The following is a 230,686-nucleotide window of genomic DNA, read 5'->3' as shown; positions in this document are numbered from 1 at the left end:
TAAAGCTAAAGGTTTAGATTTATCAAATATTTTACATAGACCTGCTGAATACAGCCAGCTTACTATAAGAAATACTGAACAACAAGATCATAATTTAGAAGAGGTACTAGATTTCACTATTCTTAAAGACTCTCATAGAGCGTTATATAGAAAAGAAAAAATGAATCTAGCTTACCCTATTAAAAATGTAGATCGTACTGTTGGAGCCATCGTTAGTAATGAAATTTCTAAAATATATGGGCATTTAGGTTTACCTGAAAACACCTTGAACATTAACTTTACAGGTTCGGCGGGTCAGAGTTTCGGAGCCTTTGGCGCACATGGATTAACATTTACCATAGAAGGAAACACCAACGATTACCTTGGTAAAGGATTATCTGGTGCCAAATTAATAGTTAAGAAACCTGCAACTGCTGATTTTGTTGCTGAGGATAACATCATTGTTGGTAATGTTTGTTTATTCGGTGCTGTTCATGGTGAGGCTTACATTAACGGTATAGCTGGCGAACGTTTTGCAGTTCGTAATTCAGGAGCAACCACCGTAGTTGAGGGTGTAGGTGATCATTGTTGTGAGTATATGACTGGTGGTCGTGTTGTAGTACTTGGAGATACTGGAAGGAACTTTGCAGCAGGTATGAGTGGTGGTTATGCATATGTGCTTAACACAACTGGAAAATTTACCGATGGATTATGTAATGAAGAAACCATCGATTTTGATCCTATTACCGATGAAGATGCTGCTGAATTAAAAGGATTAATAGAAAACCACATAAGATATACCAATAGTAATAGAGGTAAAGAAGTCTTAGCAGATTGGGATAATTATTTAAGACAATTTGTTAAGGTAATGCCTAAAGAATATAAGATAGCATTAGAAAGAATTGCTAACGAAGAACCAATGGTAGAAGAATTAACAATAGCATAATGTCATGGGAAAAGTAACAGGATTTAAAGAATTTGACAGACAGGATGAAGCTTACAAACCGGTTGAAGACCGTGTAAAGCACTATAAAGAGTTTACTGTTCCTTTATCTGAGGAAGAAATCACAAAACAAGGGTCACGTTGCATGGACTGTGGCATCCCGTTTTGTCATAGTGGATGTCCATTAGGAAATCTAATTCCAGATTTTAACCATATGGTACACCAAGGCGAATGGCAAAAGGCATCATGGATATTACATTCTACCAATAACTTTCCAGAATTTACGGGTCGTTTATGTCCTGCACCATGTGAACAAGCATGTGTATTAGGAATTATTGAGGACCCTATTTCAATTGAAAATATTGAAAAGAATATCGTAGAACGCGCCTTTAAAGAAGGTTGGATTAAACCACAACCACCAAAAACACGTACAGGTAAAACTGTAGCTGTTGTAGGTTCTGGTCCTGCAGGTTTAGCTGCAGCTCAACAATTAAATAGAGCTGGACATACGGTTACCGTTTTTGAAAGAGATGATGCTATCGGCGGATTATTACGTTATGGCATTCCTAACTTCAAAATGGAAAAGGAAATTATAGATCGTCGTGTTGCTATTTTAGAAGCCGAAGGTATTTCTTTTGAAGTAAATGTAAATGTTGGTGTAAATTATGAGGTTGAAAAATTAAAAGATTTTGATGCCGTAGTTTTATGTGGGGGAGCAACTGAAAGACGTAGTTTACCAACTCCAGGTATTGATGCTGATGGCGTGGTTCAAGCTATGGATTTCTTAACACAACAAACCAAAGTTGTTTTTGGTCAAGAAATTAAAGACCAAGTAATGGCAACCGATAAAAATGTCATTGTTATCGGTGGTGGAGATACGGGATCAGATTGTATTGGAACCTCCAATCGTCATGGAGCAAAATCTGTGGTTAATTTTGAAATTATGCCAAAACCTCCAGGGCATCGTTCACCTGCTACACCTTGGCCTTATTGGCCATTACAGTTAAAAACATCATCTTCTCATAAAGAAGGTGTTGAACGTAACTGGTTAATTAACACTAAAGAATTTGTTACTGATAAAAACGGAAAATTAACTGCCTTAAAAACGGTTAATGTTGAATGGGAAATGGTCCCTGGTGAACGTCCTAAATTAATTGAAATTGAAGGCACTGAAAAAACATGGCCTTGTGATTTAGCATTATTAGCCTTAGGGTTTACTGGACCGGAAAGTACTTTAGCTGATAAACTTGGTATTGAAAGAGATGCACGTTCAAATTACAAAGCTGAATACGGAAAGTACCAAACTAATATTCCAAATATATTTGCCGCCGGTGATATGCGCCGAGGACAATCGTTAATTGTTTGGGCTATTTCTGAAGGTAGAGAAGCTGCAAGACAGGTAGATATTTACCTAATGGGTAAATCTGATTTACCTACCAAAAATGAGGCTGGTGATTTAGTAGGAATCTAGAAATAAAAATCTTAGTTATAAAAAAAGCGAACCAAATGGTTCGCTTTTTTTGTGATTTTAAGCTCGCTTCAAAGATATCTTTTCTCTATTGAGCATTTCTCATAAACTCTTCTGCTTTTTCAACCATATTTTTGCTTCCACAAATAAACGGTACACGTTCATGTAATTCGGTTGGTTCCACATCCATTGTTCTTATAAACCCATCACTTGACTTTCCATTAGCTTGTTCCGCTAAAAAGGCCATAGGGTTACACTCATATAGCAAACGTAATTTACCATTAGGGTTTTTAGAACTTTGCGGATACAAATAAATACCACCCTTTATCATATTTCTATGAAAATCTGATACTAAAGAACCAATATATCTTGATGTGTATGGTCTATCTCCTTCTTCCTCCTGACAGTATTTTATGTAATCTTTTACCCCTTGTGGAAAGTGAATATAATTACCTTCATTTACGGAATAAATAGTACCATCTTCAGGAAATGTCATACTCGGATGCGATAGATAAAATGAACCAATGGCAGGATTCAGGGTAAAACCATTTACACCATCTCCTGTAGTGTAAACTAACATCGTTGATGTTCCATATACCACATAACCAGCTGCAACTTGTTCACTCCCTTTTTGTAAAAAGTCCTCTAATTGTACAGGTGTTCCAACAGGTGTTACCCTTCTGTAAATTGAAAAGATAGTTCCAACTGAAACATTAACATCAATATTTGATGAACCATCTAACGGATCAATTAAAACAACATATTTATTCTGGTGGTTTTCGTCTTGACTATTTATAGTAATAAAATCATCTTCTTCCTCACTAGCAATCCCACAAACAATATTTCTTTTAGTTAGGGTTTGTATAAACTTATCATTAGCATATACATCTAATTTTTGCTGATCTTCTCCTTGCACATTGGTATCACCTGCAGCTCCAATAATATCAACTAATCCTGCTTTATTCACCTCATGATTAACAACTTTTGCTGCTAACCTTATTGAGTTAAGAAGACTTGATAATTCACCCGATGAATACTTAAAAGACGTCTGATTTTCAATAATAAACTCACCCAGTGTTTGTTTTTTGTGCGACATAAATTTCCAGTGTTTTTTGTTTGGGCAAATATCGGCTAAATTTAACTGAACTACAACGTTTTCGTAATGGAAAATTGAACTATAAAAACTTTTTTAGATTATTGATTCTTATGTAAATAGCTTGTTTGTATATGAACTTTTTCATATTATTTTTGTGAGTTTTTAATTAAAAAAACGTTTACTTTTGAAATTATAAATTTAGATATGGATTTCATTATTAGAAAAGCAACCAAAAATGATATGCCTGCCGTATTAGGCTTAATTAAAGAATTGGCAATTTTTGAAAAAGAGCCTAATGCAGTAGAGGTTACAGTTGAGGAATTGGAACAAGATGGTTTTAGTGAAAATCCTGCTTTTGAATGTTTTGTAGCAGAAATTGATAGCACCATAGAAGGAACGGCAATAATCTTTAAAAGGTATTCTACCTGGAAAGGTAAAATATTGCACCTAGAAGATTTGGTTGTTAATCCAAAAATGAGAGGTAAAGGCTTGGGAACAGCCCTTTTAGATTACGTTGTTAAATATGGTCATGAATTAGGCGTAAAACGCATTAACTGGGAGGTACTTGATTGGAATGAAGGAGCAATAAAACTATACGAATCTAAAGGAGCAAAGGTATTACGAGATTGGGATGTAGTTCATCTAAGTGAAGAAGGTATTAAAAACTATGTAGCAAAATTAAATCATGCAAGTATTTAAATTTGGTGGAGCCTCGGTAAAAGATGGAGAAGGTGTGAAAAATTTGGCTTGTGTTTTACAAAGCATTGGCCATAAAAATACTTTGATTGTAGTGTCTGCCATGGGTAAAACCACTAATGCTTTAGAGCTTGTTATTTCAAATTATTTCAATAATAAAGCTGAATTACAGAGTTCACTCCAGGAAGTTATTAAGTATCATAATGATATTTTGTTTGATTTATTTGAGATTGAAAGCCACCCAGTATTCAAGAAGGTGAAGTCATTTTTTGATGAGTTAAACAATTTCTTTAAAATCAATAAATCACCAAATTATAATTTTGTTTATGATCAAGTAGTCGGTTATGGCGAGTTAGTTTCAACAACAATTATAAGTGAATATTTAAATGCCGTTCGCATTAAAAACGATTGGGTAGATGCTAGAGAATTTATAAAAACTGATAATTATCACAGGCGTGCAAATGTAAATTGGGAAGAAACACAAACCATCATCGCCACAAAGCTTAACACTTGTGTTTTAAATATTACTCAAGGTTTTTTAGGAAGTGACGCTAATAACTTTACAACAACACTTGGAAGAGAAGGAAGTGATTATACTGCTGCTATTTTTGCTTACTGCTTAAACGCAGAAAGTGTTACAATTTGGAAGGATGTTCCCGGAGTTCTAAATGCAGACCCTAGATATTTTGAAAATGCACAATTACTGAGTCAAATATCCTATAGAGAAGCTATTGAATTAGCTTTTTATGGAGCATCAGTTATTCACCCCAAAACTTTACAACCACTTCAAAGAAAAGAGATTCCTTTACATGTAAAATCCTTTTTAAACCCTAAACAATATGGAACAACGGTTAGTAAAGGCGTGTTATTAGAGCCTAAAATCCCATGTTTTATTGTAAAGAAAAATCAAGTCTTAATTTCACTATCGTCATTAGATTTTTCTTATATAGTTGAGAATAATATTAGCGAAATTTTCAGTTTGCTTCATAGCTATAAAATGAAGGTTGATGTTATTCAAAATTCAGCCATTAGCTTTTCCGTGTGCATTGATAATATTTATAATAATTTAGAAAAACTATTACAACAATTAAGAGCAAAATTCAGCGTAACTTGCCATGAAAATGTTTCCTTATATACAATTAGGCATTACAACCAAACCGTATTAAATCAATTAGAACAAGATAAAACTGTATTACTGAAACAATTAACACAAGAAACCGTTCAAATAGTAACAAAATAAAGTATTTAGTACATTTACGCTCATGAGTAGACAACAAAATTCTGGTCTGGTAACCGCCAAAGAAGTAGCTAATGCAATCCAGCTTAACAAATATGGATTTATTGGCACCTTTATAGGTTGGATTTTGATGAAATTACTCAAAATCTCTACGCTAAATAAGATTTATAATAGAAATAAACATTTAAGTGAACTTGATTTTTTAAATGGCATTTTAGGTGATTTTCAAATAAAGTTTGAAATCCCCGAAGAAGACTTAAAACGTCTGCCTAAAGATGGTGCGTATATAACCATTTCTAATCATCCTTTAGGGGGTATTGATGGTATTCTGTTGCTCAAATTAATGTTAGAGCAACGCACGGATTTTAAGATTATAGCTAACTTTTTGTTACACAGAATTGAACCTTTAAAACCTTATATCATGCCTGTTAATCCTTTTGAAGACCGAAAGGATGCAGCCTCAAGTATAGCTGGTTTTAAAAATTCTATTTTGCATTTACGCGAAGGACATCCGTTAGGAATATTTCCAGCTGGCGAAGTATCAACATACCGAGATGGAAAGTTGGTTGTTGATAAGCCATGGGAAGAAGCTGCTATGAAATTGGTAAAAAAAGCCCAAGTACCGGTAGTTCCTATTTATTTCCATGCTAAAAACAGCAAACTATTTTATAAGCTTTCAAAAATTAGTGACACTTTTAGAACAGCTAAACTACCTTCAGAGTTACTTACCCAAAAACGTAGAACCATAAAGGTTAGGATAGGGAAACCTATTTCAGTAAAAGATCAAAACGAACATAATTCACTTGAAGACTTTTCAGAGTTTATTAGAAAGAAAACCTATATGCTCTCTAATTCTTTCGAACAGAAGTCAAAAATTCTTGATAACCTATCTTCCTCATTAAAAATCCCCAAACTACCTAAGCGTATAGTTACTCCCATTGAAACTCGATTAATGGAAGCAGAGATAGAAGTACTGAGAAACGAAAACTTAAGGCTATTAGAAAGTAAAAATTATGAGGTGTTTTTGACCTCTGCAGACCAAATACCTAATATTCTTCAGGAAATTGGACGCTTACGTGAGATCACCTTTAGAGAGGTTGGAGAAGGGACCAATGAAGCCATAGATCTTGATAAATTTGACACCTATTATCATCATATGTTTTTATGGGATAATGAGAATAAGCTGGTTGTTGGCGCCTACCGTATGGGCTTAGGTGCTAAAATTTTTGCTCGCTTTGGTATTAATGGTTTCTATTTACAAGATTTATTTAGGTTTGAACCCGAGCTTTATAAAATGATGAGTGAATCTATTGAAATGGGACGGGCTTTTATTATAAAAAACTACCAGCAAAAGCCAATGCCTTTATTTTTGCTTTGGAAAGGAATTGTTCATACCACTTTAAGATATCCAGAACACAACTATTTAATTGGAGGTGTAAGCATCAGTAATCAATTCTCTAATTTCTCAAAATCTTTGATGATTGAGTTTATGAAATCACATTATTATGATCCGTATATAGCTCAGTACGTTCACCCTAAAAAAGAATTTAAAGTAATACTAAAAGATGCTGATAAAGATTTTGTTTTTGATGAAACTAAAGCTGATCTAAATAAGTTTGATAAATTCATTGATGAAATTGAACCGGGTGCATTACGCTTACCCGTATTACTGAAAAAATATATTAAACAAAATGGTAGATTAGTTGCATTCAATGTCGATCCTCTTTTTAACAATGCAGTTGATGGCTTAATGTACATTAACATTAAAGACCTGCCTGATAGTACTGTACGACCAATAATGGAAGAATTCCAGGCAGAGTTGGAACGCAAATTTGTTGAAAGCAACAATAAATAATTTCTTGTTTTTATAGTCTAGTCATTCAGCTTAGAAAAACGCAGCTTTCTCAAAGGAGTGAAATTTTCTGCATTCAATTAAATAGAATAAAATATTTACAAATTACTTTTTTATCTTACAATAATTGTAGGAAATATTTTATTTTGGCATGTTTTTTGATAATGGAATCCCATAACCATTTAAAGACCTCATGAAACTATTCAAGTTCTTAACCCCCAAAATTATATTGTATCTAATATTAATATTAGCTGCATTTATTTATTTCGCAATCAATGGTGTGAACGAAGAAAATGAGACAGATTTTCTTATAACTTTAATTGTAATAGCTATTTTAGCTGTTGTCGCCTTAACAGAAATTAAGGGTGAAATCAAATCTTTGAAGAAGTAAAGGTACTACTTCAAACTTGAAAACACATACTTCATTTCAGTGGCAATTTGCAAGCTTCTGTTCAAATAAGTTATAGTTTGTTCAGGTGTGCCATCAGATTTTTTAGGATCCTCATATGTAATTGCTACACGTTTGTCACAACCAAAAACCACAGGACAACCTTCATCTGCAGAAGAACACGTCATAATGGCTGCAAACTGTGATGCCGGATTAAAATCATCTGAATATTTCTTCGAAAAAGCAATGATAGCAGGTTCATTCTCTGAAAATTTAATACTGTAAACAGGATTATTCCCTTCAGACAGTTTTGCTATTTTAAACCCTTGGTTAGCTAATGTTTCACCAACCTTAGGAAACATAGCAGTTGCTTCGGTTCCTCCAGAATAACAAGAGACATTGGCATTATTATAATAAGCCGCCATGGTTTGTGCCCAAATTTGAGACAAATGACTTCTTCGTGAATTATGTGTGCAAATAAAATTTAATCTAATAGATTCTTCAGCTTCCAATTTTTTGCTTAAATAATCTATTAAAGGCTGAAGAATTGCTTTTCTTTCCTCTGAAATTGAGTTAATTTCTAAAGACTCTATGGTTTTAGATACATTCTCGAGTAACATTGTTTTCATTCTTTTGTGTTAATTGACTTTAAGCAGTTTTTAAACGGCTAATTTAAGAATTAACATAGATTCTTTCCTTATGAACCATATTTAATCCTTAATAATTTCAGCTTCCATTCTTAACAGTTAAAACTTACTTAAAGGTTTAAGTAAGTTTTAAAATTCACAAATCCTTCTAGTCAAATATTCTTAAACATATTAAATTCACTAATAGTTTCGGATAAATAGGTTGCATATTGACCCTTATTATCAACTCATTTTTCAACACAATTCCTTTAACTAATTTCTACTCATTTATATAGATATCGATAATAAATAGATACTTTTAAACTTGGAATAGTTCACATTTGAACTTTTTCATTTTGATTCACTCTCAAAAACTTAAGGATTGTATTATATAGGACTAGACATTGGCAGCTCTTCGGTAAAAGTAGCTCTTGTAAACGCTACCACTGGAGAAAATATTTTAAGCTTGAATGAGCCAACTTCTGAAATGGAAATTTTAGCACTTCAAAATGATTGGGCTGAACAAGATCCAAATCTTTGGTGGACATATGTATGTAAAGCTATCAAGCGGGTTTTGACGGAAACTGGAGCTGATGCTTCAAAAATATCAGGAATTGGCATCTCTTATCAAATGCACGGTTTGGTTATTGTAGATAAAGAAGGTAATCCGTTAAGAAATTCTATAATTTGGTGTGATAGTCGCGCAGTTGGTATTGGTGAAGATGCTCATAAAGGTTTAGGCGAGGATTTTTGTGCAGAACATTTATTGAATTCTCCTGGGAATTTCACGGCATCAAAATTAAAATGGGTTAAGGATAACGAGCCTGATATTTACAAGCAGGTTTATAAATATATGTTACCAGGAGATTACATTGCTTATAAACTAACTGGAGAAATTACTACCACCAAGAATGGATTATCTGAAGGTATTCTTTGGGATTATAAAAATGATACTCTTGCCGAATCTTTATTAGAATATTATGGTATTGATAAAGATTTAACACCTACTATAGTTAATAATTTTACTAATCAAGGTGTTACTAACGAAAAAGCATTTGAAAAAACAGGAATTCCTGCAGGCGTACCTGTTACATATAGAGCAGGCGATCAACCTAACAATGCTTTATCACTAAATATTTTTAATCATGGTGAAGTAGCCGCAACTGGTGGCACTTCAGGTGTGGTTTATGCGGTTACTAATAAATTAAAATCTAAAGAATCTTCAAGAATCAATCATTTTATTCATGTAAATTATACGCCCGAAAACACCACGGTTGGAAAATTACTATGTATTAACAGCTGTGGTATTATGTACCGTTGGTTAAAAGACAATATTGGCATAGACTCTTATGAAGCCATGAACAATAAAGCAGCCGAAGTCTCAATTGGTTCAGATGGTGTTGCTATTATTCCTTTCGGAAATGGCGCAGAACGCATGTTGAACAGTAAAAATATAGGGGCGCACTTTTTAAACTTCAATTTAAACCTTCATAATAACGCACATTTATGTAGAGCTGCTTTAGAAGGTATTGCGTTTGCATTTGTATACGGCATGGAGATATTAAAAAATGACAATGCAGAAATCAATGTAATCCGCGCTGGAAACGATAATTTATTTCGTGCAGAAATATTTTCGAATACCGTTGCTACACTTATTGGTCATGAAATTGAAATATATAACACTACAGGTGCTGTTGGTGCCGCAAGAGCTGCAGGGTTAACCGATGGTGATTTTAAAAAATTTGGAGAAAGTATTACTAAAAATGATCATGTAATGACTTTTATGCCTCTAAAAAACAAAAGGCCTTACCAAGAGGCTTACTCAAACTGGAAAAAAGAATTAGAAATTATACTAAATAATAAATAACATTTTACATTATGGAATATTTTAAAGGAATTGATGCAATACAATATGAAGGACGAGATTCTGATAATCCTTTGGCATTTAAATGGTATAACCCAGACCAAGTAGTAGCTGGAAAAACAATGCGTGAGCATTTTAAATTTGCTATTGCTTACTGGCACACATTCTGCGGACAAGGCTCAGATCCATTTGGACCTGGAACTCAAAATTTTGCTTGGGACCAAGCTTCAGACCCTATTCAAGCTGCTAAAGATAAGGCGGACGCTGCTTTCGAATTTATTTCAAAAATGGGATTTGATTATTACTGTTTCCATGATTATGATTTAGTTCAAGAAGCGCCAACCTTTGCAGAGTCTGAAAAAAGATTAGCAACCATTGTTGACTACCTAAAAGGAAAACAAACTGAACATGGTAAGAAATTATTATGGGGAACTGCTAACTGTTTCTCAAACCCAAGATACATGAATGGCGCTGCTACCAATCCAGATTTTGATGTGGTTGCCAGAGCTGGTGGGCAAATAAAACTAGCCTTAGATGCTACTATTGCATTAGGCGGTGAAAACTACGTATTCTGGGGCGGACGTGAAGGTTACATGTCCTTATTAAATACTGATATGGGCAGAGAATTAGACCATATGGCACAACTTTTAACCATGGCTAGAGATTATGCTAGAGGTCAAGGTTTTACTGGAACATTCTTCATTGAACCAAAACCAATGGAGCCAATGAAACATCAATATGATTTTGATTCGGCTACCGCCATAGGGTTCTTAAAAGAATATGGTTTAGACAAAGATTTCAAAATGAATATTGAGGTAAACCACGCTACTTTAGCACAACATACCATGCAACATGAATTGGCTGTAGCTGCAAAAGCAGGCATGTTAGGAAGTATTGATGCTAACCGTGGTGATTACCAAAATGGTTGGGACACAGACCAGTTCCCAAATAACATTCAAGAAACTACAGAGGCTATGCTCGTATTCCTGAAAGCTGGTGGTTTACAAGGAGGTGGTGTTAATTTCGATGCTAAAATTAGAAGAAACTCTACCGATATGGAAGATGTTTTCCACGCTCATATTGGTGGCGCCGATACGTTTGCACGTGCATTAATTACAGCAGATAAAATCATATCTTCGTCACAATACGATGCTTTAAGAAAAGAAAGATATAGTTCTTTTGATGCTGGAAAAGGAAAAGATTTTGAAAATGGAAATCTTGATTTAAAAGCACTTTACAATATTGCACAAGAAAATGGCGAGTTAGAGTTGCAAAGTGGTAAACAAGAATTGTTCGAAAACATTATCAACCAATATATATAAGACAAACTCATTATGGAAACAACCAACTCTAAGTATTTAATTAAATTAACTTTAGTAGCCACCTTAGGTGGACTACTATTTGGGTACGACACAGCAGTTATTTCAGGGACAGTGAGCTCATTAGAACACTTCTTTGTATTGCCATTTGGGTTAGAGGAAACTGCTGCTAATTCCCGCTTAGGGTTAGTTGTTTCTAGTGCTTTAATAGGCTGCATTATTGGTGGTCTATCTGGAGGTATTATTAGTAAAAAATTAGGGCGAAAAAAAGGGCTCATTTTAGCAGCTATATTATTTTTACTTTCTGCCTTAGGATCTGCAATGCCAGAAATGTTTGTTAAACCTATAGGAGAAGCAGATCATACTTTTATTTATATTTTCATTGTTTACAGAATAATAGGTGGTATTGGTGTTGGGTTAGCCTCTATGCTTTCCCCTTTATATATTGCTGAAATTGCCCCTGCTAAAATTAGAGGAAGGCTGGTTTCAATGAACCAGTTTGCCATTATATTTGGTATGTTGGTAGTTTATTTTGTGAATTATTACATTGCCAAACAAGGTGATGATTCATGGCTAAATACAATAGGATGGCGATGGATGTTTGCCTCTGAAACTATTCCAGCAGGATTATTTTTACTGATGTTGTTTGTAGTTCCAGACACACCTAGATCCTTAGTTTTAAAATCTCAACCAGAAAAAGCATTAGAAGTTTTAACGAAAGTAAACGGAATTGATGAAGCCAAAAAGATTTTAGGTGAAATCCAAAATACTGTAGTTAGTCATTCGGGCAAATTATTTTCTTATGGTTTAACTGTGATTATAATTGGTGTTTTACTATCTGTTTTTCAACAATTTGTTGGAATAAATGTAGTACTTTACTATGCTCCCGAAATATTTAAGAGCATGGGGTCTGGAACCGACACAGCCTTATTACAAACAATCATTGTTGGGTCTGTTAACTTAATTTTTACGGTATTAGCTATCATGACAGTAGATAAATATGGCAGAAAACCTCTTATGATTATTGGAGCCATAGGTATGGCATTTGCAATGTTTTCATTAGGAACTTCGTTTTTTATGGAATCAGTTGGTATTGGAGCACTTATATTCATGCTAATTTATGTAGCAAGTTTTGCCATGAGTTGGGGTCCTGTTTGTTGGGTACTTTTATCTGAAATATTCCCAAATAAAATTAGAGGCAGAGCCTTAGCTGTAGCTGTAGCCGCACAATGGATTTCAAATTATTTAGTTTCATGGACATTCCCAATGCTAGATAAAAACACCTATTTATTAGAAACATTTAACCATGGTTTTGCCTACTGGATTTATGGTGTTATGGGAGTTTTAGCTGCCTTATTGGTATGGAAATTTGTTCCAGAAACCAAAGGAAAAACGCTTGAAGAAATGGAAAATATTTGGCAGAAATAAATTGATTTTAAATACTAAAAAAGACCTAATGGAATTTCTGTTAGGTCTTTTTCATCTAATTACTTCAACTGTATTACAATTAGAACACCACCAATAATCTTTTTCTTTATCACTTAATTTTGATTTTGTTTTCTTAACACATTCAGAACAATATTGCTCTTCTAGTTCATTCTCAAAAGCTTGATAATTACATTCAAAACAACTCCAAACAGTTAAATCCGAAATTTCATCGTCAACTTTCCAGGTAAATGAATCTTCTTTACAATTAGGACATTTTTGAGCAGCCATAATTTCACGGTTTAAACTGAAAAACTATTTTTAGGAAGGTTTTCTTTGATAACTCAAAATTCTATTTTTAAATCTCACGCCATCATCAACATAAAGTGCCAAATTCTTGTAAGTACGTTTTATTCCGTAAAGCCCAATCAAGGTATTTTCTTTATTCAAACAAATTAGCATATTATGGCTTTCCAAGTCTCCTAAAATGGATAGTTTTCGGTTTTCTTTACTTTTCTCAAAGTCTTTTGATGTTATTTCAATAGCATCTATATCTTCAATGTTAATAGTTGTTTCAGACATAATACCATATCTTAAATAAACCTTATTGCATTCTATAGAAATTGGCCTCTTAAGCATTGATTTTAAAAACCCTAAAATTTGAATACCGGAATAAATACTTAAAAAAGTAAATATCCACGCTGCTATATGGCTCCATTTTGATAATAATACATGAACTGTAACTGTTTCAATACCAACTATAAAAATAATGGCAATTAAAAGGGTTACTGTTCCACTTTCCTTATGATAAGAAAATTCATTTTCTTTTAATCTTCTTTTTTTCCAATAAACGAATCCATAGTAGAAAACAGCAATTTCAGTAACAAATGGCATTACAAGGCCTTTGGGTAATATTTCACCGCAGGTTTTCTTTAACGTTGTGAAAAAATCAAAAGACTGGGTTTTGTTTAGCTTGTATTGCTTTATCGCTTTACGAATGTTATAAACGATATAAGAAACTATTGAAAGTTCAATAACTGGAAGTGCCCACGTTTTAAAAAGATTGAGGTAATATTGATTTTCGACAGGAAGAATAATTGAACAAACTACAATCCCCAGAATTAAAAATGGAACAACAGTAGTCTTTGGAATATTAGTCTTTCTAATTAATAGAAAATATACCACTGGAACTGTAAGCAATAAATCGAAAGTAATTCCGATTGCCAAAACCTCAGTGTTATTTTGAAACATGGATGAATTAACAATGAATACCATTAAACAGACAATCATTAATGGTAATCCGAAAATGACAAGGTTCCTTTGAAGGGTTGATATCTTATTCATTTATTGTCTTTGAGATAATTACTAATTTATCTTTTTTGTGCTTTCACGTTCAATCAAACTAGTTTTAATTACTTTAGTTTGAAATGAAGTCTCTGAGTTCCCTTCTAACCTATCTATAAGCATTTTAGCTGCTACTTCTCCAATATATTTACCATGCTGACTAATAGTAGTGATTTTTGGTGACACATATTGAGGTAGTTTACCATTTGTAAAACATATGATGGATATATCATCAGGAATAATATAATTCAAATGCTTTACAATTTCTAGTGATTGTACTGCAGAACTTTCTTCTAAACACAACAAGCCATCAATAGATTTATCTGCCAATACAATCTTCATAGCTGTTTCAAAATCTTCTCGCTTACCAATCTTCACAATAAGTTTTTGATCAACTTCTATATCATTCTCTGCCAATGCCTCTTCGTAGCCTTTGGCACGCAACTTTCCAACACTTAAATTATCAATCACAGATATTAAAGCAATACGCTTACAACCTGTTTTAATAAGATGATTTGTAGCATGACGTGCACCTTCAAAATCATCAACAATTACTTTATCACATTTTATTTCATCGGTTACGCGGTCAAACATCACCATAGGAACCCCTTCATTAATGGCGTTTTTTAGATGAAGATATTGCCCTTTAACCTGAGTTTCTTCTGCCAATGACAAAATAAAACCATCTAGCGTACCATTCTTTAAAAGCTCCATAGTTTTGAGTTCTTTTTCATGTGATTCGTTTGAGATACAAGAAATTAAACTATAACCATTTTCCGTTGCTTTTTCCTCAATACCCACAAAAACCTTAGCAAAAAAGTTATTCATAATATTTGGGATAATGACTCCAATGGTCTTCGTTTTTTTATTTAAAAGGCTTAATGCAACACTATTAGGTTGGTAATGATGCTCCTTTGCATATTGTTGAATCTTATCTTTGGTTTTGGTACTAATTTCATAACTATCACTCAACGCTTTAGAAACCGTTGCAATAGACACGTCAAATTGGTTGGCTATATGTTTAAGAGTAATTCGCTTTTTCATCATCAGAAAGTAACTAATTGCTAATTTAACTAATTACTATAAATAAAGTATTCTTTTCCTTAGGCTAGTTATTTTCTATCCTTTTAGGTTTTAGTTACCTTTGCTAACTTAAATACACGTTTATGATATATTCAATGACAGGTTACGGAAAATCTGTATTGCAACTGGCCACAAAAAAAATTACCATTGAGTTAAAATCCTTAAATAGCAAAAATCTTGATTTGAATGCTAGAATGCCTTCAATTTACAGAGAAAAAGAATTGACTATTAGGAAACAACTCGCAAATAGTTTGGTGCGTGGAAAGGTAGATTTCTCTATTTATGTTGAAGTTACCAGTGAAGACACATCAACTCAAATAAACAAACCGGTTGTTCAGCAATATATTAATCAGCTAAGAGATGTTGTTGATGGTGATGAAACAGAATTGCTTAAAATGGCTGTTAGATTTCCGGATGCTTTGAATACGGTACGTGAAGAAATTGATGAAGACGAATGGAAAAACATTCAAGCGGAAATTGACAAGGCGATAGATTCATTAAACACATATAGAAAAGACGAAGGCAAAGTACTTGAAACCGATTTTATAAAGCGTATTGAGAATATTGGTAAGCTTTTGGAAGAAGTTATTAAAATGGACCCTGAACGTGTTGAAGCTGTTAGAGAACGGTTGCTAAAAGGTGTTGAAGAACTAAAGGAGAAATATGACGAAAATCGCTTTGAGCAAGAACTTGTTTATTACATAGAAAAGTTTGATATCACCGAGGAAAAAGTGCGTTTGAAAAACCACTTAAACTACTTTATTGAAGCTTTAAATTCTGAAGATTCTAACGGGAAAAAACTCGGTTTTATTGGTCAGGAAATAGGGCGAGAAATTAATACCATTGGTTCTAAAAGTAACTATGCTCCCATGCAGCAATTAGTAGTGCAAATGAAGGATGAGCTTGAAAAAATTAAGGAACAATTATTGAATGTCCTTTAATAAAAAAAATAAAATTAGTGATTGAAAAAGATAATAAACAAGGTAAATTAATAGTTTTTTCTGCGCCTTCAGGTTCTGGGAAAACAACCATTGTTAGGCATTTATTAGGTAAAAATGATTTGAATTTAGAGTTTTCAATATCAGCTACTTCAAGAGATAAACGCGGCACTGAAGTTGACGGGAAAGACTACTATTTTCTATCGGCCCAAGAATTTAAAAACAAAATAAAAAACGAAGAATTTTTAGAGTGGGAAGAAGTTTATAGAGATAACTTCTATGGTACTTTAAAAACAGAAGTTGAGCGTATTTGGGCTTTAGGAAAACATGTTATTTTTGATATTGATGTTTCTGGAGGCTTACGAATTAAACGTAAATTCCCGGATGAAACACTTGCTATTTTTGTAAAACCACCAAGCATTGATGCCCTTAAAATTAGGTTAAAAAAACGCAAGACAGAAAGCGATGAAAAAATAAGCATGCGTGTTGCAAAAGCCTCGGCAGAATTAGCAACGGCACCATTATTTGATGAAATTGTGGTTAACGACAATTTAGAGAACGCTTTTAAAGACGCAGAAACTTTAGTAACTAATTTTATTAATTCTTAGAAATGAAAATCGGGTTGTATTTTGGGTCTTTCAATCCTATTCATGTTGGCCATTTGGTAATTGCCAACCATATTGCAGAATACAGTGACTTAGATCAAGTTTGGTTTGTAGTAACCCCTCATAATCCATTTAAAAAGAAAAGCACTTTATTGGATAATTACCAACGTTTAGAAATGGTTTATAGAGCTACTCAAGACTACCCAAAATTAAAACCAAGTGATATTGAGTTTAAACTACCTCAGCCAAATTACACCATAAACACCTTGGCCCATTTAGAGGAAAAATATGAAGCTCACGAGTTTTGTTTAATCATGGGAGAAGATAATTTGAAACACTTTCATAAGTGGAAAAATGCTAATGTTATTCTTGAGAATTATCACATTTATGTTTACCCAAGGATACCTAAACAGACTGTTGAAACCAAATTTGATGACCACGAAAAAGTGCATTTTATTGCTGCTCCCGTAATGGAAATATCTTCTACTTTCATTAGAAAATCGATCAAAGAAGGTAAAAATGTACAACCCATGTTACCGCAACATGTTTGGGAGTATTTAGACGAAATGAACTTTTATAGATAGTAAAATCCATTTACAGTTATTTTCAACTAAATTAGTGCGTCTAAAAAAATCAAAATGAACAGCATTACAATCTTCTGTGGCTCCAGTTATGGATCAAGTGATAATTTTAGAGTACAAGCTGTTGAACTCGGAAAACAATTAGCAAAACAAAACATAAAATTGGTTTATGGAGGTGCTAAAGTTGGTCTAATGGGTTCTGTAGCCGATGGCGCTTTAAATGAAAACGGTGTTGTAATTGGCGTGCTTCCAGAGTTTTTGATGAAAAAAGAGGTTGCTCATGAAGAACTTACCGAGTTAATTTTAGTAGACACCATGCTTGAGCGTAAAACTAAAATGAATGATTTATGCGATGGTGTTATTGCACTTCCTGGTGGATTTGGAACCCTTGATGAGTTATTTGAAATGCTTACTTGGGGGCAATTAGGGCTGCATAAAAAGCCCATAGGTATACTAAATGTTGATGGTTTTTATGACCACCTAATAAATCTACTTGATAATATGGTAGACAAAGAACTTCTTAAAAAAGCCAATAGAGATTTACTTTTAGTTAGTGATAATATTGAAGATTTATTGACTAAGATGAAGCACTATAAAGCACCTAAAGTTACAAAGTGGATAAGTAAAGAGCATACTTAAAAATATTAATAACCAAACGTGAAAGGAATGTCTAAGAATATAATTGTATTTATTGTTTTAGGTTTTATGACTGTATTAAGTTGTAAAAAACCAGTGAAAGAAAAACAACAAAAGCCAAACATTCTTCTTATTTGCATTGACGATTTGCGCCCTGAACTAAACACCTACGGTGCAACTCATATTCATTCCCCTAACATAGATAATCTAGCCGCTTCTGGGGTTCAATTCAATAGACATTATGTGAATGCTCCCAGTTGTGGACCATCGCGCTTTACACTTTTAACAGGAGTTTTTGGCCCTCAAGATAATAGCGCATTATTTAAGCGTGCTGAAAAATTTAATAAAGACCCAAATTCTGTAAAACCAAGTATGCCTGAGTGGTTTAGAAAACATGGATACACCACGGTTTCGGTTGGAAAAGTGTCTCATCACCCTGGAGGACGTGGTGGCAAACTTTGGAATGATAGTACCAAAATTGAAATTCCAAATGCATGGGATAAACATTTGATGCCAGTTGGTGAGTGGGAAACACCTGTTGGAACCATGCACGGTCTAGCCCATGGCGAAGTACGCAAGAAAGCTAATGAAATGGCTATCTTCCAAAGTGCAGTTGGAACTGACATGATTTATCCAGATGGTTTAATTACAAAAGAAGGACTTAAGCAACTGAAAACTCTAGCTTCTGATAATAGCAAACCTTTCTTTTTAGCAATTGGTCTTATAAAACCACATCTCCCATTTGGAGCTCCAAAAAAATACATGGACTTATATGATGGTATTGAATTCCCAGAAATTCAACACCCTGATAAACCAGAAGGCATAACCACATGGCATAAATCTGGTGAGTTCATGAAATATAACCGATGGGAAAAGGATCCGAATGAAGATAATACCTTTGCTCAAGAGATAATAAAACATTACGCCGCTTGCGTAAGTTATGCCGATAAACATGTTGGTGATATTTTAAACCAATTAAAACAAATAGGGGCAGATAAAAATACGATTGTGATACTTTGGGGAGACCATGGTTGGCATTTAGGTGAACACGCTATTTGGGGGAAACATTCTTTATTTGAAGAATCTCTGCATTCACCATTAATAATTTCATATCCTAACATGGATAAGAGTGATTCCAAAACAGATGCTATTGTTTCAACAGTTGACATTTTCCCTACTCTATGTGATTTAACAGGTATTGAAACACCTGATTTTGTAAAAGGAGAGACCCTAAAACCTTTCATAGAAAATCCTAATAAATCTGGTCATGCGGCCATTGCATATCGAGCAAATAATCACACCATTAGAACAGATACTCATAGAATGACGCTACACAAAAACGGGTTTGTTGAATTATATGACCATACTTCAAAAGAAAAAGAAACTAAAAACGTTGCCGAAGAAAAGCCTGAACTTGTTGAAGCCCTAAAAGCATTAATTGAAGAAAAAATAAAGCCAGCACACTAACATGATCGCTGATAACGTTTTATGTTAAACTAGCAGCCACATGAAAAAACTAAAACAATTCTCCTTAATCCTTCCAGAGTACTTTTTATTAGCTTCGGTAATATTTTACTGGTGGCAAACAATTATTTTGAACCCTATAGCCATAGTATTAACAAGTATTCTAATCTTTCAAATCATTTATAAAAATTAGGATTATAGGGCTTATCATTCCCTCAATTTTAACTCTTGCCAGTTTGTATATGATTTTTGCTTTAATCTCTGAGGTTAAGGAGTTCCCTACTTTTAATCAAGATGCGCAAACCATGTAGTTTGTTGGTTTACTAATTTTTTTATCTATTATAGGAAGTTCTGCACTCATGTTTATCAAGTATCTTACTATAAAAAACAAAGAAAATAGTACCGCAGCTTTGGATGACCCCAATTGAGATAGAAAGCCTAAAAAACAACTATTAAACAGGTAACATAATCTTGACTTTGTACGAAAAATTTTCTAAACTTGTTCACCTATGCTGAAACAGGTTCAGCATAGGTGAACAACACAGAATACTATTTATATCCAAAAGACCATTAGCCTTCATTGAGTAACACTTAACAATAATCAACTTTAAATCATTTTAATCTATAGAATCAAATTCTATTAAGTATCCTGATACACACATTTGCCCTTTCCATCCTTTAGGTAATCCTCCGCTTATGTGTCTAGACATCAAACCGCGCTGCAACATGATATGTCCGTAATCTCTGTTGTCAAGGTCATTTCCATTTTCTAGATAACCTAGCATATTATTATTAATCATTTTTCCATTTACCCAAATCCAATTACCTTCTTTCTGAGAGTCACTTATGCCAACCCAATAAGTTGATTTTTTTCGACTTGCAGCGGTTACATAATTCATTTCTTCCAATGTCTCAAAGACAGCTAAATACCCACCTTCTTTTTCGGCTAATTGTTTTGCAACATCCCAGCTCACAGACTTTTTTATATATTTATAATGATGTCCTGAGTAGTTGAATTTATTAACTAGGATTGGAATTTCGTCCTTTTTATAACATGCTATTGTTTGTGGAAGGTCTCTTTTAATTTGTTGAACATCTTTATAAGTCTTTTCACTAATTACCCTACCATCTTCATCCCAAAATCTAGGAAATCCTTCCATTTTACCATCCAAAAATCGCCTTTCTAATTTTAATTGACCATTTTCATACCATTCTTTAATAAAGCCATCAAGATTACCATCCTCAAATGTTGCTTTAGCCATTAACTGACCATTTTTTTTATACCATTTTTTCCAAACACCATCTTTTTTACCATTCTTTAATCTTCCATTACTCTTTAACTGGCCATTTTCGTACCATTCTTTATTAAGCCCATCAAGATTACCATCCTCAAATGTTGCTTTAGCCATTAACTGACCATTTTCATACCATTCTTTCCAAAGACCATCTTTATTACCATTCTTGAATCTTCCATGAGTCCTTAACGGTCCATTTTCATACCATATTTCAGTAATACCTACCGCCTTACCATCTTTAAATGTTCCTTGCTTTTTTAATTGTCCATTCTCATACCATTCACTGACTTTTCCAGTAACCTTGCCAGAAACCAAAGTCGAATCAAGCTTGAAATAGAAAATTCCATTAATTTGAGTTATATCATTAACGTTAATGATTTTCTCTTTTTGTCCAAACATAATGACTGGAGCAATGAAAAGAAGTAATAAGAGTTTTTTCATTGGTTGATTATATAAATGAATCATAATTAACAAGATATGGAAAAATAACGAAAGACAAACTTTAATACGTGTACAATTAATTGTTTGATTATATCTTACTTACCAAAATCCTCAAGGATTTTCTATTCAGTTTGTATTTAGCTAAATTAGGAGTAGAAATAAGCAACCAAATCAAACACAATCATGTTAAACGAAACTTTGCCCCTTCCTGAATAAAATAAATTTTACTAACTTCGCTAAACTGCAACTAAATTAATCTTTTTCAAGGTAGGTTGTAATTTTCTATAGGAACTTCACCCTCCAAAATGTTCTAAATTTTCCAACCAAAAATTTATATTATGACCAGAGCATTATTTGTACTAATAGCACTTCTTTTAACAGCTTGTTCTCAAAACAAGTCTACTTCTAATCTATCTAAGAATTCTTTAGAAATAACTGAAAACTCTATTATTAGTTTGTATGATGCTTTTGGAGAAAATAAAGAAGGGCTAATTAAAGACTTTGGGTTTTCTTGCCTTATTAAATATAACGGTAAAACTATTTTATTTGATGGTGGGACTAATGCTGATATTTTTAAAAATAATGTGAAGACCTTAAAAATAGATTTAAAAACTGTTGATTTTGTAGTTGCCTCCCATGCGCATTTTGATCATATTAATGGTTTTGATTACTTGCTTAAGGTTAACCCAAAGGTTAAAATTTACTTCCCGTTTGATTTATTTTGGGGAGCCAATATTCCATTTGATATTTCAGGAAAAGATTCTACAGTAGTCAGTACATTAGAAAAGAGAATGCAATATTTTAATGGTAATTTTAAAGATTATCATTTTAATCAAACAGGTCGTTTTTGGAATGCGAACATTGAATTCATAAAAGAAAACACTGAAATAGAACCCGGAGTAAAATTAATTACTACCACATCAGAATATATGGGGTATTTTAACAAATATCCTAGTATCGATTCATATGAAAATTGCGAAACTCATAGTGCTAAGTTTAATGGTTTAAAAGAAATCTCACTGTCTTTACAATCTGAAGAAGGAGAAGTTGTAATAGTTGGGTGTTCTCATAGTACGGTTGAAAAAATTATTTCTGAAACTAAAAACTACACCCACACAAATATTGGCTTAGTATATGGAGGGTATCATCTTTTGCCTTATGATAAAGATGCTTTAGTAGACCTTACCAAACGTTTAAAAAATGATTTAGAAGTAAAAAAAGTTGCTCCAGCTCATTGTACTGGCCATTTAGCGTTTAAAATGCTTTTGGATGAGTATAAAGAAAATTACATGTTTGCCGGATTAGGTGAGGTGACAAAATTTTAAAAAAACTTCTACTTAATATTCATTAAAAGTAAATCAATAGGGCACTTCAGTTTATTTTTACAACTTATAATAATGGATTAATTTATAAAAATGCTATGCTCTTATAAATATTTAGGTTTTATCTTTGACCTTAAATTAATTTAATATCCTTCATCTAAATTAAATGGAAATAGCTATAATTGCTCATGATGGTAAAAAGGCTGAAATGGTTCAGTTTTTAAATCAACATAAAGAAAAACTACAAGAAAAGAATATTGCCATAATATCTACTGGTACCACAGGTAGTAAGGTTGAAAAGGCTGGCATTGAAGTTACAAAATTACTTTCGGGCCCTCTTGGGGGCGATGCTCAAATTGCGGCTAGAGTTGCAGAAGGAACATGTAAAATGGTAATCTTTTTTAGAGACCCATTAGAAAAACATCCGCATGAACCCGATGTTAATATGCTAATGAGATTGTGTGATGTACATGATGTCCCACTAGCTACAAACCCTGCCACAGCAGAACTTTTGGTAAGAGCACTTTAATTAATAAGAAAAAAAGAAACCGTTTAAAGTATAGTTTCTTTAAACGGTTTCTAAACTAACTAACCAACCAAAATATTGTTATTCTTCAGTGCAGGATATTATCCTACTTATTTCTTGTATTTTCTCTTGGGTTGTCTACCCTTTCTTTTTTGAATTTACGTTTCTTCCCTGCAGCAGTACTACTCTTTTCTTTGCTATTAGCACTCTTTAAATACTGTATATAACCTCTTCCTTTAAATTCATAAACCGTTTCAGATGTTGTGTGATACAATTCTATGGTTCCGTCATCTATAACGGTTAATTCAAAGAATTCATTGTCAAAGTAATCATAATCTAATGTTAAAGTTTTTAGGTACATATTATTAGCCACATCTCCAACACCATATACACCTATGTAATCCCAAATAAGACCACTTACATTCGTTCCCGTAGGATCTTGCGAACTTTGGAATGTTGAGTCATTTCCACCAGGTAAAAACTGTAAAAAGTTCTCATTATCAAACTCATTAATAGCTCCAAATTCACTAGTATAGGTCTTTTCCCAAGCCTCATACTCTTGCAAGAAATAGTGAATATTATCATAGAATACAAAATCATAATCAAAATTATTTCTTTGATATCCATCTAAAAAGTAAGACGTATCATTATTTGGATTATAAAGTTCAATGGTATTTCCATCTACTTGAAAAACGTCAAAAGTTGAAAAACCATCTATATCGTGTTGTACATCAAGAATCATATCATAGGCATCATATTCGCCTACATCAATTCCAAATCCATTTCCGTTATCTCCCAATCCTACAATATTGTTGTTAGCATAAACAACACCTCCTCTAAACGAAATTGTAAACGCTTTTTGTAAAAATGGCGTTTCGCCATATCCTTGTGTAGCATTAATATCTACATACCAAAGTTCATATGAACTCAACAAGCTATTTAAAGAAATAACAGGTTCGTCATAATATTCATCAACATGAACTTCTGTATAGCAGGATGTAAATAATGTTGCTGTCAAAGCAAATGTAAAAAGTAGTTTTATAGCCTTCATATCATCTTAATTTTAGGGTTTGTACTTTATTGATTTCAAAACACGTGCCAAAAAAATATTAATATTGATTTGCTTAGTTAAATGGCCTTAATATTTTTATGTATTTTTGAATTAGAATTGACTATTAGATTTATGGAAAAGCCTTTAAAGTATGCTGTTTTTGGTGGTGGAAGTTGGGCAACTGCTATTGTAAAAATGCTTTGTGAAAATCTTGATGAAGTTGGTTGGTATATGCGTAGTGTTTATACTAAAGAACACCTTTTAAAAGAGCAACACAATCCTAATTATTTAAGTTCTGTTGAGTTTCATTTAGAGCAGTTAAAGATCAGTAACAATATAAACGAGATTGCTGATTGGGCAGATGTGATGTTTTTTGTCATTCCATCTGCTTTTATTCATAGCGAGCTAGAAAAACTCACAATTGATATTTCAAACAAAACCATAGTTTCTGCGGTAAAGGGTATTATGCCAGAATCTGGGTTGCTGGTAGGCGAACATTTTCATGAGTTTTATAATTTACCTTATGAAAACATAGCTGTAATTGCTGGCCCTTGTCATGCAGAAGAAGTTGCATTGGAGCGTTTATCTTATCTAACTATTTCTTGTTCTGAAACTGATAAAGCAAAACAAATTGCAGATAGTTTAGCTTCAGACTATATAAAAACCAAAGTTAGCGATGATGTTATAGGCATAGAATATGCAGTTATGCTGAAAAATATTTATGCTATTGCTGCAGGCATTGCCCACGGTTTAGGTTATGGCGATAATTTTCAAAGTGTTTTAATGAGTAATTCCATACGCGAAATGAACCGTTTTATTAAAAAGCGCCATAAAATGAAACGGAATATTAATAACTCTGCTTACTTGGGAGATTTATTGGTAACCGGTTACTCTGTATTTTCCAGAAATAGAATGTTCGGAAACATGATTGGTAAAGGTTACACGGTAAAGTCTGCTCAAATGGAAATGAGCATGATAGCCGAAGGTTATTATGCTACTAAAAGTGCTCACATGCTTTATGAAAGAAACAATAAAAGAACTCGTATCCCAATAATTAATGCGGTTTATGAAATATTATACGAGGGTAAAAACCCTAAAAAAGTATTTAAAAAATTAACTGATAAATTGAATTAACTTTACTTTACCAAAACACCTTTCACATCCATTAATGGTATAGGTTGAAGCGCCTTTAAATTAATGGTGTTTTTTCTAAATAAATAGGTTTTATCAAACATGGTGTTTCCTTCAAAAAAAGATACTTTAAAGGTGTTATTTAAAGCAAACAAGTCTTCTTGAATCAATTCAATTTTCGCATAACTCTTTTTAGGCAACTTATCTAACTTCTTTCTAAAAACAGAAGTTGTTTTGTTTTCAGAATAACCACTAGTTACAATAAGAACCATATCTAAGTCTACCTCTTTATCATTAATAATGTAGGCATTCCAATCTTGTGTTTTGTAAACATCGTTATACTCATTTACAACCGCCACATAAACACCTTCAACTTTAGGTACTTCAATATCTTTCCTCATATCTCTTATTTAATAAAAGCACAAAAATAGTGGTTTTTTAAGAATTTGATTTCCTTAATAAAACCATTAAATTCGTAAAAGATTACTTTACAAACCTCTAACAAATGACGCTTACAAAAAACATAAAAAAGTACATTGACCAAAGTGTATTATGCTGGTTGGCAACGGCATCATTAGATAATATACCTAATGTGTCACCTAAAGAAATCTTTACGGTTTATGATGATAAAACCATCATTATAGCTAATGTTGCATCCCCTCAAACTGCAAAAAACATAAAAGATAATCCAAAGATTTGCTTGAGTTTTATAGATGTTCTGGTTCAAAAAGGATATCAGCTAAAAGGTAAGACAAAAGTTGTACCTAAAAGCGATGCTGAATTTGAATCTTTAGAAAAACCTTTATTAGAAATAACCGAAGGTAAATTTCCGTTTGCTTCTATTTTTAAAATTACCGTTGAAAGTGCTAAACCCATTATTGCTCCAAGATATATTTTATATCCTGAAACTACAGAAGAAGCGCAGATTGAAAGTGCTAAGAAAAGTTATGGGTTTTAACTTCTTAAAAGAAACATGGTTTTATTTGTCTCATATTACATCACTGAGTTCCAATGATAAAACAAAAAGTAATTATCAATTAATCGGTAAACCATCTTCATAAAATTGTTGATTATCTAAAACAGATGAATGATTATTATCAATTTCCTCCTCAATAATAGGTAAAATAGTTTCAAAAGCCTGCTCGAGATATTGAATAGAGAATAAAGAAAATTTCATGAAAATGAGCTGCGAATTTAACACGCTTTCAAACTCTGGGTTATTCAACAAATCTTCAGGATTTCTTTTAAATCGAGAAGGTTCTGAAGTCCAATCAATTTCTAATTGATTTATCTCATTAGTAATATTTTTTGTCTGATAATATTTGGCTAAAAAGGGTAAATAATAATTATGCATATCAGACCTATAAGAATCGTCTTCCATTGCAACAAAATCTATTACCGTAGGTAGAGAAATTAATAATCCTTTTAGACTATCATTACTTATCAAATTTAGTTTATCAGATTTTAAAACGTTTGTTAATGCCCCAGTATGAGACACAAACTTCCACCCAGCAATGAAAGCCTTTCCTAACAAACTATCAAGGTTATGATTTTTGTAATCAGGATTATTAGTACATTCATCCATAAGCACCCTCATAGAAAGAAGTGCACCTTCTTTGTTTCTCTTAATATATTTCAAAAAAGTAAGGTTACCCGTCAATTCAGTTCTTAAATTCAATAAAACTTTTTGTTCTTCTTTACGCTCTTGTACCTTCTCATTCCATGTATTAATTTGTAAGGCAATCAAGATTCCTAAAACCACTAAAACAATTTCTCCAATTGCATAGACTATGTACTTCTTGAACTTATTTTCAGTTAGTAGGTTCTGACGGATGCGTCTAAAAAATTTTATCATAAGCTTGTAACAAAACACTAATTATCAAGCCAAAAAATAATAAAAGGCCTGTGTTACAATTTAAGAAAAATAAATGGTTATAATGCCGATTTAAACTGCTCTAAGAAACGTACATCGTTTTCACTTAATAAACGAATATCACCAATTTGGTGTAATAGCATAGCAATACGGTCTATACCCATACCAAAAGCAAAACCTGAGTATTCTTTAGAATCGATACCGCAGTTTTCTAAAACGTTAGGGTCTACCATACCACAACCCATAATTTCTAACCAACCGGTTCCTTTGGTGATTCGGTAATCGGTTTCGGTTTTTAAGCCCCAATATACATCAACCTCTGCACTTGGCTCTGTAAATGGGAAATACGATGGACGTAAACGAATCTCTGACTTACCGAACATTTCTGTTGTGAAGTATTGAAGTGTTTGCTTTAAGTCTGCAAAACTCACATCCTTATCAATATACAATCCTTCTACCTGATGAAAGAAACAGTGCGAACGTGCCGAAATAGCTTCATTTCTATACACTCTCCCCGGAGAAATGGTTCTTATAGGTGGTTTATTGTTTTCCATATAACGTACTTGTACCGAACTGGTGTGTGTACGTAATAAAATATCTGGATTGGTTTGAATAAAGAACGTATCCTGCATATCACGAGCTGGATGATATTCTGGTAAGTTTAATGCGGTGAAGTTGTGCCAATCGTCTTCAATTTCTGGACCTTCACTAACGTTAAAACCAATACGTGAAAAGATATCTATAATTTGATTTTTAACTATAGAAATAGGATGACGTGCCCCTATTTGAATAGGCTCACCCGGACGTGATAAATCTCCATAAATACCTTTTACTTCTTCCTTACTTTCTAATTCTTCTTTTAAGGCATTTACTTTGTCCTCAGCTGTCTTTTTAAGCTGATTTATAGTCTGACCAAACTCACGTTTTTGATCGTTAGCTACATTTTTAAACTCAGCAAAGTAATCGTTTAACAATCCCTTTTTACCTAAGTATTTTATACGGAATGCTTCAACCTCTTCTTTTGTTTGGGCCTTAAATTCTTCGGCTTCTGCTATGAGTTCTTTTAATTTATCAATCATGACATCAATTCAAAATGGTTGGCAAATTTAATGAATTTATCGGGATTTGCGTTAGGGATTGAACGCCTTGTTTGAAATCCTTTTTACTTTTTAAAAAGTAAAAAGATTGAGTAGTGAAAGCCCGACCTTTAGGGAACGCCCAACTACTAATTAATAAATTCAGTCTCTAAAAAATAGTTTACAATGGCCTCCTTCATTAAAACACTTTGTTCACCGGCTTTTAAATGCGGAAGAGCTTCAAGCATCTTATAATGTGGCCACCCATCTGGGTCTACAAAATCTAATTCATAATAGCCATAGGGCGTTAAAAGCTTACAAATAGCAATATGCATGAGGTCTAGCTTTTGATCTTTTTTAAAGGTTCTATCTAATTGTCCTAACTCCTGCACACCAATTAGATAAATAATGGCATCAAGGTCTAAAGGATCTCCATCTGCAAACTGACTAGACAATTTTTCAACCACCTGACCCCATCTTTCTTTTAATTGTTCGTCTCTAGACATACTAATTTTTAATTGGCAAAGTTAATAAACTATGTGCGACTTATTTATATTTGTTTAAATTGAAATATTATGGGTGTTATTGATATAGTTTTAGGTGCTTTAATATTGTTTGGTTTAATACGCGGTTTTTCTAAAGGGCTTTTTGTTGAAGTTGCTTCTTTAGTAGCTTTGGTAGCCGGAGTATACGGTGCAATTCATTTTAGTAATTTTGCAGCCGATTTCTTGATTGAAAAGGTTGATTGGGAACTGAAATACATAAACATAGTTGCCTTTGCCATTACGTTTGTGGTGATTGTAGTTGTAATTGGTATGGCAGGAAAAGCATTGACTAAAATAGCCAATTTTGCAGCTTTAGGTCTTATAAACAGACTTCTTGGTGCTGTTTTTGGCGCATTAAAAATTGCCGTAATACTTAGCGTTGTTTTAATTGTATTTGATAAGTTTAATAAGACAATTCCGTTTGCAGATGAAGATGATTTAGAATCTTCTGTTTTATATACTCATGTAAAGGCTTTGGTGCCCGTTGTTTTACCCTATATTTTAGAGTTTGAAAATAAAGAACCTTCTGAAAAGGAAGAAGCATTGAATAATGAAGTATAAAAAAAGCCGCTAAAAGCGGCTTTCCTATTGGTTTTATCTTAATTAAATCATCTCTACTTTTCCTGATGACAACATGTAAACTCCTCCCACTATTTGAATTTCTCCTGCTGCTTCCATGTCTTTTAAGATTGGGCTACGCTCTTTAATTCTTTCAATTGTAAGTTTAACATTGTTTTCTACAGTTTTAGCAACAAATTCTGAGTTTGAAGAATTTGCTTCTCCTTCAACCTCATCTGCAGATTGTTTTACAGCTGGTAAAATATTAGCTAATAAATCTGTAATGTTTCCAAGTTCAACGCCATCACAAGCAGCTTTTACAGCGCCACAATGCTCATGGCCCAGTACCAATATTAGCTTGCTTCCTGCTACTTTACAAGAGTATTCTAAACTTCCTAAAATATCAACGTTTTCAAAATTTCCTGCTACACGTGCCACAAAAATATCACCAATAGCTTGATCTAAAACTGTTTCAACTGGTACACGAGAATCTATACAAGAAAGCACAACCGCTTTTGGGAATTGGCCACCAACTGTTTGTTCAACTAGCGCAGAATTATCTACTGCCTGACCATTACCATCAATAAATCTTTTGTTCCCTTCCAATAAATCTTGTAATACACCTGCTGGTGTTAAAGTATCTTGAACTGTTTTTGTAATTGCTATGTTTTTCATCTGTTTAATTTTTATTGTTTTTTAATTGTCATATGTAATTCGCCCATAAATATTTTGATAGGTGTTACCAAATAATTTTAATAGCTCATTGCATAATTTTTTAATGTTTATCTTCTATATTTTCTTTAATCCATACCATACATTCTTCAAAAGTGTCGAATATATGTTCTTCAGGCACAAAATCTGGTATTATATCAATACGTTCCATCAAGTAACGTGGTTGAGGCAGAAGGTCTACAAATAAGAAATCTACACCATTCTTTCTTAAGTCTAACAACATATCTTCTAGTGCGTAAAGACCAGATTGATCCATATATTGCATACGATCAAAACGCACGACAACCGTTTTTGCTGTTTTTGGTATTTGTGCAGCTAACTGTTGAAAGTCACTTGTAGAACCAAAAAATAAGGGCCCCTTAATATGCTTTATAAATACCTCTTCTTTTAAGTTCTCTGGAAAACCAGCCTCATCAGCCCAAGCCTCTTCTTTTAATGGTTTCACATCAGAACGTTCGGCGGTTAAATCACCTATCTTCTTCATGAACATTAATGAAGCTATTACTAAACCGATACCTACCGCGTAAACCAAATTCCAGAATGTAGATAGAATTAATACTGTAAGCATTATTACTACTTCCATACTAAATTTAACTGGCCCAATTTTAACATCTTTAGGTAAATTAGGAATAGCTCTTAAGCCTTTGTAATCCATAACACCAATACCAACCGTAACCAAAATACCAGCAAGAACAGCTGCAGGAATCTTTGATGCAATAGGTCCTAATCCCAATAAAATCACAAACAGTAGTAAACCCGCTATCATTCCTGATAATTTTGTTTTACCACCAGATGTAATATTTACTACCGTACGGATAGTTGCTCCCGCACCAGGGATACCTCCAAATACAGCCGCAATACTATTACCTATACCCTGACCTACTAATTCCTTATTTGGCTTATGTTTTGTTTTAGTCATATTATCGGCCACAACACTCGTTAATAATGAATCTATAGCTCCCAAGAGAGACAGTGTTAGTGCTGTAAAAATATAGGGTGTAAGACTACTTAGTTTAAATTGAGTGAAAATTTCCAAATTTGGAAGGGGTAACCCACTAGGTATTTCTTCAATTGGTCTGTAATTCAGACCAAAACCAATGGCAATTCCCGACATTACAATCAAAGCCACCAATGTACTTGGAACTGCTTTAGTTATTCTTTTAAACCCATAAATGATAAAAATAGTACCTAAGGCCAATATCAATTCTAACCAATTAATGTTTTTAAGTGCTCTAGGTAATACCTTTAAAGCTCCTAACACCCCAGAGGCTTCTTTACCTGCCAAGGTTTTGCTTTCTCTTAAAATATCATCCCCAGTTATTTTTTCAGCTCTACTAATTGTTTCTTTAAAATCTTCAAGCACCAAAATTCCTTCTCCGGCTTCTTCCTTTAATATATTATCAAGAATAATTTCTTCTGCCTGTGGTTTAAATTGCTCAACAAACTGCACATCCTCTTTAGCATAATAACCTAATGAGGGCAATATTTGAGTTATAAGAATTATGACCCCAATGGCAGTCATAAAACCAGAAACCACTGGATACGGAATGTATCTAATGTACTTACCTAATCCTAATATCCCTAACCCAACCTGCATTAAACCAGCTAAAAGAAAAACTGTTAGAATTACTGGTAATGCCTTGTTAACATCTCCATCATTAGCTGCAATTATACCTGCAATAATTACCATACTAACAGCAGTCATTGGAGCTGTTGGACCAGAAATTTGGGTACTAGTACCACCGAAAAGTGCTGCAAAAAAGCTAATAAAAATAGCTCCATAAAGTCCAGCACTCGGACCTAAACCTGAAGATACTCCAAAGGCTAATGCCAAGGGTAATGCCACTATACCTGCGGTAATTCCTCCAAAGGCATCTCCTTTAATATTAGAGAATAAGTCTTTCATGATAATTAATATTTAGTTAAGTTTTAAAAGTAAACTAAAAAGATAATACTTTTAAACTTTTCTTACAATATTAGAAATTAACAAAGGTGATCAAATTAAATTGGTCTCTACCGCTTGTTTCAAAAAACTGATTCATATACCCAGCCTCAATTCTAATATTTTTATTTAGATTATAACCTAAACCACCATAAACACGGTTTCTATCAAAAACCGAACTTTTAGTGTTAAGAAATATTTCATTATAAGCAGATAGGTATAATTTACTATTTTCTTTTTCTTTGTTCTTAAAAGGCACTTTAAAAGCTAGGAAATAACGAAAACGCATTTTAAAATCGCTTTCAACAAAACGTTGTTCAAACCTATATCTATGACTTAAACTTACGTTTCCAATTTTTTGCTTAGAAATAAATTGTTGAAATATTCTATGCTCATTAACAGAAACCTTATCATCAGTATCTCCTAAATAATTTTCTAAAAGAATGTAACCGTATCCTAGTAATACATTGTTCTTGCCCTCATTGAAAGTATAACCTAATCCAGTTCTTAAAAGAAGTTGTTCAAGGTCACCAATGGCATCATAATTCCTATATTGAACTTCATGATGGAGATTCCATTTTGAATTTAGTTTTTTGCTACCAATGTATATTAGCCAGTTGCCAAAATCACTTTCTTGACTTTGGGCAAATACCGGTAGCATTAGTCCTATCACCAATGCTACCAAACTTGCTCTACTTAACTTCTTTTGCATGTTTAAATGTTTTAATGAAACTAAAACTACTACGCTGTAAGTAACAGCGAAACATCTACCTTCTTAATTAAATCATTTAAATTTAGAATACCGGATTTTTTAGATTCCACCATGTTTCTACTAACACAAAGCAAATCAACATTACTCTTTGCCATGTAATGAGATAGGTTGCCAACCGCATTATCATTTGATTCAAAAACATATTCAACCGTTTTTTTAGAGGTCAAATCGTTATTACTTTGACCCAATCCATCCGCTGATTTTTGAATTTTAAATGCCTTTACAGGCTTTTGAGTTAAGTCAATTAACCTTTTTGCTAAATCTTCCGTTGGCTGTTCAAAGTTATTTAATATACCTAATGATAAGTTTTCATCATACTCCAAAACATTTTTATTGGAAGCCATAAAAACAACACCACTATACTTCTTAAGTATGAACTTAGTAAGCTTATCTCCAGTCAATTTTAAAGCATTAAAACGTTTTTTTCCTAAAACTATAATATTCGGATTGGTATTTTTTATATGCTCTTCAATTTCTTGTTTCACATTACCATATGTTAAGCCATAGCTTACGTTTAAACCTTTATCAATAGATTTTACAACGTCTTCAATATGGTTTTTGCTTGATATATAATCCCTATTAATTGAACGTACAGAAGATAATTGATTATCATTTTTAACTATATCAACAGGTTTTTTTACATGTAAAATGTCAATATCGCCACCAATCATTTTAGCTAAATTAGCGGTGGTTTTTATAATAGTATCTGAATTGCTTTTTAAATCTAAAAGCACTAATATTTTATATCTGTTATTTGTTTTCATATTCATATTTATTTAACTTAAACCTAAACTAGATTTTGGTCTAGTTCTAAAAAATTCGACAAAACTTTCTGGATTTTCCACAACTCCGCGCTTAGATATGAGCTTAATATCAATATTTCGCTCTTTGGCCTTAAAGGCAAAGTCATCCATTATTTCAATAATATCATTATCTAAGAACCTTGTTTTAATAAGATCTAGCTCTAAATAGGTGTCTCTTGGTAAACTATCAAGTTCTTTTAAAATAGCCCCTTTATTAAAAAAGGTAACTTCTTCTGCAAGCGACATTTTGATTTTGTGCTTACCATTACTTTTATCTTCAATATGAAGAAAGTGAGAGTTCTGGTAACTCTTTAAAAGTATAACAATGATACCTACACCTAAACCTAATCCAATTCCGTATAATAAATCAATAAATACGATACCAAAAACAGTTACCGTAAACGGAATAAATTGCTTCCAACCTAAATCATACATCTTTTTAAATAAGGCCGGTTTAGCCAACTTATATCCAACAATTAATAAAATTGCAGCTAATACTGACAACGGAATTAAGTTGAGTAGCTTTGGTATAGCAATCACTGAAATTATTAATAAGAAACCATGAATAATTGCGGATAGTTTTGATCTTCCTCCGGATTGAATATTAGCCGAACTTCTAACAATTACCTGGGTAATTGGTAAGCCACCAATTAAACCAGAAAGAATATTACCCGTTCCCTGTGCTAACAACTCTCTATTGGTTGGTGTTACCCTTTTTAAAGGGTCAATCTTATCAGTTGCCTCAACACAAAGTAAGGTTTCTAAACTAGCTACTAAAGCAATTGTAAAAGCTACAATCCAAACATCTCCTTGGAAAATAACACCAAAATTAGGAAACGTAAACTGACCTAAAAATGAAGAAATATCAGATGGAATTGGCACACTTACCAAACTCTTTTCATCTATAGCCAAATTACCAGAGTCCCCGAAAAAAGAATAGAAAATAATACCCAGCACAACTGCAACCAATGGCCCCTGAATTAACTGAAATATTTTGGCTTTTTTAGTAAGCACGTTATTCCAAAGAATTAATATTCCAAGGCCAATTACAGCAATTACGGCACTCCCTAAACCAATATTTGTAAAGGAATTAAAAATTTGCTCAAATGTACCTTCTCCTTTTTCTGATACATATCCTAAAAAATAAGGTATCTGCTTTAAAATAATTATTATACCAATACCAGTTAACATTCCTTTAATCACAGATGATGGGAAATAATACCCAATTACACCTGCTTTTAATACCCCAAATAAAATTTGAATAACTCCACCTAGCACAACAGCTACTAAAAAGTTTTCAAAACCTCCTAAAGCTCCAATAGAGGTTAATACAATAGCGGCTAAACCTGCTGCCGGACCACTTACGCCAATTTGAGATCCACTCAACATTCCAACTACTATTCCTCCAATAATTCCTGCTATTAATCCTGAAAAAAGTGGTGCGCCACTGGCTAAAGCAATACCTAAACATAATGGTAGTGCTACGAAAAAAACGACAATACTTGCCGGTAAATCATTTTTAATTGTTTTAAACATATTATAAATAACTATTACCCATAGAAATATAACTACAGGTGATTTAAAAAAAAATTGAATTTTGGCTACAAAAAAAGGAGCCAACAAAAACCTAGATTATAATATGTTCATTTCAGGAGGTGGCGAAATGATGTTTAAATGGGGTTTGGGGTATGCTTTGAAAAAGTATTCTAATTCATTTTCGGGATTAAAGCGAGAAAAAACTGGATCTGGATGTGGCCCTTCGCAAAACACCTTTTCCATATCCTTATTCTTTTCATTCCCTTTTTCTTCTTCTTCAGCAGAGGTATAAAAAACAGAAACATCAATAGAATCATCTATCCATGTAAGGACTGTAGGCGCCGTTAAAAACGCCATAAAAATCACTGAAAAAAAGATGGATATAATCCTTCTTGACATCTGTTTAAAAAAATTTGAAAAACAAATATAGACTTTTTTATGTTAAGGAATTATTAAAAATCCTTCAACAATTTAATTTCTTCTGAGATCACCCAACCTGTTTTGCCATCGGAAAGTTCAATTTTCTTCCAGTCCTTGTAATCATCAATCACCTGCACCTTAGTTCCTTCGTGCAATCTGAAAGATTCCTCACTTCGTATATTCGGATCACTCTTAATCTTTGTTTCCTGAACAAACACAATGGCTGGATTGTCTTTTTTATCTAAATTATATTTATGAAAAGCGAAAGCAAACGTAACACAAACAAAAAATAAGGCTGCTAAACTTCCTATAAACGTTAAGCGTTTAATTAAGGTGGAATAAGCAAAATAATACATCAAAAATAAAATTACAAAGCAAAAAACAAGCCCTACAGAAGCTTTTGCCCAATTATCAAAACTTAGAGTGTTTGTTGTGTTTTTAACCAGTCTAGAAAATCCTGCATCTGGAACTACTTCAATGGCATCTATAGTCATATTTCTGGCAAAGGCTATATTATTCTTAATATCCAAATCTTCAGGATTTAATTGCAGTGCCTTTTCATAATAGTAAATACTTGGTGCAATATTATTGAGTTTATAATGTGCATTTCCTAAATTGAAATATAAATCTGCTGAATGATTTTCGGTTTCTAAAATAGCGTTGTACTTATCAATTGCTTCGGCATATTTTCCATCATTATACAGGGTATTTCCTTGTTCAAATAACGATTGATTTTGCGCAAAAAGAATTGAACCAAACAAAAACGATACTATATAAAATAGATTCTTCATACTATCGGGCTTGTTTATCTATTAATGAAATTGTTTTAGCTGCTTTTTGATAATCTTCTTGCATAGTAACAATATCAATTGGTGTATATCTTGCTAATTCGCAGTTTTCTAGAATACCAATAAAATCATTAATTGCAGCTTCTTCTACCTGCTTGTTATTGAGAAGGCTTTTGATTTTATCTTTACTTAAATCACTTGTTTCAATATGCAATTTGGCCTTTAAATAATTATGTAATGCTTTTTCTAGAGCTATATAAAAAGCTTCTTTTTGACCCAGCGATTTTTTGGCTCCTTTTAAATATTTTCTAGCTAACCTATCTGCCTTTCTTATTTTATTTCCGTAAACATCAGCATCTCTACTAGCTTTCTTGTTTCTTACAACTATAGCAATTGGAATTGCCAAAAATGGCAATAAAAGCATCATCCAAAATGAATTTGTTTTGAAAAAATATGTTGGAGTTATGCTGGTAAAATTGGTTTTAGTTTTAATAAATGCAAACTGGTCACTGTTTAAAACTACAGCCTGTTTGTTATTTGAAACCACAGCATTATCACTATTGGTATTACTTGATGACGGGCCGTTTACTACATCTATAATAATTTCGTCTGAAGACAAACGCTTGTAACTTTTTGTTTTTAAATCGAAATACGAAAAGGAGATACTAGGTATTGGATACTTACCTTTAAATTGCGGCACTACAGTATAACTATCAGAAATGCTTCCTTGCATACCCGATAAATTAGTTCTTACTTTCTCGCTATGTTCCGGTTCATAAACCTCTAAAGAACTTGGTAAAGATATTTTAGGAAGCTTGAATAATTTTAAATTACCCTTTCCTTTTACATTTACTTTTACCTGTAAAGATTCCGTGGCATCCAGTTCTTTTTTTGAGGCAGTAACATCTAGACTAAAATCACCAACAGCACCAGTAAAATCTACTGGCCTTCCTGTTTCAGGTAAAGCTTTAACATTAATGGTTTTACTGCCTGCAGAAATGGTTCTATTAACTCTAGTCATTAAACGACTTCCAAAAATGTCGCGCCTGTTAGTAGGCACCCTTAAAGTTACGTTTAGCGTTAAAGGTTCTATTTTTAGCTTTCCTGATTTCTGAGGGTACAATACCGCCTTTTTGTAGATAATATATCTATAATCTTCTCCATTATAGGTGGTATTAACTATTTTCTCGTTTTGTCTATCTAGACTTTGACTCCAAAAATCGTTATACTGCGGTGTATCAATTTCATTTACATTATCGGCTGCAATTTTAGGCGAAATATATAGTTTATAAACCACTGTAATAGCCTCATTAAGATATGGATTTGTATTAGAAACTTCAGCTACTAAGTGAATGTTTTCAGATGCTACATAATTAGGGTCATTAGGGTCTTTTGGAATATCTACTGCTGCTGTAACCTCTACTTTAATGGTTGCTGTTTTGTAAACCTCTCCTTTTATTTCAATTGTAGCTTGATTAATTGTAAAAGTCCCACGTTTTTTAGGTGCTAAAAAATAGGTGTATGTTTTACTATAAGATTTAACACCATTAACCCATTGACGACTTTGAGATATATTTGGGCCTCCAATTACAGTGAAATTATTAAAATCTGGAGGAGTGAAATTATCCCCATCATCATTCATTTCAAAAACAACACTTAGGCGTTCATTAACACCTAGCTTCTTTTTACTTACTTTGGCTTCAAATTTTACTTGAGCCATAGCAAAGCTAGAAACTAGCATTAATACAATTATTGATATGTTTTTTGTCAACTTCATGTTTGAAACTTCAGATTTACAGATTTATTACCAATCCTTATCTGTTTTAACTTTAACACCTTTTTGTTTTTCGGCGTTCATTTTTTCTTGAACCTTTTGTTCTTGATTGTTCATAGCCTCTAACAAATTTTTAATTTGTTGAGGAGACATTTTTCCTTGTTGTGGTTTTGGAGGAGCCTGCTTTTTATCTTCTTTTTTATCACCTTCTTTACCTTTATCTTCTTTTTCATCTTTAGGCTTTCCGTCTTCATCTTTCTTGTCATCACCTTCATTTTCCTTCTGATCATCTTGATCTTTATTCTCTTCCTTATTGTCGCCTTCTTGGTCCTTTTTATCTTCCTTTTGATCTTGGTTTTCTTTATTTTCATCCTGATTCTGATCTTTGTTTTGATCGTCCTCGTTTTGATCCTTATTCTGCTCCTCGTTTTTAGCACATTCTTTAGCTAAGGCTAAATTATAACGTGTCTCATCATCTGTCGGATTGTTTCTTAAAGCACTTTTAAAAGCTTCAACAGCCTCACTGCACTTTTTATTTTGCATTAAAATGTTCCCAATATTATGAAATGCTTTGTGCTTTTCTGCTTTTGAAGTACTGCTGTTTGCTGCTTGTTGATGACGGTATAATGCCTCTTCATAACTACCCTTATCATAATAGGCGTTTCCTAAATTGTAATTTCCTTCAACAGAATTAGAATTTAATGAAATAGCTTTTCTATATTCCATTTCACCGGAAACAAAATTGTCATCTTCAACTAAATCATTCCCTTCATATACGTAGTTATTTGCCTTTTTTAAAACCAATAATTGCTCCTTTTCCTTTTTTTCTTGAGCAAAAGAAATAGTTACAAAAAATATTGAAAGGACTAATAATACTTGTTTCATCTTTCTTTATTTCTCTTTTAATTGTTTCAAGACTTCTAATAATAATGCAGCACTTATTCTTTGCTTGTAATTAGGGCTTATATACTCAAAAAGTATGGTGCCATCTGTACTTACAACAAATAGTGATGGTACTGGTAAAAACCCTGAGTTAAGTCCTCCTGAAAACTGATTAAGTTTGTTTGAATAACGCTCTGGAGCTTTAAAGGCTATACCCACGGCTTTACTTAAGGCTCCATCTGCATCTGAAAAAAGTTTGTATTTGAGATCTCCTTTATCTTTAGATATTCTTAAATTTTCGGGCGAATCTGGACTTAAACCAATTATCTGGTAACCAAGATCATTAATATCATTTTCTATGTCGCTAACCGCGGAAAGGTGTCTGTTACAATAAGGGCACCATCCGCCTCTATAAAACAACATTACTGAAGGCTTTTCTTTTAGCACTTCAGACAATTCCACTTTTTTTCCTTCTATTGAAGTAATGTTTAAACTAGGAACTTTCTCGCTAATTAACAACGGAGAGATGTCTGTATCACTTTCTGCAATTTGCGCCATACCTGAAAACGATATAGTAAATAACAGTATAAACGTGATATATTTGTTTTTAGTTTTCATTTTCGTCTTTACAGATTTCTGTTTTAAATTCTAATATATAAAACCTTATTTTTTTCTTCGTTAAAGAATTTATAAATTCTCATTAAACAAATTCAACTTTTTTAACCAAGCTGTTTTACGTTCTAACAAGAACACATCTAATAGTAAAAAGAAAATACCAAAACCTAAAAACCATTGAAACTGGTCTTTAAAATCTGCAAATTGTTTTGCTTCAAATTCGGTTTTATCCATTTTACTTAAAATCTCACGGATATTTTCTACCACATCTTTAGTGTTCTTACCATTTATATAGGCACCATTAGCTTCTTCGGCAATAGCCATAAGAGTTTCTTCATTTAGACGCGTTATAACTGTTTCTCCTTGACTGTCTTTTTTATAATTTAAAACAACGCCATTTCGTTTTATTGGTATTGGCCCTCCTTTTTCATCACCAACGCCAATTGTGAAAATCCTAATACCTTCCTCACTTGCTTCTTCAGCAACAGCTGCTGCCTCTTCACTATGATCTTCTCCATCTGAAATAATTATTAGAACTCTATTGGTTTGCTCTTCATCATCAAAATAGGTAGTCGCTAACTTAATAGCTTCACCAATAGCTGTTCCTTGAGACGATAACATATCTGTATTCATTCCCTGTAGAAACATTTTAGCCGAAGCATAATCTGTAGTTATAGGTAATTGCGGAAACGCTTTTCCCGCATACGCAATAATTCCTACACGGTCACTTGCTAAATTGTTTATTATTTGTGTGACTAACTGTTTTGATTTGTCCAACCGGTTAGGAGCAATATCTTCAGCTAGCATACTTTTTGAAACATCTACAGCAAATACAATATCTACACCTTCGCGTTTAACAGTTTCAAGTTTTGTGCCAATTTTAGGATTTACTAATGCCAAGGTAAGACACAAAAACGCTAAACTTAAAACGCTGATTTTTAATACGGATTTAAACAAGGATGTATTAGGACTTAACTTCTTCAACAATGCTTTATCTGCGAACCTGCGCTGAGCTTTATGTTTCCAAAATTGAAGCACCAAAAAGAACAGAATGATTACCGGAATAACCACTAACGCCCAAAACCATATTTTTTCTTCTAATTGATACACTTTTTGTGTTTTATCTATGTTCTTTTATCTCTTATACAAAACTTCTGAAAATTGAGAATCTTAATAATATCTCAAGCAACAATAACATGCCTGCTAAAATCACCAATGGTCTATATTTTTCTTCGTAATTATAAAATTTAAATTCTTCAATTTCTGTTTTTTCCAACTTATTAATCTCATTATAGATTTCGGCTAACTTCTTGTTGTTAGTGGCTCTAAAATATTTGCCACCTGTAGCCTCTGCTATTTCTTTTAATAACTCTTCATCAATTTTAACTTGTATGCGTCCGTACTGAAAACTACCGTTAGGCAAAGTTCCAACTGGTGATAATGCCATACCGTTTGTTCCTAAACCAATAGTATACGTTTTAATACCATATTCTGCAGCCAATGAACTAGCAGTAATTGGATCTATAAAACCAGCATTATTTTCTCCATCGGTTAACAGAACGATAACCTTACTTTGAGCTTTACTGTCTTTTAACCTATTAACCGCTGTTGCTAGCCCCATACCAATAGCAGTACCACCCTCAATTATATTATTATACCTTATACTTTTAAGAGATCTTAAAACAATGGCTTTATCACTTGTAATGGGGGTTTTTGTATAGCTCTCACCTGCATATTCCACCAAGCCAATTCTATCATTAGGTCTTCCTTTGATGAATTCTGAAGCTACATTTTTTAAAGCTTCCAATCTATTTGGCGATAAATCTTTTGCTAGCATACTTGCTGAAACATCTATAGCCATTACAATATCAATTCCTCTTGTGGTTTTTGTTTTAGTAGACACATCAACCGTTTGTGGTCTAGCCAATGCCATTACCAAAAGCGTTAAAGCCAATAGTCTCAACACAAACAACAAATGCCTTACTTTTGGTAACCAAGAATTAGTAATTTTAAAACCTTTTAAACTTGATATTTTAAGTTCTGCTGTTTGCCTGTTATGCTTAAAAATATACCAAAGTTTAGCCAGTGGAAGTACTAAAAGCACCCAAAACCATTGTTTATTTAAGAACTCTATTCCCTCAAACATTAGCTTTCTTCTTTTTTAAGTTCAACTGAATTTAAAATGCGTTCTACAATTTGGTCTGCATAAGTGTCATCTTCTCTCCAAGTAATGGAAATTTGCTGAATCACATTTTCGGCTGTAAAGCCTAAAATAACGTAACTACCGCTTTCAAATTTATCTGAATTTGGAATTGCCATATCTAAGGTTCCATATACTTTTAATCCTTCTGCACCATTAGGCGTTACAAACTTTTCATTTTTGGTAATAATATTCTGGGCTCCGGCAGCTTCAAATGTTTTTAAATTACCATCTATAGCTTGTTGAATATCAATTTTACCTTCACCTAAATTCTTTATCCTAGAAGTAGCAGCTACTATATTAAATTTCTCAATTAAACTACCATAACCAAACATGGTAATATCTGCTTGTTTCAATAACTCTTCAGGTAAATCAAGTTCTAAGCGTTTTAAAACTTTTGGTGTTGAAATTGAAATTGGTGGGAATCCATAATCACTGGTCACCCATTCTCCCTCCAAAAGTTCAATGCTATCATGCCCAATAATGGTGTCCTTTACATATCCAAAACCATATTTAATTGAAAATCCACCAATAGTTGCCATTAAAAGGAACACACTTATTGCCACTGTAATGATAATCTTTTTACGTTGCTTTTTACGCTCCAACGCTGCTCTGTATTCTTCATCTAAAAGTTTTTCCTCTTCGGTTGGTTCTGGCAGCACTTCCCGTACATGATCAATTTCAGCATCAACAGTATTTCTATCTAATTCTGCTAGAGCTATATCAGGTGCTGATTTGGCAAACTTTACTAAATCTGCGCGTTTTAGAATACTTTCAATATTCTTGATGGTTTCCTTACTTAAATCTATTTGATTTCCTTCTTTCAAAAGCCTAAGCCTTGAAATCAACTCGTCTGTAGTACTTTCTAAAGAGTGGTCATAAACCTTTTCGTCTAAATATTTCCTTATGATTAGGGTTAACTCAGAATAATATGATTTTAACTCTTCATGCTCTAAATAATGACTTTCATCAAGATTCTTTAACGCTAATTTAGCTCTGTCATACGGTGGTAATAATGCTATTTGTTCTTCTTCAGTTAATGGTTTTTTACGCCATATAAACCACCAAAGTATAACTGCAACAATGCCTATTATTAACAAAGTAGCCAAAAGATACTTCCACCAATTCCCACCTCTTTTCTTAACTTCAATAATTGGTTTTATTCCGTAGAGCCCTTGTTTTGTAGTATCTACAACCACATTATTAACCTCAACTTTTAGCGAGTCTGTTAAAAATGTTTTATCTCCAATAACTATTTTCTGCCTTGGAATTGTATAAGCACCAGAATCAAACTGAGTTAATCCGTATTTTTTAATAAGACTAAACTTTTTATTCTTTTTAAGCGTATCTACAGCATAGGATTCAATCATTTCCAATGGTGAAAATGTTTGTCCTTCAGGAAACACTACCAAATTGGTAGTATCAGTTTCAACTTGTATTCTATAAGTGATTTGCTCTCCAATTTTTATTGAAGTAGAATCTATTGAAGACAATACTTGAGCATTAAAGGTAATAGTAAATAGTAAAAAGGCACAAGAAAGCATTATTGCCTTTTTGTTAAAATGCTTTATAATATTTAGTAACTTATTTCTTATCACTTTTAAACTTTTATTATAACTTAATCTATCCTCTTCGTTTAAAATAACCTAGTAACTTTTTTACATAGCTTTCATCAACTCTACAGTCTATTGTTCCCGCACCAGATTTTGTAAAACTCTCTTTATAGTAATTCACTCTTTCATTATAAAATTTACCATAATTTAATCTTACCTTTTTTGATGAAGTGTTAACCAACATTAACTCCCCAGTTTCTTCATCAAGCATCTGAACCATACCTAAATTTGGAATAGTTTCCTCATGTTTATCATACACTCTGATACCAGTAACATCATGCCGGCCAGAAACAATTTTCATAGTATGTTCATAATCATCAACTATGAAATCTGACATCACAAAAACGATGGCTTTTTTCTTCATCACGTTTGACAAAAACTTTAATGCTTCTGTTAGATTAGTTTCTCTACTTTCCGGCTCAAACTCTATAAGCTCACGAATAATACGTAATACATGCGAGCGCCCCTTCTTTGGCGGAATGTAGAGTTCTACTTTATCTGAAAACAGAATTAAGCCTATTTTATCATTATTTTGTGTTGCTGAAAAGGCCAAAGTTGCCGCAATCTCAGTAACCACTTCGTTTTTAAATTGTTGAGAGGTTCCGAACAATTTAGAACCTGAAACATCAACCATAAGCATCATGGTGAGCTCTCGTTCTTCTTCAAAAACCTTTATGTGGGGTTCATTCGTTCTTGCAGTAACATTCCAATCTATATTACGCACATCATCACCGTACTGATACTGGCGTACTTCACTAAAAGTCATACCGCGTCCTTTGAAGGTAGAGTGGTATTCTCCTCCAAAAATATGATCAGACAACCTACGTGTCTTGATCTCAATTTTCCGTACTTTTTTTAGTAATTCTTTAGTATCCATCTTTCAATTTACGATCGTACATTTTTGATTAATTCAATTACAATCGTCATTCGTCATTCTAAATTCTAAAATCCTATGGTACTTCTATTTCGTTAACTATTTTGTTGATGATATCTTCTGAAGTCACGTTTTCAGCTTCAGCTTCATAGGTAATACCAATTCTATGACGCAACACATCGTGCACCACGGCTCTAACATCTTCTGGAATTACATATCCTCTACGTTTTATAAAAGCATAACATTTAGCTGCAGTTGCTAAATTGATACTTCCACGAGGTGAAGCTCCAAAAGAAATAAGAGGTTTTAAATCGGCTAGTTTATATTTTTCAGGATATCTAGTAGCAAAAATGATATCCAAAATATATTTTTCAATTTTCTCATCCATGTAAACTTCTCTAACAGCAGCCTGCGCCGTTAAGATTTGCTTCACAGAAACAACAGGATTTACCTTATCAAAAGACCCTCTTAAATTGGCTCTAACAATGTGCTGTTCTTCATCAATTTTTGGGTAATCAATAACTGTTTTTAACATAAAACGGTCAACTTGTGCTTCTGGCAAAGGATAAGTTCCTTCTTGCTCTACCGGATTCTGTGTTGCCATTACTAAGAAAGGTTTATCCAAAATAAAGGTTTCGTCACCAATAGTAACTTGCTTTTCTTGCATTGCTTCAAGTAAAGCCGACTGTACTTTTGCGGGTGCTCTATTAATCTCATCTGCTAACACAAAGTTTGCAAAAATAGGACCTTTCTTAATTGAGAAATCGTTCTCTTTAATATTGTAAATTAAGGTTCCAACAACATCTGCGGGTAATAAATCTGGTGTAAACTGAATTCTACTAAAACTACCATCAACAGCTTGTGAGAGAGTATTAATAGCTAAAGTTTTAGCAAGCCCAGGAACTCCTTCTAGCAAAATATGTCCTTGACCTAACAATCCAATTAGTAATCGTTCAACCATATGTTTTTGGCCTACAATTACTTTATTCATTTCCAGCATCAGTAAATCAACAAAAGCACTTTCCTTTTCTATCTTCTCGTTAATTGTCTTAATATCAATTGTACCTGTTTCTTCCATCATTTTTTTAATTTTTTAAAGCCCGAATATAGCAAGCTTCTTTGAGGGTTGCAAATTGTTAAAATTATTCCTGAATTGTTGTTAACAATTGGTTAAAATATTCAAGAAAATGGCATATTTAAAGAATAAAAAAAGCAACGCCTTTATAGCGTTGCTTTTAAATATTTATTTACTTATTTGTTACTCTAAAACTAAAGTCGCATCTACTACTTCATTTTCATCCGGATCTAAGTTGATATCAAATTCCTGAGTCAAATATCCCGTAGCAGAAATAGTCACTTTATAATCTCCAGGTTCTATATTTTCAATTAAGTACACACCACCATCACCAGTTTCAACACTTGTAGAAGCTCCATCATTAATAGAAATTGTTGCTTTTACACCTTCTGCTAATCCAGATATGGTACCACTAATTGACCCTGGTTTCAATGGTAAAACAATAGAATCTGTTATAGTTGTTATTTCACCGTTAACAACCACTACATCACTAGCGCTTGCTCCGTTATAATCACCTTCCTCGTCTAAGGGCATAACCGTCACTTCATAGGTTCCCGCAGGAACTCCCCATAAAGCAAAAGCGCCATTTTCATCAGTATAGGCTGAAACTTCATAATCACCATCAGGATCAGTCACCACAACTTTAGCCATGGCAGGTACATCAGAAGGAGATACAGTTCCTTCAATTATACCTGAAGTTGCTTCAGCACTAGCATAAATAACAGGCTTTAAAATAATATTACCTGAATTACCTGCATGAACTATAGATTTTTCAACATCAAAATCTAGAATAAAGTCATAGGTAAAACCTTGAACTATAGGCGTATCTATTTTAACCTTTAAACCAGACTGTTGTCCACTAGGGGTTTTCAGTGCATACTCCTCATCATCTTGTCCTTCTTCTCCCTCAATCACAATCGTGTTACCATCACCTAACACCAATCTAATTTGGCTTAATGTACCTGTTGGAATAGGATACTCCTCAACCAACACTTTGCTAAATCCACCAGTAAATTCTAATAAGTTTACAGTCTCATTATTTGCATCTAAAGACATCCAACTACTTTCATCTTCACTTTCTCCCTCTCCTTCAGTTTCATTTTCCATTCGAATCATCACATCTACTATCTCTACATTAACCGCTTTATAATCTCCTGGATTATCAACTAGTCTAATAGTAATTGTTGGCGCTTCCTTGTTTATTCCAGAAGACTCTGAGTCATTACAGGAAAACAAGAAAGAAATTAGTAGTAATGGTAAAAGCAACTTTAGTTTGTTTAAAATATTCATAGTTTAATTTTTTAATGTATTTCTATTTACGCTAAATCACATTCTTCGGATTACTAATCACTTAAAAAAGTTCAATTATTAACTATTAAAATGTAACTTTAATGTTTAGTTTTCCAATTAAAATTGGACTTAAATAACACCTATATTTTAAACACAATTATACGAAATAATAGGTGTTTTATATACTTTTATACATGAATGGTATAAAAAAATACATAACGGGTAAACCGTATCGATAAAGAGCAATTATTTACGTTATAAAAATGAAAAAAACAGCCTTAATTACCGGAGCCACTAGTGGTATTGGACACGCAACGGCATTTGAATTTGCTAAACATGGAATAGATTTGGTGCTTTGTGGCCGACGATTAGGACGATTAGAAACCATTCAAAAAGCACTAAGTAAACTAACTAATGTTTATATTTTAAACTTTGACGTTAGAAATAAAGAGGAAGCTTTTAAGGCTATTCAGTCTTTACCAGAAAAATTTAAAAACATTGACATTTTAATTAATAATGCTGGTAATGCCCATGGTTTAGACATTATAAGTGAAGGTAGCATTGACGATTGGGATGCGATGATGGATATAAACGTAAAAGGCTTACTTTATGTGAGTAAAGCCATTATTCCGGGGATGACAGAACGTAAATCTGGTCATATTATAAACATTGGTTCTTCTGCAGGAAAAGAGGTTTATCCTAAAGGCAATGTTTACTGCGGAAGCAAACATGCTGTTTTAGCGATTACGGAAGGCATGCGTATAGATTTGAATCCTTATGGAATTAAGGTTGGTTCAATAAACCCTGGGTTAGTAGAAACTGAATTTTCCCAAGTTCGTTTTAAAGGTGATAAAATTGCTGATACGGTATATCAAGGATTTAAAGCGCTGCAAGCCGAAGATGTTGCTGAAGTTATTTATTTTGCAGTGTCTAGACCACCTCATGTAAATATTGCCGATGTTTTAATGTTTTGTACAGCTCAAGCTAATAGTACTATAGTAAAAAAGGAATTCAACTAAGATTGCACTGACAACCATGATTAATAAACGCCTACTAATAAAACATCTTTTAGCTCATAACGACGAGAATAGTTTTTATGATAAAAAGCGTAAAATAGACATTAGCCATAAGGAAGGAAAAGCTAAATTTTTAAAACATATTTGCGCGCTTTCAAACAGTAATCCTAAAAACAATTCATATATAGTTATTGGTGTTGAAGATGAAGACAACCATATTAGAGGTGTAGATTTTTTTGATGATAGCAAAATACAAAACCTCATAAATGCTTATCTATCAAATCCACCAATAGTTCAATATGAAAACATCCCTTTTCCTCATTTACCAGATGACAAGGTAGTGGGTTTGGTAACTATTAGACCTATTGAAAAGTTAACTTCTCTTAGAAAAAATATCTGGAAATATTATGGTGGCTCTGTATTCTTTAGAGATGGCAGTATGAGCATGCCAAAAGTATTTGACATTGTAGTTGAAGATGTTAATTCTAAAATTGTTGATGCTATTGAAAAAAACGCTCAAAACAACATAGAACATACGCTAAATGGTGTATTTGATTTTATGAATAAACGTAAAGACTTCAATGCCCAATATAAAGTGTTTAAGGAGTATTTTGTTTTGTGTTGGTCTGGGCAAAAAAAACATGTAAAAGACGATTTTTTTTACTCTAGAGTTGATATTGAGCTAATAAATGAACAAGTAAGATTGTTCTTTTCGGCTTTAGATGAAGTATCCATTTTCTTTGATGATAACAGTTTTAAAATCATTGAATATGTGAACCTTGGTCTTCAAAATTCTAATAAATATTATCCGTTAGAAGAAACCATTATCAAGTTTGATAACAATGCCAATTACAATATTGACACTACACTTCTATTTGAGCCACCTCAATATGACAAAAAAGTATTACACCATATTTACAACACTAATAATACACTTCTTGAAAAACTAAAAAAGGGACTAACTCTAACAAAAAACGAAGAATTGGACTTAAGAAATTTATCAGCGACTTATTTAATTTGTTATTTGAATTCATTTGATGAAGCCATTGATAAACTTGATGAAGCTAAGCGCTATTTAAAGTCTTATAGTGATCAAATTTACCAACTTCACAAAGAATCACTACGAATTTTGAGAAAAGTGAAATATAGTTAATTTCATACAGATTTAACCGTAATTTAACCTTGAAATTTTGATAAATGAGAATTTAGCCTCAAATTTGTATTGCTATTAATCTTTTATGATATAGACCTTGCTTCTCCAAATAAATTTGGCATTGAGGCAAGGTTTTATATTTTATATAAAGTTTAATTTCTCAAATGATTTATTAAGAATCTTCTTATCATTTACATCCAACCACTTATTTAATACCGTTGCGTAAATAGTTCTAAAATCTATTTCAAATTTTAAATCACCATTACCATCTAAGTCTTCCAAATTAGCCATCTTATTATAAAGTCCCGGTTTTCTTAACTGGTTCCCTATTATAAACAGATTGTTTGCCGTTCCATGATCTGTACCAGAACTAGCATTTTGTTTCACACGACGTCCAAATTCAGAAAAAGTTAAAATTAAAGTATCATCAAAAGTGCCTCCTAGCTTTAAATCTTGAACAAACGTTTCGACGCCTTCGGCATACTGACTCAATAATCTTTTTTGTGTTGGCAACTGATTACTGTGAGTATCAAACCCATTTAATGAAGCATAATATACTTTGGTGTCGAGATGAGAATTAATAAACTGTGCCGTTGTTTTTAATTGCTTCCCAAATTTATTATTTGGGTATTCCTTTTTAGCAGAAACTGTTTTGCTTGTTTCAAATATATACTTTGCAGATGAATGAGCTTCAATCATAGCCTTGTACAAATACCCTAAATTGTGCTCACTTAAATGTGTGTCGTTTTTATGATTCTGTAAATTCTTAAAATACGGATCTCTAGATAAATTAAATAGAGATTTAGCATCTTGTGTGGCAATGGCATTTTTAGTTTCGCCTTTCATTGCTAACGATAAACTTTCATCAATTTGAATTGCCGAATAAGGAGCATCTCCATAATGGTCTAAATACCTACCAATCCAGCCACTTTGCGAATATTCATTAGAGTCTACTGCGGTTTGCCAAATATCCATAGACCTAAAGTGAGAACGATTCGGGTTTGGATATCCAACGTTATTTATTATAGTTAAAAGACCTTTATCATATAATCTGTTTAAAGGTGCTAAACTAGGATGCAATCCTACCTCATCAGTAAGTTTAAGAACATCTCTTTTAGCAACATTCAACTTAGGACGCTCTTTATAATACAAATCATTTTGATAAGGAACAATTGTGTTTAATCCATCATTTCCTCCAGACAATTGAATTATTACCAAACGTTTGTAACCTAAATTACTACTAACTACATTCTCAAAAGCCTTTACAAAGCTTGGAACAAAGAATAAACTACTTCCTAATGACGATTGTTTTAAAAATTTTCTTCTGTCCATAATTAACACATTTGATATTCTGGTAATGACATAAGTTGTATACAGTATTCCTGCTTTGACACTTTCTCTAGAGAGTTTAAATACTCTTGAGCATTAGGTGAAATATTACAAGCTAGAACATGACTATCTAATTCATTTATTGCAACGTTTTTAAAATGCTTGTTGAAATAACCCCAATCGTTTTCTACATTAAACCACTTACCGTAATTCTTTTTAAAGAATTGTTTTCTTTCTTTTAATTGGGCATCTGTTTGCCCCTTTTTAGATTTTGAAATATAGGAGCTATTTAATAACAAAGAAGGTAATTTTAGCCTGAGTGCTATTGTATTACTGTCAATCCAATTCTGCCCACCTTTCCATCCCGCAACATTAGGAGGGTCTAACAAAACTTGCCCCATTAATCTTTGTAAATACATCAATTGTTTCTGATTATTAAATTCTATTGGAACCAATGTTTTAATTCCAACTAAAAACTCAATTGGCGATTTTATTTTAGTGCCAATATTTTCTTCGTCATAAAACCAATTTGAAGAACACACAAAACGCATTAACTTTTCAATATTGTAATCTTTGTAGAAAACATCGGTCATCTCGCTAACATGACTTTCATTTAATGTATCATTTACAAAATAGCGATACACTTTTTCGCATATATATTCCGCACATCGTCTTTTTTCTAGTATGATATCAATAATATCTTCCCCATCAAAATTTCCTGTTTTTCCAAAGAATGTCTTATCACCATAATCATGTGCCCATTTTCTAAAAACAAAATCACCTTGCATAGTATGATTATAACCGGTAAAGGCTTTAGCGCTTTCTTTAATATCTTGCTCTGTGTAATTCCCAACGCCAAGAGTAAATAATTCCATTAATTCGCGGGCAAAATTCTCATTCGGTTTTTGCTTTCTATTTTGCTTGGTATTTAAATACTTGGTCATGGCTGCTTGTTTTGAAATAGCAACTACAAACTCTCTAAAATTTCCTAAAGCATGTTTTCTAAGCGTATTATGAAAGTTTTCAGTATATACATAATTATTGTCTTCGCATACAAAATGGTTAGCCCAAAACAAGGTCATTTTTTCTCTAACCAACTCAGTTGGGTTGGTTAATCTTTCTATCCAAGCACGATTCAGTTTTAGAGTTGATTCTCTACTCATTTTCTGAATTTTCTGAATATTGGGTTTAGCAACCTGATAAGAATCTCCCATTAAACTTCTTATTTCAAACGTATCCAACTCAAGAGGTGTTACTTTTTTTGAAGCTACAAAAAGGCTGTTAATTACCTCCTTTCTTTTCAATTTTGACAGTTTATCCAGATCAGTAGGCAATATTCCAAAGCCAACACGTCTGTATAAGTGTTTAATATTTTTTTGCTTCATTGTGTAAAAATTTTAATTAAAATAAAACCCCTTAGTAGTTTAGACCCAAACAATTAAGAAAGGTTTAACCCGTATGAAATTACAAAAAAGTACCGATTACCTTTTACAGTTCTAAGCAAAACTAATTTTTAAGAACAATTTAACAGAAACATAAAGTCTATACCGTTATTCTAATGCGTAACTTTATTAACAAGAAACCTCGTACGATTTCTTTTAGCTCGCTCATTTAAAATCCATCAACTATGTCATTTAAAAATCTTTTTATCTCCGCTTTAACTATTTTAATGATTGCTTCTTGCAAAAAGAAAACTGTTGAAACTGATAATATTTTTAAATACAGAGATTACATAAGTTATACTACTTCTGGAATGACATCGGTTGCAAAACCAATTCAAATCAACTTAGCGAAAGTTGTAGATGGTTGGGAAATGCATCAAGAAATAAATAATAATCTTATTTCTATAAAACCACATGTAGATGGCAAATTAGAAGTAGGTAACAATCATACTTTAATTTTTACTCCTGATGAGAGTCTAGAACCCTCAACAGAATATACTGTTACCGTTAAATTATCAAAAATTTATGCAAACATTCCAGATAATTTTAAGGACTATACATTTCAATTTAAAACTATTACTCCAAACTTTAATATAGTTACCAACAACCTGCAGTCTTACAGTAAAAATTGGCAGTATTTAGAAGGTGTAATAAAATCTGCGGACCTTATTTCTTTAGAAAACGCAAAACAACTTATAAGTGCAGAGCAAAATGGTGAAAACTTAAAAATAATCTTTAATGAAGGAGACCAAAGAAGTAATGCATTTGAATTCAAAATTGATAGTATTAGTCGTTTAATTGACGATAGCAACATTCAAGTCTCATGGAACGGAAAACATATTCAAGCAGATAATAAAGGGGATAATACTATTTTAATTCCGGGAATAAACAACTTTACCATTACAAAAACGGAGGTTATTCAATCACCAGAACAATACCTTTCAATTAATTTTTCAGACCCCTTAAAAAAACAACAAAACTTTGAGGGTTTAGTATCTATTCAAAAAGTTAAAAAACCCAAATATATAGTTGATGGTAATGTGCTAAAAGTATATCCAAACTCTAAACTTGTAGGTAATATACAAGTTGATGTGTTTCAAGGCATCAAAAATACAGATGGTTTTAAGTTGAAAAAACATTATTCTGAAACCATTACTTTTGAAGATTTAAAACCACAGATTCGTTTAATAAATAACGGCTCCATTTTACCAAATTCTCAGGAATTAAAATTCAATTTTGAAGCCGTTAACCTTAGTGCTGTAGATGTTAGAGTAATCAAGATTTTTGAAGACAATATTCTTCAATTTCTACAAGATAACAACCTAAATAGTAACAATGAATACAATATTAAAAAGGTTGGTAGAAGAATAGCAAAACAAACTATCCAGTTACAAACAGCACCAGAAAACACAGGGAAATGGAAGGCCTATAGCATAGATTTATCTCAATATTTTAAAGCTGACGCGGGTTCTATATATAGAGTTGAATTGAGCTATGATAAAAGCTATTCTCTTTATGATTGTGAAGGAAATTCAAATTCTTCAAACGATGAGACCGATGATTATTACGAGGAAGATTTTTATGAAGACGACACTGATGAATTATCTGAAGAAGACCAAGAATTACGCGAAGAACAGTATTGGGATGATTTGCAATACCGCTATAAAGACTATACTTATAACTGGCGTGAACAAAAAAACCCTTGTCATGATGCCTATTATAATGCTAGAAAAGTAGTATCACAAAATTTAATTGCCTCTAACTTAGGTGTTATTGCAAAACGAGGCTCGAACAACTCATATTACTTTGCTGTAACAAATATCTTAAGCACAGAACCTGAATCAAACGCCACAATATCACTTTATAATTTCCAGAAACAAAAAATGGAAACTACCACAACTGATAAGGATGGTTTAGCAATAATTGATGCCGAAAAACACGCCAATTTTGCCATTGTTTCTAAGGGAAATAACAATACTTATGTACGTCTTTATGATGGTAATTCTTTATCTCTAAGTAAATTTGATGTTTCTGGACGCAGACTTCAGCGCGGACTAAAAGGATATATATATGGAGAACGTGGAGTATGGAGACCAGGAGATTCCTTGCATTTAACTTTTATGTTAAATGACAAAGCTAACAAGTTACCCAAAAGGCATCCGGTAAAAATGGAAATCACAGACCCTAACGGAAAACTGGTTTACAAAAAAGTGACTAATGATAACGTAAACAACTTTTTCAAATTCACGGTTCCAACTTCTTCAGAGGACAAAACAGGTAATTACAATGCCAAAGTATCCGTTGGAGGAGCAACATTCAGAAAGGGTTTGAAAATTGAAACTGTAAAACCCAATCGTTTAAAAATCAAAATTGAATTTGATGACGAAGTTCTTTCTGCAACTAAACCTCTTAAAGGCAATTTAGATGTGAAATGGTTACACGGTGCACCAGGGAAAAACTTAAAAGCCGAGGTAAAAGCCAAATTCACAACATCCTACTCTGGGTTTAAAAACTATAAAGATTATGTGTTTAACGACCCATCAAGAAAGTTTCAAACCGAAGAATTCAACGTATTTGAAGGTATCGTAAATGAAGAAGGGCTAGCTGAAATAAACAGTAAACTAAATATTAAAAAGAAAGCTCCCGGATTATTAAACGTTCAATTTTTAGTAAGAGCTTTTGAAAATGGCGGAGATTTCTCTATTGATGCCTTCACAAAAAAATATGCACCATATGAATCTTTTGTTGGGTTACGCTCGCCTAAAGGAAATGCTTATGGCTCTTATTTTACAGATGAAAATCAAACTTTTGACGTAGTAGTTGTAGATGCCAACGGAAAGCCTATTAAACGCAATAATCTTGAAGCTAAAATATATAAAATTGAATGGCGTTGGTGGTGGAATTCCTCTTATGATAACTTATCAAGTTATGTTTCTAGTAGCTACCATAGACCCTATTCAACTTCAAAAATAAACACCGATGCCAATGGTAAAGGAAGTTTCAAAGTTAAAGTGCCTGACCACGATAGAGGTCGTTATTTAATAAGAGTTATAGATCCAGTTAGCAAACATGCCACGGGTAGAACGGCATACTTCTACAAAAACTGGTGGCAAAATTCTGGTTCAGGCGATAAAGAAGCAGCAAAAATGCTCATTTTCTCTAGCAACAAAGAAACCTATAATGTTGGTGAAACTGCTAAAGTTACTTTCCAATCAGGAAGTGAAGGCCGTGCCCTTGTAAGCATTGAAAACGGCACCGAAGTACTAGATTATAAATGGGTGAAAACTCAAAAAGGAGAAACTACGGTTGATATTCCCGTGACTTCAGATATGGCTCCAAATGTGTTTATCAATATTTCTTTATTGCAACCACATGCCATTACCGCCAACGATTTACCCATAAGATTATATGGTGTCATTCCAATGATGGTAGAAGATCCAAACACTAGATTAGAGCCTCAAATCAACATGCCTGATGTATTGCGTCCGGAGCAAAAATTTTCGGTTACCGTTTCAGAAAAAAACAATAAACCCATGACCTATACCATTGCTATGGTAGAAGAAGGCTTGCTAGATTTAACCCGTTACAAAACACCAAATGCTTGGAATAGCTTTTACGCTCGTGAAGCTTTAGGTGTAAAAACTTGGGATATTTTTGATGATGTAGTTGGAGCTTATTCTGGTAGCATTGACCAAGTTTTCGCCATTGGTGGTGATGGTAGTGCAGCCGATGGTAAAAAGAAAAAAGCAAATCGCTTTAAACCAGTTGTAACTTATTTAGGCCCGTTCATTTTAAATAGCGAAGAGCAAAAAACACATACCATTAAAATGCCAAATTACATTGGTTCTGTTAGAGCTATGGTAGTGGCGGGAGACCATACTAAAGAAGCTTATGGAAGCACAGACAAAGCGGTTCAGGTTAAAAAACCTCTTATGGTTTTGGCTACTCTTCCGCGGAAATTAAGTCCGGGTGAAAAGGTAACCTTACCAGTAACTGTTTTTGCCATGGAGCCTAAAGTAAAAAACGTGAACATCAGTTTAAAATTGAGTAACGGAATCACGGTTGATGGTAATGGTACTCAATCCCTATCATTTCCGAAACCCGATGAACAAATGGCATACTTCACCTTAGATGTAAGTAAAGCAAAAGGCATTAGTTCGGTTGAAGTTATTGCTGCTGGTAATGGCGAAAAATCAACTTATAAGGTGGAGTTGGATGTGGTAAATCCAAATCCAATCACATCAAAAGCTATAGATAAAACTTTGACAGCTAATACTACCGAAAATTTATCATTTCAAACCTTTGGTGTAGCAGGGACTAATTCTGCAACATTAGAATTTTCAACCTTACCGCCGATCGATTTCTCACGTAGGTTACAATACTTAATCCAATATCCTCATGGTTGTGTAGAGCAAACCACATCGAGTGTGTTTCCGCAGTTATTCTTAGGTGATATTTTCGATTTAACAGCCGATAAAAAACAGGCTATTCAAACGAATATTAAAAATGGTATTAAAAGATTAGGACATTTTCAAAGACCACATGGCGGCTTAAGTTATTGGATGGGTGAAAGCAGTGCTAACGATTGGGGTACTAGTTACGCAGGGCATTTTATGATTGAAGCTGAAAAGAAAGGATATATTTTACCGCTTACTTTTAAAAGCAATTGGATTAAATACCAAAAACAAGCAGCCAGAGATTGGAGACCAAGTTACAGGCGTTACAATTCAGATTTAGCTCAGGCTTACAGGCTGTACTCTTTGGCTCTAGCTGGAAGCGCAGACTTAGCATCTATGAACCGCTTACGTGAATTTTCAGAATTATCAAATGAAGCCAAATGGCGATTAGCAGCGGCTTATGCTTTAGCAGGACAGAAAGAAGCCAGTGATAAGATTTCAAAATCGGCCAATATAAATTTTGTTCCTAGCAAATATGATTATTACTCGTATGGTTCAGTTGATAGAAATAGAGCCATGGCTTTAGAAACCATGGTGCTTACTAAAAATGAAAAAACCAGAGCATTGGCTGAATATATTGCTAAAGATTTGTCTAGTAATAGATGGATGAGTACCCAAACAACCGCCTATAGTTTATTGGCTATGGCTAAAATGGTTGATGCTAATGGTGGAAAATCGTTGAGTGTTAAGTACACAATCGATGGAAAAACAGAAACTATAGATACCAAAAGCACCATTGCACAACGTGAACTTAAAGTAATTGACGGCAACAATAGTTTGACATTTACAAACAATAAAGACAATGTCATTTATGTACGTGTTCTTAACTCCGGAAAATTGCCTTTAGGACAAGAAATAACAGAACAACGTGGATTAAGTATCACATATTCATATAAAGATTTACATGGTAATAGATTAAATATTACCGACTTAAAACAAGGACAAGATTTTGTTGCTACCGTAAAAGTAAGCAACCTTAAAAAAGAACAAATAAAAGACGTGGCTCTAACGCAAATTTTCCCTTCGGGATGGGAAATTGTAAACACCCGATTTACAGATTTTGGAGACACAACCTCTAGTCAAGCGCGCTATACTGACATTAGAGATGACCGTGTGAATTTCTACTTCGATTTAAGCAGAAATGGAAACACCAATAGCACCAAAACATTTTCGGTAATGCTAAACGCTACCTATTTAGGACGCTATTACTTACCTGGAATTCAAGCGGAAGCTATGTATGATAACAACTTTTTAGTAAGAACTAAAGGGAAATGGATTAATGTAATTAAATAACAATAGAGTTCTTCAACAGTATAAAATAATCGTGTCAACCTGAACTTGTTTCAGGTTCTAATAAAGACTTTTCAAACAAGGTTAATAATTATGGAATTCCGAATTAAATTGGAATGACACTGGAAAATACGGCTCAAAAGAACCTTAAAAAACTTAAAAAAAATGACAAAATATATTTATATAATGGCTTTATTAATAGGATTCAATATGGCCAACGCACAAGAGATTAGATACGTAAACGCGAATAACGGATTGTATTTAAGAGATAAACCAAGTCAAGATTCCAAACGCATTGATAAACTAGTCTATGGAACAGAATTAGAAATCACTGAACGCACAAATCTGAAGCTTGATGTTCAAGATAGTAATGAAATAATTTCAGGTGAATGGGTAAAAGTGTCTTGTAAAGACGATATCCATAATAACCGAAAAGGCTATGTTTTTAATGGTTTTTTAACTGAAGAAAAAATAAAAAAACGTTTTAGAGTTGGGTTTGAAAACTTCACTGTTGAATTTGAAAATTTAGATGCAGAAATGATTGATAACCCGCAATTATCAACACATGCTTCTACTAATCTTGATGCCATTGTTGAAATGGGAGAAACTATAGAAAATAAAACGATTCGCATTAGGCATCATTCAAAATATAAAAAGATTGAAGTGTTTCAAAGACACGAGAATAGCATCTCCATATCGAACGAAGGCCCACATTGTGATCTTACTGATTGGAAACATTATTATTCTGCTTGGGAGCCATTAAAAGTTACGAAAAGCTCTAATATATTCAACACCATCACTTACTCTCCAAAAGCATGGAGTAAATTTATTAAGGTTGATATGGCAGAATTTAAAGAAGCAGTGAAAGAACACTGTGGTGATGAATGGCACGCTCTTGTTAAAGATTCTAAAAACATTAATAAAGGAGCTTCAACAGTATCTATTAGTAAAATATATTTCAAGGTAATCTTCACAACAATGCATGATGAAACTATAGAGAAGGTTTTGGCTTTTGATGTACCTATGGGGTGTTAATTTGATTATATGATGAAAGTGAGTAAAGTAATAGGTTACATGAAAAAACGTAAGGTTAAATTTATAGTCTTGTCATTAGTTATAATAGCCTATTACTTTTGTTTACCGAAACAACTTTTTAAAGATTCCACATCAACAGTAATTACAGGTTCTAATAATGAATTAATAGGTGCTAAAATTGCAGATGATGGTCAATGGCGATTTCCGCATAACGATAGTATTCCAAAGAAATTCAAGACCTGTATTGTTCAATTTGAAGATGAGTACTTCTATAAACACCCTGGGTTTAATCCAATCTCAATTTTCAAAGCATTAAAAGAAAACATATCTACAAGAACGGTAAAGCGTGGTGGAAGTACCCTCACTCAACAAGTTATCCGTTTATCAAGAAAGGGCAAATCACGAACCTATTTTGAAAAACTAAAGGAACTTATTTTGGCTACCCGGTTAGAGTTTAGATACTCTAAGGAAGCCATATTAGCTTACTACTCAAGCAATGCCCCTTTTGGTGGAAATGTTGTTGGTCTTGATGCTGCCTCATGGCGTTATTTTAATAGGAGCGCGACCAATTTATCTTGGGCAGAAAGTGCCACATTAGCAGTTTTACCTAATGCGCCTAGTTTAATTTATCCGGGTAAGAATGAAAAAAAATTATTAAATAAACGGAATAGGTTACTAGAAAAACTTATGCAGAATGCTATAATTGACTCACTGACTTATGATTTATCAATTGCCGAACTTTTACCACAAAAACCATATCCCTTACCCAAAATGGCACCTCATCTTCTTCAAAAAATATCCAAAAATAATAAAGGAAAATCTATTGAAACCACCATTGACATTTCATTACAAACCCAAGTAAATACTATTGTAAGGCAACATCATTCGCTTTTAAGTCAGAATGAAATTCACAATGCTGCTGTATTAGTTTTAGATATAAAGACCCGACAAGTTTTGGCATATGTTGGTAATACACCAACTAGTAAAAAACATCAAAAAGACGTTGATATTATTGATAAACCCCGAAGTACTGGAAGTATTTTAAAGCCATTTTTATATGCCGCAATGTTAGATGCAGGTGATTTATTACCTAATACTCTGGTAGCTGATGTACCATCTCAATTTGGTAGTTATAACCCAGAAAATTATAATAAAACTTATGATGGCGCAATACCTGCTAGTAAAGCTTTATCACGTTCATTAAATGTACCTTCTGTAAGGATGTTGCAAGAGTTTGGATTGGATAGATTTCATCATTATTTGAAAGAACTCAACCTAAAAGATTTAAAGTATAATGCCAACCATTATGGTTTGTCTTTAATTCTGGGAGGAGCCGAAAGTAACCTTTGGGATTTATGCAAAAGTTATGCAGCTTTATCTTCAACTTTAAATCATTTTTCTGAAACCTCAAGTGAGTATTATTCAAATGAATTTTGCGAACCTACTTTATTAGCTTCTGAAATGATTGACTTTGGAGAATTACAATCTGAAAAAACACTTTTTGATGCAGCCTCTATCTATTTAACTTATGAAAGTTTAAAAGAAGTGAACAGACCTGAAGGCAATGAAAACTGGGAGTTTTTTGATAATTCCAAACAAATAGCGTGGAAAACAGGTACTAGTTTTGGGTTTAGGGATGCCTGGGCCATAGGTACTACCAAAGACTATGTTGTTGGTGTTTGGGTTGGTAATGCCGATGGTGAAGGGCGCCCAGGATTAGTGGGTGTTGAAACCGCAGCCCCCATTCTTTTTGACGTGTTTGATTTACTACCAAAAAAAAGCAATTGGTTTTCAATACCTTTTGATGAGATGCAAAAAGTTGCTATTTGCAAAAAAAGTGGACACCGAGCTTCTCAAAACTGTGATGAAACTGAAAATAGATTTGTCCAGATAAGCGGACTAAAAACCAAACCTTGTCCGTATCATATTTTAATTCATACCGATAGAAACGAAACGTACCAAGTAAATACATCTTGCGAAGATGCAGGTAATATAAAACACAAATCATGGTTTGTATTACCTCCACTTATGGCTTATTATTATAAAACCAAAAACCCTTTTTATAAAGCGCTACCTAAGTTTAGGAATGATTGTTTAGGAGATGATATCATCTCCATGGAATTTATTTATCCGAAGGAAAACAACCGTATCTTTTTGCCAAAGGATTTTAACGCTAATACCAACGAAATGATTTTAAAAATGGCACATTCTAAACCAGAAAGCACACTCTTTTGGTATATGGATAACACTTTTATTGGAAGCACAAAAGACATTCATGAACTAGCTGTATTACCCAAACATGGAAAACATATTATTACAGCTGTTGACGAATTTGGTAACGAAGCAAAACGTTATTTTGAGGTTTCAAGATAATCTATCTTAGCGGAAACCCTTTAGCAGCCCACCAAGGGTGGATTTCAATTTCTAATCTTCCTGCTTTTACGGCGGGATCTGAATTGGCTAAACTATCTGCCATTTTAAGCGTTGGCACATTGTATATCGTAATCCCTCTAATATCACCATCATCACCAAAAGGTCCTGAAATATCGGCATAACCTAGCTCATACATTTTACCTAAATGTGCTAAATGCTCCTTTTGAATTATTGCCGACTCCTCCTCGTTTTGGGTTCTTATTGGACCGCGCTTTAAAAAGGCAATAAAATACTGCTGCATTAAAACGGTATCTTGAGTTTTTTCATCAACATAATCAAAAATTTGAAAACCTTTTGAAGTTAACTCTTCCTTTAATTGTTTGGCAGTCTTTACTAAAGGTTCTTGTACAACTTCCAGTTTTGTTGAATCTATTACTTCCTCTGAAATCACTTCTTCAACACTTGGAAGGTTTGCTTTAGTTTCCTCTTTACATGAAACAATTAAAACTAAAATTAGTATTGTAAAAAATAATTTTTTCATCTGTTTATTTTTTTACCATTTGCAGTATGGGTTTTTACTTATCTGCGAGTTGTAATATTTAATATCTCCCGTTACCTCCTTACCCAACCAATTTGGTTTTTCAAAAGTTTCATCTACTGAGTTTAATTCAACCTCAGCAATTACTAATCCTTGGTTGTCTCCAAAAAACTCATCTATCTCAAAAATATGGTTTTTTATTTCTACTTCATAACGAATTTTATCAATTACTCCTGGTTCACAAATATTTAACAAACTTTTAGCCTCTTCATCGGTTATTTGGGTTTCCCATTCAAAGCGCTTTAAACCGTCATTAGATGATAATCCTTTTACCGTTAAAAAACCTTCATCGCCTTTAAGTCTAACCCTAACCGTGCGCTCTTTATGCGTATTTAAAAAGCCCTGTGTAATTCTAGTTTCTTTAAAAGCTTCTTGTTTATAGGCATTAGACTTTACCAAAAATTTTCGTTCAATTTCTATCATTTACTTTTTTACTTAAAAGGCATTTAATGCCTAAATTTACGGTATGTCTGAGGATTTACCAATACGAAAAATTATTCATGTTGATATGGATGCATTTTATGCTTCTGTAGAGCAATTGGATAACCCAGATTTAAAGGGAAAACCCATTGCAGTAGGTGGTGGCGGGAAACGTGGTGTAGTAAGTGCAGCTAGTTATGAAGCCAGAAAATTTGGAGTTAAAAGTGCGATGGCCGGTAATTTGGCTTCAAAATTATGTCCGGAAATAATTTTTGTGAGACCTAATTTTAAACGATACACAGAAATCTCAAAACAAATTAGAGCCATTTTTCATGATTATACCGATTTGGTAGAACCACTGTCATTAGACGAAGCTTATCTGGATGTTACGCAAAACAAAAAAGGAAACCCAAGCGCATCACTCATAGCCAAAGAAATAAGAGACAGAATATTAAATGAAGTAGGTTTAACGGCTTCGGCTGGTATCTCCATCAATAAGTTTATTGCTAAAATAGCCAGTGATTATAATAAACCAAACGGACAAAAAACTGTAAACCCAGAAGAAGTATTAGAGTTTTTAGAACAGTTGGATATCAGAAAATTTTATGGTGTTGGAAAAGTTACTGCAGAAAAAATGTACCAAAAAGGCATTTTTACCGGAGCTGATTTAAAGCAAAAATCGTTAGAATATTTAGATGTCAATTTTGGAAAATCTGGAAGATATTATTACTATATAGTTAGAGGTATTCACAACAGCGAAGTAAAGCCTGATAGAATTAGAAAAAGTTTAGCAGCCGAACGTACCTTTAGTGAAAACTTATCTAGTGAAGTATTTATGCTTGAAAAACTAGAACGTATTGCTGAAGAGGTTTCTAGACGATTAAACAAAAGTAACGTAGCTGGAAAAACAGTGACATTAAAAATTAAATACAGTGATTTTACACTACAAACCCGTAGTAAAACATTACCCTATTTTATTAGTGATAATAAGGTAATTCTTGACACTGCTAAAGATTTATTATATCAAGAAAAGCTGAATAATTCCGTTAGGTTATTAGGAATCTCGTTATCAAATCTAAATACTGAAACCAAAAAAAAGGTAGAGAAAAAAAGTGTAAGCGTACAGTTGAAATTTGAGTTTTAAACACCCTCCAAAATGAAATCTGTTTATACTAATCCCATGCCGAAAGACCAATAATTTCTCCATTTGGCCCAACGAAAAACGTGTATTTATCGCGAGCGTAATTTTCATTTTCTAACTCGTAGCCGGCTGCTTTTAGTTTATCTCCAATAGTAACAATGTCATTCACTTTTAGCATGAAGTGATTATGATTTGTATTTCCAATGGGACCAATGGCATCAACAAATTTCTTTGACGTGGGTGATAAACTAACAGTCAAATCATTGGTATTGACCTTCAAGACCAGCTTTCTTTTATCCCCAAAATCACTAGAAATTTCCATATCATTTATTTTGAAACCCAAAATATCACGGTAAAGCGTAATTGATTCCTTAAAGTCAAGAACCTGTACACTAAAGCTATCAAAACCAATTACACCAGCCTTGGCTTGACTTTCTTGAAGTGAATTTGTTTGAGCGAAACTATAACCTGTTCCTATCAAAATTAAAGCTATAAATAGGCTCCATCTCCAAACGATTTTAAATTTCATAGCAACATTATCTTTAAGTAGTATAACAAAATAAGTTTAAGTTAATCGAATTCAGCCAAACCTATAATTTCCCCGTTTGGCCCCGTAAAAAAGGTGTATTTATTTTTAGCATAATTGTTGTTTTCCAATTCATAGCCTTCGGCTTTTAGTTTATCTCCAATGGTTGTTATATCATTAACCCTAAGCATAAAGTGGTTGTGGTTAGTATTTCCAATAGGCCCTACTTGATGCCAATATTCAGGAGCAGTAAGTGAAAGTGTCAACATCAAATCGTTTGCTTTTAACTTCATGGCCAACATCCCTTTAAGTCCTGGACCATGAAACACCTCTGCATCATGCATTTCAAAACCAAGGATTTCCCGATAGAGCTTTAAGGTTTTCTCCAATTGCAATACGTGTACACAAATATTTCTTAAACCAGTAACCCTAGCTTCTGATTTGTCTTCATTTGCAACCTTAGAATCGGTATTCTGAGCAAAACCATATCCTGTACCTACAAGAAGGAACATGGCTATTAACCAGCTTCTCCAAATAAAGTTCAAACCCCTGTTGTTTTCCATTTTATTCTTATTAACATTAATTATCATATTACGTTTAGTTTATTAAGTTAGTTGTTCATTTTACTGCTAAACTTAGATAAAAATCCTCAGAATGTATGAAGCAACAACTGATAAAAAACTGAACACCGGTTTTTAAACCAAAATCTTCAACTATAAAAGCTATGAAATTTTGTAATTTACTTCATGAAATTTTTAAGCAAACTAATCTGTAATAATAATGACACTTAACAAAATAATTTTTTGCCTTCTTTTCCTTGTAATATCTTGCTCTAAGCAAGTTAAAAACCAACAACTTCTTGAAGTAATTGAAGCTGATAATTGGAATGATTTAATTGACAAAGACTTATCAAAATGGGATACTTATTTAAGTTATCAAATACAACCAGGGTATGATGGTAGCCAACCAAAAAATAAAAAAGGAGAACTAATCCCTCCTATTGGGTTAAACAAACCGGGTTATGATGTTTTTACAACAATCCAAGAAGGTGATAACACCATTATTAAAAATACTGGAGAATACTACGGTTGCTTAATAACCAAAGGAGAATTTAAGAATTACCATTTTCAACTTAAATACAAATGGGGTAATAAAACATGGGCTTACAGAAAAAATTTATTAAAAGACTCTGGTATTCTATACCATTCTACAGGGCCTATGGCAGCGGAATATTGGAGGTCTTGGATGTTATCTCAAGAATTTCAAATTATGGAAGGACACACAGGTGATTTTTGGAGTCAAGCAAATTCTGCTATAGATATTAGAGCTTATAAGCCAGAATCTAACCTGGACCCTTTAGCGCATGAATCTCAAGATTATTTATCTATAACTAGGCATGGTCCATACGGTAATTATTGTATGCGAAGTGGTAATTATGAAAAAGCTCATGGCGAATGGAACACATTAGACTTATACTGTTTTGAAGGCAAAAGTTTGCATGTTGTAAATGGTGAAGTTGTTATGATTTTAAAGAATTCTAGATACATTGACGAAAACGGTAATTCAATACCGCTTATAAAAGGAAAAATTCAATTACAAAGTGAAGCTGCCGAATTATTTTTTAAAGACATTAGAATTAGAGAAATAGATTCATTGACTCCGGAACAAAAAGCACTTTTCTAGTTACAATTTTGCTAGAAAAATTCCCGAACTTCGTTTAACGTTGGATATAAACAATATACTATACAATTTATATCCATAAGACCATTAGCCATAATATGAACGGAACGATATTTGAGGTCATTTGAGAAACTAACATTATGAAAAAATTCATACTTCTTTTATTACTGACTTTCGGAATAAAACCTGTATTTGCTGATTGCGCAGGAATGGGAATGCAATTCTATCCTTCGACAAAAGAAATCAGCTTGAATTCAATGTTCATTGTTGAAGGTTATGCTTTCAGCCAAAAGACAATAAAAAGCTTCAAAGAGAGAACAGTTTATCTTGAAAGTGAAAACGGAGAATTAATTGAACTGAATCTTCAAGAAATCTTGACTGGACAAATGCAATTAACCCAAGCTATTTTCTGTCCAACATCAGAATTAAAGCCAAACACAAAATACTTTCTAAAATACTCTGACGAAACTGAAAATGAAGTTAGGGAAATGACAACGTATAACAGAGAGAAAAAAGAAAGAGAAAAAGTATATTGGAAAACAAAAGATAAAAAAGCACTTGAGAACCTGAATTCTAATCTAACTCTTGAATTTGAAAAAACGGATGTTGTACATTATGGCTGTGGTCCTGAAGCAAATGCAATTTTCAAAATTAAAAACAAATCTGAATCTGAAATATGGTACAAAACAGAAGTCATCGAAACAGAAACTAATAAGAAATCTGTCTATTATATAAAAGAGTGGAATGGAAAATTAAATGTTGGACACGATATGTGTTCAGGTGCATTTACATTTAAAAGAAAGGGGAAATACAAAGTAAGGTTTACACCAATGAACATTGATGGAAAATCATTAAAAACAACCGATTGGACAACTTTTGAAAGTCCGTTTATGAATGATAAAAGTCCATTCGGAAATTAAAATACTATGGCTAACAACGTATAAAAATAATGCGTAGTTTAGTGCTTAATCAAGAGTCCGTGCACTTTTGTTACATCTGATTTTCCTTCGGAAAATCCTCGCATACAAAACCGCACTATTCTTATACAAGACCGTTAAACGAGCCTCTCATAAAAAAAAGAAATTTAGCCTAAAAATTTTAAGTTGGCAGACACCTGCGTTAGCGATTGTAATGGCATCCTTTTAAATAACAAACCCTGCTTAAAAAAGCAGGGTTTGTTATTTAAAAGATATAATGAAAAGCGCGACCCGCTAGGGTAACGCCCAAATAATTTACGAGTTAAAAACTACAGGTTTCAATTTCTGTAACACGTAAAGTGTTAACCATACCTTTGTCTTTTATTGGCATGGCGGCTAAACTAATAAGCATATCTCCAGCATCTACATAGCCTTGTTTACAAGCAATTTTATTTACGTCTTCAATAGTTTCGTCTGTACTTACAAACCTATCATAGTAAAAAGCATGTACACCCCAAAGTAAACTTAAACGTGTTAAAATACGCTTGTTTGATGTAAATACTAAAATATGACACGATGGTCTCCAAGCCGAAATTTGAAACGCTGTATAACCACTATTTGTTAAGGTTGAAATAGCTTTTGCGCTAATTTCGTTTGCCATATTAGCGGCATGGTAACAAATAGATTTTGTGATATAACGATTGGTACGAATATGTGGCGGTAATTGTGGTACTTTAATTAATGGCGAATCTTCTACACTACTAAGAATGTTAGCCATTTGCTTAATTACCTGAACCGGATAATTACCTACTGATGTTTCGCCGGAAAGCATTACAGCATCGGCACCATCCATTACAGAATTTGCAACATCATTTACCTCTGCTCTGGTTGGAGTAAGGCTGGAAATCATGGTTTCCATCATTTGCGTAGCAATAATTACTGGAATTCTTGCCTTTTTAGCACGTAATACTAATTGCTTTTGAATTAAAGGTACATCGGCTGCAGGAATTTCAACTCCTAAATCGCCGCGTGCTACCATAATACCATCACAATGTGTTACAATTTTATCAATATTCTCAATAGCCTCAGGTTTTTCAATTTTAGCTATAATAGGAATCTTATGTTCACTGTGTTGATTTATTAAATCTCGCAACTGCATTAAATCTTCTGAGTGACGTACGAATGATAACGCTATCCAATCTACATCAAGACTTACTGCAAATTTTGCATCTTCAATATCTTTTTCAGTTAAGGCTGGTTGAGATATATTAGTATTTGGTAAGTTTACTCCTTTTTTAGATTTAAGCGGTCCGCCTTGAATTACTTTGGCTTTTACTTCGCTCTTTTTATCTGTTGAAACAACTTCGAAAATTAATTTTCCGTCATCTAAAAGGATACGCTCACCTGGTTTTGCATCTTGCGGAAACCTATCATAGGTCATGTAAACACGCTCTTTGGTTCCTTCAAAACGTTCTCCGGTTGCAAAAATGATTTCATCATCAGGATTAACTACTACTTCTTCCTTCATTACTCCAACACGAAGTTTTGGTCCTTGTAAATCTGCAAGAATTGCAGCAGTGAAACCGTATTCTTCGTTAAGCTCACGAATCATTTTTATACGTTCGGTTACATCGTCATAATCGGCATGCGAAAAATTAATTCTGAATACATTAGCCCCTTCTTCAAGCATGCCTTTAAGCACTTCTTTACTGCTTGTTGCGGGTCCTAATGTTGCTACTATTTTGGTTTTCTTTCTTATTGACATTAGCTAAAAATTAAATGGTCCTTAGATTTCAATTGATCAGATTCAATACTATAGGCTGTGGCCACTTGCGGTATTTTTAATATACTGTTTAAAATATACTTCTCTTTACTAAAATTGAATTCGTTATCTATTTTTAAAAAATAATTAACGGTTTTATATTCTGGTACTAAATAATTGTTCTTAGTGGTTTTCTCTTGTATACTAAATAACGAATCACTAATACCTTGTCTATAATCTTCCGTTTTACATACATTAGATACTAAACTCCAATTGGTTTGCTGTTTGCAATCTTCCCATTCAAAAATTGAATAGGTAAGTTCTCCATTTTGGAAATCTAAATCTGATGCTCTTCTGGTAAGGGTAATGCCTAAAAACTTATTTAATAGATATGTTAGCCTATAATCTTCAAGTGTGCAATGTATTGCAATTAAAGTAAATAGGTCTTCTTCAACATCATCTAAAACAAGTTTATGAATTGCCATACCCTAATTTTAACGGCGTAAATATAATATTTAATATGCTGAATTGTTATAGGTTTCCAGCAATCCTACAAATAAAGCCAACTAAAACGTTATAGTTAGCTTTAATTTGACAGTAATTTATTATATCATCTTAGAAATTTTATTCTGAAATGCAAAAAAAGCACGCTTCGATGCTTTTTCTTCGGCCTTTTTCTTTGAGGTGGCTCTGGCTTTGGCAACAATTTTTTGGTCTATGGATAGTTTTACAGAAAAATGCCTAACATCGTCATTACCAGTATCTTCATAAACATTATAACCAAATGTTTTCTTTTCTTTCTGGCACCATTCAATAAGCAAACTTTTATAGCTTATAACTTTACCTTCAAGTTTTTCAATATCTACTTTTGGAAGAATAACGCGCTTGAATATAAATTTTTCGCAGTATTTATAACCTCTATCTAAGAAAATAGCGCCTACTAAAGCTTCAAATAAATTACCATGAATATTATCACCAAACTGTCCTGCGGGTATTTTGCTTTCAACTAAATCTATTAAATTTAGTTCTTTACCCAATTCATTTAAATGCTCTCTACTTACCACTTTAGAGCGCATTTTGGTTAGATAACCTTCATCACCACTTGGCACTTCTTGATATAAATGTGATGCTATAACAGAGCTTAACATGGCATCACCTAAAAACTCTAAACGTTCATAGTTAATAGCATTTCCCTCACCATCTCTTAAATTCATAGAACGATGTGTGAACGCCGTTTTAAAGAACTCAATATGTTTGGGTTTAAAACCAAGAATCTTAGTTAATTCCATAAAAAAATTCCCGTTGCGTTTAAAACGGGAATTTAATATGTTACGAATGTTTTTCATTCGGGATTCAGTCTATATTTTCTTGAATAATACACAAGCGTTGTGTCCGCCAAATCCAAATGTATTACTCATTGCTACTTTTACGTTGCGCTTCTGAGCTTTGTTTAAAGTTAAATTTAATTCCGGATCAATATTCTCATCAACAGTAGTATGATTTATTGTTGGAGGTACAATACCATGCTCAATAGCTAAAATACTAGAGATGGCTTCAATAGCTCCAGCTGCACCTAACAGGTGCCCTGTCATTGATTTAGTGGAATTAATATTTATGTTTTTAGCATGACTTCCAAAAACTTTAGAGATAGCCTTTAACTCAGCTACATCTCCTAAAGGCGTAGATGTACCATGTGTATTGATATGGTCTACATCTTCAGGGTTTAGTCCTGCATTTTCTAAACAATTTTTCATTACCTCAACTACACCTATTCCTTCTGGGTGAGGCGCTGTCATGTGATGTGCATCAGAAGATAATCCTCCTCCTGCAACTTCAGCATAAATTTTAGCTCCTCTAGCTTTAGCATGCTCATACTCTTCTAAAATTAAAGCACCTGCTCCTTCACCTAAAACAAAACCATCTCTGGTTCCATCAAATGGTCTTGAAGCTGATTCAGGACTTTCATTTCTAGTAGATAATGCATGCATAGCATTAAAACCACCCATACCTGCAATAGTAACCGCTGCTTCACTTCCTCCTGTAACAATAACATCACAATGCCCTAAACGTATCATGTTTAAAGCATCAAATATAGCGTTAGCAGAAGATGCACAAGCAGAAACCGTTGTGTAGTTTGGTCCCATAAAACCATGTTTTATGGAGATATTTGCTGGCGCAATGTCAGCTATCATTTTAGGAATAAAGAATGGGTTAAATCTTGGTGTTCCGTCACCACCAGCATAGTTTAAAACTTCTTGCTGGAAGGTTTCTAATCCACCAATACCTGCGCCCCATATAACACCAACGCGCAACTTATTAACCTCGTCTAGATTTAATTTGGCATCTGCAATAGCTTCATCTGAAGCCACCATAGCATACTGCGCAAACTTATCCATTTTACGAGCTTCTTTTCTATCAAGAAAATCTGTTGCGTTAAAGTTTTTAACCTCGCATGCAAACTTGGTTTTAAACTTTTCGGTATCATAATACGTTATAGGCGCAGCACCGCTTTTACCATTAACTAGACCATCCCAATATTCATCTTTGGTATTGCCTATAGGTGTTAAAGCCCCTAAGCCTGTGACTACAACTCGCTTTAATTCCATAAAGTAATGTGCTTATTTTGCAGCTTCTATATAAGAGATAGCTTGACCAACTGTTGCAATATTTTCAGCTTGATCGTCTGGTATTTGAATATCGAATTCTTTTTCGAATTCCATAATTAGTTCCACAGTGTCTAATGAGTCTGCTCCTAAATCGTTTGTGAAGCTCGCTTCCGTAACAACTTCGTTCTCATCAACTCCTAATTTGTCCACGATAATCGCTTTTACTCTTGATGCAATGTCTGACATAATCTTTTAATTTTAAGTTTTAATTCAGTTGGCAAAAATAAAAAACTTTATTTTTAAAACACATCTTTACTTAAAAAATGTGTCTGTAATTTACTAAAATAACTTTTAAGTATTTTAATTTTACCAGCTAAATGTTAATAATTATTCTTTTTTTTGTTTGAACAATCTTAACATTACAGTCTGTAATATGAAACGCGTAGTAATTTTTGCGTCCGGTAGTGGATCTAATGCTGAAAATTTAATAAAGTTTTTTCAAAACAGTGATAATGTATCTGTTATTCAAGTGCTTACCAACAATCCCCATGCCAAAGTTTTAGACAGAGCAAAAAGGCTTAAAATTAGTGCACTTTCATTTAATAGAGTTGCTTTTACCAAAACTAATGATGTTTTGAACATCTTAAAAACTTCAAATCCAGACCTTATAATATTAGCTGGTTTTTTATGGAAATTTCCTGAGAATATATTAGCCGAATTTCCTAATAAAGTGATTAATGTACACCCTGCTCTACTTCCAAAATTTGGAGGAAAAGGCATGTATGGTATGCGTGTGCATAATGCTGTTGTTGAAAATAAAGAAACTGAAACAGGTATAACCATACACTATGTGAATGAAAATTATGATGAAGGAGCTACTATTTTTCAAGCTAAATGCAATGTATTACCAACAGATTCAGCTAATGATGTAGCTGCTAAAATTCATGAATTAGAAATGGAACATTTTCCAAAAGTGGTTGATAAGCTTTTAAATGGCTAAAAAGAAAAAGAAATATTACACCGTTTGGAAAGGTCATCACACTGGTGTTTTTGAATCTTGGGATGACTGTAAAGCTCAAATAAAAGATTATCAAGGCGCCCAATACAAATCATTCGCTACGTTTGAAGCTGCTAAAAAAGCCCTTAAAGGCAATTATAAAGATTACATAGGAAAAATAGCTAAGTTTAAAAGTGAACTTTCTGAAGAACAACTAAAAAAAATAGGGCAACCTAATTACAACTCCATTAGTGTTGATGCTGCCTCAAGCGGCAACCCTGGAAAAATGGAATACCGTGGCGTAGACACCAAAACCAAAAAACAATTCTTTATACAAGGTCCTTTTGAAGAAGGCACTAATAACATTGGTGAGTTTTTAGCCATTGTACACGGATTAGCTTTTTTAAAAAAACACAACAGCAGTCATATTATATATACAGATTCTAGAACTGCTATTAGCTGGGTTAAAAAGAAAACCTGCAATACTAAATTAGAACGCAATAAAAAAAATAAACCACTTTTTGAATTGGTTGACAGAGCTGTTGAATGGTTAAAATCTAATACTTATAATACCGTAATTGTTAAGTGGGAAACCAAAGCCTGGGGTGAAATTCCGGCTGATTTTGGAAGAAAATAATCAAGGGATATAAAACTAGTTATATCCCCCAATATCAATTAAATTGATAATAGCAATTAATTTTAAGACACTTCAGATTTTAAAAAGTCACAAGCTTTTAAAAAGGCGCTATTATCCACTCAAAAAATATTCTTGAATACCTGTGTAAAAGACTTATATTTGCACAAAATTGTCAATCCTTTTTATGGGTAAATTAGTTATTGTTGGCACTGTGGCATTTGATGCTATTGAAACGCCTTTCGGAAAAACCGATAAAATACTTGGTGGTGCCGCAACTTTTATAGGTCTTGCTGCTTCTCATTTTAATATAGACGCCGCAGCTGTATCAGTAGTTGGCGGTGATTTTCCTCAAAAATATTTAGATCTATTATCTGACAGAAATATTAACCTTGAAGGTGTAGAAATTGTTAAAGAAGGAAAGACATTTTTCTGGAGCGGTCGTTACCATAACGATATGAATTCTAGAGACACTTTGGTGACTGAACTTAACACCCTTGCAGATTTTAATCCTGTGGTACCAGAAAACTATCGAGATGCTAGTGTTGTTATGTTAGGAAATCTACACCCTATCGTTCAATCAAGTGTGTTAGATCAAATGACGAAAAAACCTGATTTAGTTGTTTTAGATACCATGAATTTTTGGATGGATTCTGCCCTTGATGATTTATACAATGTTATAAAACGCGTAGACGTTATTACCATAAATGATGAAGAAGCTAGACAATTAACAGGAGAATATTCACTTGTTGTTGCCGCTAGAAAGATTCATGCTATGGGGCCAAAATATGTAGTTATTAAAAAAGGTGAACATGGTGCTTTATTATTTCATGATGATAATGTGTTTTATGCACCGGCGTTACCTTTAGAAGAAGTGTTTGATCCAACAGGAGCAGGTGACACCTTTGCAGGTGGGTTTGCAGGCTATCTTGCAAAAACAAATGACATCTCTTTTGAAAACATGAAAAATGCTATTATTTATGGTTCAACATTAGCATCGTTTTGTGTTGAGAAGTTTGGAACGGAACGTATGCAGAATTTATCAAACGATGAAGTGCATAAAAGATTACTGCAGTTTAAGCAATTAACGCAGTTTGAAATAGAATTAGGATAAACCAACGCGCTCATAATAGAGCGCGTTTTTAATTATAAACAAAACTCTAGAAATTAATTCTAGATAAATTATTTTATTATTTCCGTACGTCTAACTAAAGAATGTTAGAGGCGAAAAAAAAATTAATATGAGTGATATCTTAAAACACGAATGTGGTATAGCAGTTATTAGACTTTTAAAACCACTAGAGTATTACAAAGAAAAATATGGAAGTGCATTTTATGGCGTCAATAAAATGTACTTGATGATGGAAAAGCAACACAATCGTGGGCAAGATGGTGCTGGTTTTGCAAGTATTAAATTAGACACTCAACCTGGGCAACGCTATATAAGTAGAATTCGCTCTGTGGCCCAACAGCCTATTCAAGATATTTTTGCTCAAATTAATGACCGTGTTAACAATGAGTTTAAGGCTAACCCGGAATATCTTAATGATGTTGCTGCACAAAAAAGAAACATTCCATACATAGGTGAAGTACTTCTTGGTCATGTACGTTATGGCACCTTTGGAAAAAACAGTGTAGAAAGTGTACATCCGTTTTTAAGACAAAACAACTGGATGCACAGAAACCTAATTATGGCAGGTAACTTTAACATGACAAATGTTAAAGAACTATTTAGTAATTTAATTGAATTAGGACAGCACCCAAAAGAATACACCGATACCATTACCGTAATGGAAAAAATTGGCCACTTTTTAGATGACGCCGTAAGTAAAATTTATAGAGATCTAAAAAAAGAAGGCTACAATAAACAAGAAGCATCTCCTAAGATTGCAGAAAGACTTAAAGTATCTAAAATACTAAAACGGGCTGCTAAAAATTGGGATGGGGGTTATGCTATGGCTGGACTTATTGGTCATGGTGATGCCTTTGTTTTAAGAGACCCTGCAGGTATACGTCCTGCTTACTATTATAAAGATGATGAAGTTGTTGTAGTGGCTTCAGAACGCCCTGTCATTCAAACTGTATTCAATGTAAAGTTTGAAGATGTTAAAGAATTAGAACCTGGTCAAGCCATTATTACAAAGAAAAATGGAGATGTAAGGTTTAAACAAATTCTGGAACCATTAGAACGTAAAGCCTGTTCATTTGAGCGCATTTATTTTTCAAGAGGAAGTGATGCTGAAATTTATGAGGAAAGAAAAATGTTAGGTAGGTTATTGATGCCCAAAGTAATGGAAGCCATTAATAATGATACCAAAAACACCGTTTTCTCCTTTATTCCTAATACTGCCGAAACTTCATTTTTTGGCATGGTTGAAACAGCCGAAAATGAGCTAAACAAAACCAAAACCAAAACCATATTAACAGGTCAAAGAAATATATCTGCTGAAGAAGTTACCGACATATTATCCGAAAGAATTCGTGTAGAAAAAATAGCAATTAAGGATGTGAAGCTAAGAACCTTTATTACTGAAGATAGTAGTAGAGACGATTTAGTAGCTCATGTTTATGATGTTACTTATGGCGTTGTAAAACCAAACGACAATTTGGTAATTATTGATGATAGTATTGTTAGAGGTACAACTTTGAAGAAAAGTATTCTAAAAATGCTTGATAGGTTAAACCCTAAAAAGATAATTGTAGTGTCTTCTGCTCCTCAAATACGCTATCCTGACTGTTACGGTATTGATATGGCAAATCTTGAAAGCTTAATTGCTTTTAACGCAGCTTTGGCATTGTTAGAAGAAAATAACAAATTCCATATTGTTAAGGATGTTTACGAAAAATGTAAAGCACAAGAAGATTTGGCTGATAGAGATGTTAAGAATTTTGTAAAGGAAATATATAACCCTTTTACTGCTGAACAAATCTCGGATAAAATTGCTGAATTACTTAGTGATGAATCTATAAATGCTGAAGTAAAAATTATTTTCCAGCCTATTGAAAACTTGCATAAGGCATGCCCGAAGAATTTAGGAGACTGGTACTTTACAGGAAACTATCCTACGGTTGGAGGTAACCGAGTTGTAAACAAAGCATTTATCAACTTTTATGAAGGCAATAAGGAACGTGCTTATTAATTGACCACTTTTTATTTTTAGACACTTAATCTAAAAAATATACATTTCGTCTGATATATATGCATTTTGTCTAAAAAATAGACGGATTATATAAATTACATCTAACTTGGTGTCACCATAACATAAGTAGGTTAAGTTCATGGTAGATTTGGGGCAAAAAAAGGTGAACTCTCGTTCGCCTTTTTTTATGCGATTTATTCTCCTATTGTATAAATTATTTCATTTTTAAATAAATTCTCCAAATTTCATTTAAGCTAATTTATAAGTAGTTCGACTAATATTTTTTTATTCAAGCTATCTACTTCAATACATTTGAAATACCATAACATAAGTAGGTTAAGTTCATGGTAGATTTGGGGCAAAAAGGTGAACATTCTCGTTCACCTTTTTTTTATGTCTAATTCTATTTTTTTCTGTTCTACCTCTCTCATTATCACAGTTATTAAAAATCCGTTTAAGCTAATATATAAGTAGTTGGACTAAAATATTTTTTTTTACTCGATCTCTTCTATATTTTTAGTGTCACCATAACATAAGTAGGTTAAGTTTATGGTAGATTTGGGGCAAAAAGGTGAACATTCTCGTTCACCTTTTTCATTTTTATTAGGCTCTGTTTTTGCGTTAGGGATTGAGGTATTGTTGGAGCTCTTTTATGTTTATGGAATCCTGCCCTAGCAGGAATTACAGAAATACAAAAAAGCGACTACCGAAAGCCCGACCCTTGGGTAACGCCATAAAAAAAGTCGTCTAGAAAAACTTCCTAAACGACCTTAACACTTAAAAGTATATTTGATTATTTCGCTTCTGCGTAACGTCTTTCTACTTCATTCCAGTTAATTACATTAAAAAATGCACTGATGTAATCTGGACGTCTGTTTTGATAGTTTAAGTAGTATGCATGCTCCCAAACATCTAATCCTAAAATTGGAGTGCCGCCACAGCTTACTCCTGGCATTAACGGATTATCTTGATTTGGTGTAGAGCAGATTTCTATTTTACCACCTTTATGAACACATAACCAAGCCCAACCTGACCCAAAACGCGTTGCTGCTGCTTTACTGAATGCTGCAATAAATTCGTCTTTAGACCCATAAGTTGCTTCTATAGCATCTTTTAACTCTCCTGATAAATAACCTCTATCTTCCGGGTTCATAACTGTCCAGAATAGAGAGTGGTTGTAATACCCGCCACCATTATTTCTAACAGCGCCGTTATCCATATCTAAATTAGTAAGGATATCTTCTATTGATTGCCCTTCTAAATCTGTTCCCGCAATTGCGTTATTTAAATTATTTGTATATCCTGCGTGGTGCTTAGAATGATGTATCTCCATAGTACGAGCATCCATGTGTGGTTCCAATGCATCATACGCATATCCTAAATCTGGTAATTCAAAAGCCATAATTTCTTGTTTTATTATTTGTAATTAATTTCATTTCAAATTTACGTATAAATGGCTTCAATTAAAAATAATTAATTGTTATGAAACCATTGATAGTTTTTATCTTGTAGCAATTTACAATTTATGAATAAACCTAGTTCTTTTACCATTTACAATGCTTCTGCTGGAAGTGGAAAAACATTTACATTGGTAAAGGAATATTTGAAGGTTTTATTCAAGTCTACCAACCCAGAAAGGTTTAAGCATATTCTTGCCATTACGTTTACCAACAAAGCGGTAACCGAAATGAAAGAACGTATTATTGAAACGCTCAAACAATTTTCTGACGAGAATATTTTACTTGACTCAAACAGTATGTTTATTACCATTTGTGACGAGTTACAAATGGCTCCGAACATTATACATAGCAAGTCTAAAAATATTCTTAATACCATTATCTTTAATTATGCTGCTTTTGATATTTCTACCATTGACGGCTTTACACATAAATTAATACGAACTTTTGCTTACGATTTAAAACTCCCTTTAAATTTTGATGTTGAATTAGATCAAGATGACTTGCTGAACCAAGCCGTAGACAGTTTAATTTCTAAGGCTGGGACTAATGACGCTCTTACAAATGTTTTGGTTGAATTTGCCATAGAAAAAGCCGATGATGATAAAAGTTGGGATGTGGCATTAGACTTTAATAAGGTCGCAAAACTATTAGTGAATGAAAATGACATCCCCTTCATTGAAACCTTAACTCATAAAACACTTGATGGTTTTAAAACGCTTAAAGCACAGTTAAAAAAGGATATTGTTGCTGCTGAAAATTCTATTACAGTACATGCACAAAATGCTTTAACTTTAATTGATGAGGCAGGTTTGGAACATAAAGATTTTACAAGAAGTACATTGCCTAATCATTTTGAAAAAGCTACACAATTAAAGCTAGATGGTCTTTACAATAATAAACTTGAAGAAAACATTACAGAAAGAAAAGGGTTGTATTCTGCAAAAATTGATCCTGCTTTAGCAAATACTATAGACGCCATTTTACCTGAAATAGGAATAACCTTTAAAACAGTAAAAGCACTGGTTTTTCACCTTAAGTTTTTGAAAAATTTTTATAAAAATATTACCCCTCTTTCTGTTTTAAACGCCATTAATAATGAATTAAAACTACTAAAAGAGGAGCAAAACAAAATGCTCATCTCAGAATTCAATACCATTATTAGCAACCAAATAAAGGGGCAACCTACACCATTCATTTATGAGCGTATTGGTGAAAAATTTAAGCATTATTTTATCGATGAGTTTCAAGACACATCTGTTAATCAATGGCAGAATTTAATTCCGTTATTAAACAATGCGCTGTCTACTGAAAACGGAAGCACCATGTTAGTTGGTGATGCTAAACAAGCTATTTACCGCTGGCGCGGAGGTAAAGCAGAACAATTTATTGGTTTATTCAATGATGAAAATCCGTTTTACATTGAAAAAGAAGTTGAAAATTTACCAACTAACTACCGTAGTTTTAAAGAGATTGTAAACTTTAATAATAGTTTTTTTAAGTTTTTATCTCATAATGTTATTACAAATGAGGATTATCAAGATCTTTATAGAAATGGTTATCAAGAATCTTTTTTAGAAGAAGCTGGGTATCTAGAATTATCGTTTTTGGATTTTGATAAATCAGATGACCGAGACGAATGCTTTACAACTTCAGTTTTAGATAAAATTAAATATTGTCTTAATAGAGGTTTTCAACTAGAAGATATTTGTGTTTTAGTAAGAAAAAAGAAGGAAGGGGTTGCGGTTGCCAATTATTTGAGCCAACATCAAATATCAATAGTATCATCTGAAACCTTATTAATTAGTAATTCACCTGAAGTCAATTTCATAAATGATGTTTTAAAGTTACTCATTCAGCCTAAAAACAATGAGGTCAAAGTTTCGGCTTTAAACTTTTTAACCACCTTGTTGGATATTAAAGACAAACATCATTTCTTTTCAACACATTTAGATTTGACAATAGCTGAACTTTTCAAAAGTTTTGAGGCTTACAACATTTATATAAACAATAGTATTATTCAACTTCCACTTTATGATTTAGCTGAAACTATTGTTAGAGGTTTTAATTTGGTGAAGACATCCAATGCCTATATTCAGTATTTCTTAGACATTGTTTTAGAATTTTCACAAAAGAAAGGTTCTGATATTTCCGCTTTCCTAGATTATTTTGATAAGAAAAAAGATTCATTAAGCATAGTTACACCTAAAGAACAAAATGCGGTTCAGATTATGACCATTCATAAATCTAAAGGATTGGAATTTCCAGTGGTTATTTTCCCTTATGCAGATTTAGATATATATAAAGAAGTGGAGCCTAAAGCATGGTTTAGATTGAATAAAGAACATTACCATGGTTTTTCTAATACCTTATTAAATTATAATAAAGATTTTGAGCAATACGGTGACGAAGGATTAAGAATTTTTAATCAGCACCAGTCAGAATTAGAATTAGACAATATTAATTTATTATACGTGGTTTTAACTAGAGCTGTAGAACAGTTATATATTATATCAAAAAAAGATATATCAGCTAAAGGTTTGATTAACACAAAAAAATACTCTGGCATGTTTATCAATTACCTAATACATAAAAGTGTTTGGAATGAAGTGCAACTTACTTATAGTTTTGGTAAGGCAGATAGAACATCAAAAACAACATTAGTAAAAGAAAATACGGTTCTACAAAACGAATTTATTTCAACTTCAAAAGAAGATCATAATATTAAAGTAGTTACAAAAGCAGGTCTATTATGGGATACACATCAAAAAGAGGCTATTGAAAAAGGAAACCTTATCCATAATATAATGTCCCAAATTAAAATTAAGGATGATGTAGATATTGTTATAAATAAGTTCATTGATGCTTCTCTAATAAATAAAGAACAGTCAAAAGGTTTAAAAATAATGATATCTGAAATTGTAACCCATCCGCTTCTGACTGAATATTATAATTCAAGCCACACCATATATAATGAACGTGATATAATTACTAAAGAAGGAATGATACTAAGACCTGATAGAATTAATATTAATAACAATAATGAAGCTGTAATTATTGATTACAAAACGGGAAACCATGACAAAAAGCATGTACAGCAGTTACAATCTTACCAAGATGTACTTGAAGAAATGAAATTCAAAGTAATAGATAAAATTTTAGTATATATTAATGAACAAATTTCAATTAAAACATTGTAAGAATACTTACAAATGTGACTTAAACTACTTAATAGGGTCTAAACTAATTGAAAAGAATGAATATATTATCTAAAATCGTCCTGAACTATCGATGAACCGCACTTTTGTACGATTTTTTTATATATTTGTCTTTGTTAATAACATTTAACAACTTACTTTTGTTTACAATTAACACTTAAAAATTAAACTTTTGAATATGAAAAATCTTAGCAGATTATTGTTAGCGTTTGTTCTTGTACTTGGTTACAATTACGCAGATGCTCAAGACAAAAACAATCCATGGCAAATTACCATTGGAGTTAATGCAGTTGATGCCCACCCTAATGGAGACGGAGCCCCATTTGGCGAATCTATTTTCGACAAATTCGCAGATGTTGATAACTGGAACATACTTCCTTCATTATCAACAATCTCTGTATCTAAATATTTAGGTGACGGTTTTTCTTTTGGCGCTGCTGGTTCATTAAACAAAATTGATACTTGGGGAGAAGGTAACTCAGTAGATGATTTATCTTACTACGGTATTGATGGTACTATTAAGTACAACTTCAAACAAGGCACTACTCTTGATCCTTATTTAGGTGTAGGTGGTGGTTATACTTGGGTTGATGAAATTGGTGCAGGTACTTTAAACGGTACTTTAGGGTTAAACATTTGGTTTAACGAAAACATTGGTTTCACACTTCAAACTGCATACAAACATGCTTTTGAAGATTACTTAGACACTCACTTCCAACACACTGCTGGTCTTTCTATCAAATTTGGTGGAACTGATACAGATGGTGATGGTATCTATGACAAAGACGATGCTTGTCCAGACGTAGCTGGTTTAGAAGCTTTCAATGGTTGTCCTGATTCTGATGGGGACGGTATTGAAGATAGTAAAGATGATTGTCCTAATGAAGCTGGTTTAGCTGAATTAAACGGTTGTCCTGATTCTGATGGCGATGGTATTGCTGATAACAAAGATAAATGTCCTACTGTAGCTGGTTTAAAAGCTTTAGATGGTTGTCCTGATGCTGACGGTGACGGTATAACTGATGGAGATGATAAATGTCCTAACACTGCAGGACCTGCTGCTAACAAAGGTTGCCCATGGCCAGATACTGACGGTGACGGTGTTTTAGATAAAGACGATAAATGTCCAGATGTTAAAGGTACTGTTGCTAACAATGGATGTCCTGAAGTAACTGAAGAAGTTCAAAAAACTTTAAATGAGTACGCTAAAACTATCAACTTTGATACAGGTAAATCTTCTATCAAAGATGAGTCTGCCGAAGTACTAGCAGATATCATAAAAATCCTTAACGAGTATCCTAATTCTAAGTTTACTGTTGAAGGACATACTGATAGCGTGGGTAGTGAAAAATTAAACCAAAGTCTTTCTGAAGCTAGAGCTGCTGCAGTTAAAGATTACTTAACTTCTAACGGAGTTGATCAATTCAGATTATCTTCTAAAGGTTATGGTGAGTCTAATCCAGTTGCTTCTAACAAAACAAGAGCTGGTAGAGCTCAAAACAGAAGAGTAGAAATTAACTTAGCAAAATAATTTGTTAATTCAATAAATAACTTTTTAAAAAACGCTTCGGGAATCCCGAAGCGTTTTTTATTTTTATACAATGACTACATTCATTTTTGATGTTTTAAAAGATTTACATAATAAGAACCCAAACTTCTCTAACTTAACCTTTGTACTACCAAGTAAAAGAGCTGGTTTATTTTTAAAGCATCAATTATCTCAAATCACTAAAAAAAATTTTTTTGCGCCTTCTATAATTAGTATTGAAGAGTTTGTCGAAGAATTATCAGAACTAAAAAGTGTTACCAATACTGAGCTTCTATTTGAGTTTTATAACACCTACCTAGAACTAACTAAAAAAGAGGAGATTGATTCGTTTGAATCCTTCTCTAAATGGGCTCAAATATTGCTTCAAGATTTTAATGAAATTGACCGATTCCTTATTCCGCAAAAGAATATTTTCAATTATTTAAGTGCTATTAAAGAGATAGAGCATAACCATTGGTCTCAAGAAGAAAAGCAAACCGATTTCATTAAAAAATATTTATCGTTCTGGAATAAGTTAAACGGTTACTACTCCAGTTTTACGGAAACTCTTTTAAATAAAAAAACGGGGTATCAAGGTTTAATTTATAGAGAAGCCGTTGAAAATTTAGAATCTTATATTCAGGCCAATTCAAATAAGCAACATATTTTTTTAGGATTTAATGCGCTTAATACGGCAGAGGAAACCATAATTCAAGAATTACTTCAAAACGATTTAGCTCAAATATATTGGGACATAGATCAGGTTTTTATGGACAACCCTAAACATGATGCAGCATTATTTTCAAGGCAACATATAACTAATTGGTCTTATTTTAAAAAACACCCTTTCAACTGGATTACGAATAACTATTCTAAAAACAAAAACATTTCAGTTGTAGGAATCCCTAAAAGTATCGGGCAAGCTAAATATATTGGTTCGCTTTTAAATAAACTGAAAGATGGCAATGCTTTTCTCCAAAATACCGCTGTGGTTTTAGGTGATGAAAACTTACTGATTCCAACATTAAACTCTTTACCAGAAAATATTCAGGCTTTGAATATCACTATGGGCTTTCCGCTAAAGTCTATAGCTTTAGCTTCATTATTTGAGACGCTTTTTCAAGTTCATAAGAACCAGTCAAAATCGTTTTATTATAAAGACATCATTAAGATTGTTTCTCATCAATTTATAAGACCCCTTTTTACAGTAAATTCTGTGGATTACGCATCCAAAATAATTGAGGCTATTGACACTAATAACCTTGTTTATCTTAACACAGAAAGGCTAAGACAAATAGCTCCTGAGTCATCTGATGTTATTCATTTATTGTTTTCAAATTGGGACATTTCCATTAGTAATTCCTTAAATCATTGTTCTCAACTCATTCTGGTTTTTAAAGAGTATTTAAATGAAAATAAAACCTCTAATTTACTTTCATTAGAATACCTATTCAGATTTCATGAATTATTCAATGAATTGATTAGACTAAACTCAGAATTCAACCATATAAAAGACATTACTTCTTTATTCAGTGTTTATAAGGAACTGCTTTCATCAGAAACATTAGACTTTCAAGGAGAGCCTTTACAAGGACTACAGGTGATGGGCATGTTAGAATCTCGTGTTTTAGATTTTGAAACAGTTATTATTTCTGGTGTAAACGAAGGTATTCTTCCTTCAGGAAAAAGTAATAATTCCTTTATTCCATTTGATGTAAAATTAGAAAATAAACTTCCTACTTATAAGGAAAAAGATGCGGTCTATACTTATCACTTTTATCGTTTATTACAGCGTGCCAAAAATGTTTATATACTATATAATACCGAAACTGATGTATTAACAGGTGGAGAAAAAAGCAGATTTATTACGCAGTTAGAACTTGAAGGTATTCATAAAATAGAACATCAAATTATATCGCCTCAAGTACCTGTTATTGAAACCCATTTAAATGTTGTTGAAAAGACAGATGATGTTATTGAAAAACTAAAATTGATTGCAGAAAATGGTTTTTCACCCTCCTCACTTACAAACTATATAAGAAATCCCATAGACTTTTATTATCAGAAAATTTTGAGAATCAGGGAACATGATGAGGTAGAAGAAACTGTAGCCGCAAATACCTTAGGCACCGTTGTACACAATACTCTTGAAGATTTTTACAAGCCCCTAATTGGGTCCTTTTTATCTGCCGAAATCATCAAAACTTTAAAAAAGGATATAGTTAAAACCGTGAAACATCATTTTAAAGACACCTTTAAAGAAGGTGATATAAAAACAGGTAAAAACCTCATCATTTTTGAAATTGCCAAACGTTATGTGTCAAACTTTTTAGATCTAGAAATAAAAGATTTAAAAGCTGGTAACCAAATTAAAATTTTTGCAATTGAAGCAGAAAATACTATTTCTATTGATATTCCTGAACTTGATTTTCCAGTAAGACTTACTGGTAAAGTAGACCGTGTAGATGAATACAATGGTGTTACTAGAATTATTGATTATAAAACCGGAAAAGTAAATCAAGGCGATGTTGAAATTGTAAACTGGGAAGACATTTCAACCGATTATAAAAAGTACAGCAAAAGCTTTCAGGTACTTGCTTATGCCTATATGATGCAGCAATCTGGAGGTCTGAAATTCCCAGTGGAAGCTGGCATCATTTCATTTAAAAATTTAGGCAATGGCTTTTTAAAATTTGCCAAAAAGGACAAACCTGGGGCCTGGGCAAAAAAAAACACCTTAATCACCCAAGAAACAATTAATAGTTTCAAAACCGAACTGAAACGGCTTATTTTAGAAATTTGTAATCCAGATTTTCCATTTACTGAAAAAGAAATATGATATTTAAAAAAAATGTTTTTATAATTGGTGGCAAGCACGAAAAACCTATTTTAATTGATGTAACTTGTTTAGAAAAAACTACCAATACTCCCATAATAATATTTTGCCATGGTTACAAAGGATTTAAAGATTGGGGTGCTTGGAATTTAATGGCTGAAGCTTTTGCTAAGGCCGGATTTTGCTTTATAAAATTCAATTTTTCTCACAATGGAGGTACTATGGAACAACCTATAGACTTCCCAGATTTGGAAGCTTTTGGCAATAATAATTACACCAAAGAATTAGATGATTTACAATCAGTTATAAATTGGAGTTTTGAAAATGAAACCATAAAAAGCTCGGGGAACCTTAATGACATTTCACTCATGGGTCATAGTAGAGGTGGTGGTATAGTATTACTCAAAGCGCATAATGAATCAAGAGTAAAAAAGGTCATTAGTTTAGCAGGCGTTTCTGATTTTTTAAGTCGATCAGTGACTAGTGAGGGTATTGAAGACTGGGAAAAAACTGGTGTAAAATATGTACTAAACGGACGCACAAAACAAAAAATGCCTCATTATTATCAGTTTTATTTAGACACAAATAAAAACAGAACACCATTGAACATTAAAAAGGCCGTTTCAAATTTAAAAATACCTCATCTTATTATTCATGGTGATAACGATACAAGTATTCTAATTAACGAAGCCGAAAATCTTCATAAATGGAATCCAGATAGTTCATTAGTAATTATCAAAAATGCTAACCATGTTTTTGAATCAAAACACCCTTGGAATTATAACCATCTTCCAAAAGAGCTTAAAGAAGTAGTTGATAAAAGCATTATTTTTTTAAAACGCTAAACTATATATCAATGCACTGTCCATACCTTAAATAATCCAAAAAAAGATTGTGTTTTGTATTTTTCGTGTGCGTACACGAAAATTTTTATATATTTGCATAGTTATGCACAAAACCAATTAAATTTCGGTTATAACTGCATTTTAAATCTAAAAAAATAAGTATGAGTCAAAAGTTTAGTTTAGAAAATAAAGTAGCCATCATAACTGGAGGTGCCGGAGTTCTTGGAGGCACTATTGCTCAAAGTTTATCTAACTCAGGAGTTAAAATCGTTATTTTGGACCGGGAGCAAGAAACCATTAATAGTGTTGTAAAAAGTATTAATGAGCATGGAGGTGAAGCCATTGGTCTTGAAACTAATGTTTTAGACAAATCAACTCTGGAACAAAACAGAGATGCTATTTTAAAGCATTTTGGAAGAATTGATATTTTATTAAATGCTGCAGGTGGGAATATGCCAGGAGCCACAATTGGACCAGACCAAACAATCTTCGATTTAAAAATGGAAGACTTTCAAAAAGTAACAGACTTAAACCTAAACGGAACGGTTTTACCTTCAATGGTTTTTGGAAAGGTTATGGCGAAACAAACCGAAGGGTGTATTGTGAATTTTTCTTCAATGACCGTTGAAAGAGCTATTACAAGAGTGGTAGGATATTCAGCTTCAAAAGCTGCAATGGAGAATTTCACACGTTGGATGTCTGTTGAAATGGCTACAAAATTTGGTGGAAAAATTAGAGTAAACGCCATTGCTCCAGGCTTTTTTATAGGAAATCAAAACCGTAGATTACTCACAAATGAAGACGGCAGCTACACAGACCGAGGTAATACAATTATTAACAACACACCAATGAAACGCTTTGGAGAAGCTGAAGAACTAAATGGAGCCATTCATTTTTTATGTAGTGAAGCGGCAAGTTTTATTACAGGAATAGTAATTCCAATTGATGGCGGTTTTAGTGCTTTTAGTGGTGTTTAAAATTTAAATTTTATAAAATGGAACAAACATGGAGATGGTACGGACCAAATGACCCTGTATCTTTATCTGACATAAAACAAGCAGGAGCTACTGGAATTGTTTCTGCATTGCATCATATTTCCAATGGAGAAATATGGACAGTTGAAGAGATTCAACAAAGAAAGGAAACCATTGAAAACACAGGTTTAACCTGGAGTGTTGTAGAAAGTATTCCTGTGCACGAAAATATAAAAACACGTTCAGGAAATTTTCAAGCTTATATTGAAAATTATAAAAAAAGTATTGAAAATTTAGCTAAGTGCGGGATTAAAATTGTTTGTTATAACTTCATGCCTGTTTTAGATTGGACACGTACAGACTTAGGGTTTCAAGTGAATGACGGCTCTAAAGCCCTTCGGTTTGATGTTATAGCATTTGCTGCCTTTGAATTATTTTTATTAAAACGTCCCGGAGCAGAATATAATTATTCAATAGAACAACAAGAAGCTGCCAAAAAATATATTGACAATCTTTCAGAGGAAAACAAAAAGCAATTAATTAATAATATTATTGCAGGCCTACCTGGAGCGGAAGAAGGTTATACCTTAGAGCAGTTTCAAACTATTTTAGACACATACAAAAATATTGATGCAGATACTTTAAAAAAAAATCTAGTAGCTTTCTTAAAAGAAATAATTCCAATAGCTTCACAAAATGATGTGCTAATGTGTATTCATCCTGATGATCCGCCGTATCCAATTTTAGGTTTACCAAGGGTTGTAAGTACAGAGGCAGACTACGCTTACCTATTTGATAATGTGCCAAACATTTCGAACGGCATCACCTATTGCACAGGATCTTTAGGAGTTAGAGCAGATAATGATTTAGTTCAAATATTTAAACGATTTGCAGACCGTGTTCACTTTTTACACTTAAGAAGTACGCAGCGCGATGCCTCAGGTAATTTCTATGAAGCTAATCACCTAGAAGGTGATGTAGACATGTACTCAGTAATAAAGGAAGTTTTAATTGAACAAAAAAGGCGTAAAGAAACTGGACGTAATGATGTTAAAATCCCTATGAGACCAGACCATGGTCATCAAATGCTTGATGATTTAAGCAAAAAAACAAATCCAGGATATTCTGGGATTGGAAGGTTAAGAGGGCTAGCAGAACTTAGAGGCTTAGAATTGGGCATTAGTAAAAGTTTAAATTTATGAGTTCAATAATTTCGAAAAATTTTATAGCAGATAATTTTCTACTGGAATCAAAAGAGGCAGAAATGCTTTATCATGATTATGCCAAAACTGTTCCCATTATAGATTATCACAATCATTTATCAGCTAAAGAAATTGCCGAAAATAAACCTATTGGTAATATTACTAAGGCATGGTTAAGTGGAGACCACTATAAGTGGCGTGGAATGCGCGCTAATGGCATTGAAGAATACTACATTTCTGGCGATGCCCCATTAGAGGAAAAATTTGAAAAATGGGCTGAAACAGTTCCTAATACCCTACGGAATCCGTTATTTCATTGGACGCAACTTGAGCTTAAACGTTATTTTAATATAGATACAGTTTTGCAACCTAATAATGCTTCTGAAATCTACGAAGAAGCTAATAGTATTTTAGAGAACAGAACACCTGCTCAATTGTTAGAGCAAATGAATGTAGAGGTGGTTTGTACCACGGATGACCCAACCGATGACTTAAAATACCATCAACAAATAGCAAAAGCTAACTACTTTACAAAAGTCTACCCTACCTTCAGGCCAGATGAGCTGTTTTTTATAGGTGAAGAAAAGTTTAATCTTTATTTAGAAAAGCTTAGTGCTTGTGTAAACTATTCTATTGATAGCTATGAAGTATTGTTAAAAGCTATTGACGAAAGAATAGAATTCTTCCATAAAAATGGTTGCAGGTTATCAGATTATGGTATTAGTGGTGCTTTCTCTTTTGTAGGTTTCAATGATGATGAAATAACCACCATTTTTGAAAAGAACCCTAAATCTGAAGGGCTTACCGAACTTGAAATACAGAAATACAGATCAAGTCTTTTACTACATTTAGGCAAAAAATATCACGAAAAAGGATGGACACAACAATACCATTTAGGAGTTATTCGAAACAACAACGAACGTTTAAAAGAACTTGTTGGTGCCGATGCTGGTTGTGATTCTATTGCTGATTACCCAATTATTGAAGGGCTTTCTAAGTTTCTGAATGCACTTGATAGAACGGATCAATTAGCCAAAACCATTACGTATAACTTAAATCCAGCTCAGAATGAAACCTTTGCATCCATGATGGGTAACTTTAACACTGGAGGTATTCCTGGTAAAATGCAATGGGGAGCTGCTTGGTGGTTTTTAGACCAAAAAGATGGTATTGAAAAGCAGCTAAACGTGCTTTCAAACATGGGATTATTGAGTAAATTTATTGGAATGTTGACAGATAGTCGTAGTTTTTTGTCATTCCCAAGACATGAATATTTTAGACGTATATTATGTAATGTTATTGCAGATGATTTAAACAAAAGGCTTGTACCTAATGATACAGAATTCCTAGGAAAAATGATTCAAGACATTTGTTATAACAACGCTAAAAACTATTTTAATTTTAAATAGAATTAAAGAAATACAATCGATTGTATTTTTAGTATATTTGTAGTTGTTAGAATTAAACTAACTTATGAACTAAACTATAATTAACCATGAACTATAAAACTCTTTTAGTACTATTCTTATTTGTCGGGCTTTTTTCCTGTAAAAAGAACTCTGATAAAAAAGTGCTTTATTTAGGCCATACATTACCTCAAACACATCCAGTTCATAAAGGTATTGTTGAGTTCCAAAAAGCACTCGCTAAAAAATCTAATGGTACATTAACAATTAAAATATTTCCTGACGGACAATTAGGGTCTGAACGAGAAGTGGTGGAACTCCTGCAAATAGGAAGTGTTGCAATTACTAAAGTAAGTGCAGCAACTATGTCTAACTTTGTTCCTGATTATCACGTCTTCGGAATTCCTTATTTATTTAGAGATAAACAACATATGTTTGATGTTTTAGAAGGAGATGTTGGAAAGTCAGTTTTAGAAAAAGGCGAAAAATTTTGGCTTCGTGGTTTATGCTACTATGATGCCGGTAGTAGAAGTTTTTATACCTCAACTAAAGCCGTAAGAACTCCTGAAGATTTACAAGGTCTAAAAATAAGGGTAATGAACAACCAAATGGCCATAAATATGGTTAACTCATTAGGTGGTTCCGCAACACCAATGTCTTATGGTGAATTATATACTGCCATTCAGCAAGGTGTGGTTGACGGCGCTGAAAACAATCCGCCATCTTTTGTATCATCAAACCATTATGAGATTAGTAAATATTATACATTAGACGAACATTCTGCAGTACCTGATGTACTGCTTATTGGTACTAAACAATGGAATAAATTATCTGAGAAAGAAAAGGTTTGGGTTCAAGAAGCTGCAAGTGAGTCAGCTCAAGCTCAGAAACGTTTCTGGAAAGAATCTGTAGATGAGTGTATGGAAATTGTAAAGAAAGCAGGTGTAGAGATTATTATTCCGGAAAAATCGTTGTTCGCTGATAAATCAAAATCGGTTTTAGAAGAATTTGAAAAGGAGCATCCAGAATTATCTGAAACAGTTAAAGCAATTAAATCGCATTAGAATATGAGCACATCCAATTCTTTTTTTAACAAAGTAGTTAGGTTTATGGAAATATTCCTAATTGGGATATTTGCCCTTTTGGTATTTGATGTTTTATTTCAAGTATTTTCAAGATATATTTTAAAGGGTTCTTTTTCATGGACAGAAGAGCTAGCCAGATTTTCATTAATATGGATGTCGATTCTTGGCGCAGCATATTTGAATGCAAAAAGAGAGCATTTATCAATGGATTTCTTATACAGGAAATTCTCAGATACCACCAAAAAGAAGGTTTCAATAATCATTGAAATCTTAATCTTTCTATTCGCCTTAATTGTTATGGTTATTGGTGGTTTTAACTTAGTTTATACCACCCTTCACCTAGGGCAACTATCAGGAACCTTACGTATTCCTTTAGGATATATTTATGCCATTTTACCTTTTAGCGGATTGCTAATTATGTGGTTCTCAATATATCACATTAACAAGATTTCTAAAAACCAAATAACCGACTAACCATGAGCATTGAAGTTATAAGTATCATCGTTTTATTTGCTAGTTTTTTCACACTGTTAATGCTTAAAGTACCTGTAGCTTATAGTATTGGTATTGCCACAACTATCAGTTTACTGCTTAACATTGATAAAATGCCAGGGTTAACAACCATTGCACAACGTATGACCACAGGTATAGATAGTTTTGCACTTTTGGCTATCCCATTTTTTGTCCTTGCCGGAGAAATTATGAAACAAGGTGGAATAGCAAATCGTCTCATTAACTTTGCCAAATCTCTTGTAGCTAGTCTTCCAGGTGGGTTGGCTTATGTAAATGTTTTGGCATCTATGTTATTTGGAGCTATTTCAGGGTCTGCTGTTGCTGCTACTTCGGCAATTGGTAGTATTATGACTGATAGAATGGAAGAAGAAGGTTACCCAAGAGAATTTAGTGCTTCTGTTAATATTACATCATCTACAACAGGTTTATTAATTCCTCCAAGTAATATTTTAATTGTATATGCTTTGGCTAGTGGTGGTGCCGCCTCTGTTGCTGCTTTATTTATTGCCGGGTATTTACCTGGTATTTTATTAGGTTTGGCCCTAATAGGTTATATAGTTTATGTTGCGATAAAAAGAAAATTTGCCAGAGGACAAAGAGCAACACTAAGAGAGGTTTGGATGCATTTTAGAAAAGCTTTTTTTAGCTTGTTGATGCTGGTAATTGTAGTTGGTGGAATTGTGGCTGGTATTTTTACCGCTACTGAAGCCTCTGTAATTGCCGTATTATACGCTGCTATTTTAGCTCTTATTTACAAAAGTGTAACTATAAAAAGCTTTCCAAATATTTTATTGAATAGTGCCAAAACCACGGCTGTGGTAATGTTTTTAATATGTACATCTATGGCTATGAGCTGGTTGTTTTCTTTTGAAAGTATCCCAGAACTTATGAGCGGATTCTTATTAGAGCAGTTTAGCAGCAAGTTTGCTATATTCCTGGTTATTAACTTAACCTTATTAATTATAGGAACATTTATGGATATGACACCTGCTGTATTAATATTTACGCCAATATTTTTACCGGTAGTTATGGCATTAGGTATGGATCCAGTTCATTTCGGGATTGTTCTTGTTCTTAATTTATGTGTAGGCCTTTGTACGCCACCTGTTGGTACCATTCTCTTTGTTGGTAGTGGTATTGCCAAGGTTTCGGTATCACAAGTAGTCAAACCATTGTTGCCTTTCTTGCTTATAATGGTTGTGGTTCTTATGCTAATCACATATATTCCAGAAATATCTATGTGGTTACCTAGACTTTTTGGATTATAATAATTAGTTTATAATTGGCTCTATATAAAAAGTATATTTCAAAGGCTCTGGTGTAATTAAATACTCTTGGTAAGGTAATTGCCCCCAACTAGTATCACCACCAACACCCATTTGTTTGTAATCAATGTTTAAGTTTACATGTTCTTGGGGTACTAAATCTATGGTATGTTTATTCTTTTCAGAATATTCAAAATCGTCATTATTGAAATGATTTATATTAAAATTTAACAATTGTTGACTTGAAAATTTAAGTCCTTGGCTTTGGTCATTTTTAACCTCTAACCAACGCACATCTGTTCTGTAGCCATTTTCTTGAGGCCTGATATAAGGCACATAAAAATCTTCTGCTTTAGCATTGTATACTCCAAGAAAAGCCGATTCTTTTCTATCTGGGTAGTTTTCATAGGGTCCTCTTCCGTAGTAATTCACATTGCTAAAAGCTTTGGTTAACTTTAAATTCATCCCTACACGAGGTATTAAGACTTTACCATTTGTTCTTTCTATAACATACTGCGTCTTTATCTTTCCTGTACCATCAATGGTATAGTTTACAAAAAAGTTGGCGACATCTGGATTGTACTTCTTAACGCTTACCATAATTCTATTATCTGATAATTTTTTCCAATTAATGATATTGGTTTTCACCTTAGATTCAATGTCTTTCCATTTTATAGACTTTATTGGGGTTTCAGCTCCTAAATCATTATCAAGAGCACCTCTCCAAGTGTTCATTAAAAGCGGTGAAGTCATCCAGTTTTCACCATTTACCTCATAAGAAACAAGGGTTCCTTGTGCTTTATCAAATGTTATTGAAATTGCATCAGCACATTCAACAGTTATTACCTCTATAGTTTCACTCACATTAATATTTGCTTTTGAAACTTCATTTGAAATAACAACTGGTTTTGTTTTGATAATAAACTGGTCTTTTGCAATTTCATGTCCCTTTTCTAAAAGTGATATGGAGGTTTTAAGTTTCCAATGGAAATTTACAAAGTATTCAGACTCTGAATTTAAACTTCCTATCTCATTCTTAAGGTTGATAGTCTGTTTTGATAAAGGCGCGCCTTCTAAAGATAAAATGCCGTTCTTAACTTGTTCACCATCTTTTAATAAAATCCATTCTAAATCAAATTCAGAAAGGTTAGTAAAAAAGTGCTCGTTAAAAACTTCAAATGTTAATTCATCTGAATTTAACTCGCTTATATGTATGTTTTGATATTGCTTTTTTACTTCCCAAAGTGCAGGTTGAATAGTTCTATCAGGAAATATTATTCCGTTTAAACAAAATGCTCTTGAGTGCTTTACGCCTTCTGGTTCAAAATCGCCTCCATAACCCCAGTATTCTTGTCCGTCATCATTTTTTATAGTGATTCCCTGATCTACCCAATCCCAAATAAAACCACCTTGTACTCTTGGTTCTTCTCTAACAAAATTCCACAATTCTTTTAAGTTACCTGTGCTGTTACCCATAGAGTGCGCATACTCCACCCAAATAAAAGGCCTTTCTGGATTTGCGGGCAAATGCTCTTTTTTAATATCAATAATTGGTGCGTACATGTAACCAATAATATCGGTATGTCTTATATGATCAAAATCTGGGTCTACCTCAGCACGGTCATAAGACACCAATCTAGAATCGTCTTTTTTCTTTAACCAAGCATAACTATCTATAAAAGGCAACCCTGTTCCGGCTTCGTTACCCATAGACCAAATAATGATAGAAGGATTATTTTTATCCCTATGAAACACGCGTTGAATTCGGTTGGTAATAGCGTTATAGTAGCTTGGGTCCCTTGCTACTTCATTTACTATCCAACCATAACCATGTGCTTCAACATTAGCTTCATCTATAACATATAACCCATATTCGTTACACAATTGATACCAATAAGGGTCATCTGGATAATGGCATGTTCTAACCGCATTTACATTAAACTGTTTCATGAGTTTAACATCCTTAAGCATCATATCTTTAGTCATAACATGTCCTAAATAAGGGTCGTGCTCATGACGGTTCACACCTTTAAGCAAAATAGGTTGACCGTTAACTACTAATTGCCCGTTTTTGAGAGCCACACTTCTAAAACCAATTTTATGCGAAACTGTTTCTAGAATTTTACCATTATCATCCTTTAAAGTAAGGATAAGGGTATATAAATTTGGTGTTTCAGCAGACCAAGCTTTAACATTATTTATGGTTGTATTAAAGTTTAATGCTTTAGACCCTTCCTTTTCTACAGTTATAATTTGACTTGATTTATAAACAACCTCATCTCCTTGAAATAGCTTTACGGACACATTACCAGACTGTATTGACTTGAAGTTTTTAATATCTATAGTAAGATCTAACACCCCATTAATAAAAGCATCGTCTAAAGTTGCTTTTGCAAAAAAATCATGAAGCATTAACTTTGGTCTGGCATGTAAAAACACATCGCGCTCAATACCTGCTAACCGCCAAAAATCTATATCTTCAATATAACTGGCATCTGTGAATTTGTAAACTTCTACAGCTACTTCATTGTTACCTTCTTTAAGATACTCTGTTATGTTAAATTCGGCCGGCAATTTACTGCCTTGACTATAGCCTACTTTTTCACCATTAATCCATAAATAAAAAGTGCATTTTACGGCTCCAAAATGAATAAAAACTTCTTTACCTTCCCATGACTCATCTATTGTGAATGCCCTTTTATATTGACCAACAGGGTTATAATCGTGGGGCACAAAAGGTTTGTTTTTTGGGAATGGATATGTAATGTTTGCATAGTGAGGATAGCCATATCCATGCATTTCCCAATTTGATGGCACTTGTATACTATCTTTTAAACCTGTATTGTTAAGTTCATAAAAAGTCTTAGACCTTTTATCTGGGTTTTCACTCCATTTAAATTTCCAGATACCATTTAAAGATTTATAATGATTCGTTTTTAGTTTATCTTTTAAAGCATCTTTTTCAGAATTGTAAGAGATAAAATAGGCATGGGGAGCCTCTTTGTTTATACCTATAACTTCAGGGTTTTCCCAATCGTGGTTTTGGGAAAAAGACAATAAACCGAAACTTAAAAGGAAAAGAATTAAATGATACTTCATGTGATTTTTTTATACCTAATACCCACAAATATAATCGTTAATTAAAATTTATTTAAATAGTTTGATAAGAATAATTACTCCAAAAAACTTAATCAACTTTCTGTAATCATAGACTTGATTATAAATGTTTTTAACTTAAAGAAAACGATATTAAACTTTAAGCAACTCTGGTTCTAAAATAATGTCATAGATTTTTCCGCCTATAAAAGTTGCTTTATCTCCAAGACTTCTTTGAATTCTAATATTCTCATTCCATTTAACCATACGTTCACTCCTAGCAAACGAGCCAACTTTTAGCTGACCAGCATTGGTAGCCACGGCTAAATGAGAAATGAAAGCATCTTCAGTCTCACCAGATCTGGCTGAAACCACTGGTAACCATCCAGCACTTTGGGTAAGTTTAATAGCTTGAATTGTTTCCGTTACCGACCCAATTTGGTTTAATTTAATCAATACTGAATTCGCCAATTCATTAGCAATACCTTCTTTTATACGCTCAATATTGGTTGTGAATAAATCGTCTCCAATTACTTGAACTTTGTTCCCACAAACCTCCATAAAACGTTTCCAGCTCTTAAAATCGGTATCTGCAAATGGGTCTTCAATGGAAATGATTGGATATTTTTCACACCATGCAATCATTAAATCACAAAATTCATCTGGCGTAAATTCTTTGTTATCTAATCTGAAACGGTATTTTTCGCCATCAAATAAGTCACTTGCTGCAATATCAAGAGAAATTGCCACGTCTTTACCAGCTATATATCCTGCTTTTTCAACAGCTTCTAAAAATACATCAAACGGCTCTTCATTTGTTTCATAATCTGGCCACCAACCACCTTCATCTGCAATACCAACACATTTACCTCTGGCTTTCATAACTTCACCAGCAGCATGATAAATGTTGTGTGTCATTTCTAGTGTTTCTTCATAGGTTTTTGCTCCTGTGGCAATCACCAAATAATCTTGAATATCAGTAGCCCAGGCTGCATGTGCACCACCACCTAAAATTTGTATTTCATTTAATGGAATTAAATGCCCCTCGCCATTGCCTAAATATTCATAAAGTGGTACACCTTTGACATTGGCGGCTGTATTAGCAACTGCCATGGAAACTCCTAAAATAGCATTAGCTCCTAAGTTAGATTTATTGGTTGTACCATCTAATTCAATCATAGTTTTATCAATCTGTTCCTGTTCAAAAACAGAAACACCTTTCAAAGCTTCAGCTATTAATGTTTTCACATTCTCAATGGCTTTAAAAACAGATTTTCCTCTGAAAACCTCTTTGTCACCATCTCTTAACTCTAAAGCTTCAAACTGTCCTGTAGACGCTCCTGAAGGCACCAAACCATATCCTTTTATACCATTTTCTAAAATAACCTCCACCTCTAATGTTGGAAACCCTCTTGAGTCATAAATTTGGTAGGCATCAATTTCTTTTATCTTCATTGTAATTTTATTTAACCATTTGGTTTTAAACTCTTGTAAACTTTTTGAGCCAACAGGTATTTCCTCGTAAGCAAAAGTTCTTATTATTTGTTGTTGTTTGTTATTTAAATATTCTACTGGCGATTTACCATCTACTCTAGCCAACATTAGCATGGTGAGTAAATGGGTTAATCGTTGTTCAAATTCTGAATCTATTAATAAACTTGCTTTCTTTTTATAGGCATCCCAAACCTCTAAGAATAAATCTAAAACGGTTTCGGCTTCTTCATTATGCAACAATGCTTTTAAAGCAAAGTGATTCAGGTAAAAGGCGAGATCAAAAATGGGGTCACCATACCAAGCAACTTCGCAGTCCAGAATCACCAATCTATCAGAATTTACAAGAATGTTTTTAGGGCTAAAATCACCGTGTACTAAACATTCTTTTTTTGAAGCCAACCTTGAGGCTTCCTTTTTATAATAGTGTTGTAATTCAGGATGGCGCTCCCCAGTTTTAAGCAAATAAGGTTCAATTCTAAGTTGTTTAAAACTCTCTAATGTATCAAATACCTTTTCCGCTTTAGAGTCTCCAGCTGATTTAGAATGGATACAACCCAATAAAGCTCCTGCTTTTTGCGCATAGACTTTATTAAACTGTTTGTTTAACAACAAAGTCTTCCAGTTTTCTAGACCATTTTCTAGCATTTCCATACAGAAAAAATGGTGCTCTTCATCAGCATATAAGATTTGTGGAACAGATTCTGGGAGAAAACCACCAACGTATGATAAAAATTTCTGCTCGGTTGTATTTCTCTTAATGTCTGCAAACCAATCGTCTTTAACTTTAAGCTTTTCCAAAGCGCGTTTTAAAACAAATCGATTTTCACCATCATCAATCATCAATATTTCACAAGACACGCCACCCGTTAAAGGAGTAATGCTCGCTTCGGTTGAAACGAGCATTCCCTTCTTAACTAAATGTGCTATTAATTGTTCAATACTCATATGAATTCTTAAACTATACCAATTCTTCTACTAAAACAGGTTGTGCAATAGAAAGGCTTCGTGTATAATCAAATAAGGTTTCAACACTGTTAACACCTCCACCATTACCGCTACCATTTACACCTCCATAAGGTAAACCATATGCAAATACGTTATGTGCATTTATCCAACTATTTCCGGCCACCATTTCTTTAGCAACACGTTCTGCACGAACAGCATCTTCTGTCCATACACTATTTGCTAGACCATAGTCTAAACTATTTACTTGACGTATTGCATCTGCTTCATCTTTAAAAGAGGTTATATAAGCAACCGGACCAAAGATTTCTTCTTCAAAACAGATGTTCTCTTCTGTACCCTGTAATAGAGTAGGCGCCATGTAATATCCTTTTAAACCGTCAACATTAATACGATTTCCTCCTAAAATAACTTGGGCTCCTTCTGTCTTACCTTTTTCAATATAATTAAAAATACTATTAAGCTGCTTTTCACTAACAACTGGTCCCATTTCACTAGCTTCATCCATTCCTGGTGCTACGTTAGTTTTAGATAATACATCTTTCACCTTTTCTACAAAGCTTTCCATAACACTTTCGTGGATAATCCAACGTGTTGCGGTACAGCAAACTTGCCCCGTATTTAAGGTTATTGCACCAGCTAAACCGGTAGCTGCATTATCTAAATCGGCATCATCAAATACAACAGCAGCACCTTTTCCGCCCAATTCTAGTTTGGCAGGTTTCAGGTTAAAACCACAATTTTGACCAATGGTTTTACCTACCTCTGAAGACCCTGTAAACGATAAACATTTTACCTTAGGATGCGATGTTAAAACATCGCCTGCATCTGCGCCTCTAGCCGGAACAATATTGACAACACCATCAGGAAATCCTGCCTCTTGAGCTAAAGCTCCAAGATAAAGTGTACTAAGCGGTGTAACTGCCGCTGGTTTAATAACCACTGTATTACCAGCTGCTAATGCTGGACCAATGCCCCACATACAAAGCGTTAATGGAAAATTCCAAGGAAAAATAAAAGCTACGACACCATATGGTAACCTAACCGATTTTCCGGAAACACCATCAAGGTGTAAAGATTTTTCAAAGGCTTTATTCTCTATAAGACTTGCATAATATCTTAATGATTCAATACCAAAAGGCACATCAAAACCTCTGGCATTGTTTACAGATTTACCTACATCTAATGCTTCTAACTGTGCTAATTCTTCAGCATCTCTCTCACATAAATCAGCCAGTTTGTAAAGTAACGCAGCACGCTCTTTCGGGCTTACCTTTTTCCAAGAATTGAATGCCTCATCAGCCCTTTCAACTGCTTTTACAGTATCATTTGCATTTGCTCTACTTACCTTACCAAGTAAGGATTGATCTGAAGGGTTCTCTACATCAAAAACTTGATTTTCTGAACTCTTTTGCCATGATCCTCCAATTAAAAAAGGAATGGGATCTTGACTTAAAAAACTTTTTACTTTAGCTGTATACTCAATCATGTCTAATTTAGTTTGGTTTTAATTCTAAACTTATCTGGGTTTTCACCATATAGGATAAATACTCATATAGTACATCTGTGTTCAAGTATCAAAAACTGAAATTTAGTTAAAATAAAAAATGAATTATCTCATTACTTTCAACCTATAAAACACTGTATGACAGAATTAAAATCACAAGACACTATCAATATCTATCCAGAGTGTTTCAAAATTAACTAAAACAGAGTCTTTCTTTTAAATCCTATAAATGGCAATATATGTACTATTTTATCCTTTAAGAAGACATGATAACAATATAGATTTTGGATGCACAAAGATTGATGAAGGGTATGCTCTAATAAACTTTAAAATAGGGTTAAAAGCGTTTTGAAAATAAAAGTTAAAAAGGTGAAGAAGAACTATTCCTGCATAAGCGCCTTCATGGTTTCTAATTGAATGTTTTCATCAACTAATTGTCCATCATGATAAAAAAGAACTAATTCTAATGGCACATTATTCCACGCTAATTTAGCCACATTATCCGGACTTATGTTATGCCTACCAAGCGTTTTTTCTGTTGGCCAATCAATACTAGGAAATGAAACATACGCCAACTCAGAACACACAATTTTATCGGTAGTATTTACATCAAAATTAAAATCATATTTTTTACCCAGTTGCCTAAAAGCCATAACTAGGGCTTCTTTTTTTAATTTGTCATTTTCATCGTCTTTGAAAACTGGCCTAAGAATAGCAAAGTCATCAATATTCATAAATTCCTCAAGAGTACTTAATTTTACTCCAGACCGTAAAGCTTCTATAATTTGATGCTCTTCCTTTGAGTTAGCATTTTGATTTGAAGCCACTCTGCGTTCATGCTTTTTTACATACTCATTTTCCCAAATTCCCAAATCTATTAATTCTGCTTTACTCCCAGTCCAGATAGCAACATGACCAAAGTGTCCCGGAATAAATTTATCGGTCAATCTAAAGGGCGTTTTCTCTAGTAAAATATCTAACGGTTGAAGCTTAGACTTAATATGTTCTTTAACCTCATCATTACCATACAGTTTTCCTTTTCTAGATTCAAACATACCCATGGTATTACCAAAAAAACCACTTAACATATCAAAGCCATCATTTGAAGTATCTGAAAGCATATCTTTTGTAATCCTTTCAAAAGCAACAAATTTCTTACCTGCAATTTCTTTAACACGTATTTCTTTTATATAATTATATGACGGACTAGACTCTATTAACAATTGTAAATATGCAAAATCTGAATCTTCGTCTACACCAGATAAAGAAGCCTTTGCTTCTTCATAAAATGTAATAACACGCCTAATTCTATGTCTGGTTTCAATAGAATTAGCATTTAGAGTCATCTCGTTTAACTTGTTCGCTAACAGACCAAAACCCATATCCGGATCATTAACTACCTTTCTTAATCTACTATCCTGTTCAAACAAAATAATACCCAAAAAATAATTGTCATATAAAGTTAAGGCTGCTCCTAAAGACAGCATAAGCCCTTTTAAATGCAACTTGCTGTCTATATTAAATTTATCTAGTGTTGGCTGTGTTACATCAATACCACATTCATAGGCATCGGCAATGGCATATAAGTCTTTTCGTATTTCTAGATAGTCTTCGGTTCCCTTTTTAAGTGTTAACAAATCCCTACTGCTTATAGGTGTTTCCTTGTTACTTTTTAATCTGTTAGATACTTCAAGCATCTCTGTTCTGGCAACCAAACTGTACTCAACCAATAATTGCAATTCTTCAAAATCTTCTTGAAAAATTAAATCTGGAGTTATACCATTTTCTAATTTTATAGTTAATTTCTCAAAGCAAACAAATTCTCGTTCCGCGGCATTTTTGTTGATTTTGTAATAGGTATAAATAGCAGAACAGCTTATTACTATTACCAGTACGAATAACCCTTTTTTAAGATGACTTCTTTTCATATACTCTATATTTTATAAGTTAAAGGGCAAGCAGAATAAACCCAAAACAGATTTTCAAAAGTCTTAAAGTTACATAAATAATTTACAAAGGGAATTATTCATAAAACTGGTGCTTTAATATTATATATTATGCTAATACTTGATATGAAGTGAAAATAACAAAAAGGCTTTCAAGAGATTGAAAGCCTTTTTGTTTGTGTGGAGCATATCGGAGTCGAACCGATGACCTTTTGGCTGCCAGCCAAACGCTCTAGCCAACTGAGCTAATGCCCCGTTTTTTTTCAGAACTATGCAAATGTATACATTTTAATGCAAAAACCAACAACCAAAATCCGGCACCATATTAATTTATTTTATACTGTTATTATTTAATTAAAAGAGGGTTATGTAAAAAATATTTGAGCTCAAAACACTCTAAACCCGTAAGAATAATAAGTATATTTAACGGAGTAAACATAATGTAGATAAACGCTAGTGCGTTTATCCAATTGTTGTACCACATTTGAGAAAACCCAATAAACTGAATGAAATTATTTCCTTCCAAAACTTTTGCAACAGAATTGACAAGTGATTATTCAATCTCAATGCAAAATTTAAAATCTAACACGGACATTACCGATTCATTAACATCAAAGCATACTAAAAAGGCATTTCGTGGACAAGTAAATGAAAATGGATTCAAGGTAATATCATCTGAAATAGGGCGTGGTGCAGTTTGCGTATTTATTGGAAATTTTAAGGAAAAAACTGGTGAAATTGAAGTACGAATGCATAAAGCATTTAAAGTTATGTTTTCAATCCTTTTATCATATCCATTTATTGGATTTGGTTTAATTGCATATAATCAAGGAATCGCAAAAGGACTGAACCTCTTACCGATTCTTTTAATTGGTTTACTTGTTATAAGGTTTGTATTTATAGAATTAAGTTTTCGTTTTATTTCAAATACTGGAATAAATAAACTGACAAATATTTTGACAATAAAGGAATTAAATAAAAAATAAAAACGTGGTACAACAACGTATAAAAATAATGCTTAGTTTTAAGCTTAATCAAAGGTTAGTGCGTATTTAGTCACTCCGATTTTCCTACGGAAAATCCTCGGACACAAAACCGCCCTATTTTTATACGTAACCGTTAGCCTTCATTATGAAAAACAATGTGATTTTCTCTATAAATTCAGGCATAAAAACAGCTTATTATAAACTAAACCGTTGATTTGTTTTCTTTTAAGATTTGTAGTGTAGCGTATTGAATTATCGAACCAAAATGAACTAATTAACGGCTTTTTAAACGTTGTTGAGCCTTATTAGCTTAATAGATTTTAAAAATAAATAAGTAATTTTATGTATTATCAATACTTAAAATAATTCTTTATGGGAACAAATCGTACACATACAAAAATTAGATTACACGATGCAATTGTAGGTATACTCTATGGATTAAGTGTAGTTTTAGCCTGGACAATTAATATTCAATGGCTCTATGTAGCCGGAGCTGTAGCAGTATTACAAATTATTAGTCCAATAACTAAATTCTGTCCAGTTTAATTTGTGCTTAATAAATTAATGTCAGATTCTGAACCTATTCAGAATGGAAAATAATAATTAATAAAGCAATATAATAACGAAAGGCTAACAACGTGTATTATTCATAGCGTCTGATTTTCCTCGCGGAAAATCCTCGCTTCTGAATTATGAGCTCGTGTTTATTTGCAAACTTAGTGCCAAGGCAACAAACCATACACGAACACGTAATGTGGCATAAAAAAAATGAGAACAATTATCTTAACATTACTTTTCATATCTCAAACAATAATTATTAATGCAGAAGTTAGCAAAATAATTATAAAAGAACGTGTTATTGTCGCCGATGGAAAAAGCTTTGGAGTCGTCGGTAAGTATGAAAAAATTAGTGGGATTATTTTTTATGAGATTGATCCCTCAAACATGGCAAATGCAAAAATAATTGATTTACAATTTGCAAAAAGAAACGACCGTGGAATGGTTGAGTTTTCCGGAGATTTTATACTGTTAAAACCTATCGATATGTCTAAATCAAATGGCAAATTGCTTTATGGTGTAAATAATAGAGGACGATTATTTATACTTCGAGATCTTAACAATGGCACCAACAATAATAATCCTCAAAAAGAAGAACATTTTGGAAATGGATTTTTAATGCGTGAAGGTTATTCTGTGCTTTGGAGTGGCTGGAACTGGGATGTTGTTGAAGGTTCGGACAGAATGCAATTTGATATACCGGTAGCTGACGATAATGGAAATACGTTCCGTCAAAAATCCATTGCCGAAATGGTAAACAATAAGAGTCTAGAACCAGAAAAATGGAAAAGTCTTTCGCCATCAAATAGTCGTGGTTATCCATCGGCTAATTATCCTGATAATTCAAACGACATATTAACGGTTCGAGATAGCCCTATGGGAGAAAAAACAGTAATTCCTAATAAGGAGTGGCGTTACGCCTCTTATGGGAATGATGAAGTAGTAGCTGACTCGGTAAGTTTATATATGGATAACGGTTTTGAACCAGGAAAAATATATGAATTAATTTACGAAGTTGAATCTCCAAAAATTGTTGGTTTAGGATTTGCGGCTATGAGAGACGTTCTATCATTTTTCAAGTTCGAATATCAAGATTTATCTGGCAATCCCAACCCTTTGATTGTTGATGATAATGGAACGAAGAAATTAGCGATCGATTATAGTTATGTAGATGGAATATCGCAATCAGGTCGTTTTATAACACAAATGATTCATCAAGGTTTTCATATTGACGAAGAAGATAGAATGGTGTTTGATGGAGCCCGTATAGAGGTAGCAGGTGCCGGAAAAGGCGGTTTTAATTATCGTTTTGCTCAAACTTCGCATCACCCATGGGACTTAGAAGGCAATTATATGCCAGCAGATTATCCACCATTCAATTTCCTGGCTTCAGACGATGCTGATTCGGGTGGTGAAAATGATGTCTTGGCACTTGCTAAGAAAATGAATAAAATCCCCAAAATAATTATTACCAATCATGCCCATGAATATTGGACACGTTCTGCATCTTTAATTCATACCACAATTGATGGAAAGAAAGATGCAAGTGTCAACGAAAATGTACGAATCTATGCCTTGAATGGAGCAGCTCATTACACTCCATGGAGTAGAAGTAATCCAATAGCTGAACATTCAATAAACGTTATGGATATTCATCCTTTCTTAAGATCTACATTGGTACTCTTAGACGACTGGGTATCAAATGGAATATTGCCACCTGAAAGTAAATATCCAAAATTCGAAAGCAACACGTTAATTACAGCAAAAGAACACAAAGAAAAAATGCCTGTAATTCCAGGGATGCATCACCCAGGAAGAAACCTGCAATCACCAATATGCGACTATGGTTCAGACTTTTGGACAAATGGTATTATGACTCAGATACCACCAACAATACTCGGGCATTATCCTACATTTGTCCCTTCGGTTGATATAGATGGGAATGGACTTGGAGGGGTTCGATTACCAGAACTAGTAGTTCCGCTTGGAACTTATCAAGGATTTAATACAAGAAAAAAAGAAGCGAATTCACCTAACTATATGTTTCCATCCCTTGGCTCTTTTTGGCCATTTGCTCTCACACAAAATGAACGGATAAAGAATGGTGATCCACGCCTCAGTATTGAGGAGCGGTATGGAAGCAAAGAAACATACGTCAAAATGGTGATATCAGAAACAAATAAATTGCTTAAAGAGCGATTTTTAATTGAAGAGGATGCAAAAAAAATAATTAATGCTGCTAAATCAATAAGTTGGCCACCCATGAAATTAAATACCCGGCCTTATTGGAAGCAAAGCTATTAATAGATATAAATTACAGCACATAACAATGTATAAAAATAATATCACAATGACAGAAATAAAATACCCTAAATCATTTTCACACATTGGAATAACTGTTCCCGAAATACATAAAGCTGTAAAATTTTATCAGGAAATTATGGGGTGGTATGTTATAATGAAACCATCTACAGTAAAAAAAGAAAATGATACAGCCATTGGACAAATGTGTATTGATGTTTTTGGAGAGAATTGGGAAGAATTCGATATTGCCCATATGTCTACCTCTGAAGGAATTGGAATTGAACTTTTTTCGTTCCCACATGGCAAAAAAGAAACACCAGAATTCAATCCTTTCAATACAGGGCTTTTCCACTTCTGTGTGCAAGACCCAGACATCGAAAATTTAACTAAAAGAATTGTAGAAGCAGGTGGTAAACAAAGAATGCCAATACGGGAATATTATCCTAATGAAAAACCCTATAAAATGGTTTATGTAGAAGACCCATTTGGTATCGTATTTGAAATTTATACACACAGTTACGAATTGACCTATTCATCAGGTGCATACCAGAAATAAAAGCGCTGCGTACAATTTAATCCATCATGGATAACAAAATGATTTTACCAAAAAAAGATTTTTTAAAAGCAAGAGATTTTATATTGACAAATGCAAGAATGATTGAAAGACGATTATTTGAATTTCATTTTGCAAACGGAAATATTAATGGTGTTTTTCACGCGGTATATGCTTACCGAAATTCTGATGGTGGATTTGGTCATGGTATGGAACCAGATACGGCATCACCAGAAAGCCAACCTCTCTTTAGCATTATGGCACTTGAAACATTAGATGAAGTTGGTTATCTGACCAAAGAAATAATTCTAAATGACTTTATGCCATATTTTGAAAGTATAACAACCGAAAAAGGTGGTATTCCGTGGATGTTTAGGCCCAAAAGCACCTACCCCTGTGAAGCGCATTTTAAAACAGTTAAAGAATGGGCTGCTTTAAGTACTACTGCGCCTCTTCTTGGAATTTTGGAAAAACACGAGATAGATATTCCTTGGATGAAAAAAGCAGAACAGTTTGTTTGGAGTGAATTTGAGAGAATAAAAGATAAACACGCTTTTTGCTATTTATGTGTTCCAAGATGGTTAACTTTTTTAAAGTACACCAAGAGTCAGGATAAAACGAAAAAAACAATTAACGACTTAAAAAATTGGATATCAAATAACGAAATAATTTGCAAAGATAAATCTGATGAAGGCTGGGGACTTTACGGAAAACCACATAGTTTAAATTATGCAAAATCTTCAGAAAGCATGCTATATTCATTATTCACCCAAGAGACTATAGAATCTGATATAAAAGAATTAATTAACAGGCAAAAAGAAGATGGACGATGGGATACATGGTATGGTATAAGTGAAGGAACAAAATTAGAGTGGGCTGGAATACAAACCTTGTGGGTTTTGAAGGCTCTAAAAAACTATGGTAGAATTGAAAAATAAAAAACCCTACAAAATATATAACAGAAAGCATAAACTTAAAAGCAGTAACTACTTGATTTACCTTACCTTTTGGTATTAATAATCTAAATACTAAAACTTGTTATTCATCATGAAGGCACTTTTTAAAATACATTTCCACTACCTTTTTCTGTCATTTTTATTGATTTTAGGAATGGCGTTTACTTTTGCCCAAAACAACCTACCCAATACCACACCTCGCTTGCTGCTTGGTCAAGGTGATCAACTCCCACGAGTAAAAGCAGGACTTGCAGCTGGTAATCCTGATTTAGTTGCAGCATTAAAAGAAATATTAGGAAAAGCAGATGCCTCACTTAAACAACCGGTCGTCAATGTAGTTGACGAGGGGTCACTACCTCCAAGCGGCGACCCGCATGACTATTATAGCTATAGCCCTTATTGGTGGCCGAATCCTGAGAATCCGGATGGCCCCTACATTTGGCGCGATGGCGAAGTAAACCCTGACCGTAACACTTCAGACATTTCACGAATTGAAGCTATGGTGGATAGGGTTACATCACTAGTTCCTGCTTGGTACTTTACCGGCAACGAGCGGTATGCAGAAAGTGCTGTAGAACAACTTCGCGCGTGGTTCCTTAATCCTGCAACAAAAATGAATCCCAATGTACAATTCGGTCAGAAGCGACGTGGACACAATTATAATAGTCCGTCGGGAGTCCTAGAAGCATGGCGTATGCGCTGGGTAATTGATTGCGCAATTCTACTAGAATCCTTTCCAGGGTGGACAGATGAAGACGACGAAGCACTGCGCAGTTGGTTTAGCCAATTCGCAACGTGGATGGTAGAAAGTCCAACAGGCATCGAAGAATCCATGCAACCAAACAACCATGGTTCTTGGTATAACGCCCAACTCATTCTTTATACGCTTTATGGCAAAAACTTGAACCTTGCACGCAAACAACTTGATGACATGCCGGCACGCATATTTTCCCAAGTTTTTATTGATGGACGTCAACCGCAAGAGCTCATTCGTACTCGGTCGCTTAACTACAGTATTTTCAATGCTCGAGCTCTAATTACAGTAGCTCGTCTTGGTCGTCATCTCAATTACGACCTTTTTGCCTATCGCAGTCTAGAAGGTCGGAGCATTAGGTTAGCGGTAGATTATATGACACCATTTATCTTAGGTGAGAAAGAATGGCCAATTGTACAACTTCGGCCCCATAGTAATGGAAGTGCTGCACAGCTATATTGGAATGCTGCAAAAGGGTTTCAGGAGGGCAAATACGCTAATTTGCTACGTAAGCTACCCGAATCCCCTCTTCCATCGCCCATCGTACAATTACTCGATCCATTGCCTGAAGGCTGGTAAATTCTGCTTACCTTTCAATTGTAAGACGAATCCATTTTCTCTATCTTAGTCTCTAAGCAGCACAACCGTTTCGAACACGTTGTGATTACTTTGAAATAATGAAAATGAAACTTGAAGATTTAGGATATAATAATCAATTAGAAGAATTCAGAAAGGAACAAAACCTAGATTCCTTTGGTATTGGTAGAGTAATATTAGAACATAGAGACCGCTATATAGTAAGAACTGAATTAAGCGAATTGGAATGTGAACTTATTGGGAATTTAAGGTTTACAGTTACAGATAAAAGTGAACTACCTTCAGTTGGAGACTGGGTTGCAATTTCTGAATATGATGAAGGCAAAGCATTGATACATGCTGTGTTTTCGAGAAAATCGGTTTTAGAAAGAAAGGCAGTTGGGAAATTAGGTCTAACTCAAATTATTGCTACAAATATTGACGTTGGACTAATTATTCAATCTGTAAATAGAGATTTTAGTGTCAATAGACTCGAACGGTATTTAACAATTTGTAATGCCTCTAAAATTGATCCTATTATTATTCTCAGCAAAATAGATTTAATTAAAGAATCGGAATTAGAAGAACTGCTATCTCAAGTACATGATAGAATCAAAAATGTACCCATAATTGCTATTAGTAATCAATCAAAAATTGGGGTTGATGATATTAGATCTAAGCTAATTAAAGGCAGTACCTATTGTTTATTAGGGTCTTCAGGTGTAGGGAAATCTTCATTAATTAACTCTCTAGTTGGAGAGGAAATTCTAGAAACAGGTATAATAAGTGAAAGTATAGACCGCGGAAAGCATGTTACTACGCATAGAGAGTTAATTGTTCTAGAGAACGGTATTCTAATAGACAACCCAGGTATGAGAGAAGTAGGAATAACTGATATGTCAGGTGGGGTTGAAATGACATTTGATGAAATATTGAGTCTTGCAATTGATTGCAAGTACAGTGACTGCACGCACACTAATGAAAATGGATGTGCGGTTTTAACTGCTTTAGAAAATGATGAATTAAACCCTGAATCTTATGAGAATTTCCTCAAAATGGAGAAAGAACGCATGCACTTTGACTCAAATGCCCAAGAGAGGAAAAAAAAGGATAAGAACTTAGGGAAGTTGATAAAAAATATGAAAAAACACAACAAAAAATATTAAGTCTAACAATGCATATATCTAATTACATCCTATTGTCAGCAACCACTCATATAATAACGAATGAAACTCATTAACTAGTGAATCTTTAGACTATGATAAAGCACTTTCTAATAATACTAGTTATCTTAATTGTACTTAGCGTATTAGCATTACCCGTTTCATTTGTAATTGCACTCTTTAGCGATGTAGCCAACACTACATTTATTTCGGCGGCTGACGGAAAAACAGGACCTGCATTCGACTATTTTGTTAAAGTCTTTAAAAATATCTTGATATTGATTTGGGTAATTTATCCGCTTTTGCACATAACTGTTTTATACATGAAAAAACGTTTTTCAATGTCAACTTAATAAAAGCAAATGTCCGTTTTCTTCTAAACGCTGCATGATGTATACAATTTATATACAAATGCCATTATTCTTTTACTTGACACTTTACAAACATTAAAAAATACTACTTTAGTTTTTCTCAATCTTTTTAAGATGTAAATATGAAGAATATCACCGCTTGTTTCTTGTTCATTTTTTCAATTAGTATCTATGCTCAGAGTAAACCAAACATCCTTTGGATTGTAACAGACGACCATAGAGTTGATGCCATAGAAAGTTATAATGAAATCACTACTGGAAAAAAGGAAAGTGCCTTAGGCTATGTGTCTTCACCAAATATAGATAAGCTAATAAGTGAAGGTGTGCTTTTTACTAACGCCTTTTGTAATTCACCAGCTTGCGGGCCTTCAAGAGGTTCTATGTTAAGCGGACGCTATCCTTTTAGAAATGCACATTTTGCATTTGAACAAACACATCAAGAACCAGACTTTGTTAAACCATCCTTTCCACAAACTTTACAAAAACAAGGTTATATTACTACTTGTTTTGGAAAAGAAGGTGCTTATATTTTCGATTGGGGTCCTGGACAAACCTTTAAAGATCCTGGTCATTACAATTATAAAGTGAGTTTTAAACACGATTTACAGAAAAACGACGTTGGTGATTTTTGGAATCAACCTGCCTATAAAAAAGGAACTTGGATAAATCTTGGAACCGAAGAACGCGTGAAAACTCCTGACGGAGCCATTCAACAATATTTCATTAAAAGAAAAGGCAGTGAACTCACTGCAGAGGATATTAAAAATAAAAAAGACATTGAGGCTCAATATGAGATTTTAAGATCGTACACCAGATACAACAAAGATTTAATTATTGGAGGTGAAAACCCTATGCCTGCTGGCGAAACCATTGATGCCAAAATAGTTGAGGAGCTTAAATTGTATTTAAATAATCAGAATTCTGATTTTATAAACACTTATGGCGCTTCAAAAAAAGGTGCTAACCCCAATAAACCCTTATTGGTGAATCTAGGATTTCATTTACCACACACCCCTGTTTTGCCTCCAAAAGAATACAGAGATATATTTAAAAAGAAACAGTACAAAGTACCAGCATTTGATGAAAGTGACTTGAAAAATCAACCACCCCAAATTCATAGGTTATTCAAAAACCTGAATTTCTCAAATATGACCGACAAAGAAAAGCAGCAAGCTATTCAAGATTATTATGCCTTTTGCGCCTATGGTGATGCTTTAGTTGGTGATGCCGTTAAAACTTTTAAACAATATTGTGAAAAGAACAACCAAGAATACCTAATTATTTTCACAGTAGGAGACCACGGTTGGCATCTTGGAGAACAAGGTATTGAGGCCAAATTTGGGCCTTGGAATAAATCTACTAATGGCGCCCTAATTGTTGTGGCATCAGACAAGGCCAAAGTGCCTGAAGGACTTGTTCAAAATCAGTTGGTAGAATATGTTGACATTGCTCCAACCATTTTAGAAACGTCCGGTGTTTCCATTGGTGATAAAGCTTATGATTATCTAGATGGGTTTAATCTATTCGATTTTATCGGTAACGAAAAAGAAAAACGAGATTATATTGTTGGAGAAACTACTACGGTTGCACATCATAGAGCCTATTTAAGGTCAAGAGATTTTGCTTTCTCTATGCGAACCAGACCACAGAAAAGATTGAAGCCTAATGAAAATGTAAAGTGGGCCCTAGAATGCCCTGTTGAAAAAGCAGAATTGGTTTTATACGATTTAAGAGTAGATCCTTCTGAACGAAACAATGTTGCGGCTAACAAGAAATACAAAAAACTGGCAGATTGGTTTAGAACCAAACTTGGAACCATTGTTTTAGGTGATGGGAGAATTGAATGTGATTGGTCTAAAGCCAATACTTTCAATATTAGTAATTTCTCAAAAGGCGCACATAACGGAAAGTTAGATATTCCTAAAGGTTTAATTCCAAGCATTAAATAACCTACTTCTTTTGATATTTTAGTTGTAAGACTTACCTTTAAAAAAGGAATTAAGTCGATTTCTTTTAAACTTTAGAAGAAATCAAAAAACTTTAATATTAATGGAACAAACCAAACCAATTGAAAGCGCATTTAACGAATTTGAACAAACCGAAATAAGAAGAAGAAAACTACTTCCGTGGTGGATTAAATTCTTTTGTTGGGTTTTTATGCTATTTGGGTTTTTGGCCTTTGTTTGTTTAATTCTTGGGTTTACAAATTTAAAACCGTCATTAGCACTTTACGGTTTTGAATCCAATGAACCTTTCTCAATAAATGGCCTCTTAGTAATTATTATTGGTTTATTTAAAGGAGTCACAGCTTTTGCTCTTTGGTTTGAAAAAGATTTTGCAATTCAATTTGGAAAAATTGATGCCATAGTTGGAATTATTGCCTGTGTTTTTGCCATGTTAGTTTTACCATTTTTTCAAGAAGGTTTCAATGTAACTATAAGGCTTGAGCTAATTTTATTAATTCCATTTCTTATTAAATTGAATAAAATTCAAAAACCATGGGAAGCGAAACGAGTAATTAATTGAAAAAAGAAAATTAAAGTGTATTAAAAATTTAAATTTGGTATTACATGCTCACAGACATCAGTCCAAAATTACCAATGCGCGATAAAAATATTACTAGAGATTATTACTCAACCCAATTGGGTTTTAAAGTATTTGGTAGTGCTAATTATGACGGTTATTTGATGATGGAAAAAGACCAAATTCAAATTCATTTCTTTGAATTTAAAGAACTTGATCCCAAAGAGAATTACGGACAAGTCTATATTCGAATTGAAAATATTGACGCGTTTTATAATTCATTATTAGAAAAACATACAGCAATTCACCCAAATGGAAAATTGGAAAGTAAACCTTGGGGGCAAAGGGAATTTTCGATACTTGACCCTGATAACAACCTCTTGACCTTTGGACAAAATATTTAATAAACACATCACCCAAAAACTTGGCAAATGGAAAAAACTTGGATAGTATTAATGGCAATAGCTCTTTTTTGCATTATCACCTACCTTTATTGGAAGCTTACCAATGGTTATGCTAAAAAATTATACGGCAAAAAGATGTATGAACATTGGGGATCAAGAATGTATTATTGGAGTAGTGTATTACTTGCCAGTGGCGCCATTACAGTCATGGTGATTTATCTTTTGAAATGGGGAAATATTTTAACTTTTTAGCTGCTCTAGTATTTTTGATTTTGGTTTTCTCTTGTAAACAGAGAGCCAATAACCAATTAGTAAATCAGGATCTTTATCCTTGGTGCATAGTGGCTTTTGATTCTTTAGAAAGGTCTCCTCAAGAGCGTATTAGTATGCTGAAAGAATTAGGTTTCAAAAAATACGCTTATGATTGGAGAGATAAGCATTTAGATAACACGTTAACTGAACTAAAACTTGCAGTCAAAAACAACATAGAAATAATATCAGTTTGGCTTTGGCTGAACGCCAAAAGAGACAGCATTGGACAGCTAAGTCATGGTAACGAAAAACTTTTTGATATTATTGAACAATCTGGACTTAATACTACCATTTGGGTAAGTATGAGTGAGAATTATTTCAAAGATTTAGATCAAAAACAATCACTTAATAGAGCCATCAATTTCATCGACTTTGTTTCTAATAAATCTAAAAGTATGGGATGCAAAGTTGCTTTATACAATCACGGTGGATGGTTTGGAAATCCATATAACCAAATAGAAATCATTAAAAAACTACCGCAACATAACTTAAATTTGGTTTATAATTTTCATCATGGGCATCATACTATAGATGAATTCTCATCCTTATCAAAAGCAATGTCTCCTTATCTATCAGCTGTTAACCTAAATGGTATGGAAAAAGATGGAGAAAAAATACTCCCTATTGGTAAAGGCAACTATGAAAAAAGCATGTTTCAAACATTAAAAAATGTTGGATATAAAGGTCCGTGGGGTATTTTGGGTCATGTTGAAAATGCTGACGTCAAAGTTATATTGAAGCAAAACTTGAAGGGGCTAAAGACTTTAGAAGGTGATTAATTTTTCTTTAGTTTAACTAGATTATAAAACAAACTGAAATATGGAAATTGACAAAAGTATATTGTCCTTTTTAAAGCCAAGATTAATTGATGCCATTATAAAAGAATCTTCAGTTAAAGAATTTCCAAAAGGAACCGAAATCTTAAGGGAAGCTCAATATGTAAAAGTTCTCCCCATTGTTATTAACGGGCTTGTAAAAGTATATTCAAGGTTTGACGAAAAAGAATTGTTACTATATTACATTGAGCCTACTCAAAGCTGTGTAATGACTTTCTACGCAGCGTTAAAAAACACTCCTAGTAAAGTTTATGCTGTAACGGAGGAAGACTCAAAAATAATTCTAATCCCTGTGCAGCACCTACCTAATTGGTTAAAGGAGTACCCTGATTTTAATGAGTTGTTTTATAACCAATTCAACTTGAGATATTCAGAACTTTTAGATACTATTGGTCATTTATTATTAGATAAAATGGACAAAAGGCTATATGACCATTTAAAAAAGAAAGTACAATTAACTTCTGGGAATTCTATTAAAATGAGTCATAGCCAAATTGCCAATGAACTTGGTACAGCTCGTGAGGTAATTACACGGGTGTTAAAAAAACTTGAGACTGACAAAAAAGTAGTTCAAAATGCAGGTGAAATAAAAATTATTGGTGAGTGGTGACCGTAGTCACTGATTAGAAGTTTATCGCCTCTTACTTTTGTAATTGCAATAATGCAATAACATTAAAATTTTTATTAAGATGAAAAAGAATATGGGAACTACAGATAAAGTGGTTAGAATTATTATTGCCATAATTATTGGCGTACTTTACTTAAATGGTACAATTTCAGACACTCTTGGAATCGTTTTACTAATCTTAGCAGGAGTTTTTGTTTTAACAAGCCTTGTAAGCTTTTGCCCGCTTTATGCTCCTTTTAAAATTAGCACATGTAAACTGAAAGAAAAGAAATAAAATTTATGAGAACGATAAAAATAAATCCCTTTTTATTAGGGCTGTTTATTGTTGTTTTTGCTCTTTCATGTTCTAGCGATGATAGCCCTAATAATAGTATAAGTCAAGTTGAATCAATTGTTCAGAAAGGAACTTGGAGAATTACTAAACTCATTGATTCTGGAAAAAACGAGACTAATCACTTTACAGGATATAACTTCACCTTTCATGCCACAGGTATCTTAAGTGCGAACAATGGAACAAATACCTTTGAAGGAACTTGGAGCATTACAAATAGCAGTAGTAATGATGACAGTCAAGATGATTTAGATTTTAATATTAACTTCAACTTAACTAATGATTTTGAAGATTTAAATGATGACTGGGATATTTTCTCGCAATCAAGTACTAAAATTGAATTAATTGATATTAGTGGAGGTAATGGTGGCGCCGATTATTTAACCTTTGAAAAGAACTGATTTTTGTTAAATGTAATAGCTTTGTAAACTTAAGAGTTATCTATGGAATTTTATAGAATTGTTAATTTAAAATCCTCAGAGCAAGATTTACAACATGAACTCACCCTTAGTAATTTGGAAGAGTTTTGTACTGAAATTTTTAATTTGAATACGCCAACTGAAACAGATGTCCAAATTGGTGGTATTTGGGGAGAATTCACCTTAAGGCGAAACGAAATAAAAGGAGGTATTCGTTTTGCGTTAGTAGAATGCCCCAATGCATTATGTTGGACCATTACAACAGGTTATCCTCCTAATCCAGATTCCATAATTATACATTTAACCATAAATCGTAAAGAAAAGGACGAAGTGTTTATCGAAGAAATAAACGAATTTTTAGATGATATAGAAGTTAACCTAAAAAAGTTTTTACAGCAGAATTAAAAATTAATAGAATTACTGAGTAAAGAATTCCAAATTACTTCAACCCACTTAAAACCAACACAGGAATAGTGCTATAAAAGTCTTTTTTCAGAATGGTATTCTTTTCCCATTTTTTGGCAAAAAACCCACGTTTACGCCTTACCACACATAACATGTCTGGTTCATGTGATTGAAAATGCTCTAACACACCTTGAAAAGTGGTAGCGTTTTCTGAAGTAGTTGTATTAGAAATTAAAGCTTTTAAATCGTCTTTCACATCAAAATCTCCTTCATTATGATAAGGAGTTTTTACTAAAAGAAGGTTTACCGAGGCATTAAATTTATTTTTAAGCTCTTTTAATGGGTTTAGAACACCTTCTTTTTTAGTAATTGCCGACTTAATGGCCATTAAAATATTTTTAGCTGGTTTAAAAGAATAGCCTTCAGGAACTATAAGCGCGGGGATATTAGTTTGTTTAATTATTCTTCCAGAGGTCTTCCCTAAGTAAACTGAGTCTTTAATAGAATTGGTTCTAGGTTCAACTAAAATCAAATCAACATCGGCGGCTTTACAAGCTAGTTCTAAAGTATCAATTAAGTTTCCTTTTAAGCTTCTAACTATAACATCAACATTCCTTGTGTCAATTTCTGATACCAAACCATTTAAAAACTCCAAACTCTCACGCTCAATAATCTTATCAACATTCATCATAGTTCCAGCCTTGGTATATACATTATAAACTTGTACAATAAATAATTTGGCATTAAAAGCCTCTGCAAAATCAACAGCATATTGTAAATGACTTAAGGCGTTTTTTGATGATCCAACAGGAACTAGAATATTCTTCATAATAACTAAAGTTAGGCTACTGAATTTTTAGCGATATTTATGCAAAATTAAACATTTATATGATTCGGATAGCTAAAGAATCTGACATTGATGCTTGTTTATCTATAACCAAGGCATGTGCTGCTTATATGATTGAACAAAACATTTACCAATGGAATGAAGTTTACCCCAATAAAAATGCTTTTATATATGACTTTAAGCGAAACGAACTCTACGTTTTAGAGGTTAATAGAGAGCTTGCTGGCTGTATCTGTATTTCTACCTTTAAAGATGCCATATATAAACCTGTTAAGTGGCTAACCCAAACTAATAACTGTATTTATATTCATAGATTAGCAGTTCACCCAAATTATCAAGGAAAAGGATATGCTCAAAAACTTATGGATTATGCCGAAAGTTATGCCAAAACCCATAATTTTGACTCGGTAAGATTAGATACCTTTTCTCAAAACAAAAGAAACTTGAAATTTTATGAATCAAGAGGATACGAAAGATTAGAGAAAATCTATTTTCCTAAACAAAGCCCCTACCCTTTTTACTGTTACGAACTCCTATTTTGAAAATAAGCCTAAAACAAATAAACAAACTTGCAATTCCTGCTTTAATATCAGGAATATCAGAACCTATTTTATCTATTACTGATACTGCCGTAATAGGTAATATTGATATAAATGCCATTGAATCTTTAGCTGCAGTTGGAATTGTAGGCACATTTATGTCAATGCTTATTTGGGTTTTAGGGCAAACAAGAAGTGCTATTTCCTCAATAGTCTCGCAATATGTAGGTGCAAATAATTTAGAAGCTGTAAAAAATCTACCAGCACAAGCTATTCTTATTGTAACTTCAATAAGCGTTTTAATCATTGTAACAACATATCCGTTTGCAAAAGAAATATTCAAACTCTATAATGCTTCAAACCTAATTTTAGATTATAGTGTCACTTATTATCAAATTAGAGTTTTTGGGTTTCCCTTTACACTTTTCACAATAGCTGTTTTTGGCACTTTTAGAGGCTTACAAAACACTTATTACCCTATGATAATAGCGACCATTGGAGCGCTATCAAACATAGTTTTAGATTACATTCTTGTTTATGGTATTTCAGGTTATTTAGAACCCATGCATATAGAAGGTGCTGCATATGCTAGTGTGGTTGCTCAAATTTTAATGGCTGTGTTTTCAGTCTATTATCTTCTAACAAAAACATCCATTCCGTTAAGATTAAGTTTTCCGTTTAATAAAGAAATTAATCGTTTTACAGGTATGATTCTCAATTTGTTTGTAAGAACATTGGCCTTAAACATCACCCTGTATTTTGCAACTAGATTTGCAACGGGTCATGGGAAAACTTATATCGCAGCCTACACTATTGCCATTAATTTATGGTTTTTGGGTGCCTTTATAATTGATGGTTATTCAAGCGCTGGTAATATCCTATCTGGAAAATTATTTGGAGCCAAAAATTACAAGCAATTGGTAGCTTTAAATCAGAAATTAATTAAAATTGGCATTTTAGTTGGTGTCATTTTAGCAATTGCAGGTACCATAATTTACAAACCTATTGGTTTATTATTTACCAAAGAAACAGAAGTTCTTAATCAGTTTTACTCGGTTTTTTGGATTGTACTCATAATGCAACCTATTTGTGCCATTGCCTTTATTTTTGATGGCGTATTTAAAGGATTAGGTAAAATGAAACTCCTCAGAAATGTGTTATTACTATCAACATTTCTAGTTTTTCTACCCATTCTTTATGCTTTAGATTATTTCAATTTTAAACTTAACGGTATTTTTATTGCGCTTACTTTCTGGATGATTGCTCGTAGTTTTCCTCTGCTAATTAATTTTAGAAAACAGTTCCTACTGCTAGCTAAAAACTCTTAACTTTGTTGCATTAAGATTACAACAATCTAACATGCTATTTTTAACTTCGCTTTTTCAGCAGGTAGACATTGAAGAAAAAATAAAAAACGCACCAGATAACGGCTACGAAATTGGGGTGTTTATTGGCTCTATGCTGCCCTTTGTTCTTTTAGTAATACTTGCCTACGCCATTTACAGGTATAACAAGAAAAAAATAGATAAATAATAACTCATGGATATATTAGGCTTTTTTACCGGCAACGGATTATTTTTACTTCTAGCCATAGTTTTAATTGTGGTTTACATAATTAACAGAAACAAAGGAAAACGCAGATAATGGGAAATAACATTCGTATCACCAAACAATTTTCATTTGAAACAGGTCATGCCCTTTATGGCTACGACGGAAAATGCAAAAACGTTCACGGTCACAGTTATCGTTTAGACGTAACGGTTATTGGTCGCCCCATTACCGATAAATCTAATGTTAAATATGGTATGGTTATAGATTTTGGCGATCTTAAAAAGATTGTAGAAGAAGAAATTGTAGATGTTTTTGATCACGCTACCGTATTCAACAAAAATACGCCGCATATAGAACTTGCAAAAGAACTTGAAGACCGCGGACACAACGTTTTACTAGTAGATTATCAACCCACAAGTGAAATGATGGTTATAGATTTTGCAAAAAAAATAAAACCACGCTTACCAAAAAACATCAGGTTACATTCTCTAAAATTACAAGAAACCGCCACAAGTTTTGCAGAGTGGTTTGCTTACGATAATAATTAGGGCGTTACCCTATCGGGTCGGGCTTTTCGCGTTACACGGTAACTAACTACAATCCCTAACGCGAAATGAACAAGGAATTACAAACCCTGTCTTCGTAGGAATTATTTATATTTACACATGCAAATTCCAAAAGGAAAAAAAATATACTTCGCTTCAGATAACCACTTAGGAGCACCAACTAAAGAAGCATCCTTACCTCGAGAAAAAAAGTTTGTAGCTTGGTTAGACGAGGCTAAAAAAGATGCAGCTGCTATCTTCCTTTTAGGAGATTTGTTTGACTTTTGGATGGACTATAAACGTGTAGTTCCAAAAGGCTTTACCAGAACCCTTGGTAAATTAGCTGAAATTAGTGATTCCGGAATCCCAATCCACTATTTTGTCGGCAATCATGATTTATGGATGAATGGTTATTTTGAAGAAGAACTCAACATACCTGTATATCACAAACCCAAAGAATTTGTCTTTAATGATAAAACCTTTTTTATTGGTCATGGTGATGGTTTAGGCCCTGGAGACAAAGGCTATAAACGCATGAAAAAAGTATTTACCAATCCGTTTTGCAAATGGTTATTTCGTTGGTTACATCCAGATATAGGTGTAAAGTTAGCCCAATACCTATCGGTTAAAAACAAACTTATTTCAGGTGATGAAGACGCCAAATTTTTAGGAGAAGACAATGAGTGGCTCGTGCAATATTGTAAAAGAAAACTAGAAGATAAACATCGTGATTATTTTGTATTTGGGCACAGGCATTTACCTCTAAATATAGACCTCAAACAAAACTCAAAATACATCAATTTAGGTGACTGGATTAGTTATTACACCTATGGTGTTTTTAATGGGGAAACAATGGAATTGAAGGAGTACTAATCCTCATTCTCATGTTCTTCTATATCCTTTGTTAAATCTAAATTTCTAAGGATTGGATTTTTAATTCCAATGGTTACTACGGTAACTAAAGTCATAACACCACCAAAAACTACGGCGGTTATTGGACCGAGTAATTTGGCTGCCACACCACTTTCAAACGCACCCAATTCGTTCGAAGATCCAACAAACATAGAGTTTACAGATGATACACGCCCACGCATTTCATCTGGTGTTTTTAATTGTAAAATGGTCTGACGAATAACCATTGAAATTCCATCTGCGGCTCCGCTTAAAAATAAAGCTACAACACTTACCCAAAAGATTGAGGATAAACCAAAACCAATAATACAAAGCCCAAAAACAAAAATGGAACTCAATAATTTCATACCTGTATTTTTACTTATAGGTAGATAGGTTGTCAAGAACATAGATAAAATACTCCCTAAAGAAATAGAAGCATTTAGTATTCCAAAGCCTTTAGAACCCACATTCAATATATCCTGCGCGAATACAGATAATAAGGCTACGGTTCCGCCAAATAATACGGCTATCATATCTAAAGTCAAAGCTCCTAAAATGGCCTTATTACTAAATACAAACCGAACACCTACTTTCAAGCTCTCTTTTACTGATTCTCCTATTTTCGGATTCAAAATAGGTTTCTTTTTAATTCTAAAAGTTATTACTAATGATAGCATTACTAATATAAAAACCAAGCATAATGTTTTAGCAACTCCCATCCAATGAATAGAGAACCCACCAAATAGAGCACCTAAAACCGCTGCAGCTTTCCATGTACTAGTGCTCCAAGTAGCAGCATTTGGATATACTTTTTTAGGAACTATCAAGGCTACGAGAGAGAAAATAGTTGGCCCAAAAAATGATCTTAAAAATCCGCCAAAAAACACTAAAGCGTAAATTCCCAATAAAATATTACTAGTAGACCAGTCTGCAACCACTCTTTTTGAAGTCAGTAAAAACAAACCTAAACTTATAAAAGAAAAAGCAGCTATACATTTAGCCAACAAGTTCCGCTTTTCGTTTTGGTCTACAATATGACCTGCAAATAGTGCCATAGTAAATGCTGGAATAATTTCCATTAAACCAATTAAACCAAGTGATAACGGGTCTTTAGTTAAACTATATACTTCCCATTCAATTACAATAAATTGCATAGACCAGCCAAATACTAACAAAAATCTAAGCAATAAAAAAACGTTGAATTCTTTTATTCTTAGAGCAGCATATGGATCATTTTTAGCCATACTTAAGCCTTAATATCTCTTAATTTGAGTTGAAGTGATACATTCCCCTGCCATTCATTTTCATCAATAGAATAGACTGCTTTAAATGGCTTTTTATCAAAAATAATTTCGAATTTATCTCCCATACCAAAACCTATTCCAACCAGTGCTTTTGAATTTCCTTGAGTAGCAGTTAATCTTAAATGTGTTTTATCTTGCCCAACACATTTTCCGTAGCCAGTGTCAACCAAATCTTCTGTCATAAAAACTGGTGTCATATTTTCTGGTCCATACGGAGCAAGCTGTTTTAAAATTCTATAAAATTTAGGGGTAATATCTTTTAAATCAATCTTTACATCGGCCTTGATTTCTGGGACAAGTAAGTTTTTATCAATGGTTTTCGATACAAAATCTTCAAATGCTTTTTTAAAGGCTGGATAATTTTCTTCTTTAAGTGTTAATCCTGCAGCATATTTATGACCTCCAAATTGTTCAATATGTTCGCTACATGCACCAATAGCTTCGTAAACATCAAAGTCTCTTACAGACCTTGCAGAAGCGGCTAATTTATCACCACTTTTAGTGAATACCACAGTTGGCCTATAATAGGTTTCTGTTAATCTAGAAGCCACAATACCAATAACGCCTTTATGCCAAGTTTCGTCATAAACAACAGTAGTAAAACGTTCCTGCTCTTTTTGTTCTTCAATTTGATTAAGAGCTGCTTCTGTAATTTCTTTATCTGTTTCACGTCGATCTAAATTGTACTCATTAATTTCTGATGCGTATTGATTTGCGTTATCTTCTTCCTCTTCAACCAATAAAGCCACCGCAAAATTACCATGTTTCATGCGTCCCGCAGCATTAATTCTAGGTGCTACAATAAATACAACATCAGTAATAGTCAGTTCCGTTTTCTCTACTTGGTCTAAAATAGCTTTTATGCCTGGTCTAGGATTAGAGTTTATAACCATAAGCCCGTAATAAGCCAACACCCTATTTTCACCAGTTATCGGAACAATATCCGCTCCAATAGCTGTAGCAACTAAATCTAAATAGGGTAATAAATCTTCTATGGTTTGCTCGTCTTTTTGAGCCAATGCTTGTACTAATTTAAAACCAACACCACAACCACAAAGCTCTTTATATGGGTACTCACAATCTTCTCTTTTAGGATCTAAAACTGCAACAGCATCAGGAATTTCATTACCTGGTCTATGATGATCACAAATAATAAAATCTATTCCTAGCTTTTTGGCATAAGCAACTTTTTCAACTGCTTTCACACCACAGTCTAAAGCAATTATTAATGAAAAATCATTTTCTAAAGCAAAGTTGATGCCTTTATAAGACACACCGTAACCTTCATCATACCTGTTTGGAATATAAGTATAAACCAAACCATGTTTGGTTTTTAAATAAGACGACATTAATGCCACTGAGGTGGTTCCATCAACATCATAATCACCATAAACCAGAATATTTTCTTTATTGGCAATGGCTTTTTCAATACGTGCCACCGCCTTATCCATATCTTTCATGAGATACGGATCATGTAAATCTTCTAAACTGGGCCTAAAAAAAGTCTTCGCTTCCTCATAAGTTTCAATACCGCGTTGTACCAATAAAGTAGCTATAGGTTCACTAACCTGCAACGCTTCTTGTAAAGCTTGAACTTTTTCTATTTCAGGTTTGGGCTTAAGCGTCCAGCGCATGTTTAATACTTATGAAAATGTGTTTCTATTGTTACTTCTGCAAATTGCCTAAACATCTCCATAACACCACAATATTTTTCAACAGATAAATCTACAGCTCTTTGTAACTTCTTCTCGCTTAAATCATCTCCATAAAAATGAAAATGCATGCTTACTTTATCATAGTATTTTGGATGCTCCTCAGTTAAATTAGCATCAATATCAATTTTAAAATCGTCAACTTTTAGCTTCATTTTTTTAATTAACGAAGCCACGTCTAAACCAGAACAACCAGCTAAACCAGAGAGCATTAAAGCTTTTGGCCTATAACCTTCGCTTTTGCCTCCATTCTCTTCTCCCGCATCAATAAACAGGTTGTGACCTGATGGATTAGTGCTTTCAAACCGCATGTCTCCCAACCATTTTGTTGTTATAAGATTTCCCATTTTTTATGAAATATTTTCGTTACTTTAAGCTTCAAAAATAGCACTAAAAAATATAATTTATGCCTTTAGTTACACCTTTATCTGCAGATCATGATATGGAAACCAAAGAATTAGCAGAATTCTTTAATGAAACCTTGGGTTTTTGTCCAAACTCTGTTCTCACTATGCAACGTAGACCAGCAATAAGTAAAGCTTTTATCAATTTGAATAAGGCTGTTATGGCCAATGAAGGCAGAGTTACTTCAGCCTTAAAACGAATGATTGCTTGGGTTTCTAGTAACTCAACTGGTTGCCGCTATTGTCAAGCTCATGCAATTCGAGCTGCCGAACGTTATGGCGCAGAACAGGAGCAATTAGATAATATTTGGGAATACAGAACGCATCCTGCTTTTAGCGAAGCTGAACGTGCTGCTTTAGATTTTAGTTTGGCTGCTTCTCAAGTTCCGAATGCGGTTGATGAAAACATTAAAAAACGGTTATACGAGTATTGGGATGAAGGGGAAATTGTTGAAATGTTAGGTGTTATTTCTTTGTTTGGATACTTAAACCGTTGGAACGATTCTATGGGAACCAGTATTGAGGAAGGTGCAGTTGAAAGTGGTGAGCAATATTTAGGAAAACATGGTTGGGAAAAAGGGAAGCACTTATAGACTTTAATTTAATTGATAAAATTTTAGTGTAGCATTCCGAAATATGATGGATTTTATTTAATTAAAGTTTAACTCTTCTCCTTAGCTCTGGCAACACTTCAACTTCAAACCAAGGGTTTTTAGTTAACCAAAATCTGTTACGTGGCGATGGGTGCGGTAATGGTAAGTACTTTGGTAAATATTCGTTGTAATTTTTAACGGTTTCAGTCAAAGTCTTTTTGGCTGTCTTTCCTAAATAATACTTTTGTGCGTACATACCTATTAAAATGACCAACTCCACTTTTTTTAATTCATAAAAAAGCGGTTTGTGCCATTGTATAGCGCATTCTGGTCTGGGAGGTAAATCGCCTGTTTTTCCTTTTCCAGGATAACAAAAACCCATAGGGATTATAGCAAATTTGGTTTCATCATAAAAGTCTTCATTAGAAACATCTAACCATTTTCTTAGTTGCTTTCCGCTAGCATCATCCCATGGAACACCAGAGGCATGTACCTTAGTCCCTGGGGCTTGACCAACAATCACAATTTTAGAATTAGTATGCACGGATACTACTGGTCTAGGACCAAACGGTAAATGCGCTTTACAAATGGTGCATTGTTTTATTTCTTTGAGTAGTTGTTGCAAATTATGGTGTAAGATTCTTTAATGAGTCCAGAATGTCAAACTACCTTTCTTTTAAAGGGTCATTTTTAAAAGACAAACCATCAAATCCGGTTTTCATAAAATTTCGGATGTTTTGATGTCCTGCTCCATCAGGATTTTTTAACACATCATCAAAATAGTATTGCCCAAAACAGGCTAAAGTTTCTTCTTTAGTTAAACTCTGCGTTTTTGCAAAAGCAAACAATTTACATGACCCAGTGTTTTGTCCTTCGTCATTTTCTAAACTTCCATTTTTAAATGCAATTGGTATGAACTCATATTCAGACTCAATAACTGCCATGGTTTCAGAAAAGTCAATTTCTGTAGGGTTATTTTTTAGCTTATTTTTAAATGTATTTAAATTCATTTGTTCTATTTATTCTTACCCCCAACTACAATGACTATTTCTCCTTTTGGTGGTTTATTTGTGTAATATTCCAAGACTTCTTTTGCAGTACCTCTTACTGTTTCTTCATAGAGCTTAGTAAGTTCTCTTGAAACAGAAACTGGTCTTTCCTCATCAAAAAATTCACAGAAATGTCCCAATGTTTTTAAAAGTTTATGCGGACTTTCATAAAAAATCATTGTTCTAGTCTCTTCGGCTAAAAGTAATAGACGTGTTTGACGGCCTTTTTTTACAGGTAAAAAGCCTTCAAAAACAAACTTGTCATTAGGTAAGCCTGAGTTTACTAATGCAGGCACAAAAGCCGTAGCTCCGGGTAAACATTCTATATCAATATTATTCTCAATACAAGCGCGCGACAGCAAAAATCCTGGATCTGAAATGGCCGGTGTTCCTGCATCACTTATTAATGCAATGGTTGTTCCTGCTTTAAGTTTTTGAATAACACCATCAATCGTTTTATGCTCATTATGCATATGGTGCGATTGCATTTGAGTGCCAATTTCATAATGTTTTAAAAGTTTACCTGAAGTACGTGTGTCTTCGGCTAGAATTAAATCGGCTTCTTTTAAAACTTCAATGGCTCTAAATGTGATATCTTTTAAATTACCAATTGGTGTGGGGACTATGTAGAGTTTACTCATGTGTTAGTGATTGAAGTGGTTAGCTTTTGGCGAGGCGAGCATCGAGCCAAAACTATGAACGAAAAGCACGACCACGCTTTTTTAGGTGTGATAACACCCAAATATTAATTAAACTTAGCTTCAATGATTTCCAAGAATCGTTCTTCAAACTCTTCTTTACCAATCCAATCTTTATAGTCAGGTTTAACAATATCACTTATAAAGCGTTTTGCATCAGCATAAGAAACAGTGGTGTTTATTTGTGATATTACACGTTCATAATCCTCTGGTTTACCATCAAAAAGGTGCTTTATAAAAGCTAACTTATCATTGAGGCCAATGTTAAGTCCGCCACTTTTTAACTTCTCATTTAAAGATTTTTTTTCGTTGGTTGTTCCATTTTTTACTTTAGAAACCGGCTCAAATACAGGCAAATCTTCAAAACCTGCAGTGATTTCATCAAAATCGCTCTTTTTCGAAATTCGCTCAGGAATAGCCTCTTCAAAAACCGTATCTATTTCTTGTGCTTCATGCGGCATTTGGGCAACCATATCTTTTATGGTTTCCATAAGTGGCTCTGAAATAGCCTCCTTTTCATCGTCATCCAGATTGACATAAATTTTGTCTTCTACTTCAATATTGTCACTTACTTTATTATTAAATGCCGTGTCTAACATCCCGAAAAAAGAAGAATTACTACCAATGGTTGGTATATCATCTTCAAAATTTTCATGGACGAATTTTAAGACTGAAAGTTTCTCATAAAGAGCCGTAACCTCGGCATGCATCTTTAAGACATCTTCTTTACCCTTAAGCTTTAATATTCTATGGGCTATACTGATTAACTCAGATTCTAGCTTCTTTTTCATCTGTTCCTTTTTTATTTGTTGTTAACGTAAGATGTAATACACAAATAAGTACTTCTTTAAGTACCAATCCTAATTGCCATGGTTCGTTTAATAACTTTTAAAATTTATTCTATTTTTGATTTTTGATTTTAAAAAAAATTGCGCCACCTTTATACAAACGAAAAACGGCTTTCTTAATGAACTGATTTAAACTTTAATTATTGGCTAAAAATTGCCCTTTTGCATCTATTTTTTGTCTTTTTCTCATTCCATAGCAATGCTATGCAACTTAAAAAAGCCTTTAACTAGCTACAAAATGACTAATTTTCGCTTGAATATAAAAGTTGAAATAAGTTCAATGTTAAAATTACGAAATGTTTCTTGAAAATACGGTAAATCATAAAGAACAATTTGGTTGGATTGAAGTAATCTGTGGCTCTATGTTTTCTGGTAAAACGGAAGAATTAATCCGTAGACTTAAACGTGCGCAATTTGCAAGACAGAAAGTTGAGATTTTTAAACCTGCGATTGACGTACGTTATGACGAAGATATGGTAGTCTCTCATGACGAGAATCAAATTCGCTCTACACCTGTTCCTGCAGCGGCAAATATTCCTATTCTTGCTGATGGTTGTGATGTTGTTGGCATTGATGAAGCTCAATTTTTTGATGATGAAATTGTTAGAGTATGTAATGATCTTGCCAATAAAGGCGTACGTGTAATTGTTGCCGGTTTAGATATGGATTTTAAAGGAAATCCTTTTGGTCCTATGCCTAATCTTATGGCTACAGCGGAGTATGTTACTAAAGTACACGCTGTTTGTACACGAACTGGAAATTTAGCCCAATATAGTTACAGAAAAGCTAAAAACGAAAACCTGGTACTTTTAGGTGAAGTTGATGAATATGAACCTTTAAGTAGAGCTGCTTTTTACAAGGCTATGATGCGTGATAAGGTAAGGAATATGAAAGTTAACGATGCTCAAGAAGTCACTTCAAAATCTAAAAATTCTAATGCCTAAAGCGCAAGAAACTGTACTTGAAATAGATTTAAAAGCGCTTAAAAATAACTTTAAGCATTTAAAATCAAAACTTAAAAATAGAACTAAATTTTTAGCGGTTGTAAAAGCTTTTGGCTACGGTAGTGATGCTGTTGAAATAGCTAAATACCTAGAAGAGCACGGTGTAGATTACTTTGCAGTTGCCTATGCCAGTGAAGGTGTAGAATTACGTAAAGCCGGTATTACAACTCCTGTTCTGGTGTTGCACCCTATACCCACAAATTTTAAAACTATAATTAATAATTGTTTAGAACCTAACTTATATAACGCCAAAGTTTTAAACGAATTTATTGAAGCTGCTACAAAAGAAAATCAAACAGATTATCCGGTTCATATTAAGTTTAATACGGGATTAAACCGACTCGGGTTTTGGGAAAATGATGTTGATTATGTGATTTCTAAAATAAAAGCAACCCCTGCTGTAAAAGTAACATCTGTCTTTTCACATTTAGCGGCTAGTGAAGATTTAAACGAAAAAGAATTCACTTTAAATCAGATTGAGACTTTTAATTCTATTGCTAAGAACTTTACCAATAATATTGGTTATCAGCCCATGCTTCATATTTGTAATACTTCCGGTATTTTAAATTATCCTGATGCACATTTTGATATGGTTAGAAGTGGAATAGGGCTTTACGGCTTTGGAAATTCTGAAAAAGAAAATAAAGATTTAACTCCAATAGCCTCTTTAAAAACCATTATTTCCCAGATTCATAAAATTGAAAAAGGAGGGTCTGTTGGTTATAACCGAGGATTTAAAAGTGATGATTTTCTTAAGACCGCTACATTGCCCATTGGTCATGCCGATGGTATTGGTCGACAATATGGTAACGGCAAAGGCTATGCAGTGATTAACGGAATACAAGCTCCAATAATTGGAAATGTTTGTATGGATATGATTATGGTTAATGTAACCCACATTGATTGTAATGAAGGAGATGAAGTTATAATTTTTGATTCAAAAGCTACTGCCGAAAATCTTGCCCAAAGTACTGGTACAATTTCTTATGAACTCATTACAAGCATTTCTCAAAGGGTTAAACGTGTTTTTTTTCGATAGAGCCATAACATATGGTGACTTTTTTCATATTTTAGTGTCTCACTAATTACTAACTAAAAATTTAATAATTATGCTTAAAGAGTTTAAAGAGTTTGCAATGAAGGGTAACCTTGTTGACATTGCTGTTGGTTTCGTAATGGGTGCTGCTTTTAAACAAGTAGTGACATCTTTCACTGGAGGTATTGTATCTCCTTTAATTGGTTTGATATTTGATTCAGACTTTAAAGCCTTAAGATATAAACTAAAAGACGGAGCACTAAACGATGCGGGAGAAATGGCAGGAGAAGTTTATTTGGAATACGGAACGTTTTTAACTAACGTTATAGACTTTATTATTGTGGCCTTCGTAATGTTCTTAGTTGTTAAAGGCATCAACAGAATGAAAAAGAAAGAAGAACCAGCTCCAGAGGCTCCTGCAGGACCAAGTCAAGAAGATTTACTTGCAGAAATCAGAGATTTATTAAAGAAATAACTCTTTGTTAAATATATAACAACCTGTTATTTGTTGTTAAAAAGACCTCATTTTCAAAAATTTGAGGTCTTTTTTTTAGCTTAAAAGTATAATTAATGCCTAATTTTGTGCGCTCAAAGTATAACAGTAAAAAAAGAAAAAATGAAAGTAGCTGTAGTTGGAGCCACTGGTATGGTTGGCGAAGTAATGCTAAAAGTTCTTGCAGAACGTAATTTTCCAATAACTGAATTAATTCCAGTAGCATCTGAACGCTCTGTGGGAAAAACTATAACCTATAAAGGGACTGATTATAGCGTTGTTGGTTTAGAAACTGCAGTATCTATGAAACCGGAAATTGCTTTATTCTCTGCAGGTGGTGATACTTCCGTTGAATGGGCGCCAAAATTTGCTGAAGCGGGTACAACAGTTGTTGACAACTCCTCAGCTTGGAGAATGGATCCTACCAAAAAATTGGTTGTTCCAGAAATTAACGCTAATGTTTTAACTAAAGAAGATAAAATTATTGCCAACCCAAACTGTTCAACCATTCAATTGGTGATGGCATTGAATCCGCTTCACGAAAAATATAACATGAAACGTGTGGTTGTTTCAACTTATCAATCGGTTTCAGGTACTGGTGTTAAGGCTGTAAGACAATTAGAAAATGAGATTGCCGGAGTTGAAGGTGAAATGGCTTACCCTTACCCAATTGGTAGAAACGCTTTACCACATTGCGATGTGTTTTTAGATAATGGCTATACTAAAGAAGAAATGAAGTTGGCCAGAGAACCTCAAAAAATTATGGGAGACAGAACATTTTCCATATCTGCCACAGCCGTAAGAATCCCTACAGCTGGTGGGCATTCAGAATCTGTAAACGTTGAGTTTGAAAATGATTTTGATTTAGCTGATGTTCGTCAATTACTAAGTAGCACGCCTGGTGTAATAGTTCAAGATGATTTAGAAAACAACTCATATCCAATGCCAATTTATGCACATGATAAAGATGAAGTTTTTGTTGGACGTATAAGAAGAGACGAAACACAACCTAATACATTAAATATGTGGATTGTTGCTGATAATTTAAGAAAAGGTGCCGCCACTAACACTATTCAAATTGCAGAGTATCTAGTTGAAAATAATTTAGTGTAAGCACAATTTCATTAAAAGATTGTTAAAAGCTTCTGTGTTTTACAGGGGCTTTTTTTATTTTTGATAAAATAAAATCGTCAATCATGCAAAAAGCAATAATTATTGTATTATGCCTTTCCTTATTTATGGCATGCAAAAATGAAACTTCAGAAAAAAATGTTATTGTAGTGAATTACCCAGAAACTAAAACCGTAGATACAATTGATACGTATTTCGGAGTAGATGTGAAAGATCCGTACCGTTGGCTAGAAGATGATATGAGTGATGAAACAGCAGAATGGGTTAAGTCTCAAAACCAAGCAACTTATGGTTACTTGGATAACATTCCGTTTAGAGAAGAGTTAAAAGAACGCTTATCCTCTTTATGGAACTACGAAAAATTAGGAGCGCCATTTAAAGAAGGTAAACATACCTACTACAGTAAAAATGATGGCTTGCAAAATCAGAGTGTATATTACAGAAAAGTAGAAAATGGAGAAGACGAAGTTTTCTTAGACCCAAATACATTTTCTGAAGATGGTACCATATCATTGGGTGGTACCAGTTTTTCAAAAGATGGAAATATTTTGGCTTATTCAATTTCCGAAGGTGGAAGTGATTGGCGTAAGATTATCATCATGGACACCGAGACCAAAGAAATTGTTGAAGACACTTTGGTTGATGTAAAATTTTCTGGGATTTCCTGGTATAAAAATGAAGGGTTTTATTACTCAAGTTATGACAAACCAAAGGGCAGTGAGCTTTCTGCTAAAACAGATCAGCACAAAGTTTATTATCACAAATTAGGTACCTCTCAAAAAAAGGATGTCTTAATCTATGGCGGAACACCTGAAGAAAAGCACCGTTACATCAACGCTGGTGTTACAGAGGACAACAAATATTTAGTAATCACAGCTCGAATTTCTACTACTGGAAATAAACTTTTCATAAAAGATCTTTCTGTTGAGAATAGTCCTTTAATAACTATTTTAGATCACACTAAGAGTAACACCAATATTATAGATAATGACGGAAGCACTTTATATCTAGTTACTAACTTAGATGCTCCAAATAAAAGGATTGTAAAAGTAGATGTGTCTAACCCCACTTCAGAAAACTGGGTAGATGTGATTCCAGAAACTGAGAATGTTTTATTGCCATCTACATCCGGAAAATATCTTATTGCAGAATATATGGTTGATGCCATTTCTAAAGTAATGCAATACGATTATAACGGAAACTTGATTAGAGAAATTAAGCTCCCAGGTATTGGAAATGCTGGTGGTTTTGGAAGTAAAAAAGAAGAAACTATTGATTACTTCACATTTACCAACTACTACACATCTTCAAATATTTACACTCTGAATTTAGAATCAGGTGAAACTGAGTTATATAGAAAATCAGCTATAGAATTCAATGGTGATAATTACGAAAGTAATCAGGTTTTTTATACTTCTAAAGACGGGACTAAAGTTCCTATGATTATCACTCATAAAAAAGGTTTAGAATTAAACGGTAAAAACCCAACTATTCTTTATGGATATGGCGGTTTTAATGTAAGTGAAAACCCTAGGTTTAGTATTGCTATGGCCGTTTGGATGGAAGAAGGGGGTGTTTACGCAGTTCCTAATATTCGTGGTGGTGGAGAATATGGTAAAAGGTGGCATGATGCCGGTATTAAAACCAAAAAGCAAAATGTATTTGACGACTTTATTGCTGCTGGTGAATATTTAATTGAAAACAACTACACTTCTTCAGAGTATTTAGCAATTAGAGGTGGTTCTAATGGAGGTCTTTTAGTTGGTGCGGTAATGACACAGCGTCCAGATTTAGCCAAAGTGGCATTACCTGCAGTGGGTGTTTTAGATATGTTGCGTTACCATACATTTACCGCTGGAGCAGGTTGGGCATATGATTATGGTACAGCTGAAGATAACAAGGAAATGTTTGAATACCTAAAAGGATACTCTCCTTTACACAATGTAAAAGAAGGGACGCAATATCCCGCAACTATGGTTACAACAGGTGATCATGACGACCGTGTGGTGCCAGCTCATAGTTTTAAGTTTGCGGCTGAACTACAAAGCAAGCAAGCGGGAAATAACCCTACTTTAATAAGAATTGAAACTGATGCTGGTCATGGTGCAGGTACCCCTGTAAGTAAAACTATTGAGCAATATGCTGACATTTTTGGTTTTATACTATACAATATGGGGTTTGAGGTATTACCAAGTAAAACCAAAGAGGAAATAAAAGGATAATTTTATTTTATTTATAACTTAAAATCTGCTCAATATTTGGGCAGATTTTTTTATACTATTTTTACTGCTTCATGCTTCAAGTTAAAAACATATCGTTTCGTTATAAAGAAGAGCCCGTTTTAAAGAATATTGACTTTTCGGTTAATGTTGGAGAACATCTATCTATAATTGGGGAAAGCGGTTCTGGCAAAAGTACATTGCTAAAATTACTTTATGGTGAATTCGATTTAAATGAAGGTGAAATCTTTTGGAATGGGAAGCAAATTTTAGGTCCTGCATACAATCTAGTAGTTGGTTATGATTTCATGAAATATGTGGCTCAAGAATTTGACCTAATGCCTTTTACCACCGTTGCAGAAAATGTTGGAGAATTCTTATCTAATTTTTATCCTGAAGAAAAGCAAAATAGAGTTAAAGAATTGTTAGAGGTTGTTGAATTATCACCTTTAGCAAACGCAAAAGTAAAGTTGCTTAGTGGTGGTCAAAAACAACGCGTTGCTCTAGCCAGAGCAATTGCAAAACAACCCGAAATTATTTTACTAGATGAACCTTTTAGCCACATTGATAACTTCAAAAAACAGTCTTTAAGACGAAGTCTTTTTAAGTATTTAAAAGAAAAAAACATCACTTGTATTGTAGCAACTCATGACAAAGATGATGCTATGTCTTTTTCAGACAACATGATGGTAATTCATAACAATGAAATTATTGCAAATAATGCGCCTCAACAAATATTCGACAACCCCGGCACACCATTAATAGCTTCGTTTTTTGGAGAATTTAATGTTATTGAATCCTTCGGCATCGTGTATGCGCATCAACTTAAAGTGGTTGATAAATCAGATTTAAAAGCAACTGTCAAACAATCTTACTACAAAGGGAATTACTACTTAATTGAAGCTGAATTAAATGGTGAGAATATCCTATTTGAAGATGACTCCTTGCTTAGAGAAGGGGCTGAGGTTTTTTTAACTATTGAAAAATAAGCTTAAAAAACTTCATTAATTATAAACTCTTGATTTCTAAAACTAATGGAGTCGCCAACTGTTTTACCAAGCAATAATTGCCCAATAGGTGTACTTGGAGAAATAGCATAAAAAGTTTCGTTTCCAGCCTTTAATTCTCCTGCGCTAATTGAGATAAAATAATTCAAATTAGAGGTGTAAACCACGCTTCCTATATTGACAATATCTGATGTTTTAGTTGTGCCTATTTTAGCCAGAGTTTCTTTAATTTTTTGAATTTCGGCCAACTGATTTCCTGCTTTTTCTCTTTCTAGTTGCAACATGGCTCTACCCGTTTCATGTTTATCACCTGCCGAACTTTTTGTTTCTGAAGTTAGAGATTTCTTGATGTCATCTATTGTATGCTGAACAGTTTTAAGTCTGTTATCAATAAATACTTCACAAGTGTTATATAGATCTTCCTTTATATTCATTTAAACTAAATCCGCTAATTCTTGCCCTATTAAACTTCCAATGGCAATTCCCATGCCTCCAAGTCTAACACCGCAAAACACATTATTACTTAATTGTTTTACTATGGCTTCTTTCTTATTGCCAACACCCATAATACCACTCCATCTATATTCAATTTCAAAATCAGAATCTGGCAAAATGGTTGTTTTTAGAAGTTTCTCTAGCTTACTTTGAATTAAAATTGTTTGTCCAAACTCTGATGTTGTTTCTTCATTAAAAGCTAAATTTCTCCCACCACCTAGTAAAATCCTATCGTCAATATTTCTAAAATAATAATAGCCTCTATCTAAATGAAAAGTTCCCTTTATGTGTAGGTTTTTAATGGGTTTAGTTACCAATACTTGAGCCCTGGCAGGTTTTACTTGCTCACTAATTAATTGAGAGGCAAATCCGTTGGTAGCAATCAACAATTTTGATGAAGAAAAGTTAAAGAAATTTGTTCTTATTTTAACTGAATTGTTGTCTTCTGAGTATTCAAGGACTCTAATATTGTTTATGATTTTAACTCCTTTACTTTGTGCTAAATTTGCTAAAGATTCCATCATTTTTCCAGTATCAATTTGGCCTTCAAATTGATTAAAAATGCATTGTTCCTCAATGTTCTTAAAATGATAACTGTTGTCTTTTAAACCAAAAACACTTTCTTTAAAAAGAGGTTTTAATAGTTTGTTAATTTGTTCTCTTTGAGATAAACATTTATCATACAACTCGTCTTTATCAAGAAACAATTCATAGCCTCCATGACCTTGATAGTCTATATTAGAATCACCTAATATACTTCTTAAAAGCTTTAATCCTTCAACACGTTTTTTAACAAGTTTGAAAACATCTTCTTTAGAATGGGTTTTTAAATCATCAATGATTTCACTCAAACTTCCAAAACAAGCAAATCCAGCATTTTTAGTACTTGCTCCTTGTGGAAATATCCCTTTTTCTAATACTAAAATATTAGATTTTGGAAATCTTTCTTTTAATTGCAAAGCACAATTTAGACCTACAATACCACCTCCAACAATAGTAAAGTCTATGTTAGTTAACCAACTTTTTATTTCCCAATAGGAAAGATTCATAATACTAAGTTAATGCTTTTGTATTAAGGATAGAAGCGGCATCCTTTTTTGAAGTATGAAAAAAAGATATAGCGGATAGCATGACCCTTGGGGAACACTATAAAAAAACTCCGAAATTACTTTCGGAGTCTTAATTTATTCATCTTCTGAAACTTTCTTTATTACAAAGTCTTCCATAAATTTAGTGGTATAATTACCAGCTAAATAATCTGGATGTTCCATAAGTTGTCTATGGAAAGGAATGGTTGTTTTTATTCCTTCTATAACGAACTCTTCTAAAGCGCGTTTCATTTTATTTATAGCTTCTTCTCTAGTTTGCGCAGTTGTAATTAACTTAGCAATCATAGAGTCATAATTTGGTGGAATAGAATAGCCTGCATACACATGCGTATCTAACCTTACACCATGACCTCCAGGAGCGTGAAGCGTTGTGATTTTACCTGGTGATGGTCTGAAGTCGTTAAACGGATCTTCTGCATTAATTCTACATTCTATAGAGTGTAGATTTGGCATATAGTTTTTACCTGAAATTGGCACGCCAGCAGCCACTAATATTTGCTCACGTATCAAATCAAAATCAATTACTTGTTCTGTAATTGGATGCTCAACTTGAATACGGGTATTCATTTCCATGAAATAGAAGTTTCTATGCTTATCTACTAAAAACTCTACAGTTCCAGCACCCTCATATTTAATATATTCTGCTGCACGAACCGCTGCATCTCCCATTTTCTGACGCAATTCATCAGTCATAAAAGGAGAAGGCACTTCTTCTGTTAATTTTTGATGACGACGTTGTACAGAACAATCTCTTTCTGATAAGTGACATGCTCTACCGGTAGAATCTCCAACAATTTGAATTTCAATATGTCTAGGCTCTTCAATAAGCTTTTCCATATACATATCATCATTGCCAAATGCTGCTTTACTTTCTTGTCTTGCAGAATCCCAGGCATCTTTAAGGTCTTCTTGTTTGAAAACACCTCGCATACCTTTTCCGCCACCTCCAGCAGAAGCTTTTAGCATTACAGGATAACCTGTTTCAACTGCTAGCTTTTCACATTCTTCAAAATCCTTTATTATACCATCACTTCCTGGAACACAAGGTACGCCTGCCGCTTTCATGGTTTCTTTGGCATTGGCCTTGTCTCCCATTCTGTCAATCATTTCAGCAGAAGCTCCGATGAATTTTATACCATGTTCTGTACAAATTTTAGAGAACTTTGCGTTTTCTGAAAGGAAACCATATCCAGGGTGAATAGCATCTGCATTAGTAATTTCTGCAGCTGCGATTATATTAGACATTTTAAGGTAAGACTCGCTACTTGGAGCAGGCCCTATACAAACAGCTTCATCGGCAAATTTTACATGTAAACTTTCCTCATCAGCCTTTGAGTAAACCGCAACGGTTTTAATGCCCATTTCTTTACAGGTTCTAATAACACGTAGTGCTATTTCTCCTCTATTGGCTACTAATATTTTTTTAAACATAACTGTTTTTTTAAAAATTCAATTTCCAAGCACCAAATTCCAATAGTTGGGGTTTTGGATTTGTAGATTGGAATTTTTAATAGGTTATGAAGGGTCCACCAAAAATAAAGGTTGATCAAATTCTACGGGAGAAGAATCATCAACCAAAATCTTAACAACTTTACCAGAAACTTCAGATTCAATTTCATTGAAAAGTTTCATAGCTTCAATAATACAAAGCACGTCTCCTTCTGCAATGGTTTGACCAACCTCTACAAATAAAGGTTTGTCTGGTGAAGGTTTTCTGTAGAAAGTTCCTATGATAGGTGATTTTATAGTAATATATTTTGATTCGTCGTCTGCTGGTGCAGGAGCTGCAGGAGCAGCTGCTGGCGCACTTGCTTCAACAGCAGGAGCTGCTGCTGGTACCATTTGTTGAGCTATATGAGGAGCAGGAAGTTGCTGAACGATAGTTGTTTCTGTATCCGATCCTGTTTTAATGGTGATTTTTACATCATCCATCTCCAATTTAACCTCGCTTGCACCTGACTTGGCAACAAACCTGATTAAGTTTTGAATCTCTTTAATATCCATAATTTTACTAATTAGTTAATGGTTAGTTATCTTAATTAATTATATGCCCATTGTAAATAAATGGACCCCCAATTAAATCCACCACCAAAGGCAGCGAATATTAAATTATCTCCTTTTTTAAGTTGGCTTTCGTAATCATGTAATAATAACGGTAAGGTTGCTGAAGTAGTATTCCCGTACTTATGTATGTTCATCATTACTTTTTCTTCTTCCAACTCTATTCTGTTAGCGGTAGCATCTATAATACGCTTGTTAGCTTGATGTGCTACTAACCAATCTATACTTTCTTTAGTTAGATTGTTTCTTTCTAATATTTTAACGGCCGCATCCGCCATATTGAATACGGCATTTTTAAACACTGTTCTCCCTTCTTGAAAAGCATAATGACCACCTTCATCAATAGCTTCATGCGTTACCGGATTTACAGATCCACCATAAGTAGCTTGTAAAAACTCTCTTCCAGTTCCGTCACTTCTTAAATACTCATCTTTTAAACCTAAACCTTCATTGTTTGGTTCAAATAAAACAGCTCCTGCACCATCTCCGAAAATGATACAAGTAGCTCTGTCTTTATAATTAATCATAGACGACATCTTATCGGCTCCAATTAAAAGGACATTTTTATAAGTACCAGACTCTATATATTTTGCTGCAACCGACATTCCGAATAAAAAACTAGAACATGCGGCATCTAAATCGAATGAAAAAGCATTTACAGCTCCAATACCAGATGCAGTAAAAGCTGCAGTAGAGGCAGCTTTCATATCGGGTGTTGCCGTAGCAACAATAACAAGTTCTATATCTTTAGGGTCAATTCCTCTTTTCTTAATGAGATCTTTAGCAGCGTTAATTGCTAAAAAAGAGGTTCCTTTTCCTTCTTCTTTTAAAATTCTTCGTTCTTTGATGCCTGTTCTCGTAGTAATCCATTCATCGTTAGTATCAACCATTGTCTCAAGGATTTGATTGGTTAATACGTATTCTGGCACATATGCACCTACAGCTGTAATTGCCGCTGAGATTTTACTCATAACTTTGTAGTTAAATCGACTAAAAAATCATTAAAATTGAACAAAAACACTCAAATTTTGGTGAAAACTACTAAATTTTAGTGTAATAACACACAATTAATGTGTTTTTGTCTTTAGAAAAAGCCTATCATAAAAAAAACGCTCACAAGTGAGCGTTTTATACTATGCGCGCATATAGTTTATGCTAAATTTTCTGCTTCTTCAGAGTTGTCAATTAGAACTTGACCTCTGTAGTATAATTTCCCTTCAAACCAGTGAGCTCTATGGTATAAATGCGCTTCACCAGTAGTTGGGCAAGTAGCAATCTGTGGCGCAGTTGCTTTATAATGTGTTCTTCTTTTATCTCTTCTTGTTTTAGAGATTTTTCTTTTAGGATGTGCCATTTTTTATATTATTTATCCGTTAATAGTTTCTTTAATGTATTCCAACGAGGATCAATATCCTCTTCTTTGTCTTTATCTTCACTAAGCTTTGGGCTTAACTCTTCTAATTTTTTAAGTATATCTGAATTTAATGTTCCGTCTTCAACTCCTGGGTGAATTCTTTTAATTGGCACCGCCAATACAATCAATTCGTAAATATATTGTTCAATACTAATTTCATAAGTTCCATGTGGAACCATTAAAATATCAACATGTTCGTCATTGTACTCATCACCAAACTTAACTACTAATTCAAACTCATTTTCAATAGTTTGATTATAGGGTTCGTTTGTTAAATCACAATTAATATTTACAAAACCAGAGGCCTTAAAACGTAACTCTAAAAATGTTGATTTCTTTTCTAATTCAACTTCAACATTAACGTCTACATTGTTAAATTCTTTATACTCAAAATGTTCAAAGAACGCCTGCTCTATTTTATGCTCAAAATGATGCTTTCCTATTTTTAATCCAACAAACTGGATTGCGAACTCTTTCATTGGCTTCATTGTCACATCTAATTTGAGCCTGCAAATATATGAATTTTTATATTACGCAACATTACTTATAAACATTTTTTTGTTTATAATTATCTACGCATCTTTTTTAATGGATTTGCCGTAAGTTCCTCATAATCAAATCTATTTTTATAAATCTGAATTGCTGAGAAAACGGCTTCTTTAAATGAACTAGCATCGGCTTCTCCTTTTCCAGCAATCTCATAAGCAGTTCCATGGTCTGGAGACGTTCTAATTTTGTTTAAGCCTGCTGTGAAATTCACTCCTTGCCCAAAAGACAATGTCTTAAAAGGAATTAAACCTTGGTCATGATATGAGGCCACAATAGCATCAAAATTCTTGTAATTATTAGAGCCAAAAAAGCTATCAGCGGCATAAGGGCCAAAAACCAATTTTCCTTCTTCCTTAATTTTTTTAAGGGTAGGACGTAAAACTTCGTCATCTTCTTTACCAATAACGCCATTATCTCCGGTGTGCGGGTTTATTCCTAAAACAGCAATTTTAGGTCTTCTTATTTTGAAATCTTTTTGAAGTGACTGGTAAATGGTGTTAATCTTTTCAACGATTAAATCTTCCGAAATATGCTCCACAATATCTTTAACAGGAACGTGGTCTGTTAGCAATCCAACTCTTAAATTTCCTGTAACCATAAACATCAAGCTCTCGCCCTGTAATTCTTGAGCCAGAAAATCTGTATGTCCCGGAAATTTAAATTCATTAGATTGTATATTAGATTTATTAATGGGTGCTGTTACTAAAACATCAATTTCATTATTCTTTAATGAATTAGTAGCTGCCTTTAAAGATTTAATGGCATATTCCCCAATTTTAATGTCTTCTTTACCAAATTCAATTTTTACAGGTTCATTCCAACAATTATACACATTAACCTTCCCATGTGCTAATTGATTTATGCCATTGATATTATGATAATTAACACCTGATTTAAAATGAGTTTTAAAAAAATTCATGGTTTTTGCCGACGCAAAAATTACTGGAGTACAAAAGTCTAAAATCCTAGGATCTTCAAACGTTTTTAATACTATTTCCCCTCCAATACCATTCAAGTCACCAATTGATATTCCAACTATTATATTTTCTTCTTTCTTCATAAGAAATGACAACTTTTGTTCGTAATTTTGATGTTGCAAATTTAACCAAATAAACAGATAATAGTATGTTTACGGGAATTATTGAAGATATCGGCCTTATCTCTAATTTGAAAGAAGAGAATTCTAATCTTCATATCACAGTAAAAAGCAATATTACTTCAGAATTAAAAATAGACCAAAGTGTTGCTCATAACGGGGTTTGTTTAACTGTAGTTGATATAAATAAAGACGAATATACTGTTACGGCTATTAAGGAAACTTTAGATAAATCTAATTTAGGAAGCTTAAAACTAAACGACAAGGTTAATTTGGAACGCGCCATGAAATTAGGTGACCGATTAGATGGCCATATTGTACAAGGTCATGTAGATCAAACTGGAATTTGCACCAATGTTAAAGAAGAAAATGGCAGTTGGTTTTTTACTTTTGATTACGATTCTACATTGAATAACCTTACCATTGAAAAGGGATCAATAACAGTAAACGGAACAAGTTTGACAGTTGTGAATTCTAAAAAAGATAGTTTTAGTGTAGCTATTATTCCGTATACCTACAAGCATACAAATTTTAACACCTTTAAAGAAGGTACCGAGGTGAATTTAGAGTTTGATGTTCTTGGAAAATATGTTACTAAACTTTTATCAATTAATCACTAAAAGTTTATTCTCTCTTTTTTCAATATTTTCTTAATTCCAAGTATTAAAGCTAAACCTGCTAGAAAAAAAGCATTCACCCCTATAGAAAGTCCAGGAGGAGGTGTAGGCGGTGGTGGCGGAGGAACATCCTTTTGAGCAAACCCAATAAAGCCTATTAATACAAATAAGACAACGGTTAATATTCTTTTTTTTCGTGTAGTCATGGGTTTGGCAAATGTAAAAAAAAACAAGTTCTATCAAAAATAATTATGCCCTTTAAGCCCAAAAAACATCCATTAAAAACATAAATCATCGACGAAATGCGTTTTTTTAGCTAAAATAGCAATTTTTCCTATAAAACAATTCAAAGTAAAAATAATCCCTCTTTTTACCAGCAAAACAAATATATACAAATTAAAACGAAATAATAGTGCAATTCAGCCTAAGGATTTATTAACAATCAATCTAAAAGCATATAGTTTCAAAACATTCAAAAAACATCGTTCTCTTCAAACATTGTTAATGTTGTTTCAACTGTCATAAGACTTTTTAAAACTCGGGGATATCATTTAAATTCACCCCCAAAACTTTGTTAGAGATTTCATTTAAAACATCAAAATCTCCTTCAAAATGATAAGTGGTTTGCGAGTGAAAAATAGATTGCTTGGGAGCCAATTCTTTAGCAGAAGATGAAGACTCAAATTCATAAAAAGGCCAGTTTTGATTTAATGAAACATCAACGTTTCCATTAAAAATATTAATAACATCACCCGCGTACGGAGCCTTGTTTTCAGGTAATGAGTTTACGTAAACTCCATTATTTTCAAAATTAAATGTAACAATATTTAGTAAGTTATTTTTTTTAGAATAACTACCCATAACATTTTTAGTAAACTGTGGTGGTGTCCCTATTTTATTAAGTCCTAGAGCATCTGCCTTATAGAACACTACACCATCTTTAATTTGCATTCTGTCAATAGTTGTCTTTGTGAAATATTCTGTAATTGAGTCCGTTTGTCTGGTTAACGGAATAATAACTCTATTATCAGAACTTGTATTCATACAGCCTAATTCCCAAAGTGATAGTAAGCCTGTTTCTTTATTCCATTGTTCATTACCAATATTAGTCATAGTTGTTTCTGCACTAAAACCAACGTAAGAAATTTGGTCTAAATTAATACCTAGACTATTTTCGATTTGGTTACCATTCAGAATTGATATTTCCCGTTCCAAGCCAATTGAAAATGTATAGTTCTGATTGTTTTTAATATTCATGTCACCAACATATGTAATAGAATGTTCTGTTCTTGTTTTTTCTTTGAACTTAACATTACTTAAATCATGAGGCGCTCGCATATTTTCGTCAATCTGTTCTACATTAGCATCAAAGAAGATGGAGTAATTGCCAAATTCTGGTGCAAACCAAACTCTACTTTCACCTCCCAAATAAGCTATATTGGTTGAATGCTTATTATTCTCAATTAAACCAGCGTTGAAATATCCGTAACTTCTACCATTTAGACCTTTGGAAGAACTTGCGAAAACTCTGCCTTGATAAGGTCCGGAAACAGCAATCATAGATTCATCAGACTTCAATACTTCTATGCCTTCAATGGGCTTTAATTGCTTTAACTGATATGCAAATGTGCCTTTTTTGAATTCAGATTTACACGAATATGAAATTAATAAAACTAAAAGAATAAATGGTTTGAAAAGTCTAGCGTCCATAGGTTAAAGTTAAAGAAATTTTCAATTTAATTATTACTTCTGTATTCATACATAGAATAGGTGGTTTCTTTAACTTTTTCAATAAGTTCTTTATAAGGATTATCACAAACATCAATAAAACCAACGTTGTAATTTTCGCCATCAAATCTACCTGTATTTGGTTCATCTAAGTACTGAAACCAGTGGGCACCGACAATGTATTTGTTTCTTAAAGCACCTTGTATATAATCTTGATACATTTGACCACGCTCTGCTTGATCTTTGGCCTTTTTAATTCCTACATGGAAATTACCTCTGTCTAATGCTCCAAAGTGGAATTCTCCAATCATTATTGGCTTGTCTACCCCCTCAGGTAAGGACATTTTTTCAATGCTATATTCATATTTATTGAAACTCATGATATCTAAATATCTGCTAGCTGCGGTTAGTACCACATCATTATTTGCCCAAGCAAATCTACAACCTAAATAATTTTGATTTGGAGCTACACGTTTCAACTCTTCATTAATGGTTTTAAAGTAGGTATCAGCTATTTTATCATAAAACGCAATGAGGTCTTCTTTAGCGAATTCTTCATTTGGAGATTCCTGAGATTCTAGAATGGCATTCCAAGAATCATGATTAGTTTTCCAAACTTTGTTTAGATTTTCAATAGTTGAATATTTTAATATTAAATCGTTAACAAATTCTATTTTCGCTGGTTGTGAAGATGGACTATTTAGAGTTCCAACAGATAACGATCCCAATAAACCCCAAGACAATTCATTATCAACAAAATAACCAATACAAAAAGGGTCTCCTGCACCTTCTCTTTGCCTTTCTACTGATGCTCTTACTGCTTCTCTAAATTTAGGGTCGAAAACATCATGAAATTTACCCCAAAAACCTTCAGATCCTTGAATTTTTGGTGTGTTTCTAATCCAAATAGACCCTACATAAGGTGTTCTTTGTTGGCGTGTAGCTCCAAAATCTGAAACAAAGCCAATAGTATTCATACCCCAATCTTTTATGCGTAAATGAGCCATGTCCCGAAACATAGTTAACCAATCTTCGCCATATTTTCTGTATAGGTTGCTTTGGTAGAAATTATAAGAATCGTACGGTAATTTATCTTTGTAAAACCCATGAGAAGCGTGCCTTCCTTTGCCATAATACTGCCCCAAAACACTATCTTTTTCGGGTAAGAATCTGAAGTAATTCTCTCTGTGACTAATACCAGTAAATACAGATTCTGATGACACACAATTCAAACCTGTTGTCCAGAATAAATAGCCTTCAGGGTCTACAATCCACCATTTGTTATCTACTTTTTCTGTTCTGAAAAAACCAGTTGCTTTTAGTTTAGGACCAGCAGACCAACCGCCAAACTTTCCAATATTTTCCGGTCCTTTTGATGACTTTAAATGTGCTAACTCTTTTTGTGCATAAGTTTTTAGCTCCTCATCTGAATGCATTTTGCCTTCCCAATCTTTATGAATGTATTGTCCGTATTCATCTATAAATGGGAAGAATCCTTCCGAACTTCTTTCTTCATACTTCCCAACAGCCCTTACATTATCAACGGTAAAATTGTTAGGTTGCATAGCGTAACGTGAACAGAAAGTAAACTCAGTAACTTTAGTGAGGTCTGCTTTTATTTTACCAGGAATCCCTCTTAGTCCGTTAACTTCAATTTGAGGGTTATGAATCCAAGGAGTCCAAGCTAAATCAACAGTAATAGTTTTGCTTTCTCCTGGTTCTAAATCTATATAGTCAGAACAATACCAGCGTAATAAACCGTCAGGATCATTACCAACAAACAATTCTACTTGAATATCTTCATCTCCAACATTAGATACATCTGCTTTTACTTGAAAATAACCAGACAAATCCCATGACTCATTTTTAGGGCTCACTAATCTTACTCCTGTCTCTCTAATGGTAAATCCATTGTTTACTTTTATGTAATTATTTCCATCTTTTTCAACCAATTCAAAAGTAGCATCTTGTGGTTTTACAAATTCAGCTTGGGTAACATCTTCAAAGTCAAACAACAATAATTTATGTTTTTGTTGTTTCTCTTCACAGCTTATTAAAAGTGTTATGGTTATTGTTAAGAAGAATAGGTTTTTAAGCGTTTTCATATAATTCCGGAAATATTATTATAACTGATTTTAACAATTACTTTACTAAAAGTTCTTCCAGTTCTTCAAGAGATTTACCTTTGGTTTCAGGTACTTTAAACCACATAATTATAAAGCCTAAAACAGCAAATATTCCAAAGATTAAAAAGGTCTTTGCATTACCGAATATGGATAACTCCCATGGAAATAACAGTTGAACTAAAAAAGCAATTCCTAAGTTTATTAATCCAACAAACGAAATTGCAATTCCTCTAATTCTATTAGGAAAAAGCTCAGAAAAAAGAACCCACATTACGGGGCCAATAGACATGGCATATGCGCCTACAAAACCTATGATGCCTACAAGAATTAGCAACGTGTTCATTTTAGCTGAAGCTGTTACTAAAGTAGCTTCATGTATTGCAGCCGATTCTTCTCCCAAAGCAGCGACTATGGCTGCCTTAAAATCCAAATCGGTCTCAAATACTTTTCCTACCAGTGATGCTATTTGGTCTCTGTTTATTTCTGAAGGGAGGTTTGCTAATGCTTCTTGGCTTAAAGCATAAGTAGCTTCATTAAAACCGTAACTTAATAAGAACAGGCAAATAGCTATTCCAATCATACCAATTATAAGCAATGGTTTTCTCCCAAATTTATCAATGGTTAACATAGCAACAATAGTAAATCCAAGATTTGTCAGTCCAACTAAAGCTGCTTGAACAAATGAGGCATCTGTACCAATACCAGTTTGTTCAAAAATCATTGGCGCATAGAATAATACAGCGTTTATTCCAACAATTTGCTGAAAGATCCCTACAATAAGCCCTATTATAATAACCTTTTTCATTGATTTTTTAAAAAGGTCTCCTAGTTTAGATTTTTCTTTATTCTGATCTTCAGAAATACTCTGGGCAACATCTTTAATTTGAATTTCTGCCTCCTCATCAGAAACTATTTTTTTCATAACCTTAATGGCTTCTTCTTTCTTGCCTTTTGTCATCAACCAACGTGGGCTTCGGGGAACAATTAATAAACCCAAATAATATAATATAGCAGGAAGCGCCTCTAAACCGAGCATCCAGCGCCAATTCCATTTGTCCATACCAATATTTTCTGCCCAAGTTGCACCCGAACTTCCCCATTTAAGGATTAAATAATTTGTAAAGAATGCTATTGAAATACCGATAACAATATTTAGCTGATTAAAAGAAACTAGTTGCCCACGCTTTTCTGGAGGGGCAACTTCAGCAATATACATGGGAGCAATAATTAAAGCCGCACCAACCGCTAAACCGCCTATCATTCTAAAAATAATCAACCAAAAGAAAGTTCCAGACAAAGCAGATCCTATGGCGGATATAGTGAACAGTATGGAGGCATATTTTAATAATTTTCTCCTACCATATATGTCACTCATAGGGCCGGCTATTATCATACCAAAAGCAGCAGTTAAAGTTATAGAACTTACTGCCCAGCCTAATTGTATTTTAGTTAATTGGAATTCTGGTTCAATAAATTTTACTACTCCAGAAATCACAGATGCATCAAACCCGAGAAGGAATCCACCCAAGGCCACAATAGCTGCAATACGGATAGTGAATAATTGTTTACTTGACATTGTTTAGTTGTTTTTGCTAAAAAGCATGGCTCCTCAAATTTAGCGTAAAGAAATAGGGATTACCCATGCATTAACTAGACAAAAACTATACAGTCATTTTTTACAATGTATAACAGGTTGTCCTAGAGTATTTATCTATTATAATGAGTTGATAAAATCTTCTAGATTTACGCTTCTAGGAAGGTTCATCTTTTTTCTAATTCTATGTCTAGAAGTATGAACAGATTCTACAGAAATGCCTAGTAATCGTGCCATTTCTTTGCTTGAAAAATTAAGTTTTATTAGAGCACATATTTTTTGATCTCCCTGACTAAGGTTGGGGTATTTTTCAAAGACTTTATTATAGAAATCTTTATTAACATCTACAAAACGCAATTTGAATTCTTCCCAATTCTGATTGTTGCTAACAGAAATAGAACGAAGCACTTTATTTACCTCATGAACTTTAATTTTTTCGTCTTTACCTCTTACTTTATCTTTAAGAGTTCTAAGAAATTCATCTTTTTCAATTAGCTGTAAGGCAGATGCTGCTAATTCTTTATTTTTTAACTCTAATAGTTCCTGAGTTTTTTTATTTTCAAGCTCTTGATTTTTCCTGATAAGTACTTTTTCAGCTTTATGTTTAGCTCTTAAATGCTTCACATAAACAAAGGCAATAATAGCAATAAAAATTACAGATACTAATAAAATAATTCTTTGCAGATTTCCAATTTTTTCTTCTTGCTCCAGTTGTTTCAAATATTGCTTCTGAATTTGTTGCTCCTGTCTTTGCTTTTCTAATCTGTAAGAGTCCTTAATTTCTAATAAGGATTGATTGTTAGAACTTCTGCTGTCAAAAAACTTTCGATCTAATTCTTTAGCTATCTTTAAATTTTCAAAAGCTTTTGGGTAGTTGTTTTTTTTCAAAAATAATTCTGTTAATTTCTCATAAACCAAGGGCGTAAAATCTATATGCGAATTATATTCTTTAGAAATTTCAAGGGCTTTATTGTAGTATAATTCACCTTCATTAAGGTTATCCATTTTCAAATGAATGTCTCCAATTTGTTTGTAAATAAGTACTAAATATGGTCTATTGTTCTTCTCAAAGTGTGGCAAAATTTGATGGGCAACTTCTAAAGCCTTCTCAGGCTGCTGCATTTCGGAAAGAACAAATACTTTCTCGAAATCAATAGATTCCCTATTAAACCCTGTATCATCTTTAGGCAAAAACATGTAGCAACTATCTAGATATTTTTTTGCTATCTCTACATTTCCTAATTCCCTATTAGTAGAGGTGATAAAATAATAATACGGAACAAGGAAACTTTTGTTAACAACCTCTTTTTTTACTAGTTCTTTTTGAATCTCTAATGCTTTGTTCAAATATTTTAATGCTTCATCTTCCCTTTTGTAATAACTATAAACCCTGCCAAGTCTATGATAAATCAATGACTTAATGGTTTTATTATCAAGGTTGTCGGTTAACATTAAAGCATTCCAGTAGGCATCGTATGATTTTGAATAATTGGCATTATTTTCAAAAATATCTGCCTTTGACATTAAAGCTTTGACTGCTTCAATAGTATCTCCGGATTTTAATAATTCTTCATAACTTTTTTGAAATAATACTAAGGAGCTGTCGGGGTATTTATGCCTTATTTCATTAGCCTTATTACTTAAATATTTTGCTTTTTGTCTAATAGAATCATTTTGAATAAAAGTGGTTGAGGCATAGACAATAGGAGTAATGCTTACCAATAATACAGATACAATTGTTTTGAGTATGGCATTCATAGCTGTTAAATATTGCGTTTAGTTTAGTGGTGAAGGCTAATATAAGGTAATTTTTGATGAATAGAAGAATATGTAAAGTCAATAAGGGGTGATTTATAACTAACAAACTTATGCTTTAACTATTAAAAAACCCATATAAATATCGTGTTTATATGGGTTTTCACTGTACACAAATAAAAGTTATTTGTGCTTTTGTGTAAAGTCAATTAACTAGTGCTTTTTACAGATATGTCTAGTTTATGATTATTAATAAACAACGAATTTCGAGAACCCCACATTGTTTTTATCTTTTTCAAAAGTGATTATATATATGCCTTGTTTAAGATTGTTTACTGATATTCTATTTTGAGACTTATAAATAGATAATTCTTTAACAAGAGTTCCTAGTACATTGTAAATTTGTGCTTTTGAATTCATTAATTCATCAGAGACTACAACTGTTAATTCTTCCTTAACAGGGTTTGGAAACAAAAAGAATGACTTATCGATAAAGAAGATTTCTTCATAAATACCTTGGCAATCTTTATCTGTTCTAACCTTTAATTTGTTAGCGCCATCTATCAAGTCTAAGGTGATTGTCTTGGAACTAGTTTGAATTTCTCTTCCGTTAAGGTCAATGTAATAATTCTCGCTTCCTCCCAGGTTCAGAGTCAAGGCATTTTTTGAATCACTTATTTTAGAGGTAACATCAAGTGGTTCTGGTTCTCCAATTTCAACCACAAATTCAATATCATATTCTGGATAAGCCGGAACTGTAATAACTATATTATAGGTGCCAGGATTTAAACCTTGAGTGTCTAAGGTATTAGTAAAATCAAAAATTTCATTATAACCATCAGGACCAGATACAGTAGCTTTATAATTTTGATTAAATGATGTCACAATATTAATAGCGCCATTATTTTCACCAATACAAGTGGCACTAGTTCCCTTAATTCTGTAATTGCTTGATGGCATTTGAGATGGGTTAATTTCTCTAATATTGCTACTGAAATTGAACACCTGTAAAATTATACTACTTACATGACCACCAGAATCTGGAAATTCAACGGTGATTGTATTGTCATTATTTAACAAACCGAAAGGAATAGGAATCTCCAATGTTCCAAAAAATCTTCCTTTATCTGCTTGATTATAACCTCTCCAATTATCTGGTACATTTATCTCAGAGCTATTTACTTTTATAATAGGTTTTAAATCTTTTCCGTGATCTCTTCCAATACCAACTCTTAGTATTGTTTCACCATAAGTGTTTTTTACTACATCATTTACTTGAAAGGTTATAGGTTGATTTGCTGAGATAGGTTTTAAATATTCGGTAGCATAATATTTAACTTCTTCATTTGTTTCATCTATGGTTATTGACTCATCAAAAGCAATTTCTAAAATCATTGTGCTTTCTGCACTCAAAGTAACAGAGGAAGTATTTACTGGTATTGATTCATCTATAAAAACAGGAGCATCTCCGCTAAGATATAAATGCTTTTTCTGTATTGAAGAAATGGTTTTTTCACCTAACTCAAACATTGAGAGATTAATCTCTTCATCAGTAAATAATAAATTATTAAGAATTATGAAAGCTTTATCGCCATCAACATAACTATCAACCTGAATATCCAAATTATCCGATTTGGTATCAACTCTGGTTCCTTTTACATTTTGCCACAATTCATAAAACTTAACACGATCTGTGTATACCCATTGACCTGTATAACTCGCAGGTTCGTTAGATTTTCGCATTAAACGGGCTCCATAAGGCACATTATGAGTGTTGTTAAAACCCCATTCTGCTTTAACAATTGTAAAAGGTATAGCTATGGCTATGGCATCTGGTCTTTCCATGAAAGACATCATCATAGAGTTTTGTGCTTTAATAAATAACCAATCTCTATAAGCACTCCAAGCATCATTTCTCAAATCATGAGTTTGAGCTCCGTATTCCGAAATGACATATTGTTTGGTTTTACCTAACTTTAGCATACTATAATGATCGTGCATATCAAATGTTGCTTCTAAATTACTTCCTGAACGCAAGTCCATCTTACCTCCAAAAACAGGAAAATCATATAAATGCCATGACCAAAAATCCATTTTCTCACCAGCCACATCAACAAAAAGCTTATCCCTATTTAGCCATCTTTGAAAATCACCGGTTTCAAAATCAGGAAAAGCAGCTGTATAACCTCCTATTTTTAAATTAGGATTTTGGGCTCGAATGGCATCTGCAACCTCTACATGAAAATCTGCAATTTCTTGCAGGGAATTAGTATAATTACTCTTTCCTCCTAAAGCTTCATAGGCAGGTTCATTAATAACCTCAACCCAATCTGGTTCAGGTTGTCCATTGCCTCCATGAAATTCATTAAAGTAACGCCCCATATATTCACCCGTAGCTGTAGGGCTTGCTAATTTCCACCCTGTATTACTGGTTGCTCTTTGGCTTTCTCCAGTCCAAAATGGATGTAACTGGGCAGCTATTACATGATTCAATTTTCTGGCTTCATATGCATGTAGATGTGTTTTTGAAGCGTAATTATTTCTGGAGTTCAATCCCTTAGATGCTATTTGAGCAGGATCTGCAAAACCTGGTCTAGTAGGGTCTTCAGGCATAAAGTTTAGATTCCAAGTGATACCACCAGTGTCTCTACCCAAATAAACATCATAGCCATTTAAAAAATGATCTCTTAAATCTGCGGTAAAATTATCACCTTCCCATTCATTTTCAGTTTGGTTGGCGTGAATTGTAATGAATTTTTCCCTTTGAAAGGTATCTACCTCTCCAACCGTATGTTTTACATTAAAGTTAACATCTACATTGGTTTGTGAAATAGCGGGAAATGATATTAAAAATACAATTGATAAAAAGTGAAGTAAAGCTCTTTTCATTATAACCGTTTAGATTCCTGTTTAATTTTATTGGGTAACCGCTAAAATAACCTAAAACACAAGTAAATTGAAAAAAATGAACTTGACATAAACTACACAAACCACTATACGTAGCAACAAAAGTGCTCTTTCATAGAAGAAATGTTCAATAGCCAAAATCTATTTAGTTAGAAGGCTAATAATATTAAAAATTATAGTAAAAAGTTAAATTAAATGTTTGCTTCTGTACTTGTTAGGTGTCACATTTTTCACTTTTTTAAATTGCTTATAAAAAAATGGTAAGGATTCATAGCCACATGCAAACCCAATTTGAGCCACAGACCAGTCCGTATCAATTAACATTCTGCTAGCTATATTAATACGGTATTCATTTAAAAAAGTGAAAAAAGGTCTCCCCATCATTTTACTGAAAAATCTTGAAAATGAATGTTCAGACATATTCACCAAATCAGCCAACTCCTTTAAGAAGATTTTTCTTGAATAATTCGCTTCTAAAAACTCATGAATTTTGGTCATTCTGCTACCGTATTCCGTTGGAATATCATCTTCAAAACTCGCATGTGATAAATAGGTGAATTTACATTTGGATAATGCCAAAAGTAATTCTAACAAATCAAGGTATAAAGTATAGTCTTCAACATGTAATAAAGCTTCAATTTTAGGTCTTAAATGATTAATATCATGCGATTTAAACAAAATCCCCCTAGAAGCGGCTTTAAGCATAATAAACAAATTATCTAATTCTGGCACCCTTGAATAAATACCTTTGTTCCATTGTAATACAATTGATTCAGGTGCTTCTTGATCTTGAAAATTTTTCCAACAATGGGGTAAGTAAGAACGTAATAAAACCAATTCTCCAGGTTGATATGATCCAACATAATCACCAATAAATTTAGTGCCCGTACTTTTTGTTATATAAGTTAGCTCATGTTGTGGATGAAAATGCCAAGGTGCATCAAAGTCTTCACCAGTATATTTATAGGCCAAAATGGACTTTTTTTCTCCTAATTTTATTTTTTCCAGAACCGGTTTCATATCTTATTATGCCATATTTTTGTCCAAAATATGAAAATCTATACAAAATAGTTTACTTATTAGTCAAAATAAGATAATTATCATATTTATTTAATGTCAATATTTGTATCCTAGAAAGTTTGTTCGCGCTAAATTCACTAAAAAACTATTCAAAACTAAAAGAGAAAAGTAGATGAAAAAAAGTACAATTTCAGACCCATTTAAGGAGGCAAGGGAAGGCAAAGGATTTGGTGAAATGAATGACCAAAACGATCCGGTTAAAATGGTTCTTGGTCATAAAGATGTACGTAAATGTGCCCATAATTGGAAAACATTCCAATCTGGTGGAGAGGAAGTTGGTCGTATTGTGGTGCCTTCCGAAGTTCATATTAGAGAGATTCGTCAAATTCCTTTTGAAGTGGATCCTCCAGAACATAAAAGTTACAGAGATTTGGTTGACCCTTGGTTTAAAAGACCATTAGAGTCATCATATCAAGCAAGTTTATCTGAAATCATTAATGAAGTTGTTGATGAAGCCTTAGATAAGGGTGTCATTGAAGTTGTTGAAGGGTTTTCATTAAAATTGCAGTCTAGAGCACTTACTTTATTACTTAACATTCCTTACGATGAAGCTGATTTATGGATTTCTTGGGGAACACATGTATTTAGAAGTGAAGATACCGCACTAGATGGTGATAAAGCCAATATACTTTATGATTATATTGATGCTCAAATAGATAAAGCTATAGCTAATCCTGGTGATGATTTATATTCTGTTTTACTAGCTTCTGAAGTTAACGGAAAAAAAATGACTAAAGAAGAAGTTAAAGGTGTTCTGATTTTAACTTTTGCTGGTGGCAGAGATACCGTTATTAATGCAGTTACTAATTCTATAGCTTATTTTGCCGATCATCCGGGATCATTGGATAGACTACGTGCTGAACCAGAAATAATGAATACAGCAATTGAAGAATTAATTCGTTATTTTTCACCATTAACACAAATGGGACGAGTAGTAACTGAAGATACCCAAGTATGCGAGCATGCTGTGAAAGCACAAAGTAGGATTTCTATGTGTTGGGCTTCTGCAAATAGAGATGAACGGGTTTTCGATAGAGCTAATGAGGTAGTTTTAGACCGAAAAGTAAATCCACATGTAGCATTTGGATTTGGAACTCACAATTGTTTAGGTGCTACTCATGCGCGTCAAATCATGAAAATATTATTGACTACACTTACTCAAAAAGTGAAATCAATGGAGATTTTAGATTGTAAAGAAAATATAGAAGACCTCGACGAATTTAAACGTAAAGTAGGTTATGATAGTATTAATGTAAAATTCAATAAACTTTAAAATAAAACACTAAATAATATAAATATGGCGAAAATAACTTTTATTACAAGCGACGGAAAAACAAAAACAGTTGAGGGAACTAGTGGATCTGTAATGGAATTAGCAGTTCAAAATAAGATTAAAGGAATTGATGGTGATTGCGGTGGCGTTTGTTCTTGTGCTACTTGTCATGTGCATGTTAAACCTGAACAATGGAATCTTACGGGAGCTCCTGACGAATTAGAAAATGACATGCTAGAGTTTGATGAGAATGTTAGTGAATATAGCAGGCTTTCTTGTCAGATAAAAGTAAGTGAAGACCTTGACGGTCTTGAATTGACGGTTGCTAAATAGATTAACATGAGCACAACAACCAATGGTCAGGTTTGCGTTGTTATTGGTGCAAGTCATGGGGGTGTAAATTTTGCTTTTAATCTTCGTAGAGAAGGCTGGGAAGGAGACATTATACTCTATGATATTGACAAGGAATTCCCTTATCATCGTCCACCACTTTCAAAAGCATATTTAACAAGTGAAGAAGGAACCGAACAGAGTTTACTATTTCCAAAGGAAAATTATGAAATAGATAACGTAAGGTTAAAACTGGGTATAGCTGTTGAGAGTATCAATCGTGATAGTAAATTTATTTCTCTAAGTGATGGTTCCGTCCAATATTATAATAAATTGGTTATTGCCACAGGTGCAAGACCGTTTATCCCACCTATTAAAGGCATTGATTTAGCTAGAAATTTGTACCACATGCGAACAGCTGAAGATGCTGTTAATATTAGAAAAGCATTCAACACCTCCAGTAAAAAACAAGTTGTTGTTATAGGCGGTGGATACATTGGTTTAGAAACTGCTGCTTCGCTAAGAAAATTAGGCGCATCGGTAGTGGTTTTGGAGCGTGAAGAACGCATTTTAGCTAGAGTAACTGCTCCAGTTATGTCAGAGTTTTTTACTGATCTACATGAAAACAATGGTGTGAAAGTTCTTACTGGTAAAAATGTGATTTCTATTGAACAAGAAGGTGATACTAATGTTGTGGTTTGTGATGATAGTACTCAATTTGAAGCAGATTTAATAGTAGTTGGTGTTGGCATTAGAGTTAATACTGAATTAGCTACTGAGACCGGATTAAATATTGAAAATGGTATTAAGGTAGATGAAACGGCTAGAACCAATGATGAAAATATATATTCCATTGGAGATTGCACTTATCATTATAATCCACATTTTAAATGCTACCTTCGTTTAGAGTCGGTTCAAAACGCAGTTGACCAAGGAAAAGTTGCTGCTAAAACCATGTGCGGAGAAGAAGTAGTGTATGACACCATTCCCTGGTTTTGGTCAGATCAGTTTGATGTTAAACTCCAAATGGTAGGACTTTCTAAAGGCTATACCGACATTGTCATTAGAAATGAAGAAGCTGAAAACAGTTTTTCAGCATGGTATTTTAAAGATGATGAATTGCTTGCTGTTGATGCTGTAAATTTTGCCAAAGCCTTTGTGTTAGGCACTCGTTTTATTAAATCTGGGCAAAAACTAGATAAATTGAAATTAGCAGATTTAACCATTCCATTTAAACCAAATAGCTTTTTAGCTGAATAAAAAATAAAACTATGTCAATCATTTCAAAAAGTGCCATTGCAACAGGAGATGGTAAATTTATAATAGATACTATTACAATCGCTGAACCTAAAGCTGATGAAATAGTTGTAAAGATAAAAGCAGCTGGTTTATGTCATACGGACCACGATTCTCTAAACTGGGGCAAACCTATTGTACTAGGTCATGAAGGTGCTGGGGTAGTAGAACAAATAGGTAGTAAAGTAACCGATTTAAAAGTTGGAGATAAAGTTATTTTAAACTGGGCTACACCTTGTATGAAGTGTTTCCAATGTCAAGAAGGTAACCAACATATTTGTGAAAATAATTCACCCGTTACAGCTGGTGGGAATGGATACACTCCCGGACATCCGCATTTAGAAGGTTCGATGTGGAATGATAAACCTATAGAACGTTCTTTCAATATTGGAACCATTGCAGAATATGCTTTAGTAAAAGAATCAGCTTGTGTAAAGCTAGATAGTGATATGCCTATGCCTTCGGCAAGTATAATTAGTTGTGGTGTAATGACAGGTTATGGTTCTGTAGTAAATTCAGCAGAATTAACCGCAGGAAGTTCTGCTGTTGTTTTAGGTACTGGAGGTGTCGGGTTAAACGTTATTCAAGGCGCTAAAGTGTCTGGAGCTTCTAAAATCATTGCTATCGATATTAACGAAGAACGTCTGGAAATGGCAAAACAATTCGGAGCTACACACACCATAAAAGCCAATAAAGAAGATGTTGGATTAATGCAAGCTGCTGAAGAAGTAAAAAAAATGACCGATGGAAGAGGAGCTGATTATGCTTTTGAATGTACTGCGGTACCTGCTTTAGGAGCTGCGCCTTTAGCTATGATAAGAAACGCTGGAACTGCTGTTCAAGTAAGTGGCATTGAAGAGGAAATTACTATTGATATGAATTTGTTTGAATGGGATAAAATATATATCAATCCCTTATATGGAAAATGTCGACCTCAAATAGATTTCCCTAAATTGGTTTCGCTTTATGATAAGGGTGATTTAATGTTGGATGAAATGATAACAAGAACATATCCTCTTGAAAATTTACAGCAAGCATTTGACGATATGCTAGCTGGTAGAAATGCTAAAGGCGTTATTGTATTCAATTAAAAAAACAAACTAATGAAATATATCATTTACCCCATTGTGTTTTTATGGCTTTCAATATTGCCTGCACAAGAAATAGAATTATTAAAAAATTGGAAGTTTACCAATTATGATTACGGAGGTGCTTTTCAGAAGGATTTCAATGACGAAAATTGGGATTCTGTTACCATACCACATGATTGGGCGGTAAAGGAAGATTTTAATTTTACGCATGACATCCAGTTAACCATGGTGATTCAAGATGGCGAAACTAAACCAAAATATAGAACAGGTAGAACCGGTGCTTTACCGTATGTAGGGATTGGTTGGTATAGAACAAACTATGAAGTTTCAGCATCAGATTTAGAACAAAAAGTTCAACTAATGTTTGATGGCGCCATGAGTAACGCCAAGGTTTATGTTAATGGAAATTATGTTGGTGAGAGGCCATTTGGTTACATTTCATTCTATTTTGATATCACAAAACATTTAACTCCAGATAATAATGTTATTGCTGTTAGACTTGAAAACTTTAGTAGTCAATCACGTTGGTATCCTGGAGCCGGTTTATACAGAAAAGTGTCTGTTGTTAAAACAAATAAAACACATGTTAAAACTTGGGGAACTTTTGTGTCAACACCCGTAATTACTAAAAAGAGTGCAACCGTTAATTTAGATTTAGAAATTTTAGGAGAAGGGAACTGCACTGTTGTAAATGAAGTTTTTACTCCACAGGGTGTTATTGCTGCCAAAAGCTCAAAAGAAATTAAGATTGATGGTGAGCAGAAAATTTCAGAGGATTTTAAAATAAAGAAGCCGAAGCTTTGGGATATAAAAACTCCACATTTGTACAATTTAAAAACATCCATTTTAAAAGAAGGAAAAATAATTGACACTTATACTACGCCATTTGGAATTAGAAGTATTCGTTTTGAATTAGACGGATTCTATTTAAATGATAGAAAAGTGCGATTTAAAGGTGTTAACATGCATCATGATTTTGGGCCGGTTGGTGCTGCTTTTCATAAGGAATTGTTTGTGCGTCAAATGAAAAAGATGAAGGAGATGGGTGTGAATTCTATTCGATTTTCACACAATCCTCCTGCACCAGAAGCTTTAGATATTTGTGACGAAATGGGAATTTTAGCAATTGATGAAGCTTTTGATGAATGGCAGATTGGAAAGGTGCTAAACGGTTATTCTAAACAGTTTGATTTATGGGCTAAAAAAGATTTAACAGATATGATTTTGCGTGATAGAAATCACCCAAGTGTTATTATGTGGAGTATTGGCAATGAAATTATGGAACAATATCAAAAAGACCCTAATGATATCACCTCATATTTAAATGATATTGTTAAGACTCTGGATACTACCCGTGCCACTACCGCTGGATTTAATTCGGCTAATAACGCATTACAAAGTGGAATGGCTTCAACAGTTGATGTTGCTGGATTTAACTACAAACCTGGGATTTATCATAAAATTAGAGAGCATTATCCTAATTTAAAATTCTATGCCAGTGAAACTGGAGGGTCATTGAGTACGAGAAATTCGTATAAATTTCCAGTTAATTTTGATACCGCTCAAACAAAGAGAGGTACATCTCTTAATACAGAATTGTATCCTGATGGGCAGCCAGGTAACTATGAAAACACTAATGTGCCTTGGGGATATTCACCTTATAAAGAATTTGCTTCTCAAGATTATAATGATTTTGTTTATGGCGAATTTGTTTGGACAGGTTATGATTATTTAGGAGAACCTTCACCTTATCATACGGCTAAATCGAGAAGCTCTTATTTTGCGCCTGTTGATATGGTTGGAATGGAAAAGGATAAATTCTATTTGTATCAAAGTGAATGGAATGAGGAGGCAGAAGTTTTACATTTTTATCCGCATTGGACATTGCCAGAAATGAAGGGGAAAGAAATTCCTGTAGTTTGTTATACAACTTATGAAAAAGCTGAATTATTTGTAAATGGAAAAAGTTATGGCATTAAAACCAAGCAAAAACAAGAGGTTCCAGAGTTTTTAGCTGAAAACATAGAAAAAGAAGCTTCAGGAGGGACTACCTTAGCCCAATTAAAGGCTTATGCTATAGTTTGGGAAAATGTTGTTTATGAGCCTGGTGAGGCTGTAGTTGTTGGTTATGATAAGAAGGGGGAAAAGGTAGGCCAGACGAAACGTGTAACTTCTGGAGAACCACATAGTATTAAAATTGAAAGCGAAGTACCAACATTAAATAAAGGTGAAGTTGCTGTGTATATTGTTTCGGTTGTAGATAAGGAAGATAATATATGTGTTCTATACAATGAAAATATGCATATTGAAGTTAACGGAGCAGCAACATTTTTAGCATCTGGCAATGGAGATCCGACTAATGTGCAAAACCTATCAAAGCCTGAAAGAAGATTGTTTAATGGTCAAGCTGTGATTTTTGTAAAATCTAATAATGAAGGAGCTATTGGTATTTCGGTGAAATCAAAAAATTTAAATAGTACTAACACATCATTAATTGTAAAATAAATCCATGTCGTCAAGTTTTAGAACCATAGAATTATCAGATGCTCCTTTTGAATCACAAGGATTACGTTTTCTTACTGTTAAAACCCCAAACCTTGAAGGTAGAGGGGATATATGCCTATATGTTCCAAAGGTAGATAAAGACATTGACAACCTTCCTATTTATATTCTATTACATGGTGTTTACGGTAGTGCTTGGATTTGGGCTTTGAAAGGCGGCGCCCATAAAGTTGCTGAAAAATTAATAAATAATAAAACCATTGAACCAGCTATTATTGCCATGCCTTCTGATGGACTTTGGGGTGATGGATCCGCCTATTATTCACACCATTCCAAAAACTTTGATAATTGGATTGTAAATGATGTGGTAATCGCAATAAAAGAGAATATTCCTGAGGCTAAAAACTCAAACTCAACATGTATTGGTGGTTTATCTATGGGTGGTTATGGCGCTTTAAGTTTAGGAGCAAAATTCCCTGAGAAATTCAAGGCTATTTCTGGTCATAGTTCCATTACCAAATTAGAGCAAATGACGCTTTTTGTTGAAGAACCTCTTGAGGAATACACTAATAATAATGATTTGCCGGATGTCATTGATTGCATTAAATCAAATCAAAACAGATTACCTAAGTTAAGGTTTGATTGTGGTGTAAAAGATGAACTTATAAAGCCTAACAGATTACTTCACAAAGAACTCAATAAATTAAATATTGAGCACATTTATGAAGAATTTGAGGGAGGTCACGAATGGCCTTATTGGATAAAACACGTTGAAAAAACCTTGATGTTTTTTGATGAATTTAGCTAGACCACCTATTTTATTTCTGGAACAATAATAGAAGACTGAATCCAACAAGAAATTTTAATCACTTGACCTGAGCACCCACAAATAAAAATCATCTCTTTACTAGGAGCTAAGGCTTCATATCTTTTAATGAATTTATTGGCGTCATTTCTTATGGTAGGATCTACTTTCGATGCTTTTCTGGCTTCTTTAGCTGCCAACCAATAGACAGCCCTCTTATTAAAAGGAATATCTCCACAATTGTTAGCGCTGTCATGGTACATGTCGGCAATAGCCAAATGAGGTTTCCCGCTTGAAGGGTTTAGTTTTAAAGCGTTTCTAAAATAGTTTCTGGCTTTTGTATAACTTTTTCTTTTCTTTAAAATCAAGCCTATTCTATAAGCTAAATTTGATTTTTTGAAAGAGTCTGTTTCCAACTCATAAGCCTGAGCTAAATACTTCTCTGCTTCCTTGGTCTTTCCCTTTTTCAAAAGAACTAACGCAACAAAAAACTTAGTATCTGCAGAAGGCGCAACTTTATCATAGGCTATGGCCAATTTTTCATATAATTCATCCTCGGTACATTCTTTATAATACATTCTACTCACCGCTCGTTTCAACCAAATAGAATCATTTTCATGGGCTTGAAAATCTCGGTTATATAGTTGAATTAAGTTTGGGCAATCAGCTTTTTTATCAAGTAGTTTAGCCATGTTTTCAGAAATTAAACTGTAATTTTTTAAATAACTTTCATATGATGCCTTACGCTGCTTTTCTTTTAAAGTTAATACAATATTTTGGTCATCTTTTTCAATTAGTTTATTCAAATTAATAGAGTAATTCTTAACCTCGGTTTCTATTTTTTCATTAACATCATCATACTTATCAAAAACCTCCTTTAGAGTTTTTTTACCCTCTTCATTCAAGGTTACTACCAATGAAAAGTAGGTGTATAAACTTTTGGGGTTTGTGAATGTTTTTTTATCTGTGTTAAACGCCTTGTCAAATCCATTATACAATTCATCATTAGACTTTTTAAGAACAGATTTATAGTTATACATAATCTGAAAAGTCTTTGCTTGATATTCACCATCTGGTGTTCTATTCGGGAAATAGACCTCACGGGTTTTCCATAATTCTACAAGGGCTTCAACAAAACCTTTTTGGTCAATACCAGACGCCCTTTTGATTTTATCTTTCAATATTTTTTCTCCGTCTATATAAATAGCAATGCTTAATTCAGGGCAGCTGTCTTTAACAAATTTCCAATGCTCATAAGCTCTATCAAAGTTCTTAGATTTTACATCTGGATGAAAGAGGGAAAGTTTGGTTTTACACTCCAAGTCCTTTTGTGCGAAAGAAACATTTATAATTGCTAAAAAAAATACTAGGGATATGGCAATCTTGAATTTCATAATAGGCTAGTTTTTAACGGTTTTTATAACCAAATAAGCCACAAAAGATATGCCGAAATGAAACAGATTATTAACTCAATAAAAGAAAAAGCCCAAACTACAAATGCAGCTTAGGCTTTTTGGTGGTCCCACCTGGGCTCGAACCAGGGACTTTCTGATTATGAGTCAGATACTCTAACCAACTGAGTTATAGGACCCATTGCAAATAAATTGCAATCCTCTTTAAATAAGAGTGTGCAATATTACTACATATTTTAAAATCTTACAAGATATTTTAACCCTTTATCTCTTGGCACAACTCGATTAGTACACCATTTGTACTTTTAGGATGCAAAAAAGAAACCAGCTTATTATCGGCTCCTTTTTTCGGTGTTTCATTAAGCACAATAAAACCTTCATCTTTCAAGCGTTTTATTTCAGCTTCAATATCATCAACATCAAAGGCAATATGATGAATACCCTCTCCTTTTCGTTCAATAAATTTAGCAATTGGGCTATCTTCTTTAGTAGCTTCTAATAATTCTATTTTATTGGTTCCAACTTTAAAAAACGAGGTTTTTACGCCTTCACTTTCTACAGATTCAATCTTATAACTGGGTTCGCCAAATAGTTTGGAAAACAACTCATTAGACTGCTCTAAATTCTTTACAGCAATTCCTATATGTTCAATTTTATTCATCTTACTTCTTTCATAGAAAGGTACGAAATTTGTAAATTAAAAAACGTGATTATACTTAAATATCCGCTATTTTTGTAGCGTCGCATTCTTAATGGGTATTTAAAAAAGAAAACATGGAGGAAGAAAGTCAAAGACAGAAAAAAATAGCATCCGTTTTACAACGTGATTTAGTTGATGTACTTCAAAAAGCAGCTACACAAGGCGGATTACAAGGGGTTTTAATATCTGTTACTAAAGTTAAAGTAACGGTAGATTTGTCTGTGGCTAAAGTTTATCTTAGTATTTTTCCTAACAATAAAGGCCCTGAACTTGTTGAAGGTATTCAATCTAATACGGCGTCTATAAAGCATGAATTAGCGCAACGAACAAGAAATCAATTACGTAGAATGCCTAGTTTAGAATTTTTTATTGACGATTCTTTAGAATATATAGATAATATTGAACGTTCTTTAAAAGGTTTAGACAACCCTATTGAAAACCCAGATTTACTTGATAAAAGAAAAAAATCTTAGTTGAATTTCTCTTTATATATAGCAAAACGTTATCTGCGCTCTAAGAGTTCAAATAATGCTATTAATTTTATAACATACATTGCACTTATTGGTGTTATTTTTGGGTCTGCATCCTTATTTATTGTTCTTTCTGGTTTTGCTGGTTTAAAAGATTTTACTTTGGAGTTTTCGAATATTGTTGACCCAGATTTAAAAGCCGAAGCTATTTCTGGAAAATCATTCCTTCTTACAGATGACGAAATTTCTAAACTGGAAGATATTGATGATATAGTCCTTTTTTCTAAAATTATTGAAGAGCGTGTTTTAATTACTTCTGAAGAGAAGAAAAGTTTAGCAACTATTAAAGCTGTTGATAAGCATTATCAGGATGTTGTTGATATAGAGTCTCAGATTGACCACGGCAGTTGGATAGATCAAAAATCTAATCAAATAGTAGCTGGTTGGGGTATTGCAAATGATTTATCTATTGGAGTTTTAGATTTTACTACCACCTTAAATATTTCGGTACCTAAACCAGGAAAGAAACAAATAACTTCAATTAAAAATGCTTTTAGCACAGTAAGAGCCGTTAACGTTGGTGTATTTTATATAAACGAAAAACTAAACGACAACTACGTTTACACTTCTATAGATTTAGCAAAAAACTTATTGAATTATGAGCCTAATCAAATCTCTGCCATTGAGTTTAAATTAAATGAAGGTGCTGAAGAAACTGCTGTTAAAGAACAGATACAATCTGTTTTAGGAGATAAAGTATTAATAAAGAACAGAGCACAATTAAACGATGCGCTTTACAAAATGCTAAATACCGAAAATTTAGCAGTATATCTCATATTTACACTAGTTTTAATCATCGCTTTTTTTAACGTTATAGGCTCACTTATAATGATGATGTTAGACAAAAAACAAAGTCTAAACACTCTGTTTTATATGGGTATTACCGTAAAGGAAGTTAGAAAAATATTCTTTTATCAAGGAAGTTTAATGAGTATTGTTGGTGGTATTATTGGTTTATTGGTAGCGTTATTGCTTGCTGTAAATCAACTCTATGGTCCAAATATGCTTAAAATCTACATAACCTCAACTTTGGCCTACCCTATAAGCATACGGTTTATAAATATATTAATAGTATTTCTAACTATTTCTGTGTTAGGAATAATAGCTTCAAAAATAGCTTCGGCAAGAATAACGAAGGCACTTATTCAAAATAATTAATGGGTAAACTGATAATCAGCAAACTTATCTAACACCTCATCAAAGGTTGCAAATACGTCTTCAGCTTTATCACTGGTTACCATTTTCATACGGTATTCTTTAAAATGCGGAATACCTTTAAAATAGTTTGTATAATGACGACGCGTTTCAAAAACTCCTAAAACAGGTCCTTTCCAATCAATAGACATCTGTAAATGTCTTCTGGCTGCTTCAATGCGTTCTGCCAAAGAAATTGGTGATAAATGCTCACCTGTTTCAAAATAATGTTTTACTTGTTTAAAAAACCACGGGTTACCAATACTGGCACGTCCAATCATAGCGCCATCAAGTCCATAGCTATCACGCATTTCCTGAGCTTTTTCAGGTGTATCAACATCTCCATTACCAAATATTGGAATATGCATTCTAGGGTTGTTTTTAACCTCTGCGATAGGTTTCCAATCAGCATTGCCCTTATACATTTGAGCACGTGTTCGCCCATGAATAGAAATAGCCTTACACCCCACATCCTGTAATCTTTCGGCAACCTCAACAATTTTAATAGACTCGTGATCCCATCCCAAACGGGTTTTTACAGTAATAGGCAAATTAGTACGTTTAACCATTTCTGCCGTAAGTTTTTCCATTAAACAGATGTCTTTCAAAATACCCGCACCAGCGCCTTTACTAACCACTTTTTTTACGGGACACCCAAAATTGATATCGATAATATCGGGGTTTGATTTTTCAACAATATCAATAGTTTGAAGCATACTGTCCAGATTAGCCCCAAATATTTGAATACCAACCGGACGCTCCTTTTCATATATATCCAATTTCATAACGCTTTTGGCTGCGTTACGAATTAACCCTTCGCTTGATACAAATTCGGTATATACAACATCAGCTCCTTGTTCCTTACAAAGCGCTCTAAAAGGTGGGTCGCTTACGTCTTCCATAGGTGCTAAAAGCAACGGGAAATCAGGCAATTCTATGTTATCAATCTTTACCATATTATTTAAAATCGGTCTGCAAAAGTATTGAAAACTAATGACATATCTAAAACTCTATTTCTGCCTCAATTTGCTGCCCATCCCTATCAACCACTACTTTAGCTTTATTGCCTTTTTCATAAGTTGATAAAGCTTTCATGTAAGTCATCATATCTGTTACTTCGGCATCACCCAGTTTTATAACAATATCTCCTTTTTGCAAACCGGCCTTTTGAGCTGGTTTATCTTCAGAAATACCATCTATTCGCATCCCTTTTCCATCAAACATATAATCTGGCACTACACCTAAAACTACTTTGAACCTAGGTGTGTCATCACTTTCATTTTTTGTTCTTCTAAACGGTAGTTTTCCGTTATCATCTAAATCTGTAATGATTTCAAAAATGTAGTTAGAAATGGTTTGCATGCCCTTGTAATTTAATTTCTCAAAATCATCGGTAGGCTTATGATAGTCTTCATGCTGACCAGTAAAAAAATGTAATACTGGAATGTCTGCATTATAAAATGATGTATGGTCACTTGGGCCTATACCTGACTCTTTTTGTATCAGTTTAAATTTTGAATTATTTGATGTTACAGTTTGTTTAAAAATTGGCGAGGTCCCCACTCCATATACTGCCAAGGTGCTATCTGCTTTCAATCTACCTACCATATCCATATTAATCATATAATTTACCTTTTTCGTATCGATGGTTGGGTTTTTCACAAAATAGTTAGATCCTAATAAACCCATTTCTTCACCTGAAAATGTGATAAATAGATAATTGTTATTGGTATTTGATTCTTTAAGTTTTTTGGCTAAATCTAAAAGTATGGCAACTCCACTGGCATTATCATCTGCTCCATTATGAATGGCCTTTTCACCTCTGTGTAAAGACCCCTCTGCACCATAGCCCAAATGATCATAATGTGCCCCTATAACAATGGTGTTTTCGGCCTTATTATCTAAAAGCCCAACCACATTTATACCTGTAATAGTGCTATCGCCTTCCTCTACATTGTACTTTACTTTTTGATGCGGATTCGTTTTGGGCCGAAATGTAAACGGTTGCAAATAGTTTTCCGTTCCTTTGGCCTTAGCTCCTATTTCTTCAAATCTATTAGCAATGTACTTGGCAGCTTCTTTTTCACCACTAGTTCCTGTCTGCCTGCCTTCTAATTTGTCATCAGATAAGAAAATAACATCATCCTTAATTGAAACGTCTGCAGGTTTTTTACATGCTATTAAAACGGCTAAAAAAATAAGTAGGCTACAATATTTCATTTTTATAAATTTACGTGTATACAAATTTAGTCAATACTATGAATAAGATATGCTTTATCATTCTGATTTTTGCTCTCGCTAGTTGTAAAAACGAAACGAAATCTACTTCTAAAGAAGAAACTCAAACTGAAGTTATAAAAGATTCCTTAATCTTTCCGGGAGAAAAACATTTTAAATCCATTAGACAAATAACTCATGGTGGTGACAATGCTGAAGCCTATTGGAGTTTTGACGATAAGCAATTAGTGTTTCAATCTAATTTTAGTAAATGGAATGTTGGTTGCGACCAAATGTTCTTAATGAATTTAAATGACACTTTTGACAGTGTAGCACCTCCTATGGTAAGTACAGGGAAAGGTAGAACTACTTGCTCTTATTTTCTTCCGGACAATAAACATATTATTTATGCCTCCACGCATTTAGCTGATGAGAACTGCCCAGAAACTCCTTTAAGAAAAAACGGGAAATACATTTGGCCAGTTTACGATTCTTTTGACATTTTTGTAGCCGACTTAGAAGGTAATATTGTGAAACAATTAACCCATGAAAAGGGTTATGATGCAGAACCAACCGTATCTCCTAAAGGTGATAAAATTGTATTTACATCTACTCGAAGTGGCGATTTAGAATTATACACCATGAACCTTGATGGAACAGATGTTACCCAAATTACAGATGAACTGGGATATGATGGAGGTGCCTTTTTCTCTCCAGATGGAGCTAAAATTATCTTTCGTTCTTCAAGACCAAAAACCGAGCAAGAAATTAAGGAATACGAAGAGTTATTGGCTGAAGGTTTAGTAGAACCTACCGAAATGGAATTATACATTTGTAATGCCGATGGTAGTGATTTACGACAGTTAACAGATTTGGGAAATGCTAATTGGAGCCCATTTTTCCATCCGTCAGGAAAAAAGATATTATTCTCATCAAACTTTGAAGCCGAACGTGGGTTTCCTTTTAACCTTTATTTAATTGATATTGATGGCAAAAACCTAGAACGTGTAACACATAGTAAAACTTTTGATGCTTTTCCAGTATTTTCAAATGATGGTAAATACTTAGCTTTTTCTTCAAACCGAAATAACGGTGGTGGTAGAGATACTAATTTATTTATTGCCGAATGGCAAGATTAACTTATGATTCCTAAATACGATAAAATAGGCGTTGGTTATAACAAGACTAGAAAGCCCGATGCCCATTTAGTTAATCGTATGCTCTTTCACTTGCAACCCGAAGCTGACGGCGTATATTTAGATATTGGTTGTGGCACAGGAAATTACACGAATGAATTTCAAAAGAAAGGCTATCATTTTATGGGAATTGACCCCTCTGAAAGAATGCTTAAAGAGGCCCGTAGCAAAAATGCTTCCATTGATTACCGTATTGGAACTGCTGAAAAAACAGGTTTAAAATCAAGCTCTATTGACGGTATTGTTGCTAGTTTAACAGTCCATCATTGGAATCATTTAAAAAAAGCCTTTTTAGAATTAAACAGAGTCCTTAAACCTAATGGAAACCTAGTGATATTCACATCAACACCAGAACAAATGAAGGGTTATTGGTTAAATCATTATTTCCCTAAAATGCTAGAAGATTCCATGGTTCAAATGCCTACTTTAGAATTGGTAAAAGAATACTTAGTAAAGTCAGGGTTTCAAATTAAAAACAAAGAGTCCTATTTTATCAAACCTGATTTGGAAGACAAGTTTTTGTATTGTGGTAAGGAAAGCCCTGAGTTGTATTTTGATGAAAATATTCGCCATGGTATTTCATCTTTTTCAGATTTATCTAATAAAGTAGAGGTGGAATACGGACTAACTAATTTACGAAGGGATATTGACAGCAGTAACATTAAAAAAGTTATGAAATCATACCAAAATAACTTGGGAGATTATCTGTATCTTGTTGCTAATAAACAATAGGAGTTACAGATAATAAAAACTAACTTTTATCTTTAATTAAATAGAGTATCTTTGCGCCTCTATTGAAGTAAGTAACAGATTGATGAAGAACATTAGAAACTTTTGTATTATAGCTCATATTGATCATGGTAAAAGCACCTTGGCAGACCGCTTATTGGACTATACCGGTTCTGTAACGGATAGGGAAAAGCAAGATCAGTTATTAGATAATATGGATTTGGAGCGTGAACGTGGTATTACCATTAAAAGTCATGCGATCCAGATGGACTATGAATTCAAAGGTGAGCAATATGTTTTAAACCTTATTGATACACCAGGTCACGTAGATTTTAGTTATGAAGTTTCCCGGTCTATTGCTGCCTGTGAAGGAGCGTTACTTATTGTTGATGCAGCTCAAAGTATTCAAGCCCAAACTATTTCAAACTTGTACCTAGCCTTAGAGAATGACTTAGAAATTATTCCTGTTCTAAATAAAGTAGATTTACCAAGTGCAAATCCAGATGAAGTAACTGACGATATTGTTGATCTATTGGGTTGTGATTCAGAAGAAGTAATTCATGCTAGTGGGAAAACTGGTTTTGGAGTAGACAATATTTTAGCAGCCATTATAGATAGAATTCCGGCTCCGGAGGGAGATCCAAATGCTCCATTGCAAGCACTAATTTTCGATTCTGTTTATAATACATTTAGAGGTATTGAAACCTACTTTAGAGTTTTTAATGGTGAAATTAAAAAGGGGCAACATATTAAATTTGTAGCCACAGATAAAGATTATTATGCTGATGAGGTTGGAACCTTAAAATTAAATCAGGTTGCAAAACAAAGCGTTAAAACTGGGGATGTTGGCTACTTAATTACAGGAATTAAAACTGCTAAAGAAGTTAAAGTAGGTGATACTATTACAGATTTTTCGAAACCAACCACTAATATAGTTGAAGGATTTGAAGATGTAAAACCAATGGTTTTTGCGGGTATTTATCCAGTAGACACGGAAGATTACGAAGAACTTCGTGCTTCAATGGAAAAGTTACAGCTAAATGATGCTTCCTTAGTATTTCAACCAGAAAGTTCAGCCGCTTTAGGCTTTGGGTTCCGTTGTGGATTCTTGGGAATGCTTCACATGGAAATTATTCAAGAACGTTTAGAACGTGAGTTTGATATGACAGTAATCACGACGGTTCCTAACGTATCATACCATGCTTACACAAATAGGGATCCGGACGAGGTTATCATTGTAAATAATCCATCAGACTTACCAGAACCATCAACACTTAATCGTGTTGAGGAACCATATATCAAAGCTACCATTATCACAAAATCAGATTTTATTGGTAACGTAATGTCTCTTTGTATTGAAAAACGAGGCCTTATTACCAATCAAACCTATTTAACTACTGAACGTGTTGAATTAACCTTTGAAATGCCTTTAGCTGAAATTGTTTTTGATTTTTACGATAGACTTAAAACAGTTTCAAAAGGCTATGCTTCTTTTGATTATCATCCAATAGGCATGAAGGTTTCAAAATTGGTTCGTTTAGATATTTTATTGAATGCACAAACGGTTGATGCATTGTCAGCTTTAATACATGCAGACAACGCACAATCAATTGGTAGAAAAATGTGTGAAAAACTAAGGCAGTTAATTCCACGTCAACAATTCGACATTCCAATTCAAGCAGCAATTGGGGCCAAAATCATCTCCAGAGAAACCATTAAAGCCTTAAGAAAAGATGTTACCGCTAAATGTTATGGTGGTGATATTTCACGTAAGCGTAAACTTTTAGAAAAACAGAAAAAGGGTAAAAAGCGTATGCGTCAAGTAGGTAATGTAGAAATTCCTCAGCAAGCATTTATGGCCGTTTTAAAGTTGAATGATTAATCCTTCTTTGAAAACCAGGTTGTTTTATCAAAAACCCTAACAGTACCTACTAGAAGAGTCTATTCAATTTAGTTAAATATTAGAAGTAAAATTCGGTATTTATTGAATTTCTTTGATGAAAATTTCGATTATCCTTAATTATCTTTTTTTTTTCTCAAAAATGAGATTTCAACAAAGTTATTAACAATATTTTTGTATGTTTATAAACTCACGTCTTAAGCTTTAAAGGGCGAGAGACTAACACTTATCAAGCAAAAAATATTTGTAACTTAATTTTGAGGATTCTTTTATGAAAGCACTTTTTTTTACTAGAGAATTTCCGCCTTACGTATACGGTGGTGCGGGAGTTCATGTAGAGTATTTAGCAGCTGAACTTGCTAAACTTATGAATGTAGATGTTAGATGTTTCGGTGATCAAGATGAACAAAACGGCAATACCAATGTAAAAGGCTTTCCTTATGACAATCCACTTTTTAACAACTCAAATAGTAAGTTAAAGGGGGTTTTTCAAACTTTAAGTACTGGTATTCATATGAATGCTGAAGAAATTGATGCAGATGTGGTACACTGTCATACCTGGTATTCACATTTTGCAGGTATAGTAGCAAAACTTTGCTACGGCACGCCATTAGTTGTTACAGGACATTCCTTAGAGCCTTTAAGGCCTTGGAAGCGCGAACAGCTAGGAAGAGGATACGATGCTTCTTCTTGGGTAGAAAAAACAGCTTTAGAAATGGCTGATGCCGTAATAGCAGTTTCAGAAGAAACTAAAGATGATATCTTAACTCATTTTGATGTTGATGGAAGTAAAGTACATGTTATTTATAATGGTATTAACCTTCAACAATATGTCACCACTACCGAAACATCAACTTTAGATGCATATGGTGTTGATAAAACAAAACCTTATGTGCTTTTTGTTGGAAGAATTACAAGGCAAAAAGGTATTATTCATTTGGTAAACGCTATAAAATATATTGACCCAGATACTCAGATTGTGCTTTGTGCAGGTGCCCCAGATACGCCAGAAATTGGCAAGGAAATGGAAGATGCTGTTAATGAGGTAAAGAAAACAAGAGACAATGTTATTTGGATAGACAAAATGGTTACTAAAGAAGAGATTATTCAACTATATTCTCATGCCGATGTATTTTGTTGTCCATCAATTTATGAGCCTTTCGGAATTATAAACATTGAAGCTATGGCTTGTAATACTGCGGTGGTAGCTAGTGCGGTTGGAGGAATAAAAGAGGTGGTAGTTCCTGGTGAAACAGGTATATTAATTACTCTAGAGCAACAAGATTCAGCTCCTTTCGAAGCAATCGACCCAGATAAGTTTTCAAGAGATTTAGCTGAAGGAATTAATAAAGTCATTAATGACGATGCTCTAAGAAACAAAATGGCTGTCAATGGAAGAAAACGTGTTGAAGAGCATTTTGATTGGGTGGCTATTGCTAAACAAGTAGAGGAGCTTTATAAATCGCTCATTTAAAATATACAACATCAACAACTAATTACATAAAAACTACAACTATGATAAATAACAAAGTTTTATCTATTATTCTAGGAGGCGGACAAGGTTCTAGGTTATATCCTTTAACAGAAAAACGTTCAAAACCCGCAGTTCCAATTGCTGGAAAATACAGGTTGGTAGACATTCCCATTTCTAATTGTATTAATGCTGATATTAAGCGTATTTATGTGTTAACACAATTTAATTCTGCTGGCTTAAATAAACATATCAAAAACACCTATCAGTTTAGTTTTTTTAGTAGTGCTTTTGTTGATGTTTTGGCAGCAGAACAAACTCCAGGAAATAAAACATGGTTTCAAGGAACAGCCGATGCCGTAAGACAATGTATGCCTCACTTTTTAGGTAATGACTTTGAATATGCTCTTATTCTATCTGGTGATCAGTTGTACCAAATGGATTATGATAAAATGATTGAAGCCCACGAAGAGGCAGGTGCAGAAATTTCTATTGCAACCATCCCAGTAAATGCTAAAGATGCTACTGGGTTTGGAATTCTTAAGGCAGACAACGAAAATGTTATTACTTCTTTTATTGAAAAACCAGATGAGAGTTTACTTCCAGAATGGACTTCAGAAGTTAGTGACGATATGAAAGCCCAAGGTCGTAACTATCTCGCATCCATGGGTATTTATATTTTCAACAAGGATTTATTAGTTAAACTAATGGAGAATCCTGACACCAACGATTTTGGAAAAGAAATCATACCAGAATCCATAGATTCGCACAAAACCCTAAGTTATCAATATGAAGGATATTGGACAGACATTGGAACCGTTGAATCATTTTTTGAAGCTAACCTAGGGTTAACAGATGATATCCCCCAGTTTGATCTTTATGATAACAATAGGCGTATTTACACGCATGCTAGAATGCTTCCTACCACTAAAATTGCGGGAACTGTTTTAGACAAAGCTGTAATTTCTGAAGGATGTATTATAAGTGCCTCTAGAATTGAAAAATCTGTTATAGGTATTCGTTCAAGAGTTGGGAAAGACTCTAGCATAAGCAATACATACATGATGGGTAACGATTCCTACGAAACACTTGAGGAAATGGCTTCAGAAAAAATTGAAATCCTAATGGGTGTAGGTGAACGTTGTGTTATAAAAAACTGTATAATTGATAAAAACTGCCGCATCGGGGATGATGTTAGGATTCTTGGTGGATCTCACCTAGAGGATACAGAAACGGCTACTTATTGTATTAAAGATGGTATTGTTGTTATTAAAAAAGATGCAGTAATTCCAAAGAATACAGTCATTGAATAACATAAATTTCTTAACAAGAAAACGTTATAGTAAGGTTTACAGTGATTTTAGTAATGAAGAGATGGACTTTATTTACTAATTTTGCGCACTTCAAAACCAACAAAATACCATGCAAAACCAAAGAAGAGTTGTTATAGATTATGTGTCGCCTAATATTAATGGCGGTGAATTTTATATTAAAAGAGTTGTCAATGAAATAGTAAATGTTGAAGCTCACATTCTGGCAGATGGACATGATGTTCTAGGAGCATCCATTCTCTATAAACATGAAAATGAAAAAAATTGGAGTGAAACCCGTTTACATTTAGATGTAAATAACGAATGGAAAGGTGCGTTTACTGTTGAAAAACAGGGATTATATACCTACAAGGTAGAAGCTTGGGTAGACTATGCGCTTAACTGGCAACATGGTATAGAAAGAAAGATTGAAGATAATCAGCATGTAACATCAGAATTATTAGAAGGTATTGAATACCTTAAAGCTATAAAGGATAATGTTGACCAAAATGATTCGTTCTATTTTGATCACCTCATCAATATTTTTGCAAATGATGAGAATTATGATGAAGCCATAACTGAGGCGCAAAGTGAAAGATTACATCATATTTTCACTAAACATCCTCAGAAAATTTTGGCCAATACTTCGGCCGAATATCAAGCTTACGTAGATAGAAAGAAAGCAAGGTTTAGCACTTGGTACGAATTTTTCCCACGTTCAGCCTCAGAACAAGAAGGCGTTCACGGTACACTTAAAGACTGCGAACGTTTATTACCAAGAGTTCAAAAAATGGGCTTTGACACCCTGTACTTACCCCCTATTCACCCTATAGGTGAAGTAAATAGAAAAGGTAAAAATAATACAACCGAAGCTTTTGAAGGTGATGTAGGTTCTACTTGGGGAATTGGTTCCAAACACGGTGGTCATAAAGACATTCACCCAGAATTAGGGAGCATTGAAGATTTTAAATCTTTAATTGGAAAAGCAAAAGAACACGGTATTGAAATAGCTATGGATTATGCGTTGCAAGCAGCTCCAGACCACCCTTGGGTTAAAGATCACCCAAGTTGGTTTAAATGGCGTCCTGATGGAACGGTTCAGTATGCTGAAAACCCACCTAAAAAATACCAAGATATTTTACCTATTTATTGGGAAAGTAAAGACTATAAAGGGCTTTGGAAAGAATGTTTAGATACTCTTTTTTACTGGATAGATTGTGGTATTAACGTATTTAGAGTTGATAATCCGCACACCAAACCTTTTTATTTCTGGCATTGGATTATAGAAAATGTAAAAGCTAAACATCCAGATGTAATCTTTTTAGCTGAAGCATTTACAGCACCTAAAGTAATGCAACAATTGGCAAAACAAGGGTACACTCAATCATATACCTACTTCACTTGGAGAAACTCAAAGCAGGAATTGACAGAATATTTAGAGGAGCTCACCAAAGGGGAATCTCGTGAGTATATGCAGCCTAATTTTTGGCCTAATACACCAGATATAAATCCTTTCCATTTACAAGGAGCAAATGAATCTAAACACATTCAGCGTTATGTATTAGCAGCTACTTTAAGTTCAAGTATTGGTCTTTATGGTCCAGTATATGAATACATGTTAAGCGATGCCCTGTTAGGGCGTGAAGAATATAATAACTCTGAAAAATTTCAATTTACGTACTACGATTGGACTATTGAAAACAAGTTAACTACTGTTATTTCTAAAATCAATCATTTAAGACATCAAAACGAAGCGCTTCAACAAACAAATAATATTAAGTTCTGTTATATTGAGAATGACAATTTATTGGCGTTTTACAAATGGAACGATGCTAAAACTAATGAGTTATTAATCATTATTAGTTTAGATGATTATGGTATGCAACAAGGTACCGTTCAAATTCCTTTAAATGATTTAGGAATTGATGGTAATCATCAATTTCAGGTTAAAGATTTAATAACCAGTAGTACTTACAACTGGCAAGGAGAATGGAATTTTGTTGAGTTACACCCAACTTTACCATTCCATATTTTCGAAATAAACAAATAGCCTATGACTAAAACGAAAGGAGAAACGGCTATAATACAAACCTATAATTTTGACGATAATTGGGAACAATTATTAGAGAATAAGGCGTTTGTAAAGGCATTCCTTTCTGATGTTTTAGGAGATTATATGCTGAAACAGCGTTGGTATGGTGGTAAAGCCAGCAACATCAAGTACATTGAATTAGCAGAATATTTTAAAATTCAGCAAGATGGTGAAGTATACTTCGGCTTGATTCTGGAAGTTAATTTTGTTGAAGCTTTTTATCAACACTACTTTTTACCAATAGCTTTTGTGACCGACGAGAATTTTGCTAAAAAAGACAGAATTCTTCCTATCAGTATTAAAAATCAAAAAGGGCATATTATTGATGCTGTAAACCTGGAATCTTTTAGAAAATTAGTATTTGAGAGAATTCTCACAGCGCTTCCAAAAGACACCACTAAAGTGCAGTATCATAAAAGTCATTTGCTTAATGGTGTAGTTTATGAATCATCCAGATTCATGGGGCTAGAACAAAGTAATACCTCCTTGGTTTATAATGAAAAATACGTTTTAAAATTCTTTAGAAGAATATATGCTGATAAGAATCCAGACTATGAAATGTCTCGTTTTTTATCAGAGAAGAAAGAATTTGAAAATACACCACCTTATGTAGGTAGTATTAATGTTGTTGATTCTGAAGACAACAATATTACTATAGGGCTCATGCAAAAAATGATTCCAAATGAAGGCGATGCATGGGACTATATGTTGAGGGAGTTTCATTCCGTATTTCAAAATATTGAGCATAAAAAAATTGATATTAATACGTTACCAAATACCGAATTGTATCAACGTTTATCGGTTAACGATATTCCCGCACAAATTATAGATTGGGTAGGATTAGGCTTGTTTTTAAAAATTCAAAAACTGGCAAAACGTACTGCAGAAATGCATATTGCTTTAGGATCTGAGTTTGAGGAGACCGCCTTTACGCCAACCAACTTTAATGGAGATTATACTGTTTGGTTAAAAAATCGCATGTTATATCAATTTCAAAACAGACTTAATATTATTGAAAATAACCTTCATAAGTTAGACGGTCTGTCTTTAGAATTAGCCAAAGAGTTTCTTGATAAAAAGAACCAGATTAGAAAACGCTTTTTATCTTTTGATTGGACCAAACTTAAAAGTGAGCGCATTAGAATTCATGGCGATTATCATTTAGGGCAAGTGTTGGTTCATAATAACGATTTCTATATTCTAGATTTTGAAGGAGAACCCGAAAGTACCATTAGAGATAGGAAAGTAAAACAACCTGCACTTAAAGACGTTGCGGGCTTATTTAGATCTTTTCATTACGCCATTTATGGAACAATTTTTAATAACCTTAAAGACTATAATGCTTCTCAGGAAGATTTATTTCAAGCTGGAGAAGTGTTTTATCGATATTTAACCGGATTGTTTTTAGGAACTTATGTAACCGAAATACAAGCGGCAAATTTAAATTTAGGATACAACCAAGAACGAATATTTATTTTAAAATACTGCTTGCTTGAAAAAGCAGTTTATGAATTGGGTTACGAGCTCAATTCACGACCACAATGGGCAGTCATTCCTTTAAAAGGAATTTCTAACATAATAAACCACTAACTATGGCACATGTAAAACCTTATAGCTTATTTACAGATTTCGATATTGATTTATTCAAAAGCGGAAAACACTACAGACTTTATGAAAAATTTGGGTCGCATCTAGTTACAGTCGATGGTATTGATGGTACCTATTTTGCAGTTTGGGCTCCAAGTGCCAAAGCGGTTTCTGTAGTTGGTGATTTTAATTTTTGGATGGAAGGTGAACATCAATTAAATGTACGCTGGGATTCAAGTGGTATTTGGGAAGGCTTTATTCCTATGGTTGGGAAAGGCTCAACATATAAGTATAAAATACAAAGTCACAATAACGATATAAAAACTGAAAAAGCAGATCCTTATGCTAGACGTTGTGAGCATCCGCCAAGTACAGCTTCTATTGTTTGGGACGACTCCTATAAATGGAAAGATAAAGACTGGATGAAAAGCCGTAAAAAGAATAATGCCATTGATGCGCCTTATTCGGTTTATGAAGTTCATTTAGGATCATGGAAAAAGCATGTTGAAGAAAATCGTTTCATGTCGTATTTCGAGTTAGCTGATGATTTGGTTAACTACGTAAAAGACATGAATTTCACACATGTTGAACTCATGCCAATAATGGAGTATCCTTATGACCCTTCATGGGGTTATCAGCTTACTGGATATTTCGCACCTACATCTCGTTTTGGTTATCCAGAAGAATTCAAATATTTGGTTGATAAATTACACCAAAATGGTGTTGGAATCATATTAGACTGGGTGCCTTCACATTTTCCAGAAGACGCACATGGATTAGGGTTTTTTGATGGGTCTAATCTATATGAGCACCCAGACAGAAGAAAAGGCTATCACCCAGATTGGAAAAGTTTAATTTTTAATTATGAAAGAAATGAAGTGCGTTCTTTCTTAATAAGTAATGCTGTATTCTGGCTGGAACAATATCATGCCGATGGGTTAAGAGTTGATGCTGTGGCCTCAATGTTATTCTTAGATTACTCTCGTGAAGATGGTGAATGGGAGCCAAATATTTATGGCGGAAGAGAAAATTTAGCAGTTATCAGTTTCTTAAAAGAACTTAATGAAGAGGTTTATAAATCTTTCCCTGATGTTCAGACTATAGCTGAAGAATCAACAGCTTTCCCAATGGTTTCTAAGCCAACTTTTCAAGGTGGTTTAGGTTTTGGAATGAAATGGATGATGGGTTGGATGCATGATACTTTAGAGTACTTCGGTAAAGACCCTATATACAGAAAATATCATCAAAACGATATTACGTTTAGTTTAGCATACGCATTTACTGAAAATTTTATGCTACCTCTTTCTCATGATGAGGTGGTATATGGTAAAAACTCTATACTTGGAAGAATGCCTGGTGATGATTGGCAACGTTTTGCTAACCTCCGTTTACTTTACGGCTATATGTTTACACATCCAGGAACTAAACTTTTGTTTATGGGTGGTGAATTTGGCCAGTATAACGAATGGGATTTCCAAGAAAGTTTAGATTGGAACTTATTAGAGTTTGAACCTCATCAAACGCTTCAAACTTTTTACAAGGAGTTAAATGCGCTTTACAAATCTACTCCAGCCCTTTATGAAAAAGGATTTAGTAGTGAAGGATTTGAATGGATTAGCTTTGATGATCATGAAAACTGTGTCATGTCTTATATAAGAAAAGGGTACGAATCAGAAAATGATGTTATTGTAGTTTGTAATTTCACTCCAAATGTTCATGAAAATTATAAAATAGGCATTCCTTCTAAATCAAAAATCAAGGAAATATTTAATAGTGATGCTAAAAAATTTGGTGGTAGTGGTGTTGGAAACCCAAGACAAATTACTGCCAAAAAACAGGCTTGGGATGGTAAAGATTATTCAGCAGAAATAACCCTTGCACCATTATCAATTACAGTTTTTCAGATTAAATAATTTTCGTTTTATAAATATCAAATAATTATTGCCCGTGCATTGCATTTTACACAATGAACGGGCAGTATTTTTAATAAATAGAAACCTTTATATTTTTTCAATTTTAGTATTTTCGTCAATTAATTAATTGACTCTCAGAATTATGATTTTAAATACTGAATTAGAATATAAAGGAGACTTATTTCCAGCAACTATAACTGACTATAAGAAAGATGTAGATGTTCTGTATTTTTCCACTTCAAATAATGTAATCTTACAACTAACTGTTTTAAGAGATAGTGTTTTTAGATTTAGATACACTACCGTTGGAAAGTTTGACAAAGACTTTTCATATGCCATAGACCAAAACGCTAGCAGAGGTTATAACCACCTTGAAATTGATGATGATAAAGAAAAGTATATCATTACAACTTCAAAATTAATCTGTCATATATACAAAAGCGATTTAAGAAACTCTATTCTTGATGCTAAGGATGGTAAAATAATTTGTCAAGACGAATTAGGATTCCACTGGGAAGAAAGCTATGAATTAGGTGGTGATATTGTAAAAATGAGTAAAGCTGCTCAAAACGGTGAAAGTTATTATGGTTTAGGTGATAAGCCAGAACACATTAACTTAAAAGGACGTCGTTTTGAAAATTGGGCAACAGATTCTTATGCTTACGGCAAAAACACAGATCCAATTTACAAGGCTATTCCTTTTTACACAGCTTTACACAACGGAAAATCTTATGGTATTTTCTTTGATAATAGTTTTAGAACGTATTTTGATTTTTGCAGTGAAAGACGTAATGTAACTAGTTTCTGGGCCTCTGGTGGAGAAATGAATTACTATTTCTTTTACGGACCAAAAATGCAGGATGTAGTAACAAGTTATACTGATTTAACAGGGACTCCGGAGTTGCCTCCATTATGGGCATTAGGATATCACCAGTGTAAATGGAGTTATTATCCAGAATCAAACGTAAAGGAGATTACTAATAAATTTAGAGAACTTAAAATTCCATGTGATGCTATCTATTTAGACATCGATTACATGGAAGGCTTCCGCTGCTTCACATGGAGTAAAGAATATTTCCCAGAGCCAAAAAGAATGGTTAAGGAATTGGCTGACGACGGATTTAAAACCGTTGTTATTATTGATCCAGGGATTAAAATTGATATGGAATATGATGTATTCCGTGAAGGTTTAGAAAAAGATTACTTCTGTAAACGCGCCGATGGGCCTTATATGAAAGGTAAAGTATGGCCTGGGGAATGTTATTTCCCAGACTTTACAAGACCAGAAGTACGCGAATGGTGGGCAGGTTTATTTAAAGAATTAATAGAAGAAATTGGCGTTAAAGGTGTTTGGAATGACATGAACGAACCAGCTGTAATGGATGTTCCTGGAAAAACATTTCCATCTGACGTACGTCATGATTATGATGGAAACCCATGTTCTCACCAAAAAGCGCATAACATTTACGGCATGCAAATGGCCAGAGCTACTTACCATGGCTTAAAACGATTTAATTACCCTAAACGTCCGTTTGTAATTACCCGTTCTGCATATTCTGGTACACAACGTTACACCTCAACTTGGATGGGCGATAACGTAGCTACTTGGGAGCATTTACAAATTGCAAATATTCAAGCACAACGTTTGGCTTTATCTGGTTTCTCTTTTGCGGGATCTGATATTGGAGGTTTTGCTGAACAACCAAACGGCGAATTATACGCACGTTGGATTCAATTAGGTGTTTTCCACCCGTTCTGTAGAACACACTCCTCTGGAGACCATGGTGATCAAGAACCTTGGGCTTTTGACGAAGAGATTACAGATATTGTTAGAAAGTTCATTGAAATTAGATATGAACTATTACCATATTTATATACTTCTTTCTATCAATATCATCATGATAATGTACCGATGTTAAAATCACTGGTATTATTTGATCAAGAAGATACACAAACGCACTATAGAACAGATGAGTTTATCTGTGGAAATCAACTTTTAGTTTGTCCAATTAACGAACCTAACTCTAAAGGCAGACGTATGTATATCCCAAGAGGAGAATGGTACAACTACTGGACAAAAGAATTGATTAGTGGTGGTAAAGAAACTTGGGTTGATGCAGATTTAGATAGTATGCCTTTATTTGTAAAAGCAGGGGCTATTATTCCTAAATATCCAGTACAACAATACGTTGGAGAAAAGGATATAGACCAATTAACTTTAGACGTTTACTATAAAAATGGTAAAGAAGATTCTGAAATTTATGAAGATGCTAATGATGGTTATGATTATACTAAAGGACGCTATAGTCTAAAGAAATTTAACTTAGCAGGTAATGGAGATAAGCTAATTATTAGAATTCATAAAAGAGGTAAATTTTTAGCTCCTTATGATACCTTTAAGATTAACATTCATGGGTTACCATTTAAAGTAAAATCTATTAAAGTTGATAACGAATATGTAGATTTAAAAGATGTTCAATTTAAGAACAACACTTTAGTTGTAACCAAAGAATTTACAAACCTTCAGCTAAAGGCGGATTAGGTTTTCAATAATATCACTTTTTAAAAGGCTTTCCGAGGTATACCAAACGAAAGCCTTTTTCTATTTTCATAGATTTGCTGTGAGATGAAATAATTTCAAGCACGCCTTTATTATCTTTAACCAATAAAGGCACCATTTCTTCATCCTTATTAGTAGTTTCAATTAGTTCTTCGTAATGTTTTCTATCCTTAATTTCAATCTCATGAATAGACGGGTATTTAATTGCTATTTCGGTTAGTGAATTAAAATCATCGGTATGGGAAAATAAACCTTCCTTTGGATTATTTTCAGGGTCATTCCCTTCTTCCAAAGTTATTAACCTAAAAGAACCATTTTCCCCAAATTGTTCGCTAAACTTACTAATGGCATAATTATTAATATCTGCACTTCCGGTAAGCGCCATTAAGAATCCAATATCATTTAATTCAATATTATCTTCTAAAGTAACCGAATAGATGTCAGTATTAATGGCTTCAAGCCCCATGTCTTGTGCTTCTTTAACGTTGGTTTGGTTACTGTCAATCAATACAACATGTCTTTGATTATCTACCAAATATTTTCCAATTATGCGCGACACAGGCGAAGCGCCCACTATTAAAATACCTTCGGAATTTTTCAAAAACACACCTAATAACCTTGCAACATATCGTGCTGTTGTTGCATTAAGCAATACCGTCCCCAATACAATCATAAAGACTAAAGGCGTTATATATTCCGCACCTTCAACGCCTTGCTTAACTAGTTTACTTCCAAATAATGAAGCAATTCCAGCTGCCACAATTCCTCTTGGTCCTACCCAACTAATAAATAATTTTTCAGGAGTTTTTAATTTCGATTTAGAAGTGCTCAAAAATACCGCTAAAGGCCTAATTACAAATACTACAGCAGCAAAAAGTAGCCCTGTTTTCCAATTGTAGAGCAACATCATTTCTTCAATATTGATATTAGCTGCTAATAGAATAAAAAGAATAGAAATGAGTAATACACTAAGTGATTCTTTGAAATACAGTAATTCTTTTATATTTTCCAATTTACCATTTCCTAAAACCATTCCCATTACTACTACTGCTAATAATCCAGACTCATGAGCAAAAATTTCAGATTCTACAAAAACAAGTAATACCGTGGATAAAGACACTACATTCAATAAATAATGTGGAATAAGTTTTTTATTAATAACAAATGCCAATGCATGAGCAAACGTAAACCCAAATGTGGTACCAAAAAGTATAATTTTACCAAACTCAATCAGAGCTGTTTTAGTAAAACCACTATCACCTTCAACACTAATAAATTCAAATACTAATACAGCTACAAGCGCTCCTATTGGGTCTATTAAAATGCCTTCCCATTTTAAAACGGTTGAAATATCTTTTTTAAGCGGAATATTCCTTAATATGGGTGTTATTACAGTAGGACCCGTAACAATTATCAAACCTGAAAACAGAAAAGACAACTCCCAACTCAAATTAAAAATAAAATGCGCTAAAATTCCAGCACCAAAAAATGTTACCGCAGAACCTAATGTTATTAATTTAGTAATAACCGGTCCTACATTTTTGATTTCTGAACGCTTTAGAGTTAAGCCGCCTTCAAAAAGAATAATACTTATGGCTAGCGAAACAAAATAAAATAAACCCTCGCCCGGAAACAGGCCATTTTTACCATTCCAAATGGGTTCAATCCATTTACCTCCATCTTCACTTAAATATTCAGCAGCAATTGGGCCAACCAATAAACCAATTAAAATTAACGGCAAAATCGCTGGAATTTTAAATTTCCAAGCAACCCACTGCGCTAAAATTCCGAGGATAATAATTCCAGCAAGTTCTAACATGTAAAAACCATTTTTATCAGTTTACTAATTTAAGGTTTTATATTTTTAAAAAAAGACTATCTTTCACATCCTAAACTTATCTTATAAAGTGTCGTTACAACCATTTAAAAGTATTGCTATTGGTGCCGCCTTTTCACCTAATTTAAAAGCAAATCTTTATGAAGCCGCCAGATTATCTTTATTTTTCGGATCTAAATTATTTTTAATTCATGTTGGAGAAGCTTCAGACGACAAGATTAAAACCCTTAAAGTTTTTTTAAATCCTTTTAAAAAAGACAATCTAGATTTTGAAGTGGTTTTTAAACCAGGGGATCCTGTTGAAGCTATTTTATCTGTTACAGATGAAAAAAACATAGACCTCCTAATCCTTGGAGCTGTACAACGTGAACGTTTTATAAAATATTACGTAGGGTCTATTGCCCGAAAAATTACCAGAAAAGCTAAATGTTCTGTTTTACTACTAATTAAACCTTCAGTTGAAAGAGTAGCTTGTCAACATATTGTGGTTAACGGATTGCAAGACCCAAAAACTGAACAGACCATTAAGGCTGCCTTTTATTTAGGCAAACAGTTAGAAGCTGATAAGATTACTATTGTTGAAGAAATTAAACAAGAACAAGTGGCTATTAAAGTTGATGATGATAAATCTTTACGTAGAGCCAACATAATGAAAGAGCGGATTAAACTGAGAGAAAACTCAAGAATTAAAGAAATAATAGAACACATACCTGAAAAATACACCAAAGACATAGCTATAAAATCTCAGCCTATTTTTGGTAAACAAGGATATTCTATTGGGCACTACGCGCAAATATCAAGAGCTGATTTGTTGGTTATGAATGCTCCAAGTAAAATGACTTTTTGGGATAGATTATTTCCACATGATATAGAACATATTTTAACAGAATTACCAACCGATGTATTAATCCTTCAATGAGTCCGAAAAAGAACAACATAAAAGACTTTTTTAAGGTCTTGCCAAAAAATATCTTCTCCGGTTTTGTGGTGAGTCTTATAGCACTACCACTTGGTTTAGGATTGGCAATGGCTAGTGACGCTCCTCCTATTGCAGGTATTATTGCTGCTATTGTGGGCGGTATTGTGGTATCCATTTTTGGTGGCAGCCATGTTACAATTGCTGGCCCAGGAAATGGTTTGGTAGGCGTGCTTTTAGTTGCCATTACTTCTTTGGGGCTAGAAAGTGCTTATGCCGCCATAGTTTGCTCTGGTGTGCTTATTATGTTGTTGGGGTTCTTTAGAATGGGGAAATTAGCCGATTTCTTTCCTTCCTCAGCAATACAAGGTATGCTAGCTGCAATTGGACTCATCATTCTAGGTAAGCAATTTCATATTATGTTAGCTCATAAGATAAAAAGAGAAGACACACTTGATTATCTCATTGAAATTCCATTTACCTTAAATGATGCTATTCATTATGAAAACAAAGGGCTCATTTTTGCGGCGTTAGCGGGCATTATAAGTTTGGCAATCATGATGTTTTATGCAAAACTTAGAAATAAATATTTACAACTTATTCCTGCCCCAATGTGGATTGTTATTCTGTCTATTGGATTTAGCTACTATTTTGAATTGGTGCTCCATGAAAACAACCCAATTTCAAACCAATACATGATTTCTGGGATACCTAGTATACAAGAAATTATTGCCGATATTCAAATGCCTTTATTCTCTAAAGTTGGTACTATTTCTTTTTGGTCTAGTGTTGTGGCTATAACCTTAATTGCCAGCATTGAATCACTATTAAGTATTAAAGCTGTAGATAAGTTAGATCCTGAAAAACGTCGTTCTAATGTAAATAAAGATTTAAAAGCGCTAGGTTTAGCGACAGTTGGTAGTGGGTTTTTAGGTGGTCTGAATGTGGTTACAGTAATTGCACGCAGTTCAGTTAATGTTAATAATGGAGCTACAAATCGTTCCTCAAATTTTGCTCATGCAACATTTTTAGTGCTTTTTATCGTTCTATTTAGCACGCAGTTAACCCGTATACCCTTACCTGCTTTAATGGCAATTCTAGTATATACCGGTTATAAATTGGCATCACCAAATGTAATTAGAAAGATTTTTTCAATAGGAAAAGAGCAACTTATTATCTTTTTTGTGACTCTTTTTGTAACTCTCAAGATTGGATTAATATCTGGGATTTTTGCTGGTGTTTTAGCAACAATGCTTATTCACATAATAATAAACAAGAGTGTTTTATTATTTCTTAGAAATGTTTTGAAACCTAATGTTCTTATGTATGAAGAAGCAGACGACGAGCATAATTTTTATGTTAGTGTTAAACACTTTTGTAGCTTTTTAAACTATTATAAGCTAAAGGACAAATTAGATGCTATTCCTGAAGATCATGATGTAATTGTAGACTTTTCGTTATGTAGTTTTGTAGACCATACGGTTATGGAAAACATGCATAATTATCAAGAACTATTTAAAAAACGTGGTGGTCATTTTGATGTGATTGGTTTAGATATGCATGATACGGATTCTGAACACCCATTTGCCTTAAGACGTTTACTTCCTGTACCAAATATCATCAAAAACAATCTTACAAGACGTCAAACAAGTATGGAAGAGTTGGCTAAGGATTATGATTTAAAATATAATTCTGAAAACCAAAAAGAAGTAGGTTATTTAAGCAGCTTTTTGTTTTTTAATACTAAAGAGATAGACCATATCTACAATCAGTTGTCGTATAAAAATGACTCTTTAAATATATTTGATATAGAATTTTCAGAAGGTGAATTTATAGCCAAAGAGGTTATCAGATCCACCATGCTTCATATTAAATTAGAGAAGGGTATTCCAGAATTTACTCTAGATCGTGAAGGTTTTTTAGAACGCGTATATGCCTTTGCTGGTTTTAAAGATATTCCTATTCAAGATCACTCAGATTTTTCAAGGCGTTTTTATTTATTAGGTGATAATGAAGAAGCCATTAAAGCATTCTTTAATGATGATTTAATTCACTTTTTTGAGAGCAACCCTTATTATCATGTGGAATCAAATGGAAATTCATTATTAATCTTTGGAAAAGAAAGGTTAGCAAGTGTAAAAGAAATTAAAGGACTTTTTGACTTTGGTAAACGACTAAAAGACGTCATTTCTAATATTTAATCACTTTTTCACCTTTAAACTCTTAATAAAATCTTAACAATTCTTAAGTATCGTTTAAGATTTCTTAATTTTACTCACAAAGTGAAAGTTTTATGCTCTGAAGCTTACTTCGAATTTAAACTATGAATTTACACCCTATTAATGCTGGACAATTTAAGTTGGATGGTGGAGCTATGTTTGGCGTAGTTCCAAAATCTTTATGGCAACGTACTAATCCTGCGGATGCGAATAATATGATTGACTTAACAGCACGTTGTTTACTCATAGAAGATGGTGATAAATTAATTTTGATAGACAACGGAATGGGTAACAAACAGTCTGATAAATTTTTTGGTTATTATCACCCTTGGGGTGATTTTACTTTAGATAAATCCCTCAAAGAACGTGGTTTTCATAAAGACGATATCACTGATGTTTTTATGACACACCTTCACTTTGATCATTGCGGTGGAAGCATTCAATGGAATAAAGATAAAACAGGGTATGAAACAGCATTTAAAAATGCTTATTTCTGGAGCAATAAAAACCATTGGCAATGGGCAACCCAACCAAACAGACGTGAAAGAGCATCTTTTCTAACAGAAAATATACTTCCAATGGAAGAAAGCGGGCAGCTTAAATTCACCTCAATTCCTGAAAGGGATATTTTAAATAATTCAGAATTAGGTTTTGATATTCTTTTTGTTGACGGGCATACAGAAAAACAAATGCTTCCTATGATTCAATATAAAGGCAAAACCATTGTTTTTATGGCAGATTTATTACCTACAGTTGGCCACTTACCATTGCCTTATGTAATGGGTTATGACACTAGGCCATTGTTAACTTTAGATGAAAAAGAAAAGTTTCTTAATCTTGCTGCTAAAAAGGAGTATTATTTATTTTTAGAACATGATGCTCATAACCAAATAATAACAGTAAAAAATACAGAAAAAGGTGTTCGTTTAAAAAGCATTCACACCGCAGAGGAAATATTCAATTAAAATTAATTAAAATAATGAGAACATTTAAAGCATTAAGCATTTCAGCATTTTCAGCCATCATAATATCAAGTTGTGGGACTGCAGATATTGTATCTACACCTATTGAAAATATAGATAAAAATCCATTAAAAGTATCAGAACTAACAAAAGCAGAAAAGGAAAATTGGGGTCATTTAGATTTAGTGAAAGATACTATTCCTGGTATGAGTGTAGATAAAGCTTATACTGAAATTATCAAGAATAAAAAAGGTAAAAAAGTAATTGTTGCCGTAATTGATTCGGGTATTGATATTGATCATGAAGATTTAGATGGAGTTATTTGGGTAAACAAAAAAGAAAAACCAGGTAATGGGGTAGACGATGATAGAAACGGTTACATTGATGATATCCATGGTTGGAACTTTTTAGGAGATGGGTACGACGAACAATTAGAGTTTATTAGAATTTTAGCTAATGGAGACAAGAGTAACCCAGATTATGCAAGAGCACAAGCTGAATATGAGAAAGAATCACCTAAATGGACAGAGCGTAAAACGCGTTACGAGCAAATTTTAGCACAAGTAAAAAGCACTCACGAAACATTAACAAACCACTTTGGAAAAAAAGATTATACTAAGGAAGAGGTAAATGCTATAAAAACTGAAGACAAAGGTTTACAACAATCTGTTCAGTTGGCAAAATATATGTATGGCAATGGTTTAGACTCCCTACAAGAGGCTATAAAAGAGTTAGAAGATGGATTAGTAAGTATTAATGAGCGTTTAAATTATCATTTAAACAAAGAATTTAATGGCCGCCTTAATGGTGATGACCCTAATGATTTTACAACTAAGTTTTACGGTAACGGAAATGTAAAACCGGTTAAGAAAAGTGAGAGTCACGGTACCCACGTTGCAGGTATAATTGCTGCTGAACGTAACAATGGTTTGGGAGCTAATGGTGTTGCAAATAATGTTGAAATAATGTGTGTTAGAACGGTGCCTAACGGTGATGAGTATGATAAAGATGTAGCACTGTCTATTCGTTATGCTGTTGATAACGGTGCAAAAGTTATTAATGGTAGTTTTGGCAAAAGCTTTTCTCCTCACAGTGCCTATGTAAGAGAAGCCATTGCTTATGCAAGCGAAAAAGATGTGGTTTTTGTTCATGCTGCAGGTAATGATAGTAAGGACGTTGATACAGAAGCTAATTTTCCTGATGACAACGTAGATTATGTTGAGGTTTCTAATACTTATATTAGAGTTGGTGCTTTGGCTCCAAAATATGGTTCTGGTTTATTAGCAAGTTTTTCAAACTACGGAAAGAAAAATGTAGATGTATTTGCTCCTGGAGCTTCAGTATATTCTACAACACCAGAAAACGAATATGATACTAAAGGAGGTACTTCTATGGCGGCTCCGGGTGTTGCCGGTATTGCGGCTTTAATTCGTTCTTATTATCCAAAATTAAGTGCTGCTCAGGTTAAGCAAATAATTATGGATTCTGGTTTAGCTATACATTCTAAAGTTATTGTAGGAGGGAATAGCGAAGATGTTAGACCATTTGCAGACGTTGTGAAATCTGGAAAAATTGCTAATGCTTACAACGCATTAATAATGGCCTCTAAAATGTCGCATTCAAACTAAATTTTATTATAAACAAACCCCTAGTGCCAGTTATTAGGGGTTTTTTATGGTTCCTTGGTAGGAGCTCATTCAAAACACTGGTTATATTCTAAAAAATGAAAAATAACCTGAAAGTTTGTTCAAACTTAAACTCTAAGAAATGAATCGTTTTCTTTTTGGCCTTTTTAGCCTTGTTATTTTTATCTCTTGTAGTGGATCTAAAAGAGTTGTTGGTAACACTCCATCAGCACCTAATCTGCCCATAACCTCTTCTGTTTCTACGTCAAATTCCACCTATTGGCAACAACATGTAGATTATAAAATGGAAATTGATATGGATGTAAACTCATATCAGTACAAAGGAAAACAGACGTTGGTTTACACCAACAATTCTCCTGATGTATTAAACCGCGTTTATTATCATTTATATTTTAATGCCTTTCAACCAGGAAGCGAAATGGATGTGCGTTCTCGCACTATTGCAGACCCAGACGCTAGGGTTGGAGACAGGATTAGTCATTTAAAACCGGATGAAATTGGATACATTAAAGTGCGTTCTTTAAAACAGAATGGTGCTGTTTTAAACCACGAAACTGTAGGAACTGTTTTAGAAGTTGATCTAGAAAAACCTATTCAACCTGGTGAAAAGGTAACTTTTGATATGATTTTTGATGCTCAGGTGCCAGTTCAAATCCGTCGTTCAGGAAGAAATAATAAAGAAGGTGTGGCGCTGTCAATGGCGCAGTGGTATCCAAAACTGGCAGAATATGATTTTGAAGGTTGGCATGCAGACCCATATATTGGTCGCGAATTTCATGGGGTTTGGGGTAATTTCGATGTAAAACTAACTATTGATAAAAACTATGTGGTTGGAGGAACAGGCTATTTACAAAATCCAAATGAAATTGGTCATGGGTATGAAACCGGTACAATAAATAGGTCAAACTCTAACAAACTAACATGGCATTTTGTGGCGCCTAATGTACATGACTTTACTTGGGCGGCAGACCCTGACTACATTCATGATACCATGCAGGTTCCTAATGGTCCGTTGCTTCACTTTTTATACAAAAAGACTATGACTCAGGAACAAAGGAGAAATTGGAAAAAAATCCAGCCTAAATCTGTTGAGTTCATGCAATATTTTAGTGAAACCGTTGGTAAATATCCGTACAAACAATATTCTATAATACAAGGTGGTGATGGAGGTATGGAGTATGGCATGTGCACACTTCTTTTAGGCGAAGGTACATATGAAGGTATTTTGAAAGGGGTTATAGCCCACGAAATGGCGCATACTTGGTTTCAATTTTTATTAGCTTCTAATGAATCCAAACACCCATGGATGGATGAAGGTTTTGCTACTTATATAGAATACCATGGTATAAATCTTATTTTTAATGAAAAAAAAGCAAACCCCTTAAATAAAGCCTATAATAACTACATATACCTGGCCAACTCGGGAAGAGAGCAACCACAAACAACTCATTCAGATCGGTATGTTTTTAATAGAGCTTATTCCCTTACTTCTTATTACAAAGGCGCGGTATTTTTATCTCAACTTGGATATGTTATTGGTCAAGAAAACCTTAAAAAAACTATTAAAAAATATTTTAAAGATTGGGCATTTAAGCACCCAACACCTAACAGTATTATTCGTTCTGCCGAAAAAGTATCAGGTTTAGAATTAGATTGGTATTTAATTGATTTCGCACAAACCACTAATACCATTGATTATGGTGTAAAGTCTATTGAAGGTAATACCATAACTTTAGAACGCATAGGTTTAATGCCAATGCCTATTGATTTAACCGTTACTTACCTTGATGGTTCTGTTGAAGATTTTTATATTCCTTTGCAAATGATGCGGGGCGAAAAACCAACCTCGGCTACCATAATTAAAGATTGGGCTTGGGCTTATCCAACCTATACTTTGAAAACGTCAAAAGCAATTAAAAGTGTTCAAATAGATCCAAGCGGTTTGATGGCAGATGTTGATAATAGAAATAACAAAATGTAAGATTCAATTATACACTGTATCAAAAGCGTTTCTAGAATTAGAAGCGCTTTTTTTATACCTTTAGAGAAACCAACCTCATAATAATAAATGAAAACAACACCAGCGCATAATGAACGTGTGAGAAAAATGAAATTTTATTCGGTATTTCCACATTACGTTACAAAAGTTGAAAAAAAGGGTAGAACGAAAGAAGAACTTTTTACTGTAATTGAGTGGTTAACAGGTTTTAATGAAGAAGACCTCAATAAGCTTATAGATGAAAAAGTGACCTTTGAAACGTTTTTTGAAAGAGCCACTTTAAACCCCAATGCGCATTTGATAAAAGGCGTGGTTTGTGGCTACCGTGTGGAGGAGATTGATAATCCATTAACTAAAAAAGCAAGATACTTAGACAAGCTTATTGATGAACTTGCAAGAGGTAAAAAGCTCGAAAGTATTTTACGTAAAGAAAAATAATGGAGAACTCATATCAATTATTACTTTTTTAATATGTAACCTTTTTTTCAATTTCTTTTTATAAAATGAAAATTAAATTATTTCACCTTTTATTGTCATTTTTACTATTCAGTATCACATTCAAAATAAACAGTCAAAACCAAGAAAGGACCCGCTTAATTATTCTAGCTGATATGGGTAACGAACCCGATGAAGTTCAGCAAATGGTTCATATGGTTGTTTGCTCAAATGAATTTTATCCGGAAGGATTCATAGCGGTTACTGGAAAATACCTGCATCCGGAATCTCATGAAGCATATCGTCGTGTTACCCATCCTGAATTATTTCATGACATAATTGCTGCCTACGAAAAGGCTCTGGATAACCTCAAAAAGCACGATACAGGTTGGCATTCACCAGGCTATTTAAGATCTATTGTTTGTAGCGGACAACCAGGTTATGGTATTGCAGATGTTGGTGAAGGTAAACAATCTGAAGGCTCAGAATTAATTTTAAAGGCGCTTGAAAAAGATGATGATAATCCTATTTGGGTGGTTGTTAATGCCGGTTCAAACACACTTGCCCAAGCATTATTAGATTATGAAAAAACGCATTCCAAATTAGACTTAAAAGCAACTATAGGTAAATTAAGAGTTTTTGAAAATGGTGCGCAAGACAATGCCGGTGCTTGGATTTGTAATCGATACCCAACCATTCATTGGATTAGAAGTAACTACCAAACTTATGCCTATGGTGGTCCAGGATCTACAGATGGTGATTTAACGGTTAATTTAGGACCTCATTTTTGGGGAGATTATGAGTATAGTGTTTCTGGCCAAAATGAATGGCTTAAAGAAAACGTCATGAATAATCATGGTCCTCTAGGAAAGGTTTACCCTGAAAGACGTTACCACGGTTTTAGAGATGGTGGCTTAGGTTTTATGGAAGGTGGTGGTACTATTCCGTGGATGGGTTTAGTAAATCATGGATTGTTTGATATTAACCAGCCCTCATGGGGTGGTTGGGGAGGAAGGTTTACCCCAGAAAAAGCACCCGATTTTTGGTCGCGTCACAAGGATATTTATCAAGATGAAAAAGCTAACTCTCCATTTTATGTTTATAGAGAAGTGAGTGATGTTTGGTACAATGAAAAAGATGAAAAAACATACCACGGAAATTACGTTCCGGTATGGCGTTGGCGAGAAGCTATGTTTAATGATTTAAAATGTAGAATGGACTGGTGTATAAAACCGTTTGAAGAAGCTAACCATCAACCTATTGCAGCGTGGAATAAAGATAAAAGCGACTCTATTGTCTATTTAGATGTTATGCCAGAAGAAGTACTTTCTTTAGATGCTTCACTTTCATCTGATCCAGATAATGATTCACTCAATTTTAAATGGTGGATTTATAATGAAGCTGGTACTTACTCTGGTAAAGTTATAATTGAAAAACCTTCAGAAGTTATAACTAAATTATATGTTCCTTCAGGTGCAGCAGGTAAACAGATGCATTTGATTTTAGAGGTAAAAGACAACAATAGTATTGCGCCTTTATTTGATTATAGAAGAATTGTCCTAAACGTTTCAAAACTTTATAATCATTCAAACGTATCGCGTCAAAAAGACTAAAAAATGAAAAAACATTTTTTAAAAATTTTTAAAATAAGTGTCATTACCTTGGGGCTGCTTTATGTGATTCTTTGCGCTTTTTTCTATTCGCTTTCAGGAAAAGTCCTTTTTAACCCTAAAAAATTGGATGCTAATTTTCATTATCATTTTGAAAAACCTTTCGAAGAAATTAATATCAAGACACCTGATGGTAAATTATTAAATAGTCTACTATTTAAAGTTGAAAAACCCAAAGGTGCCGTACTTTATTTTCATGGAAACTCTGGTAATATTAATGGGTGGAGTTATTTGGCCCCTATTTACAATAATCTTAATTATGACCTTTTTATTACAGATTATAGAGGATTCGGGAAAAGCGAAGGAACTATAGAGAGTGAAACACAAATTTATAATGATCTTCAGTTAATTTATAACAAGGTAAAGGAGCGATATTCTGAAGACAAAATTGTACTCATTGGGTATTCAATAGGTTCCGGTTTAGCAACTAAAATAGCCTCGGAAAACAATCCGAAGCTTTTAATTTTACAAGCACCATATTATAATATTCCAGATTTGATACATAGTAATGTTGAAAAAAGTGATTCTTGGTTGCATAAACTGGTGAAAATTTGTCCACCGTTTGTATATAAACTAAAGTTTAAAACCAATGAGTTTTTACCAAAATGCAATATGCCAGTGACCATTTTTCATGGTGATAAAGATGAGCTGATATATTATGGTTCGGCACTTAAACTTCAAAAATTATTTAAACCAGAAGACAAGCTTATTACACTGAAAGAACATGGTCATGAAGGAGTAAATAATAACAAAACCTTTCAAAACGAGTTGGAAATTCTTTTAGAATAATAGTATTTAGACTTTGTGAGAAACTAGAAATATCAAGCAGTTATTTAAGCTCTTTTTTTAAAATATTTCTAAATCTAGTTCCACTGATGTAATGGTCTTCTAATAGTCTACCGTCTCGTAAAAGGTTAAAGACACCAAACCCTGAAGGTGCATTTTTTGCTTTTTCTACAGTATTTATTTTTGACACTTTCAAATCTATGCCATAGTCCATGGCAATATTTAAAATAGCTTCTACAGATTTTTCATTCCATGGGCATTGGTCTGCATAAAGGATATGCCAACCTTGATATTTTTTCTGTTGGCTTGTCCAATTATAAAATTTTGGGGTTTCAGAATTCTTGCCCCAAGTTTTTGATAACAGTTCAAACCTGTCTTTAGTATCAATTTTGGTAAACCCGTTTTTTTCAAAAAGTGTTTTATCTGCTAACCAAGAACCATTACTTATCATAACACAAATACCATCCATTCCATTAGCTTTTGCTTCTTTTTCGGCATCTTCAATAAGTATTGAGGCAAATCCCTTATTTCTATCCTTTTTAGAATATATGTAAGTACAGTGTATGAACATATAGTTCTCGGCATCTATAGGTCTCCACGCGCTAATGGCGGGGACATATTCAATAAACCCAATCATTTTATCAGCTTCATTTTTAAGGATTTTAATTTTCAACCCTTCATTAAAGCGCTTTTCAAACCATTGGTGCTTATCTTTAAAACCATGTCTTTTGGTGTCTTTTATACAAAAGAAAGTTTCTTTTTCTGCGTTTTGGGGTGTAACCTCAACAATCTTCATGATTTCTGTTTATGTGTTACTCTCAAACCTTTATACCACTCCTCTCTTTTATACATATAGGTTTTAGCTACACGTTCACGATTATTTAATCTTAAATGTGTTTTATCTGTATATCGGCTTCGGTAGCCTAATAAGTGAAAAATAGCTTTAGCATAAAACTTGGTAACTTTTAAATCTACTTTTAATGTGCCTTCTTTTCTATTTAACCAAGAAATTCCTGGTAATGCCACTAAAAGTCCATCTACCCTAATGCGTCTTAAAAATGCCGATAACCTTAAGAAAAATGGTTTAATAACGCGAATGATAAAAAAGCCTTCAGCTCCTTGCTTTTGATATAAAGGCATAAATATTACGCCGTTTCTTTCTGAGAATATATTAGATCCGTTACTAACGGCAAGAGGCACCCCTTTTTTTATAGATTGAAAACTTTTAAAGCCATTTAACATTTTAAAGTTTTCGTCCTTTTCAATTTTATGTAAATGAATAACTTCTAAAAAACTTTGGGTGTTTTCTGCTTGTTCTTTTAGTAAATTGTAAAAATTGTCAAAACCCTTTATTGATTTTTTTTCCAAAATTCCAGCACAAACCAAGGCTAAATTTAAAAAAGCTACGCTATTGGTAACAGCATCAGCCTCATAATGCTGGCCAGATTCAAAACCTAGTGAGACATACCCCAATTGGTTTACGTAACTTAACAGGGGTCCCGTTAAATACTCTTCAATTCCGAACACAATAGGGACCGGAAAATGCTTTGAAAATTTACGGTTAATTAAGGCATCGTTTATAGTAATAAAAGGCAGTGTTTTACTAGAAGTAGTGTGGAGGTCAATAAAATAATATGGCGGTTTTCCTGCTGCTAATATTTCGTTTAAAATATCTAATAAAACTAATAACTCTTTTTCATCTGCATTTAAATTAGACTTACCCTTAATTGTATCAATGTTTTGTGGAGTCCAAAGCCTATTTAAATCGGCATCAATAAAACGTTGCTGAGCTTTAAGCGCTTTAAGATTTCCGGCGATAGCATAAATAGTTCCGTTTACTGTTTTAGGGTTAATGTGTTTTAAAACTTCTTCAACAGCAAAAACACCAGCGGTTTCGTTGCCATGAATACCAGCAAAAATAACAAAGGTTGGTCCTGAATTGTCACCCACAACCTTACCAATGTGTCTTTCAACCTGAATGGTTTTATTTAACGCTTTACTATAAACATTTAACATACATTAAAAATCGGTTAACGTAATTAAGCCAATTAATTTATTTTGATTTACAACCGGTAAACTTCCTATTCCATGTTTTTCCATTAAAGCCTTAGCCTCATCAACAGGTGTGTATTCATCAATGGTAACAATATCTGTTTTCATAATAGTTTTTACACTTTTATCAAGCTTTTTAGGATCATCTAAATAGTCTTTTAAGTCTGTCCAACTTAATAAACCTATTAATTCTCTATCCCCATTAATTACTGGCATATGATGAATATTTTTCCATTTCATAATATTTAAAACTAGCTCTACGCTGTCTTTTTTATCAACAGAAAAAATATCGGAACTCATTATGTGTTTAACAACTCTTAAGCCCTTAAATCTTGATTCTGTGCTATGGTGTAACATGCCCCAAGTAGATACTGGATAGCCCTTTTCTTGTTTATCGTATAAACTAGCTGTTAGCACCTGCATAGCCTCATAGGGTTTATGTGTTTTTAGTAAGCGCCTGTAATTTCTAGTTAGCCATTCTGAGCCATTGTTGTTGTGTACTCTATTTTTAATGATTTTTAAATAATATTCAGCATCTTGTGGAGATACTCCAACTTTATACAAGCCTTTATATGCCATTGGTAATAGTTCGTTCACAATTAAATCGAAGCTAGAGACATATTCTCCATTCCAATAAAATTGTGTTGCCATACCATAACGTGCTGCATTAAAGAAATTGGTTTTCACATCTTTAAAATCCCATTGTTCATGTATGTTATTATACTTTTTAGGTTTCCCTAACATAACACCAACCCAAAACATCATATTGGCAATTTCATCTTTAACTGTTGGTCCAGAAGGAATATACCTGTTTTCTATTCTTAAATTGGGCTTTCCGTCAATCACACCATAACAAACTCTATTCCATGGATAAACAGTACCGCTATGAAGCCCTAAAGCTCTTAATTTTGGCATTTCTCCGTTATTAAGCATTTCAATACTATCCTTAATATATGCTGTAGTTAAAAAACTTCTAAATCTTGAAATGTTGTCTTTAAAAATATCTGTAAGTGGTCCTGTAAGCCATTTGGTTCCAAAACTAACTCTAGATTGTTTTTCATTTAATAAAAAAGAATTGGCTCTGGTGTCTACACTTTGGGTAAATAAGGCAATCCTTGTTTCGCTCCAAAGCTCTTTTCCAAATAATAAGGGCGAATTGGTACAAGCACTTAAAATAGGACCAGAGATTGCTTGAGCCCAATTATAATTATCTACAAAATCTTTAGAACCCAATTGTAGGTGCATCTGGAAGCTAGTATTACAACCTTCTAACATAACAGAATCGTGTAATAAATTAAGTTCATCAACACCCTTTATATGAATATCAAAGTTTTGCCTTCTATGACCTTTTATAGCATCATTTAAAACAGCATAACGCTCTAACTCTGTCATATTTTGTTCATCGGCGTTTTTAACGGTAAGTGAAGGCAAAATACCTGTTAGTATTATTTTAGCACCTTTTTTTGAAGCAGATTTTTTAGCCTTATCTAATAAAAGCTCTAGTTGCTTATGCATTTTAGAAAAGCAATCACCTCCTAAGTTGTGGGCGTCTAAATTAATTTCAAGGTTATAATTACTAATTTCTGTAGTGAAATGGTCATCATTAATATCATCTAAAATCTCTAAGGATTTGTTTTCAGGTAAAAAATGGTCATTCACTAAGCAAAATTCTTGTTCTGCTCCAATTCTTAACGGGCCTTCCTCAATCAGGCCTCTTTCAATTATTAAATCAAGTGCTTTAATATCATTTAATAAATGATAAATATAATTGGCTCTATCTTTTTTAGACTTTATTTCAAAAACATTTAAATCTCCCATAACCCTATGTTTTAATATACTTTAACTTAGCTAAGTTAATTTTGAATAGGGCCTAAAACTATGATTTTTATCATGTAGGAGTTCAGCAAATAAGGCGTGGTCTAGTAATGATTTTTTTATTTCATTACCTTTGGATATCTAAATAAACCTACTTGAATTTTACTTACAATAAAAAAGAAAAACTTAAGAGCAAGAAGTTAATAGACCAGCTGTTTACAGAAGGACAATCTGTTTCTGCTTTTCCGTTACGATTGGTCTTTTTAGAAACTACCTTTGATGACAATGTAATTGCTAAAACGGGTGTGTCTGTTAGTAAACGTTATTTTAAAACAGCCGTTGACAGAAATCGTATAAAACGTTTATTAAGAGAGTCTTACAGACTAAATAAAGCTGGTTTTTTTAACAACATTACAACACAATATGCGTTTATGATTTTGTACATTGGTAAAGAGAAACCAACGTTTACACTAGTAGAAAATAAAATGAAAATATTGTTCGATAAGTTTTCTAGTAAAATTTCCTAATAAAAATATATCTATCCTATGAAAAAAATAGTTAGAAATAAGTTTGTGCTTTTAACCTTAGCTGCAACTATTTTTTTAAGCACCACGGCTTTTAAAAACGATTTCTTTGAAATTGCAAAGCAGATTGAAATTTTCACTACACTCTTCAAAGAGCTCAACATGAACTATGTTGATGAAACTAATCCTGGCGATTTAATGGATACTGCCATAAAAAGCATGTTAGCAGACCTTGATCCATATACCAATTTTATGAACGAACAGGATGTGGAAGCTGCCAGAATTAATAATACTGGAGATTATACTGGTATTGGAGCTAAAGTAAAAACCTTTAAAGACAAGCTGGTAATTATTGAACCATATAAAGATTATCCAGCAGATAAAGCTGGTTTAAAAGCGGGAGATGAAATTATTAAAGTAGGCAATACCTTAATTGAAAATTATAAAGCAAATAGTGGTGACTTGCTTAAAGGCACTTCTGGTTCTAAAGTAGAAGTGACTTATAAACGCCAAGGAAAAACAGGAACAGCCACCATTGAAAGGGCTGAAGTTGAAATTAAAGCGGTACCTCATTTCTCTATGATAAACGATAAAACGGGATATATAGTTTTAAGTAAGTTTAATCGTAAAGCTCATAAAGAAACTAATTATGCATTACGTGATTTAAAAGCGCAGGGAGCAAAACGCATTATTTTAGATTTACGCGGAAACCCTGGCGGTTTATTAAATGAGGCTATTAAAATTGTAAACCTCTTTGTGCCTAAAGGACAACTGGTAGTTACTACTAAGTCTAAAGTAAAAAAGTACAACAAAACCTATTACACTCAAACAGAACCTATTGATACAGAAATACCATTAGTTGTTTTAATTGATGGTAATAGTGCCTCGGCTAGTGAAATAGTGTCTGGCTCTCTTCAAGATCTTGATAGAGCTGTAATTGTGGGTTCTAGAAGTTTTGGAAAAGGCTTGGTACAGCGCCCTAAGCCCCTCACCTATGGTACTCAGGTAAAAATTACTATTTCTAGATATTATACACCTTCAGGAAGATGTATTCAATCATTAGATTATTGGAATAGAGATGAAAAAGGTGAAGCGGTACGAGTGAAACAAGAAAATTATAATGAGTTTAAAACCAAAAACGGACGTAAAGTCTTTGATGGTGGAGGTGTTTACCCCGATGTAACTTTTGAAGCTTCTAAAAATTCAACGGTTACTAATGCTATATTAAATGATAACTTAGTTTTTAACTTTGCTACCGATTATTTTTATAAAAACAATCTTAGTAATGTCAATGATTTAACCCTGAATGACTCTGATTTTTCAAGTTTTAAAAAATACTTAAAAACCAATGATTTTTCATTCAAAACTAAAACAGAAAAAGATCTGTTTAAAGCCTTTGAAACAGCCACTAATGAAGAGTTAAATGACAATATTGAAAAAGATTTTAACAACTTAATTTCGAACTTAAATCGTTCAAAAGAAGATGTTATCACAGAAAATAAAACTTTCTTATTAGAGTTGTTAACAGAAGAAATTGTTAAAAGATATGTTTACAGAGAAGGGTTGTATGAATATTACAAAATTCATGATCCAAAAATTAAAAAAGCCACAGAAATATTAAGTAACCAATCTACATATGTGGGTTATTTAAAATAATTTATAGGTGAAAACAGTTATTCTCTTGTAAATTCTTTAAAAATAGTATCTTTATATACTTGTTTTTTTATCCTACTATGAATAAACCATTTGTATTTATTTTATTATTTCAATTACTATCAAATATGTTAGTTTTTTCTCAGAAAAACTTAACACATGAGGTTTATTTTGATACAGATAAATATGAAGTTCCTTCAACTGAAGAAAGTAGATTATTACTCTTTATTTCAAGCTTAAATGAGGTAGAGATTAAATCAATAGCTATTTTTGGGTTTTGTGATGACATAGGTGCACCATCATATAATTTAAAATTATCCCAACAACGTGCTAATGCTATAAAAAATATATTTTCAGAAAATGAAATTAGTGAAGAAATGATAACACATGTTGATGGGAAAGGCGAAATTTTATTAAAAATAGTTGAAGAAAAAAACATAAATAAAATTCGTGGTTTAAACCGCAAAGTAGAAATTATTGTAAACCCTAATCCGCCAATATTACCAGAAAAAGTTAAAGAAAAACCTAAAGTAGTTGAAATAAAGGAAAGTGTTCCTATACAAATTAAAGGAAAACTTAAAGTTGGTGATAAGATTATTTTTGAAAATATTTTGTTTAAAACAGGTTATGCTACAGTTTCTACAAACTCTAAGAAAAACTTAGAATCTATTGCAAAAGCCTTAGTAGAACGAAATGATATTTACTTCACTATTCAAGGACACGTTTGCTGTACTAAATTTAGTAGAGATGCTATTGATAGAAAAACTAAAAAAAGAAACCTATCTGAAGCTAGAGCTAAATATGTATATGATTACCTCGCGAAAAAAGGCGTTGATAAAAAACGAATGCGTTATATGGGTATGCGTAGAAAATTTCCACTAGGAGGCGATCCAAAATTTGATAGACGAGTTGAAATACTAATAACTTATGTTGGTAAAGAAAACTAATTTTTTATCATACCAACATGCGGAATATCATCTTCAAGATACTCCTCTCCCACTTCTTTAAACCCTATATTATTATAAAATTGTTTTAAATAACACTGTGCAGAAATCTTTATTTTGCTTTCATTAAAACAATCTTTAATAGCATTAATAGAAGCTTCCATAATACTATAACCATATTTAAACTGGCGTTGATTTTTAGCAACTACTACCCTACCAATACTAGCCTCATTAAAATAATCACCTGGTTTAAAAATACGTGTATAAGCAACTAAATCATCATTTTTATAACCTAAAACATGAAGTGCTTTTTGATCTTTTCCATCTAAATCTTGATAGACACAATCTTGTTCTACTACAAAAACTTCACTTCTTAACTGAAGTAAATCATATAACTCCTGTTTAGAGAGTTCATTAAATGTTTTGGTTTTTATTTCTAACATTTATTAATCTTGAACAATAACATCTTTAACATCATCTTTTCTAAATTCTGGTTGAATATTAACGTGATTAATATAGTATTGTTTAAAAACAAATTCTTCTATTTCACGTAAAATAACATCAAATTGAGATAAAGTAATATCCTCATTAAAATCAATATGAGCTTCTAAATGTATTTCTTCTTCATTTAATTGCCATACATGTACATGATGCACATTTTTAATCTTTTCAAAGGCATTAATTTCTTTAACAATCTGTTTAATAGGAACAGAATCTGGTGTAAACAACATTAATACTTTTGTTGAGTCTTTTAATAAATCATAACCCATCCAAATTAAATATATAGCTATAGCTAAGGTTAAAGCACTATCTACCCAATAAATTTGATAAAACTTCATAAGTAAACCACCTATTAACACAGCTACACTTGCCATCATATCTGTTAATAAATGTAAATAGGCGCTACGCATATTCATATTAGCTTCAGAGTCTTTTTTTAATAAAAGTACACTTAAACCATTAGCTACAATACCTAAAAGAGATAACCAAATAACAAGATTAGATTCAATTTCTTCTGGATTTTGAAACCTTTTAATAGCTTCAATAATTAATAAAATAGCGACTATTATTAAAGTAGATGCGTTTATAAATGCAGCTAATATTTCGGCGCGTTTATATCCAAAAGTACGGTGAGCTGATGCTTTCTTTTTTGCTAGTTTGTTAGCAATATAACTTACAATTAAAGAAAGAACATCGCTAAAATTATGTAATGCATCACTTAATAAAGCCAAACTTCCAGAAACTATACCTCCTACAACTTGAGAAGCTGTAATAAGAATATTTAATAAAATGGAAATAAAAAGGTTACGTCCTTTTAAGTCGTTGTGATGATGGGAGTGATTATGACCATTGTGATGATCCATTTAACACGATAATGGTATTTTATCTATTCTATTTTGATGTCTTCCGCCTTCAAACTTAGTATTTAAAAAAGTTTCAACCATTTGTAATGCTTGAGGAATAGCAGTATATCTTGCAGGAATACATAATATATTTGCATTATTGTGTTGTCTAATAAGTTCTACAATTTCTTTAGTCCAACATAATCCTGCACGTACTTTTTGGTATTTATTTGCAGTCATAGCTACACCATTAGCACTACCGCAAATTAAAATTCCAAAATCTACTTTTTGGTTTTCAACATCTTGTGCTACAGGATGAACAAAATCAGGGTAATCTACACTATCATTCGCATCGGTTCCATAATTATTAACTGTAAAACCTTTAACTTCTAAATATTCTTTAATAGCAAATTTATAATCTGTTCCAGCGTGATCGTTTCCTATAGAAATAGTCATAATTCAATTCATGTTTTTATACATTTACAAAGGTAGTAATTATAAACATTGTGAACTGTGCTATTAATTACTTGTTAATAACTGTTTATTACTTTTTAAAAGAAAAATAATGATAATTCAATTATTTTTTCAATCAATAACATTTACATAACATCCAAATAAGTTAATATAAATTTTTAGTTAAGTTATCAGTATCAAAAAGTATAATTATGAGTTATGTTAATTTAAATACTTATTAAAAAATAACTGTTTAATTAGGTTGTGAACAACTGTTAATAGAAAAATTAAATAGCTTAAAATTTAAGTAGTTAACCTATTAATTATTGTTAATTACTTATCAATAAAATTCTATAAAACATATATCAAAATAAAGCTTAATAAAGTTATACCGCTATTAACACACTATAATAACCATCATTTTATTTTTTAAATTTTTAAAAGAAAATAGTATTATAATATATAATGTTCATAACCTTCATTTTTCAAATTTAACTTTAAGAAAATATGGTTAAATATTAAAAGTGTAGCTTTGTATAAAATAAATAGCTAATCTTCTCCTAACACAGTGCTATTTAATAACAGAATTTCCAGTAACTTCGGAAATAGAAATGATTACAAAAATTAAATGACAAGAAAAAGAAAAGGGAAATCCAGAAAGAAAGGTATTTCCAACTTAACAAATACAATATTAAGTATATTAAAAAAAGATAGAAACCAAGCCTTTAATTACAAACAAATAGCTGCTAAACTTGGTGTAAATGACGCTAGCAGCAGAAATCAAATTATTAAAACCTTAGCTAAACTTGCTGCTAAACAAGAAATAGAACAAGTAGACAGAGGTAAGTTTAAAGCTATTATTAATACAGAATATCACACGGGTATTTTAGATTTATCAGCTAAAGGATCTGGTTATGTTATATGCGATGATTTTGATGAAGATGTGTTTATAGCTTCAAACAACATTAATAAAGCATTAAGTGGTGATGAGGTTGAATTTTACGTTTACAAACGAAGAAAACGCGGTAAAGTAGAAGGTGAAATTACCAATATTATTAAGCGCGAAAAAAGCGAGTATGTTGGCGTAATTCAAATTAATAAAAATTCAAATTATGCTTTTGTAGTACCAGATAGTAATAAAATGTACAAAGATATTTTTGTACCAATTAATAAAACTTTTAAAGCAGAAGATGGTGATAAAGTTTTAGTAAAACTTGAAGATTGGCCAGAAAAAGCAGATTCTCCATACGGTAAAGTAGTTAAAATACTTGGTAAACCTGGAGAGCATAATACAGAGATTCATGCTATTCTTGCAGAATATGGTTTGCCACATGAATTTCCATATGAAGTAGAAGATTTTGCAAATAAAATAGATACCTCTATAACAGAAGAAGAAATAGCAAAACGAAGAGATATGCGTAAAGATTTAACCTTTACTATAGATCCGAAAGATGCTAAGGATTTTGATGATGCTTTATCTTATGAAGTGCTTGATAATGGATTGTATGAAATAGGAATTCATATTGCTGATGTATCTCATTATTTAAAAGAAGGTACGGTATTGGATGACGAAGCTTTTGAACGTGCCACTTCTGTTTATTTAGTTGATAGGGTAGTACCCATGCTTCCTGAAGTGTTATCAAATAATGCTTGTTCACTAAGACCACACGAAGAAAAATATACGTTTTCAGCTGTATTTCAAATAAATGATAAGGCTGAAATTAAAAACCAGTGGTTTGGTAGAACGGTTACTTATAGTGATGCTCGTTATGCTTACGAAGAAGCACAGGCGGTTATAGAATCTAAAACAAATCAAATTCCAGCAGAAGTTTCTTTAATAGGAAAAGCTTATAAAACCGATCAGAAATTAGCTGATGCTATTTTAAAAATGGATGAGTTAGCCAAAATTATGCGTAAAAAACGTATGAGTTCTGGTGCAATATCATTTGATAAAGTTGAAGTTAAATTCAATTTAGATGAGCATAATAATCCTGCAGGTGTTTTCTTTAAAACCAGTAAAGATGCTAATAAATTAATTGAAGAATTTATGCTATTAGCTAATAGAAAAGTGTCAGAATTTATTGGTAAGCAATCGCCTAAAAAGACTTTTGTTTATCGTGTTCATGACGAACCAGATGATAGTAAATTAGCTTCATTACAAAATGTAGTAAGTAGATTTGGTTATAAACTTAATTTTAAAGACAGAAAAACTACATCAGCCACACTTAATAATTTATTAAAAGAAGTAGCTGGTAAAAAAGAACAAAATTTAGTTGATACTTTAGCAATTCGAAGTATGAGTAAAGCTGAATATACTACGCAGAATATTGGACATTACGGATTAGCTTTTGATTATTACAGTCATTTTACATCACCAATTAGAAGGTATCCAGATGTGATGGCACATAGACTACTTCAACACTATTTAGATGGAGGTAAATCTGCAAATGAAGATGTTTATGAAGATAAATGTCAACATTCTAGTAATATGGAAATGTTAGCAACTAAAGCTGAAAGAGATTCTATAAAATATATGCAAATTCGTTTTATGGAAGATCATAAAGATCAAGAGTTTGTAGGAGTGATTTCTGGTGTGACTGATTGGGGAATTTATGTTGAAATAATTTCGAATAAATGTGAGGGAATGGTGAGTGTTCGTGATATGAAAGACGACCATTATGCTTTTGATCAAGATCAATACGCTATGGTTGGAAGAAATACTAAAACTATATATCAATTAGGTGATGAAGTTGTGGTTAAAGTAAAAAACACAGACTTAGTTAAGAAACATTTAGATTTTAATTTAATTGGTAAAAACGAACATTGAGCGTAACATTTTTATAAAAAGTACATCTAACAGAGTAAATAGAAAATTATGGTACTATCAACAACGCAATCTATTGAAGGACATAAAATTGAAAATTATTTAGGTATTGTAACAGGTGTTGCTGTAAGTATGCCAAAAGCTTCTTTTTCTTTTAATATGAAAAAGTATTATGAGTCTTACGGAACCAGGGTTGATGAAATTAAAGAAGAAGCTTTTCAAAAGCTACAGGAAAATGCTATTAAATTAAAAGCAAATGCTGTTGTTGGTATTACTATAGATATTGAAGCATCATCTACATCGGGTGTTATTTTTGTTTCTTTAACAGGAACTGCGGTGAAAATAGTGGTCTAATTTTAAATTTTTATTAAAGTTATTATACAACGGAATAATTCTTGATAATTTTACGTTTAAATTAAAAACCTATAAATATTAATCCATGAAACGTATATCATTATTACTTACTTTTTTTATATCAGCAACAATTATAGCTCAAAATCCTATAGATAAGGAAATAGGGGAGTTTAGCGAGTTAAAAGTTTACGATTTAATTGAAGTAGAACTTGTTAAATCTAAACATAACAAAGTAGTTATTTCTGGAAAAAATGCCGACAATGTTTTAGTAAATAATAAAAACGGTACTTTAAAAATAAAAATGAATTTTAAAGAAATTTTTGATGGAAATGAAACTAAAGTAAAACTATACTATTCAAAAGTAGATGTTATTGATGTTAATGAAGGTGCAAATGTACATTCTGAAGATAAAATAAAACAGTTTGAAATAGATTTAAAGTCTCAAGAAGGTGGTAAAATTAATGTTAAAGTAGATGTTACTTATGCTAATATAAAAGCAGTAACTGGAGGAGTTATTAAAGTAACAGGTAAAGCTAAAAGTCAAAATGTGTCTTTATTAACAGGAGGAATATATAAAGGAGCTGAATTAAAAACTGATAAGACTGAGGTAGCAATTAGAGCAGCTGGTGAAGCTTATGTAAATGCTAAAGATTTAGTAGATGTAAAAATTAGAGCAGGAGGCGATGTATTTATTTACGGAGATCCTGAAACAGTTAATGAAAACCGCGTTTTTGGAGGTAGGATTAAGAGAATGTAGACATAAGGTAATATTATAAATTTAATAAAAAGACCACTTATTTAAGTGGTCTTTATTTTTTTTATAGCTTTAAATTCTATCAGAAAAATCATAAAATATTTCTTTACTTTGTGTAAAGCTTCGTAAAGTTATGTTTGATGATATTTTAACAGCTATTCCTTTCGGAATTGTACTCGCCTTCACTATAGGTCCAGTATTTTTTGTGTTGTTAGAAACCGGTGCCACTAAAGGGTTTAGAAGTGCTTTAATATTTGATCTTGGGGTTATTTTAGCTGATATCATTTTTATTCTGGTGGCATTTTTTAGTACCAATAGATTATTAGATAGAGTAAAAGATGATCCTAATTTTTTAATTTTTGGAGGGGTTTTACTTATTGCTTATGGTATTATTACTTTTATAAAGACTTCCAAATCTTTTAGAGACATTGTTAGAGAATATCATGCCGTAGAATTTAAAAAAGGGTATGGTAGATTGTTTGTAAAAGGGTTTTTACTAAATTTTATAAATATAGGTGTACTTATTGGATGGGTGGTTTTCATTGCCTTAGCTAATACCTTAACAACATCAGAACATGGCGTTTTTGTTTTTTTAACAACTATTTTAGTTACTTATTTATTAGTAGATATAGTTAAGATTGTTGTAGCAAAAAGAATAAAGAATAAATTAAGACCACGTTTAATTTTTAAAACAAAAAAAATTGTGGCTTTGGTTGTTTTGGGTTTTGGTGTTCTTTTACTAGTTCAAGGCTTGTTTCCAGAAGCTTATGAAAAGAACAAGGAAAAATTAGAACAAATTAATCCCATAAAAGAAAAGCTTCCAGAATAACTGAAAGCTTTTTTTGAGGCGTCAAGCGGATTCGAACCGCTGTACCAGGTTTTGCAGACCTGTGCCTAAGCCACTCGGCCATGACGCCACTTATGCTGCAAATGTAAAAAAAAATACGACTTTTTCTGGTTAAAATTTATTTTTTGCGTCTATTAGACATTTTTATCGTCACACGTTCTACATCGCCGCCAATTGGAGGATTTATTTTACTAACCCAAACTGTTGCTTTTTTAACCATTTTATCTTCAGAAAACATCCTATTTAATATACGTTTAGCTACAGTTTCTAATAATTTTGAAGGGATAGCCATTTCTTCTTTAATTATTCTATTTAAAAAAACATAATCTACGGTATCATTTAATTCATCAGTAGTTGCAGATTTTTGTAAACCTGCTTTAACTTTTATATCTACCCTATAATCACTACCAATTTTAGTTTCTTCTTTTAGACAGCCGTGAAAAGCATAAACCTTTATATTTTCAACTTTAATTATTCCCATTATTTTTTAAATAAATGATAAAAACATAATAGGCTAAAATAAGGGGATTTTCCGTAATTTTGGGGCTTATTTAGTTGAAATACATCAGAAAATGTCTGAAGAAAAAAAGCCACTCAATTTTATTGAGCAAATTATAGAAGAAGATTTAGCAAATGGAATGTCTAAAAATAATTTACGTTTTAGATTTCCGCCTGAACCAAACGGATATTTGCATATTGGTCACACAAAAGCTATTGGGATTAGTTTTGGGTTAGGAGAGAAGTATAACGCCCCTGTAAATCTTAGATTTGATGACACTAATCCAGCTAAGGAGGAACAAGAATATGTTGATGCTATAAAGCGTGATATTGCCTGGTTAGGATATAAATGGGATAGAGAATTGTATTCTTCAGATTATTTTCAACAATTGTATGATTGGACTATCCAGATTATTAAAGATGGGAAAGCTTATGTAGATTCACAAAGTAGTGAAGCTATGGCTGAACAAAAAGGAACACCAACACAAGTTGGCACAAATAGTCCTTATAGGGACCGAAGTGTAGCTGAGAATTTGGATTTATTTACACGTATGAAGAATGGTGAGTTTGAAGCTGGAACACATGTATTGCGTGCTAAAATTGATATGGAAGACCCGAATATGCTAATGCGTGATCCTATAATGTATCGCATTATGTATGCACATCATCACAGAACAGGTGATGATTGGTGTATTTATCCTATGTATGATTGGACACATGGTGAAAGCGATTATATTGAACAAATTTCTCATTCCTTATGCTCATTAGAATTTAAACCTCATAGAAAGCTTTATAATTGGTTTAGAGACATTGTTCACAACTACAGTTCAGATACATTACCTCTACCGCCTAAACAGCGTGAATTTGCTCGTTTAAACCTTAGTTACACTATTATGAGTAAGCGTAAGTTGCTACAATTAGTAAACCAAGGAGTTGTAACAGGATGGAATGACCCACGTATGCCTACTATTTCTGGTTTGCGCAGAAGAGGATATACACCAAACGCGTTAAGAAAATTTGTAGAAACAGCTGGTGTTGCAAAGCGTGATAATGTTATTGATGTATCTCTTTTAGAATTCTGTATTCGTGAAGACTTGAATAAAACAGCGCCTAGAGTAATGGCTGTTTTAGATCCTATAAAAGTTATTATAGCTAACTATCCTGATGATAAGGTTGAATGGTTGGATGCTGAAAATAATCAGGAAGATGAAAATGCTGGATTCAGAAAAGTGCCATTTTCAAGAGAACTGTATATTGAAAAAGATGATTTTAAAGAAGAAGCGAGCAATAAGTTTTTTAGATTAAAATTAGGCGGCGAAGTTCGATTAAAAAATGCTTATATCATAAAAGCCGAAAGTGTTGTAAAAGATGCTAACGGAGATATCCAAGAGATTCATTGTACCTATTCTAAAGATACTGCTAGACGAGTGAAAGGAACATTGCACTGGGTTTCTATTAAGCATGCGATAAAAGTAGAGGTTAGAGAATACGATAGGTTATTTATGGATGAAGCACCTGATGGTCATCAGGATAAAGATTTTATGGAGTTTATAAACCCTAATTCTTTGAAAACAATTGAAGCTTTTGTTGAGCCTAGTTTAACTGATGTTAAAGTGGGAGATAGGTTCCAATTTCAACGTTTAGGGTATTTTAATGTTGATGATGATTCTTCCTTAAATAAATTAGTCTTTAATAAAACAGTTGGTTTAAGAGATTCTTGGGCCAAAGCTAAGCCTAAACCACAATCTAATAACAATCAACAAAAACCACAACAACAAAATCAACGAAAGGCGATTGATGTTATTCAGAAATTGGGAAAAAAATACACCAACTTGCCTGAAGCTAAACAAGAAAAAGTAAAAGATGAAATTATAGAGTTAGCTAAAAATGTAAGCTATAATGACCTAGAACCACTTTTTGGTACTGCAGTAAAAAAAGTTGGTACTCGTATTGCAACTGCTATTACGCTTGGGGTTTTAATTAAGAATGGGTTACAGAAAAACGAAGCTATTAACGACTTTATTACAAAAGCTTTAGAGGATAAAAATGAGCTTTTAGTTGCAGAGGTTAAAAGCTTATAAGGGCATTTCATTATTACTATAGTACGCTAAATAATAGCCTTTATTATATTTTTAGTTATATTTAAGTTCTAACTAAAAACTATATAATCATGGAAATGAATTTTTTAGCAATTCTAGTAGCTGCTGTTTCCGCCCTTGTGGTTGGGTTTATTTGGTATAACCCAAAAGTATTTGGAAATGCATGGATGCAAGCAGCTGAAATGACTGAAGACAAAATGAAAGGCGCTAATATGGCCAAAATTTTTATTTTGGCTTTTATCTTTGCTGTTTTATTATCTATGTCTTTAATGCCAATAGTTAATCATCAAATAGGGGCTTTTAGTTTAGCTCAAGGAGAATTAGGAGTGTTACCTTCTTATGACGCCTTTATGGCTGATTATGGCAATGAATTTAGAACATTTAAGCACGGAGCATTTCATGGAGTTATAGCAGGTATTTTTATAGCACTTCCTATTTTAGGTACTAATGCTTTATTTGAACGCAAAAGCGCAAAATATATCTTTATTAATACTGGTTATTGGATAGTAACTATGGCTGTTATGGGAGCTATTATTTGCGGATGGCAATAAAATTTTTGTAATTATTTAACATAAACAAAGACTGAGGTGTTTAACTTCGGTCTTTTTCTTTTCTATTGATAGATTATAAAATATATCGTGCTTGTAATGAGCTACCTGAAGCGTGGGACAATTTTCCATGTGAGGATATTTTTTTAAGAACCGAATTTTTAAAAGGACTCGAGGGGGCTACTCCAATTAATATTACCTCATATTATGTAGCTGTTTTTAAAGAAGAAAAACTTGTTGGTATTTCTGTAATCCAACGTGTACAAATGTATTTAGATGATATTTTTAGACGAACATCTAACAGTAAAATTAGGCAAACAGGTAAACAATTAGTCTCTAAAATAATAAAAGGAAATGCCCTAGTTATTGGTAACTTAATGCATACTGGGCAACACGGCATTTGTTTTGATTCAAACAAAATCTCACAAGATGATTTCTTATCTATAATTCAAAAAGCAATAGATGAATTAACTATTGAAATTAAGGAGAAATTCAATAAAAAGATTCGCATAATTGCTTTTAAAGATTATTTTGAAGATGACCCTATTCATAATAGTTCGGGATTTTTTAAAGAACAAAATCTTTATAAAATTCAGGTTCAACCAAATATGATGTTTAATGTATTAGACTCGTGGGAAACTACTGAAAACTATATTTCAGATTTCAATAAAAAATACAGAAGACGCTATAAAACGGCACGAAAAAAGAGTGCCGAACTTACCTGTAAGGAGCTAGATGAAAACTATGTTAAAAAGAATTCTAAACACCTTTTTAAGCTATATGAAAATGTTTCTGATAATGCCAGGGTAAATTCATTTAAGTTATCTGAAAGTCATTTTTTAAGTTTAAAGAAAAGCTTGAAACATAATTTCAAAGTCTTTGGGTATTTTTTAAATGAAGACTTGGTTGGTTTTTATACATTAATACTTAATAATGAAGCTTTAGAAACCTATTTTTTAGGCTATAACAAAGAGCTGCAGCACAAATACCAAATGTATTTAAATATGCTTTTTAATATGGCTTGCTTTGGTATAGAGAATAATTTCAAAACAGTGGTTTTTGCAAGAACAGCCATGGAAATTAAAAGCTCTATTGGTGCAAAACCAAACACTATGCATGTTTATTTAAAGCACACTAATAGTTTTATTGCTAACACGGTTTTAAAATGTATAGTGAAATATATGAACCCTATGAGAAAGTGGGAAGAAAGGCATCCGTTTAATAAATCCAATTAGTGTTATATTTGAAGGTGTAATAATTTATAACACCCTAGATTATTAGCTTAAAGTCTCTCATATTAGTTATTATAAACAGTTTGGTTTTTTTGGTGGTTGTAATGCTATCAATAATATTCTATAGCCAGTTTTCAAGTGTTTTACAAGATCGAATTCTACAACAGTTAGACTCAATTAAAACCCTTAAGCAAATTCAGTTGGAGCGGTTAATACAATCAGAATGGAATGATTTTATTAATATACCAAGTATTTCACCTTTAAATGATAGTTCAAAACTTATATTACCTAAAAATGAAGATTTTGAAACAGGTATTTACGATTTAACTGAGTACGATATTAATAGTGAACTATCAATTGGTTTGGTTGATGTAGAAAATGGCGTATCCCAATTAAAAACTATCCCTTATAACAAAATAATGAGCATATTGTTAGAGCGCACAGGAATGGGAGAGACGGGAGAATCTTATTTGGTAGGTGAAAACTATAGGATGCGTACCCAATCGCGGTTTTTTAAAGATTCTATCCCTAATGATATCACTGTTAAAACCAAAGGAGTGGTAAATGCGTTTAATGGTAAATCGGGAAAAGGATTATATAAAGATTATAGAAAAGTTGATGTTTATGGGGTATATAGTCTCATAGAAATACAAAATATCAAACTAGCCATACTTTCTGAGATTGATAAAAATGAGGTAGAAGCACCTTTAAGGAGCCTAAAAAGAAGGCTTATGGGGTTAACCGTATTAATTATGGTTATTGCTAGTTTTATTTCATTATTTTTTACAAGGATTATTGCAAACCCAATTTTAAACATGAAAAACAGTCTTAAAATTATGGCTGATGGAAACTACAGGGAGACAGATAAATTTGTCAACAATTCTAATGAAATAAAAGAAATGTTTAATGTTCTTGATAATTTAAAAAGAGCACTACAAGGCGCTGTAAGCTTTTCTAAAGAAATTGGAGAAATGAATTTAAATGCTGATTATATTCCGAAAAGCAATAATGATTCTTTAGGTAAAAGTTTGGTGAAAATGCGAGACAAATTAAAAGAATTTAGATATAACGAACGACTTAATAGATTAAATACCAAAAGACAGCTTGTTGATGGTTTAGAGAATGAAAGAAGAAGACTTTCTAGAGAGCTCCATGATGGCTTAGGGCCACTATTAACGTCATTGAAATTTTGTATAGATAATAAGATTGAGAGCAAATCTTTATTACAAGAAATGACGGGAATTGTTGATGAGACAATTTCTGAAGTACGAATCATGTCAAATGCTTTAATGCCTACAACTATAGATGATTTTGGTGTTGGAGCTACCTTAAAAAATTACTGTACCAACATTAATAATACATCAGGAATTTTAGTAGAGTTTGAAGATTTATTAAAGAAGAAAGGTGGTAGGATTACAAAAAATCAGGAAATTAATATTTTTAGAATAACCCAGGAGCTGATAAACAATACACTCAAACACGCAAATGCCCAAAATATAAGAATTACATTATCAGAATTTGATGATTTTATTTCATTATTCTATTTTGATGATGGTAAGGGGTTTGATACAGGCAGTGTTGTATTAGGCTCTGGTATTATTAATATAAAGGAGCGAGTAGAAATCTGTAACGGAAAGGTTAAGATTGATTCAAAACCTAAAAGCACTACTTTCGAAATAGAATTACCAATAGAAAATGAAAACAATTAAACTAGTTATAGCTGATGATCATGAGTTATTTAGAAATGGCTTAAAGGAGCTATTAAGGAAGTATAATGATATTGATGTTGTTGGTTGTGTAAGTGATGGTATTGAGTTTATTGAATACTACAAAAACAATCAAGACATTGATATTGTATTATTAGATATATCTATGCCAAACATGAATGGGTTTGAAGTATTAGATCAAATAAAAGATTTAACCCCCTCTGTAAAACCTATTATAATATCAATGCATGATGAGGGTAATTATATTGCTAAGTGTGCTAGAATGGGCGCATACAGTTACCTTTTAAAAAACACGGATCAAGATGAGCTTATTAAGGTTGTTAGAGTAGTTAGCAAAGGAAAAAAGCACTTTAGCCCTAAAATATCAGAAAAAATGATTGATTATATGTCTGATAGTACCATAAGTGAAAATGTACTTTCCAAAAAAGAAACAGAGGTTTTGGAGTTAATTTCAAAGGGTAATACAACTAAAGAGATTGCATCTATGCTTTATGTTAGTGCAAGAACTATAGAAACTCACCGCTCTAATATCCTTAAAAAACTAAATGTAAAGAACACTGCGGAACTTATTATTAAAGCTGTGAAAATGAAACTTATATAATTAAGCATCCGTATTTATACGGATAATAATTAGGTGATTTCATATAAGTCTAATTACCTCTTTCCTTATGTAAATTTGTGTAAATTTTAAAAAGAGGAAGTATGAGAAAACTAGTTTTTACTTTAGCTATTATTTTAGTGTCTTTTGGGGTTTTTGCACAGAATAAAAGTGAGCTTAAGAGTCCTGCATTTAAAAACTATAAGCCTTGGTTAAACAAAAGCCTACCTACTTTGGTTTATAATGTTTCTTCCGAAATTAAATTGAAAAGTCCAGCTTCTAAAAACTATAAGCCTTGGAGAGATAATTCTGAAAAAAAACATATGCCAATAACTTATGGTTCAAATAGATCTAAGTTAATGGGACCAGCGTATAAAAATTATAAACCTTGGCGAAAAACACAATAGTTAAAATAACAAAAGCACCAAATTTGGTGCTTTTGTTATTTACTTCTAGGTTTATCAGAAATTATATTACAATTGTTCTGTTGTAGTTTCGTCGTCAGGAATTTCTAAAGCAGTTATAAAATCTGGTAAAACCATATCTTTTAAAGCAGGGTTCTTTAACTGTTTTGCCTCAATAAAATTCCATATTTTGTTTTCAGCGTTATAAATACCTAGTAAATAACTTTTAGACTTTATACGCATTCCAGACATGGTCATTTGGTTATAACCTTCAACATAACAACGGTATTGGTCTTGCTCAAAAACCACATCAGAAACTGCAACAACATCAGCTTTTTCAAAAACAAATCCTTGTTCTTTCATAGTGTCAAAAGTTGTTGTAAGAAGTTCAATAGCCTTTTCTTTGCCTCCCATTAAACCTAATACAGGTGGATAGGTATATTTTAATACAGTTTCAAAATCCATTTTAAGAGTGGCTTCAGAGGTTGTTTTAGCATCTCTTAAAGCTCCTTCTTTTGATGCTTCTGTAGTTTGGGCATAAGAAATCCCGCTAATCATTAGCAGGATCACTAAGGTTTTAAATAGTTTATTCATTGTCTTTTTTCTTACTTTGATTTTTCATAGCCTCACCAATTTGATTGCTTGCTGTAAAACTAGCAACCATATCGTTTAGCATATTGCTTCCAGCCTGTGGTGCGTTAGGCAATAAAATTAGGTTACTGTTTGTTTCTTCACCTAAAGACTGCAAGGTGTCATAATGCTGTGTTACTACAATTAAAGCAGAAGCTTCCTGACTGTTTATTCCAACTCTATTTAGTACTTCAACAGACTCTTCTAAACCACGTGCAATTTCTCTACGCTGATCTGCAATACCTTGCCCTTGTAAACGTTTGCTTTCTGCTTCAGCTTTTGCTTTTTCAACAATTAAAATACGTTGAGCATCACCTTCAAACTGAGCTGCTATTTTTTCACGTTCAGAAGCGTTAATTCTATTCATGGCTTCTTTAACTTGTGCATCAGGGTCGATATCAGTTACAAGTGTTTTTATAATATCATAACCATAATCAACCATAGCATCATTCAATTCAGCTTTAACTGCAATAGCAATATCATCTTTTTTAACGAATACGTCGTCTAATTTCATTTTTGGCACTTCCGCACGTACTACATCAAAAACATATGAGGTTATTTGATCATGGGGATAGTCTAGTTTATAAAAAGCATCGTAAACCTTGTCTTTAATTACTTTATATTGTACAGAAACTTTTAAACGCACAAACACATCATCTAAGGTTTTAGTTTCTATAATAACATCGAGTTGTTGAATTTTTAAACTTAGTTTACCAGCAATTCTTTGAACTAAAGGAATTTTAAATTGTAAACCTGATTGCCTAACATTGCTGTATCGACCAAAGGTTTCAATGATAGCTGCGGTTTGTTGTTTTACAATAAAGACTGCAGAAATTAATATAATAACTGATAAAATAATAATAGGAATTAAGAAGAAGTTCATGGTTTATTAAAAATAATGGTTAAAAATAATGAGTTACTAATTTAAGTTATATTTGCCCACATAACTAAAAATCAATGAAAAATATACAACTTACTTTATTAGTAGCTATCATACTAGGTTTTGTTACAAAAAGTTATGCTCAACCCAAAAAATATGACATTACAAATGGCATGGGAATTTTTGGTGGAATTACTAAATTAGATATCGATACCGATAATTTTACAACGGAACAAAGTGATGGTTTTTTGTTTGGAATGTCGGCCACTGTAGATCTACCCCACAAATGGTATAACATGAGTTATGGTATGCAACTTTCTGAGAATTATCTTAAAATTTCAGGAAGACCTAATATGGTTAGTGGCCAAGAGGAGTTTATAGAGTATAAAATGTTTGCTGCCCAATTGGCTTTATTGGGTCACTTAAAGGTTGTTGGAAGCTATTTAACTATTGATGTGGGCCCAATGTTGCAATACAATGGTAAATTAGAATTAAAAAATGAGGATCAAAAAAGTTATTATATAAATACTTATACTAATCTTATGGCTGATGATATTACTCCTATTTCTCAATTTAATTTCAATGGTTTGGTAGGAGCTTCTGTTGGCTACAAATTCATTAAGCTTAGGGCTCAATATATTTATGGATTTACCAATATTTTTAAAAAGCTTAATAGTCAGGATATTGATACTTCAGGAGGCGAATCTAATTTTAAAGGAAATCAAAACATGTTGGTTTTTGGAGCCATGATTTCGTTTTAATTCACTAATTATTTTCTAAAATTAGACTAATTTGCTTATCCAAAGCTTTAACTTGATTAATAGTTGGGGTAATATCGTTGGTTTTTATTGTTTCCCCTCTTTCATAACCAATGTATTCTCGCCAACCTTCAGATCTAACATATCTACGTTTTGAGACCATAGAGAACAACGGATCATCTTTTAATTGTTCAAACTCAATAGAGACATTTGCAATTTTAATTGCAGGATATAAATCATTCAATATTTTTTTCGCCATGTAAAAATGACCCATATTATTTGGGTGAACCGCATCTGGGATTAAAGTAAACGTAGAGTCTGCTTTTTTGTAGTTGGTTTGAATATCTGTTAAATAACTGTGTAAATCTACTACAGGAACATCTTGAGATTCTAAAAGCCAATTAGCATAAGTTTTAAGAACCTCTTTGTTGTAGTGTGCATATGGCGTTTTATACGAGTACGAATCGCTATCAGTTAACAAGAATTCTTTTTTTTGTTCTGCATCAAAAATAGTAGGAGTAAGGAATATTATATTGGCACCTTGTCCTTCAACTTTGTCTTTGAGTTTATTGATTCCTTTTTTGTAATTGTTGAATCTTGTATCGTTTAGATTGGAATAAATACCGTCGTTCATACCGTAACAAGCTATCACTAAATCTGGTTTGGTAAAGCTTAGCGCATTGTCTAAACGGTTATGAATCCAAGGTCTAGGAAAAGGATGGTCTGATTCAGAATCGCCTGAAGCGGTTTCACTGGATAAACCTACACTTATGATATTTAAGGATTCTTCAGGGTAGTTTTTGCGCAAATAATATTCAATAAAATCTACATATCTGCCATTTTGCGTGATACTGTTTCCAAGGATTAATACCTTTTTATTATGAAGCGGAAGTTCTCTCGTTTCAGATTTAGTACATCCAATAAATACTGTTATGAAAAGGAGTAATAATAATCGCTTCATAGTAAAAGGTTTTGATTTATAGTATGTCAATTACAGCATTAATTCGCTTAACCGTTTCAGGTTTTCCAATCATAAACATAATATCAAACACATCAGGTCCCTGTAAAGCTCCAACCAGTGCTAAACGCAACGGCATCATCACTTTCCCAAACCCAATTTCGTTTGAGGTTATCCAGCCTTTTATTTCTGTTTGAAGCGTTTCTGTAGTAAAATCATCAATATTACTTATTATATCTTTTAGTGTGTTTAGAATTTCTTTTGTGCCTTCTTTTAGCGCTTTTTTAGATGCTTTTTCGTCATAACTTTTTGGTGCTTTAAAAAAGTAATAACTCAAATCCCAAAGATCAGATATAAATGTTGCACGCTCTTTTACCAAGCCAACTACTAATTCAATATAATTAACATCAATATCATTTAAGGCATCATATTGTTCCTTAAAGGCTTTAGCTATTTCTATATTGGATTGCTTTTGCATGTAATGGTGATTGAACCATTTTATTTTATCAGGATCAAACCTTGCGCCTGCTTTGTTTACTCGATTTAAATCGAATCCTTCAATAAGTTCGTCTAAACTAAAAATTTCTTGCTCAGTTCCTGGGTTCCAGCCTAAAAAGGCTAAAAAGTTCACGACCGATTCTGAGAAATAGCCATCTTCTTTATAACCTCTAGAAATATCATGAGTTTTTGGGTCTTCCCATTGTAATGGGAAAACAGGAAAGCCCAATTTGTCGCCATCACGTTTACTTAATTTCCCTTTTCCGGTAGGTTTCAAAATCAATGGTAAATGAGCAAATTCTGGTGCTTCCCATCCTAATGCTTTATATAATTCAAAATGGAGTGGAAGTGATGGAAACCACTCTTCACCACGAATAACATGAGTAATTTTCATTAAATGGTCATCAACAATATTAGCTAGATGGTAAGTTGGCATGCCGTCACTTTTAAATATTATCTTATCATCTAAAATATTTTTCCTAAATATCCCTGCTCCACGAATTTTATCTTCACATAAGACAACAGCATCTTCATTTTCGGTTTTAAGATCAAGCATTTTAAAACGAATAACGTAATCTTCTCCAGTATCAATTTTAGCTTGTGTTTCATCTTGGGTTAAAACTAAGGAGTTTACCAATCTTCCTTTTTCTCTGTTGTGCCAATTATAGATAAAGGTTTTTCCCTTGGCTTCATGATCTTTTCTATGAAAATCTAATTGTTCAGATGTATCGAAAGCATAATATGCATTTCCACTTTCAATAAGTTGTTCTGCATATTGTTTATATAAATCTTTGCGTTCACTTTGTCTGTAAGGACCAAATTTCTCGTTCTTTTTAGGTCCTTCATCAAAAGGGATTCCGCACCAATTTAATGAATCAATTATATATTGTTCAGCTCCTTCTACATAACGTGTTTGGTCTGTATCTTCAATACGTAACACAAAATCACCACCATGTTTTTTGGCAAACAAATAATTGAATAATGCGGTACGAACACCTCCAATATGTAATGGACCCGTTGGACTTGGTGCAAAGCGCACTCGAACGTTTTTAGTCATGTTTTTTATATTTGAGGGCAAAGATACAATTAACACATTATTATAAAGGGTGTACTAAATAAAATTGTAGTTTAGTATTATGCAAAATTTTGAGGCCATAAGAAATAAGCTTGAAGCTTTTATTAAGCGCTATTACACTAATGAGCTACTTAAAGGAGCTATTTTGTTTTTTGCTATTGGTTTGCTGTATTTTTTGTTTACACTTTTTGTGGAATATGTCTTGTGGCTAGGTACAGGGGCAAGAACCATTTTGTTCTGGCTGTTTATTGCTGTAGAATTGGCACTTTTAGTGAAGTTTATTGTGCTGCCATTGGCTAAATTATTAAGGATAAAAGATGGTATTAATTATGAAGAGGCTTCCAAGATTATAGGGAATCATTTTCCTGAGGTAAATGACAAGTTATTGAATGTCCTTCAGTTGAATCAAAATGTACAGCAATCAGAGTTACTTCTAGCTAGCATTGAACAAAAATCTATAGAATTAAAACCAATTCCTTTTAAACTCGCTATCAATCTTAAGCAAAATATTAAGTATTTAAAGTATGCTGCTATTCCTGTTATAATTCTTTTAATCACTCTTGTAACTGATAATCTGAATTGGTTTAGTAAAAGTTACGATCGTATTGTTCATTACAAAACAGCTTATGAGCCTCCTGCGCCATTTCAGTTTTTTGTGGTTAATGAAAGTTTACAAACTATAGAGCACAAAGACTTCAAATTATTGGTGAAAGCCACTGGTGAAATTATACCAGAAAGTGTTCAAATAGAATATGACAATGAAACGTATTTTCTGCACCAAACTGGTCTAGGTGAGTTTGTGTATATTTTCCGGCAACCAAAAAGCCAAATTAATTTTCAATTAACAGCCAATAGTGTATCTTCAAAAACCTATACTTTAGGTATTATTGAAGCGCCTTCTTTATTGAGTTTTGAAATGCTTTTAGATTACCCTAACCACACTAAAAAGAAAGATGAGGTTGTAAGAAGTACTGGTAATGCCTTGGTGCCTGAAGGAACACAAATCACCTGGAAACTTGAAACTAAGTCAACAGATTATGTAAATCTTTTTACGGATGATACTATTAGGTTTAACGCTGAAGACTTAGGTCTTTTTGAAGCTTCTAAACGTGTTTTTAATAATTTGGACTACAGTTTAAGCACCAATAACAAAAACCTTTCGAATTACGAGAATTTAGCATTTAGAATAGACGTTATTAAAGATCAGTATCCTGAGTTGAATATTAAAATGCAGGTTGATAGTCTTGATTTACAAACATTGTATTTCCTAGGGCAAGCAAATGACGATTATGGTTTCACTAAATTACAATTGGTTTATTACCCTTCTGATAATGAGGATAATAAACAGTATGAGAGGATTCCTGTTTCTAATTCAAATATAGCAGAATTTATAAGCGCATTTCCTAATAATTTGGAAATAGAAGAGGGGGTTCCATACGGTTTATATTTTCAAGTATTTGATAATGACGTAGTTAATAACTATAAAAGTGTAAAAAGCGATATCTATACTTACAGAAAACGAACACAGAAAGAAGAGGTTCAGAAGCAATTAAATGATCAAAGCAAAACAATTGAAGACCTTAATAAGTCTTTGAATAAATTTGAAGAGCAAGAGAAAAAACTTGAAGAAATAACCAAAACACAAAAAGAAAAATCCACATTAAATTTTAATGATAAAAAGAAGCTTGAATCTTTTTTAAAACGTCAGAAACAACAAGACGAAATGATGAAGAACTTCAACAAGAAGTTAAATGATAATTTAAAGGAATTTAAAAATGACAATGTAGAAGACCCATTCAAAGAGAGTTTAAAAGAACGTTTAGATGAAAACGAAGAGCAGTTAGAGAAAGACGAGAAACTACTTAAAGAACTTGAAAAAATTCAAGATAAAATTAACAAAGAAGAGCTTGTAAAAAAGTTAGAAGAGCTTGCCAAACAAAATAAAAATAAAAAAAGAAGTTTAGAGCAGTTACTAGAATTAACTAAACGCTTTTATGTTGAAAAGAAGCTTGAGAAATTGGCGGATGATTTAGATAAGTTATCAAATGAACAAGAAAAGTTATCTAGCGAAAGTGAAGAAAATAACACTAAAGAAAGTCAAGAAGAATTAAATAAGGAATTTGAAGAATTTACTAAACAACTTGAAGACTTAAAAAAGGATAGTGACAAATTAAAAAAACCAATTGACATTCCTCAGGATAAGTTGGAAGAAAATGAAATTAAAAAGGAACAACAAAAAGCTTCAGAGGAGTTAGAAAAGAATAACGAGGAAAATCAAAATCAAAATAATCAAGACAATAAAAATGCTCAAAAAAGTCAGAAGAAAGCCGCTCAAAAAATGAAACAAATGAGTAAGAGTATGCAGAGCTCTATGAGCGCGTCAGGAGGTGAGCAAATGCAAGAGGATATGGAAATGCTTCGTCAAATTTTAGATAACCTCGTGTTATTTTCATTTGACCAAGAAAGTCTGATGGATGAGTTCAAAAGGTTAGATGTTAACCATAGTAAATTTGCTAATTATCTTAGAAAACAACATACCTTAAAAGAGCATTTTGAACATATAGATGATAGCTTGTTTGCTTTGTCATTAAGACAACCTAAATTATCTGAAACTGTAAACAAAGAAATCACTGAGGTATATTTTAATGTTGATAAGGCTATTAGTTTGTTGGCTGAAAATCAACTTTATCAAGGTATTTCAAATCAGCAATTCGCCATTACTGCTGCTAATAATTTGGCAGATTTTTTGAGTGATGTTTTGGACAATATGCAGGAGAGTATGAGTATGTCTCCCGGAAAGGGAAAGGGAGATATGCAATTACCAGATATTATTATGAGTCAGGAGGAGCTTCAAAAAATGTTGCAAGAGGGCATGAAAAAGTCCAAAGACGGCAAGCCTCAAGACAAAGGAGAAACAAAGGAGGGTGAAGATGGAAAGGAAGGTGAAAAGAAGGGTAAGGATGGTAAGGAAACTAATGGAGAAGGTGAAGGAAGTAATGAAGAACTAAAAGGGATGCTGTTTGAAATATATCAACAGCAACAGCAGCTTCGCGAAGCCTTAAAGGATAAGATTGCAAAGGAAGGTCTAGGTGGTAGCGGTGATAAGTTGGTTAAGAAAATGGTGGATATAGAATTAGACTTATTGAATAAGGGATTTACGAATCAAACCCTTCAAAAAATGATGGATCTTAAGCATCAGTTGTTAAAATTGGAAAATGCAACTTTTGAACAAGGGGAAGACGATAAACGAGAATCTGAAACCAATAAAAAGCAGTTTAACAAAAATGATTCTAATCAAATTCCAACTGCAAAACAATATTTTAATACTATTGAAATTTTAGATAAACAAGCACTACCTTTGCGCCAAATTTACAGAAAAAAGGTTCAAGAGTATTTCAAGAAAACAGATGATTAATTTCAATTACGAAACGGAATTTGGTTTAGAAAATGAGAAGGATTTATCTTCATGGATTTTAAGTACTATTACTTCTGAAGGTTATAAGTTGGAGGTGATTAATTATGTTTTCTGTGATGATGAATACCTGCATAAGTTGAATGTGGAGTTTCTTAATCACGACACCTTAACTGATATTATAAGCTTTGACTATTCGGTGGGAAAAATTATACAGGGAGATATTTTTATTTCTATTGAAAGAGTTAAGGATAATGCTAAAGATTTCAATGTTACATTTCTAAAAGAACTTCATCGAGTTATCATTCATGGCGTATTGCACTATTGTGGTTATAAAGACAAATCAGATAAAGAGGCTCAGGTGATGCGCGCCAAAGAAAACCACTACCTAGCACAACTTGCTTAAATTCAAAAGTTCAACGTATATTTGCAAACTTAAATTATAGATGTTCCACGTGGAACATATTAAATATCTAAAGTCATGTTTAACGAGGTTTACGATGTTATTGTGGTTGGTGCGGGTCACGCTGGTAGTGAGGCTGCAGCTGCAGCTGCCAATATGGGAAGTAAAACTTTGTTGGTTACAATGAATCTGCAAAACATTGCTCAAATGTCTTGTAATCCTGCTATGGGTGGTATTGCAAAAGGGCAAATTGTGCGTGAGATTGATGCTTTAGGTGGTTATAGTGGTATTGTGTCTGATACGTCTGCTATTCAGTTTAAGATGCTGAATAAATCCAAAGGACCCGCTATGTGGAGCCCGAGGGTTCAAAGTGATAGAATGCGATTTGCTGAAGATTGGAGATTGTTGTTGGAGCAAACAGATAATTTGGATTTCTACCAAGAAATGGTTTCAGGTTTACTGATTGAAGGAAATGAAGTTATTGGAGTTAAAACATCACTAGGTGTTGAAATAAGGTCTAAAACAGTAGTGCTTACAAACGGAACTTTTTTGAATGGACTTATTCATATTGGTGATAAGAATTTTGGCGGTGGTAGAGCAGGTGAAAAAGCCGCAACAGGAATTACGGAGCAGCTTGTAGATTTAGGTTTTGATTCCGGAAGAATGAAAACAGGAACCCCTCCAAGGGTTGATGGAAGATCTTTAGATTATTCTAAAATGGTTGAACAACCTGGAGATGTAAATCCAGAAAAGTTCTCCTATTTAGATATAACTAAACCTTTAGAAAAGCAGCGTGCTTGTCACATGACTTATACAAGTCCTGATGTGCATAATTTACTTCGTGAAGGGTTTGATAGATCACCAATGTTTAATGGTAGAATTAAAAGTTTGGGACCCCGTTATTGTCCTTCCATAGAAGATAAAATTAATCGATTTGCGGACAAGGATAGACATCAATTATTTATTGAACCAGAAGGATGGAATACCTGTGAGGTTTATGTAAATGGTTTCTCAACCTCGCTTCCCGAAGATGTTCAGTTTAATGCATTACGGTCAGTAGTTGGTTTTGAAAACGTGAAATTTTTTAGACCTGGTTACGCTATAGAATATGATTATTTTCCTCCAACACAATTAAAGCACACCTTGGAAACTAAGTTAGTTAATGGACTTTATTTTGCAGGTCAAATTAATGGAACAACGGGATATGAAGAAGCGGCTTCTCAAGGGTTGATGGCTGGTATTAATGCTAGTTTAAAAGTCCAAGAAAAGGATGTGTTTACTTTAAAGAGAGATGAGGCTTATATTGGTGTTTTAATTGACGATTTGATTACAAAGGGTACCGAAGAGCCATATAGAATGTTTACATCGCGAGCTGAATATAGGACATTGTTAAGACAAGATAATGCTGATTTGAGGTTGACACCAAAAGGTTTTGATTTAGGTTTGGCTAGTGAAAAGAGATTAAGAAGAATGGAAGAGAAGCACGAAGCAGCTAAAAGATTTGTGTCCTTTTTTGAGACCACTAGTGTTAAACCGGAAGAGATTAATCCTATTTTAGAGAGTAAAAACTCTGCTGTGGTTAAACAATCTGGAAAACTATTTAAAGTGTTTGCTAGACCTAATATTGATATGGAAGATATTAGACAAGTAAAAAGTGTAGAGGGGTATATTCAGGAAAACAATCTGGATAGAGAAGTTGTTGAGCAGACAGAAATTCAAGTTAAATATTCTGGTTATATAGCTAAAGAAAAAAATAATGCGGATAAATTGAATAGGCTAGAGTATGTAAAAATTCCGGAGAATTTTGATTACTCTAAAATTAAATCCATGAGTTTTGAAGCCCGTGAAAAATTGAAAAAAATACAACCTATTACAGTTTCTCAGGCTTCAAGAATTAGTGGAGTTTCTCCAAATGATATTTCAGTTTTATTGGTTTATATGGGTCGATAATAATTAAAAGAATTTCACATGTTCCACGTGGAACATTTGTATTAAATGAAAAATAGTCCTCCTTTTTTAAGTGTAAAAGATCATTCTGTTTCAGGAGAAACTTTTGATTTGAATCGAAACTCTGAACATGGATTTTTAGAAACTACGCCACAACCTTCGAATGAAAAATTACCAGATTATTATCAAAGTGAAGATTATATTTCTCATACAGATTCTAAACGAAACCTGTTTGAGAAAGCATATCATTACATAAGAAAGATTGCATTAAACCAAAAATTAAAGCTAATTAATTCCTTAAATTCTGAAGACAAAAATATTCTAGATGTTGGATGCGGAACGGGAGACTTTTTACTTGTAGCTCAACAAAACGGATGGAGTGTTTCTGGAATTGAACCTAACGAACAGGCGAGACAAATTGCTAATAAAAAAACAAATAATTCCGTTTATGAAATTGAAAAACTTTTAGAGTTTAAAGAAAACAGTTTTGATGTTATTACCCTTTGGCATGTTTTGGAGCATTTACCCAATCTTGATGATCAAGTAACAGTTTTCAAAAAACTTCTTAAACCAAGTGGCGTTTTAATTGTTGCTGTACCAAATTATAAAAGTTATGATGCCAAACATTATAAAGAATTTTGGGCAGCTTATGATGTACCTAGACACCTTTGGCATTTTTGTGAAGAATCAATTGCTAGTCTGTTTTCAAAAGTTGAAATGAAAGTTGTAAAAATTAACCCTATGTGGTTTGATGCTTTTTATGTGAGTCTACTTTCTGAAAAATATAAATCTGGTAAAATGAATTTTATTAAAGGTTTTTTAATTGGAGTTGTATCAAATTTTACTGCAATTACTTCAAAAGAAGTTTCTTCTTTAATTTATGTCATTAAAAACGAATAAAACTTTGTTACAGAAGTTTTCTTTAGAGTTTATGGAGAGTGACAGCGAAATACCAAGCTAGATTTTAAAAGGCGCTTAAAACGCTTTATTTGACCTTTGTTTTGATAAGTATTTCTAATAAGAGTTATTTAATTCTATAAATTTTAATTATAATATTAATTCAAGGGTAATTTCAATACTTCAATCTATTTTGTTTATTACATTTGTCCGAAATTAATAAATTAAGAAATGAAACATATTTTTTACATTGTTTTAGTAATATTAGCTTTTACATCTTGTCAGGAGAAAAAAATTGGTTATGTTGATAATACGACCTTAATTAATGAAATTCAAGAGAAAAAAGACCTAGAAACTAAATTTCAGGGAAAACAGGAAGCTTTTAAAAAGAAAACGGATAGTATTAGTCAAGCATTCCAGTTAGAAGTTCAACAAACACAAATAACAGCTCAAAAATCTTCTCAAAAGAAAGCTCAGGAATTAATAGGAGGTTTACAACAGAAACAACAACTATTGCAGCAACAAGTTCAATTTGAAGAACAACAAATAACTCTTGCCTTTCAAGGAGAAATAGATTCTTTAATTATTAAGGTAAAAGATTTTGTAAAGGACTATGGTAAAACAAATGGCTATACTTATATTTTAGGAACTAGTGATGGAGCCTCATCTGTACTTTATGGTACTGATGAAAATAACTTAACCCAAACTATTTTAGAGGCTTTAGATACCGAATATAAGAAGTAAATCAGGTTAAGTGATTGATATATAGATATATAAACCCTGATTTATAAATAAATCAGGGTTTTTTTTGCGATAAAATCAGGTTTTATACAAATAAAAAACCTCTGCTAATTTAAATTAACAGAGGCTAACAATAAAAGTACGAACCCTCATTCTCTTTTATTTGTCATTTTAAATGTTTTCTTATATACTATTCGCTATATTTTCTAAGAGAGCGTTTAATTCTTGTAAATTACCTTTAGCCTTAGACGATTGAAAAACAATCTTTCTATTATTGTATTTCAGGATGGTCAAAGGGTTATCTCTTCCTTTGGTATCACCTGTTTCTAAAGGGCTTATATTTGAAACAAAGTCGTTAATCTTTTTTACTATATCTAAAGGTATGTAAGTATTGTGTATGCCGATTTTCTCAACATTTTCAATACCATTATATGTAATTTGACCATTTCTATATATCCATAAATCAAAAACAGGAGATCCATTTAGACTTTTACCTCTAGATAAACTTAGAATTGCATCGCGTGTATTTTTTAAATCTTCTTTCTTGCTCACAAAATACGATGTTAGTAAAGTCATAGTACAATGCCTATTAATTAATAATTAGCTTTTAAGTTGCGAATTTGTGGCAAAGACATATCGATTTGGAGAATATGCTTTGACACAAATAAGCTAACTCAACCATATTTCAAGTTTTCTAACTTGATAATATCATGTAATGTGATTCTTAGATTTAACCAACCAAATCTTAAAACATATTAGCAAGACACGATATTAAACCATTACAATTGTAGGTAAGTAAATGTAAACAAGGGGCTTGGGGCAATAAACTAGGACTCTATTTGGGGCTCTAGTGCCCTAGTTTATATATAAAACAGTTTAAAACTAAAACACCCTACCTACTTTCTTTAATTTTTTTAAATTTGACAAATAAGCTAATACTTTTATGAGTAGCGAAACCAAATCTGTTTGCGAGCAAGAAACCTACGAGTATTTATATAATGCGCACTCCCAGACATTATATAATTATATCTATTATAAGTGCGGAGACAAGCAGCAAGCTGAAGATACAGTTCAAGATGCTTTTGTTAAATTGTGGAACAATTGCTCTAAGGTTTTTTTTGAAAAGGCTAAGTCCTTTTTATATACTGTGGCCCGAAATATTTTTTTAAATGAAGTGGCGCATAAAAAAATTGTACTAGAACATCAAAATACTCTATCAAATAGAACAACTAATGAAACGCCCCTGTTTTTATTAGAAGAACAAGAATTTATGCAACAACTTAAAGATGCTATAGCTAACTTACCAGAAAAACAAAGGGAAGTGTTTTTGTTAAGTAGAATAGATAAAAAAAAATATTCTGAAATTGCTGAGATAACTGGCGTGAGTATTAAAGCTGTTGAAAAAAGAATGAGTTTAGCTTTGGTTACGCTAAGAAAACAATTTGGAAAAATATAAAAGTAGGGTAAAATCCTAATCAACTGTTTTATAATTATAGAACTTTTTAAATAGAATGGAAAAATATATCAAAGAAGATGATTTTTTGGCTAGATGGATTTCTGGAGAACTTTCTACAGAGGAGCTTAAAAAATTTGAAAATTCGAAAGATTATACTGTTCTTAAAAGAATTAATGATGCGTCCCAAACACTAAAAGCACCTACTTTTAACAATCAAGCGTTATTAAATAAATTAAGAGAACAAACTAGCGCGAAGCCCCAAACTTCCAAGACTAGAGTAATAAAACTAATTCCTAATTGGGCCTATGCTGCCGCTGCGGTTATGATTGCTTTTGGCGTATTTTATGTCATGAATATGCAATCTAATTTCAATACAGGGTTTAGTGAACAATTAGCAGTTGTACTTCCTGATAATTCAGAAGTTAAACTTAATGCAAATTCTCATTTAAACTATAAGACTTTAAATTGGCGTTCTGATCGAAAACTAGAACTAGAGGGGGAAGCTTTTTTTGATGTTGAAAAAGGCAAAACTTTTAAGGTTATTACTAACGAAGGTGTAGTAGAAGTATTAGGAACAGAATTTAATGTAATTTCTAGAAACACTTATTTTGAAGTACAATGTATGGAAGGAAAAGTAAGAGTTACTAGTAATACTTTGCACAAAAACGTAGTACTTCTACCTGGAGAAGCTGTTAGAATAGTAAACAACAATTTTGAAGAGTGGAATTTTGAATTGAATGAACCTAATTGGCTAGTAGGTGAAAGTACTTTTTACAATGCGCCAATTTTGCAAGTTTTGCAGGCTTTAGAAAATCAGTTTGAAATTACATTTGATACTTCTAATATAGATTCTAATAAGCGTTTTACTGGTGCTTTTACTCATAAAGATTTAAGCTTAGCTATTAAAACAGTTTCAACCCCTATGAACCTTTCCTATTCACTTGATAAGGAAGAGAGAATAATCAGACTTAGTTCAAAGGAATAACTAAATTATCCTTAATTTAGCTATATTGCCCTAAATATCTGTTTAGGAGCCCCCTTTTGAATTGTTAGTAAATGAACTACAAAGTATTAGCGCTTTTATTTTTCTTTTTCTCGTTAAACTTAATATCACAGGAGAAAGTAACTTTAGAATACTCTAATGTTTCATTGAGTGAGGTGTTCAAAGACTTAGAAGAGAAGTTTAAAATCAAGTTTTCTTATAATTCAGAGCTTGTTAATAATAGAATTATAAACTTAAAGCGTCAAGATTATTTACTTGAAGATATTTTACTTACCCTTGAAGAAAAGGTTGCAATTTCCTTTAAAAAGGTGTCAAAGAGGTATTATACCGCGAAATCTAAAGTCCTAAGAATTACAGATACACAACAACTTCAGGAAATATTAATAAAGGAGTATTTAACAACCGGAATTAGTAAAAAAAATGAAGATGCTTCTATATCATTAATGCCTAAAAAATTAGGAATACTTCCAGGCTTAACAGAACCAGATGTATTACAAAGCATTCAATTATTACCTGGGGTTCAGAGTCCAACAGAAACGGCTTCTGGTTTATTTATAAGAGGAGGTACTCCAGATCAAAACTTAATTCTTTGGGATGGAATTAAAATGTATCATTCTGGTCATTTTTTCGGAACTATATCGGCTTTTAATCCCTATATTACAGATGAAATTAAGCTTTATAAAAGCGGAACAAAAGCCAAGTATGGTAATAGAATATCAGGAGTAATAGATATTACTTCAGACAATTATATTCCGCAAAAAATTGAAGGAGGAGCTGGCATAAACATGACTCATGCGGATGTTTTTTTAAAAGCACCTTTAAATGATAAGGTCGCCTTTATATTGTCTGGAAGGAGATCAATTACAGACATGTTTAATACAGAGACCTTTAAAAATTTATCTCAAAGGGTTTTTCAAGAAACCAAAATATCAGATGGAAATAAAGTGTTTGAAGATGATGAAGTATTAACTACTAATGATCTTTTCAATTTTAAGGACTTTACATTTAAGGCTGTTGTGAAGCCAAATGAGAATAATGAAATTTCTATTAGCAATTTGTTTACCAACAATAAGTTAGATTATGGTTTTTTAATAGAGGAGTTTGATGAAGCTTCTAGTGATAAGTTGGAAATAACAAATCAAGGTAGTAGTTTTAATTGGAATCATAAATACAATAATGCTTTAAGTCATGATTTTAATGCTTACTATTCTAAATTTGACTTAGAATATGTTGGAAGCAATAATATTACAAATGAATTTAGTGATGAATTAAAAAAGCAAAATACAATTGACGATTTTGGTCTTTCGTTTGACACCAATTTAGTATTAAGGGAGTCGGCTTCTATAGGTTTGGGGTATCAATTTTCTTCTAATAAAGTTAATTATGGGTTAAGTTTTATGGATAGTGAAAGCCCAGAAGAAAACTTTGATGAATCTAATGAAAGCACAAATAATGCGCACGCTGTTTATTTTGATTATAAGTACAATAAATCTAATAAATGGCTAATAAATGCTGGGTTAAGAGCAAACTATTTTTCTGTTATAGATAGAATTTATGTTGAACCTAGAGTTCAGGTAGAAACTAGATTAAGCTCTTCTTTAAAATATAGAGTTTCTGTAGAAAATTTGCATCAGGCAGTTAGTCAAGTTGTAGAATTTAACACACAAGAGTTTGGTTTAGAAGATCAGATATGGGTTTTGTCTGATGATGAAGAAATCCCAGTTTTGTCAAGCACACAATTTACTTCAGGATTTTTATTTAATAAAAAAGGCTGGAATATTGATTTGGAAGCTTATTATAAAAAGGTAAGGGGCTTAACATCCTTTACATTAGGCTTTGAAGTGGCTAATGATTTCTTTTCTAAAGGAGAGAGTGATGTTTTTGGGTTAGACTTGTTAGTCAAAAAGAAAATCCAAAATTATAGAACTTGGTTAAGTTATTCTTTTATAAATAATGACTTCACTTTTGATAATATTAATAGCGGTAATGAATTTTCGGGTAATTCTGACATAACACATCACTTTACGTGGTCTCACACCTATGAGTGGAATCAATTTAATATTTCTTTAGGCTGGAATATTAGAACAGGTATACCCTATACAAAAGGAGTAGGAATAATTGATACTCCAGAAGGCTCTGTAATTGAATATGATGTTATTAATGACTCTAGATTACCTGATTATCATAGGTTAGATGTTTCAACTACCTATGAATTCAACGTTTCAAAAAATGAAAATTGGAAAGGAAAAATAGGGTTCTCACTTTTGAATATTTATAATAAAAATAATTTACTAAGCAGAACCTATGAGAGTCGTCAGGACTCAAACGGGGATATAGTATTGAGAGAGATTAATAAATCATCAATTGGGTTAACTCCAAATCTGATTTTTAGAATAGAGTTTTAATTTTCAGGAATAAAAAGAAAAGGCTTTTGGGATTATTTTTACACTAAAATCACCGGTTCCAATAAGCTCTCCATCTGTTTGGATAAAGGGTGGGGTATCATTACTAAACTCTACATTTATGGTCGCTGCCTTATAGGTTTTTACTTTTTTATAATTGGTTATTTTCCCGTTAAAAAGTTTAGTAATATTTTTTAATATTTCAATCTTACTTAAGTTTTGAGCTATACTAATATCCAACATACCATCAAATGCGTTTGGCGCATGAGTTAGTTGCATACCACCTCCAGAATATTTACATAAACCTATTAAAATCATTAAATTTTTACCTGACACCTCGGTAGCTCCTATGGTAATATTAGATTTGAAATTTTTAAAGGTAAACATGCTTATTAGAGCTCCTAAAAGATAAGCGGTTTTTCCTAAATATTTTAGTTTTTTTACTTTGGAAACTACAAACCCATCAAAACCAGCTCCTGCCAAATTATTAAAATATATTGGTTGAGTTCCAACACCTTTAAATTCAAACCGTCCTATGTCTTGAGTTGAAATGGTGTCTTTTTTTATAGCGTTGATAGCACTTTCAATATTACTCGGGATATTAAATGATTTAACCCAATCGTTTCCGGTTCCTATTGGGATTACACCAACGTTTATGCTTGACGAGGAGAAGTAGTTTTGGGTCATTATGGCGTTTACAACATTATGCAAAGTTCCATCTCCTCCAATGCAAATAATGTCTTTTATTTGAAGTTCTAAGGCCATATAAACAAGTTTAATACTATGCTTTTCATATTGCGTAAAAGCAAAGTCAAAATCAAACTTGTTTAGTTTAAGAAAACCTTTAATTTTTGGCCATAATTTCTTGGAAGCATTATTTCCAGAAGTAGGGTTTATAATTACAAACCATTTTTTTGAAGACCTCACCATTATGCCGATTTTTTATGGAGCAATCGGGTAAGTTTTATTGATAAGTCAGTTAAAATAATTTTTGAATTACCGTTACGCTCAATGTGATAAATGGCATCTTGAAGCTCATTGCTAATATCCATGATATTATTACCATGAACAAAAGGCGCAAATTTCTCTAATTTAAATTTCTCAGTTTTTGGCTCTAGGTAAACTAGATCTGAGGCATTATAATTTAACAATAATGCCTGACGGAAAAAATCTAAACAAAAATGCAAAAACTGTTTTTGCGTCTCTCTACCTGTTTTAGCAATATCTTCACTCCATGAGATAAGGTCATGAATAGCTGCTTTATTTCCTTTAGCTTTAAAGGCACTTCTAATCCAATAGATAAACCATTTTTCAAATTGAATATCTTCAGAATCATGATATACTAAATCACAAGCTTTATTATAGT

General features: G+C 33.1%; 202 protein-coding genes and 3 tRNA genes (2 of these 205 running past the window's edge). 117 read left to right on the top strand and 88 right to left on the bottom strand.

Features of this window, described 5'->3' with window-relative positions:
* Nucleotides 1–925: the end of a glutamate synthase large subunit gene (gene gltB / locus FUA22_RS12490; RefSeq protein WP_170309909.1), read on the top strand. The gene continues 3,590 nt to the left of window position 1, outside the view; only the last 925 of its 4,515 coding nucleotides appear in the window; its start codon lies off the left edge, out of view; the stop codon is at nucleotides 923–925.
* Between the two features lie 4 nt (nucleotides 926–929).
* The gene (locus FUA22_RS12485; protein ID WP_147768831.1) at nucleotides 930–2,393 is read left to right on the top strand and encodes a glutamate synthase subunit beta; all 1,464 of its coding nucleotides are present in this window, start codon (nucleotides 930–932) and stop codon (nucleotides 2,391–2,393) included.
* A gap of 85 nt (nucleotides 2,394–2,478) precedes the next feature.
* On the opposite strand, the gene fbp is transcribed toward FUA22_RS12485, so the two are convergent.
* Nucleotides 2,479–3,486, bottom strand: a complete 1,008-nt coding sequence (gene fbp / locus FUA22_RS12480; protein ID WP_147768829.1) for a class 1 fructose-bisphosphatase — start codon at nucleotides 3,484–3,486, stop codon at nucleotides 2,479–2,481.
* 204 nt (nucleotides 3,487–3,690) lie between these two features.
* Between fbp and FUA22_RS12475 the strand changes: the two genes are divergently transcribed.
* The 3 genes from FUA22_RS12475 to FUA22_RS12465 are packed head-to-tail and all read left to right on the top strand — an operon-like array spanning nucleotide 3,691 to nucleotide 7,274.
* Nucleotides 3,691–4,185, top strand: coding sequence for a GNAT family N-acetyltransferase (locus FUA22_RS12475; protein WP_147768827.1), 495 nt, complete (start codon nucleotides 3,691–3,693; stop codon nucleotides 4,183–4,185).
* A complete protein-coding gene (locus FUA22_RS12470; protein WP_147768825.1) occupies nucleotides 4,172–5,422 on the top strand; it encodes an aspartate kinase in 1,251 nt (416 codons plus the stop codon). Before FUA22_RS12475 ends, FUA22_RS12470 begins: the two co-directional genes overlap by 14 nt.
* Before the next feature lie 22 nt (nucleotides 5,423–5,444).
* Complete coding sequence (locus tag FUA22_RS12465) at nucleotides 5,445–7,274, top strand: GNAT family N-acyltransferase (RefSeq protein ID WP_147768823.1); 1,830 nt, start codon at nucleotides 5,445–5,447, stop codon at nucleotides 7,272–7,274.
* Nucleotides 7,275–7,667: 393 nt separating this feature from the next.
* Here FUA22_RS12465 and FUA22_RS12460 read toward each other — a convergent pair whose 3' ends face one another.
* The gene (locus FUA22_RS12460) at nucleotides 7,668–8,288 is read right to left on the bottom strand and encodes an arsenate-mycothiol transferase ArsC (RefSeq protein ID WP_241664820.1); all 621 of its coding nucleotides are present in this window, start codon (nucleotides 8,286–8,288) and stop codon (nucleotides 7,668–7,670) included.
* Between the two features lie 379 nt (nucleotides 8,289–8,667).
* Between FUA22_RS12460 and FUA22_RS12455 the strand changes: the two genes are divergently transcribed.
* The 3 genes from FUA22_RS12455 to xylE are packed head-to-tail and all read left to right on the top strand — an operon-like array spanning nucleotide 8,668 to nucleotide 12,896.
* Nucleotides 8,668–10,152, top strand: coding sequence for a xylulokinase (locus tag FUA22_RS12455; RefSeq protein ID WP_147768821.1), 1,485 nt, complete (start codon nucleotides 8,668–8,670; stop codon nucleotides 10,150–10,152).
* 11 nt (nucleotides 10,153–10,163) lie between these two features.
* Nucleotides 10,164–11,471, top strand: a complete 1,308-nt coding sequence (gene xylA, locus FUA22_RS12450) for a xylose isomerase (RefSeq protein WP_147768819.1) — start codon at nucleotides 10,164–10,166, stop codon at nucleotides 11,469–11,471.
* Nucleotides 11,472–11,483: 12 nt separating this feature from the next.
* Nucleotides 11,484–12,896 carry a D-xylose transporter XylE gene (xylE, locus tag FUA22_RS12445; RefSeq protein WP_147768817.1) on the top strand — a complete coding sequence of 471 codons (1,413 nt, stop codon included), beginning with the start codon at nucleotides 11,484–11,486 and terminating at the stop codon, nucleotides 12,894–12,896.
* 51 nt (nucleotides 12,897–12,947) lie between these two features.
* Here xylE and FUA22_RS12440 read toward each other — a convergent pair whose 3' ends face one another.
* The 3 genes from FUA22_RS12440 to FUA22_RS12430 are packed head-to-tail and all read right to left on the bottom strand — an operon-like array spanning nucleotide 12,948 to nucleotide 15,284.
* Nucleotides 12,948–13,184, bottom strand: a complete 237-nt coding sequence (locus FUA22_RS12440) for a hypothetical protein (protein WP_147768815.1) — start codon at nucleotides 13,182–13,184, stop codon at nucleotides 12,948–12,950.
* A gap of 30 nt (nucleotides 13,185–13,214) precedes the next feature.
* The gene (locus FUA22_RS12435) at nucleotides 13,215–14,237 is read right to left on the bottom strand and encodes a hypothetical protein (RefSeq protein WP_147768813.1); all 1,023 of its coding nucleotides are present in this window, start codon (nucleotides 14,235–14,237) and stop codon (nucleotides 13,215–13,217) included.
* 21 nt (nucleotides 14,238–14,258) lie between these two features.
* Complete coding sequence (locus tag FUA22_RS12430; RefSeq protein ID WP_317132105.1) at nucleotides 14,259–15,284, bottom strand: LacI family DNA-binding transcriptional regulator; 1,026 nt, start codon at nucleotides 15,282–15,284, stop codon at nucleotides 14,259–14,261.
* Nucleotides 15,285–15,403: 119 nt separating this feature from the next.
* Here FUA22_RS12430 and FUA22_RS12425 point away from each other — a divergent pair, with 119 nt between their 5' ends.
* From FUA22_RS12425 to FUA22_RS18465, 6 genes are read left to right on the top strand one after another with little or no spacing between them, the layout of a single operon-like run.
* On the top strand, nucleotides 15,404–16,261 hold the full coding sequence (locus FUA22_RS12425; protein ID WP_147768811.1) for a YicC/YloC family endoribonuclease: 858 nt from the start codon (nucleotides 15,404–15,406) through the stop codon (nucleotides 16,259–16,261).
* 20 nt (nucleotides 16,262–16,281) lie between these two features.
* A complete protein-coding gene (gene gmk, locus FUA22_RS12420; RefSeq protein ID WP_147769077.1) occupies nucleotides 16,282–16,866 on the top strand; it encodes a guanylate kinase in 585 nt (194 codons plus the stop codon).
* A gap of 2 nt (nucleotides 16,867–16,868) precedes the next feature.
* Nucleotides 16,869–17,447: a nicotinate (nicotinamide) nucleotide adenylyltransferase gene (nadD, locus tag FUA22_RS12415; protein WP_147768809.1), complete on the top strand. Its 579-nt coding sequence runs from the start codon at nucleotides 16,869–16,871 to the stop codon at nucleotides 17,445–17,447.
* A gap of 54 nt (nucleotides 17,448–17,501) precedes the next feature.
* On the top strand, nucleotides 17,502–18,083 hold the full coding sequence (locus tag FUA22_RS12410) for an LOG family protein (protein WP_147768807.1): 582 nt from the start codon (nucleotides 17,502–17,504) through the stop codon (nucleotides 18,081–18,083).
* 27 nt (nucleotides 18,084–18,110) lie between these two features.
* Nucleotides 18,111–19,547, top strand: a complete 1,437-nt coding sequence (locus FUA22_RS12405; RefSeq protein WP_147768805.1) for a sulfatase — start codon at nucleotides 18,111–18,113, stop codon at nucleotides 19,545–19,547.
* A 40-nt stretch (nucleotides 19,548–19,587) separates the two neighbouring features.
* Entirely contained in the window at nucleotides 19,588–19,737 is a 150-nt protein-coding gene (locus FUA22_RS18465) for a hypothetical protein (RefSeq protein WP_170309908.1), read from the top strand.
* Nucleotides 19,738–20,161: 424 nt separating this feature from the next.
* Here FUA22_RS18465 and FUA22_RS12400 read toward each other — a convergent pair whose 3' ends face one another.
* Nucleotides 20,162–21,280, bottom strand: coding sequence for a lectin-like protein (locus tag FUA22_RS12400; RefSeq protein ID WP_170309907.1), 1,119 nt, complete (start codon nucleotides 21,278–21,280; stop codon nucleotides 20,162–20,164).
* Nucleotides 21,281–21,618: 338 nt separating this feature from the next.
* On the opposite strand from FUA22_RS12400, the gene FUA22_RS12395 reads away from it, so the two are divergent.
* Together FUA22_RS12395 and FUA22_RS12390 are read left to right on the top strand one after the other, a co-directional pair.
* On the top strand, nucleotides 21,619–22,605 hold the full coding sequence (locus tag FUA22_RS12395; protein ID WP_147768801.1) for an MBL fold metallo-hydrolase: 987 nt from the start codon (nucleotides 21,619–21,621) through the stop codon (nucleotides 22,603–22,605).
* 163 nt (nucleotides 22,606–22,768) lie between these two features.
* Complete coding sequence (locus FUA22_RS12390; RefSeq protein ID WP_147768799.1) at nucleotides 22,769–23,131, top strand: methylglyoxal synthase; 363 nt, start codon at nucleotides 22,769–22,771, stop codon at nucleotides 23,129–23,131.
* A 103-nt stretch (nucleotides 23,132–23,234) separates the two neighbouring features.
* Here FUA22_RS12390 and FUA22_RS12385 read toward each other — a convergent pair whose 3' ends face one another.
* A complete protein-coding gene (locus FUA22_RS12385) occupies nucleotides 23,235–24,179 on the bottom strand; it encodes a nicotinic acid mononucleotide adenyltransferase (RefSeq protein ID WP_147768797.1) in 945 nt (314 codons plus the stop codon).
* Between the two features lie 132 nt (nucleotides 24,180–24,311).
* Here FUA22_RS12385 and FUA22_RS12380 point away from each other — a divergent pair, with 132 nt between their 5' ends.
* A complete protein-coding gene (locus FUA22_RS12380) occupies nucleotides 24,312–25,313 on the top strand; it encodes an NAD(P)H-dependent glycerol-3-phosphate dehydrogenase (RefSeq protein WP_147768795.1) in 1,002 nt (333 codons plus the stop codon).
* Between the two features lie 2 nt (nucleotides 25,314–25,315).
* Here the strand turns inward: FUA22_RS12380 and FUA22_RS12375 are convergent, their stop codons facing one another.
* Nucleotides 25,316–25,711, bottom strand: a complete 396-nt coding sequence (locus FUA22_RS12375; RefSeq protein WP_147768793.1) for a hypothetical protein — start codon at nucleotides 25,709–25,711, stop codon at nucleotides 25,316–25,318.
* A 104-nt stretch (nucleotides 25,712–25,815) separates the two neighbouring features.
* Here FUA22_RS12375 and FUA22_RS12370 point away from each other — a divergent pair, with 104 nt between their 5' ends.
* Nucleotides 25,816–26,268 carry a pyridoxamine 5'-phosphate oxidase family protein gene (locus tag FUA22_RS12370; protein ID WP_147768790.1) on the top strand — a complete coding sequence of 151 codons (453 nt, stop codon included), beginning with the start codon at nucleotides 25,816–25,818 and terminating at the stop codon, nucleotides 26,266–26,268.
* Between the two features lie 75 nt (nucleotides 26,269–26,343).
* Here FUA22_RS12370 and FUA22_RS12365 read toward each other — a convergent pair whose 3' ends face one another.
* From FUA22_RS12365 to FUA22_RS12355, 3 genes are all read right to left on the bottom strand, one after another.
* A complete protein-coding gene (locus FUA22_RS12365) occupies nucleotides 26,344–27,165 on the bottom strand; it encodes a DUF6090 family protein (RefSeq protein ID WP_147768788.1) in 822 nt (273 codons plus the stop codon).
* A 77-nt stretch (nucleotides 27,166–27,242) separates the two neighbouring features.
* A complete protein-coding gene (pheS, locus tag FUA22_RS12360) occupies nucleotides 27,243–28,262 on the bottom strand; it encodes a phenylalanine--tRNA ligase subunit alpha (RefSeq protein WP_147768786.1) in 1,020 nt (339 codons plus the stop codon).
* 146 nt (nucleotides 28,263–28,408) lie between these two features.
* Nucleotides 28,409–28,765 (bottom strand): hypothetical protein, encoded by a 357-nt coding sequence (locus tag FUA22_RS12355; protein ID WP_147768784.1) that lies wholly within the window; start codon nucleotides 28,763–28,765, stop codon nucleotides 28,409–28,411.
* Nucleotides 28,766–28,834: 69 nt separating this feature from the next.
* Here FUA22_RS12355 and FUA22_RS12350 point away from each other — a divergent pair, with 69 nt between their 5' ends.
* Complete coding sequence (locus FUA22_RS12350; protein ID WP_147768782.1) at nucleotides 28,835–29,365, top strand: CvpA family protein; 531 nt, start codon at nucleotides 28,835–28,837, stop codon at nucleotides 29,363–29,365.
* Nucleotides 29,366–29,407: 42 nt separating this feature from the next.
* Here the strand turns inward: FUA22_RS12350 and FUA22_RS12345 are convergent, their stop codons facing one another.
* The 16 genes from FUA22_RS12345 to FUA22_RS12270 all read right to left on the bottom strand — a co-directional run bounded on the left by FUA22_RS12345 (nucleotide 29,408) and on the right by FUA22_RS12270 (nucleotide 46,678).
* Nucleotides 29,408–30,037, bottom strand: a complete 630-nt coding sequence (locus tag FUA22_RS12345) for a carbonic anhydrase family protein (RefSeq protein WP_147768780.1) — start codon at nucleotides 30,035–30,037, stop codon at nucleotides 29,408–29,410.
* 100 nt (nucleotides 30,038–30,137) lie between these two features.
* Entirely contained in the window at nucleotides 30,138–32,000 is a 1,863-nt protein-coding gene (locus tag FUA22_RS12340) for a SulP family inorganic anion transporter (protein ID WP_147768778.1), read from the bottom strand.
* Between the two features lie 70 nt (nucleotides 32,001–32,070).
* Nucleotides 32,071–32,748 carry a DUF2490 domain-containing protein gene (locus FUA22_RS12335; RefSeq protein ID WP_147768776.1) on the bottom strand — a complete coding sequence of 226 codons (678 nt, stop codon included), beginning with the start codon at nucleotides 32,746–32,748 and terminating at the stop codon, nucleotides 32,071–32,073.
* A 29-nt stretch (nucleotides 32,749–32,777) separates the two neighbouring features.
* Nucleotides 32,778–33,572 (bottom strand): universal stress protein, encoded by a 795-nt coding sequence (locus FUA22_RS12330; RefSeq protein WP_170309906.1) that lies wholly within the window; start codon nucleotides 33,570–33,572, stop codon nucleotides 32,778–32,780.
* A 12-nt stretch (nucleotides 33,573–33,584) separates the two neighbouring features.
* The gene (locus FUA22_RS12325; protein ID WP_147768772.1) at nucleotides 33,585–35,147 is read right to left on the bottom strand and encodes a SulP family inorganic anion transporter; all 1,563 of its coding nucleotides are present in this window, start codon (nucleotides 35,145–35,147) and stop codon (nucleotides 33,585–33,587) included.
* Nucleotides 35,148–35,243: 96 nt separating this feature from the next.
* On the bottom strand, nucleotides 35,244–35,546 hold the full coding sequence (locus FUA22_RS12320; RefSeq protein ID WP_147768770.1) for a hypothetical protein: 303 nt from the start codon (nucleotides 35,544–35,546) through the stop codon (nucleotides 35,244–35,246).
* Nucleotides 35,547–35,599: 53 nt separating this feature from the next.
* Complete coding sequence (locus FUA22_RS12315) at nucleotides 35,600–36,358, bottom strand: tetratricopeptide repeat protein (RefSeq protein ID WP_147768768.1); 759 nt, start codon at nucleotides 36,356–36,358, stop codon at nucleotides 35,600–35,602.
* A 1-nt stretch (nucleotide 36,359) separates the two neighbouring features.
* On the bottom strand, nucleotides 36,360–38,132 hold the full coding sequence (locus FUA22_RS12310; protein ID WP_147768766.1) for a BatD family protein: 1,773 nt from the start codon (nucleotides 38,130–38,132) through the stop codon (nucleotides 36,360–36,362).
* 27 nt (nucleotides 38,133–38,159) lie between these two features.
* Complete coding sequence (locus FUA22_RS12305) at nucleotides 38,160–39,014, bottom strand: tetratricopeptide repeat protein (protein WP_147768764.1); 855 nt, start codon at nucleotides 39,012–39,014, stop codon at nucleotides 38,160–38,162.
* A gap of 6 nt (nucleotides 39,015–39,020) precedes the next feature.
* The gene (locus FUA22_RS12300) at nucleotides 39,021–39,629 is read right to left on the bottom strand and encodes a peroxiredoxin-like family protein (protein ID WP_147768762.1); all 609 of its coding nucleotides are present in this window, start codon (nucleotides 39,627–39,629) and stop codon (nucleotides 39,021–39,023) included.
* Between the two features lie 69 nt (nucleotides 39,630–39,698).
* Nucleotides 39,699–40,736, bottom strand: coding sequence for a vWA domain-containing protein (locus tag FUA22_RS12295; RefSeq protein WP_147768760.1), 1,038 nt, complete (start codon nucleotides 40,734–40,736; stop codon nucleotides 39,699–39,701).
* Between the two features lie 31 nt (nucleotides 40,737–40,767).
* The gene (locus FUA22_RS12290) at nucleotides 40,768–41,772 is read right to left on the bottom strand and encodes a vWA domain-containing protein (RefSeq protein WP_147768758.1); all 1,005 of its coding nucleotides are present in this window, start codon (nucleotides 41,770–41,772) and stop codon (nucleotides 40,768–40,770) included.
* Nucleotides 41,772–43,370 (bottom strand): BatD family protein, encoded by a 1,599-nt coding sequence (locus tag FUA22_RS12285; protein ID WP_147769076.1) that lies wholly within the window; start codon nucleotides 43,368–43,370, stop codon nucleotides 41,772–41,774. The genes FUA22_RS12290 and FUA22_RS12285 overlap by 1 nt, the downstream gene beginning before the upstream one ends.
* A gap of 79 nt (nucleotides 43,371–43,449) precedes the next feature.
* Nucleotides 43,450–44,316, bottom strand: a complete 867-nt coding sequence (locus tag FUA22_RS12280) for a DUF58 domain-containing protein (protein ID WP_147768756.1) — start codon at nucleotides 44,314–44,316, stop codon at nucleotides 43,450–43,452.
* Between the two features lie 73 nt (nucleotides 44,317–44,389).
* Entirely contained in the window at nucleotides 44,390–45,391 is a 1,002-nt protein-coding gene (locus FUA22_RS12275) for an AAA family ATPase (RefSeq protein ID WP_147769075.1), read from the bottom strand.
* Between the two features lie 180 nt (nucleotides 45,392–45,571).
* Entirely contained in the window at nucleotides 45,572–46,678 is a 1,107-nt protein-coding gene (locus FUA22_RS12270) for a DUF4382 domain-containing protein (RefSeq protein WP_170309905.1), read from the bottom strand.
* Nucleotides 46,679–46,941: 263 nt separating this feature from the next.
* On the opposite strand from FUA22_RS12270, the gene FUA22_RS12265 reads away from it, so the two are divergent.
* On the top strand, nucleotides 46,942–47,697 hold the full coding sequence (locus tag FUA22_RS12265; protein ID WP_147768754.1) for an SDR family NAD(P)-dependent oxidoreductase: 756 nt from the start codon (nucleotides 46,942–46,944) through the stop codon (nucleotides 47,695–47,697).
* A 16-nt stretch (nucleotides 47,698–47,713) separates the two neighbouring features.
* Entirely contained in the window at nucleotides 47,714–48,847 is a 1,134-nt protein-coding gene (locus tag FUA22_RS12260) for an ATP-binding protein (protein ID WP_147768752.1), read from the top strand.
* A gap of 141 nt (nucleotides 48,848–48,988) precedes the next feature.
* On the opposite strand, the gene FUA22_RS12255 is transcribed toward FUA22_RS12260, so the two are convergent.
* Nucleotides 48,989–50,179 carry a DUF1501 domain-containing protein gene (locus tag FUA22_RS12255; RefSeq protein WP_147768750.1) on the bottom strand — a complete coding sequence of 397 codons (1,191 nt, stop codon included), beginning with the start codon at nucleotides 50,177–50,179 and terminating at the stop codon, nucleotides 48,989–48,991.
* Between the two features lie 2 nt (nucleotides 50,180–50,181).
* Nucleotides 50,182–51,561, bottom strand: a complete 1,380-nt coding sequence (locus tag FUA22_RS12250; RefSeq protein WP_147768748.1) for a DUF1800 domain-containing protein — start codon at nucleotides 51,559–51,561, stop codon at nucleotides 50,182–50,184.
* A 242-nt stretch (nucleotides 51,562–51,803) separates the two neighbouring features.
* Here FUA22_RS12250 and FUA22_RS12245 point away from each other — a divergent pair, with 242 nt between their 5' ends.
* The 3 genes from FUA22_RS12245 (at nucleotide 51,804) to pbpC (ending at nucleotide 60,773) form a co-directional block, all read left to right on the top strand.
* Complete coding sequence (locus FUA22_RS12245; protein WP_147768746.1) at nucleotides 51,804–57,368, top strand: MG2 domain-containing protein; 5,565 nt, start codon at nucleotides 51,804–51,806, stop codon at nucleotides 57,366–57,368.
* 162 nt (nucleotides 57,369–57,530) lie between these two features.
* Nucleotides 57,531–58,400 carry an SH3 domain-containing protein gene (locus FUA22_RS12240; RefSeq protein WP_147768744.1) on the top strand — a complete coding sequence of 290 codons (870 nt, stop codon included), beginning with the start codon at nucleotides 57,531–57,533 and terminating at the stop codon, nucleotides 58,398–58,400.
* A 39-nt stretch (nucleotides 58,401–58,439) separates the two neighbouring features.
* Nucleotides 58,440–60,773, top strand: a complete 2,334-nt coding sequence (gene pbpC, locus FUA22_RS12235; protein WP_241664818.1) for a penicillin-binding protein 1C — start codon at nucleotides 58,440–58,442, stop codon at nucleotides 60,771–60,773.
* 1 nt (nucleotide 60,774) lies between these two features.
* On the opposite strand, the gene FUA22_RS12230 is transcribed toward pbpC, so the two are convergent.
* The gene (locus FUA22_RS12230; protein WP_147768742.1) at nucleotides 60,775–61,314 is read right to left on the bottom strand and encodes a YciI family protein; all 540 of its coding nucleotides are present in this window, start codon (nucleotides 61,312–61,314) and stop codon (nucleotides 60,775–60,777) included.
* Nucleotides 61,315–61,326: 12 nt separating this feature from the next.
* Nucleotides 61,327–61,794, bottom strand: coding sequence for a CYTH domain-containing protein (locus FUA22_RS12225; protein WP_147768740.1), 468 nt, complete (start codon nucleotides 61,792–61,794; stop codon nucleotides 61,327–61,329).
* Nucleotides 61,795–61,837: 43 nt separating this feature from the next.
* Between FUA22_RS12225 and dinB the strand changes: the two genes are divergently transcribed.
* Nucleotides 61,838–62,935 carry a DNA polymerase IV gene (gene dinB / locus FUA22_RS12220; protein ID WP_147768738.1) on the top strand — a complete coding sequence of 366 codons (1,098 nt, stop codon included), beginning with the start codon at nucleotides 61,838–61,840 and terminating at the stop codon, nucleotides 62,933–62,935.
* Between the two features lie 28 nt (nucleotides 62,936–62,963).
* Here the strand turns inward: dinB and FUA22_RS12215 are convergent, their stop codons facing one another.
* Together FUA22_RS12215 and FUA22_RS12210 are read right to left on the bottom strand one after the other, a co-directional pair.
* Nucleotides 62,964–63,461, bottom strand: a complete 498-nt coding sequence (locus tag FUA22_RS12215; RefSeq protein WP_147768736.1) for a VOC family protein — start codon at nucleotides 63,459–63,461, stop codon at nucleotides 62,964–62,966.
* A gap of 41 nt (nucleotides 63,462–63,502) precedes the next feature.
* Nucleotides 63,503–64,021 (bottom strand): VOC family protein, encoded by a 519-nt coding sequence (locus FUA22_RS12210; RefSeq protein ID WP_241664817.1) that lies wholly within the window; start codon nucleotides 64,019–64,021, stop codon nucleotides 63,503–63,505.
* Nucleotides 64,022–64,238: 217 nt separating this feature from the next.
* On the opposite strand from FUA22_RS12210, the gene FUA22_RS12205 reads away from it, so the two are divergent.
* On the top strand, nucleotides 64,239–65,141 hold the full coding sequence (locus FUA22_RS12205; RefSeq protein WP_147768732.1) for a 3-keto-disaccharide hydrolase: 903 nt from the start codon (nucleotides 64,239–64,241) through the stop codon (nucleotides 65,139–65,141).
* A gap of 137 nt (nucleotides 65,142–65,278) precedes the next feature.
* Nucleotides 65,279–66,058: a hypothetical protein gene (locus tag FUA22_RS12200; protein WP_147768730.1), complete on the top strand. Its 780-nt coding sequence runs from the start codon at nucleotides 65,279–65,281 to the stop codon at nucleotides 66,056–66,058.
* Between the two features lie 319 nt (nucleotides 66,059–66,377).
* Here FUA22_RS12200 and pyk read toward each other — a convergent pair whose 3' ends face one another.
* The 5 genes from pyk to FUA22_RS12175 all read right to left on the bottom strand — a co-directional run bounded on the left by pyk (nucleotide 66,378) and on the right by FUA22_RS12175 (nucleotide 70,669).
* The gene (gene pyk / locus FUA22_RS12195) at nucleotides 66,378–67,820 is read right to left on the bottom strand and encodes a pyruvate kinase (RefSeq protein ID WP_147768728.1); all 1,443 of its coding nucleotides are present in this window, start codon (nucleotides 67,818–67,820) and stop codon (nucleotides 66,378–66,380) included.
* The gene (locus FUA22_RS12190; protein ID WP_147768726.1) at nucleotides 67,820–68,302 is read right to left on the bottom strand and encodes an IPExxxVDY family protein; all 483 of its coding nucleotides are present in this window, start codon (nucleotides 68,300–68,302) and stop codon (nucleotides 67,820–67,822) included. The genes pyk and FUA22_RS12190 overlap by 1 nt, the downstream gene beginning before the upstream one ends.
* A 120-nt stretch (nucleotides 68,303–68,422) precedes the next feature.
* Entirely contained in the window at nucleotides 68,423–69,163 is a 741-nt protein-coding gene (rnc, locus tag FUA22_RS12185; protein WP_147768724.1) for a ribonuclease III, read from the bottom strand.
* 12 nt (nucleotides 69,164–69,175) lie between these two features.
* Nucleotides 69,176–70,423: a beta-ketoacyl-ACP synthase II gene (gene fabF / locus FUA22_RS12180; RefSeq protein WP_147768722.1), complete on the bottom strand. Its 1,248-nt coding sequence runs from the start codon at nucleotides 70,421–70,423 to the stop codon at nucleotides 69,176–69,178.
* Between the two features lie 12 nt (nucleotides 70,424–70,435).
* Complete coding sequence (locus FUA22_RS12175) at nucleotides 70,436–70,669, bottom strand: acyl carrier protein (RefSeq protein WP_007647141.1); 234 nt, start codon at nucleotides 70,667–70,669, stop codon at nucleotides 70,436–70,438.
* A 187-nt stretch (nucleotides 70,670–70,856) separates the two neighbouring features.
* On the opposite strand from FUA22_RS12175, the gene purN reads away from it, so the two are divergent.
* From purN to FUA22_RS12155, 4 genes are all read left to right on the top strand, one after another.
* Nucleotides 70,857–71,423: a phosphoribosylglycinamide formyltransferase gene (gene purN / locus FUA22_RS12170; RefSeq protein ID WP_147768720.1), complete on the top strand. Its 567-nt coding sequence runs from the start codon at nucleotides 70,857–70,859 to the stop codon at nucleotides 71,421–71,423.
* Nucleotides 71,416–72,057: a ribonuclease H1 domain-containing protein gene (locus FUA22_RS12165; RefSeq protein WP_147768718.1), complete on the top strand. Its 642-nt coding sequence runs from the start codon at nucleotides 71,416–71,418 to the stop codon at nucleotides 72,055–72,057. Before purN ends, FUA22_RS12165 begins: the two co-directional genes overlap by 8 nt.
* Before the next feature lie 184 nt (nucleotides 72,058–72,241).
* The gene (locus tag FUA22_RS12160) at nucleotides 72,242–73,168 is read left to right on the top strand and encodes a PfkB family carbohydrate kinase (protein ID WP_147768716.1); all 927 of its coding nucleotides are present in this window, start codon (nucleotides 72,242–72,244) and stop codon (nucleotides 73,166–73,168) included.
* Nucleotides 73,169–73,295: 127 nt separating this feature from the next.
* Complete coding sequence (locus tag FUA22_RS12155) at nucleotides 73,296–75,194, top strand: amidophosphoribosyltransferase (protein ID WP_147768714.1); 1,899 nt, start codon at nucleotides 73,296–73,298, stop codon at nucleotides 75,192–75,194.
* 793 nt (nucleotides 75,195–75,987) lie between these two features.
* On the opposite strand, the gene FUA22_RS12150 is transcribed toward FUA22_RS12155, so the two are convergent.
* On the bottom strand, nucleotides 75,988–76,596 hold the full coding sequence (locus FUA22_RS12150; RefSeq protein WP_147768712.1) for a superoxide dismutase: 609 nt from the start codon (nucleotides 76,594–76,596) through the stop codon (nucleotides 75,988–75,990).
* Nucleotides 76,597–76,719: 123 nt separating this feature from the next.
* Between FUA22_RS12150 and FUA22_RS12145 the strand changes: the two genes are divergently transcribed.
* From FUA22_RS12145 to FUA22_RS12100, 10 genes are all read left to right on the top strand, one after another.
* Nucleotides 76,720–79,851 (top strand): UvrD-helicase domain-containing protein, encoded by a 3,132-nt coding sequence (locus tag FUA22_RS12145; RefSeq protein WP_147768710.1) that lies wholly within the window; start codon nucleotides 76,720–76,722, stop codon nucleotides 79,849–79,851.
* Nucleotides 79,852–80,047: 196 nt separating this feature from the next.
* Nucleotides 80,048–81,400, top strand: a complete 1,353-nt coding sequence (locus FUA22_RS12140; protein WP_147768708.1) for an OmpA family protein — start codon at nucleotides 80,048–80,050, stop codon at nucleotides 81,398–81,400.
* A 70-nt stretch (nucleotides 81,401–81,470) separates the two neighbouring features.
* Complete coding sequence (locus FUA22_RS12135) at nucleotides 81,471–84,236, top strand: PD-(D/E)XK nuclease family protein (RefSeq protein ID WP_147768706.1); 2,766 nt, start codon at nucleotides 81,471–81,473, stop codon at nucleotides 84,234–84,236.
* Nucleotides 84,233–85,078 (top strand): alpha/beta hydrolase family protein, encoded by an 846-nt coding sequence (locus tag FUA22_RS12130; protein ID WP_147768704.1) that lies wholly within the window; start codon nucleotides 84,233–84,235, stop codon nucleotides 85,076–85,078. Before FUA22_RS12135 ends, FUA22_RS12130 begins: the two co-directional genes overlap by 4 nt.
* A 161-nt stretch (nucleotides 85,079–85,239) precedes the next feature.
* On the top strand, nucleotides 85,240–86,055 hold the full coding sequence (locus FUA22_RS12125) for an SDR family oxidoreductase (protein WP_147768702.1): 816 nt from the start codon (nucleotides 85,240–85,242) through the stop codon (nucleotides 86,053–86,055).
* Nucleotides 86,056–86,072: 17 nt separating this feature from the next.
* Nucleotides 86,073–87,254, top strand: coding sequence for a mannonate dehydratase (gene uxuA, locus FUA22_RS12120; RefSeq protein ID WP_147768700.1), 1,182 nt, complete (start codon nucleotides 86,073–86,075; stop codon nucleotides 87,252–87,254).
* On the top strand, nucleotides 87,251–88,663 hold the full coding sequence (gene uxaC / locus FUA22_RS12115; protein WP_147768698.1) for a glucuronate isomerase: 1,413 nt from the start codon (nucleotides 87,251–87,253) through the stop codon (nucleotides 88,661–88,663). The genes uxuA and uxaC overlap by 4 nt, the downstream gene beginning before the upstream one ends.
* Before the next feature lie 86 nt (nucleotides 88,664–88,749).
* Nucleotides 88,750–89,724 carry a TRAP transporter substrate-binding protein gene (locus FUA22_RS12110; protein WP_147768696.1) on the top strand — a complete coding sequence of 325 codons (975 nt, stop codon included), beginning with the start codon at nucleotides 88,750–88,752 and terminating at the stop codon, nucleotides 89,722–89,724.
* A 45-nt stretch (nucleotides 89,725–89,769) separates the two neighbouring features.
* On the top strand, nucleotides 89,770–90,219 hold the full coding sequence (locus tag FUA22_RS12105; protein WP_241664816.1) for a TRAP transporter small permease: 450 nt from the start codon (nucleotides 89,770–89,772) through the stop codon (nucleotides 90,217–90,219).
* Nucleotides 90,220–90,221: 2 nt separating this feature from the next.
* Nucleotides 90,222–91,526: a TRAP transporter large permease gene (locus tag FUA22_RS12100; RefSeq protein ID WP_170309904.1), complete on the top strand. Its 1,305-nt coding sequence runs from the start codon at nucleotides 90,222–90,224 to the stop codon at nucleotides 91,524–91,526.
* A 3-nt stretch (nucleotides 91,527–91,529) separates the two neighbouring features.
* On the opposite strand, the gene FUA22_RS12095 is transcribed toward FUA22_RS12100, so the two are convergent.
* From FUA22_RS12095 to FUA22_RS12070, 5 genes are all read right to left on the bottom strand, one after another.
* The gene (locus FUA22_RS12095) at nucleotides 91,530–94,622 is read right to left on the bottom strand and encodes a glycoside hydrolase family 2 TIM barrel-domain containing protein (RefSeq protein ID WP_147768693.1); all 3,093 of its coding nucleotides are present in this window, start codon (nucleotides 94,620–94,622) and stop codon (nucleotides 91,530–91,532) included.
* A gap of 150 nt (nucleotides 94,623–94,772) precedes the next feature.
* Nucleotides 94,773–97,058: a phosphopyruvate hydratase gene (eno, locus tag FUA22_RS18540; protein ID WP_206667103.1), complete on the bottom strand. Its 2,286-nt coding sequence runs from the start codon at nucleotides 97,056–97,058 to the stop codon at nucleotides 94,773–94,775.
* Between the two features lie 13 nt (nucleotides 97,059–97,071).
* A complete protein-coding gene (locus tag FUA22_RS12080) occupies nucleotides 97,072–98,565 on the bottom strand; it encodes an aldehyde dehydrogenase family protein (RefSeq protein WP_147768691.1) in 1,494 nt (497 codons plus the stop codon).
* Nucleotides 98,566–98,963: 398 nt separating this feature from the next.
* Nucleotides 98,964–100,511, bottom strand: coding sequence for a YiiX/YebB-like N1pC/P60 family cysteine hydrolase (locus tag FUA22_RS12075; RefSeq protein ID WP_147768689.1), 1,548 nt, complete (start codon nucleotides 100,509–100,511; stop codon nucleotides 98,964–98,966).
* Nucleotides 100,512–100,710: 199 nt separating this feature from the next.
* Nucleotides 100,711–100,784 (bottom strand) — tRNA-Ala (locus FUA22_RS12070).
* A 251-nt stretch (nucleotides 100,785–101,035) separates the two neighbouring features.
* Here FUA22_RS12070 and FUA22_RS12065 point away from each other — a divergent pair.
* The 16 genes from FUA22_RS12065 to FUA22_RS11995 all read left to right on the top strand — a co-directional run bounded on the left by FUA22_RS12065 (nucleotide 101,036) and on the right by FUA22_RS11995 (nucleotide 114,608).
* The gene (locus tag FUA22_RS12065) at nucleotides 101,036–101,515 is read left to right on the top strand and encodes a hypothetical protein (protein WP_147768687.1); all 480 of its coding nucleotides are present in this window, start codon (nucleotides 101,036–101,038) and stop codon (nucleotides 101,513–101,515) included.
* Between the two features lie 372 nt (nucleotides 101,516–101,887).
* Nucleotides 101,888–102,061: a hypothetical protein gene (locus tag FUA22_RS18460; protein ID WP_170309903.1), complete on the top strand. Its 174-nt coding sequence runs from the start codon at nucleotides 101,888–101,890 to the stop codon at nucleotides 102,059–102,061.
* Nucleotides 102,062–102,283: 222 nt separating this feature from the next.
* The gene (locus tag FUA22_RS12060) at nucleotides 102,284–104,377 is read left to right on the top strand and encodes an alpha/beta hydrolase domain-containing protein (protein ID WP_147768685.1); all 2,094 of its coding nucleotides are present in this window, start codon (nucleotides 102,284–102,286) and stop codon (nucleotides 104,375–104,377) included.
* A gap of 46 nt (nucleotides 104,378–104,423) precedes the next feature.
* Nucleotides 104,424–104,933: a lactoylglutathione lyase family protein gene (locus tag FUA22_RS12055; RefSeq protein WP_147768683.1), complete on the top strand. Its 510-nt coding sequence runs from the start codon at nucleotides 104,424–104,426 to the stop codon at nucleotides 104,931–104,933.
* Between the two features lie 26 nt (nucleotides 104,934–104,959).
* Nucleotides 104,960–105,868 (top strand): hypothetical protein, encoded by a 909-nt coding sequence (locus FUA22_RS12050; RefSeq protein WP_147768681.1) that lies wholly within the window; start codon nucleotides 104,960–104,962, stop codon nucleotides 105,866–105,868.
* Between the two features lie 109 nt (nucleotides 105,869–105,977).
* On the top strand, nucleotides 105,978–107,219 hold the full coding sequence (locus FUA22_RS12045) for an alginate lyase family protein (RefSeq protein WP_147768679.1): 1,242 nt from the start codon (nucleotides 105,978–105,980) through the stop codon (nucleotides 107,217–107,219).
* A gap of 104 nt (nucleotides 107,220–107,323) precedes the next feature.
* Nucleotides 107,324–108,382, top strand: coding sequence for a ribosome small subunit-dependent GTPase A (rsgA, locus tag FUA22_RS12040; protein ID WP_147768677.1), 1,059 nt, complete (start codon nucleotides 107,324–107,326; stop codon nucleotides 108,380–108,382).
* A gap of 490 nt (nucleotides 108,383–108,872) precedes the next feature.
* Entirely contained in the window at nucleotides 108,873–110,699 is a 1,827-nt protein-coding gene (locus tag FUA22_RS12035; protein ID WP_147768675.1) for a sulfatase-like hydrolase/transferase, read from the top strand.
* A gap of 100 nt (nucleotides 110,700–110,799) precedes the next feature.
* Nucleotides 110,800–111,276, top strand: a complete 477-nt coding sequence (locus FUA22_RS12030) for a hypothetical protein (protein ID WP_147768673.1) — start codon at nucleotides 110,800–110,802, stop codon at nucleotides 111,274–111,276.
* A gap of 44 nt (nucleotides 111,277–111,320) precedes the next feature.
* Entirely contained in the window at nucleotides 111,321–111,677 is a 357-nt protein-coding gene (locus tag FUA22_RS12025) for a bleomycin resistance protein (protein ID WP_147768671.1), read from the top strand.
* A gap of 27 nt (nucleotides 111,678–111,704) precedes the next feature.
* A complete protein-coding gene (locus tag FUA22_RS12020) occupies nucleotides 111,705–111,929 on the top strand; it encodes a hypothetical protein (protein ID WP_147768669.1) in 225 nt (74 codons plus the stop codon).
* Nucleotides 111,905–112,768, top strand: coding sequence for a sugar phosphate isomerase/epimerase family protein (locus FUA22_RS12015; protein ID WP_147768667.1), 864 nt, complete (start codon nucleotides 111,905–111,907; stop codon nucleotides 112,766–112,768). Before FUA22_RS12020 ends, FUA22_RS12015 begins: the two co-directional genes overlap by 25 nt.
* A gap of 40 nt (nucleotides 112,769–112,808) precedes the next feature.
* The gene (locus FUA22_RS12010) at nucleotides 112,809–113,435 is read left to right on the top strand and encodes a Crp/Fnr family transcriptional regulator (protein ID WP_147768665.1); all 627 of its coding nucleotides are present in this window, start codon (nucleotides 112,809–112,811) and stop codon (nucleotides 113,433–113,435) included.
* Nucleotides 113,436–113,514: 79 nt separating this feature from the next.
* Entirely contained in the window at nucleotides 113,515–113,727 is a 213-nt protein-coding gene (locus tag FUA22_RS12005; RefSeq protein ID WP_147768663.1) for a YgaP family membrane protein, read from the top strand.
* Nucleotides 113,728–113,732: 5 nt separating this feature from the next.
* Nucleotides 113,733–114,185 carry a hypothetical protein gene (locus tag FUA22_RS12000; protein WP_147768661.1) on the top strand — a complete coding sequence of 151 codons (453 nt, stop codon included), beginning with the start codon at nucleotides 113,733–113,735 and terminating at the stop codon, nucleotides 114,183–114,185.
* A gap of 42 nt (nucleotides 114,186–114,227) precedes the next feature.
* Entirely contained in the window at nucleotides 114,228–114,608 is a 381-nt protein-coding gene (locus FUA22_RS11995; RefSeq protein ID WP_147768659.1) for a hypothetical protein, read from the top strand.
* A 34-nt stretch (nucleotides 114,609–114,642) separates the two neighbouring features.
* Here the strand turns inward: FUA22_RS11995 and FUA22_RS11990 are convergent, their stop codons facing one another.
* Nucleotides 114,643–115,437 carry a universal stress protein gene (locus tag FUA22_RS11990; protein WP_147768657.1) on the bottom strand — a complete coding sequence of 265 codons (795 nt, stop codon included), beginning with the start codon at nucleotides 115,435–115,437 and terminating at the stop codon, nucleotides 114,643–114,645.
* 59 nt (nucleotides 115,438–115,496) lie between these two features.
* On the opposite strand from FUA22_RS11990, the gene FUA22_RS11985 reads away from it, so the two are divergent.
* From FUA22_RS11985 to FUA22_RS11970, 5 genes are all read left to right on the top strand, one after another.
* Nucleotides 115,497–115,997: a GNAT family N-acetyltransferase gene (locus FUA22_RS11985; RefSeq protein WP_147768655.1), complete on the top strand. Its 501-nt coding sequence runs from the start codon at nucleotides 115,497–115,499 to the stop codon at nucleotides 115,995–115,997.
* Nucleotides 115,994–117,322, top strand: a complete 1,329-nt coding sequence (locus FUA22_RS11980; protein WP_147768653.1) for an MATE family efflux transporter — start codon at nucleotides 115,994–115,996, stop codon at nucleotides 117,320–117,322. The genes FUA22_RS11985 and FUA22_RS11980 overlap by 4 nt, the downstream gene beginning before the upstream one ends.
* Before the next feature lie 31 nt (nucleotides 117,323–117,353).
* Nucleotides 117,354–117,527: a hypothetical protein gene (locus FUA22_RS18455; RefSeq protein ID WP_170309902.1), complete on the top strand. Its 174-nt coding sequence runs from the start codon at nucleotides 117,354–117,356 to the stop codon at nucleotides 117,525–117,527.
* Nucleotides 117,528–117,637: 110 nt separating this feature from the next.
* Complete coding sequence (locus FUA22_RS11975; RefSeq protein ID WP_147768651.1) at nucleotides 117,638–118,093, top strand: 6-pyruvoyl trahydropterin synthase family protein; 456 nt, start codon at nucleotides 117,638–117,640, stop codon at nucleotides 118,091–118,093.
* Nucleotides 118,094–118,210: 117 nt separating this feature from the next.
* The gene (locus tag FUA22_RS11970; protein ID WP_147768650.1) at nucleotides 118,211–118,963 is read left to right on the top strand and encodes a UDP-2,3-diacylglucosamine diphosphatase; all 753 of its coding nucleotides are present in this window, start codon (nucleotides 118,211–118,213) and stop codon (nucleotides 118,961–118,963) included.
* Here FUA22_RS11970 and FUA22_RS11965 read toward each other — a convergent pair.
* Genes FUA22_RS11965 through FUA22_RS11955 form a run of 3 tightly spaced genes read right to left on the bottom strand, consistent with a single transcriptional unit; the run spans nucleotide 118,960 to nucleotide 122,347 of the window.
* Nucleotides 118,960–120,228, bottom strand: a complete 1,269-nt coding sequence (locus tag FUA22_RS11965; protein WP_147768647.1) for an MFS transporter — start codon at nucleotides 120,226–120,228, stop codon at nucleotides 118,960–118,962. The two genes, FUA22_RS11970 and FUA22_RS11965, sit on opposite strands and share 4 nt — an antisense overlap.
* A 2-nt stretch (nucleotides 120,229–120,230) precedes the next feature.
* Nucleotides 120,231–121,922, bottom strand: coding sequence for a single-stranded-DNA-specific exonuclease RecJ (gene recJ, locus FUA22_RS11960; protein WP_147768645.1), 1,692 nt, complete (start codon nucleotides 121,920–121,922; stop codon nucleotides 120,231–120,233).
* A gap of 2 nt (nucleotides 121,923–121,924) precedes the next feature.
* Nucleotides 121,925–122,347: an OsmC family protein gene (locus FUA22_RS11955; RefSeq protein ID WP_147768643.1), complete on the bottom strand. Its 423-nt coding sequence runs from the start codon at nucleotides 122,345–122,347 to the stop codon at nucleotides 121,925–121,927.
* Between the two features lie 59 nt (nucleotides 122,348–122,406).
* Between FUA22_RS11955 and FUA22_RS11950 the strand changes: the two genes are divergently transcribed.
* Complete coding sequence (locus tag FUA22_RS11950; protein ID WP_147768641.1) at nucleotides 122,407–122,997, top strand: carboxymuconolactone decarboxylase family protein; 591 nt, start codon at nucleotides 122,407–122,409, stop codon at nucleotides 122,995–122,997.
* Between the two features lie 61 nt (nucleotides 122,998–123,058).
* Here FUA22_RS11950 and FUA22_RS11945 read toward each other — a convergent pair whose 3' ends face one another.
* From FUA22_RS11945 to FUA22_RS11930, 4 genes are all read right to left on the bottom strand, one after another.
* Complete coding sequence (locus FUA22_RS11945) at nucleotides 123,059–123,622, bottom strand: uracil-DNA glycosylase family protein (protein ID WP_147768639.1); 564 nt, start codon at nucleotides 123,620–123,622, stop codon at nucleotides 123,059–123,061.
* Between the two features lie 40 nt (nucleotides 123,623–123,662).
* Complete coding sequence (locus tag FUA22_RS11940; protein WP_147768637.1) at nucleotides 123,663–124,007, bottom strand: HopJ type III effector protein; 345 nt, start codon at nucleotides 124,005–124,007, stop codon at nucleotides 123,663–123,665.
* Nucleotides 124,008–124,012: 5 nt separating this feature from the next.
* On the bottom strand, nucleotides 124,013–124,687 hold the full coding sequence (rsmI, locus tag FUA22_RS11935) for a 16S rRNA (cytidine(1402)-2'-O)-methyltransferase (protein ID WP_147768635.1): 675 nt from the start codon (nucleotides 124,685–124,687) through the stop codon (nucleotides 124,013–124,015).
* Between the two features lie 104 nt (nucleotides 124,688–124,791).
* Nucleotides 124,792–125,535, bottom strand: coding sequence for a hypothetical protein (locus tag FUA22_RS11930; protein ID WP_147768633.1), 744 nt, complete (start codon nucleotides 125,533–125,535; stop codon nucleotides 124,792–124,794).
* A 353-nt stretch (nucleotides 125,536–125,888) separates the two neighbouring features.
* Here FUA22_RS11930 and FUA22_RS11925 point away from each other — a divergent pair, with 353 nt between their 5' ends.
* From FUA22_RS11925 to FUA22_RS11900, 6 genes are all read left to right on the top strand, one after another.
* Entirely contained in the window at nucleotides 125,889–126,536 is a 648-nt protein-coding gene (locus FUA22_RS11925) for a thymidine kinase (RefSeq protein ID WP_147768631.1), read from the top strand.
* Nucleotides 126,529–127,635, top strand: coding sequence for an alanine racemase (alr, locus tag FUA22_RS11920; RefSeq protein ID WP_147768629.1), 1,107 nt, complete (start codon nucleotides 126,529–126,531; stop codon nucleotides 127,633–127,635). The genes FUA22_RS11925 and alr overlap by 8 nt, the downstream gene beginning before the upstream one ends.
* Nucleotides 127,636–127,705: 70 nt before the next feature.
* The gene (mscL, locus tag FUA22_RS11915) at nucleotides 127,706–128,107 is read left to right on the top strand and encodes a large-conductance mechanosensitive channel protein MscL (protein WP_147768626.1); all 402 of its coding nucleotides are present in this window, start codon (nucleotides 127,706–127,708) and stop codon (nucleotides 128,105–128,107) included.
* A gap of 141 nt (nucleotides 128,108–128,248) precedes the next feature.
* Complete coding sequence (locus tag FUA22_RS11910) at nucleotides 128,249–129,238, top strand: aspartate-semialdehyde dehydrogenase (protein WP_147768624.1); 990 nt, start codon at nucleotides 128,249–128,251, stop codon at nucleotides 129,236–129,238.
* A gap of 83 nt (nucleotides 129,239–129,321) precedes the next feature.
* Entirely contained in the window at nucleotides 129,322–131,478 is a 2,157-nt protein-coding gene (locus tag FUA22_RS11905; RefSeq protein ID WP_147768622.1) for a prolyl oligopeptidase family serine peptidase, read from the top strand.
* 71 nt (nucleotides 131,479–131,549) lie between these two features.
* Nucleotides 131,550–132,464 (top strand): ABC transporter ATP-binding protein, encoded by a 915-nt coding sequence (locus FUA22_RS11900; RefSeq protein WP_147768620.1) that lies wholly within the window; start codon nucleotides 131,550–131,552, stop codon nucleotides 132,462–132,464.
* A 2-nt stretch (nucleotides 132,465–132,466) separates the two neighbouring features.
* Here FUA22_RS11900 and FUA22_RS11895 read toward each other — a convergent pair whose 3' ends face one another.
* The 8 genes from FUA22_RS11895 to pdxA all read right to left on the bottom strand — a co-directional run bounded on the left by FUA22_RS11895 (nucleotide 132,467) and on the right by pdxA (nucleotide 139,170).
* Nucleotides 132,467–132,916: a GreA/GreB family elongation factor gene (locus FUA22_RS11895; protein ID WP_147768618.1), complete on the bottom strand. Its 450-nt coding sequence runs from the start codon at nucleotides 132,914–132,916 to the stop codon at nucleotides 132,467–132,469.
* Nucleotides 132,917–134,026 (bottom strand): NAD(P)/FAD-dependent oxidoreductase, encoded by a 1,110-nt coding sequence (locus FUA22_RS11890; protein ID WP_147768616.1) that lies wholly within the window; start codon nucleotides 134,024–134,026, stop codon nucleotides 132,917–132,919.
* A gap of 135 nt (nucleotides 134,027–134,161) precedes the next feature.
* Nucleotides 134,162–135,517 (bottom strand): acetyl-CoA carboxylase biotin carboxylase subunit, encoded by a 1,356-nt coding sequence (gene accC, locus FUA22_RS11885; protein ID WP_147768614.1) that lies wholly within the window; start codon nucleotides 135,515–135,517, stop codon nucleotides 134,162–134,164.
* Nucleotides 135,518–135,601: 84 nt separating this feature from the next.
* Nucleotides 135,602–136,090 carry an acetyl-CoA carboxylase biotin carboxyl carrier protein gene (gene accB, locus FUA22_RS11880; protein ID WP_147768612.1) on the bottom strand — a complete coding sequence of 163 codons (489 nt, stop codon included), beginning with the start codon at nucleotides 136,088–136,090 and terminating at the stop codon, nucleotides 135,602–135,604.
* Nucleotides 136,091–136,125: 35 nt separating this feature from the next.
* Nucleotides 136,126–137,118: a beta-ketoacyl-ACP synthase III gene (locus FUA22_RS11875; RefSeq protein WP_147768611.1), complete on the bottom strand. Its 993-nt coding sequence runs from the start codon at nucleotides 137,116–137,118 to the stop codon at nucleotides 136,126–136,128.
* A 179-nt stretch (nucleotides 137,119–137,297) separates the two neighbouring features.
* The gene (rpmF, locus tag FUA22_RS11870) at nucleotides 137,298–137,501 is read right to left on the bottom strand and encodes a 50S ribosomal protein L32 (RefSeq protein ID WP_147768609.1); all 204 of its coding nucleotides are present in this window, start codon (nucleotides 137,499–137,501) and stop codon (nucleotides 137,298–137,300) included.
* Nucleotides 137,502–137,509: 8 nt separating this feature from the next.
* Complete coding sequence (locus FUA22_RS11865; protein ID WP_147768607.1) at nucleotides 137,510–138,049, bottom strand: YceD family protein; 540 nt, start codon at nucleotides 138,047–138,049, stop codon at nucleotides 137,510–137,512.
* An 80-nt stretch (nucleotides 138,050–138,129) separates the two neighbouring features.
* A complete protein-coding gene (gene pdxA, locus FUA22_RS11860) occupies nucleotides 138,130–139,170 on the bottom strand; it encodes a 4-hydroxythreonine-4-phosphate dehydrogenase PdxA (RefSeq protein ID WP_147768605.1) in 1,041 nt (346 codons plus the stop codon).
* Between the two features lie 65 nt (nucleotides 139,171–139,235).
* Between pdxA and FUA22_RS11855 the strand changes: the two genes are divergently transcribed.
* On the top strand, nucleotides 139,236–139,826 hold the full coding sequence (locus FUA22_RS11855; protein WP_147768603.1) for a riboflavin synthase: 591 nt from the start codon (nucleotides 139,236–139,238) through the stop codon (nucleotides 139,824–139,826).
* Here the strand turns inward: FUA22_RS11855 and FUA22_RS11850 are convergent.
* The 7 genes from FUA22_RS11850 to FUA22_RS11820 all read right to left on the bottom strand — a co-directional run bounded on the left by FUA22_RS11850 (nucleotide 139,823) and on the right by FUA22_RS11820 (nucleotide 150,953).
* Complete coding sequence (locus FUA22_RS11850) at nucleotides 139,823–140,029, bottom strand: hypothetical protein (RefSeq protein ID WP_147768601.1); 207 nt, start codon at nucleotides 140,027–140,029, stop codon at nucleotides 139,823–139,825. The genes FUA22_RS11855 and FUA22_RS11850 overlap by 4 nt on opposite strands.
* Nucleotides 140,030–140,354: 325 nt before the next feature.
* Nucleotides 140,355–141,533, bottom strand: a complete 1,179-nt coding sequence (locus FUA22_RS11845) for a DUF6786 family protein (RefSeq protein WP_147768598.1) — start codon at nucleotides 141,531–141,533, stop codon at nucleotides 140,355–140,357.
* Between the two features lie 26 nt (nucleotides 141,534–141,559).
* Complete coding sequence (locus FUA22_RS11840; RefSeq protein WP_147768596.1) at nucleotides 141,560–143,656, bottom strand: beta-agarase; 2,097 nt, start codon at nucleotides 143,654–143,656, stop codon at nucleotides 141,560–141,562.
* Nucleotides 143,657–143,693: 37 nt separating this feature from the next.
* Nucleotides 143,694–145,253, bottom strand: coding sequence for a sugar porter family MFS transporter (locus FUA22_RS11835; protein ID WP_147768593.1), 1,560 nt, complete (start codon nucleotides 145,251–145,253; stop codon nucleotides 143,694–143,696).
* Nucleotides 145,254–145,391: 138 nt separating this feature from the next.
* Nucleotides 145,392–147,029 carry a hypothetical protein gene (locus tag FUA22_RS11830; RefSeq protein ID WP_147768591.1) on the bottom strand — a complete coding sequence of 546 codons (1,638 nt, stop codon included), beginning with the start codon at nucleotides 147,027–147,029 and terminating at the stop codon, nucleotides 145,392–145,394.
* Nucleotides 147,030–147,275: 246 nt separating this feature from the next.
* Nucleotides 147,276–149,915: a T9SS type A sorting domain-containing protein gene (locus tag FUA22_RS11825; protein ID WP_147768589.1), complete on the bottom strand. Its 2,640-nt coding sequence runs from the start codon at nucleotides 149,913–149,915 to the stop codon at nucleotides 147,276–147,278.
* A 204-nt stretch (nucleotides 149,916–150,119) separates the two neighbouring features.
* Nucleotides 150,120–150,953, bottom strand: coding sequence for an AraC family transcriptional regulator (locus FUA22_RS11820; protein ID WP_147768587.1), 834 nt, complete (start codon nucleotides 150,951–150,953; stop codon nucleotides 150,120–150,122).
* 172 nt (nucleotides 150,954–151,125) lie between these two features.
* On the opposite strand from FUA22_RS11820, the gene FUA22_RS11815 reads away from it, so the two are divergent.
* From FUA22_RS11815 to FUA22_RS11790, 6 genes are read left to right on the top strand one after another with little or no spacing between them, the layout of a single operon-like run.
* Nucleotides 151,126–152,286, top strand: a complete 1,161-nt coding sequence (locus FUA22_RS11815) for a cytochrome P450 (RefSeq protein ID WP_147768585.1) — start codon at nucleotides 151,126–151,128, stop codon at nucleotides 152,284–152,286.
* A gap of 24 nt (nucleotides 152,287–152,310) precedes the next feature.
* Nucleotides 152,311–152,619 (top strand): 2Fe-2S iron-sulfur cluster-binding protein, encoded by a 309-nt coding sequence (locus tag FUA22_RS11810; RefSeq protein WP_147768583.1) that lies wholly within the window; start codon nucleotides 152,311–152,313, stop codon nucleotides 152,617–152,619.
* A gap of 6 nt (nucleotides 152,620–152,625) precedes the next feature.
* The gene (locus FUA22_RS11805; protein WP_147768580.1) at nucleotides 152,626–153,876 is read left to right on the top strand and encodes an NAD(P)/FAD-dependent oxidoreductase; all 1,251 of its coding nucleotides are present in this window, start codon (nucleotides 152,626–152,628) and stop codon (nucleotides 153,874–153,876) included.
* An 11-nt stretch (nucleotides 153,877–153,887) separates the two neighbouring features.
* Entirely contained in the window at nucleotides 153,888–155,003 is a 1,116-nt protein-coding gene (locus tag FUA22_RS11800) for a Zn-dependent alcohol dehydrogenase (RefSeq protein WP_147768578.1), read from the top strand.
* 12 nt (nucleotides 155,004–155,015) lie between these two features.
* The gene (locus FUA22_RS11795) at nucleotides 155,016–157,508 is read left to right on the top strand and encodes a glycoside hydrolase family 2 TIM barrel-domain containing protein (protein WP_147768576.1); all 2,493 of its coding nucleotides are present in this window, start codon (nucleotides 155,016–155,018) and stop codon (nucleotides 157,506–157,508) included.
* A gap of 4 nt (nucleotides 157,509–157,512) precedes the next feature.
* On the top strand, nucleotides 157,513–158,313 hold the full coding sequence (locus tag FUA22_RS11790) for an alpha/beta hydrolase (protein ID WP_147768573.1): 801 nt from the start codon (nucleotides 157,513–157,515) through the stop codon (nucleotides 158,311–158,313).
* Nucleotides 158,314–158,318: 5 nt separating this feature from the next.
* Here the strand turns inward: FUA22_RS11790 and FUA22_RS11785 are convergent, their stop codons facing one another.
* The 3 genes from FUA22_RS11785 to mce form a co-directional block, all read right to left on the bottom strand.
* Nucleotides 158,319–159,704 carry a tetratricopeptide repeat protein gene (locus FUA22_RS11785; RefSeq protein WP_147768571.1) on the bottom strand — a complete coding sequence of 462 codons (1,386 nt, stop codon included), beginning with the start codon at nucleotides 159,702–159,704 and terminating at the stop codon, nucleotides 158,319–158,321.
* Nucleotides 159,705–159,824: 120 nt separating this feature from the next.
* Nucleotides 159,825–159,901, bottom strand: a tRNA-Ile gene (locus FUA22_RS11780).
* A gap of 77 nt (nucleotides 159,902–159,978) precedes the next feature.
* A complete protein-coding gene (gene mce / locus FUA22_RS11775; RefSeq protein ID WP_147768569.1) occupies nucleotides 159,979–160,383 on the bottom strand; it encodes a methylmalonyl-CoA epimerase in 405 nt (134 codons plus the stop codon).
* 113 nt (nucleotides 160,384–160,496) lie between these two features.
* Between mce and rbfA the strand changes: the two genes are divergently transcribed.
* Complete coding sequence (rbfA, locus tag FUA22_RS11770) at nucleotides 160,497–160,895, top strand: 30S ribosome-binding factor RbfA (RefSeq protein WP_147768567.1); 399 nt, start codon at nucleotides 160,497–160,499, stop codon at nucleotides 160,893–160,895.
* Nucleotides 160,896–162,110, top strand: coding sequence for an ABC transporter permease (locus FUA22_RS11765; RefSeq protein WP_147768566.1), 1,215 nt, complete (start codon nucleotides 160,896–160,898; stop codon nucleotides 162,108–162,110). It abuts the gene before it with no gap.
* On the opposite strand, the gene dusB is transcribed toward FUA22_RS11765, so the two are convergent.
* Together dusB and FUA22_RS11755 are read right to left on the bottom strand one after the other, a co-directional pair.
* Nucleotides 162,107–163,102 carry a tRNA dihydrouridine synthase DusB gene (dusB, locus tag FUA22_RS11760; RefSeq protein WP_147768564.1) on the bottom strand — a complete coding sequence of 332 codons (996 nt, stop codon included), beginning with the start codon at nucleotides 163,100–163,102 and terminating at the stop codon, nucleotides 162,107–162,109. The two genes, FUA22_RS11765 and dusB, sit on opposite strands and share 4 nt — an antisense overlap.
* 46 nt (nucleotides 163,103–163,148) lie before the next feature.
* Nucleotides 163,149–164,366 carry a M20/M25/M40 family metallo-hydrolase gene (locus FUA22_RS11755; RefSeq protein ID WP_147768562.1) on the bottom strand — a complete coding sequence of 406 codons (1,218 nt, stop codon included), beginning with the start codon at nucleotides 164,364–164,366 and terminating at the stop codon, nucleotides 163,149–163,151.
* Between the two features lie 38 nt (nucleotides 164,367–164,404).
* On the opposite strand from FUA22_RS11755, the gene FUA22_RS11750 reads away from it, so the two are divergent.
* The 9 genes from FUA22_RS11750 to FUA22_RS11710 all read left to right on the top strand — a co-directional run bounded on the left by FUA22_RS11750 (nucleotide 164,405) and on the right by FUA22_RS11710 (nucleotide 179,103).
* Nucleotides 164,405–165,502, top strand: coding sequence for a TolB family protein (locus tag FUA22_RS11750; RefSeq protein ID WP_147768560.1), 1,098 nt, complete (start codon nucleotides 164,405–164,407; stop codon nucleotides 165,500–165,502).
* Between the two features lie 3 nt (nucleotides 165,503–165,505).
* Nucleotides 165,506–166,291, top strand: coding sequence for a class I SAM-dependent methyltransferase (locus tag FUA22_RS11745; RefSeq protein WP_147768558.1), 786 nt, complete (start codon nucleotides 165,506–165,508; stop codon nucleotides 166,289–166,291).
* A gap of 82 nt (nucleotides 166,292–166,373) precedes the next feature.
* The gene (gene lepA / locus FUA22_RS11740) at nucleotides 166,374–168,170 is read left to right on the top strand and encodes a translation elongation factor 4 (protein ID WP_147768556.1); all 1,797 of its coding nucleotides are present in this window, start codon (nucleotides 166,374–166,376) and stop codon (nucleotides 168,168–168,170) included.
* 289 nt (nucleotides 168,171–168,459) lie between these two features.
* Nucleotides 168,460–169,662, top strand: coding sequence for a glycogen synthase (gene glgA, locus FUA22_RS11735; RefSeq protein WP_147768554.1), 1,203 nt, complete (start codon nucleotides 168,460–168,462; stop codon nucleotides 169,660–169,662).
* A gap of 41 nt (nucleotides 169,663–169,703) precedes the next feature.
* Nucleotides 169,704–170,972, top strand: coding sequence for a glucose-1-phosphate adenylyltransferase (locus FUA22_RS11730; RefSeq protein ID WP_147768552.1), 1,269 nt, complete (start codon nucleotides 169,704–169,706; stop codon nucleotides 170,970–170,972).
* Nucleotides 170,973–171,081: 109 nt separating this feature from the next.
* Nucleotides 171,082–173,019 carry an alpha-1,4-glucan--maltose-1-phosphate maltosyltransferase gene (locus FUA22_RS11725; protein ID WP_147768550.1) on the top strand — a complete coding sequence of 646 codons (1,938 nt, stop codon included), beginning with the start codon at nucleotides 171,082–171,084 and terminating at the stop codon, nucleotides 173,017–173,019.
* Between the two features lie 3 nt (nucleotides 173,020–173,022).
* Nucleotides 173,023–174,651 carry a trehalose synthase gene (locus FUA22_RS11720; protein ID WP_147768548.1) on the top strand — a complete coding sequence of 543 codons (1,629 nt, stop codon included), beginning with the start codon at nucleotides 173,023–173,025 and terminating at the stop codon, nucleotides 174,649–174,651.
* 2 nt (nucleotides 174,652–174,653) lie between these two features.
* On the top strand, nucleotides 174,654–176,561 hold the full coding sequence (gene glgB / locus FUA22_RS11715) for a 1,4-alpha-glucan branching protein GlgB (RefSeq protein ID WP_147768546.1): 1,908 nt from the start codon (nucleotides 174,654–174,656) through the stop codon (nucleotides 176,559–176,561).
* 142 nt (nucleotides 176,562–176,703) lie between these two features.
* Nucleotides 176,704–179,103 carry a glycoside hydrolase family 31 protein gene (locus FUA22_RS11710; RefSeq protein WP_147768544.1) on the top strand — a complete coding sequence of 800 codons (2,400 nt, stop codon included), beginning with the start codon at nucleotides 176,704–176,706 and terminating at the stop codon, nucleotides 179,101–179,103.
* Nucleotides 179,104–179,116: 13 nt separating this feature from the next.
* On the opposite strand, the gene FUA22_RS11705 is transcribed toward FUA22_RS11710, so the two are convergent.
* Nucleotides 179,117–180,940, bottom strand: coding sequence for a cation:proton antiporter (locus FUA22_RS11705; protein WP_147768542.1), 1,824 nt, complete (start codon nucleotides 180,938–180,940; stop codon nucleotides 179,117–179,119).
* An 88-nt stretch (nucleotides 180,941–181,028) separates the two neighbouring features.
* Between FUA22_RS11705 and FUA22_RS11700 the strand changes: the two genes are divergently transcribed.
* The 8 genes from FUA22_RS11700 to FUA22_RS11665 all read left to right on the top strand — a co-directional run bounded on the left by FUA22_RS11700 (nucleotide 181,029) and on the right by FUA22_RS11665 (nucleotide 191,594).
* On the top strand, nucleotides 181,029–181,877 hold the full coding sequence (locus FUA22_RS11700; RefSeq protein WP_147768539.1) for a universal stress protein: 849 nt from the start codon (nucleotides 181,029–181,031) through the stop codon (nucleotides 181,875–181,877).
* A complete protein-coding gene (locus FUA22_RS11695; RefSeq protein WP_147768537.1) occupies nucleotides 181,874–184,075 on the top strand; it encodes a SulP family inorganic anion transporter in 2,202 nt (733 codons plus the stop codon). The genes FUA22_RS11700 and FUA22_RS11695 overlap by 4 nt, the downstream gene beginning before the upstream one ends.
* A gap of 122 nt (nucleotides 184,076–184,197) precedes the next feature.
* Nucleotides 184,198–185,058: an MBL fold metallo-hydrolase gene (locus FUA22_RS11690; RefSeq protein ID WP_147768535.1), complete on the top strand. Its 861-nt coding sequence runs from the start codon at nucleotides 184,198–184,200 to the stop codon at nucleotides 185,056–185,058.
* 14 nt (nucleotides 185,059–185,072) lie between these two features.
* A complete protein-coding gene (locus FUA22_RS11685; protein WP_147768533.1) occupies nucleotides 185,073–186,683 on the top strand; it encodes a S8 family serine peptidase in 1,611 nt (536 codons plus the stop codon).
* A 139-nt stretch (nucleotides 186,684–186,822) separates the two neighbouring features.
* Nucleotides 186,823–188,682, top strand: coding sequence for a M1 family metallopeptidase (locus FUA22_RS11680; protein ID WP_147768531.1), 1,860 nt, complete (start codon nucleotides 186,823–186,825; stop codon nucleotides 188,680–188,682).
* 87 nt (nucleotides 188,683–188,769) lie between these two features.
* Entirely contained in the window at nucleotides 188,770–189,138 is a 369-nt protein-coding gene (locus FUA22_RS11675) for a DUF2200 domain-containing protein (RefSeq protein WP_147768529.1), read from the top strand.
* Nucleotides 189,139–189,203: 65 nt separating this feature from the next.
* Nucleotides 189,204–190,748: a nucleoside hydrolase-like domain-containing protein gene (locus FUA22_RS11670; RefSeq protein WP_147768527.1), complete on the top strand. Its 1,545-nt coding sequence runs from the start codon at nucleotides 189,204–189,206 to the stop codon at nucleotides 190,746–190,748.
* 3 nt (nucleotides 190,749–190,751) lie between these two features.
* Nucleotides 190,752–191,594, top strand: coding sequence for an alpha/beta hydrolase (locus FUA22_RS11665; protein ID WP_147768525.1), 843 nt, complete (start codon nucleotides 190,752–190,754; stop codon nucleotides 191,592–191,594).
* A gap of 40 nt (nucleotides 191,595–191,634) precedes the next feature.
* Here FUA22_RS11665 and FUA22_RS11660 read toward each other — a convergent pair whose 3' ends face one another.
* The 3 genes from FUA22_RS11660 to FUA22_RS11650 are packed head-to-tail and all read right to left on the bottom strand — an operon-like array spanning nucleotide 191,635 to nucleotide 195,461.
* The gene (locus FUA22_RS11660; protein WP_147768523.1) at nucleotides 191,635–192,387 is read right to left on the bottom strand and encodes a GNAT family N-acetyltransferase; all 753 of its coding nucleotides are present in this window, start codon (nucleotides 192,385–192,387) and stop codon (nucleotides 191,635–191,637) included.
* Complete coding sequence (locus tag FUA22_RS11655; protein ID WP_147768521.1) at nucleotides 192,384–193,607, bottom strand: succinylglutamate desuccinylase/aspartoacylase domain-containing protein; 1,224 nt, start codon at nucleotides 193,605–193,607, stop codon at nucleotides 192,384–192,386. Before FUA22_RS11655 ends, FUA22_RS11660 begins: the two co-directional genes overlap by 4 nt.
* A 3-nt stretch (nucleotides 193,608–193,610) precedes the next feature.
* A complete protein-coding gene (locus FUA22_RS11650; protein WP_147768519.1) occupies nucleotides 193,611–195,461 on the bottom strand; it encodes a CBS domain-containing protein in 1,851 nt (616 codons plus the stop codon).
* Nucleotides 195,462–195,613: 152 nt separating this feature from the next.
* Here FUA22_RS11650 and rnpA point away from each other — a divergent pair, with 152 nt between their 5' ends.
* The 3 genes from rnpA to FUA22_RS11635 all read left to right on the top strand — a co-directional run bounded on the left by rnpA (nucleotide 195,614) and on the right by FUA22_RS11635 (nucleotide 198,582).
* A complete protein-coding gene (gene rnpA / locus FUA22_RS11645; RefSeq protein ID WP_147768517.1) occupies nucleotides 195,614–195,985 on the top strand; it encodes a ribonuclease P protein component in 372 nt (123 codons plus the stop codon).
* A gap of 18 nt (nucleotides 195,986–196,003) precedes the next feature.
* Nucleotides 196,004–197,638: a S41 family peptidase gene (locus tag FUA22_RS11640; RefSeq protein WP_147768515.1), complete on the top strand. Its 1,635-nt coding sequence runs from the start codon at nucleotides 196,004–196,006 to the stop codon at nucleotides 197,636–197,638.
* 125 nt (nucleotides 197,639–197,763) lie between these two features.
* Entirely contained in the window at nucleotides 197,764–198,582 is an 819-nt protein-coding gene (locus FUA22_RS11635; RefSeq protein ID WP_241664815.1) for an OmpA family protein, read from the top strand.
* Here the strand turns inward: FUA22_RS11635 and FUA22_RS11630 are convergent.
* The 3 genes from FUA22_RS11630 to rpiB are packed head-to-tail and all read right to left on the bottom strand — an operon-like array spanning nucleotide 198,579 to nucleotide 200,378.
* Nucleotides 198,579–199,022 carry a GNAT family N-acetyltransferase gene (locus FUA22_RS11630; RefSeq protein WP_147768511.1) on the bottom strand — a complete coding sequence of 148 codons (444 nt, stop codon included), beginning with the start codon at nucleotides 199,020–199,022 and terminating at the stop codon, nucleotides 198,579–198,581. The genes FUA22_RS11635 and FUA22_RS11630 overlap by 4 nt on opposite strands.
* A 3-nt stretch (nucleotides 199,023–199,025) precedes the next feature.
* Nucleotides 199,026–199,943 carry a cation diffusion facilitator family transporter gene (locus tag FUA22_RS11625; RefSeq protein ID WP_147768509.1) on the bottom strand — a complete coding sequence of 306 codons (918 nt, stop codon included), beginning with the start codon at nucleotides 199,941–199,943 and terminating at the stop codon, nucleotides 199,026–199,028.
* Nucleotides 199,944–200,378 (bottom strand): ribose 5-phosphate isomerase B, encoded by a 435-nt coding sequence (gene rpiB / locus FUA22_RS11620; RefSeq protein ID WP_147768507.1) that lies wholly within the window; start codon nucleotides 200,376–200,378, stop codon nucleotides 199,944–199,946.
* Between the two features lie 625 nt (nucleotides 200,379–201,003).
* On the opposite strand from rpiB, the gene rnr reads away from it, so the two are divergent.
* From rnr to FUA22_RS11600, 4 genes are all read left to right on the top strand, one after another.
* Entirely contained in the window at nucleotides 201,004–203,202 is a 2,199-nt protein-coding gene (gene rnr / locus FUA22_RS11615; RefSeq protein ID WP_147768505.1) for a ribonuclease R, read from the top strand.
* Nucleotides 203,203–203,250: 48 nt separating this feature from the next.
* Entirely contained in the window at nucleotides 203,251–203,553 is a 303-nt protein-coding gene (locus tag FUA22_RS11610; protein WP_147768503.1) for a YbjQ family protein, read from the top strand.
* A gap of 85 nt (nucleotides 203,554–203,638) precedes the next feature.
* Complete coding sequence (locus FUA22_RS11605; RefSeq protein WP_147768501.1) at nucleotides 203,639–204,310, top strand: head GIN domain-containing protein; 672 nt, start codon at nucleotides 203,639–203,641, stop codon at nucleotides 204,308–204,310.
* Between the two features lie 130 nt (nucleotides 204,311–204,440).
* Complete coding sequence (locus FUA22_RS11600; protein ID WP_147768499.1) at nucleotides 204,441–205,136, top strand: LysE family translocator; 696 nt, start codon at nucleotides 204,441–204,443, stop codon at nucleotides 205,134–205,136.
* A gap of 16 nt (nucleotides 205,137–205,152) precedes the next feature.
* On the opposite strand, the gene FUA22_RS11595 is transcribed toward FUA22_RS11600, so the two are convergent.
* Nucleotides 205,153–205,224: transfer RNA gene (locus FUA22_RS11595), tRNA-Cys, on the bottom strand.
* Nucleotides 205,225–205,272: 48 nt separating this feature from the next.
* Entirely contained in the window at nucleotides 205,273–205,635 is a 363-nt protein-coding gene (folB, locus tag FUA22_RS11590) for a dihydroneopterin aldolase (RefSeq protein ID WP_147768497.1), read from the bottom strand.
* Between the two features lie 91 nt (nucleotides 205,636–205,726).
* Here folB and FUA22_RS11585 point away from each other — a divergent pair, with 91 nt between their 5' ends.
* From FUA22_RS11585 to FUA22_RS11560, 6 genes are all read left to right on the top strand, one after another.
* Entirely contained in the window at nucleotides 205,727–207,733 is a 2,007-nt protein-coding gene (locus FUA22_RS11585; RefSeq protein ID WP_147768495.1) for a glutamine--tRNA ligase/YqeY domain fusion protein, read from the top strand.
* 89 nt (nucleotides 207,734–207,822) lie between these two features.
* Nucleotides 207,823–208,302 (top strand): DUF1761 domain-containing protein, encoded by a 480-nt coding sequence (locus tag FUA22_RS11580; RefSeq protein WP_147768492.1) that lies wholly within the window; start codon nucleotides 207,823–207,825, stop codon nucleotides 208,300–208,302.
* Between the two features lie 65 nt (nucleotides 208,303–208,367).
* On the top strand, nucleotides 208,368–209,534 hold the full coding sequence (locus tag FUA22_RS11575) for a GNAT family N-acetyltransferase (protein WP_147768490.1): 1,167 nt from the start codon (nucleotides 208,368–208,370) through the stop codon (nucleotides 209,532–209,534).
* A 197-nt stretch (nucleotides 209,535–209,731) separates the two neighbouring features.
* A complete protein-coding gene (locus FUA22_RS11570; protein ID WP_170309901.1) occupies nucleotides 209,732–211,240 on the top strand; it encodes a sensor histidine kinase in 1,509 nt (502 codons plus the stop codon).
* Nucleotides 211,227–211,859 (top strand): response regulator, encoded by a 633-nt coding sequence (locus FUA22_RS11565; protein ID WP_147768486.1) that lies wholly within the window; start codon nucleotides 211,227–211,229, stop codon nucleotides 211,857–211,859. The genes FUA22_RS11570 and FUA22_RS11565 overlap by 14 nt, the downstream gene beginning before the upstream one ends.
* A 101-nt stretch (nucleotides 211,860–211,960) precedes the next feature.
* The gene (locus tag FUA22_RS11560; protein WP_147768484.1) at nucleotides 211,961–212,263 is read left to right on the top strand and encodes a hypothetical protein; all 303 of its coding nucleotides are present in this window, start codon (nucleotides 211,961–211,963) and stop codon (nucleotides 212,261–212,263) included.
* A 66-nt stretch (nucleotides 212,264–212,329) separates the two neighbouring features.
* On the opposite strand, the gene FUA22_RS11555 is transcribed toward FUA22_RS11560, so the two are convergent.
* Together FUA22_RS11555 and FUA22_RS11550 are read right to left on the bottom strand one after the other, a co-directional pair.
* Nucleotides 212,330–212,854, bottom strand: a complete 525-nt coding sequence (locus FUA22_RS11555; protein WP_147768482.1) for a hypothetical protein — start codon at nucleotides 212,852–212,854, stop codon at nucleotides 212,330–212,332.
* Entirely contained in the window at nucleotides 212,847–213,773 is a 927-nt protein-coding gene (locus tag FUA22_RS11550) for an SPFH domain-containing protein (protein WP_147768480.1), read from the bottom strand. The genes FUA22_RS11555 and FUA22_RS11550 overlap by 8 nt, the downstream gene beginning before the upstream one ends.
* Nucleotides 213,774–213,847: 74 nt before the next feature.
* On the opposite strand from FUA22_RS11550, the gene FUA22_RS11545 reads away from it, so the two are divergent.
* Nucleotides 213,848–214,531 carry a hypothetical protein gene (locus FUA22_RS11545; RefSeq protein ID WP_147768478.1) on the top strand — a complete coding sequence of 228 codons (684 nt, stop codon included), beginning with the start codon at nucleotides 213,848–213,850 and terminating at the stop codon, nucleotides 214,529–214,531.
* A 4-nt stretch (nucleotides 214,532–214,535) separates the two neighbouring features.
* Here FUA22_RS11545 and FUA22_RS11540 read toward each other — a convergent pair whose 3' ends face one another.
* Both FUA22_RS11540 and gltX read right to left on the bottom strand, forming a co-directional pair.
* Nucleotides 214,536–215,489, bottom strand: coding sequence for an SGNH/GDSL hydrolase family protein (locus FUA22_RS11540; protein WP_147768476.1), 954 nt, complete (start codon nucleotides 215,487–215,489; stop codon nucleotides 214,536–214,538).
* A 16-nt stretch (nucleotides 215,490–215,505) separates the two neighbouring features.
* A complete protein-coding gene (gene gltX / locus FUA22_RS11535) occupies nucleotides 215,506–217,041 on the bottom strand; it encodes a glutamate--tRNA ligase (protein WP_147768474.1) in 1,536 nt (511 codons plus the stop codon).
* 79 nt (nucleotides 217,042–217,120) lie between these two features.
* Here gltX and FUA22_RS11530 point away from each other — a divergent pair, with 79 nt between their 5' ends.
* From FUA22_RS11530 to FUA22_RS11510, 5 genes are all read left to right on the top strand, one after another.
* Nucleotides 217,121–220,474: a hypothetical protein gene (locus tag FUA22_RS11530; RefSeq protein WP_147768471.1), complete on the top strand. Its 3,354-nt coding sequence runs from the start codon at nucleotides 217,121–217,123 to the stop codon at nucleotides 220,472–220,474.
* Nucleotides 220,467–220,877: an rRNA maturation RNase YbeY gene (ybeY, locus tag FUA22_RS11525; protein ID WP_147768469.1), complete on the top strand. Its 411-nt coding sequence runs from the start codon at nucleotides 220,467–220,469 to the stop codon at nucleotides 220,875–220,877. The genes FUA22_RS11530 and ybeY overlap by 8 nt, the downstream gene beginning before the upstream one ends.
* A gap of 75 nt (nucleotides 220,878–220,952) precedes the next feature.
* On the top strand, nucleotides 220,953–222,824 hold the full coding sequence (gene mnmG, locus FUA22_RS11520) for a tRNA uridine-5-carboxymethylaminomethyl(34) synthesis enzyme MnmG (RefSeq protein ID WP_147768467.1): 1,872 nt from the start codon (nucleotides 220,953–220,955) through the stop codon (nucleotides 222,822–222,824).
* Between the two features lie 45 nt (nucleotides 222,825–222,869).
* Nucleotides 222,870–223,721, top strand: coding sequence for a class I SAM-dependent methyltransferase (locus FUA22_RS11515; RefSeq protein WP_147768465.1), 852 nt, complete (start codon nucleotides 222,870–222,872; stop codon nucleotides 223,719–223,721).
* A 228-nt stretch (nucleotides 223,722–223,949) separates the two neighbouring features.
* On the top strand, nucleotides 223,950–224,462 hold the full coding sequence (locus FUA22_RS11510; protein WP_147768463.1) for an OmpH family outer membrane protein: 513 nt from the start codon (nucleotides 223,950–223,952) through the stop codon (nucleotides 224,460–224,462).
* Nucleotides 224,463–224,642: 180 nt separating this feature from the next.
* On the opposite strand, the gene FUA22_RS11505 is transcribed toward FUA22_RS11510, so the two are convergent.
* A complete protein-coding gene (locus FUA22_RS11505; RefSeq protein ID WP_147768461.1) occupies nucleotides 224,643–225,011 on the bottom strand; it encodes a DUF6438 domain-containing protein in 369 nt (122 codons plus the stop codon).
* Between the two features lie 391 nt (nucleotides 225,012–225,402).
* Between FUA22_RS11505 and FUA22_RS11500 the strand changes: the two genes are divergently transcribed.
* The 3 genes from FUA22_RS11500 (at nucleotide 225,403) to FUA22_RS11490 (ending at nucleotide 229,323) form a co-directional block, all read left to right on the top strand.
* Complete coding sequence (locus tag FUA22_RS11500; protein WP_147768460.1) at nucleotides 225,403–225,915, top strand: RNA polymerase sigma factor; 513 nt, start codon at nucleotides 225,403–225,405, stop codon at nucleotides 225,913–225,915.
* Nucleotides 225,916–225,970: 55 nt separating this feature from the next.
* Complete coding sequence (locus FUA22_RS11495) at nucleotides 225,971–226,900, top strand: FecR family protein (RefSeq protein ID WP_147768457.1); 930 nt, start codon at nucleotides 225,971–225,973, stop codon at nucleotides 226,898–226,900.
* 71 nt (nucleotides 226,901–226,971) lie between these two features.
* Entirely contained in the window at nucleotides 226,972–229,323 is a 2,352-nt protein-coding gene (locus FUA22_RS11490) for a TonB-dependent receptor plug domain-containing protein (RefSeq protein WP_147768455.1), read from the top strand.
* A gap of 3 nt (nucleotides 229,324–229,326) precedes the next feature.
* On the opposite strand, the gene FUA22_RS11485 is transcribed toward FUA22_RS11490, so the two are convergent.
* Both FUA22_RS11485 and FUA22_RS11480 read right to left on the bottom strand, forming a co-directional pair.
* Nucleotides 229,327–230,250: a diacylglycerol/lipid kinase family protein gene (locus FUA22_RS11485; protein ID WP_147768453.1), complete on the bottom strand. Its 924-nt coding sequence runs from the start codon at nucleotides 230,248–230,250 to the stop codon at nucleotides 229,327–229,329.
* Nucleotides 230,250–230,686 carry the end of a DNA polymerase III subunit gene (locus tag FUA22_RS11480; RefSeq protein ID WP_147768451.1) on the bottom strand. It continues 718 nt past the right edge of the window, so 437 of the gene's 1,155 nt are visible here — the last part of the coding sequence; the start codon falls outside the window, past its right edge — the gene reads right to left on this strand; the stop codon is at nucleotides 230,250–230,252. Before FUA22_RS11480 ends, FUA22_RS11485 begins: the two co-directional genes overlap by 1 nt.

The sequence above is a fragment of the Seonamhaeicola maritimus genome (assembly GCF_008056315.1).
GTDB classification, from domain to species: domain Bacteria; phylum Bacteroidota; class Bacteroidia; order Flavobacteriales; family Flavobacteriaceae; genus Seonamhaeicola; species Seonamhaeicola maritimus.
This window is presented reverse-complemented; position numbering and strand designations above follow the sequence as displayed.

Coding starts and splice junctions, on each gene's coding strand:
- FUA22_RS12485 (WP_147768831.1), top strand. CDS start 930: ATGGGAAAAGTAACAGGATTTAAAGAATTTGACAGACAGGATGAAGCT.
- fbp (WP_147768829.1), bottom strand. CDS start 3,486: ATGTCGCACAAAAAACAAACACTGGGTGAGTTTATTATTGAAAATCAG.
- FUA22_RS12475 (WP_147768827.1), top strand. CDS start 3,691: ATGGATTTCATTATTAGAAAAGCAACCAAAAATGATATGCCTGCCGTA.
- FUA22_RS12470 (WP_147768825.1), top strand. CDS start 4,172: ATGCAAGTATTTAAATTTGGTGGAGCCTCGGTAAAAGATGGAGAAGGT.
- FUA22_RS12465 (WP_147768823.1), top strand. CDS start 5,445: ATGAGTAGACAACAAAATTCTGGTCTGGTAACCGCCAAAGAAGTAGCT.
- FUA22_RS12460 (WP_241664820.1), bottom strand. CDS start 8,288: ATGAAAACAATGTTACTCGAGAATGTATCTAAAACCATAGAGTCTTTA.
- xylA (WP_147768819.1), top strand. CDS start 10,164: ATGGAATATTTTAAAGGAATTGATGCAATACAATATGAAGGACGAGAT.
- xylE (WP_147768817.1), top strand. CDS start 11,484: ATGGAAACAACCAACTCTAAGTATTTAATTAAATTAACTTTAGTAGCC.
- FUA22_RS12440 (WP_147768815.1), bottom strand. CDS start 13,184: ATGGCTGCTCAAAAATGTCCTAATTGTAAAGAAGATTCATTTACCTGG.
- FUA22_RS12435 (WP_147768813.1), bottom strand. CDS start 14,237: ATGAATAAGATATCAACCCTTCAAAGGAACCTTGTCATTTTCGGATTA.
- FUA22_RS12430 (WP_317132105.1), bottom strand. CDS start 15,284: ATGATGAAAAAGCGAATTACTCTTAAACATATAGCCAACCAATTTGAC.
- FUA22_RS12425 (WP_147768811.1), top strand. CDS start 15,404: ATGATATATTCAATGACAGGTTACGGAAAATCTGTATTGCAACTGGCC.
- nadD (WP_147768809.1), top strand. CDS start 16,869: ATGAAAATCGGGTTGTATTTTGGGTCTTTCAATCCTATTCATGTTGGC.
- FUA22_RS12410 (WP_147768807.1), top strand. CDS start 17,502: ATGAACAGCATTACAATCTTCTGTGGCTCCAGTTATGGATCAAGTGAT.
- FUA22_RS12405 (WP_147768805.1), top strand. CDS start 18,111: ATGTCTAAGAATATAATTGTATTTATTGTTTTAGGTTTTATGACTGTA.
- FUA22_RS18465 (WP_170309908.1), top strand. CDS start 19,588: ATGAAAAAACTAAAACAATTCTCCTTAATCCTTCCAGAGTACTTTTTA.
- FUA22_RS12400 (WP_170309907.1), bottom strand. CDS start 21,280: ATGAAAAAACTCTTATTACTTCTTTTCATTGCTCCAGTCATTATGTTT.
- FUA22_RS12395 (WP_147768801.1), top strand. CDS start 21,619: ATGACCAGAGCATTATTTGTACTAATAGCACTTCTTTTAACAGCTTGT.
- FUA22_RS12390 (WP_147768799.1), top strand. CDS start 22,769: ATGGAAATAGCTATAATTGCTCATGATGGTAAAAAGGCTGAAATGGTT.
- FUA22_RS12385 (WP_147768797.1), bottom strand. CDS start 24,179: ATGAAGGCTATAAAACTACTTTTTACATTTGCTTTGACAGCAACATTA.
- FUA22_RS12380 (WP_147768795.1), top strand. CDS start 24,312: ATGGAAAAGCCTTTAAAGTATGCTGTTTTTGGTGGTGGAAGTTGGGCA.
- FUA22_RS12375 (WP_147768793.1), bottom strand. CDS start 25,711: ATGAGGAAAGATATTGAAGTACCTAAAGTTGAAGGTGTTTATGTGGCG.
- FUA22_RS12370 (WP_147768790.1), top strand. CDS start 25,816: ATGACGCTTACAAAAAACATAAAAAAGTACATTGACCAAAGTGTATTA.
- FUA22_RS12365 (WP_147768788.1), bottom strand. CDS start 27,165: ATGATAAAATTTTTTAGACGCATCCGTCAGAACCTACTAACTGAAAAT.
- pheS (WP_147768786.1), bottom strand. CDS start 28,262: ATGATTGATAAATTAAAAGAACTCATAGCAGAAGCCGAAGAATTTAAG.
- FUA22_RS12355 (WP_147768784.1), bottom strand. CDS start 28,765: ATGTCTAGAGACGAACAATTAAAAGAAAGATGGGGTCAGGTGGTTGAA.
- FUA22_RS12350 (WP_147768782.1), top strand. CDS start 28,835: ATGGGTGTTATTGATATAGTTTTAGGTGCTTTAATATTGTTTGGTTTA.
- FUA22_RS12345 (WP_147768780.1), bottom strand. CDS start 30,037: ATGAAAAACATAGCAATTACAAAAACAGTTCAAGATACTTTAACACCA.
- FUA22_RS12340 (WP_147768778.1), bottom strand. CDS start 32,000: ATGAAAGACTTATTCTCTAATATTAAAGGAGATGCCTTTGGAGGAATT.
- FUA22_RS12335 (WP_147768776.1), bottom strand. CDS start 32,748: ATGCAAAAGAAGTTAAGTAGAGCAAGTTTGGTAGCATTGGTGATAGGA.
- FUA22_RS12330 (WP_170309906.1), bottom strand. CDS start 33,572: ATGAAAACAAATAACAGATATAAAATATTAGTGCTTTTAGATTTAAAA.
- FUA22_RS12325 (WP_147768772.1), bottom strand. CDS start 35,147: ATGTTTAAAACAATTAAAAATGATTTACCGGCAAGTATTGTCGTTTTT.
- FUA22_RS12320 (WP_147768770.1), bottom strand. CDS start 35,546: ATGTCAAGAAGGATTATATCCATCTTTTTTTCAGTGATTTTTATGGCG.
- FUA22_RS12315 (WP_147768768.1), bottom strand. CDS start 36,358: ATGAAGAATCTATTTTATATAGTATCGTTTTTGTTTGGTTCAATTCTT.
- FUA22_RS12310 (WP_147768766.1), bottom strand. CDS start 38,132: ATGAAGTTGACAAAAAACATATCAATAATTGTATTAATGCTAGTTTCT.
- FUA22_RS12305 (WP_147768764.1), bottom strand. CDS start 39,014: ATGAAACAAGTATTATTAGTCCTTTCAATATTTTTTGTAACTATTTCT.
- FUA22_RS12300 (WP_147768762.1), bottom strand. CDS start 39,629: ATGAAAACTAAAAACAAATATATCACGTTTATACTGTTATTTACTATA.
- FUA22_RS12290 (WP_147768758.1), bottom strand. CDS start 41,772: ATGTTTGAGGGAATAGAGTTCTTAAATAAACAATGGTTTTGGGTGCTT.
- FUA22_RS12285 (WP_147769076.1), bottom strand. CDS start 43,370: ATGCTTTCTTGTGCCTTTTTACTATTTACTATTACCTTTAATGCTCAA.
- FUA22_RS12280 (WP_147768756.1), bottom strand. CDS start 44,316: ATGGATACTAAAGAATTACTAAAAAAAGTACGGAAAATTGAGATCAAG.
- FUA22_RS12275 (WP_147769075.1), bottom strand. CDS start 45,391: ATGGAAGAAACAGGTACAATTGATATTAAGACAATTAACGAGAAGATA.
- FUA22_RS12270 (WP_170309905.1), bottom strand. CDS start 46,678: ATGAATATTTTAAACAAACTAAAGTTGCTTTTACCATTACTACTAATT.
- FUA22_RS12265 (WP_147768754.1), top strand. CDS start 46,942: ATGAAAAAAACAGCCTTAATTACCGGAGCCACTAGTGGTATTGGACAC.
- FUA22_RS12260 (WP_147768752.1), top strand. CDS start 47,714: ATGATTAATAAACGCCTACTAATAAAACATCTTTTAGCTCATAACGAC.
- FUA22_RS12255 (WP_147768750.1), bottom strand. CDS start 50,179: ATGGACAGAAGAAAATTTTTAAAACAATCGTCATTAGGAAGTAGTTTA.
- FUA22_RS12250 (WP_147768748.1), bottom strand. CDS start 51,561: ATGAAGCAAAAAAATATTAAACACTTATACAGACGTGTTGGCTTTGGA.
- FUA22_RS12245 (WP_147768746.1), top strand. CDS start 51,804: ATGTCATTTAAAAATCTTTTTATCTCCGCTTTAACTATTTTAATGATT.
- FUA22_RS12240 (WP_147768744.1), top strand. CDS start 57,531: ATGACAAAATATATTTATATAATGGCTTTATTAATAGGATTCAATATG.
- pbpC (WP_241664818.1), top strand. CDS start 58,440: ATGAAAAAACGTAAGGTTAAATTTATAGTCTTGTCATTAGTTATAATA.
- FUA22_RS12230 (WP_147768742.1), bottom strand. CDS start 61,314: ATGAAAAAATTATTTTTTACAATACTAATTTTAGTTTTAATTGTTTCA.
- FUA22_RS12225 (WP_147768740.1), bottom strand. CDS start 61,794: ATGATAGAAATTGAACGAAAATTTTTGGTAAAGTCTAATGCCTATAAA.
- dinB (WP_147768738.1), top strand. CDS start 61,838: ATGTCTGAGGATTTACCAATACGAAAAATTATTCATGTTGATATGGAT.
- FUA22_RS12215 (WP_147768736.1), bottom strand. CDS start 63,461: ATGAAATTTAAAATCGTTTGGAGATGGAGCCTATTTATAGCTTTAATT.
- FUA22_RS12210 (WP_241664817.1), bottom strand. CDS start 64,021: ATGGAAAACAACAGGGGTTTGAACTTTATTTGGAGAAGCTGGTTAATA.
- FUA22_RS12205 (WP_147768732.1), top strand. CDS start 64,239: ATGACACTTAACAAAATAATTTTTTGCCTTCTTTTCCTTGTAATATCT.
- FUA22_RS12200 (WP_147768730.1), top strand. CDS start 65,279: ATGAAAAAATTCATACTTCTTTTATTACTGACTTTCGGAATAAAACCT.
- pyk (WP_147768728.1), bottom strand. CDS start 67,820: ATGTCAATAAGAAAGAAAACCAAAATAGTAGCAACATTAGGACCCGCA.
- FUA22_RS12190 (WP_147768726.1), bottom strand. CDS start 68,302: ATGGCAATTCATAAACTTGTTTTAGATGATGTTGAAGAAGACCTATTT.
- rnc (WP_147768724.1), bottom strand. CDS start 69,163: ATGAAAAACATTCGTAACATATTAAATTCCCGTTTTAAACGCAACGGG.
- fabF (WP_147768722.1), bottom strand. CDS start 70,423: ATGGAATTAAAGCGAGTTGTAGTCACAGGCTTAGGGGCTTTAACACCT.
- FUA22_RS12175 (WP_007647141.1), bottom strand. CDS start 70,669: ATGTCAGACATTGCATCAAGAGTAAAAGCGATTATCGTGGACAAATTA.
- purN (WP_147768720.1), top strand. CDS start 70,857: ATGAAACGCGTAGTAATTTTTGCGTCCGGTAGTGGATCTAATGCTGAA.
- FUA22_RS12165 (WP_147768718.1), top strand. CDS start 71,416: ATGGCTAAAAAGAAAAAGAAATATTACACCGTTTGGAAAGGTCATCAC.
- FUA22_RS12160 (WP_147768716.1), top strand. CDS start 72,242: ATGGGTAAATTAGTTATTGTTGGCACTGTGGCATTTGATGCTATTGAA.
- FUA22_RS12155 (WP_147768714.1), top strand. CDS start 73,296: ATGAGTGATATCTTAAAACACGAATGTGGTATAGCAGTTATTAGACTT.
- FUA22_RS12150 (WP_147768712.1), bottom strand. CDS start 76,596: ATGGCTTTTGAATTACCAGATTTAGGATATGCGTATGATGCATTGGAA.
- FUA22_RS12145 (WP_147768710.1), top strand. CDS start 76,720: ATGAATAAACCTAGTTCTTTTACCATTTACAATGCTTCTGCTGGAAGT.
- FUA22_RS12140 (WP_147768708.1), top strand. CDS start 80,048: ATGAAAAATCTTAGCAGATTATTGTTAGCGTTTGTTCTTGTACTTGGT.
- FUA22_RS12135 (WP_147768706.1), top strand. CDS start 81,471: ATGACTACATTCATTTTTGATGTTTTAAAAGATTTACATAATAAGAAC.
- FUA22_RS12130 (WP_147768704.1), top strand. CDS start 84,233: ATGATATTTAAAAAAAATGTTTTTATAATTGGTGGCAAGCACGAAAAA.
- FUA22_RS12125 (WP_147768702.1), top strand. CDS start 85,240: ATGAGTCAAAAGTTTAGTTTAGAAAATAAAGTAGCCATCATAACTGGA.
- uxuA (WP_147768700.1), top strand. CDS start 86,073: ATGGAACAAACATGGAGATGGTACGGACCAAATGACCCTGTATCTTTA.
- uxaC (WP_147768698.1), top strand. CDS start 87,251: ATGAGTTCAATAATTTCGAAAAATTTTATAGCAGATAATTTTCTACTG.
- FUA22_RS12110 (WP_147768696.1), top strand. CDS start 88,750: ATGAACTATAAAACTCTTTTAGTACTATTCTTATTTGTCGGGCTTTTT.
- FUA22_RS12105 (WP_241664816.1), top strand. CDS start 89,770: ATGGAAATATTCCTAATTGGGATATTTGCCCTTTTGGTATTTGATGTT.
- FUA22_RS12100 (WP_170309904.1), top strand. CDS start 90,222: ATGAGCATTGAAGTTATAAGTATCATCGTTTTATTTGCTAGTTTTTTC.
- FUA22_RS12095 (WP_147768693.1), bottom strand. CDS start 94,622: ATGAAGTATCATTTAATTCTTTTCCTTTTAAGTTTCGGTTTATTGTCT.
- eno (WP_206667103.1), bottom strand. CDS start 97,058: ATGAGTATTGAACAATTAATAGCACATTTAGTTAAGAAGGGAATGCTC.
- FUA22_RS12080 (WP_147768691.1), bottom strand. CDS start 98,565: ATGATTGAGTATACAGCTAAAGTAAAAAGTTTTTTAAGTCAAGATCCC.
- FUA22_RS12075 (WP_147768689.1), bottom strand. CDS start 100,511: ATGAAAAGAAGTCATCTTAAAAAAGGGTTATTCGTACTGGTAATAGTA.
- FUA22_RS12065 (WP_147768687.1), top strand. CDS start 101,036: ATGAAATTATTTCCTTCCAAAACTTTTGCAACAGAATTGACAAGTGAT.
- FUA22_RS18460 (WP_170309903.1), top strand. CDS start 101,888: ATGGGAACAAATCGTACACATACAAAAATTAGATTACACGATGCAATT.
- FUA22_RS12060 (WP_147768685.1), top strand. CDS start 102,284: ATGAGAACAATTATCTTAACATTACTTTTCATATCTCAAACAATAATT.
- FUA22_RS12055 (WP_147768683.1), top strand. CDS start 104,424: ATGACAGAAATAAAATACCCTAAATCATTTTCACACATTGGAATAACT.
- FUA22_RS12050 (WP_147768681.1), top strand. CDS start 104,960: ATGGATAACAAAATGATTTTACCAAAAAAAGATTTTTTAAAAGCAAGA.
- FUA22_RS12045 (WP_147768679.1), top strand. CDS start 105,978: ATGAAGGCACTTTTTAAAATACATTTCCACTACCTTTTTCTGTCATTT.
- rsgA (WP_147768677.1), top strand. CDS start 107,324: ATGAAACTTGAAGATTTAGGATATAATAATCAATTAGAAGAATTCAGA.
- FUA22_RS12035 (WP_147768675.1), top strand. CDS start 108,873: ATGAAGAATATCACCGCTTGTTTCTTGTTCATTTTTTCAATTAGTATC.
- FUA22_RS12030 (WP_147768673.1), top strand. CDS start 110,800: ATGGAACAAACCAAACCAATTGAAAGCGCATTTAACGAATTTGAACAA.
- FUA22_RS12025 (WP_147768671.1), top strand. CDS start 111,321: ATGCTCACAGACATCAGTCCAAAATTACCAATGCGCGATAAAAATATT.
- FUA22_RS12020 (WP_147768669.1), top strand. CDS start 111,705: ATGGAAAAAACTTGGATAGTATTAATGGCAATAGCTCTTTTTTGCATT.
- FUA22_RS12015 (WP_147768667.1), top strand. CDS start 111,905: ATGGGGAAATATTTTAACTTTTTAGCTGCTCTAGTATTTTTGATTTTG.
- FUA22_RS12010 (WP_147768665.1), top strand. CDS start 112,809: ATGGAAATTGACAAAAGTATATTGTCCTTTTTAAAGCCAAGATTAATT.
- FUA22_RS12005 (WP_147768663.1), top strand. CDS start 113,515: ATGAAAAAGAATATGGGAACTACAGATAAAGTGGTTAGAATTATTATT.
- FUA22_RS12000 (WP_147768661.1), top strand. CDS start 113,733: ATGAGAACGATAAAAATAAATCCCTTTTTATTAGGGCTGTTTATTGTT.
- FUA22_RS11995 (WP_147768659.1), top strand. CDS start 114,228: ATGGAATTTTATAGAATTGTTAATTTAAAATCCTCAGAGCAAGATTTA.
- FUA22_RS11990 (WP_147768657.1), bottom strand. CDS start 115,437: ATGAAGAATATTCTAGTTCCTGTTGGATCATCAAAAAACGCCTTAAGT.
- FUA22_RS11985 (WP_147768655.1), top strand. CDS start 115,497: ATGATTCGGATAGCTAAAGAATCTGACATTGATGCTTGTTTATCTATA.
- FUA22_RS18455 (WP_170309902.1), top strand. CDS start 117,354: ATGCTATTTTTAACTTCGCTTTTTCAGCAGGTAGACATTGAAGAAAAA.
- FUA22_RS11975 (WP_147768651.1), top strand. CDS start 117,638: ATGGGAAATAACATTCGTATCACCAAACAATTTTCATTTGAAACAGGT.
- FUA22_RS11970 (WP_147768650.1), top strand. CDS start 118,211: ATGCAAATTCCAAAAGGAAAAAAAATATACTTCGCTTCAGATAACCAC.
- FUA22_RS11965 (WP_147768647.1), bottom strand. CDS start 120,228: ATGGCTAAAAATGATCCATATGCTGCTCTAAGAATAAAAGAATTCAAC.
- recJ (WP_147768645.1), bottom strand. CDS start 121,922: ATGCGCTGGACGCTTAAGCCCAAACCTGAAATAGAAAAAGTTCAAGCT.
- FUA22_RS11955 (WP_147768643.1), bottom strand. CDS start 122,347: ATGGGAAATCTTATAACAACAAAATGGTTGGGAGACATGCGGTTTGAA.
- FUA22_RS11950 (WP_147768641.1), top strand. CDS start 122,407: ATGCCTTTAGTTACACCTTTATCTGCAGATCATGATATGGAAACCAAA.
- FUA22_RS11940 (WP_147768637.1), bottom strand. CDS start 124,007: ATGAATTTAAATACATTTAAAAATAAGCTAAAAAATAACCCTACAGAA.
- rsmI (WP_147768635.1), bottom strand. CDS start 124,687: ATGAGTAAACTCTACATAGTCCCCACACCAATTGGTAATTTAAAAGAT.
- FUA22_RS11930 (WP_147768633.1), bottom strand. CDS start 125,535: ATGAAAAAGAAGCTAGAATCTGAGTTAATCAGTATAGCCCATAGAATA.
- FUA22_RS11925 (WP_147768631.1), top strand. CDS start 125,889: ATGTTTCTTGAAAATACGGTAAATCATAAAGAACAATTTGGTTGGATT.
- alr (WP_147768629.1), top strand. CDS start 126,529: ATGCCTAAAGCGCAAGAAACTGTACTTGAAATAGATTTAAAAGCGCTT.
- mscL (WP_147768626.1), top strand. CDS start 127,706: ATGCTTAAAGAGTTTAAAGAGTTTGCAATGAAGGGTAACCTTGTTGAC.
- FUA22_RS11910 (WP_147768624.1), top strand. CDS start 128,249: ATGAAAGTAGCTGTAGTTGGAGCCACTGGTATGGTTGGCGAAGTAATG.
- FUA22_RS11905 (WP_147768622.1), top strand. CDS start 129,322: ATGCAAAAAGCAATAATTATTGTATTATGCCTTTCCTTATTTATGGCA.
- FUA22_RS11900 (WP_147768620.1), top strand. CDS start 131,550: ATGCTTCAAGTTAAAAACATATCGTTTCGTTATAAAGAAGAGCCCGTT.
- FUA22_RS11895 (WP_147768618.1), bottom strand. CDS start 132,916: ATGAATATAAAGGAAGATCTATATAACACTTGTGAAGTATTTATTGAT.
- FUA22_RS11890 (WP_147768616.1), bottom strand. CDS start 134,026: ATGAATCTTTCCTATTGGGAAATAAAAAGTTGGTTAACTAACATAGAC.
- accC (WP_147768614.1), bottom strand. CDS start 135,517: ATGTTTAAAAAAATATTAGTAGCCAATAGAGGAGAAATAGCACTACGT.
- accB (WP_147768612.1), bottom strand. CDS start 136,090: ATGGATATTAAAGAGATTCAAAACTTAATCAGGTTTGTTGCCAAGTCA.
- FUA22_RS11875 (WP_147768611.1), bottom strand. CDS start 137,118: ATGAGTAAAATCTCAGCGGCAATTACAGCTGTAGGTGCATATGTGCCA.
- rpmF (WP_147768609.1), bottom strand. CDS start 137,501: ATGGCACATCCTAAAAGAAAAATCTCTAAAACAAGAAGAGATAAAAGA.
- FUA22_RS11865 (WP_147768607.1), bottom strand. CDS start 138,049: ATGAAGCCAATGAAAGAGTTCGCAATCCAGTTTGTTGGATTAAAAATA.
- pdxA (WP_147768605.1), bottom strand. CDS start 139,170: ATGAAGAAAGAAGAAAATATAATAGTTGGAATATCAATTGGTGACTTG.
- FUA22_RS11855 (WP_147768603.1), top strand. CDS start 139,236: ATGTTTACGGGAATTATTGAAGATATCGGCCTTATCTCTAATTTGAAA.
- FUA22_RS11850 (WP_147768601.1), bottom strand. CDS start 140,029: ATGACTACACGAAAAAAAAGAATATTAACCGTTGTCTTATTTGTATTA.
- FUA22_RS11845 (WP_147768598.1), bottom strand. CDS start 141,533: ATGGACGCTAGACTTTTCAAACCATTTATTCTTTTAGTTTTATTAATT.
- FUA22_RS11840 (WP_147768596.1), bottom strand. CDS start 143,656: ATGAAAACGCTTAAAAACCTATTCTTCTTAACAATAACCATAACACTT.
- FUA22_RS11835 (WP_147768593.1), bottom strand. CDS start 145,253: ATGTCAAGTAAACAATTATTCACTATCCGTATTGCAGCTATTGTGGCC.
- FUA22_RS11830 (WP_147768591.1), bottom strand. CDS start 147,029: ATGAATGCCATACTCAAAACAATTGTATCTGTATTATTGGTAAGCATT.
- FUA22_RS11825 (WP_147768589.1), bottom strand. CDS start 149,915: ATGAAAAGAGCTTTACTTCACTTTTTATCAATTGTATTTTTAATATCA.
- FUA22_RS11820 (WP_147768587.1), bottom strand. CDS start 150,953: ATGAAACCGGTTCTGGAAAAAATAAAATTAGGAGAAAAAAAGTCCATT.
- FUA22_RS11815 (WP_147768585.1), top strand. CDS start 151,126: ATGAAAAAAAGTACAATTTCAGACCCATTTAAGGAGGCAAGGGAAGGC.
- FUA22_RS11810 (WP_147768583.1), top strand. CDS start 152,311: ATGGCGAAAATAACTTTTATTACAAGCGACGGAAAAACAAAAACAGTT.
- FUA22_RS11805 (WP_147768580.1), top strand. CDS start 152,626: ATGAGCACAACAACCAATGGTCAGGTTTGCGTTGTTATTGGTGCAAGT.
- FUA22_RS11800 (WP_147768578.1), top strand. CDS start 153,888: ATGTCAATCATTTCAAAAAGTGCCATTGCAACAGGAGATGGTAAATTT.
- FUA22_RS11795 (WP_147768576.1), top strand. CDS start 155,016: ATGAAATATATCATTTACCCCATTGTGTTTTTATGGCTTTCAATATTG.
- FUA22_RS11790 (WP_147768573.1), top strand. CDS start 157,513: ATGTCGTCAAGTTTTAGAACCATAGAATTATCAGATGCTCCTTTTGAA.
- FUA22_RS11785 (WP_147768571.1), bottom strand. CDS start 159,704: ATGAAATTCAAGATTGCCATATCCCTAGTATTTTTTTTAGCAATTATA.
- mce (WP_147768569.1), bottom strand. CDS start 160,383: ATGAATAAAATTGAACATATAGGAATTGCTGTAAAGAATTTAGAGCAG.
- rbfA (WP_147768567.1), top strand. CDS start 160,497: ATGGAGGAAGAAAGTCAAAGACAGAAAAAAATAGCATCCGTTTTACAA.
- dusB (WP_147768564.1), bottom strand. CDS start 163,102: ATGGTAAAGATTGATAACATAGAATTGCCTGATTTCCCGTTGCTTTTA.
- FUA22_RS11755 (WP_147768562.1), bottom strand. CDS start 164,366: ATGAAATATTGTAGCCTACTTATTTTTTTAGCCGTTTTAATAGCATGT.
- FUA22_RS11750 (WP_147768560.1), top strand. CDS start 164,405: ATGAATAAGATATGCTTTATCATTCTGATTTTTGCTCTCGCTAGTTGT.
- FUA22_RS11745 (WP_147768558.1), top strand. CDS start 165,506: ATGATTCCTAAATACGATAAAATAGGCGTTGGTTATAACAAGACTAGA.
- lepA (WP_147768556.1), top strand. CDS start 166,374: ATGAAGAACATTAGAAACTTTTGTATTATAGCTCATATTGATCATGGT.
- glgA (WP_147768554.1), top strand. CDS start 168,460: ATGAAAGCACTTTTTTTTACTAGAGAATTTCCGCCTTACGTATACGGT.
- FUA22_RS11730 (WP_147768552.1), top strand. CDS start 169,704: ATGATAAATAACAAAGTTTTATCTATTATTCTAGGAGGCGGACAAGGT.
- FUA22_RS11725 (WP_147768550.1), top strand. CDS start 171,082: ATGCAAAACCAAAGAAGAGTTGTTATAGATTATGTGTCGCCTAATATT.
- FUA22_RS11720 (WP_147768548.1), top strand. CDS start 173,023: ATGACTAAAACGAAAGGAGAAACGGCTATAATACAAACCTATAATTTT.
- glgB (WP_147768546.1), top strand. CDS start 174,654: ATGGCACATGTAAAACCTTATAGCTTATTTACAGATTTCGATATTGAT.
- FUA22_RS11710 (WP_147768544.1), top strand. CDS start 176,704: ATGATTTTAAATACTGAATTAGAATATAAAGGAGACTTATTTCCAGCA.
- FUA22_RS11705 (WP_147768542.1), bottom strand. CDS start 180,940: ATGTTAGAACTTGCTGGAATTATTATCCTCGGAATTTTAGCGCAGTGG.
- FUA22_RS11695 (WP_147768537.1), top strand. CDS start 181,874: ATGAGTCCGAAAAAGAACAACATAAAAGACTTTTTTAAGGTCTTGCCA.
- FUA22_RS11690 (WP_147768535.1), top strand. CDS start 184,198: ATGAATTTACACCCTATTAATGCTGGACAATTTAAGTTGGATGGTGGA.
- FUA22_RS11685 (WP_147768533.1), top strand. CDS start 185,073: ATGAGAACATTTAAAGCATTAAGCATTTCAGCATTTTCAGCCATCATA.
- FUA22_RS11680 (WP_147768531.1), top strand. CDS start 186,823: ATGAATCGTTTTCTTTTTGGCCTTTTTAGCCTTGTTATTTTTATCTCT.
- FUA22_RS11675 (WP_147768529.1), top strand. CDS start 188,770: ATGAAAACAACACCAGCGCATAATGAACGTGTGAGAAAAATGAAATTT.
- FUA22_RS11670 (WP_147768527.1), top strand. CDS start 189,204: ATGAAAATTAAATTATTTCACCTTTTATTGTCATTTTTACTATTCAGT.
- FUA22_RS11665 (WP_147768525.1), top strand. CDS start 190,752: ATGAAAAAACATTTTTTAAAAATTTTTAAAATAAGTGTCATTACCTTG.
- FUA22_RS11660 (WP_147768523.1), bottom strand. CDS start 192,387: ATGAAGATTGTTGAGGTTACACCCCAAAACGCAGAAAAAGAAACTTTC.
- FUA22_RS11655 (WP_147768521.1), bottom strand. CDS start 193,607: ATGTTAAATGTTTATAGTAAAGCGTTAAATAAAACCATTCAGGTTGAA.
- FUA22_RS11650 (WP_147768519.1), bottom strand. CDS start 195,461: ATGGGAGATTTAAATGTTTTTGAAATAAAGTCTAAAAAAGATAGAGCC.
- FUA22_RS11640 (WP_147768515.1), top strand. CDS start 196,004: ATGAAAAAAATAGTTAGAAATAAGTTTGTGCTTTTAACCTTAGCTGCA.
- FUA22_RS11635 (WP_241664815.1), top strand. CDS start 197,764: ATGTTAGTTTTTTCTCAGAAAAACTTAACACATGAGGTTTATTTTGAT.
- FUA22_RS11630 (WP_147768511.1), bottom strand. CDS start 199,022: ATGTTAGAAATAAAAACCAAAACATTTAATGAACTCTCTAAACAGGAG.
- FUA22_RS11625 (WP_147768509.1), bottom strand. CDS start 199,943: ATGGATCATCACAATGGTCATAATCACTCCCATCATCACAACGACTTA.
- rpiB (WP_147768507.1), bottom strand. CDS start 200,378: ATGACTATTTCTATAGGAAACGATCACGCTGGAACAGATTATAAATTT.
- rnr (WP_147768505.1), top strand. CDS start 201,004: ATGACAAGAAAAAGAAAAGGGAAATCCAGAAAGAAAGGTATTTCCAAC.
- FUA22_RS11610 (WP_147768503.1), top strand. CDS start 203,251: ATGGTACTATCAACAACGCAATCTATTGAAGGACATAAAATTGAAAAT.
- FUA22_RS11605 (WP_147768501.1), top strand. CDS start 203,639: ATGAAACGTATATCATTATTACTTACTTTTTTTATATCAGCAACAATT.
- FUA22_RS11600 (WP_147768499.1), top strand. CDS start 204,441: ATGTTTGATGATATTTTAACAGCTATTCCTTTCGGAATTGTACTCGCC.
- folB (WP_147768497.1), bottom strand. CDS start 205,635: ATGGGAATAATTAAAGTTGAAAATATAAAGGTTTATGCTTTTCACGGC.
- FUA22_RS11585 (WP_147768495.1), top strand. CDS start 205,727: ATGTCTGAAGAAAAAAAGCCACTCAATTTTATTGAGCAAATTATAGAA.
- FUA22_RS11580 (WP_147768492.1), top strand. CDS start 207,823: ATGGAAATGAATTTTTTAGCAATTCTAGTAGCTGCTGTTTCCGCCCTT.
- FUA22_RS11565 (WP_147768486.1), top strand. CDS start 211,227: ATGAAAACAATTAAACTAGTTATAGCTGATGATCATGAGTTATTTAGA.
- FUA22_RS11560 (WP_147768484.1), top strand. CDS start 211,961: ATGAGAAAACTAGTTTTTACTTTAGCTATTATTTTAGTGTCTTTTGGG.
- FUA22_RS11555 (WP_147768482.1), bottom strand. CDS start 212,854: ATGAATAAACTATTTAAAACCTTAGTGATCCTGCTAATGATTAGCGGG.
- FUA22_RS11550 (WP_147768480.1), bottom strand. CDS start 213,773: ATGAACTTCTTCTTAATTCCTATTATTATTTTATCAGTTATTATATTA.
- FUA22_RS11545 (WP_147768478.1), top strand. CDS start 213,848: ATGAAAAATATACAACTTACTTTATTAGTAGCTATCATACTAGGTTTT.
- FUA22_RS11540 (WP_147768476.1), bottom strand. CDS start 215,489: ATGAAGCGATTATTATTACTCCTTTTCATAACAGTATTTATTGGATGT.
- gltX (WP_147768474.1), bottom strand. CDS start 217,041: ATGACTAAAAACGTTCGAGTGCGCTTTGCACCAAGTCCAACGGGTCCA.
- FUA22_RS11530 (WP_147768471.1), top strand. CDS start 217,121: ATGCAAAATTTTGAGGCCATAAGAAATAAGCTTGAAGCTTTTATTAAG.
- ybeY (WP_147768469.1), top strand. CDS start 220,467: ATGATTAATTTCAATTACGAAACGGAATTTGGTTTAGAAAATGAGAAG.
- mnmG (WP_147768467.1), top strand. CDS start 220,953: ATGTTTAACGAGGTTTACGATGTTATTGTGGTTGGTGCGGGTCACGCT.
- FUA22_RS11515 (WP_147768465.1), top strand. CDS start 222,870: ATGAAAAATAGTCCTCCTTTTTTAAGTGTAAAAGATCATTCTGTTTCA.
- FUA22_RS11510 (WP_147768463.1), top strand. CDS start 223,950: ATGAAACATATTTTTTACATTGTTTTAGTAATATTAGCTTTTACATCT.
- FUA22_RS11500 (WP_147768460.1), top strand. CDS start 225,403: ATGAGTAGCGAAACCAAATCTGTTTGCGAGCAAGAAACCTACGAGTAT.
- FUA22_RS11495 (WP_147768457.1), top strand. CDS start 225,971: ATGGAAAAATATATCAAAGAAGATGATTTTTTGGCTAGATGGATTTCT.
- FUA22_RS11490 (WP_147768455.1), top strand. CDS start 226,972: ATGAACTACAAAGTATTAGCGCTTTTATTTTTCTTTTTCTCGTTAAAC.
- FUA22_RS11485 (WP_147768453.1), bottom strand. CDS start 230,250: ATGGTGAGGTCTTCAAAAAAATGGTTTGTAATTATAAACCCTACTTCT.